195 protein-coding genes and 1 tRNA gene (1 of these 196 cut by a window edge) are annotated in these 230,686 nt (G+C 45.2%); 99 read left to right on the plus strand and 97 right to left on the minus strand.

The annotated features are described in order from the left end of the window. Positions 1 to 155: 155 nt before the first annotated feature. The 3 genes from HGH90_RS17345 to HGH90_RS17355 all read right to left on the minus strand — a co-directional run bounded on the left by HGH90_RS17345 (position 156) and on the right by HGH90_RS17355 (position 4,125). Complete coding sequence (locus tag HGH90_RS17345; RefSeq protein WP_169191634.1) at positions 156 to 1,361, minus strand: DUF1501 domain-containing protein; 1,206 nt, start codon at positions 1,359 to 1,361, stop codon at positions 156 to 158. Between the two features lie 21 nt (positions 1,362 to 1,382). Further along, entirely contained in the window at positions 1,383 to 2,825 is a 1,443-nt protein-coding gene (locus tag HGH90_RS17350; RefSeq protein WP_169191635.1) for a DUF1800 family protein, read from the minus strand. A 91-nt stretch (positions 2,826 to 2,916) separates the two neighbouring features. Next, positions 2,917 to 4,125 (minus strand): molybdopterin molybdotransferase MoeA, encoded by a 1,209-nt coding sequence (locus tag HGH90_RS17355; protein ID WP_211093101.1) that lies wholly within the window; start codon positions 4,123 to 4,125, stop codon positions 2,917 to 2,919. 47 nt (positions 4,126 to 4,172) lie between these two features. Here HGH90_RS17355 and moaC point away from each other — a divergent pair, with 47 nt between their 5' ends. Then, positions 4,173 to 4,658, plus strand: coding sequence for a cyclic pyranopterin monophosphate synthase MoaC (gene moaC, locus HGH90_RS17360; protein WP_169191636.1), 486 nt, complete (start codon positions 4,173 to 4,175; stop codon positions 4,656 to 4,658). Beyond that, on the plus strand, positions 4,642 to 5,241 hold the full coding sequence (locus tag HGH90_RS17365) for an NTP transferase domain-containing protein (RefSeq protein WP_168766741.1): 600 nt from the start codon (positions 4,642 to 4,644) through the stop codon (positions 5,239 to 5,241). Before moaC ends, HGH90_RS17365 begins: the two co-directional genes overlap by 17 nt. A gap of 15 nt (positions 5,242 to 5,256) precedes the next feature. Here HGH90_RS17365 and HGH90_RS17370 read toward each other — a convergent pair whose 3' ends face one another. Both HGH90_RS17370 and moaD read right to left on the minus strand, forming a co-directional pair. Next, positions 5,257 to 5,658: a molybdenum cofactor biosynthesis protein MoaE gene (locus HGH90_RS17370; RefSeq protein ID WP_168766740.1), complete on the minus strand. Its 402-nt coding sequence runs from the start codon at positions 5,656 to 5,658 to the stop codon at positions 5,257 to 5,259. Between the two features lie 45 nt (positions 5,659 to 5,703). Continuing rightward, complete coding sequence (moaD, locus tag HGH90_RS17375; protein ID WP_168766739.1) at positions 5,704 to 5,937, minus strand: molybdopterin converting factor subunit 1; 234 nt, start codon at positions 5,935 to 5,937, stop codon at positions 5,704 to 5,706. 79 nt (positions 5,938 to 6,016) lie between these two features. Here moaD and HGH90_RS17380 point away from each other — a divergent pair, with 79 nt between their 5' ends. Together HGH90_RS17380 and moaA are read left to right on the plus strand one after the other, a co-directional pair. Beyond that, positions 6,017 to 6,388, plus strand: a complete 372-nt coding sequence (locus HGH90_RS17380) for a DUF7009 family protein (RefSeq protein WP_169191637.1) — start codon at positions 6,017 to 6,019, stop codon at positions 6,386 to 6,388. 5 nt (positions 6,389 to 6,393) lie between these two features. Continuing rightward, positions 6,394 to 7,371 (plus strand): GTP 3',8-cyclase MoaA, encoded by a 978-nt coding sequence (gene moaA, locus HGH90_RS17385; protein ID WP_169191638.1) that lies wholly within the window; start codon positions 6,394 to 6,396, stop codon positions 7,369 to 7,371. 2 nt (positions 7,372 to 7,373) lie between these two features. Here the strand turns inward: moaA and HGH90_RS17390 are convergent, their stop codons facing one another. The 6 genes from HGH90_RS17390 to HGH90_RS17415 all read right to left on the minus strand — a co-directional run bounded on the left by HGH90_RS17390 (position 7,374) and on the right by HGH90_RS17415 (position 13,664). Next, entirely contained in the window at positions 7,374 to 8,117 is a 744-nt protein-coding gene (locus tag HGH90_RS17390; protein WP_168766736.1) for a sulfite exporter TauE/SafE family protein, read from the minus strand. A 2-nt stretch (positions 8,118 to 8,119) separates the two neighbouring features. Beyond that, entirely contained in the window at positions 8,120 to 9,205 is a 1,086-nt protein-coding gene (locus HGH90_RS17395; RefSeq protein ID WP_169191639.1) for a HesA/MoeB/ThiF family protein, read from the minus strand. A 41-nt stretch (positions 9,206 to 9,246) separates the two neighbouring features. Continuing rightward, positions 9,247 to 9,795, minus strand: coding sequence for a GNAT family N-acetyltransferase (locus tag HGH90_RS17400; protein WP_169191640.1), 549 nt, complete (start codon positions 9,793 to 9,795; stop codon positions 9,247 to 9,249). Between the two features lie 67 nt (positions 9,796 to 9,862). Continuing rightward, positions 9,863 to 11,131, minus strand: coding sequence for a serine--tRNA ligase (gene serS / locus HGH90_RS17405; protein ID WP_169191641.1), 1,269 nt, complete (start codon positions 11,129 to 11,131; stop codon positions 9,863 to 9,865). Between the two features lie 147 nt (positions 11,132 to 11,278). Continuing rightward, on the minus strand, positions 11,279 to 12,946 hold the full coding sequence (locus HGH90_RS17410) for an NAD+ synthase (RefSeq protein WP_168766732.1): 1,668 nt from the start codon (positions 12,944 to 12,946) through the stop codon (positions 11,279 to 11,281). 31 nt (positions 12,947 to 12,977) lie between these two features. After that, positions 12,978 to 13,664, minus strand: coding sequence for a porin family protein (locus HGH90_RS17415; RefSeq protein WP_168766731.1), 687 nt, complete (start codon positions 13,662 to 13,664; stop codon positions 12,978 to 12,980). 73 nt (positions 13,665 to 13,737) lie between these two features. On the opposite strand from HGH90_RS17415, the gene HGH90_RS17420 reads away from it, so the two are divergent. Continuing rightward, positions 13,738 to 14,775: a hypothetical protein gene (locus tag HGH90_RS17420; protein ID WP_169191642.1), complete on the plus strand. Its 1,038-nt coding sequence runs from the start codon at positions 13,738 to 13,740 to the stop codon at positions 14,773 to 14,775. A gap of 26 nt (positions 14,776 to 14,801) precedes the next feature. Here the strand turns inward: HGH90_RS17420 and apaG are convergent, their stop codons facing one another. The 5 genes from apaG to HGH90_RS17445 all read right to left on the minus strand — a co-directional run bounded on the left by apaG (position 14,802) and on the right by HGH90_RS17445 (position 17,457). Next, positions 14,802 to 15,188, minus strand: coding sequence for a Co2+/Mg2+ efflux protein ApaG (apaG, locus tag HGH90_RS17425; RefSeq protein WP_106526994.1), 387 nt, complete (start codon positions 15,186 to 15,188; stop codon positions 14,802 to 14,804). An 83-nt stretch (positions 15,189 to 15,271) separates the two neighbouring features. Beyond that, complete coding sequence (locus HGH90_RS17430) at positions 15,272 to 15,598, minus strand: DUF4157 domain-containing protein (protein WP_168766729.1); 327 nt, start codon at positions 15,596 to 15,598, stop codon at positions 15,272 to 15,274. Beyond that, a complete protein-coding gene (locus HGH90_RS17435) occupies positions 15,586 to 16,530 on the minus strand; it encodes a DUF5777 family beta-barrel protein (protein WP_169191643.1) in 945 nt (314 codons plus the stop codon). Before HGH90_RS17435 ends, HGH90_RS17430 begins: the two co-directional genes overlap by 13 nt. Positions 16,531 to 16,541: 11 nt before the next feature. Beyond that, complete coding sequence (locus tag HGH90_RS17440; protein ID WP_169191644.1) at positions 16,542 to 17,093, minus strand: YceI family protein; 552 nt, start codon at positions 17,091 to 17,093, stop codon at positions 16,542 to 16,544. A 16-nt stretch (positions 17,094 to 17,109) separates the two neighbouring features. Continuing rightward, entirely contained in the window at positions 17,110 to 17,457 is a 348-nt protein-coding gene (locus HGH90_RS17445; RefSeq protein WP_168766726.1) for a hypothetical protein, read from the minus strand. 156 nt (positions 17,458 to 17,613) lie between these two features. Between HGH90_RS17445 and HGH90_RS17450 the strand changes: the two genes are divergently transcribed. The 3 genes from HGH90_RS17450 (at position 17,614) to HGH90_RS32125 (ending at position 23,844) form a co-directional block, all read left to right on the plus strand. Further along, complete coding sequence (locus tag HGH90_RS17450; RefSeq protein ID WP_169191645.1) at positions 17,614 to 18,894, plus strand: UDP-N-acetylmuramoyl-tripeptide--D-alanyl-D-alanine ligase; 1,281 nt, start codon at positions 17,614 to 17,616, stop codon at positions 18,892 to 18,894. A gap of 190 nt (positions 18,895 to 19,084) precedes the next feature. Further along, entirely contained in the window at positions 19,085 to 22,429 is a 3,345-nt protein-coding gene (locus HGH90_RS17455; protein ID WP_248277029.1) for a carboxypeptidase regulatory-like domain-containing protein, read from the plus strand. Positions 22,430 to 22,560: 131 nt separating this feature from the next. Continuing rightward, complete coding sequence (locus HGH90_RS32125) at positions 22,561 to 23,844, plus strand: HAD-IB family phosphatase (protein ID WP_168766724.1); 1,284 nt, start codon at positions 22,561 to 22,563, stop codon at positions 23,842 to 23,844. 26 nt (positions 23,845 to 23,870) lie between these two features. Here the strand turns inward: HGH90_RS32125 and HGH90_RS17465 are convergent, their stop codons facing one another. Then, positions 23,871 to 24,416, minus strand: a complete 546-nt coding sequence (locus HGH90_RS17465; RefSeq protein ID WP_168766723.1) for a carboxymuconolactone decarboxylase family protein — start codon at positions 24,414 to 24,416, stop codon at positions 23,871 to 23,873. A gap of 188 nt (positions 24,417 to 24,604) precedes the next feature. On the opposite strand from HGH90_RS17465, the gene HGH90_RS17470 reads away from it, so the two are divergent. The 4 genes from HGH90_RS17470 (at position 24,605) to HGH90_RS17485 (ending at position 31,833) form a co-directional block, all read left to right on the plus strand. Then, positions 24,605 to 25,192, plus strand: a complete 588-nt coding sequence (locus tag HGH90_RS17470) for an RNA polymerase sigma-70 factor (protein WP_168766722.1) — start codon at positions 24,605 to 24,607, stop codon at positions 25,190 to 25,192. A gap of 89 nt (positions 25,193 to 25,281) precedes the next feature. Next, positions 25,282 to 26,268 carry a FecR family protein gene (locus HGH90_RS17475; protein WP_168766721.1) on the plus strand — a complete coding sequence of 329 codons (987 nt, stop codon included), beginning with the start codon at positions 25,282 to 25,284 and terminating at the stop codon, positions 26,266 to 26,268. A gap of 328 nt (positions 26,269 to 26,596) precedes the next feature. Next, positions 26,597 to 29,998: a SusC/RagA family TonB-linked outer membrane protein gene (locus HGH90_RS17480; protein ID WP_168766720.1), complete on the plus strand. Its 3,402-nt coding sequence runs from the start codon at positions 26,597 to 26,599 to the stop codon at positions 29,996 to 29,998. Positions 29,999 to 30,009: 11 nt separating this feature from the next. Beyond that, a complete protein-coding gene (locus tag HGH90_RS17485) occupies positions 30,010 to 31,833 on the plus strand; it encodes a RagB/SusD family nutrient uptake outer membrane protein (protein WP_168766719.1) in 1,824 nt (607 codons plus the stop codon). A 586-nt stretch (positions 31,834 to 32,419) separates the two neighbouring features. Here HGH90_RS17485 and mce read toward each other — a convergent pair. Continuing rightward, complete coding sequence (gene mce / locus HGH90_RS17490; RefSeq protein ID WP_168766718.1) at positions 32,420 to 32,821, minus strand: methylmalonyl-CoA epimerase; 402 nt, start codon at positions 32,819 to 32,821, stop codon at positions 32,420 to 32,422. Positions 32,822 to 32,946: 125 nt separating this feature from the next. On the opposite strand from mce, the gene HGH90_RS17495 reads away from it, so the two are divergent. The 7 genes from HGH90_RS17495 (at position 32,947) to HGH90_RS17525 (ending at position 44,295) form a co-directional block, all read left to right on the plus strand. Beyond that, entirely contained in the window at positions 32,947 to 34,155 is a 1,209-nt protein-coding gene (locus HGH90_RS17495) for an IscS subfamily cysteine desulfurase (RefSeq protein WP_168766717.1), read from the plus strand. A gap of 61 nt (positions 34,156 to 34,216) precedes the next feature. Next, a complete protein-coding gene (gldF, locus tag HGH90_RS17500) occupies positions 34,217 to 34,957 on the plus strand; it encodes a gliding motility-associated ABC transporter permease subunit GldF (protein ID WP_168766716.1) in 741 nt (246 codons plus the stop codon). A gap of 21 nt (positions 34,958 to 34,978) precedes the next feature. Continuing rightward, a complete protein-coding gene (gene gldG / locus HGH90_RS17505; RefSeq protein WP_168766715.1) occupies positions 34,979 to 36,682 on the plus strand; it encodes a gliding motility-associated ABC transporter substrate-binding protein GldG in 1,704 nt (567 codons plus the stop codon). Positions 36,683 to 36,802: 120 nt separating this feature from the next. Next, positions 36,803 to 37,741 carry a TerC/Alx family metal homeostasis membrane protein gene (locus HGH90_RS17510; protein WP_168766714.1) on the plus strand — a complete coding sequence of 313 codons (939 nt, stop codon included), beginning with the start codon at positions 36,803 to 36,805 and terminating at the stop codon, positions 37,739 to 37,741. A gap of 11 nt (positions 37,742 to 37,752) precedes the next feature. Continuing rightward, entirely contained in the window at positions 37,753 to 40,311 is a 2,559-nt protein-coding gene (locus HGH90_RS17515) for a bifunctional UDP-N-acetylmuramoyl-tripeptide:D-alanyl-D-alanine ligase/alanine racemase (protein ID WP_211093099.1), read from the plus strand. A gap of 60 nt (positions 40,312 to 40,371) precedes the next feature. Beyond that, a complete protein-coding gene (locus HGH90_RS17520) occupies positions 40,372 to 41,028 on the plus strand; it encodes a lipoprotein signal peptidase (RefSeq protein WP_168766713.1) in 657 nt (218 codons plus the stop codon). 399 nt (positions 41,029 to 41,427) lie between these two features. Further along, positions 41,428 to 44,295: a TonB-dependent receptor gene (locus HGH90_RS17525; RefSeq protein WP_169191646.1), complete on the plus strand. Its 2,868-nt coding sequence runs from the start codon at positions 41,428 to 41,430 to the stop codon at positions 44,293 to 44,295. A gap of 95 nt (positions 44,296 to 44,390) precedes the next feature. Here HGH90_RS17525 and HGH90_RS17530 read toward each other — a convergent pair whose 3' ends face one another. The 13 genes from HGH90_RS17530 to HGH90_RS17590 all read right to left on the minus strand — a co-directional run bounded on the left by HGH90_RS17530 (position 44,391) and on the right by HGH90_RS17590 (position 61,193). Then, positions 44,391 to 45,824: a hypothetical protein gene (locus tag HGH90_RS17530; RefSeq protein WP_169191647.1), complete on the minus strand. Its 1,434-nt coding sequence runs from the start codon at positions 45,822 to 45,824 to the stop codon at positions 44,391 to 44,393. Positions 45,825 to 45,832: 8 nt separating this feature from the next. Next, a complete protein-coding gene (locus HGH90_RS17535; RefSeq protein WP_168766710.1) occupies positions 45,833 to 47,035 on the minus strand; it encodes a glycoside hydrolase family 27 protein in 1,203 nt (400 codons plus the stop codon). Between the two features lie 15 nt (positions 47,036 to 47,050). After that, a complete protein-coding gene (locus tag HGH90_RS17540; protein ID WP_169191648.1) occupies positions 47,051 to 48,094 on the minus strand; it encodes a PEGA domain-containing protein in 1,044 nt (347 codons plus the stop codon). A gap of 13 nt (positions 48,095 to 48,107) precedes the next feature. Next, positions 48,108 to 49,790: a RagB/SusD family nutrient uptake outer membrane protein gene (locus HGH90_RS17545; protein ID WP_168766708.1), complete on the minus strand. Its 1,683-nt coding sequence runs from the start codon at positions 49,788 to 49,790 to the stop codon at positions 48,108 to 48,110. Between the two features lie 40 nt (positions 49,791 to 49,830). Then, positions 49,831 to 53,175 (minus strand): SusC/RagA family TonB-linked outer membrane protein, encoded by a 3,345-nt coding sequence (locus HGH90_RS17550; protein ID WP_168766707.1) that lies wholly within the window; start codon positions 53,173 to 53,175, stop codon positions 49,831 to 49,833. A gap of 240 nt (positions 53,176 to 53,415) precedes the next feature. After that, positions 53,416 to 54,609 carry a FecR family protein gene (locus HGH90_RS17555; protein ID WP_168766706.1) on the minus strand — a complete coding sequence of 398 codons (1,194 nt, stop codon included), beginning with the start codon at positions 54,607 to 54,609 and terminating at the stop codon, positions 53,416 to 53,418. A gap of 77 nt (positions 54,610 to 54,686) precedes the next feature. Then, the gene (locus HGH90_RS17560; protein ID WP_168766705.1) at positions 54,687 to 55,304 is read right to left on the minus strand and encodes an RNA polymerase sigma factor; all 618 of its coding nucleotides are present in this window, start codon (positions 55,302 to 55,304) and stop codon (positions 54,687 to 54,689) included. 214 nt (positions 55,305 to 55,518) lie between these two features. Further along, positions 55,519 to 56,919 carry a class II fumarate hydratase gene (gene fumC / locus HGH90_RS17565; RefSeq protein ID WP_168766704.1) on the minus strand — a complete coding sequence of 467 codons (1,401 nt, stop codon included), beginning with the start codon at positions 56,917 to 56,919 and terminating at the stop codon, positions 55,519 to 55,521. 52 nt (positions 56,920 to 56,971) lie between these two features. Continuing rightward, the gene (locus HGH90_RS17570; protein ID WP_168766703.1) at positions 56,972 to 57,748 is read right to left on the minus strand and encodes an enoyl-CoA hydratase/isomerase family protein; all 777 of its coding nucleotides are present in this window, start codon (positions 57,746 to 57,748) and stop codon (positions 56,972 to 56,974) included. Between the two features lie 44 nt (positions 57,749 to 57,792). Further along, positions 57,793 to 58,974, minus strand: coding sequence for a S41 family peptidase (locus tag HGH90_RS17575; protein WP_168766702.1), 1,182 nt, complete (start codon positions 58,972 to 58,974; stop codon positions 57,793 to 57,795). Between the two features lie 26 nt (positions 58,975 to 59,000). Beyond that, a complete protein-coding gene (locus HGH90_RS17580; RefSeq protein WP_169191649.1) occupies positions 59,001 to 59,756 on the minus strand; it encodes a porin family protein in 756 nt (251 codons plus the stop codon). A 94-nt stretch (positions 59,757 to 59,850) separates the two neighbouring features. Beyond that, positions 59,851 to 60,687: a hypothetical protein gene (locus tag HGH90_RS17585; RefSeq protein WP_168766700.1), complete on the minus strand. Its 837-nt coding sequence runs from the start codon at positions 60,685 to 60,687 to the stop codon at positions 59,851 to 59,853. Between the two features lie 86 nt (positions 60,688 to 60,773). Then, a complete protein-coding gene (locus tag HGH90_RS17590; RefSeq protein WP_168738702.1) occupies positions 60,774 to 61,193 on the minus strand; it encodes a cobalamin B12-binding domain-containing protein in 420 nt (139 codons plus the stop codon). A 96-nt stretch (positions 61,194 to 61,289) separates the two neighbouring features. Here HGH90_RS17590 and HGH90_RS17595 point away from each other — a divergent pair, with 96 nt between their 5' ends. The 3 genes from HGH90_RS17595 to HGH90_RS17605 all read left to right on the plus strand — a co-directional run bounded on the left by HGH90_RS17595 (position 61,290) and on the right by HGH90_RS17605 (position 63,683). After that, positions 61,290 to 62,957, plus strand: a complete 1,668-nt coding sequence (locus tag HGH90_RS17595; protein WP_211093098.1) for a glutamine--tRNA ligase/YqeY domain fusion protein — start codon at positions 61,290 to 61,292, stop codon at positions 62,955 to 62,957. Between the two features lie 97 nt (positions 62,958 to 63,054). Beyond that, positions 63,055 to 63,270, plus strand: a complete 216-nt coding sequence (locus HGH90_RS17600; RefSeq protein ID WP_168766699.1) for a type II toxin-antitoxin system VapB family antitoxin — start codon at positions 63,055 to 63,057, stop codon at positions 63,268 to 63,270. Next, positions 63,267 to 63,683 carry a PIN domain nuclease gene (locus tag HGH90_RS17605; RefSeq protein WP_169191650.1) on the plus strand — a complete coding sequence of 139 codons (417 nt, stop codon included), beginning with the start codon at positions 63,267 to 63,269 and terminating at the stop codon, positions 63,681 to 63,683. The genes HGH90_RS17600 and HGH90_RS17605 overlap by 4 nt, the downstream gene beginning before the upstream one ends. A gap of 48 nt (positions 63,684 to 63,731) precedes the next feature. Here HGH90_RS17605 and gltX read toward each other — a convergent pair whose 3' ends face one another. Further along, positions 63,732 to 65,261, minus strand: a complete 1,530-nt coding sequence (gene gltX / locus HGH90_RS17610) for a glutamate--tRNA ligase (RefSeq protein ID WP_168766697.1) — start codon at positions 65,259 to 65,261, stop codon at positions 63,732 to 63,734. Positions 65,262 to 65,414: 153 nt separating this feature from the next. On the opposite strand from gltX, the gene HGH90_RS17615 reads away from it, so the two are divergent. Continuing rightward, positions 65,415 to 66,044: a polysaccharide deacetylase family protein gene (locus HGH90_RS17615; RefSeq protein WP_168766696.1), complete on the plus strand. Its 630-nt coding sequence runs from the start codon at positions 65,415 to 65,417 to the stop codon at positions 66,042 to 66,044. Positions 66,045 to 66,152: 108 nt separating this feature from the next. Here the strand turns inward: HGH90_RS17615 and HGH90_RS17620 are convergent, their stop codons facing one another. After that, positions 66,153 to 67,067 carry a hypothetical protein gene (locus HGH90_RS17620; RefSeq protein ID WP_168766695.1) on the minus strand — a complete coding sequence of 305 codons (915 nt, stop codon included), beginning with the start codon at positions 67,065 to 67,067 and terminating at the stop codon, positions 66,153 to 66,155. Between the two features lie 103 nt (positions 67,068 to 67,170). On the opposite strand from HGH90_RS17620, the gene HGH90_RS17625 reads away from it, so the two are divergent. The 13 genes from HGH90_RS17625 (at position 67,171) to HGH90_RS17685 (ending at position 82,738) form a co-directional block, all read left to right on the plus strand. Then, positions 67,171 to 67,941 (plus strand): TatD family hydrolase, encoded by a 771-nt coding sequence (locus tag HGH90_RS17625; protein ID WP_168766694.1) that lies wholly within the window; start codon positions 67,171 to 67,173, stop codon positions 67,939 to 67,941. Positions 67,942 to 67,967: 26 nt separating this feature from the next. Beyond that, complete coding sequence (locus HGH90_RS17630) at positions 67,968 to 69,020, plus strand: asparaginase (RefSeq protein WP_247680017.1); 1,053 nt, start codon at positions 67,968 to 67,970, stop codon at positions 69,018 to 69,020. 131 nt (positions 69,021 to 69,151) lie between these two features. After that, positions 69,152 to 69,844: an aquaporin Z gene (gene aqpZ, locus HGH90_RS17635; RefSeq protein WP_168766693.1), complete on the plus strand. Its 693-nt coding sequence runs from the start codon at positions 69,152 to 69,154 to the stop codon at positions 69,842 to 69,844. Between the two features lie 88 nt (positions 69,845 to 69,932). After that, positions 69,933 to 70,019, plus strand: a tRNA-Ser gene (locus tag HGH90_RS17640). A 92-nt stretch (positions 70,020 to 70,111) separates the two neighbouring features. Continuing rightward, positions 70,112 to 71,041 (plus strand): AraC family transcriptional regulator, encoded by a 930-nt coding sequence (locus HGH90_RS17645; protein WP_168766692.1) that lies wholly within the window; start codon positions 70,112 to 70,114, stop codon positions 71,039 to 71,041. A 105-nt stretch (positions 71,042 to 71,146) separates the two neighbouring features. Further along, positions 71,147 to 71,923, plus strand: a complete 777-nt coding sequence (locus HGH90_RS17650; protein WP_168766691.1) for an SDR family NAD(P)-dependent oxidoreductase — start codon at positions 71,147 to 71,149, stop codon at positions 71,921 to 71,923. A 1,151-nt stretch (positions 71,924 to 73,074) separates the two neighbouring features. Beyond that, positions 73,075 to 76,245: a SusC/RagA family TonB-linked outer membrane protein gene (locus HGH90_RS17655; protein ID WP_168766690.1), complete on the plus strand. Its 3,171-nt coding sequence runs from the start codon at positions 73,075 to 73,077 to the stop codon at positions 76,243 to 76,245. 28 nt (positions 76,246 to 76,273) lie between these two features. Continuing rightward, on the plus strand, positions 76,274 to 77,743 hold the full coding sequence (locus HGH90_RS17660) for a SusD/RagB family nutrient-binding outer membrane lipoprotein (protein ID WP_168766689.1): 1,470 nt from the start codon (positions 76,274 to 76,276) through the stop codon (positions 77,741 to 77,743). A 51-nt stretch (positions 77,744 to 77,794) separates the two neighbouring features. Continuing rightward, positions 77,795 to 78,445 (plus strand): immunoglobulin-like domain-containing protein, encoded by a 651-nt coding sequence (locus HGH90_RS17665; RefSeq protein WP_168766688.1) that lies wholly within the window; start codon positions 77,795 to 77,797, stop codon positions 78,443 to 78,445. Between the two features lie 197 nt (positions 78,446 to 78,642). Next, positions 78,643 to 78,825: a hypothetical protein gene (locus tag HGH90_RS17670; protein WP_168766687.1), complete on the plus strand. Its 183-nt coding sequence runs from the start codon at positions 78,643 to 78,645 to the stop codon at positions 78,823 to 78,825. Positions 78,826 to 79,050: 225 nt separating this feature from the next. Next, positions 79,051 to 80,871, plus strand: a complete 1,821-nt coding sequence (locus tag HGH90_RS17675) for a histidine kinase (protein WP_169191651.1) — start codon at positions 79,051 to 79,053, stop codon at positions 80,869 to 80,871. Between the two features lie 75 nt (positions 80,872 to 80,946). Further along, on the plus strand, positions 80,947 to 82,047 hold the full coding sequence (locus tag HGH90_RS17680) for a sensor histidine kinase (RefSeq protein ID WP_248277030.1): 1,101 nt from the start codon (positions 80,947 to 80,949) through the stop codon (positions 82,045 to 82,047). Then, positions 82,019 to 82,738 carry a LytR/AlgR family response regulator transcription factor gene (locus HGH90_RS17685; RefSeq protein ID WP_168766685.1) on the plus strand — a complete coding sequence of 240 codons (720 nt, stop codon included), beginning with the start codon at positions 82,019 to 82,021 and terminating at the stop codon, positions 82,736 to 82,738. The genes HGH90_RS17680 and HGH90_RS17685 overlap by 29 nt, the downstream gene beginning before the upstream one ends. A 100-nt stretch (positions 82,739 to 82,838) precedes the next feature. Here HGH90_RS17685 and HGH90_RS17690 read toward each other — a convergent pair whose 3' ends face one another. The 4 genes from HGH90_RS17690 to HGH90_RS17705 all read right to left on the minus strand — a co-directional run bounded on the left by HGH90_RS17690 (position 82,839) and on the right by HGH90_RS17705 (position 85,724). Further along, positions 82,839 to 83,387 (minus strand): cupin domain-containing protein, encoded by a 549-nt coding sequence (locus HGH90_RS17690; RefSeq protein WP_168766684.1) that lies wholly within the window; start codon positions 83,385 to 83,387, stop codon positions 82,839 to 82,841. 413 nt (positions 83,388 to 83,800) lie between these two features. Continuing rightward, positions 83,801 to 84,349, minus strand: coding sequence for a GNAT family N-acetyltransferase (locus HGH90_RS17695; protein ID WP_168766683.1), 549 nt, complete (start codon positions 84,347 to 84,349; stop codon positions 83,801 to 83,803). Positions 84,350 to 84,479: 130 nt separating this feature from the next. Next, complete coding sequence (gene tssD, locus HGH90_RS17700; RefSeq protein ID WP_145663279.1) at positions 84,480 to 84,869, minus strand: type VI secretion system tube protein TssD; 390 nt, start codon at positions 84,867 to 84,869, stop codon at positions 84,480 to 84,482. A gap of 165 nt (positions 84,870 to 85,034) precedes the next feature. After that, positions 85,035 to 85,724: a helix-turn-helix transcriptional regulator gene (locus HGH90_RS17705; RefSeq protein ID WP_168766682.1), complete on the minus strand. Its 690-nt coding sequence runs from the start codon at positions 85,722 to 85,724 to the stop codon at positions 85,035 to 85,037. Between the two features lie 269 nt (positions 85,725 to 85,993). Between HGH90_RS17705 and HGH90_RS17710 the strand changes: the two genes are divergently transcribed. Both HGH90_RS17710 and HGH90_RS17715 read left to right on the plus strand, forming a co-directional pair. Next, positions 85,994 to 86,575 (plus strand): Crp/Fnr family transcriptional regulator, encoded by a 582-nt coding sequence (locus HGH90_RS17710; RefSeq protein WP_168766681.1) that lies wholly within the window; start codon positions 85,994 to 85,996, stop codon positions 86,573 to 86,575. Between the two features lie 70 nt (positions 86,576 to 86,645). After that, positions 86,646 to 87,062: an ester cyclase gene (locus tag HGH90_RS17715; RefSeq protein WP_168766680.1), complete on the plus strand. Its 417-nt coding sequence runs from the start codon at positions 86,646 to 86,648 to the stop codon at positions 87,060 to 87,062. Positions 87,063 to 87,315: 253 nt separating this feature from the next. On the opposite strand, the gene HGH90_RS31990 is transcribed toward HGH90_RS17715, so the two are convergent. Beyond that, complete coding sequence (locus tag HGH90_RS31990) at positions 87,316 to 87,444, minus strand: hypothetical protein (protein WP_262888592.1); 129 nt, start codon at positions 87,442 to 87,444, stop codon at positions 87,316 to 87,318. A gap of 238 nt (positions 87,445 to 87,682) precedes the next feature. Here HGH90_RS31990 and HGH90_RS17720 point away from each other — a divergent pair, with 238 nt between their 5' ends. The 5 genes from HGH90_RS17720 to HGH90_RS17740 all read left to right on the plus strand — a co-directional run bounded on the left by HGH90_RS17720 (position 87,683) and on the right by HGH90_RS17740 (position 90,240). Continuing rightward, on the plus strand, positions 87,683 to 88,570 hold the full coding sequence (locus HGH90_RS17720) for an AraC family transcriptional regulator (RefSeq protein WP_169191652.1): 888 nt from the start codon (positions 87,683 to 87,685) through the stop codon (positions 88,568 to 88,570). A gap of 94 nt (positions 88,571 to 88,664) precedes the next feature. Then, the gene (locus HGH90_RS17725; RefSeq protein ID WP_168766678.1) at positions 88,665 to 89,093 is read left to right on the plus strand and encodes a hypothetical protein; all 429 of its coding nucleotides are present in this window, start codon (positions 88,665 to 88,667) and stop codon (positions 89,091 to 89,093) included. Next, complete coding sequence (locus HGH90_RS17730; protein WP_168766677.1) at positions 89,090 to 89,293, plus strand: helix-turn-helix transcriptional regulator; 204 nt, start codon at positions 89,090 to 89,092, stop codon at positions 89,291 to 89,293. The genes HGH90_RS17725 and HGH90_RS17730 overlap by 4 nt, the downstream gene beginning before the upstream one ends. A gap of 78 nt (positions 89,294 to 89,371) precedes the next feature. Beyond that, positions 89,372 to 89,971, plus strand: a complete 600-nt coding sequence (locus HGH90_RS17735) for a methyltransferase domain-containing protein (RefSeq protein ID WP_168766676.1) — start codon at positions 89,372 to 89,374, stop codon at positions 89,969 to 89,971. Positions 89,972 to 89,997: 26 nt separating this feature from the next. Next, the gene (locus HGH90_RS17740) at positions 89,998 to 90,240 is read left to right on the plus strand and encodes a hypothetical protein (protein ID WP_168766675.1); all 243 of its coding nucleotides are present in this window, start codon (positions 89,998 to 90,000) and stop codon (positions 90,238 to 90,240) included. Positions 90,241 to 90,243: 3 nt separating this feature from the next. Here HGH90_RS17740 and HGH90_RS17745 read toward each other — a convergent pair whose 3' ends face one another. Beyond that, positions 90,244 to 90,861: a redoxin domain-containing protein gene (locus tag HGH90_RS17745; protein ID WP_168766674.1), complete on the minus strand. Its 618-nt coding sequence runs from the start codon at positions 90,859 to 90,861 to the stop codon at positions 90,244 to 90,246. 276 nt (positions 90,862 to 91,137) lie between these two features. On the opposite strand from HGH90_RS17745, the gene HGH90_RS17750 reads away from it, so the two are divergent. From HGH90_RS17750 to HGH90_RS17765, 4 genes are read left to right on the plus strand one after another with little or no spacing between them, the layout of a single operon-like run. Next, positions 91,138 to 92,046 (plus strand): bestrophin family protein, encoded by a 909-nt coding sequence (locus HGH90_RS17750; RefSeq protein ID WP_168766673.1) that lies wholly within the window; start codon positions 91,138 to 91,140, stop codon positions 92,044 to 92,046. A 49-nt stretch (positions 92,047 to 92,095) separates the two neighbouring features. Beyond that, positions 92,096 to 93,559, plus strand: a complete 1,464-nt coding sequence (locus tag HGH90_RS17755; protein WP_168766672.1) for a DUF3375 domain-containing protein — start codon at positions 92,096 to 92,098, stop codon at positions 93,557 to 93,559. Positions 93,560 to 93,563: 4 nt separating this feature from the next. Continuing rightward, entirely contained in the window at positions 93,564 to 94,160 is a 597-nt protein-coding gene (locus HGH90_RS17760) for a DUF4194 domain-containing protein (protein ID WP_168766671.1), read from the plus strand. Then, positions 94,138 to 97,527: an ATP-binding protein gene (locus HGH90_RS17765; RefSeq protein WP_169191653.1), complete on the plus strand. Its 3,390-nt coding sequence runs from the start codon at positions 94,138 to 94,140 to the stop codon at positions 97,525 to 97,527. The genes HGH90_RS17760 and HGH90_RS17765 overlap by 23 nt, the downstream gene beginning before the upstream one ends. Positions 97,528 to 97,615: 88 nt before the next feature. On the opposite strand, the gene HGH90_RS17770 is transcribed toward HGH90_RS17765, so the two are convergent. Continuing rightward, positions 97,616 to 98,005 carry a winged helix-turn-helix transcriptional regulator gene (locus tag HGH90_RS17770; protein ID WP_168766669.1) on the minus strand — a complete coding sequence of 130 codons (390 nt, stop codon included), beginning with the start codon at positions 98,003 to 98,005 and terminating at the stop codon, positions 97,616 to 97,618. 114 nt (positions 98,006 to 98,119) lie between these two features. On the opposite strand from HGH90_RS17770, the gene HGH90_RS17775 reads away from it, so the two are divergent. The 6 genes from HGH90_RS17775 (at position 98,120) to HGH90_RS17800 (ending at position 104,916) form a co-directional block, all read left to right on the plus strand. Then, positions 98,120 to 99,133, plus strand: a complete 1,014-nt coding sequence (locus HGH90_RS17775) for a zinc-dependent alcohol dehydrogenase family protein (RefSeq protein WP_168766668.1) — start codon at positions 98,120 to 98,122, stop codon at positions 99,131 to 99,133. Between the two features lie 211 nt (positions 99,134 to 99,344). Further along, positions 99,345 to 100,736, plus strand: coding sequence for a cytochrome ubiquinol oxidase subunit I (locus HGH90_RS17780; protein ID WP_168766667.1), 1,392 nt, complete (start codon positions 99,345 to 99,347; stop codon positions 100,734 to 100,736). A 4-nt stretch (positions 100,737 to 100,740) separates the two neighbouring features. After that, positions 100,741 to 101,775: a cytochrome d ubiquinol oxidase subunit II gene (gene cydB, locus HGH90_RS17785; RefSeq protein WP_168766666.1), complete on the plus strand. Its 1,035-nt coding sequence runs from the start codon at positions 100,741 to 100,743 to the stop codon at positions 101,773 to 101,775. 320 nt (positions 101,776 to 102,095) lie between these two features. Beyond that, positions 102,096 to 103,067 (plus strand): helix-turn-helix transcriptional regulator, encoded by a 972-nt coding sequence (locus HGH90_RS17790; protein ID WP_168766665.1) that lies wholly within the window; start codon positions 102,096 to 102,098, stop codon positions 103,065 to 103,067. A gap of 74 nt (positions 103,068 to 103,141) precedes the next feature. After that, the gene (locus HGH90_RS17795) at positions 103,142 to 104,173 is read left to right on the plus strand and encodes a DJ-1/PfpI family protein (protein WP_168766664.1); all 1,032 of its coding nucleotides are present in this window, start codon (positions 103,142 to 103,144) and stop codon (positions 104,171 to 104,173) included. A gap of 140 nt (positions 104,174 to 104,313) precedes the next feature. After that, positions 104,314 to 104,916: a GyrI-like domain-containing protein gene (locus HGH90_RS17800; RefSeq protein ID WP_168766663.1), complete on the plus strand. Its 603-nt coding sequence runs from the start codon at positions 104,314 to 104,316 to the stop codon at positions 104,914 to 104,916. 22 nt (positions 104,917 to 104,938) lie between these two features. Here the strand turns inward: HGH90_RS17800 and rnc are convergent, their stop codons facing one another. Genes rnc through HGH90_RS17815 form a run of 3 tightly spaced genes read right to left on the minus strand, consistent with a single transcriptional unit; the run spans position 104,939 to position 107,182 of the window. Then, the gene (rnc, locus tag HGH90_RS17805; RefSeq protein WP_317166155.1) at positions 104,939 to 105,658 is read right to left on the minus strand and encodes a ribonuclease III; all 720 of its coding nucleotides are present in this window, start codon (positions 105,656 to 105,658) and stop codon (positions 104,939 to 104,941) included. A gap of 10 nt (positions 105,659 to 105,668) precedes the next feature. Beyond that, entirely contained in the window at positions 105,669 to 106,922 is a 1,254-nt protein-coding gene (gene fabF / locus HGH90_RS17810) for a beta-ketoacyl-ACP synthase II (protein ID WP_145663216.1), read from the minus strand. Between the two features lie 23 nt (positions 106,923 to 106,945). After that, the gene (locus HGH90_RS17815) at positions 106,946 to 107,182 is read right to left on the minus strand and encodes an acyl carrier protein (protein ID WP_012788038.1); all 237 of its coding nucleotides are present in this window, start codon (positions 107,180 to 107,182) and stop codon (positions 106,946 to 106,948) included. Positions 107,183 to 107,666: 484 nt separating this feature from the next. Between HGH90_RS17815 and HGH90_RS17820 the strand changes: the two genes are divergently transcribed. The 8 genes from HGH90_RS17820 (at position 107,667) to HGH90_RS17855 (ending at position 121,953) form a co-directional block, all read left to right on the plus strand. Then, positions 107,667 to 108,752 (plus strand): efflux RND transporter periplasmic adaptor subunit, encoded by a 1,086-nt coding sequence (locus HGH90_RS17820; protein WP_169191654.1) that lies wholly within the window; start codon positions 107,667 to 107,669, stop codon positions 108,750 to 108,752. Between the two features lie 88 nt (positions 108,753 to 108,840). Then, positions 108,841 to 111,966 (plus strand): efflux RND transporter permease subunit, encoded by a 3,126-nt coding sequence (locus HGH90_RS17825; protein ID WP_168766661.1) that lies wholly within the window; start codon positions 108,841 to 108,843, stop codon positions 111,964 to 111,966. Positions 111,967 to 111,980: 14 nt separating this feature from the next. Beyond that, positions 111,981 to 113,336 carry a TolC family protein gene (locus HGH90_RS17830; protein ID WP_169191655.1) on the plus strand — a complete coding sequence of 452 codons (1,356 nt, stop codon included), beginning with the start codon at positions 111,981 to 111,983 and terminating at the stop codon, positions 113,334 to 113,336. A 193-nt stretch (positions 113,337 to 113,529) separates the two neighbouring features. After that, positions 113,530 to 114,120 (plus strand): family 16 glycoside hydrolase, encoded by a 591-nt coding sequence (locus HGH90_RS17835; RefSeq protein WP_168766659.1) that lies wholly within the window; start codon positions 113,530 to 113,532, stop codon positions 114,118 to 114,120. Positions 114,121 to 115,444: 1,324 nt separating this feature from the next. After that, positions 115,445 to 117,268, plus strand: a complete 1,824-nt coding sequence (locus tag HGH90_RS17840; protein ID WP_169191656.1) for a type VI secretion system Vgr family protein — start codon at positions 115,445 to 115,447, stop codon at positions 117,266 to 117,268. 12 nt (positions 117,269 to 117,280) lie between these two features. Next, complete coding sequence (locus tag HGH90_RS17845; RefSeq protein ID WP_169191657.1) at positions 117,281 to 117,472, plus strand: hypothetical protein; 192 nt, start codon at positions 117,281 to 117,283, stop codon at positions 117,470 to 117,472. A gap of 35 nt (positions 117,473 to 117,507) precedes the next feature. Then, positions 117,508 to 120,804: a PAAR-like protein gene (locus HGH90_RS17850; RefSeq protein ID WP_169191658.1), complete on the plus strand. Its 3,297-nt coding sequence runs from the start codon at positions 117,508 to 117,510 to the stop codon at positions 120,802 to 120,804. Between the two features lie 15 nt (positions 120,805 to 120,819). Beyond that, positions 120,820 to 121,953, plus strand: coding sequence for a hypothetical protein (locus HGH90_RS17855; protein ID WP_169191659.1), 1,134 nt, complete (start codon positions 120,820 to 120,822; stop codon positions 121,951 to 121,953). A gap of 63 nt (positions 121,954 to 122,016) precedes the next feature. On the opposite strand, the gene HGH90_RS17860 is transcribed toward HGH90_RS17855, so the two are convergent. Continuing rightward, entirely contained in the window at positions 122,017 to 122,748 is a 732-nt protein-coding gene (locus tag HGH90_RS17860) for a carboxypeptidase-like regulatory domain-containing protein (protein WP_168766654.1), read from the minus strand. 162 nt (positions 122,749 to 122,910) lie between these two features. Here HGH90_RS17860 and prs point away from each other — a divergent pair, with 162 nt between their 5' ends. The 5 genes from prs (at position 122,911) to HGH90_RS17885 (ending at position 130,354) form a co-directional block, all read left to right on the plus strand. Continuing rightward, positions 122,911 to 123,843: a ribose-phosphate diphosphokinase gene (gene prs / locus HGH90_RS17865; protein ID WP_168766653.1), complete on the plus strand. Its 933-nt coding sequence runs from the start codon at positions 122,911 to 122,913 to the stop codon at positions 123,841 to 123,843. 88 nt (positions 123,844 to 123,931) lie between these two features. Then, the gene (locus HGH90_RS17870) at positions 123,932 to 124,378 is read left to right on the plus strand and encodes a GNAT family N-acetyltransferase (protein WP_169191660.1); all 447 of its coding nucleotides are present in this window, start codon (positions 123,932 to 123,934) and stop codon (positions 124,376 to 124,378) included. 133 nt (positions 124,379 to 124,511) lie between these two features. Beyond that, complete coding sequence (locus HGH90_RS17875) at positions 124,512 to 128,024, plus strand: SusC/RagA family TonB-linked outer membrane protein (protein WP_168766651.1); 3,513 nt, start codon at positions 124,512 to 124,514, stop codon at positions 128,022 to 128,024. 11 nt (positions 128,025 to 128,035) lie between these two features. Further along, positions 128,036 to 129,529 (plus strand): SusD/RagB family nutrient-binding outer membrane lipoprotein, encoded by a 1,494-nt coding sequence (locus HGH90_RS17880; RefSeq protein WP_168766650.1) that lies wholly within the window; start codon positions 128,036 to 128,038, stop codon positions 129,527 to 129,529. A 108-nt stretch (positions 129,530 to 129,637) separates the two neighbouring features. Further along, on the plus strand, positions 129,638 to 130,354 hold the full coding sequence (locus HGH90_RS17885) for a DUF2490 domain-containing protein (protein WP_169191661.1): 717 nt from the start codon (positions 129,638 to 129,640) through the stop codon (positions 130,352 to 130,354). A 72-nt stretch (positions 130,355 to 130,426) separates the two neighbouring features. Here HGH90_RS17885 and HGH90_RS17890 read toward each other — a convergent pair whose 3' ends face one another. The 3 genes from HGH90_RS17890 to HGH90_RS17900 all read right to left on the minus strand — a co-directional run bounded on the left by HGH90_RS17890 (position 130,427) and on the right by HGH90_RS17900 (position 135,289). Then, on the minus strand, positions 130,427 to 130,915 hold the full coding sequence (locus HGH90_RS17890; protein WP_145663166.1) for a YcxB family protein: 489 nt from the start codon (positions 130,913 to 130,915) through the stop codon (positions 130,427 to 130,429). Between the two features lie 21 nt (positions 130,916 to 130,936). Continuing rightward, positions 130,937 to 131,437: a hypothetical protein gene (locus tag HGH90_RS17895; RefSeq protein ID WP_145663164.1), complete on the minus strand. Its 501-nt coding sequence runs from the start codon at positions 131,435 to 131,437 to the stop codon at positions 130,937 to 130,939. Between the two features lie 558 nt (positions 131,438 to 131,995). After that, positions 131,996 to 135,289, minus strand: coding sequence for a vitamin B12-dependent ribonucleotide reductase (locus tag HGH90_RS17900; protein ID WP_169191662.1), 3,294 nt, complete (start codon positions 135,287 to 135,289; stop codon positions 131,996 to 131,998). Positions 135,290 to 135,614: 325 nt separating this feature from the next. On the opposite strand from HGH90_RS17900, the gene HGH90_RS17905 reads away from it, so the two are divergent. Next, entirely contained in the window at positions 135,615 to 136,370 is a 756-nt protein-coding gene (locus HGH90_RS17905) for a geranylgeranylglyceryl/heptaprenylglyceryl phosphate synthase (RefSeq protein WP_168766647.1), read from the plus strand. A gap of 116 nt (positions 136,371 to 136,486) precedes the next feature. On the opposite strand, the gene HGH90_RS17910 is transcribed toward HGH90_RS17905, so the two are convergent. Together HGH90_RS17910 and HGH90_RS17915 are read right to left on the minus strand one after the other, a co-directional pair. Continuing rightward, complete coding sequence (locus HGH90_RS17910) at positions 136,487 to 137,215, minus strand: LytR/AlgR family response regulator transcription factor (RefSeq protein WP_145663155.1); 729 nt, start codon at positions 137,213 to 137,215, stop codon at positions 136,487 to 136,489. A 96-nt stretch (positions 137,216 to 137,311) separates the two neighbouring features. Next, positions 137,312 to 138,337, minus strand: coding sequence for a sensor histidine kinase (locus tag HGH90_RS17915; protein WP_145663152.1), 1,026 nt, complete (start codon positions 138,335 to 138,337; stop codon positions 137,312 to 137,314). A 222-nt stretch (positions 138,338 to 138,559) separates the two neighbouring features. Between HGH90_RS17915 and dxs the strand changes: the two genes are divergently transcribed. The 3 genes from dxs (at position 138,560) to HGH90_RS17930 (ending at position 142,847) form a co-directional block, all read left to right on the plus strand. Then, a complete protein-coding gene (gene dxs, locus HGH90_RS17920; protein WP_169191663.1) occupies positions 138,560 to 140,485 on the plus strand; it encodes a 1-deoxy-D-xylulose-5-phosphate synthase in 1,926 nt (641 codons plus the stop codon). A 72-nt stretch (positions 140,486 to 140,557) separates the two neighbouring features. After that, a complete protein-coding gene (locus tag HGH90_RS17925; protein ID WP_169191664.1) occupies positions 140,558 to 141,604 on the plus strand; it encodes a flavin reductase family protein in 1,047 nt (348 codons plus the stop codon). A 151-nt stretch (positions 141,605 to 141,755) separates the two neighbouring features. Further along, positions 141,756 to 142,847 (plus strand): PAS domain-containing protein, encoded by a 1,092-nt coding sequence (locus tag HGH90_RS17930; RefSeq protein ID WP_168766644.1) that lies wholly within the window; start codon positions 141,756 to 141,758, stop codon positions 142,845 to 142,847. Positions 142,848 to 142,849: 2 nt separating this feature from the next. Here the strand turns inward: HGH90_RS17930 and HGH90_RS17935 are convergent, their stop codons facing one another. From HGH90_RS17935 to HGH90_RS17990, 12 genes are all read right to left on the minus strand, one after another. Then, positions 142,850 to 143,227 (minus strand): hypothetical protein, encoded by a 378-nt coding sequence (locus tag HGH90_RS17935; RefSeq protein ID WP_168766643.1) that lies wholly within the window; start codon positions 143,225 to 143,227, stop codon positions 142,850 to 142,852. A 146-nt stretch (positions 143,228 to 143,373) separates the two neighbouring features. After that, positions 143,374 to 144,087 (minus strand): HAD-IIB family hydrolase, encoded by a 714-nt coding sequence (locus tag HGH90_RS17940; protein WP_168766642.1) that lies wholly within the window; start codon positions 144,085 to 144,087, stop codon positions 143,374 to 143,376. A gap of 133 nt (positions 144,088 to 144,220) precedes the next feature. Further along, on the minus strand, positions 144,221 to 144,934 hold the full coding sequence (locus HGH90_RS17945; protein WP_168766641.1) for a pirin family protein: 714 nt from the start codon (positions 144,932 to 144,934) through the stop codon (positions 144,221 to 144,223). Between the two features lie 209 nt (positions 144,935 to 145,143). After that, complete coding sequence (locus HGH90_RS17950) at positions 145,144 to 145,557, minus strand: OsmC family protein (protein ID WP_168766640.1); 414 nt, start codon at positions 145,555 to 145,557, stop codon at positions 145,144 to 145,146. Positions 145,558 to 145,719: 162 nt separating this feature from the next. Beyond that, a complete protein-coding gene (locus tag HGH90_RS17955; protein ID WP_211093097.1) occupies positions 145,720 to 146,355 on the minus strand; it encodes an NAD(P)H-dependent oxidoreductase in 636 nt (211 codons plus the stop codon). A 91-nt stretch (positions 146,356 to 146,446) separates the two neighbouring features. After that, positions 146,447 to 146,974, minus strand: a complete 528-nt coding sequence (locus tag HGH90_RS17960; protein ID WP_168766639.1) for a YceI family protein — start codon at positions 146,972 to 146,974, stop codon at positions 146,447 to 146,449. A gap of 53 nt (positions 146,975 to 147,027) precedes the next feature. After that, on the minus strand, positions 147,028 to 147,897 hold the full coding sequence (locus HGH90_RS17965; RefSeq protein WP_169191665.1) for a pirin family protein: 870 nt from the start codon (positions 147,895 to 147,897) through the stop codon (positions 147,028 to 147,030). A 106-nt stretch (positions 147,898 to 148,003) separates the two neighbouring features. Next, positions 148,004 to 148,912, minus strand: coding sequence for a helix-turn-helix domain-containing protein (locus tag HGH90_RS17970; protein WP_168766637.1), 909 nt, complete (start codon positions 148,910 to 148,912; stop codon positions 148,004 to 148,006). Then, positions 148,905 to 149,699: a segregation and condensation protein A gene (locus tag HGH90_RS17975; protein ID WP_145663117.1), complete on the minus strand. Its 795-nt coding sequence runs from the start codon at positions 149,697 to 149,699 to the stop codon at positions 148,905 to 148,907. Before HGH90_RS17975 ends, HGH90_RS17970 begins: the two co-directional genes overlap by 8 nt. Positions 149,700 to 149,831: 132 nt before the next feature. Further along, on the minus strand, positions 149,832 to 150,782 hold the full coding sequence (locus HGH90_RS17980; RefSeq protein ID WP_168766636.1) for a DUF3078 domain-containing protein: 951 nt from the start codon (positions 150,780 to 150,782) through the stop codon (positions 149,832 to 149,834). A 92-nt stretch (positions 150,783 to 150,874) separates the two neighbouring features. Then, on the minus strand, positions 150,875 to 151,294 hold the full coding sequence (gene mscL / locus HGH90_RS17985; RefSeq protein WP_168766635.1) for a large conductance mechanosensitive channel protein MscL: 420 nt from the start codon (positions 151,292 to 151,294) through the stop codon (positions 150,875 to 150,877). A 75-nt stretch (positions 151,295 to 151,369) separates the two neighbouring features. Continuing rightward, entirely contained in the window at positions 151,370 to 152,116 is a 747-nt protein-coding gene (locus tag HGH90_RS17990) for a PPK2 family polyphosphate kinase (protein WP_168766634.1), read from the minus strand. A 117-nt stretch (positions 152,117 to 152,233) separates the two neighbouring features. On the opposite strand from HGH90_RS17990, the gene HGH90_RS17995 reads away from it, so the two are divergent. Beyond that, the gene (locus HGH90_RS17995; RefSeq protein ID WP_168766633.1) at positions 152,234 to 153,121 is read left to right on the plus strand and encodes a DMT family transporter; all 888 of its coding nucleotides are present in this window, start codon (positions 152,234 to 152,236) and stop codon (positions 153,119 to 153,121) included. 60 nt (positions 153,122 to 153,181) lie between these two features. Here the strand turns inward: HGH90_RS17995 and frr are convergent, their stop codons facing one another. Then, the gene (frr, locus tag HGH90_RS18000) at positions 153,182 to 153,745 is read right to left on the minus strand and encodes a ribosome recycling factor (protein ID WP_168766632.1); all 564 of its coding nucleotides are present in this window, start codon (positions 153,743 to 153,745) and stop codon (positions 153,182 to 153,184) included. Positions 153,746 to 153,854: 109 nt separating this feature from the next. Next, positions 153,855 to 154,997: a glycosyltransferase family 4 protein gene (locus tag HGH90_RS18005; protein ID WP_168766631.1), complete on the minus strand. Its 1,143-nt coding sequence runs from the start codon at positions 154,995 to 154,997 to the stop codon at positions 153,855 to 153,857. A gap of 163 nt (positions 154,998 to 155,160) precedes the next feature. Here HGH90_RS18005 and HGH90_RS18010 point away from each other — a divergent pair, with 163 nt between their 5' ends. Further along, complete coding sequence (locus HGH90_RS18010) at positions 155,161 to 155,997, plus strand: transketolase (RefSeq protein WP_168766630.1); 837 nt, start codon at positions 155,161 to 155,163, stop codon at positions 155,995 to 155,997. An 80-nt stretch (positions 155,998 to 156,077) separates the two neighbouring features. Here the strand turns inward: HGH90_RS18010 and HGH90_RS18015 are convergent, their stop codons facing one another. Next, positions 156,078 to 157,301, minus strand: coding sequence for an FtsX-like permease family protein (locus tag HGH90_RS18015; protein WP_168766629.1), 1,224 nt, complete (start codon positions 157,299 to 157,301; stop codon positions 156,078 to 156,080). Between the two features lie 24 nt (positions 157,302 to 157,325). Continuing rightward, entirely contained in the window at positions 157,326 to 157,706 is a 381-nt protein-coding gene (gene rbfA / locus HGH90_RS18020) for a 30S ribosome-binding factor RbfA (protein ID WP_168738626.1), read from the minus strand. A 192-nt stretch (positions 157,707 to 157,898) separates the two neighbouring features. Between rbfA and HGH90_RS18025 the strand changes: the two genes are divergently transcribed. After that, on the plus strand, positions 157,899 to 159,734 hold the full coding sequence (locus HGH90_RS18025) for an ABC transporter ATP-binding protein (RefSeq protein WP_168766628.1): 1,836 nt from the start codon (positions 157,899 to 157,901) through the stop codon (positions 159,732 to 159,734). 208 nt (positions 159,735 to 159,942) lie between these two features. Next, on the plus strand, positions 159,943 to 161,463 hold the full coding sequence (locus HGH90_RS18030) for a glycosyltransferase (RefSeq protein ID WP_168766627.1): 1,521 nt from the start codon (positions 159,943 to 159,945) through the stop codon (positions 161,461 to 161,463). Between the two features lie 93 nt (positions 161,464 to 161,556). Here HGH90_RS18030 and HGH90_RS18035 read toward each other — a convergent pair whose 3' ends face one another. Then, positions 161,557 to 162,615, minus strand: coding sequence for a TraR/DksA C4-type zinc finger protein (locus tag HGH90_RS18035; protein WP_168766626.1), 1,059 nt, complete (start codon positions 162,613 to 162,615; stop codon positions 161,557 to 161,559). 6 nt (positions 162,616 to 162,621) lie between these two features. After that, positions 162,622 to 165,948, minus strand: a complete 3,327-nt coding sequence (gene ileS / locus HGH90_RS18040) for an isoleucine--tRNA ligase (protein ID WP_169191666.1) — start codon at positions 165,946 to 165,948, stop codon at positions 162,622 to 162,624. A gap of 256 nt (positions 165,949 to 166,204) precedes the next feature. Between ileS and HGH90_RS18045 the strand changes: the two genes are divergently transcribed. Then, positions 166,205 to 166,669 (plus strand): PepSY-like domain-containing protein, encoded by a 465-nt coding sequence (locus HGH90_RS18045; protein WP_168766624.1) that lies wholly within the window; start codon positions 166,205 to 166,207, stop codon positions 166,667 to 166,669. A 501-nt stretch (positions 166,670 to 167,170) separates the two neighbouring features. Here HGH90_RS18045 and HGH90_RS32130 read toward each other — a convergent pair. Then, positions 167,171 to 168,094, minus strand: a complete 924-nt coding sequence (locus HGH90_RS32130; RefSeq protein ID WP_169191667.1) for a helix-turn-helix domain-containing protein — start codon at positions 168,092 to 168,094, stop codon at positions 167,171 to 167,173. A gap of 176 nt (positions 168,095 to 168,270) precedes the next feature. Here HGH90_RS32130 and HGH90_RS18055 point away from each other — a divergent pair, with 176 nt between their 5' ends. Continuing rightward, positions 168,271 to 169,950, plus strand: coding sequence for a hypothetical protein (locus HGH90_RS18055; protein ID WP_169191668.1), 1,680 nt, complete (start codon positions 168,271 to 168,273; stop codon positions 169,948 to 169,950). Positions 169,951 to 170,073: 123 nt separating this feature from the next. Continuing rightward, positions 170,074 to 172,056: a DNA topoisomerase (ATP-hydrolyzing) subunit B gene (gene gyrB / locus HGH90_RS18060; protein WP_168766621.1), complete on the plus strand. Its 1,983-nt coding sequence runs from the start codon at positions 170,074 to 170,076 to the stop codon at positions 172,054 to 172,056. A gap of 123 nt (positions 172,057 to 172,179) precedes the next feature. Here gyrB and HGH90_RS18065 read toward each other — a convergent pair whose 3' ends face one another. Both HGH90_RS18065 and HGH90_RS18070 read right to left on the minus strand, forming a co-directional pair. Next, the gene (locus HGH90_RS18065) at positions 172,180 to 173,400 is read right to left on the minus strand and encodes a tetratricopeptide repeat protein (RefSeq protein WP_168766620.1); all 1,221 of its coding nucleotides are present in this window, start codon (positions 173,398 to 173,400) and stop codon (positions 172,180 to 172,182) included. A 6-nt stretch (positions 173,401 to 173,406) separates the two neighbouring features. Further along, on the minus strand, positions 173,407 to 174,735 hold the full coding sequence (locus HGH90_RS18070) for an ATP-binding protein (protein ID WP_168766619.1): 1,329 nt from the start codon (positions 174,733 to 174,735) through the stop codon (positions 173,407 to 173,409). Between the two features lie 389 nt (positions 174,736 to 175,124). Between HGH90_RS18070 and HGH90_RS18075 the strand changes: the two genes are divergently transcribed. Together HGH90_RS18075 and HGH90_RS18080 are read left to right on the plus strand one after the other, a co-directional pair. After that, positions 175,125 to 175,583, plus strand: coding sequence for a hypothetical protein (locus HGH90_RS18075; protein WP_169191669.1), 459 nt, complete (start codon positions 175,125 to 175,127; stop codon positions 175,581 to 175,583). Between the two features lie 311 nt (positions 175,584 to 175,894). Then, positions 175,895 to 179,134, plus strand: a complete 3,240-nt coding sequence (locus HGH90_RS18080) for a carboxypeptidase regulatory-like domain-containing protein (protein ID WP_169191670.1) — start codon at positions 175,895 to 175,897, stop codon at positions 179,132 to 179,134. A gap of 79 nt (positions 179,135 to 179,213) precedes the next feature. Here the strand turns inward: HGH90_RS18080 and HGH90_RS18085 are convergent, their stop codons facing one another. Beyond that, positions 179,214 to 179,915 (minus strand): SIMPL domain-containing protein, encoded by a 702-nt coding sequence (locus HGH90_RS18085; protein ID WP_168766616.1) that lies wholly within the window; start codon positions 179,913 to 179,915, stop codon positions 179,214 to 179,216. Between the two features lie 186 nt (positions 179,916 to 180,101). Next, positions 180,102 to 183,479: a transcription-repair coupling factor gene (mfd, locus tag HGH90_RS18090; protein WP_168766615.1), complete on the minus strand. Its 3,378-nt coding sequence runs from the start codon at positions 183,477 to 183,479 to the stop codon at positions 180,102 to 180,104. A 144-nt stretch (positions 183,480 to 183,623) separates the two neighbouring features. Between mfd and HGH90_RS18095 the strand changes: the two genes are divergently transcribed. Next, positions 183,624 to 184,343: a ferredoxin--NADP reductase gene (locus HGH90_RS18095; protein WP_168766614.1), complete on the plus strand. Its 720-nt coding sequence runs from the start codon at positions 183,624 to 183,626 to the stop codon at positions 184,341 to 184,343. Positions 184,344 to 184,457: 114 nt separating this feature from the next. Here HGH90_RS18095 and HGH90_RS18100 read toward each other — a convergent pair whose 3' ends face one another. The 4 genes from HGH90_RS18100 to dtd all read right to left on the minus strand — a co-directional run bounded on the left by HGH90_RS18100 (position 184,458) and on the right by dtd (position 187,771). Further along, complete coding sequence (locus tag HGH90_RS18100) at positions 184,458 to 185,885, minus strand: glycine--tRNA ligase (protein ID WP_169191671.1); 1,428 nt, start codon at positions 185,883 to 185,885, stop codon at positions 184,458 to 184,460. Positions 185,886 to 185,966: 81 nt separating this feature from the next. Further along, positions 185,967 to 186,908, minus strand: a complete 942-nt coding sequence (locus HGH90_RS18105) for a YihY/virulence factor BrkB family protein (RefSeq protein WP_168766612.1) — start codon at positions 186,906 to 186,908, stop codon at positions 185,967 to 185,969. Between the two features lie 41 nt (positions 186,909 to 186,949). Then, positions 186,950 to 187,279: a nucleotide pyrophosphohydrolase gene (locus tag HGH90_RS18110; RefSeq protein ID WP_168738608.1), complete on the minus strand. Its 330-nt coding sequence runs from the start codon at positions 187,277 to 187,279 to the stop codon at positions 186,950 to 186,952. 39 nt (positions 187,280 to 187,318) lie between these two features. Further along, the gene (gene dtd, locus HGH90_RS18115) at positions 187,319 to 187,771 is read right to left on the minus strand and encodes a D-aminoacyl-tRNA deacylase (protein WP_169191672.1); all 453 of its coding nucleotides are present in this window, start codon (positions 187,769 to 187,771) and stop codon (positions 187,319 to 187,321) included. Between the two features lie 93 nt (positions 187,772 to 187,864). On the opposite strand from dtd, the gene HGH90_RS18120 reads away from it, so the two are divergent. From HGH90_RS18120 to HGH90_RS18130, 3 genes are all read left to right on the plus strand, one after another. Then, complete coding sequence (locus tag HGH90_RS18120) at positions 187,865 to 188,338, plus strand: hypothetical protein (RefSeq protein ID WP_169191673.1); 474 nt, start codon at positions 187,865 to 187,867, stop codon at positions 188,336 to 188,338. 162 nt (positions 188,339 to 188,500) lie between these two features. Beyond that, positions 188,501 to 188,899, plus strand: coding sequence for an alternative ribosome rescue aminoacyl-tRNA hydrolase ArfB (gene arfB / locus HGH90_RS18125; protein WP_168766609.1), 399 nt, complete (start codon positions 188,501 to 188,503; stop codon positions 188,897 to 188,899). A 71-nt stretch (positions 188,900 to 188,970) separates the two neighbouring features. Beyond that, positions 188,971 to 190,506 carry a polysaccharide biosynthesis C-terminal domain-containing protein gene (locus tag HGH90_RS18130; protein ID WP_168766608.1) on the plus strand — a complete coding sequence of 512 codons (1,536 nt, stop codon included), beginning with the start codon at positions 188,971 to 188,973 and terminating at the stop codon, positions 190,504 to 190,506. A gap of 1 nt (position 190,507) precedes the next feature. Here HGH90_RS18130 and HGH90_RS18135 read toward each other — a convergent pair whose 3' ends face one another. Next, on the minus strand, positions 190,508 to 191,149 hold the full coding sequence (locus HGH90_RS18135; RefSeq protein WP_168738604.1) for an MBL fold metallo-hydrolase: 642 nt from the start codon (positions 191,147 to 191,149) through the stop codon (positions 190,508 to 190,510). A gap of 61 nt (positions 191,150 to 191,210) precedes the next feature. On the opposite strand from HGH90_RS18135, the gene HGH90_RS18140 reads away from it, so the two are divergent. Then, a complete protein-coding gene (locus tag HGH90_RS18140; protein WP_169191674.1) occupies positions 191,211 to 194,639 on the plus strand; it encodes a hypothetical protein in 3,429 nt (1,142 codons plus the stop codon). A gap of 75 nt (positions 194,640 to 194,714) precedes the next feature. On the opposite strand, the gene HGH90_RS18145 is transcribed toward HGH90_RS18140, so the two are convergent. From HGH90_RS18145 to HGH90_RS18165, 5 genes are read right to left on the minus strand one after another with little or no spacing between them, the layout of a single operon-like run. After that, the gene (locus HGH90_RS18145; RefSeq protein ID WP_168766605.1) at positions 194,715 to 195,386 is read right to left on the minus strand and encodes a DUF1361 domain-containing protein; all 672 of its coding nucleotides are present in this window, start codon (positions 195,384 to 195,386) and stop codon (positions 194,715 to 194,717) included. A gap of 17 nt (positions 195,387 to 195,403) precedes the next feature. Then, positions 195,404 to 195,766, minus strand: a complete 363-nt coding sequence (locus tag HGH90_RS18150) for a diacylglycerol kinase family protein (protein WP_168766604.1) — start codon at positions 195,764 to 195,766, stop codon at positions 195,404 to 195,406. Between the two features lie 8 nt (positions 195,767 to 195,774). Further along, the gene (gene creD / locus HGH90_RS18155) at positions 195,775 to 197,100 is read right to left on the minus strand and encodes a cell envelope integrity protein CreD (RefSeq protein ID WP_168766603.1); all 1,326 of its coding nucleotides are present in this window, start codon (positions 197,098 to 197,100) and stop codon (positions 195,775 to 195,777) included. A gap of 53 nt (positions 197,101 to 197,153) precedes the next feature. Then, positions 197,154 to 197,450: a winged helix-turn-helix domain-containing protein gene (locus HGH90_RS18160; protein WP_145662984.1), complete on the minus strand. Its 297-nt coding sequence runs from the start codon at positions 197,448 to 197,450 to the stop codon at positions 197,154 to 197,156. A gap of 8 nt (positions 197,451 to 197,458) precedes the next feature. Further along, positions 197,459 to 198,097 (minus strand): hypothetical protein, encoded by a 639-nt coding sequence (locus HGH90_RS18165; RefSeq protein ID WP_168766602.1) that lies wholly within the window; start codon positions 198,095 to 198,097, stop codon positions 197,459 to 197,461. A gap of 134 nt (positions 198,098 to 198,231) precedes the next feature. Here HGH90_RS18165 and HGH90_RS18170 point away from each other — a divergent pair, with 134 nt between their 5' ends. After that, on the plus strand, positions 198,232 to 200,739 hold the full coding sequence (locus tag HGH90_RS18170) for a DUF5686 family protein (RefSeq protein ID WP_168766601.1): 2,508 nt from the start codon (positions 198,232 to 198,234) through the stop codon (positions 200,737 to 200,739). 10 nt (positions 200,740 to 200,749) lie between these two features. Then, positions 200,750 to 201,142, plus strand: a complete 393-nt coding sequence (locus HGH90_RS18175; RefSeq protein WP_168766600.1) for a hypothetical protein — start codon at positions 200,750 to 200,752, stop codon at positions 201,140 to 201,142. A gap of 74 nt (positions 201,143 to 201,216) precedes the next feature. On the opposite strand, the gene HGH90_RS18180 is transcribed toward HGH90_RS18175, so the two are convergent. After that, complete coding sequence (locus HGH90_RS18180) at positions 201,217 to 202,398, minus strand: aspartate aminotransferase family protein (RefSeq protein ID WP_168766599.1); 1,182 nt, start codon at positions 202,396 to 202,398, stop codon at positions 201,217 to 201,219. 91 nt (positions 202,399 to 202,489) lie between these two features. Here HGH90_RS18180 and HGH90_RS18185 point away from each other — a divergent pair, with 91 nt between their 5' ends. The 3 genes from HGH90_RS18185 to HGH90_RS18195 are packed head-to-tail and all read left to right on the plus strand — an operon-like array spanning position 202,490 to position 203,384. Then, positions 202,490 to 203,023 (plus strand): gamma carbonic anhydrase family protein, encoded by a 534-nt coding sequence (locus HGH90_RS18185; protein WP_168766598.1) that lies wholly within the window; start codon positions 202,490 to 202,492, stop codon positions 203,021 to 203,023. A gap of 51 nt (positions 203,024 to 203,074) precedes the next feature. Continuing rightward, positions 203,075 to 203,227, plus strand: coding sequence for a hypothetical protein (locus HGH90_RS18190; RefSeq protein ID WP_168738594.1), 153 nt, complete (start codon positions 203,075 to 203,077; stop codon positions 203,225 to 203,227). Between the two features lie 10 nt (positions 203,228 to 203,237). Then, positions 203,238 to 203,384 (plus strand): hypothetical protein, encoded by a 147-nt coding sequence (locus HGH90_RS18195; RefSeq protein ID WP_169191675.1) that lies wholly within the window; start codon positions 203,238 to 203,240, stop codon positions 203,382 to 203,384. Positions 203,385 to 203,394: 10 nt separating this feature from the next. Here HGH90_RS18195 and rsgA read toward each other — a convergent pair whose 3' ends face one another. The 5 genes from rsgA to HGH90_RS18220 form a co-directional block, all read right to left on the minus strand. Further along, positions 203,395 to 204,330 (minus strand): ribosome small subunit-dependent GTPase A, encoded by a 936-nt coding sequence (gene rsgA, locus HGH90_RS18200; RefSeq protein WP_169191676.1) that lies wholly within the window; start codon positions 204,328 to 204,330, stop codon positions 203,395 to 203,397. A gap of 122 nt (positions 204,331 to 204,452) precedes the next feature. Further along, positions 204,453 to 205,463, minus strand: coding sequence for a vWA domain-containing protein (locus tag HGH90_RS18205; protein WP_211093096.1), 1,011 nt, complete (start codon positions 205,461 to 205,463; stop codon positions 204,453 to 204,455). Between the two features lie 29 nt (positions 205,464 to 205,492). After that, a complete protein-coding gene (locus tag HGH90_RS18210) occupies positions 205,493 to 206,488 on the minus strand; it encodes a BatD family protein (RefSeq protein ID WP_168766595.1) in 996 nt (331 codons plus the stop codon). A 24-nt stretch (positions 206,489 to 206,512) separates the two neighbouring features. Beyond that, positions 206,513 to 207,382, minus strand: coding sequence for a DUF58 domain-containing protein (locus tag HGH90_RS18215; RefSeq protein WP_168738590.1), 870 nt, complete (start codon positions 207,380 to 207,382; stop codon positions 206,513 to 206,515). Positions 207,383 to 207,433: 51 nt separating this feature from the next. Further along, complete coding sequence (locus HGH90_RS18220; protein ID WP_410493696.1) at positions 207,434 to 208,393, minus strand: AAA family ATPase; 960 nt, start codon at positions 208,391 to 208,393, stop codon at positions 207,434 to 207,436. A gap of 370 nt (positions 208,394 to 208,763) precedes the next feature. On the opposite strand from HGH90_RS18220, the gene HGH90_RS18225 reads away from it, so the two are divergent. The 4 genes from HGH90_RS18225 (at position 208,764) to HGH90_RS18240 (ending at position 210,799) form a co-directional block, all read left to right on the plus strand. Further along, positions 208,764 to 209,102, plus strand: a complete 339-nt coding sequence (locus HGH90_RS18225) for a hypothetical protein (protein ID WP_169191677.1) — start codon at positions 208,764 to 208,766, stop codon at positions 209,100 to 209,102. A 9-nt stretch (positions 209,103 to 209,111) separates the two neighbouring features. Then, the gene (locus HGH90_RS18230) at positions 209,112 to 209,774 is read left to right on the plus strand and encodes a peptidylprolyl isomerase (RefSeq protein WP_169191678.1); all 663 of its coding nucleotides are present in this window, start codon (positions 209,112 to 209,114) and stop codon (positions 209,772 to 209,774) included. A gap of 155 nt (positions 209,775 to 209,929) precedes the next feature. Next, positions 209,930 to 210,310: a glycine cleavage system protein GcvH gene (gcvH, locus tag HGH90_RS18235; protein ID WP_168766591.1), complete on the plus strand. Its 381-nt coding sequence runs from the start codon at positions 209,930 to 209,932 to the stop codon at positions 210,308 to 210,310. Between the two features lie 96 nt (positions 210,311 to 210,406). Then, positions 210,407 to 210,799: a VanZ family protein gene (locus HGH90_RS18240; RefSeq protein ID WP_168766590.1), complete on the plus strand. Its 393-nt coding sequence runs from the start codon at positions 210,407 to 210,409 to the stop codon at positions 210,797 to 210,799. Between the two features lie 63 nt (positions 210,800 to 210,862). On the opposite strand, the gene HGH90_RS18245 is transcribed toward HGH90_RS18240, so the two are convergent. The 3 genes from HGH90_RS18245 to prfA all read right to left on the minus strand — a co-directional run bounded on the left by HGH90_RS18245 (position 210,863) and on the right by prfA (position 213,594). Further along, positions 210,863 to 211,546, minus strand: coding sequence for an OmpA family protein (locus HGH90_RS18245; protein ID WP_248277031.1), 684 nt, complete (start codon positions 211,544 to 211,546; stop codon positions 210,863 to 210,865). 223 nt (positions 211,547 to 211,769) lie between these two features. Next, positions 211,770 to 212,348, minus strand: coding sequence for a hypothetical protein (locus HGH90_RS18250; protein WP_168766589.1), 579 nt, complete (start codon positions 212,346 to 212,348; stop codon positions 211,770 to 211,772). A 181-nt stretch (positions 212,349 to 212,529) separates the two neighbouring features. Further along, complete coding sequence (gene prfA, locus HGH90_RS18255; RefSeq protein WP_145662923.1) at positions 212,530 to 213,594, minus strand: peptide chain release factor 1; 1,065 nt, start codon at positions 213,592 to 213,594, stop codon at positions 212,530 to 212,532. A 99-nt stretch (positions 213,595 to 213,693) separates the two neighbouring features. On the opposite strand from prfA, the gene HGH90_RS18260 reads away from it, so the two are divergent. Both HGH90_RS18260 and HGH90_RS18265 read left to right on the plus strand, forming a co-directional pair. Next, positions 213,694 to 214,839 carry an amidohydrolase family protein gene (locus HGH90_RS18260; RefSeq protein ID WP_168766588.1) on the plus strand — a complete coding sequence of 382 codons (1,146 nt, stop codon included), beginning with the start codon at positions 213,694 to 213,696 and terminating at the stop codon, positions 214,837 to 214,839. A 9-nt stretch (positions 214,840 to 214,848) separates the two neighbouring features. Next, on the plus strand, positions 214,849 to 215,952 hold the full coding sequence (locus tag HGH90_RS18265) for a mechanosensitive ion channel family protein (RefSeq protein WP_168766587.1): 1,104 nt from the start codon (positions 214,849 to 214,851) through the stop codon (positions 215,950 to 215,952). Between the two features lie 98 nt (positions 215,953 to 216,050). Here the strand turns inward: HGH90_RS18265 and HGH90_RS18270 are convergent, their stop codons facing one another. From HGH90_RS18270 to HGH90_RS18280, 3 genes are all read right to left on the minus strand, one after another. Continuing rightward, the gene (locus HGH90_RS18270) at positions 216,051 to 216,563 is read right to left on the minus strand and encodes a thioredoxin domain-containing protein (protein ID WP_168766586.1); all 513 of its coding nucleotides are present in this window, start codon (positions 216,561 to 216,563) and stop codon (positions 216,051 to 216,053) included. 10 nt (positions 216,564 to 216,573) lie between these two features. Continuing rightward, positions 216,574 to 217,092, minus strand: a complete 519-nt coding sequence (locus HGH90_RS31795) for a MerR family transcriptional regulator (protein WP_247680015.1) — start codon at positions 217,090 to 217,092, stop codon at positions 216,574 to 216,576. Between the two features lie 152 nt (positions 217,093 to 217,244). Further along, a complete protein-coding gene (locus HGH90_RS18280; protein ID WP_168766585.1) occupies positions 217,245 to 218,216 on the minus strand; it encodes a M23 family metallopeptidase in 972 nt (323 codons plus the stop codon). Positions 218,217 to 218,571: 355 nt separating this feature from the next. Here HGH90_RS18280 and alaS point away from each other — a divergent pair, with 355 nt between their 5' ends. Together alaS and HGH90_RS18290 are read left to right on the plus strand one after the other, a co-directional pair. Continuing rightward, positions 218,572 to 221,190 (plus strand): alanine--tRNA ligase, encoded by a 2,619-nt coding sequence (gene alaS / locus HGH90_RS18285; RefSeq protein ID WP_168766584.1) that lies wholly within the window; start codon positions 218,572 to 218,574, stop codon positions 221,188 to 221,190. A 205-nt stretch (positions 221,191 to 221,395) separates the two neighbouring features. Then, the gene (locus HGH90_RS18290; RefSeq protein ID WP_169191679.1) at positions 221,396 to 222,418 is read left to right on the plus strand and encodes a PDZ domain-containing protein; all 1,023 of its coding nucleotides are present in this window, start codon (positions 221,396 to 221,398) and stop codon (positions 222,416 to 222,418) included. On the opposite strand, the gene HGH90_RS18295 is transcribed toward HGH90_RS18290, so the two are convergent. Continuing rightward, the gene (locus tag HGH90_RS18295) at positions 222,419 to 223,834 is read right to left on the minus strand and encodes an aldehyde dehydrogenase (protein ID WP_262888594.1); all 1,416 of its coding nucleotides are present in this window, start codon (positions 223,832 to 223,834) and stop codon (positions 222,419 to 222,421) included. 76 nt (positions 223,835 to 223,910) lie between these two features. Between HGH90_RS18295 and gatB the strand changes: the two genes are divergently transcribed. Next, entirely contained in the window at positions 223,911 to 225,359 is a 1,449-nt protein-coding gene (gene gatB / locus HGH90_RS18300) for an Asp-tRNA(Asn)/Glu-tRNA(Gln) amidotransferase subunit GatB (protein WP_168766581.1), read from the plus strand. A 52-nt stretch (positions 225,360 to 225,411) separates the two neighbouring features. Next, on the plus strand, positions 225,412 to 226,566 hold the full coding sequence (locus HGH90_RS18305) for a TlpA disulfide reductase family protein (RefSeq protein WP_211093095.1): 1,155 nt from the start codon (positions 225,412 to 225,414) through the stop codon (positions 226,564 to 226,566). A gap of 82 nt (positions 226,567 to 226,648) precedes the next feature. Here HGH90_RS18305 and HGH90_RS18310 read toward each other — a convergent pair whose 3' ends face one another. Together HGH90_RS18310 and HGH90_RS18315 are read right to left on the minus strand one after the other, a co-directional pair. Next, complete coding sequence (locus HGH90_RS18310) at positions 226,649 to 228,088, minus strand: SusD/RagB family nutrient-binding outer membrane lipoprotein (protein WP_168766580.1); 1,440 nt, start codon at positions 228,086 to 228,088, stop codon at positions 226,649 to 226,651. Positions 228,089 to 228,099: 11 nt separating this feature from the next. Beyond that, a protein-coding gene (locus HGH90_RS18315) for a SusC/RagA family TonB-linked outer membrane protein (RefSeq protein WP_169191680.1) crosses the window boundary here: on the minus strand, positions 228,100 to 230,686 show its 3' portion. 506 nt of this gene lie beyond the right edge of the window; the window shows 2,587 of its 3,093 coding nt (coding positions 507–3,093); its start codon lies off the right edge, out of view; its stop codon occupies positions 228,100 to 228,102.

Consider the following 230,686-nt stretch of genomic DNA (forward strand, 5'->3'; position numbering starts at 1 on the left):
CTGTCCTAAAATCACACTTTTAGACATTTAAACATCCCGACAATCAAATCAAGATCTAAAAGCTGAAAATTTATCACTTAAAAAAAAGGCCGACCAAAAAGCCTTATTTTACTTTTTGGTCAGCCCCCTGTTTTTTTATACTAATGAGATAATGGCTAAATAAATTCCAAATGCGGATAAGTATTCCTCAAAATAGCGTTATCATCCGCGCCCAGCCACTTGTTTAACAGGGTGGCATACACGCTTTTAAAATCTACTTTATACTGCAAATCCCCATCCCGCAGGTTAAATAAATCAGGTCCTTCGTTGATCATGCCCGGTTGTTTCAAGCCACCACCAATTAAAAACATGTTATTGGCCGTACCATGGTCTGTGCCTCCGCTGGCATTCTGACTTACGCGGCGGCCAAACTCTGAAAAGGTCATTACCACCACATCCTGGAAACGGTTATTCTTTTTGAGGTCGCCGGTAAATACGGTGAGGGCATCGCTTAATTGCCCGAACAAGCGGGCCTGTTGCGCGTCCTGGTTTACATGGGTATCAAAACTGCCATGCGATACGTAATACACTTTGGTGTTGATATCCGACATCACCAGGTTAGCGATGGTGCGCAGGTTCTTGCCCAGCTCCGTATTTGGATAATTTTCGGTAGACTTATACGTCTTAAATTGTTGCTGTATATAGGCCGCAGATGAAATGGTTTCTCCCATGGTTTTGTACAGGTAGTCTACATTGCTATGGTGATCATCTGTCCCCGGATGCTGTTGTAAAAGATCCTTAAAATATTTATCGCTGCTGGTACCGTACAAACGCGCCGGATCCGTCAGCGCCAGGCCTTTATCGCTATCACCTTTCAGCGCCAGGCTCAGTGTATCATCTATTTCCAGGGCTTGCGTGGGTGTATCACAGCCTTTGCACTGTGCATCGAGATAACGCCCAATCCAGCCATCAGACCAGTATTGATTTGACTGGCTGGCAGAATGCCAGATATCCATAGAGCGGAAATGGGAACGATCGGGATTGGGATAGCCTACATTATTCAGAATACCCAAAGCGCCGTCGTCGTACAATCCTTTGAGGCCTTTTAATGCCGGGTGTATGCCCAGGTTATCGGTTAGCGACAAAGCCGCTTCCCGCTTTATTCCCAGCGCAGGCCTTGCCCGGTAATAAATATCATTGCGGTAAGGTATGATCGTGTTCAATCCATCATTACCACCCGATAGTTGAATGATCACCAAAATTCTGTTGCCAGGAGGTACCAGGCTATCGCGTTCCAGCGCCTTCAGGAATTTTGGCATCATCATCGCAGCCGAAGCCAGCGAACCTACCTGCAAAAAACGACGCCTGTTTAAAATCAGCATATTAGAAAAATTTTATGGTGATTAACACAATTGATATTCCGGCGTACTCATCACATCGATGGTCACTGTTTTAATATAGTTTTCCCGGGTACTGCTATCCGCGTACTTCTCCAGCAGCGAGGGACCGATTTTATCGGGGAACTGCAACAGTACACCGGCTATTTCTTTCGCCAGGCTTTCCCGTGGTACATCTGCATAGCCCTGTATATATGGATCCCAGTTAATACGGGCATTTACTTTTTTAGCGTATTGCCGTTTCAGAAAATCATTCATTTGGAGGGTCATTTTATAATTACCGCCCATTTCGGGTGTCAGCTCTTTGGGCATAACATTAAATGATTGAGAATATAAAATGACTTGTGGTATACGTAAGCGGAACATCAGGCTGGAACTGTCTATCCAACTGCGCCCACCGGGCCAGCCAGCCACATTGGGAGGATAAAACAGCATTTGTCCCAATACCCGCTGAAATAATATCATCACTTCTTCCTGTTCAAAATCCATAGGTACCGCTCTACGTATGCCTACCAGCAATTCTACCGGCGACTTGATGCGATTACCGATCAAACTGCTGTCATAAAACCAATCCGACATGAATATTTCTTTCATCAGGGATTTTATCTTGTAGCCGGAATGGTAGAATTTATCTGACAGCATCGTAATGATGGCTTCATCCGGTGTATCGTTGACAAAGAACCGATAAATTTTTGTGGTGATAAATCTCGCGGTCTGCTTTTGATCGAGTAATATTTTCAGTACATCATCTCCATTAAAATTACCTTGTTTTCCAAGGAATAATTTCATACCATCATCGTGTTGCTTATCGCGGAACACAAAAGCGCCGGATTCATCAAAGCCCCAACCGGTAAAGGCCCTGGCGCCTTCCTTCACATCATTTTCGGTGTAGTTGCCCCTGCCCAATGTGAACAGCTCCATTACTTCGCGGGCAAAATTTTCGTTGGGATGCTGTTTACGGTTTTGCTGATTATTCAGGAATTGCAGCATAGCCGGTGTTTTAGATACCGCACTCAGCAAGTCGCCAAAATCGCCCAGCGCATTTTCGCGTATCACAGCTAACAACTGCTGATTAAATATTACATTTTCTGTGCGGCAGGCGAAATGCCCGTGCCAGAAAAGGCTCATCTTCTCCCGCAATGGATGGTCGCTTTTAATCATGCCGTTGATCCAGGCCACATTCAGATCCCGAATCCCCTGTGTATTCATTTGCTGCACGTTCTTCTTTTCTTCGGGCGTCATAGATTTCAGTTTCCTGTAATCAGGAAGATCAGAATTTGCAATTACATCCATCGATTCCAGGGATGCCCTGGCGGGGCCTATCAGGATACTATTAACAATATCTTTCCTTCGCTTTTTTTCCCAGTCGGAGATGACGGGAAGGGTTTCTCCAAAGCCGGCACGCCAGGCAAGATGTTGCAACTGCAGCTTTTGGGCAACTTCAGCCATAATTAAATGATTTAATATAAGACTATCAAATAACGGGCGGGTTTAACTATCCAGGCAAACGAATCTTTATTTAACAAACGGTGGCTTTATCTCAGCGAAATTTCCATACTTCGTAACAATTTCCTTTTTCAAAAACATTTTCTTCCAATGGTAATGCCAGGAAGGCATCGGCTTTCAACAGGCTGGCCAGATCGCCGGAACCCTGGTAGGGCTGCGGTATTGCCAGCAACGTTCCATTGGATTGAGATTGTAGTTTTACCGGGATATAGTATTCCAATGCCGCATCAAATACAATTTTTTCCGCTAACTGCGCATACACCGGTGCGGGTTTTACCGCGCCCATAGCGGCTTGTATCCAGGGGCGTATATACCTGTAAAAGCACATGAAGCCCGATACTGGGTTGCCGGGTAAGGCGAATACCAGCGGGCCATCAGGGAAAGTGCCGAACAGGAAAGGCTTTCCGGGCCGTTGCTGCACTTTATGAAATACCTGTTGCATTCCTAACTGTTGTAATACAGCAGGGAGATAATCAAATTTCCCGGCGCTCACTGCCCCGGAACTGATCCATATATCCGTTTCCGTTAACAGCGGCTCCAGCTGTGCCCGCATGGTGGCGGCTTCATCAGTCAAATGTATATAACGGGCTTTGATTCCAATCTGTTCCAGCGCGGCCACCAGGCTGTAAACGTTCGACATCCGCACCTGGTGCAGGGCTGGCGTGGCATGCACCGGTACCAGCTCATCGCCAGTGGCAATCACCACCACCCGGGGCTGGCGGCTTACCTGTACCCGCGTTTTGCCCACGGTAGCCAATACGCCTATTTCGGCCGGGCCTATCACTACGCCCGGCTGCAGCAGCGCAGCGCCCTTATCCACATCAGCTCCTTTGTAATGTATGTTCTGGCCTTTTTTTACGGTACCATGTACCGTAAATCGACGGAACCCTTCGTGTTCAGAAAATTCCAGGTGCTCGTAAGGAATCACGGTATCTGTCATTTCCGGCAATACAGCGCCGGTCATCACCTCTATACAGTTGGCAGTATTGGAAAGCTGCAACTGCGGCGCGCCGGCCGCCTGTATGTCTTCTACCCCAAAAATATGTTGCCCCCTCACATAACTATCATAGTTTACCGCGATACCATCCATGGTGATACGGTCGAACGGAGGAAAAGGCCTGTCGGCCAATACCGGCTCCCGCAAAACGCGACCAGTGGCCGTTTCAAAGGCAACCATTTCTGTACCCAGGTCCCGTACCGTATCCATCACAGCCTTAAATGCAGCAGCAACAGTCAACATCATTTTGAATTACTTTTGTATAAGGTGAACTTCTTTAAATTTATGCTTTTATGTCCAATGAATCAAGTAGCGGTTTTTCGCACCTCAATGAAAGTGGCCAACCAGCCATGGTAGATATCAGCGGTAAACAGGATACCTATCGTATAGCCGTTGCCGAGAGTCGTATATATTTACCGGAACCTGTGCGGGCGCAATTCACAGGACAGGACATTCAAACCCGCAAGGGTGGCGTTTTTCAGACCGCCATCATCGCAGGCATCATGGCCGCCAAAAAAACACCGGAACTTATTCCGCTTTGCCATACCTTGTTGCTGGATGGCTGCGATCTGCAGATACAGCTGGAAGGAGAAGAAGCCATTATCCGTTGCACCGTGAAAACCAACGGTAAAACAGGCGTTGAAATGGAAGCCCTCACCGGCGCCAGCATAGCGGCACTCACCATCTACGACATGTGTAAAGCGCTCACCCAGGAAATGATTATCCGGGAAACAAAACTGATCAGCAAAACCGGGGGAAAACATGACTACAGCAAATGACAATGTACCGCTAAAAGGCCTGGTGCTCTGCGGCGGATTTAGTACGAGGATGCACGAGGACAAAAGCGATATCGCCTACCACGGCGTACCGCAATGGCAATACCTGGTTACTTTACTGCAATCTTTTTTAGAAGAGGTATATGTCTCCTGCCGGCCGGAACAACAGGCCCACTTTGCCGCCCATCCACTGTTGATACCCGACAATGTGCCTCAGGGCGGCCCTTCCGCCGGGCTCCTCAGCGCGCATGCACTACAACCGGCAACCGCCTGGCTGGTAGTAGCCTGCGACCTTCCCCTGCTAAGCCGGCAAAGCCTGGCGTTGCTGATCCAGGCACGGAATCGTCAGAAATCAGCCACCTCCTTCATCAGCCCGTTTAATGACTCTCCGGAACCCCTGATCGCCATATGGGAACCTGCCGGTTTGCAAACATTACAACAAAATGTACTGGATGGGAAAAGCTGCCCGCGTAAAACCCTACTGAACAGCGAAGTGGAACTACTCCAGAATCCTTTTGCCACAGAGCAGTTCAATGCCAACACACCGGAAGAAAAAGCTACGGTATTATCCAGCCTGAAGAAATAAAAATAAAGATATTATTCAGGCGATTTCGCCATCAGCAAAAAATTCTTTCTTCCAGATAGGAACGGTTTCTTTCAGGGTATCTATTACATATTCACAAGCGTCGAAGGCAATGCCGCGGTGCGCCGCAGCCACCGCTATCACCACGGCAATGTCGCCAGGATATTTATCTCCCACCGCATGCAGCATCACCAACTTTTGAATATCCCAACGTTCCTGTACCTGCATCGCTATCTTCTGCATTTCCGAGATAGCCATGGCTTCGTAACACTCATAAAATAACTTTAGCACGGACCGTTGTTTGGTATGATTACGCACGGTACCTGTAAAAATTACTTCTCCGCCGCAGGCGGGCGACTGTATAAAATCCAGCGCCTCCTGTACGGTAATTGTATCTTTAATATTTATTAATATTTCCATCTCTTCTTTACTAAAAAAATATGCTTTAAAAGTGGGAAGCAAGGATCACCCCCCACTTACAGGCGGAATAACAGCTACTTCATCCTGCTCATTAATTACCTGTGAATCAGCGGCATAGGTCCTATTGACCGCTATCATCACGGATTTCAGCTGCTGCAGCCCGGGATAAGCCTCATACAACCAGGCCTTCAGCGAGGCCACATCCCTCACTTGTGCCGGCTTTTCCAGCAACGCCGCACCTGTAATATCTTTTGCCACACCAAACAATAATATGCCCATACCGGTTAAATTGTTCGTTAAAACTACAATATAGCCCCGATAAAGTAGTAATTTTAGTACGGCAGAAAAAGCATTTTTTATGAAAATCAGGATACGAGGCAATAGCATAAGGTACCGGCTGGATAAAACAGATCTGGAACTCCTCCAAAATGTAGGAAAAGTGGAATCTATCACACATATCGGCGCCGGCACGCTTCACTTCTGCATACGGGGAAAAGATATTACTGATCCCATTATCAAAATGGAACAGGATGGCGTACATCTCCTATTACCGCTTCCTCAGCTGGATACCTGGTATCCGCCAGACCAGGTAGGATTTGAACTGACACTACCCAACCAGGATGGTTCGGAGCTGAAGATACTGGTAGAAAAAGATTTTAAGTGTCTTACTGACAGAAACGAGGATGATAGCCAGTCATTTGACAATCCTATGGCCGGCAAAAATTGCTAACACGAATGCTTACAGATGCACATCATCGCACGATCGACTATGTTCGGCTATCGGTAACAGACCGGTGCAACCTCCGTTGTACTTACTGCATGCCGGAACATATGCACTTTGTTAACAGCAAGGCACTACTCAGCGATGAAGAAATATTACTTTTATTGCAAACATTAGCCGGCGCCGGTATTTCCAAAGTCCGGATTACCGGCGGAGAACCCTTTCTCAGGCCGGGTTTAATGCTATTGCTAGAAAAAATAGCCAGCATTCGGGGGATCGATGAAATAGCCGTTACCACCAACGGCGTACTTACCCAACCATACATTCCTGCGCTCCGGCAATTGGGTATCCGGCATATTAACCTGAGCCTGGACACCCTCCGGGCCGATCGTTTCCGGCAAATTACCCGGCGCGATAAATATGCCGCCGTGATGGATACCATGCAAAGCTTGCTCCAACAACAAATGCAAGTGAAGATCAATGTGGTGGTGATGGAAAATGTGAATACAGACGAACTCACCGACTTCGCCGCCCTTACCCGCGACCATGCCCTGTCGGTGCGATTCATAGAAGAAATGCCCTTCAATGGCCAAGGACACCGGTTTTCCGGTATTAACTGGCACTATCAGAAAATCCTGGATACCATCAGCGAAGTATATCCATTAGAGAAAATAGCCGATGCGCCACATTCTACATCGCTCAACTATCACATCGCGGGGCACAAAGGCAATATAGGCGTTATTCCTGCCTATAGCCGTACGTTTTGCGGCACCTGCAACCGCCTTCGTATATCCGCTACCGGTAGTGTAAAAACCTGCCTGTATGGCAACGATGTGCTGAATGTAAAAGAAATAATGAGAGATCCGGCGCAACAACCGCTGTTGTTAAGCGCCATACAATCGGCCATCCACCAGCGATTTGCCAATGGCTTTGAAGCCGAAAAACATCATGCAGAAAAGCATATGGAAAGTATGTCCGTAATTGGAGGATAGTGTTATTTGATCAACATTCTTACCCCCGCATATAAGATCAGCACCGCTGTAGCACCAGCCACCCACCTGGGCTTCAGCACTTTAGCACTCAGGCGCGCGCCTATCTGTCCGCCTAAAATAACTGCCATCAGCAACGGTCCCGTAAACTTCCAGTCAAATACAATGGCATGTTTGGCGGCTTGTCCGCATAGACCGGCAATGGAATTGACCAAGATAAAAAAACTGCTCAAGCCCGCGATATTTTTGGCGGTATCATATTTCCCCAAACGCAGTACGGGAGACAAATATATGCCACCACCTATGCCTGTCATGCCCGACAGCAGGCCTATAGCGCCGCCGATAACGCCATATACCACTCCATTGCCCCTGTTGGCGGGTATAATAGGCTCTTCCCGTTCAAAAAACAGGCGGTAACACATCACCAGCGCAGCCAGTGTGAGAGCTACTCCCAGCAACAGGAAAAAGGTAGCCTGCTTCATAGGCAGGTAGCTACCTATAAACGCCAGGGGCACGCTGATCAGCGACAACTGCCAGGCTTTCTTCAACGGTAAATGCCCACTTCTGTAAAAATGATATACCCCTCCAATTACCACAGCCACATTACATATTAATGCAGTCGACTTCATCAGTTGGAAGTCTACACTCCATAAAGCCAGCATAGCCAGGTAACTAGATCCGCCACCAAAACCTGCTGCGGAATAGGCCAGTGCTACCAGGAAAAAAAGTAAACAGAGTTCTGCTATCACGGTTAGTAAGTTTGCATTTGGTCATCTATCGCACAAGCCCAGGCATGAATACCGCCTTCTACATTGTATATCCGTTTAAAACCCGCTGCTACCAGGCGTTGCGCCACGGCGCGGCTACGCATACCATGGTGACAAAGCACCGCTATCGGCATATCGGCCGGTAATGCGGTGATCCGTTGCATCACTTCTCCCATGGGAATATGCAGCGAGGGTGATATATGGCAAATATCCCACTCATCTGTTTCCCGCACATCCAGCAGGGTAAAGCGGGTATGATTTTCTTGCCATTGCGCCAGTTTATCCACAGATAAGGATTGTACGCCTGCCACCTCGCAAACGGTTTGTTCGTAGTTGGCCTGTAAGGCAGTTATCTCCCGGTTGGCAGCTACAGGAGAGATGTTAAATACCAGGTGGTTATTATGCAGCGTATCAATGGTCATTAACTGGTTACGCAAAGGGGTTCCAATACCCGTGATCACCTTTACGGTTTCATTGGCCTGGTAACAACCAATGATGCCAGGTAATACGCCCAACACGCCAATATCGCTGCAGTTCAGCATTTCACCACTTTCGGGTGGTTCAGGAAACAGGCAGCGATAGGTAGCCCCTTCCTGGTAGTTAAAGACACTTACCTGCCCCTCGTATTTATAGATAGCGCCGTATACGAGCGGTTTCCCGGTAATCACACAGGCATCATTGACCAGGTAACGGGTACCGAAGTTATCGGAGCAATCAACAATCACATCGTAAGCGGCAAAAAGCTCCAGGGCGTTTTCGGTGGTGAGCCAGGTGTCATGTATTACATGGCTGACCTCTGGGTTCAGCGCCTGCAGGCGTTTTGCGGCCAGGGTTACTTTAGGCTGGCCCTGATCGGCGGTATGATAGAGTACTTGTCTTTGCAGGTTTGTAACAGATACCGTATCATGCTCCACGATACCAATACGGCCAATCCCCATAGCGGTCAGATACTGTAATACAGGTACGCCCAGGCCACCAGCACCTATTACCAATACTTTAGCTTGTTGTAATAATGCCTGTTTCTGCGGTCCAAATCCCTCCAACCGGGTTTGACGGTCATATCGGTCCATGCGCATGGTTTTAGACGTTAAAAATAATCGTATTCCGGAAATTATAGCAGAGGTTTTATTTGCAGGTACATAGTAACCAGGTCTACATAGGCGCCATTTTTTTGCTGGATGCCGCGGGGCAGGCGTCCACACTCCATAAAGCCGAAGTTGCGGTATAACTGCATAGCTTTTTCGTTGGTAGCAAACACCTGCAGGGAAAGCAGGTATAAATCCGGGCGTTCTTCTGCCCAGCGTAGCATAGCAGTCATCAGCCGGCGGCCTATTCCCATATTATTCCATTGACTTTCTATGGCAATACCCATTTCTGCGGAGTGTGCCTTTTTATGCAACCCGCTGTGGTTAACATTTACGGAGCCTACAATATTACCTTTTACAATAGCCAGTAATAAGAGTTGATGGGGATTATCGAGATAGCTTTGGATATAGTCCTGTTCGGAATGGATATCCAGCTCCAGTGACTCGCGGTGGGTAAAAAGGAGATAGTCCGTTTCCCGGGTCAGACGCTGGAAACTGGCCAGCAGCCCTGCTGCATCCTGTAATACAGGAGGGCGAATAATGAGTTCGTCGCCATTGGGAAGGAAATGTTTCATGTACACATCGGAATATCCGATGACCTGGTGACGGGAGTGGTTCCCGTTACCAGGTCATTGTGAGTAATTATATCATATGGCTACCAAAGTAAGATTGTAGCACCGTAGGCACCTGGATACCTTCGGCCGTCTGGTTGTTTTCCAGCAGGCAGGCCAGGATACGGGGCAGCGCCAGGGAGCTGCCATTCAGGGAATGCACCAGCTGTGGCTTACCATTGTTTTCCTTGAAACGTATTTTCATACGATTGGTCTGGTACGCCTCAAAGTTGCTCACAGAGCTCACTTCCAGCCATTTTTGCTGAGCGGCGCTGTATACTTCAAAATCGTAGGTGATGGCTGAGGTGAAGCTCATATCGCCGGCGCATAAACGCAGGATGCGATAAGGCAGCTCCAGCTGGTTCAGCAGCGTTTCCACATGCGCAATCATTTCATCCAGCGCCTCGAAAGACTTTTCGGGATGTACCAGCTGTACAATTTCAACCTTATCAAACTGATGTACCCGGTTTAATCCACGTACATCTTTACCATAAGAACCGGCTTCACGGCGGAAGCAAGGCGTATAGGCGGTCATTTTGATAGGCAAATCGGTATCTTTCACGATTTCATCACGGTAAATATTGGTTACCGGTACTTCCGCCGTAGGAATGAGAAAGTAGTTATCTTCCGTCGCATGATACATCTGGCCTTCTTTATCTGGCAGCTGACCGGTGCCATAAGCAGAGGCCTCATTTACCAGGTAAGGAGGTGCGTATTCTGTATACCCGTTGCTGGTATTGTAATCCAGGAAGTACTGGATTAAAGCACGTTGTAAGCGGGCGCCCCTATTTTTGAAAACAGGAAAACCACTACCAGTAATTTTATTACCCAGCTCAAAGTCAATCAGGTCGTATTGTTTAGCAAGGTCCCAGTGAGGAACAGCGCCTGCATACAGGTCAGGAATCTTACCACCGCTACGTACTATTTCATTTTCTTCCGGCGTTTTACCGGCAGGCACCATAGCAGCAGGCAGGTTCGGCAGCTTTACCAGCGTATCGTGCAAGGCCTTTTCAATAGCATTCAATTCTTCATTCACAGGGCCCAGGCGATCTTTCAAAGCCGCTACAGCAGCACGTTGTGCTTCTCCCTCTTCTTTCTTGCCCTGCGCCATCAGTTTACCTATTTCTTTAGACAAACTGTTCACCTGCGCTTGGGTTTCATCGTATTCCAGGGTTAATTTCTTGCGCTTGTCGTCCAGGGCCAGCACTTCTTCCACTACTTCCAGCTCCTTGAAGTTCTTAAAGGCCAGGCGCTCCAGCACAAATTCTTTATTTTGACGTATAAACGGTACTTGTAACATGTGTTGTATGATAAAATTTTGACAAAGATAATAAAAGAGCGAAAAGCCAGAGGCAGAAAGCAAAAAGCTATAGCAGCGGATGATCAAAGCGGGTCACAAACTATCCTGGCAAATGATTATTCGCTACAATTGCTTTTTGCTTTCAGCTCAACTAAGATATTTCCCCACAATAGGTACCCTGCGGCCCACACCAAAAGCCTTGGAAGATACCCGGATAATGGGACAGAATTGATTTCGCTTGTATTCATTGGTGTTTACCATTTTTAAGGCCCGCGAAACCAACGCCGAGTCGAAGCCCTGTGCTACAATTTCACGAGGCCCCTGACGGCGCTCAATGTACTGATAAAGGATGCGGTCCAATATCGCGTAGTCCGGCAGGCTGTCGCTATCTTTCTGATCAGGGCGCAGCTCTGCTGATGGCGCCTTATCAATAATATTCACTGGTATGATCTCTTTCTCCCGGTTAATATACCGTGCCAGGGAATATACCTGCATCTTATACACATCTCCCAAAACAGACAAACCTCCCGCCATATCGCCATATAAAGTACCATAACCGGTAGATAACTCGCTCTTATTGGAAGTATTCAACAAGATATAGCCAAACTTGTTAGACAAGCCCATTAAGAGATTGCCCCGGATACGGGATTGGGTATTTTCTTCCGCCACATTAAACGGCAACCCTTTAAAATAAGGCTCCAGCGTAGCCAGGAAGGTTTCATAAATATCATTAATGCGAATGATATCGTAAGGGTTACCCAGGTTTTGGGACAGTGCTACGGCATCGTCTACGGAATGGCTGGTAGAGTAGGGAGAAGGCATCAATATAGCCCTCACGTTATCTTTACCCAATGCCTCGCAGGCAATAGCCAGGGTAACTGCGCTGTCAATACCGCCGGAAGACCCGAGAATGGCTTTGGTAAAGCCCATTTTACCAAAATAATCACGGATACCCAATACCAGGGCATCGTAGATCCGGTGAATATTATGATCGAACTCCAACGCCATGAGTGGTGTAAAGCCGGTAGGATTTACCTGCGGCAAATCGCTGGCCACCAGCTTTTCCAGCTCCATGCCTCCCATTGCTTCTTCGAAGTAAGGCAGTTCTTTAACGATATTACCCTTGGCATCGTAAATCAAAGAGCCGCCGTCGAATACAATTTCTGTTTGAGAACCCACGGTATTACAGTAATACAGCGGAATTTTATATTTTAATACATTGGCCAGGATAATTTCCTTCCTGTCTTCATCATGATCATAATCAAACGGAGAAGCTGAGAGGTTAATCATTACATCCGGCTCCTGGGCAATCAGCTGATCCATCGGGCAGATACGGTACAGGGGATTATCTCCCAGGTTCCAGATATCTTCACAGATGGTGACAGCCAGCTTTTTTCCTTTAAATGGAATGATATTCCATTCATAGGAAGGCTCGAAATACCGGTATTCATCAAATACATCGTAGGTAGGCAGCAGGGTTTTATGTACCACCTGTTTTACTTCCCCTTCATACAGGAACCAGGCAGCATTAAAGAGATCTTTCCCCTCCCGTTGTGCATTCCGTGCCGGGGCGCCTACTAAAACGGCGATATCCCGGGTATGTGTTTTAATCACATCAATGGCCTTGTGACATTGCGCAATAAAATCTTCAAACTCCAGGAAATCACGTGGAGGATAGCCACAAACACACAACTCTGAAAACACGACCAGGTCGGCGCCCTGCGCTTTGGCAGCTTGGATGCCTGCTATAATCTTCTCTGTATTTTTCTCAAAATTGCCAATATGATAATTCTGTTGCGCCAGTATAATATTCATAGTAATAAAGTGAGCTAATTCAAAAAAACGGCTAGAAAAATATTCCCAGCCGCAGGGCGAAGTTATTCATATTTACCCTGCCATCATTCCATTTTGCATTACGGGTTACATCTACAAACCCATTCTGGTAGGTAATGCCCACCAGGCCGGTTAGATTCTCGCCCAGCGGATATTCGACACCTCCTCCTATCAACATACCAATGTTGATGCGGTTCATGTCGGACAGGATATTTACGCGATCGTACGACTGGCTGCCGCTCACCACGTTGGCGCGTCCGCTCACCGGGAAATCGAGGTAGCTACCAAATTGTCCCCACCACACAATATCATTTTCCATGGGTACCGACTTCAGCTTCAGCGCTACGGGGATTTCGATATAGGTGAGCTTCATATTGTATTCGGCTGTATTGCCACTATAACTGCTCAATCCTTTACCGGCATCATATTGCAGCTTGCTGCCTGCCAGCATCACCTGAAATCCCGAGGAAAGGGCATAGGTGCCCCTGTCGTTGAGATTAAAGTCGGCCATGAGCCCGAAATTAAGTCCGGCCTTAGCGCTGTTGCGGTTTACGCCCGATTCCTGTGGTTTTAATACCGATATCATCGGGTTCAATGTAAATCCCAGCCTGGTCCCGTGTCTGAAAGCCCGGGGGCCATATTGCCCCACACTCGCCTGCGTGATGCCCATAATAGCCAGCAAAAAGAGAATCTTCTTCATAGATGATGCTAGTTCACAATTTTTTATAATACAAGGTAAATAATAATTTTACCTTAGATGAGTTTTAAGAGTGATGCAAAGTTACATTAATAAATATACCCTGCTGACAGCCGGCCTGATTGCCCTGCTGGGAATGGCGGCCTGTACATCAGGCCCTAAAGCTCCGGACGTAAGTCATATACCCATGACCGTTAGTATGTCGCGCTTTGATTCGGCCCTTTTCACCATTGATACTAACGCCATGCAACCTGGTCTTGCGAGGCTCCATGCCAGCTACCCGGTATTTCTGCCCCTCTACGTAACGGATATTATGAACCTGGGCGCCTATTCCGATAGTAGCAGTACAGTGCAGCACCAACTTCATATGTTCCTGACCACGCCGGATTTTCGTCACCTGGAACAATCAGTACAGGCAAAATATGGCGACGGGTCAGCACTAAACGCCAAGCTGGCACAGTGTTTCCGGTATATCAAATATTATATTCCATCTTTTCATCCGCCTAAAGTGGTCACTTTCATTTCGGGAATAGCCAATTATGGTGCCATTACGGTAGATACTATCCTGGGAATAGGGCTGGATATGTACATGGGAGCAGACTTTCCTCCCTATGCCCAGATCCCTGATTACCCCGATTACATGATACGCCGCTTTGCCCCAGAGTATATTACCACCAACTGTATGCAGGTGATACAACAGCAATTATATCCTCCTGCGCGTAAAAATGCGAACCTGCTGGAACAGATGATGGAAGCAGGTAAGCAACAGTATTTCCTGGATAAGGTACTTCCCGGCACTCCAGACACCGTAAAGTTGGGATATACCAAGAGCCAGCTGGACTGGTGCTATGACAATGAACAGATGATCTGGCAGTTTTTTGTGCAGAATAACCTGGTATACTCCAGCGACTGGCAGCAAATCAATCATTTTGTGGGAGATGGCCCTTCTACACAGGGCATGCCCGAGGGCGCTCCCGGTAAAATTGCCAATTTTGTGGGCTGGCAGATCATAAAGAAATATATGAATGAGCACAAGGAAGTTACCTTGCAGCAGTTAATGGAATCGAAAGATGTGACGGAAATCTTTAAGGCCACGAAATACAGGCCTAAATAACGGTTACAGGCTAAACGAAGACAGGATTAGTTGAGTTTGAAAGGAACCACCATCTGGAATTCGGGGATTTTTACTTCGAGAATTTTCTTGTCCAGTTGGTTTTCCATCTGATAAGTACCATACATCTTACCAATCTCTGTTCTGAGATTGGATCCCGAGACGTACTGGTAAGTTTCACCGGGCGCCAGCAGTGGTTGAACACCTACAACACCTTCGCCTTCCACCTCACGATGTGTGCCGTTGGAATCGATAATATACCAGTGGCGACGCAGCAGCTTGATGGGGAAAGTGTTATTGTTTTCAATGGTAATACGGTAAGCAAACATGAATTCGCTTCCAATTGGATTTGAATAATCCGGCTGGTAGAATGTCTCCACGCTGATGGTGATGCCCTCTGTTACCTTCTTAACCATAAAATCAACCTTTAACGTAAAAATAAGAAAAATAAAACCAGTGGTTGGAAAAAATCTGGTAACTGCCCTACTTTAACGATTCTTTAGATTATTTCAATGTTATCGAGTATAGCCGGGTCTTCTTCAGCGGCCCTTGCTGCCACCTCCAGGATGTTGTTATAATAGCCCCTGCGCAGGTATTCAGCGAAATATCTCCATAGAAATCCAAAAAATCCAAAACGCTGGTACTGTTTTATATGGCAAGCCTCGTGCCGCATCCAGGCGACGTCTGACAAAAAACGTTCCCGGGACGCTCCATGCAGGTGGATGGTGCGTCCCAGGACCATGGCTACAGACTGCACCCGCATAAAGCGGGCTGCTATCTTTGCCAGCCTTGAATTTTCACGTATGCGGCAGATTATTTTTTCCAATCCTTCTTCCCGAATAACGTAAATCTACGGGAAATATTGAAACCCCAGCGGAATTGCCCCTGTAACCAGGAGGTGGTGGTTTCCGGAATAAATTGGTTTTCCAGGATGGCGGTGGAGTTGGTAAAAGTGATGCTGAATACATGGCCCCCGGTTTCTATTTCCAGTCCCACGCCCAGCGGGTTATAAAACTTAGTGCCCAACGATTTGAAATAATCTTTGCTTTCAGTGGTCCTAAACGGATAGTAATACTCCGCCAGCAATCCCAGGCGTTTACTCAGCTTTAAACGGCCGGCTGCACCCAGGGCAAACATATTATTCATATCCATATATGAAACCCGGTTACGATGCACATAAGTCGGCATCAGCGTGAGAGACAGCCGCTCAGCAAATTTACGGGATACCAGCGCCTGCGCCACATAGGTCATACGGTCGGCTGTAGTTCCGAAATAATCCGGCGCCGTTTTATCCGTGGCCGACGGCATACCGCTGATCACCATATTACCGAATACTGCTACAGATACCGGCACGTAATTATCGGTGGTTTGCTGAAGAAACCGGTATTTCACCAGTCCTTCGTACAACTGGCGCAGGTTACCGGCGCCTTTACTCCGGCTGATCCCTACCATAAGGTTGTCGGAAATCCCGTACTCAAAGGCAATACGGATATCAGTAGAGTTATCGGTACCGAAAAAAGTCTTGGTTCCTCCGAACTCACCACCGGCGTCGCCAAAGCGGTGTGCCACCCGGAAGTCGAGCTCGTGTTTGCGGAGCGTTTCGGTAGACTGGCCCTGGATAATACGGGTTGATTTATACGTATCCCGTACCCGTGTATGTGTAGTACCGGTGCTGTCGAAAAGCTTCTCCAGGCTGTTTTGGGCCTGCGCGGCAGTGCCGGCGGCGAGACATAATAATATGGCAGGTATAATTTTCATGTAATAATTGATTATTTATTACTGTAAGGAGTATAGATAGCATTGACGGTAACCGCCACCACTTCTGCGATATTCTTCACTACCAGGGTAGGGACTTTGATATGGTGATCGGCTACCCGTACGTTGAAAGTGGAATTCACGGTAATGGTATTTCCCTGGGTGGTCAGGGTGCCTTTGGCGGTATATACCTTATCCACCCCATGGATATTAAGTGTGCCCGTTACCGTTACCGGGAAAGTACCGTCTTTACTGAGGTCGACGTCTTCATTGATCTTTCCCTTGAATTCAGCGAAAGGGTATTTATCACTTTCGAGATAATTCTCGTTGAAATGCTCCTGCATCAGCTTCTTTTTAAAGTCGAAGGAGCTGATGGCCACCTTAAAAAAAACTTCTTTTGTTTTCTTATTAAGGGCAGAGGCGCCCTTATCTGTTTTAGCTTCAATATCTTCCATCGGGGCGGAAGAAAAGAAAGATAAACGGGCATTTTTGCAGGTATACACATCTTGTGCAGTGGCGCTTGTTACCACCAGCCATGCGCTCACCAAAAGCAGCCAGTATTTCATGTTGATCTGTTTTAGGTTATTGATCGGGAAGCCCATGTGCTATCCAGCAGGCGATAGAATCTTTCATGCCCTGGCTCAGTGGCGGAAAGCCCTGTGACTGTGGCATATCGGCCAGCGAACCAATAGCCCGCAGCTCAAACGTAGAACGGTGCGTATTGATATAGGCCTTTAATGTTGTGGCCGTAGAGAAATCGGCCACAGCAGGAGCATTGCCGCCGGGATGACACCCCCGGTTGGTACAATTAGTTTGTATCGCCGCCAGCGCATAACTGGTGGTGATCTTGGCTACATCGCAATTAACGCCACCACTCACCGGCGATGGCGCCTGCTCATTCTTACAGGCCGCAGTAAATAATAAACTCATGAATAAAAAAATGGTAATCCTCCTCATAGGTTTTCCAAAATTTGTTTGTTCTCAGTTAATACGAGAGACCGGGATAATTGGTTGCGTAAACAGGAATAAAATTCTATTATATTACATGATTAACCACTTATTTTTGCACCAAATAAGCTTTTGACCGTGAATATTGAACAACTATACAGCATCTATGAGCAACACCGCTCGGTACAAACAGATACCCGGAAACTGAAACCCAACGACATTTTCTTTGCACTCAAAGGGGGCAACTTCAATGGCAATGAATTTGCCGCCAAAGCATTGGAAATGGGCGCCGCCTTCGCGGTGGTAGATGAAGCGGCGTATTATACCGTACCCGAAAAAATGATGCTGGTAGAAGATGCCCTGGTTACGTTGCAACAACTGGCACTACGGCACCGGCAACAGCTTAACATCCCATTCCTGGCTATTACCGGGACTAACGGGAAAACCACTACGAAAGAACTGATCAACGCAGCCTTGTCTGCCGGGTTAAAAACATATGCCACCGTGGGTAACCTGAATAACCATATTGGCGTGCCCCTCACGATCTTAAGCATACAGCTGGATGTACAAATAGCCGTGATAGAAATGGGCGCTAACCACCAGCAGGAAATAGCTGCCTATTGCCGGATAGCCCTGCCCACCCACGGTATCATCACCAATATCGGAAAGGCGCACCTGGAAGGCTTTGGCGGCGAAGAAGGCGTAAAAAAGGCAAAGGGAGAGCTGTATGACTTCCTGCGCAGCAACAACGGAACCGTGTTTGTATGTAACGACTACGGCTACCTGATGGAAATGGCCAAAGGCATTCCACATATGATTACCTATGGCAGCCAGGAGGCCGACTTCGTAGGAGAAGCTGTTACTGACAGCGCATTCCTGGCAGTAGCGGTAAGGGGGAACAGCCAGGTTGGCTTTATCCAGACCCAACTGGTAGGCGCTTACAACTTCCCTAATGTGATGGCGGCGGTAGCCGTAGCCACCCATTTTGGCGTTCCTGAAAAAGATATTGCCCCGGCCATCGCCCATTATGCTCCTTCCAACAACCGCTCCCAGGTAATTGTACAGGGTAGCAATACCATTATCATGGATGCCTATAATGCCAATCCATCCAGCATGAAAGCCGCCATTGAAAACTTTGCCGGCCTTTCTGCCAGCAAAAAGATACTCCTGCTGGGCGCTATGATGGAATTGGGCGTCGACAGCATCAAGGAACACCAGGCATTGGTATCCTTACTGGAACGCCTACACTGGGATGCTGTGGTATTGGTAGGCGGCGACTTTAAGAAAGTAACCCATCCTTATATTTATCTTGAAAATGCCACCGAAGCGGCAAAATGGCTTCAACAGCAACAGTTCGAGCATGCCCATATACTCATTAAAGGTTCCAGGAGCACCGGTATGGAAAAGGTGATTTTGTAGAGCAAAAAGCAGAAAGCACAAAGCTATTAAAGCGAATGACCAGTGCAATTTAAATATTCGCAAACATCATCCGCTTTAATAGCTTTGTGCTTTCTGTTTTCAGCTTTACAAATATTTGTTAACGATTTCATAATTGTAGTATTTTTAATACTTCAATTTGTCATTTGAACTTTACCAAAATCTGAATTGCATGTACACTAAAATCTGTCGTTACCTCATTTGCATGTTGTGTAGCGCGCTATTAATCCCAACCGCCCTATTAGCACAAGAAACAACCGCTGATATAGCAGGCATTGTCGGAAGCAAAGAAGGCGCTGTGCCCGGAGCCAGTATCGTCGCCACTCACGTGCCAACAGGTACTAAGTACAACACCGTTTCCCGCAAAGACGGTCGTTTTAATTTACCTAACCTGCGTGTAGGCGGTCCGTATACGCTGACGATCTCTTACATCGGCTTTAAAGATGAAAAAAGGGAAAATATCTTCCTGTCGCTCGGCCAGGAATACAAAGCAGACGTAAATCTACAACCAAGTACCAGCACCTTAACTGAAGTAGTAGTTACTTCAGGCGTGCAGAACAAAGTGATTAATAAAGCCCGCACCGGTAGCCAGGAAGTAATTACCCGTGCCCAGATGGACCGGTTACCTACGGTAAGCCGCTCCATGCAGGATTTTACCCGGCTCACCCCTTCTGCCAATGGGTTGAACATCGGCGGCAGAAGCAACCAGTTAAACAACATCACGGTAGATGGCGCCAATTTCAACAACTCCTTTGGCTTGCAGCCTACACTAGGCTCCCAAACCAACTCCCAGCCTATCAGCCTGGAAGCGCTGGAACAAATACAGGTAAACGTATCCCCTTATGACGTAAGACAAGGTGGATTTTCCGGCGCCGGTATCAACAGCGTTACCAAGAGCGGTACCAATACCTTCAAAGGAACTGTATATACCTACATACAAACACCTGGCTTACAGGGCAGAAAAGTAGGTACCGTTACTGTTCCCAAGCCCGACTTCAACTATAACCTGCGTGGGTTCAATGTAGGCGGGGCCATTATTCCCAGTAAACTGTTCTTCTTTGTAAGTGCAGAACAGGAAAGAATTAAAGCCCCTGCAACCAGCCTTGTGGCTAACAAACCAGGCGGCGTAGCCGGGGGTAACGTATCCCAGGCGGTAGCCGATAGCCTGGACGCGCTCAAACAATTCCTGATAAAAAACTATGGCTATAATCCAGGCGACTACCAGGATTATACCTATAGAACACAGAGCGATAAAATAACCGTCAAAATAGACTGGAACGTAAACGACCATAATACGTTTACCTTCAAATACAACTACCTGAAATCTTTCCGCGATATTGCGGCCAGCAACAGTGGTGCACCAGGTGGAGGAGCAGTGGGAAGCGGCCGTCAACCAAGTGCTACCGGCCTACCATTTAGCGGTAGTGGTTATACCATCAATAACAACTTTAATATTTTTATTGCGGAATTAAATACCCGTATTGGCAACCGCGCCTCCAACAAGCTGCAGGTAGGATTTTCTGCTATGCGTGATTTCCGTAACGCATTATCTGAAGGCAATTTCCCGCTGGTAGATATTATGAATGGTCAGGGCGCCAGCTACACCGCTTTCGGCTACGAACCATTTACCTACAACAATAAGCTCAATACCAACGTATTCCAGTTGTCCGATATCTATACCATGTATAGAGGGAAACATGAAATTACAATTGGTACCCAAAACTATTACAAGACATTCCTGAATGGTTTTGCGCCTAATTATAATGGTAACTATCGCTTCAACACGCTGCAAGACTTCTACGCCAGCGCCATCAATGGATTGCCCACCGCGTCCCGTTATGCATTGAGCTATGCTACCACACCGGATAAATCGTTCCCATATGCTAAAATCAATATGATGGAACTGGGCGCCTTTGTTCAGGATAAATGGAGCGTAAATAACTACTTTACGCTGACCTACGGATTACGTGTAGACGTTCCTGTTATAGGCAGTACCTTCAGCAGAAACGACTCGCTGACAGCACTTACCTTTAGAGATGGTATCAAGGTAGATGTGGGCCAGGCGCCTAAAACAACCCCGTTGTTTTCACCGAGAGTAGGTTTCAACTGGAACGTAACCCACGACGGTAAAACGCAGATCCGTGGTGGCGCCGGTTTATTTGCGGGTCCCCCACCCGCCGTATGGTTGAGTAACCAGGCAGGTAACAACGGCGTGCAGTTTGGCTCCTTCACCGCACAAACCAGCAGCACCGTTCCAGTTATCAACTATCCATTCAGTCAAAATCCCGATACCTATAAGAAAAACTTTGAAGGCAAATTATCTCCTAACTATAACATAGCCGTTACAGACAGGAACTTCAAATACCCGCAGGCATTAAAGGCAACTTTGGCGGTAGACCGTCAGCTGCCGGGAGGCATTATCGGTACGTTGGAATTTAACTATACCAAAGATATCAACGCGGTATACTTCCAGAACATCAACCTGCCTGCTACAGGTTTCCAGCTGGACAGTACGCCTGATCACCGCCTCCGCTACAGCAGCTCTAAAATATATGCCGGCAACAGCCTGAGCAACCCTAATATCAGCGACGCTATCCTGATGCGTAATACTAATAAGGGCTACTCCTACTTCGCTACTATCCAGCTGCAAAAAAATACACCTAATCTTTACCTGAGTGCTGCCTATACTTATAGCAGATCACGCAGCGTAAACGATGGTGGCAGCATTGCGCAGAGCAACTGGCGCGATCGCCCGGTATCAGGTGATCCTAACGCCAATGAACTGGGTTATTCCAACTACTATCTGCCGCATCGCGTTGTACTGGCAGCCACTTACCGGTTCAACTGGGCCAAACACTTCGCTACCTCCTTCGGTATGATCTATGAAGCAGCACCCAGCCTGAACGGCCTGTATAATGCTACCTCCTATACCTATAATGGCGACGTGAATAATGATGGTTCCGGCGGAAACAACGACCTGATCTACATCCCACGAAATAAAAATGAAATTAAGCTGGTACCGGTAGGGTATGGCGACAAAACCTACAATCCTGCTACCAACGCCGACAAACGTACAGCAGACATCATCTGGAACCAGTTGGATAATTTCATTAAGCAAGACAGTTACCTGAGCAGCCACAGGGGCGAATTTGCAGAACGTAATGCTGTCGTGTTACCTTTCTCAAAAAGAATGGATGTTAATGTTACCCAGGATATTTACTTCTACAGCGGTAAAGATAAAACCAAGCATACCTTGCGTATCAGCCTGGATATTGTCAACTTCGGCAACCTGTTGAACAAGAACTGGGGCATTTCCAAAATGCCAAACGTACCTTCTTTCCTGAAGTATGAAGGACAAGTCAAAGATGCCGCCGGCAATGGCACTGCGGCTCCGGCTTACTCTTTCCCATACCAGGATGCAGCTAACCAGATCCCGGTAACCAACTCCTGGAGAGATAATACCAATACCATTTCCCGTTGGCAAGGCCAGCTGGGTATCCGGTATATGTTTAACTAATCGTATCACCTAAATTTTTAAACGGCCGTCTCATAAATATTGAGACGGCCGTTTTTTGTCTGAAAAATGCTATTTAAACTTCTATTTTTGTGCTCCAATTCGCAACAGCAGGCTATTTTAAAAACGAATCCGTGAGTAAAAAGTATTATATAATTGATTTTGACAGCACCTTTACGCAGGTGGAAGCCTTGGATGAACTGGCACGTATTTCCTTGCAGGACCGCCCTGACAGGGAACAGATCTACAAAAAAATAGAAGATTTAACCAACCTGGCCATGGATGGCAAGTTGTCGTTCCGGGAAAGCCTTGCTGGAAGGGTACAATTGCTGGAAGCCAATAAGGACCATCTGAAGCAGCTGGTGAAACACTTAAAAAAGCAGGTGTCGACCTCTTTTTCCAGGAACCGGAACTTTTTCAAACACCATTCCGATGATGTATTGATCGTATCCGGCGGATTTAAAGAGTTTATTACCCCGGTGGTGCTGCCCTTTCATATTAAAAAAGAAAACATTTACGCCAATACCTTTGTGTTCAATGAGGAAGGAAAAATCATCGGCTATGATGAAAGCAACCCTCTCTCCAACGAAGGCGGCAAAGTAAAATTATTGAAAGAGCTGCAACTGCAGGGCGAAATACATGGTATTGGCGATGGCTATTCTGATTTCCAGCTCAAGGAGTCTGGTATGATCAAGAAATTTTACGCGTTTACAGAAAATATAGAACGTAAGTCGGTGACCGAAAAGGCGGATCATATCACGCCCAGCCTGGATGAATTTTTATATGTCAACAACCTGCCTTCTGCTATCTCCTATCCGAAAAATCGTATTCAATGCCTGGTGATAGGCGATGTTCCGGAAGCAGCAGTAAAATACCTGAAAAAAGACGGATTTTCAGTGAAGCAGGCCACTTCCCTGGAAGACAAACAGTTGAAAGAAGCGGGGATTATTTTGTTGGGCAATAAAGAATCTATCCCGGCTGAAAAGCTGACTAAGGCCGGTAAACTGAAAGTGATCGGTTATTTTGGCAACAGCAAAAAACATATCCCGCAGGATACCTGTACAGACCGGGGGATTGTCATCTTCGACAATATCAAAAAACCTGAGTCCATTGCCAAAAGTATCGCGAAATTTATTAATACCGGAGATGCTTTCAAAAGCAGCAATTTCCCCAATATACCATTACCCAAGGTAAAGAATGGTCATCGCCTTATTCATATCCACCGTAATGTACCAGGCATTATGGCCAGTGTAAACCAGGTACTGGCTGATATGCAGCTTAACATTGTATCACAATTCCTGATGACAAACGAACGAATTGGTTATGTGATTACAGATATCAATGCCGCATATGACAAAAAGGTATTGAAGGAATTGAAGCAGATTAAGGATACCATTAGTTTCCGGGTAGTATACTAAAACGGCAGTTAGCCATTAGCTAAAAGCTAATGGCTAATTTTGCAAAGCATGTCGGAATGAATATTGAGCCCGATATTGGTTAAATTATAAAGGTGCTCGCTACCCACTAGCCATACGATTTCACAGATTTCCCGCTCTGAGAAATGTGCCAGCAACAGGGCAAATGTGGCTGGGTTTACTTTTTTATCTTTTGTAAGATCAGTGACATAGTCAAGTGCCACCCGTTCTGCTGCGGAAAAAAGAGGGCTGGTACTATAATGTTCCAGGGCATCAAATTTTGCCTCATCCATAGATTCCTTAACAACGCTCCAGCGGGCAGCATCCATACAGAAAAGACAGATATTAATACGCGCTACCTGCTCCCGGATCAGCATCACCAATTCCCGTGGTAATTGTAGCTTTTTGTCCAATTGCGATACTTTGCCGTAAAACATACCGAAGGCTGCCGGCAGTCGTACGGAATGCACTTTCAGCGGCATCAGCACTTTTCCGAATTGCTTACGGGTAAAGAAATACGCCAGTTTCATCATCAGCCCTTTAGGCTTTTCAATGGGAGATAAGAAGGTATCCATATGTTATTGTTTTTTGTTTTATACCTTAATAAGGACTGGCCGGACAGAAATTGGACAAGGGAAGGGAATTATTTTAAGATCAGCTGTTTATTTACATGACGACGCTTTTTATGCCGCATAAAGGCATTGTCTATTAATTTTATTATCATTATCTTGGATCAATTGTTTCAAAATACTTTTGTCTAGCTATGGGGGAGCCTGTAGAGGAAGGCCATCAAGCCGCCACGTTATTACAGCAAGAGTTGACCTCTCTTGAACTGGTCTTTAAAGAGTGCTACCCGGTTCTCCTCGCTTACGCCTGCAAGTTTGTATCACGCGAAACGGCAGAAGATATCGTACAGGATGTTTTTGTCCAGATATATAAAAAAGGTACTTCTCTTCATATTACCACCAATATCAAAAGCTACCTGTTTCGCAGCATTCATAACAGCTGCCTGGATTATATCAAACACGAAGCCGTACATCAACGCTATATTAATGCAGCTTTCCCGGTATTGACAGAGGCGGAGTTGAATTATTTTAGTCCCGATGGGCCCCGGCAAAGCCTGTTGGAGCAAGACAACCTGGCAGCCAGCGTATGGCGTGCCATAGAAGACCTCCCACCCAAGTGCCGGGAAGTAGTGAAGCTTCGGTACCAGCAGGGGCTTAAAACAGGCGAAATTTCCGCCGCCATGGGTATTTCTTCCCGTACCGTGGAAACGCAACTCTATAAAGCCATTAAGCAACTAAAGAACATCGTACGAAAAGTAAATTACCTGTTTTCCGTTATGTATTAGCCCCGGGTTTACCACCTCTTCACCTTTTTTCTAAAAAAAACAAAAAAACTGTACGTAGAAATAATCCCCTTGTCGTCTAAATAAATGACATGTCACTACATTACAATACCAACGATTTGGATTATAGCATTTTAATAAAGTTCATCGAAGGTCAGGCCAGCAGGGAAGAAGCAGCGGAGGTAGTTGCGTGGCTGCAGGCATCGCCCAGCAACCAGGCACTATATTTCCAGGTAAAAGACATCTTTGATCAGCAACTGGCAGCGAAGATTCCGGCTACTGCAGCCGAGGAAAGCTGGCGCCAGGTAACAGAGAAGCTATCGGCTTCGTCGCAGCCGGCTCCAGTAAGGCGATTAGGCTGGCTGAAAGTGGCAGCGGCAATAGCCATACTATTACTGGCAGGAGGTACTGCCATTTACCTGCTTACCAGGACCGCCCCTCAGCCGGCGCCCCTGGCAGTATTGGTAGCCAAGAAAACAACAGTACAAACCATATTGCTGCCAGACAGCACCCGGATATGGGTTAAACCGGGCAGCTCCCTGAAAATGCAGGATACAAAAGATGGAGCTACCCGCGAAGTATGGCTGGAAGGCAGCGCTTATTTTGAAGTCGTTAAAAAAGCTGCCCAACCATTTACCGTACATATTCCGGATATGACAGTAACCGTGCTGGGAACTTCTTTTACCGTTAATGATGATCAGCGCCATGCTATGGTGATGGTCAACACTGGTCTGATTAAAGCCACCGCCTTTCAACAGGAATTGTTGCTGCACCCAGGGGAAAGAGGAAAGATCGTAGATAAAAAAATCCTGACAGATCATATCAACCCGCAGCTGTATGCAGCCTGGAAGGATGGGAATTATAAATTTGAAAACACTTCCGTGGGGGAAATAAAAGAATTATTGCACGCAAACTACGGATATGAAGTAGAAATATTACAACCACAAAAGTTTAAGGATACCAGGATCAGCGGGCGAGTGCTCATTACCGATGAAATAAGTTTATGTAAAGCATTGTCCGCTATGCTGGAAGCAGATGTTCATAAAACAGGTAACCGGATTATTATTCAACCAAAGTAAGCATGTTAAAAACAAAGTATCGTCAAAAACCGAACAGGTAATTATCATTAATTCTGAAAATTCTTATTGTGAAAAGCCTGGTTATTGCAGTCTTATTGGGCAACTGCAGTGATGTAGCGCGCATTAGTGGATAAAATATTTATCATGTACCTCCTACTAACCGGGAGCACTGCGGGCCAGGTAATATCCATATTTTTTCTCGTAGCCATATACTAGCAACAGTGACAATAAATAACAATAATGAAACGAAACACAACGGTAGCAGTACCACTTTAATGATGTAGTCTTTTAACCAAATATGTAGTCTTTAACCAAAATTTTTTTCGTTATGAAATTTGGATCTCTACGGCATTGCCTGAAGGGAATGGCCGGCCTATGTCTTGTACTGGCCGTTACCCCTTCTTCCTTACAAGCGCAGGATGCAATGGCCAGCATCCAGGATCAATCCCGCCAGGAGCGAGGTAGAAGTAGTCCCTCAGATATCCCGGGCACACAAATGATACCACTGAGGGATATCCTGGAAAAAATTTATACCAGGTATCAGCTGAGGATTGCGCTCAATGAAAAATATGCAAAAGATATCTATCTCCCTGATAAAATACTGAAAATGGAATCCTCAAAAGTGGTTCCGTTTCTACAGAAAGCACTACAAACCCATAACCTGACACTGAACCAGATGGGGGAATCGCAATATGTGATTGCACCAGTCAGTCACCCCGCCCCCGCAGTACGCAAACCCGCCGTTAAGCTGAAAGTATCCGGCACCGTAAAAGACAAGCTGGGAGCGGCACTGGTAGGCGTAACCGTAAAAATAGTAGGAACGCCCACAGGCACTACCACCAATGATAAAGGCTATTATGAGCTGGATGTAGAACCAACAGACATACTTGAATTTTCCTATATCGGTTATCAATCTCAGCAGATCACCGTTAGAAATAAAGTAGATATCAACGTAGAAATGCTGGCGAAAGAAGGCGGGCTCAATGAAGTGGTGGTAGTAGGATTTGGCGCACAAAAGAAAATCAGCCTGGTAGGCGCACAGTCTACCATTAAACCAGAGGAGCTGAAACTGCCGGTAAGAAGTTTAACCAACGCCCTGGGCGGCCGGCTGGCGGGCATTGTAGCTGTACAACGCAGTGGCGAACCCGGCTATGATGGCTCCGATATCTGGATACGTGGTATTTCTACCTTTGGCTCCAGTCCACGTGGCCCGCTCATTATCGTAGATGGTGTGCCCGATCGTAGCATTAATGACCTGGACCCTGAAGACATTGCCAGCTTTACCGTACTGAAAGATGCTTCCGCTACCGCCGTATACGGCACCCGCGGCGCTAATGGCGTTATCCTGGTAAATACCAAATCCGGCAAGCCTGGCAAGCCACAGATCAACCTGGAGCTGAACCAGGCCATCACGAAATTTACACAACTACCCAAATTTGCAGACGCCCCCACCTTTATGAGATTATACAATGAAGGGCTGCAAATGAGAGGCAGGACACCACTGTATTCCGATGAACAGATACAAAAACATATTTCCGGTGAAGACCCCGACCTGTATCCCAACGTTGACTGGTTTAATGTACTGTTTAATAAATTCGGTCAGAGCAGAAGAGCCAACCTCAACGTGCGCGGAGGCTCTGAGTTTGCCACGTATTATATTTCCGCCGGTTATTACTCAGAAGTAGGTTTGCTGAAACGCGATCATGTACAATCCTATAATTCAGATATTAAACTAGACCGGTATAATTTCACTACTAACGTTGACGCCAATATCACCAAAACAACCAAACTGGAATTAGGCATCAACGGTTTTATTATCAACAGCAATTATCCGGGTATTGGCACCAATGCTTTGTTCGACCTGGCTACTCAGGTGCCGCCTCACCTGATACCGCCACAGTATTCCAATGGCCAATGGCCTAAGATTCCCGGAGGAAGCTATCCCAGCCCTTACCGCAATCTTACCCAATCCGGTTATGCTACAGAATACCGCAATACCATCCGTTCCAATATCAGGCTGCGCCAAAACCTCGACTTCTTCGTGAAAGGGCTTTCGTTCACCAGTATGTTTGCATTTGATTCCTATGGCTGGAATAACCTCAACAGGAAAAGGGAAGTGCAAACCTATTACGCTACCGGACGTGACTCTGCCGGCAACCTGTTGACAAACATTGTTGATCCGGGCTCTAATGTACTGGGATTCGATGTATCGAGAGGAGGCAACCGCCGGTTTTATACCGAAACCGCATTGAACTACGCCAATAAATTCGGCGATCACGATGTTTCCGGTTTATTACTCTATAACCAGTCAGATTATATAGATGCGGATGCCGGTACCCTCATTTCCTCCATTCCTTACCGTATCAGGGGGTTAAGTGGAAGAGCTACCTACGGTTATAAGAACCGCTACTTTGCAGAAGCTAACTTCGGTTACAATGGATCAGAAAACTTCACACCCAATAAACGTTATGGCTTGTTTCCCTCTTTTGGAGTGGGTTGGGTAGTATCCAATGAAAGCTTTTTTGCGTCGCTCAGTAACGTATTCAGCTACTTCAAACTCCGCTATACCTATGGTTTATCCGGAAATAGTAATACCGGTTCCCGCTTCCTGTTCCTGACCAGGATAAGGGCAGATAACGGCCTCGGCTATACGTTTGGCGTACCCGGAAACACTTCCTGGTACAGCGGCCTGGAAGAAGACCAGATTGGCTCCGAGGTAAGCTGGGAAACAGGTAAACGCCAAAACCTGGGCATCGAAATAAAGGCATTCCATGACGAGCTTTCGCTGATCGTGGAATTATTTAAAGAGCGCAGAACAGGTATCCTGCTAAGACAATATGATATTCCTTACGCTTCCGGCTATACGAGCGGTAATATACCTTACCGGAATATAGGTATTACGGAGAATAAAGGCATTGACGTAACCCTTGACTATAACAAATCATTTTCCAAGAACTATTGGATTGGGTTTAGGGGTAACTTCAACTTCAATATCAACAAAGATGTATACGATGGTTTACCACCATGGCAATATCCCTGGCTGAACCGTACCGGTCATCCTATTGATCAGCGTTTCGGTTACGTAGCACTGGGCTTATTCGCAGATTCTGCTGAAATCACCAAATCGCCCAAACAGGCGGGAGATGTACGCCCAGGCGACATCAAATATAAAGACCTGAACGGCGATGGACTGATCAACAGCTACGATCAACAGGCCATTGGCTACGGTTCAGTACCCCGCATCGTATACGGCCTCAATTTCAGCGTAGGCGCCAAAGGATTTGATCTAAGCCTGTTTTTCCAGGGAGTAGCGATGGTAGACTTCATGTACAGCGGTGGACATGCCACTAACCCATTCTATGAAGGACCTACTATCGGCAATCTATATACGGTAGCAACCGACCGTTGGACACCCGACAACCCTAATACACGGCCTTTCTACCCAAGGATGTCAACCCGGCAGGATATTACCACCAACTATTATGAGAGCACGTGGTGGATGAAACGGGCCGATTATATACGCCTGAAAAGTGCAGAGCTGGGCTATACTTTCAGCGGTGATAAATTGCAGCGATTTGGCTTAAAGAACATACGTACTTATGTAAATGGTACTAACCTGTTTACCATTTCTCCCTGGAAAATATGGGACCCGGAATTGGGCGATGGCAGAGGCACCGCTTATCCTAACACCACTTCATTCAACTTTGGCATCCGCGCTAACTTCAAATAAAACTGAACACTATGATGCGTCGTTTATTCAAAAAAAATATCCTGTTGCTGCTACTGCCTGCATTGCTGGCGGCTGGTTGTAAAAAAGGATATCTCAATACCGTACCGGACAATATTACCACGCTGAAAGATGTATTCAGCAACAGGGCCATGACAGAGCAATGGCTGGCACGCCTGTATAATCCCATGCCCGATATGTGGGCCCAGCCTTATAGCATTCCGTGGACGGGGCAATGCGATGAAGTAGACTATGCCTGGGTACAACCGGGTATTAACTCAGGCGCCATCACTCCGGATAATGCCAGTCCTTCCTACTGGAACGGCTACTATCAAACCATTCGGCAGGCAGCCATTTTCCTGAAGCATGCCGATGAAAATAAAGAAATCACCGCGCAGCCGGGCGGGGTGGAGCTGCTGAAACAATATAAAGCAGAAGCACGGTTCTTGAGGGCTTACTATTACTGGCTATTGATGCGTCAATATGGACCAGTAGTATTAATGGGTGAGGAACCCAAACTTCCTGAAGATGATTTCCAGATTCCAAGAAGTCCCTGGGACGAATGCGTAGCTTATGTATTATCCGAAATGGATAAAGCGATGCCTGATTTGCCGGTACAACACATGAACCCGGTAGATCCTACACAACCGGATGTAACGCAAACCGGTCGCATTACCAAACCTATCGTGATGGCGGTAAAATCGCAGATATTGCTGTATAGCGCCAGCCCCTTATTCAATGGCAATAGTGAATTGAGCAACTTTAAAAACTTCGATGGAACCACTTTATTCAACCCCACCTTCGATAAAGAAAAGTGGAAGAAAGCGGCGGACGCAGCTAAAGCAGTGATAGACCTTAACAGGTGGGAATTATACACCGTAGCGGATCCTGATCCATTCCGGGCTGCCTTTCTTTCCTGCCGGAATTTATTCTTCGATGGCTGGCAAAAAGAAGCCATCTGGATACGGACCAGCTCTGATCACGTAGGCAACTGGGAGCGGCACTGCTCGCCCAGGTGCGCCAATGGCTCCGGCTGGAACGGTATTGCCGTAACCCAGGAAATGGTGGATGTATTCCGCATGGCCGGTGGCAAACCGATTACAGATAACACCAGCGGCTATACAGAAAGCGGGTTTACAGATGTAGCTACCCCGTACTATGTAAGTGGCACTTCCAACATGTACCTTGGACGTGAAGCCCGATTTTATGTAGATGTGACCTTTAATGGTTCGGTGGTACCGGTAGTACCTCAAACCGGGCAAACAAGGGTAGAGTTTTTCTTTACCGGTAACTCTGGTAAGAACGGCGCCCCCCGCGACTGGCCCTCCACAGGCTATACTGCCCGTAAAAATATCCATCCCAATACAGACTTCAGAAGTGGTAGAAGCTTCTCCCGGCCGGCTATGATGATCCGTCTCGGTGAAATTTACCTGAACTATGCAGAAGCGCTGAACGAATATGATCCCGGAAATCCCGACATCTTAAAATATCTTAACAAGATCCGCAACAGGGGAGGACTTCCGGATATGGTAGCCGGCGCCAGCCAGTTGGAAATGCGCAAACAGATCCACCTGGAACGACAGATAGAACTGATATTTGAAGGACAACGTTATTGGGATGTGCGTCGCTGGAAAGTGGCCAATACACCAGAACAGCACCAGGGCGGACAGTTTCACGGGATGAACATTGAAAAAGGCAGCTTCCTGTCGGACCCCGAGTTCCATAAAAGAATAGTGGCCTTTACCCGGGCGCAATGGGATAATAAATTTTATTTTTATCCAGTACCCCAGAGTGAAATTGACCGGAATAAGAAATTAGTGCAGTTTCCGGGGTATTAAAATATTGATAAACAAAAAAGGAGATGTTTTCTGTCAGCAGAAAACATCTCCTTTCTTTTTATAAATTCTTAGCCTGTACTATGTTCCAGTAGCTTTGCGGCTTGTAAAAAGTAAAATAATCCCGGGGGCGACAATTTCCTGTGGGTATTGTCGTTTATTAATACAACAAACCAGGCAGCATCTTACCACCTCCCTGATGCAGATTCTCTTTCCGCCTTTGAAATGAAATGCTATAGTGTAGATGTTGACTAAAAAAAAAGACCTGCAAGCTAAAAAACCCGCAGGTGTTCATAACCTATGCCAACTTTAGAGTAATCGTTAAAACTTAAACCGTTAAAATCTATAAAGCTTAAGTCCTGTAATATTTTGAGTATTGTTCTTTTTTGTATTTGTGCGTTTATAAGTGATAACGCAATGGAAAATATATTTGTTCAAAAAATGCTAAAAAATTTTGGTTTTAACTTTTTGTGCCTTTTCAGGCGTGCTTCATAATTACTTACGAATACATATTTCCTTTGGATTGCTAAAATGGAAAAAAAATTAAAAAATTTATTATTATTTAATTTTTAAATATATAAGTAAATGTTTACTTGATATCCTGACAAATTTCGATCAAAACCCCGTTACTGTGCTTAGGATGCAGGAAACATATTAACTTATTATCTGCTCCTTTTTTGGGTGTTTCCTGGAGTAAAACGAAGCCCTCTTCCTGTAATCTTTTCATTTCCGCATAGATATCCGCTACTTCAAAAGCGATATGATGCATACCCTCTCCTTTTTTATCCAGGAACTTTGCGATGACGCTTTCCGGCCCGGTGGCCTCCAGCAATTCAATCTTGGTTTCGTTCTGTTGAAAAAAGGCAGTCATCACCTGTTCACTGGTTACCTCTTCCTGCTTATAACAGGGGGTATTCAACAACTTTTCAAATAAGGGAACGGAAGTAGACAAAGAATTTACAGCTATGCCAATATGTTCTACCCTGAGCATGTTTAATTGTTTTGAATGTATGCCAAATGCAGTATCCGTATAGCTTTTGCGGTCTGCTTAACCCGGTAAAAATAGAACTTATGTTGTAAATTTGTTAGGTTCGGCTTTTCTATAAAAGAAAGATTATGACGTTACAGTTGCCTGTTTACCTGGATAATAATGCTACCACTCCGTGCGATCCGCGGGTGGTGGCGGCTATGCTGCCTTACTTTACCGAAATATTCGGCAATGCCGCAAGCCGCAGTCACCCCTTTGGCTGGGCAGCAGAAGAAGCAGTCGACTATGCCAGGGAACAGGTAGCCCGGCTGATTGGCGCAGTCCCCCGCGAAATCGTTTTTACTTCCGGTGCTACCGAAGCAGTGAACCTCGCTATTAAAGGGGTATACGAGATGTATGCCGGCAAAGGTCATCATATTATTACGGCGGTCACCGAACATAAAGCTGTACTGGATACCTGCAAGCACCTGGAAAAATCCGGCGCCAACATTACCTGGTTGCCGGTAGACAAGGAAGGGCTGATTAACCCGGCGGCACTGGAAGCAGCTATTACGCCGCAAACGATCCTCATCGCCATCATGTATGCCAACAATGAAACAGGGGTGATACAACCCATTCGGGCCATCAGCGATATTGCCAGGAAACACGGTGTGCTGCTGATGTCGGATGCTACGCAGGCTACCGGCAAAATCCCGGTAGACGTTAATGCCGACGGTATTGACCTGCTCACCCTCAGCGCCCATAAAATGTACGGCCCAAAAGGCGTTGGCGCATTATATGTACGTAGCCGGTCGCCCCGCGTAAAGCTCGCCGCCCAGATAGATGGAGGCGGCCATGAAAGAGGGATGCGCTCAGGTACCTTGAATGTACCCGGTATCGTGGGACTGGGAAAAGCTGCTGAACTGTGCATGGCAGAAATGGCCGCCGACACTCAACGCCTGGCGCCCATGAGGGACCGGCTACAGGCAGCCTTACTACAACTCGAGCAATCCTATGTAAATGGTTCCGCGGCGCATCGCCTGCCCCATACCTGCAACCTGTCATTTAAATATGTAGAAGGAGAAGCCCTCATGATGGGCTTCAACAAAACCATAGCTTTGTCTACCGGCTCCGCGTGCACCTCTGCCTCTATGGAGCCCAGTTACGTACTGAAGGCCATGGGACTCGCCGACGACCTGGCACGCGCCTCCATTCGCTTCGGCCTGGGCAGGTTTACCACCGATGAACAGGTAGACTATGTGATCCGAACCATCACAGATACGGTCAACCAGCTGAGGAGTACCAGCCCCATCTGGGAAATGTATAAAGATGGCATAGACCTCGATACAATAGCCTAAAGCTAATGGCGTTTATCTATATTTGTATCTTTACTAATATCCTAATCCTTACAAACTGTTCATGCTAGCCATCTTTAAGAAAGAGATAAACCAGTTTTTCAGCAGTGTTACCGGCTATGTGGCCATTATCCTGTTTTTGCTGGCAAACGGATTGTTATTGTTCGTTTTTCCGGATACCAGCCTGCTCGACACGGGCTATGCCAACCTGGATCCGTTATTTGAACTGGCGCCGCTTATTTACCTCCTGCTCATACCTGCTATTACCATGCGCTGTTTTGCCGATGAATTTAAAACCGGTACCATGGAATTACTCAGCACCAAACCACTGAGCGGGTGGCAAATTGTAATGGGTAAATTCTGGGGCAGCCTGGTGATTGTACTCATTTCCCTGATACCTACTGTGGTCTATTATTTTGCTGTCCGCCAGCTGAGTGTGGATAACCAGGCACTGGACACCGGCGGCATTATCGGTTCTTATATAGGATTGGTACTGCTGGGCGCCGTATTTACCGCTACCGGCATCTGGTCGTCGTCTTTAACCAACAATGCCATGGTAGCCTTCCTGATAGCGCTTTTCACCTGCTTTATATTTTATAACGGCTTCGATGCCCTCAGTAAAATCCCTGCTTTAAGCGGTGGGGCCGATTATTACCTGCAAATGGCCGGGATCAAATTTCACTATACTTCGATCAGCCGGGGCGTAGTGGACAGCCGTGACATCATTTATTTCATCAGCATCATCGGGTTGATGCTCTATCTCACTAAATTATCCCTGCAAAGAAAACTCTGGCAAAACGGGTAAAAGACCTGCCGACTAAATGTTATGGCTACACGAAAAAAATATATACAACGGGCATTAACGGTAATACTGGTACTCACAGGCATTAATATTGCCGCCGCCTATTTCCATGGCAGGTGGGACCTGACAGCCGAAAAAAGATATACGCTCACCGCCAACACGCGGCAAATGCTGCGTAAACTGGACAGCCCGGTAGAAATAGAAGTGTTCCTGAAAGGTGATTACCCTGCCAGCTTCCGGCAGCTGGCGCAGGCCACTACGGAACTGCTGGAAGAGTTCCGGGAATATGGCAAACAAAACATCCGTTTCAGCTTTATCAATCCCGGCCAGGGCATGACCGATTCTGCCCGCCTGAAATTCCTCGGAGAGCTCACCGCACAGGGCATTATGCCTTTTAATATGAAAGTGCAGCAGGAATCTAATGACGGCTTTGCGGAAAAGCTGATCTTCCCTGGCGCACTGGTGCATTACAAAGGCAAAACCATTGGGGTAAACCTCCTGAAAAACCAGGGAGGACAAGATCCGATGCAAACCATGAATAACTCCGAAGCCCTGCTCGAATACCAGTTTGCATATGCCATCAATAAATTACAGGAAAAAGAAAAGCCGCTGGTAGGCTATATGCTGGGCCATGGCGAATCGCTGGGTGCCGAAGTATACGATGCACTCACCACACTCCAGACCAATTACGCCCTGGATACGCTCACGCTGCAATCGGCCGCTTATATTCCACATGATTTCGATATCATCTTATTTGCCAAGCCAGCAGGCGCTTTCAACGATGTGGATAAGTTAAAAATAGATCAGTATGTGATGAATGGCGGCAAGGTACTGTGGTTTATCGATGAGTCGAATGCCACGCTGGACAGTCTGCAACAGCATCCGAACTTCTTTGCGTTTGACCGCGGGCTCAACCTCGAAGATCTCCTGTTTCGCTACGGGGTACGTATAAACCAGGACCTGGTGATGGACCTGCAAAGTGATGCTATTCCGCTGGTGGTGGGTAATGTAGGCAACCGGCCGCAGATACAACCGGTACCTTTCCCCTATTTTCCGCTGCTGATGCCCACCAAAGCCCATCCCATCGTAAAAAACCTCGATATGGTGCTGAGCCGGTTTGTGAGTTCGTTAGATACCATTAAGAATGATGCTATCAGCAAAACTATTTTGCTTACTTCCGGCAATAACAGCCGTACCAACCGTTTGCCGGCGCAAATAGGCTGGGATATTGTAAAAACGCAGCCCAATCCACGGGAATATAGGGCTAAACACCTGGCTACCGCGGTATTGCTGGAAGGACATTTTACGTCGCTTTTCCACAACCGCCAGGACCCTGCTGCTGTGAGCGCCTTACAACAGGCTTCCGGTAAGCCTTTCCGCGATGCCACCGATACAACCAACAAAATGATTGTAGTAAGTGATGGCGATTTAATCGCCAACGCCGTATCCCGCAAGGAAGGCCCCCTGCAAATGGGTATCAACGAATTTAATCCCGGCTTCGCCTTTGCCAATAAAGAGTTTTTCCTCAATTGCCTGGCCTACCTCAGTGGTAACGGCGGCATCATGGAAGCCCGCAACAAAGAGCTGGCGCTGCGTTTGCTGGATGGAGAAAAGATCAGGCAGGAGAAAACCAAGTGGCAGACCATCTGTTTCCTGGTACCGGTGGGACTGGTGCTCTTGTTTGCCATGATATTTCAATTTATACGGCAACGAAAATTTGCAGAATAGCGCTTAAATATTGGCTTTAAACGCTTTAATAAGAAAATTGTAACATATCTGCGGTACTCAACCGCACCTTGCTAACAGTCGTTTTCTTATCTTTGCCCCTCATTAAAGCGGAATTGTGCTATGACACCAACACAATTAACCTATCTCATATTCTTTATTGTGATAGTGGTGGCGGTGATTTTTGACCTGGGCCTGTTTAGTAAAAAGAACCAGAAAACCAGCATCAAAACGGCACTATGGCAAAGTATCTTCTGGATAGGGTTGTCGTTCCTCTTTTTTGGCTTCATGTGGTTTGAAGATGGCTCCGAAGCAGCGATTAGCTTTATGAGCGCTTATCTCATGGAGAAATCGTTATCGATGGATAACATTTTCGTATTTATTCTCATCTTTAGTTTCTTCAAAATAAAAGAGGAAAACTATGCCAGGGTATTATTAATAGGAATTGTATTAGCCATCATCTTTAGAGCGATCTTTATCAGCATAGGCGTAGTATTAATCCGGCAGTTTGAATGGATATTATACATATTTGGCGCCTTCCTGTTGTATACCGGTTACAAAATGTTTACCGCTAAAAGTGAAGATGAATTTAAACCGGAAGAAAATTTCGCTTATCGCTTTATGAGCAAACATATGCGGATAACCATGGAAGCGCCAAAAGGGCGATTTATTATCCGTAAACATAATAAGGTTTACCTTACCACGTTATCTCTCGTTGTGGTAATGCTGGCGGTGACTGATATCATCTTTGCACTGGATTCCATTCCGGCTGTATTTGCCATATCACAACAACCGATGGTGGTGTACACCTCAAATATATTTGCGGTATTAGGGCTCAGGTCCTTGTTCTTTTTACTGAGGGGAGCGGTAGATAAATTTGATTATCTGCCCCAGGGCATTGCCATTGTACTTATTTACATTGGCCTTAAGATGCTGGCAGCGTATTTTATACACGTACCCGTGTATGTATCGCTGATTGTAATAGTGGCATGCCTGGGCGGTTCCATTCTTTACTCCCGCTATCGTCAGAAAAAAGGATTACCGGAAGCAGACGTGAAGTAAAAAGCAGCGGCATGCGATGTTTGCAACTGCTAAGTGATTATTCAAACCTGATAAACGTGTATAACGCAGCAAGTATCAACAAGACTTTGAAAGGGGAATTGTTGCAAGAGACCGGATTTTCTGAAATTGACCATCTTTTATTGGACAGCCGGAAGCTGAGCTTCCCTGAAACATCCCTGTTCATTCCTTTAGTTAGCCCCCGGCGCAATGCCCATCAGTACATTGAAGAATTGTACCGTAAAGGTGTCAGCAATTTTATTGTGAGCGAACCTGTGCCACTGGAAAAGTATCCAAAAGCCAATTTCATTCTCGTAAAAGATACCTTACAGGCCCTGCATACGCTGGTGGCTTTTCACCGGCAGCAGTTTCACATCCCGGTAATTGGGATTACCGGCAGCAATGGAAAAACCATCGTAAAAGAATGGCTGTACCAGCTGCTGGAAAAGGATTATAACATTGTACGCAGTCCCAAAAGCTACAACTCACAAATAGGCGTTCCCTTGTCGGTGTGGCAAATGAAGCCTGAACACCAGCTGGCTATTTTTGAAGCGGGTATTTCCCAACCTGGCGAAATGGTAAACCTGGAAAAGATTATACGCCCTACCATCGGCATTTTCACCAACATTGGCGAAGCGCATAGCGAAGGGTTCCTGAATATCCGGCAAAAGATCAACGAAAAGCTGGTATTATTTGCCAAAAGCGATATCCTCATTTACTGTAAAGATTATCTCGCATTAAATGAGTGCGTACTGTCTTTCCACAACCAGGTGGGTAAAAAAGAAAACCAGGAAGGTGGCGGCGGTGGACCGGAACTGTTTTCCTGGTCCAGGAAAACGGATGCCGACCTTCGTGTAACCACCGTAGAGAAACTCGATAATCATACCCGCATAGAAGTGCTTTACAAACAGGAACCCCTGCAGTTCAGCATTCCGTTCGTAGATGAAGGTTCTATCGAAAATGCCATTCACTGTGTAGCCCTGATGCTGTACTTGGGCAAAGAACAAGCCGTTATACAACAACGGATGGACCAGCTGAGCAATATTGCCATGCGGTTGGAACTCAAACAGGGTATTAATAATTGCTCAGTAATCAACGACGCCTATAACCTGGACCTCGGTTCTTTAACCATTGCGCTTGACTTCCTTCAGCAACAGCAGCAACATGCCACCCGCACGGTTATCCTCAGCGATATCCTGCAAAGCGGCAAAAGCGATGCTACCCTGTATGAAGAAGTAGCAGACCTGCTGCAGAAGAAGGGCATCAATAAATTAGTGGCCATTGGCAAGAACATTGGCCGCGAGAAGAAAAGTTTCCAGCAGGTAGAAGGACTGAAAACGCAGTTTTTTACTACTACAGATGAATATATCCAGCAATTCAATGCGGATGACTTCCAGAATGAAACCATACTGGTAAAAGGTTCCAGGATATTCCAATTTGAGCGTATTGGCAAGTTGCTGGAGCAGAAAGCGCATCAGACCATCCTGGAAATCAACCTGTCGGCTATTTCCCATAACGTGAAGCTGTACCAGTCGATGCTGAAACCGGATACCCGGTTAATGGCCATGGTAAAAGCGTTTTCCTATGGCAGCGGCAGCTTTGAAATTGCCAATCTCTTACAGTTCCATGGTGTAGATTACCTGGCGGTGGCCTATGCCGATGAGGGAGTAGAGCTAAGAAGGGCAGGTATTACCATGCCGATCATGGTGATGAATCCTGAACCCGCCAGTTTTGACGCCATTCTTCACTGGAACCTGGAACCGGAAATTTATTCCATGCAGATCTTACTGCAGTTTATGGAAGAAATAGCGGCAGCCGGCAAAACCGAGTTCCCAGTACATATCAAGCTGGATACCGGTATGCACCGCCTGGGCTTTGTGAAGAGCGAGATCACTGAACTGGGCCAGGTATTAACCGCCAGCCGCCTGATGAAAGTACAGTCTATCTTCAGCCACCTGGCTGCCAGTGAAGATCCGGAAAAGGATGCACTGACCCAGCAGCAGGGCCGGTTGTTTTACGATATGAGCCACGAATTGCAGAAAGCCCTGGGCTATGCAGTGATCCGGCATATTGCCAACAGCGCCGCTATTACCCGCCATCCGGAATTACAGCTGGATATGGTGCGTTTGGGTATCGGTATGTATGGCATAGATAGCAGTAATGGTATCCAGGAACAGCTCCGCAATGTGAGCACCCTGAAAACCACGGTAGCACAGTTGAAGCACCTGGATGCCGGCGATACCGTAGGTTACGGCGCCAAATGGACCGCCAAAGGGCCGGCAGTAACGGCTACCGTACGTATAGGCTATGCAGATGGTTATCCCCGCCGCTTAGGCCAGGGGGTAGGCAAAATGCTGATCCGTGGTAAACTGGCGCCGGTAGTGGGCATTGTGGCCATGGACATGCTGATGCTGGATGTGACCCATATCCCCGACGTTATGGAGGGGGACGAAGTGATTGTATTTGGACAGGATTTATCCGTACAGGAGCTGGCTGCCTGGGCTGACACCATTCCTTATGAAATATTAACAGGAATTTCACAACGTGTAAAAAGGGTATATTTCCAGGAATAAGGATATTGCAGGCTTCGACTTTGAAATAAACTATTATTTTTGATAAAATTTTAATATCAGTTGAAATATCGTCACGTAATATTTATCGTTATCCTTATCCTTGTTATTGACCAAACGCTGAAGTTCTGGATCAAGACGCATATGTTTATGCAACAGGAGTTTGTGATTTTCCCTAACTGGTTCCGGATACATTTTATTGAAAACGAAGGAATGGCCTATGGGCTTACGTTTGGAGGTGACTTTGGAAAAATTCTGCTGACTACGTTCCGCCTGGTGGCTGTAGTGGTAGGATTTGTGTACATGAAGAAACTTATCAGGGAAAAATACAGCACTGGTTTGCTGATCTGTGGTTCCCTCATCCTGGCGGGAGCTGCCGGCAACCTGATAGACAGTATGTTCTATGGACTGATCTTCAACGACAGTATAGGATATGAAGTAGCTAAATTTTTGCCTGCCGGTGGCGGATATGGTAGCTTCTTACACGGCCGCGTGGTAGATATGCTGTATTTCCCCATCTACGAAGGATATCTGCCCAGTTGGGTACCTTTCAAAGGCGGCGATTATTTCGTGTTCTTCCGCCCGGTATTCAATGTCGCTGATGCGGCTATTTCTACCGGCGTCATTTCTATACTATTGTTCCAGAAACGTTTCTTTGGAAAACATATGCATCCTAAAGCCGCCGCCGATCGGCCGGTAGCAAAGGACCATGCAGCTTAATTACCTTTTTTCAATATTTATAGGGAAAAGCGTTCACCTACGGTGAACGCTTTTTTTATTTCCTCCGGTGAGATATCCTCTCTTCTCCGGATGACTGGTATTCCTCTCCCGGATAAAAAAATTTGTGCTCCGCTCCCCGCATGTTGAAACCTTATTCCCAGTGACTTAAACCCTATACTGCTACCGGTTTACAATCGTCAGGTCGGCTTTTTTCCAATAAATACGGCTCATTTGCTTTGAAATGAAAAATACCCGGATTATATTTGTCTACTAATTCTATAGACTATATGGTTTTAAAATTTACAAATGATTCATTTTCAATACGATGTTGCGGCACGACATCGTTTTAAACTTCCCTTATCAATTTATCTTTCCAGCATCTATAATGACAACAACACTATGCAAAAGTTCTTACCTATACTGGCAAAATACCTTTTTGCGATATTGGTATTCAGTCCGGTACTAGTACAGGCACAGCTCAACGGCTCCTACGTAATCCAGGGTAATATTACAGACGACCACGGCAATGCTCTTCCCGGCGCATCGGTGCAGATCAAAGGCACTTCCTTTGGCGCACAAACAGATGCCAACGGCCATTTTGAAGTAACCACCAACGCGAAGTTTCCATTGAAACTGGTGTTTCGCCTCATCGGCTATCAACCCCAGGAATTTGAAGTAAAAAACAGCAGCAGCAAACTGGCCATACAGCTGTTTACCCAGTCACTGCTGGTAAACGAAGTAGTCGTATCAGCTTCCCGCCAACAGGAAAAGATGTTGCGCTCCCCGGTAGCCATCGAAAAGCTGGATATCCGCGCATTGAAGGAAACCCCTTCCTCAACTTTCTATGATGCCCTGGGCAACCTCAAAGGCGTTCAGATGACCACTGCCGGCCTTACCTTCAAAGTATTTAACACCCGCGGTTTCAACGTACCCAATAACTTCCGCTTCATGCAGCTGGTAGACGGTGTAGACAACCAGGCCGCCACCCTGGGCGTACCGTTGGGTAACGCTATCGGGCCTACGGAGCTGGATATCTCCAGCGTGGAAGTAACACCCGGCGCTTCTTCCGCCCTGTATGGTATGAACGCCATCAATGGCATGTCTAACCTGGTCACTAAAAACCCATTCCAATACCAGGGCGTAAGCGTATACCAGAAAATTGCCGTTAACCATATCGGCGATGCCGGCGGCGCAAAGCCACTCACAGAAACGGCTATACGGTACGCGCAGCAATACGGCCGCATATTTGCCTGGAAAGTAAACCTCAGCTATATGCAAGGTACCGACTGGTATGCCGACAGCCACAACGACTTCTCCCCCCAATCGAAAGCCAACCCCGATTTCCCACAGCTGAGCGGCCCTAATAACATCGCCAATGACGCCTGGAATAAATATGGGGATAACGCCAATATCCAGATCATCGATAAAGACGGTCGCGCTTATAACGTACACCGCACCGGCTACTGGGAAAAAGATATCGTAGGTGATTACACCGTTAAGAATAAAAAAGCCGACTTCTCCTTCAACTTCCGCCTACCTCACAAAATGGAATTATCCGCTTCCTATCGCTACGGCGAAATGGATGGATTCTTCCAACGCGGTAACCGTATCGGCCTGAGGGGCGTCACCGTGCAAAATGCCAAGCTGGAACTGGTACACCCCGACTTTACCGTGAGGTCTTATATCTCCATTGAAAACACCGGCGACTCATACAATATGAACCCGCTGGCCGATAACCTGGAGAAATCTTTCAAGCCGGATAAAAAATGGGCGTCTGACTATACCACCGGTTTAAACAATGCATTGACTTCCGGCGCCGACCTGGTAGCTGCACACCAGGCTGCCCGCGCCTTTGCAGACGCCGGCCGCTGGACACCCGGCACGCCTGCATTTGATGCCCAGGTAACTAAAATTAAAAGTATCAACGACTGGGATATTTACCCTACTTCCAAGAACCCGAACAATACCAGCGGTGGCGCAGCGCTCCTGCAAAAAAGCCGCTTCTATCATACAGAAGGTACCTGGAACCTGCGTAAATACATACACTTCGCCGATGTGCTGGTAGGCGCCGACTATCGCACCTACGAAATCATCCCCGATGGCAACAACTTCGTTGACTTTTCCCTGCCTATGGATAAACGCAATACTCCAGGCGGAAAGCACATCTGGTACGGGAAATACGGCGGCTTCGCCCAAATCAGCAAGACGTTTTTCAACGACGCGCTCAAGCTAACCGGTTCCCTGCGCTACGATAAAAACGAACAGTTCGACGCCAAAGTAAATCCCCGTATTGCAGCAGTATACAGCATCAAAGACAAACACAACTTCCGCATTTCCTGGCAGAACGGATTCCGCTTCCCATCCCTGTTTGAGGCCTATTCCTTCGTAAACAACGGACAGGTAAGGCGTGTAGGCGGCCTGGCATTTATTGAACAGGGCCTCGGCTACTTCAAAAATTCCTTCCTCACCAGCACAGTAGATGCGTTTGGGGTAGCGGTGAATAAAACCATCAATGCAGAACACATCTCCAAAGATGCTGCTGCGGCTAAAAATGCAGGTATACTGAAAGTGGCTAACCTCGATCCTATTGTACCGGAACAAATCACTTCTTTCGAAGCTGGTTACAAAGCGGTGTTGCTGGATAACAAATTGTTTATTGACGTAGACGGTTACTATAGTTCTTATAAGCATTTCATCGGGCAAATAGAAGCAGCGGTGCCTAAAACGGGCAATGTAAACAACCCGGATCAAAGCGTGCTGAATCAAATGCTGGATAAATCGCAGCAAGACCGGTACCGCGTATGGACCAACAGTAAGTCGACGGTTAACAACTACGGGTTTGCAGTAGCAGTAACCTATGATATCTACAAAGGTTACACCGTGAGCGGCAACGCCAACTATAATAAACTGGCGCAGGATAAAACAAAAGATGATGCCCTCATCCCCGGCTTCAATACTCCTGATTGGTTTACCAACGTGAGTGTGGGTAACCGTAATGTGATTAAAAACATTGGCTTCAACGTAGTATGGCACTGGCAGAATACTTTCTACTGGCAAAACCTGTTTGGCAACGGCGACGTGCCTTCTTACAGCACGGTGGATGCACAGATCACTTACCGCGTGCCGAAAATCAATACTTCCTTTAAACTGGGTGCTTCCAATGTATTGAACTCAAAATACTTCCAATATGTAGGCGGACCTACTATCGGCGGGCTCTATTACTTATCTGTAACATACGATAACATATTTAAGAGAGGCAAACAATAAACAAGCAGGGATGATTCCCCGCCGTGTGCTCATAGGAACGCCGTGTACTTACAACAAGTACACGGCGTTTTTGTAATAGGGTTTCAAAGGGTTGCTTATTTACCAATTTTTGCATCAAGTGTTTTACTTCCTTTTACCAATACTGTTACATAAGAAATCATATTTCCATTGTTATCCACCTCATGCCTGGCCGGCATAGCAATATTGTTCATCCTTATTGTACGATAATCCCCGGCGAATGCGGCTTTCCACTGGAAAGTGCCTTTACCGGTATGACTAAGCACTGTTTCTTGCGCGGTATGGCTGACAGCAATCGTTGTATGGAGTACCCGCAAATTGCTTAATGCAGCATGGCTTCCACTTTTACCCCGATATAAAGTAGTGATGCGTTTCGCTGCAGCATCCGGCTCTATTCCCATCAGCCCTCTTACAATTGCTTCCAGCACAGCAAAAGATACTTCAGGATATTCCCTTCTTGGGGTAGCGGGGTCTGTGAGTTGCAGTATATACTCACTGGCTTTCAGCCAATAGCCTTGTTTAAACAAAATTACCGGCAAATAGGAAGTGGTTTCCACATTCCACGTACCGGCGGTGAGCCGGGCGATGGTTGCACGGCTCCGGGTGCTATCTCTCAGCGCATCAAACCATAACAGGAAAACAGCTCCTTCTCTGGTGCCAAACTTACCATTGTCATTGTACCAGGTGTAGTAACGTGTCTGCGCTTCATTCCACCAAACGTCATCTATCTGCTGCTGGTATCGGGCAGCTGTTTGCACCAGTTGTGCCACTTTGGCCGCATTTCCCCTGGCTTCTAAAATAGCAGCATAAGACAATAATCCCCGGTAAATAGTGGCGATCAGATCAACGCCCATTTTCAGGTCCGCTACATTTTCCACATAAGACGGTAGCCCCCGGCAAACATGAAAATTATCCTGTTGATTAAAAGGGAAGGGGGCATTGGGATGTGTAGGCCTGGTCAGCAGGGAGTCCGGCTCCAATACCCACTTGCGGATATATTCCTTTGTTGTTTTATCAAAGAAATTCGTCAACACAGGATCTGTGATATAGGAAGTATCACCGGTCCATTGGTACAGTTTCCAACAGGCTGTCAGGATATCGAAATTGGCATTGAGGTTATACCAGAAGGCGGTATCATTCCGGTAATCTTCGGGTGCGGGTTTTCCATACCTGTTGATTTCCCAGTAAGTGCACCAGTCTTTCTTTGCGGAGATATGCCGGGCAAAGGCGCCGATCATATTCTTGTTTTCTTTATCCAGCCCATATATGGTTGCTCCTATGGTTTGGTGTGCTATATCGCGCATGCAAAAGGCCATGCGGGACGGCAATGCAGCTTCATACCAGGGCCCCACCGGGTCGGTCGGATTGCCCTGGTAGTGCCGCACCATACTTCCGGCCCATTCATAAGCCCGTTGCATAGCGCTGTCTGATGAGGTAAAAACAGTAGGGGTCTGGGCTTTTGTGCAGCAGTAGCTCGCCAGCAGCAGCAGCGGCAGTAAACATATCTTCATTGTTTCTTTTATTTCTTTAGCCTGAACATCAACACGTCATGGGATTTCAATATAGCGTTGAGATTCTTTTCCGTCGTGCCTTCCTGCTTGCCTGTCCATACATTATACAGGGCGTAGTCGGCATTCTTCTCCAATGCATAATGAAAAATAGCGTCAACCACCGGTGTTTGTTTCCAGTTGAAGGTAACCGGCCTATCATGACTGCTCCGGTTTACAAAACAAACGGCCCAATCCCCCTGTTGCAGCGGTTTAAACCATACCTGCAAACTATCTTTATCGGCATATTTAAATCCCTGGATGCCCAGTGGATCCTGGTCAATAGCAATAATATTTCTATTGGTAAGGATCGCCTTGGTTTGTGGCGTCATTTTCCGGATATCGTTGCCTGCCATGAGCGGAGCAGCCATCATGGCCCAAAGCGAGAAGTGCGTTTTATCTTCTTGGTAAGTCATGCCGTTGCCTACTTCCAGCATATCGGGATCGTTCCAATGATCTGGACCAGCGTATTTGCGTAGGGTATCCTGCAAGTCTGCAATGCGCATCACGCTTAACGCGTCCCAGGTACCCTGGTTATGTACAGAGTCGAACACCTGGTAGATGTCTTCTGTAGTGCGCCATAGCTGTCCCACCGGCTCCCCCCATTGCCAGGGCTTGTTCACGCCCCATTCACACAAACTGAATATCATGGGATGCCCCGCTTTACGTAGCGCCCTGCTCATAGTGGTATAGGCTTCCTTCGCATTGATACCGTTTGTATTGCACCAGTCGAATTTCAGGTAGTCGATATTCCATGCGGCATAGTTTCGGGCGTCCTGGTATTCATATCCCCTCGTGCCCGGATATTTGGCACAGGTAAGCGTACCGGCGCAGTTATACAGGCCAAATTTTAACCCCTTCGCATGTACGTAATCTACCACTACTTTGAGGCCGTGCGGGAATTTTACCGGGTCAGGAATGAGGTTGCCGAGGCTGTCTCTTTCCATAGCCATCCAGCCATCATCCAGTACCAGGTAGTGGTATCCCGCATCTTTCATACCGGAGGACACCAAGGCGTCTGCTATCTCCATAATCATTTTTTCATTGATAGCTGTCTGGAAGGTATTCCAGCTATTCCAGCCCATAGGCGGTGTAGGCGCCAATCCCTCAAACTTTTGTGCCGAAGCATTATTGGCTACCAGCAACACCAGTATCCAAAACATTAATCTCTTCATAACGCTTAAAAATATTCAGTCATTACAGTTATTCATTGCTTTTTCCCTGACAGAACAGCCCAGGAAGGCTTCCGGGCCTATCCCCAGATATTTGGGGCCATCGTTTACATTGACCACCCTGGCAGACATAAAATCGAGGTACCAGTTCATCCACGGAAATATATAATGATACATTTCCGCCGCATGCACTACGAGGCCGTCACCCGCCTTGTGAGGCAATTGCAGGCCCTTATCCTGGTAAAAGTTTTCGCCCACGGTGTGCAGCCATTCATGTACCCATACGCCGGGGTCATTATTCTTGTAATAATTGATCCGGTCGGCGAGACTGGTGCCTGCGTCAAATTTTACAGTAACATAGCCGGTCTTCATGCTTTCCTTAAGCGGGTTAGTCCATGCCAGGCCGAAGTAGCCGCTTTTAAAACTGCAGGCGCCCTCGCTTTCCCGCCAGAAAACAAACAGGCAATCGTAGGCGCCGGATTGTATATCGGGCATCAGATCCGCAATGGTGGAAGGATCTACAGTATACCAGTTATTGGCGCCGCGCGTCAGCATCACCGGCGCAGTGATATCTTTGCGTGTTACTTCCCAGTGGATGGTGCCGTAAGCATATTTTTCGAAATGCTGCTGCAGGCTCCACTGGAAGAAATCGTATCCCTGATCCAGCTCCGCTTTTGAAAAATGGGTACTGCAATCGCCTGTGGCGGAGGTACCGCTGGTTTCATTTACACCTATCCAGAGTGCTTTCCATACTTTAGGAACCGGCTTATCGGCAGTGGTAAAACTTAGTGTGCCCGTTGCCGTTATATTTACTTCTTTGCGGAGATACTGGAAGGCATTTTGCAGCGCCACACCGATTACATGTTTGCCGGCAGTAACGGCAATATTGCCGGGGGTGGTAATGCCGGTGTATGCACCGTCCAGGTATATATAGCCAGCTTCCGGTGCTGATATGGCCACCTGGATTTTTCCATCGGGTTTATCACCACCGGCGGGGATGCTGCTTTTTTTGCATGCACCCACCACCGCCAGCAGTAATACTAACGTCCATTGTGTTTTCATTTTTGAGGGGTTATTAATTATATCCGGGGTTCTGTGGCAAATTGGTTCTCCTGATTTCTTCCCTGGGAATAGGCAAAAGATAATGTTGAGATTTAAATACCCTGTCCTGTACCTTTATGTAGGTATATGTTTTAGATCCGTCAGGATTCTTAACAATCTTTACGCCACCCAGCGGCGTATTTTCTGTTACGTCGGCTATCTTCCAACGGCGTACATCGTAATAACGCTGGCCTTCCAGGCACAACTCCACGCGGCGTTCGTTCTGTATTTTGGCCAGCAGTGCGGCGCCTGTTAAGCTGCCTGGCAGGTTATTTACAATACCGGCACGATGCCTGAGCAGGTCGAGATACTGCCGTGACACCGCTTCATGTCCCAGGTTAAACTCTGCCTCTGCATAGTTTAAATAGATTTCTGCCAGCCGGGAAATGATCCAAAATTTGTTGGTTTGAGTTTCTACATTGAAATTAAAAGTAGTGTCCTGGTACTTTCTAAAGCTATACCTTGTCATGCTGGCATTCCAGGTATCCCATCCCTGTTGGGAGTCGAGACCGCCTTCATACATTTCAGCAATATTGCTGTGCCCTGCCGCGTAGCGGTCTTTGAAAAAATCAGGTTTGCCGTAAGGTTTTCCATCAAAAATAATGTCACTATAAAAACGGGGATCCCTGTTAGCATAGGGCTGTTGCGGATTATATCCTGAGCTGGCATCTGTGATATCCTTTCCATCGGCAGTACCAAAAGCATCTACCAGGTTCTGGCTGGGCGCGAAAGATGACCAGCCGTGGAAACCACAGGGAGCAAGGAACATTTCTACACCCTGGAAAGCATTCCACTGGTATTGTTTATTACCCTGGCGAGCCATGAGTATTTCTGAGTTCCAGGTGGTGAAGATATTTTCATAACCGCCGGTGTATAATTGATATCCTGGCAGGTCAATCACCGCCTTGGCGGCATCAGATGCTAGTTGCCATTTCTGCTTATCATTGGATGGATTCCACAGCGGGCTGGCAGCGTACAGCAGGGCTTTCGATTTGAGCGCGAGCGCAGCGGCTTTGGTAGCGCGTCCCAGCTCGGCGGCGCCAGAGCTATAACCTACTGGCAACACCGCAGCGGCAGCATCGCATTCTGCCACAATAAAAGCCACGCATTCATCGAAGGTGCTGCGGGACGCCTGGAAATTACTGTTCAGGTCAAAAGGTTTTTTTACCAGCGGTACACCACCGTAGTCGCTAATCAGTTTGAAATAGGCATAGGCACGCAGATAGATAATTTCCGCTTTTAGCCGGGCACGCACCGCATCATCACCGGGTACGCCATCTATTTTAGACAGGAAGAGATTACAATCCTGTATCCTTTTATAGGTATCGCTCCAGATATCGAAATTGCCCAGGTTATCGGGTGTTAAAGAGCCGGAGTTCATAATGGAAGCATTGTAGTCATCAAACTTATTAAATGCTTCATCGGTTGCCGAAGAAAGCGCCCAGGTGCGGTTGGTAAGGTTATCCCAGTAGTGACCGGGGTTAGGTAACACCGTATATTGAAAATCAGCAAATGCCTCGGCCAACTTCAGGTCTTTCCACACCGACTGGTCAGAAAATGAATCCAGGGGCACTTTATCCAGCACATTTTTCTGACAGGCCATTAGCAGGAAGGTGGTCATTAATGCGGTTCCTATTTTCCAGTATATTCTTTTCACAATAATTAAATTTAAATGTCCATAAATATGATAAAATGGATTACAGGCCTATGCTGATACCTGCACGATAGATCCTGGTCTGTGGATAATTGATACCGGTAATGTTGTTCGTTTCCGGGTCACGGTTAAACTTCTTCATTTTGTCGATGGAGAAGAGGTTGAACCCACTCACAAACACGCGGATATTTTCAATACCGATGCGACCATATAAATTTTTAGGGACGATATAAGAAAGCTGGGCTGATTTCAGGCGGATGAAAGATGCATCTGCCAGCCAGAAATCAGCATACACGGAGTTACGCGGATCTTTTGAGTTAAATGCTCTTGGATAGATGGCATTGCTGTTATCTGGTGTCCAACGGCCATCATACAGCCATTGTGGAGGCGCTACCACAGAGCCTTGCATCTGAGGTAGGATCATTTGTTTGGCTTCAGTTTGACCAGCCCATACCAGGTCGAGTGCCAGTCCTTTATATTCCGCACCCATCGTAATACCGAAAACAATTTTTGGATAGGCAGATTCAGGAATCCTCACCTGGTCATCGTAAGTAATGAGGCCATCATTATTTTTATCTACCAACCAAAGATCACCTGGCTTAGCGCCTGCCATATGCGGTGATTTATCTACTTCTTCCTGTGTATGATAAATTCCTTTAGTTTGGAATACTACCCATGAATCGATAGGCAGCCCGGTTGATTTCTGGTAATCCGGGATATTGGGGGCTTCATCGCGGAACAACACTTTGCTTTTAGCATACGTGAAGTTAAAGCCTACATTGTACTTAACGGCCCTGGCTTTGCCGTTGTAGTTCACGATAAAATCGAAGCCCCTGTTCAGCGTTCTGCCGATATTTTCTGCCGGCAGGGTCAATCCTGTATACAATGGTACAGAAGCATTCCGGGGCGCGAGAATATCTTTACGCAGGTTGTGGAAATAATCCGCGGTTACGCTCAATTGATTATTGAAGAATACGGCATCCACACCTAAGTTCCTGGTATCCTGTTTTTCCCAGGTAATGTTGGTATTGGGAATAGAAGCCAGATATAGTGCAGTGGCCTCTGAATAATTGGGACCGAAGTAAGTATAATATTCTTTAGGATAGGAAGAGAAGTCAGACGACATATTGCTCACCAGTGAATACCTGGCCAGGTACATATACTTAGACACCGCATCGCTACCCATTACGCCCCAGGAAGCACGCAACTTCAGGTTATCCACAAATCTTACGTTATCCTTGAAAAACGGCTCTTCTGAAATGCGCCAACCAAGGGACACAGAAGGGAACATACCCCATCGTTTATTTCCGGGGAAATTAAAGGAACCGTTGTAACGGCCAACCACTTCAGCCAGGTATTTATCTGCATAACTATAAGATACCCTGCCGAGGTAGCTTTCGCGTCCATCCTGGCTTGCGCTGCCGGTAGCCACCTGGTCTACCGCACTACCGGTAAAAAGTTGGTCCAGCTGATCACTTACCAGGTTTTTGCGGTAAGCATAGGTCATCCGGTAGTTGGAAACGGTTTGCTCATATCCTGCGAAAGCATTGATGCTGTGCTTACCGAAAGTTCTGTCGAATGCCACTTTATAGAAGTAAGTGTTTTCGTTGTAAGATCTTTCATCCTGCGACAGGCTGAGAATAGCCGTGCTGGTCTTCTGGTTGTTGTAGGTGTTGGTGGATAAGCTATAGGTATATGCATCCCAGGGGCGGGTGAAATTCTTTTCACTTCTCTGGTGATAATCGAATGCGGCATAACCGCTCACAGATAAACCTTTCAGGATAGCGGGTAGCTGCCAGTCAAATCCGATCTTAGGTTGTACGAAGAGATCTGTTACGTTATCATAGCCCGGCGCAGATGACATCATCAGGTAAGGGTTACGTCCGTTTGAAATACCGGCGGAAGGTAAACCGTTGGTCCAGTGCACAGGGATAAAAGGATACATGCTCACGGTTTCATGTAAAATGCTACCGGCAGAAATAGCGGGGTATTTCCTTTCTTCCTTCCTCGCAGCGATATCGAAGGTGAGTTTTAAATTTTTGGATACAGAAGCATCAATATTGGAGCGTAAGTTGTAGTTCTTGAAATTTTCATCACTGTTGCTCCAGTTGCTTTGTTGCGACAGGTATTGGCCGGAAATAAAGAACTTCACGGCATCACTGCCGCCTCTTACAGAAATGCTGTGATTGGTTTGTGGCGCGTTTTTGCGGAACACTGCTTTCTGCCAATCCGTGCTGGTATAATTGGGATCGTTTCCTGCTTTGTATTTATCTATATCTGCCTGTGTATAGGGCAGTGTATTACCCTGGTAACCATTCAGCTCATTATAATAAGTCATATACTGCCAGGAGTTAACGCGGTGTTCCATCCTGGTCAGCTGCTGGATATCGTAAGAGCCTTCGTAGGAAATAACTGGCTTCCCTGCTTTTCCGCGTTTGGTAGTAATAAGGATAGCGCCGTTGGCAGAACGTACGCCATAAATGGCTGCAGACGCATCTTTCAGGACAGTAACACTTTCAATATCATTGGGATTAATCCTGTCGATGTTCCGGTCGGGAATACCATCTACGATAATCAAAGGATCTACCCCGCCGCTAAAAGAATTAAATCCTCTCACGTATACGGAGGAATAGTCATCGCCCGGGCGGCCAGAACGGTTGTTGGCAATAACACCGGGAATATGCCCGGCGAAGGCATTGGTTACGTTGGCGGTAGGCACCCTGGCGATTTCTTCTCCTTTCATGGTAGCTACAGATCCAACGAGCGTGGTTTTCTTTTGCGTACCGTAGCCCACTACCACCACTTCCTGCTGTTGGCTCACCAACCTTTTCAATATAACGGTAACGAATACACTCTTTCCGATAGTCACTTCCTGTCTTTCCATACCAATGAAGGAAAACACCAGGATACCGGAGGAGGCATCGGGCATATTGATCTGGAATTCACCATTTTCTTTGGTAACGATACCGATGGAAGTTCCTTTCACCTGCACGGTTACACCTACGAGAGGGGTGCCATCTTCACCGGTTACCCGTCCTCTTACGGTTGTTACTACAGCAGGCTGGCGTTCAGCCACAGCAGCATTTCCTCCCGATGAAAGCTTCCGGACAACAATTGTTTTGTCGATAATTTCATAGGTAATAGATGTGTGTTTAAAACATTGTTTCAACACTTCCTCTACGTTGGCATGGTTTACTTCGAGATCAACATTGCCGGTATGTTCCAGCAGGCTATTATTGTAAACAAAATTATACCCTCCCTGCCGGCTGATTTCTTTAAATACAGTGCTGAGAGGGGCATTCTTCAGTGAAAGTGTGATAGTCTGTGCATTCGTAGCGGCACCCGCCTGTATAATGAATGCCAGGATCAGAAACGTGGTCAGCTTCATTGTCAATCTGGTTTTGGCCCACAATCCCTTTTGAGGTCGTTGCTGTGCGACATAGCAGCCATTCAAAAAAGTGGAATTACAAAGAACATTTTGCATACTTTTGTTAAGGTTTGGATGTAAACAATTGTCAGTCCCGAAATGGTTGTATAGTTGTACTGATCCAACAATCCACCGGGCAGTGCCGCAAACACTACCCGGTTTTTCGTTGCATCAATTTCTTGGTTGATCTGAATGTTGGTCTTACTTTCTTACGATAACTTTTCTTCCATTGATCACAAAATGAACACCGCCGCTGATTTCCATGAACTGCAATAATTTTGATAATGGAACATTCCTGGATATTTCCATACTATAGGAATCAGCAATTTTATCTTCAAATATTATATCTACATCATACCAACGGGCTATTTGCCGCATAATCGTTTCCAGTCCCATGTTGTTATAGGAAAACTTGCCCTCTTTCCAGGCCATCAGTGTTTCTATGTCAGCATGCGGTACTATCCTGATATCCTCTTTTACCAGCGCCTGCTGGCCAGGAGTCATCAACACATTTTTTCCGCGGTGAAACACCATCACCTTGCCTTCCAGCAAAACAGTACTGCTGGCTGTTTCATCGGCATAAGCATTCACATTGAAATGGGTTCCCAGTACTTTCACTTCCATTTCTTGTGTTACCACTTTAAACGGCTGGTTTTCTTTCCTGGCTACTTCAAAATAAGCTTCCCCGGTTACTTCCACCACACGTTCCTTACCGGTAAAGCTGGTAGGGAAATGTAGAGAAGAGGCCGCATTCAGCCATACTTTAGTTCCATCTGGCAGTACGATCTGGTATTGGCCGCCACGCGGTGTACTCACCGTATTATATACTACATCTGCTCCTGTACGATTACTGGTTTGATAGGCGAGCTGACCGTTATTCAATTTCATTACAGCAGCTGCACCTTGCTGGGTAAGGGTCCCCCTGGCTGCACTGTCCAATTCAATATGACTACCATCTGTAAGCGTAAGAATGGCCTTATTACTTCCGGGCAATACGTCTGCTTTAGCAACCTGGTTGATTATAGTACCACGATGAGCAGCGGGCTTCCTGATTAAATAGGTAGCTGTTCCTGCCAGCAAGATGATCATGGCGGCTGCAGCTGCCTTCCATATACGGGTATGTCTTTTAATGAGTGGCTGGCTGCTTTCCTCTTCAGTGAATACGGCTTCCTCTTTACCTGTTTTCCGGAGAATATCCTGGAAAAGCTGGTCCTTCCGGGATTTATCTGTCTGCCCCGTAAACGTCCCACTTTCCAATGCTTCTTCAATTACCGACAACAGGTCTTCCGAGTGCCCGTTTTCACGCAGGTGGTCAATTAATGCCCGCAAATCTTCCACAGGCAAGGCATTATTAAGGTGCTGCTGCAACAGTTCTCTCAGATGTTGACTATCCATTGTAAAGCAAAAAGGTGAACGTTACTATAAAGACACCTGGAAAAAGCGGAGGTATGAGTGGAAATCAAAAAAAATTTTCAGCTGGCAAAAAAGGTGGCTTGTGCAAAAAAGCACATAAGCAATATTTCCAGTATGCTGTAGTGACGGAGGTAATCGCGGATCACGTGCAATGCCTTGTTCATATGGCTTTTCACCGTGTGCCGGGAAATGTGGAGGGTCGCCGCAATTTCTTCCTGGCTCATGCCGTGGTAACGGCTTAATGAATAAATAGTACGTTGTTGTTGGGAGAGATGTTCAACGGCGCCAGCCACCTGTTTTTCCAGCTCATGGCAGAGCAGGTGCTTATCCGGGGCATCGGAGGAAACAATTGTATCTTCGGCATAATCCAGTAAATGATGGGTAAATGCCGTTGTCTTTATTCTTTTCCTGAAAACATTATAGATATGATTACGCGCAATGGTAAACAGGTATCCTTCAAAATTTTCAACACCTGCCAGCTTTTCCCGTTTCAGCCACAACTTCACAAACACATCCTGGGCCATCTCTTCGGCCATATTCTCTGATTTGGTAAGCGCCAGGGCTACCCCGTACACCGTATCCCAGTATTGGTCAAAGAGTACCCGGAAGGCTGCTTCATCACCCTCTGCCACCTTTTTAAAAATGGACGCTTCATCGTATAGCCGGACAACTGACAAAAAATCTTTTTAGTGGAAACAGTTAGATAAGTAATCGTTTTGGTTGCTGTGCTAAGGAGTTAAATGTATAGATAAATCGAAGGCCGGTATTTGCAAAAATTAGCCGTTTATCATCAGATATTAACTGTACCTGTTTCGCAGTGGCTGAAGAAAGGGCAATAAAAAGGACTGACCTTCCAGGTCAGCCCTTGCCATAAATATTATTATAAGTTGACTATTTTATTTCGCCTACCATGTGTGCGGGAACTACCCACTCATCAAATTCAGCAGGGGTTACATACCCCAGCTTCACTGCCATTTCTTTGAGGGTAGTGCCCTCCTTGTGTGCTTTCTGCGCAATTTCAGCTGCTTTGTAGTAGCCGATTTTGGTGTTGAGTGCAGTTACCAGCATCAGGGAATTTTGCACATGTTTTTGGATATTGGCTTCAATAGGCTCAATACCTTCTGCGCACTTATCGTTGAAGCTTACGCAGCCATCACCAATCAGGCGGGCAGAATGCAGGAAGTTAAAGATCATTACCGGCTTGAACACGTTCAGCTCGAAGTGGCCGTTAGCGCCGCCTACGCTAATCGCTACATCGTTACCCATTACCTGTGCAGCAATCATAGTGAGGGCTTCGCACTGGGTAGGGTTTACTTTACCTGGCATGATAGAAGATCCCGGCTCGTTGTCGGGGATATGTATTTCACCGATACCGGCACGTGGCCCGGAGCTCAGCATACGGATATCGTTAGCGATCTTCATTAAGCTCACTGCTACTGTTTTCAAGGCGCCATGTGCTTCTACGATAGCATCGTGTGCAGCCAGAGCCTCGAATTTATTTTCAGCAGTTACGAAAGGCAGACCGGTTAAACGGGCAATATTCTTTGCCACATTTTCTGAATAGCCTTTAGGCGTATTGATACCGGTACCTACGGCAGTACCACCCAGGGCCAGTTCGCTCAGGTGGGGCAGCGCGTTATTGATAGCTTTCAGACCATGCGTCAGCTGGGCTACATAACCGCTGATTTCCTGTCCGAGTGTAAGTGGGGTAGCATCCATAAAGTGGGTGCGACCAATTTTCACGATATGTTTAAAGGCTTCTGCTTTTTTAGCGAGGGTGTCGCGCAGCTTGGTGATACCCGGGATGGTTACTTCCTGCAGCATTTTATAAGCCGCAATGTGCATGGCAGTAGGGAAGGTATCATTAGAGGACTGCGATTTGTTCACGTCGTCATTAGGGTGAACGAATTTATCCTTATCTGTCAGCTGACCGCCGTGAAGCACGTGTGCGCGATAAGCCACTACTTCGTTTACGTTCATGTTAGACTGGGTACCGGAGCCTGTTTGCCAAACTACCAGTGGAAATTCGTTATCCAGTTTACCTTCCAGGATTTCATCGCATACCTGGCCAATCAGGTCACTTTTTTCCTTTGGCAGTACGCCTGCTTCCAGGTTGGTGATCGCTGCGGCTTTCTTCAGGTAAGCAAATGCCTTAATGATTTCTTTCGGCATTTTGTTGATATCCTGCGCGATCTTGAAATTTTCAATGGAGCGCTGAGTTTGGGCGCCATAATAGGCATTTACAGGCACTTTTACCTCGCCCATTGTGTCTTTCTCTATTCTGAATTCCATGACTTAAACTTTTAAGGGTACAAAAGTACGGCTTTAAGGATAGGGCAGCAAGCTATTCCCCCTTAAAATTCGGCTGTCTTTTCTGGATAAAGGCGGCCGCGCCTTCTTCCAGGTCTTTGGTGGCAAAGCAGGCCCCGAATTCCTTCAGTTCAAGTTCAAAACCGTCCACGTCTTTATCCAGTGCTGCATTGGCGCATTTGATCACCCGAGCAATGGCCAGTGGCGCTTTGGTTTGTATTTTCAGTAAGATGGTTTTGGCTTTTGGTAACAGTTCTTCGGGCTTCAGCACGTGGTTTACGAGCCCCCAGGACAGTGCTTCGGTAGCGGTAATCATGTCGCCGGTCATCATCAGCTCCATGGCTTTGCCTTTGCCAATCAGCTCTGTAAGCCGTTGGGTGCCTCCGTAGCCGGGGATCAGTCCGAGATTCACCTCTGGCTGGCCAAATTTGGCATTTTCACTGGCCAGGCGGAAATGACAGGCCATGGCCAGCTCACAACCACCGCCCAAGGCAAAACCATTTACCGCGGCAATGATGGGTTTTGGACAGGATTCTATCCGTTTAAAAATCACATGACCTTTTTTTGCCAATTCTTCTCCCTGCTTGCTCGACAGGGTAAGGAATTCGCTGATATCTGCACCGGCTACGAAAGCCTTTTCGCCAGCGCCGGTGATAATAGCTCCTTTGATGGTCTTGTCGCCATATATTTCATCTACCGCCAATGCCAGGTCAGCCAACACCTGCTGGTTGAGGGCATTCATTTTCTCCGGGCGATTAATCGTAATGGTCAGGATATTCTGCTCTATGGCTGTGCTTAACGTCTGATACATGGGCCGTATTTTTAGTTTATCAATATTAAGCAATATTTGACAACCTAATGAATCAGCCCGATGGCAGTCTCCAGTTGCTTGTCCTGACCGAGATCCAGCGCCGCTTTATCATATTTCACTTCTACATCGGGGGAGAATCCTATCCCTTCATAAATTTTCCCATCCCTATATTTCAGCATCAGGGAAGAAGTATATACAAGGTTAATATAGTCTGTAGAGAACTGACCTCCATTAAAAAATAGGTTACCGGTGAGCGGACCATTGGCGCCCCAGGTGCGTTCTCCCACAAAATGTCCGTTAGGCAGGGACTTCACTGCCATGGTCGTCATCTCTGCCATACTTACGGACCAGGCATCTGCCAGCATCACAATAGGTGCAGTAATATTGCGGGCTCCTGTTTGCGGCGTTACAAACGCAGGCGCCCAGGGAGAATAGTCCAGGCGGCCATTTCCTTGTTTGGAACGGGTATAGCCAAAGTCCAGCTGCTTATCGATCATCCTGCCCAGCAGGAAATTGAGATCTTCCAAAGATCCACCACCATTACCTCGCACATCAATAATGATTCCTTTGATATTAGCAGTATTCTGTAGTTTATCAAAGAAGTACTGTTCCACCCTTTTTACACCATTCGCCGTATCCGTTTTATACAACTGCTTCAGAGCAAATCCACTGAAGAAAAAATACAGGATATTTTGCTGGATAGTTCCCGATACTGCCACATACTGGTCTTTGCCATCCACAGTATTCGTAAATCCTCTGATAGCGCCTCCCCGGTCAAGATATTTGCGTGGAATGGTATCGTAGAAATGAAAAATACTGATAGGGTCGTGGTAATCAGGGCTGGCCAGCTTCCGCTGGTATGCAGGATTGATGCTGAAAGAATCAGCCAGCCAGGTATCATTGAATGAAAGATCGTAGTGAGAGTCTACCAACCCAGCCGTCATCTGTTTGAAATAGGTATATCCTTTTCTTACATCATTAGAATCGTTTAGGTTGAGTTTTGCAAAAAGGGGTTTGTATTGTTTATATACGTTATCCCAGTTTACGGTATCAATATCCCAGAACACATAGTTATTATTCATACCGTTCCAATATGAATCAAATACTTCGCTGAAGTTGGCTGATATGGTATTACGGGGATCATTGATTTCTGGCATTTCTTTGCGGCATGCAACTCCGGTGAGGAACACCAGGCTTAAAATAATATATTTATTAAGATGTCTCATCTTATCAGTATTACAAGTGAATGAAATTATTCGGCAGTGACCAGCTCGGGATGGAAAATGTTTTTGAGATTAAACAGACATCCCGCCTGGATTACGTAGGTATCGTTGTAACGCGGTATCTGGTTGATCATATAGTTTTTCTGTTGATCGGTTAGCCCATAATAATATCTGCCCTCCACAAAAATGCGGTAGCGCTGATGCAACAGGTATTCAACGCCAGCGCCTGCCAATAGGCCAAATTCTATACGGCTGTCACGACGGCTATCGAAGCTGTACTTCTCATTATAATTGTAAGCCTTCGCGTACTGGAAGTAGTCATAGGTTTGCTGATTATCCGGGATGTCTGGCCCTTCATCAAAAACATTGGCCATGGCTCCCTTAATGCGGCCACTGGCCCAATAGGCGCCATATCCGCCCAGGTTCATAAACCCTTTCAGCTTATCGCCGCCAAAAGAGAAATGCGCCATCACAGGCAGCTGGATATAACTATTGGTATTTTTTTGATAAATGCCTGCAAAGAAATGATCCCTTTCCTGCTCGTAATTCTTCTGAATGTAACCCGGATCCGCTTCTACAGCCAGCCAATTGTTGAAGTGATATTGTAAGGGGATGCTCACCGTAAATCCGCTTAAAGCATCATATTTTGTATAAGCCCTGTAACCGGTGCTGGTATGCAGGTAATTTTTATTATATCCTCCGGAAACGCCTATCTCAAATTGGGCTTGGGCATAACTGGCACACAGGAATAGTAACGTGCTAACAAGGAATAGACTTCGTTTCATATGGTTCCATTTTGGGTGATATCGGACTCTCTTCAAAAGAAAAACCGGAACTAATTCAATTAGTTCCGGTTATTAAAAATAACGCATTAATGTCTTAATAGTTTACCTCAAACTCTGCTTTGCCACTTTTCATCTTCATATAGTGTGATTTTCTCTTTACTTTAAAATAATTCACCCCGCTAAAGTTATATCCCAGGGTCACAAATACCAGGTTGGCTTCTAGGTTTTTATAGGGATAGATGCTGTTACCCGTTGCCTTATCTTTTGTTTTAAAGTCCTGGTTAAAGAAATTCTGCGGATAATACTGCACTTTTAAGCCGAAACCCGGGCTGACACGGAAGCCTGCAAAAACAGAAGGCATCAGGAGTGGCGTACGGTCGCTGAACCATTCGTTGAATTTATGCACCTTCTTACCGTCTATAAATTCTTTTTCCTTATAGTTAAAGGCCAGGTCAATTTCGCCGCCGGCAAAGAAGAAGAAGCTACCGCCGGTTACATCTCCGATCTTAAATCCCAGTGGAACGCCTAAGGTATACACCCGCTGCTTCAGCTTCAGGGAATCGCTAGGTTTGGAAATCAACCCGATATTCTTAATGTTGATACCGGTGAAGAAGCCCAGGTTTTTGGATACGTCCTTGTTAAAATTGGTACCTACGTTGAAAAAGAGGGTAAAGCGGGGAATATTCCGCATATGTTCCCCATTTTCCTTCATGGATGCAAAGGATAACAGGGCGCCTTCCCCACCACGGGTTACGTATATCCCTTCCCGGTGCTTAGGGTATTTACCAAAAATCAGAGAGAAGGTGGTAAAAGTCGTTTTTTCGGTACTATCAACGGCCGGGCTACTGGCCGAATCTTTTTTCTCCTGGGCAAAAACACTACCTCCTATCAGCAACAGTACCAAGAATAGCGGGAGTAACTTACATTTCATAATACGGGTTGTGGTTTTTTAGATTTATGTGGAATACCTTAAAGACGACCCGGTATAAAAAATGTTACGATGGTCCCGAAAAAATTTTAAAAATTTCTGTGAGCGGCTACCCATTGGGTGATGTACTCGGAAATATCTTTAGTATTGGTACCCGGGGGAAACAGTTTACCTACCCCCATCTCCTGTAAAGTTTCCATGTCGGCATCAGGGATAATGCCGCCACCGGTCAACAGTACATCGTTCAGCCCTTTTTCCTTCATTTCAGCGATGATTTTGGGGAATACCGTCATATGAGCACCGGAAAGGATACTCACCCCGATAGCGTCCACATCTTCCTGGAGGGCGGCATTGACCACCATCTCCGGGGTTTGCCGCAGACCGGTGTAAATCACCTCCATACCGGCATCCCGCAGTGCCGCGGCAATCACTTTTGCGCCACGATCATGACCATCCAGGCCCACTTTGGCTACCAATACACGAACAGGACGATTTAACGGGTTGACCATACCTATTTTTTTATTAAGGTCGTAAATGTAACGAAAAACCAGAAAAGGGTAAGCTTTCCGCTTTTTCGTACATTTGCCCTCCAAGATAAAATCATTATGAGCGAAGAAAGATCCCTCAATTTTATAGAACAAATTGTAGAAGACGACATTGCCAACGGCGTAAACGGAGGCCGCGTACTCACGCGCTTCCCACCAGAGCCCAATGGATACCTCCATATCGGGCACGCCAAATCTATTGTGTTGAACTTTGGCTTGGCCCAGAAATACAATGGGAAAACCAATCTCCGCTTTGACGATACCAACCCGGTCACAGAAGATACCGAGTATGTGGATTCTATTAAGGAAGATATACGCTGGCTGGGGTTTGAATGGGATAAAGAACTGTATGCCTCCGATTATTTCGAGCAACTCTACGCCTTTGCCGTAAAAATGATCGAAAAAGGACTGGCCTATGTAGAAGATGCTACCGCTGCCGAAATAGCCGCTGCCAAAGGAACACCTACCATACCCGGTACGCCAACCCCTTCCAGAAACCGGTCTGTAGCCGAAAACCTCGACCTGTTTGAACGGATGCGCAAAGGCGAATTCAAAGATGGGGAGAAAACCCTCCGGGCCAAGTTAGACCTGGCCGCGCCTAACATGCACATGCGCGATCCCCTGATGTACCGCATTAAACATGCCCATCACCACCGTACCGGCGACAAATGGTGCATCTACCCGATGTACGACTTCGCCCACGGCCAGAGTGATAGCATTGAAAATATTACCCATTCCATCTGTACCCTGGAATTCATACCACATCGCCCGTTATACGATTGGTTCATCCAGGAACTGGACATCTTCCCCAGTCGCCAGTACGAGTTTGCCCGCTTAAACCTCAACTACACGGTGATGAGCAAACGAAAACTGAAAATGCTGGTAACGGAAGGGCATGTACGTGGCTGGGATGATCCCCGCATGCCTACCATCAGCGGCCTGCGCCGCCGGGGTTATACCCCTTCCAGCATACGCATGCTCTGCGAAAGGGTAGGTGTACAAAAGCGCGACAACATCATCGAACTTGGACTGCTGGAGTTCTGTATCCGTGAGGAGCTGAACAAAACCGCCAACCGCGTGATGGCAGTACTGGATCCGGTAAAACTGGTGATCACCAACTATCCCGAAGGGCAGGTAGAAGAAATGGTGGCCGACAACAACCCGGAAGATGAAACCGCCGGCAGCCGAGTGCTCCATTTCAGTAACACTCTGTATATTGAAAGGGAAGACTTCATGGAAGAACCACCCAAGAAATTTTTCCGCCTGGGCCCCGGCCTCATGGTGCGCCTGAAGAATGCCTATATCATTAAAGGAGAAAGCGTGGAAAAAGATGCCAACGGAAATATTACCACCATCTACGCCACCTACCTGCCGGAAAGCAGAAGCGGCGGTGACCACAGCGGCCTGACCGTAAAAGGCACCATCCACTGGGTGAGTGCAACACATGCTGCTACCGCCGAAGTACGTGTATACGATCGCCTGTTCAATGTGGAAAACCCCGCAGCAGAAGAAGGCGACCTCGCTTCCCTCATCAATCCGGATTCGTTAACGGTAATCAAAGAAGCGTTCGTAGAACCCGGTCTGCTGAAAGCCAAACCCGGCGAACGTTTCCAGTTCCTCCGCAAAGGCTATTTCGCCGTAGACCCGGATAGTACGCCGGAAAAGGTAGTGTTCAACAGAACCGTTACCCTGAAAGACGCCTGGGCGAAAGAGAGTAAAAAAGGTTAATCTTTTTTTGAAGAGTATGGGAGGTCGGACTGTTACAGTCCGGCCTTTTTTTGTGTATATTTAGTATGTAATTTTATTGATAATAAATCCATTCTTTATGGCAAAAACAAAAGTAAAAACCAATATCGAAACAGTTAACCTGGATGCGGAACTAATGGAAGAAGCCATGAAACTTAGCAAAGGAAAAACTACGGTAGAAGTGATTAATGAAGCATTGAGAAAATATATTATTGGCTTCAAAAATCGCGAATTGCTGGATATGAAAGGGAAAATCTATTGGGATGGAGACTTAAATGAAATGAGAGGCGCATGAACGATCCATTAATTTTCGACTCATCGGTTTGGATTGATTATGCAAAAAAAAGAGAGTCACCGCAGACCAAACTGTTAACCTATTACTTGGAGAATGAGCTAGAGACACCGTTGGTACCGACTGTAATACAAGAGTTCTTACAAGGTATTAGAGAAGATGCCCAACACCAGAAAATAAAAAGCGCCATTCGGTGGTATACAAGGCTTGAGCTCTCTCCAATAGCTGCCGCTATTGGAGCTTCTGATTTATTTCGGTCTCTGCGTAAGAAAGGACTTACCATCCGCAAAAGTCATGATTGCAAAATTGCTTTTTATGCCATTTGCTTTGACCTGGAATTAGTCCACAACGACAGCGACTTCGACCTCATCAGCACCCATTCTCCCCTAAAAATCTGGAAAAACAACAAAGGCTAAACGATGTTACATCATTTAGCCTTTGTCTATATTCAACTTCTAACATCGCTATTTAAACGCTTCCAACCCTTTGGCAATCCTGTTGCGCGTTTCCGCTACCCCCAAGGTGGCTACGATATCAAAAACAGGAGGACCAAACTTACCGCCGGTCAGCATAATGCGGAAAGGCAGCTGTACATCTCCCATCTTTAAATTCTTTTCTGTAGCCAGCGCTTTGAAAGCCGCTTCCAGCTCCGCTGCAGGGGCAGCGCCCAACGTTTCCAGCTGTGCAGACCAGGCCGTAAAGAAGGCTTCTTTATCGGCATTCCATTTTGGTTTTACCGCGGCTTCATCATAAGTGGCGGGACTTTGGAAGAAGAAAAACCCGTGTTCCCAGATATCATTTACAAAGTAACAACGTTCCTTTACCAGGCCGGCTACGGTAGCTACATAGGCAGGAGCGGCGGGGATACCCTTTTCTGCCAGCACGGGCTGGAAGAGCGCTGCCAGGCTATCGTTATCCTTATGATGAATATATTGGTGATTAAACCATTTGGCTTTTTCGTAATCGAATTTGGCGCCGGCTTTATGCACGCGCTCCATAGAAAATTTCTCGATCAGTTCTGCTAAAGAGAAGATTTCCTGTTCGGTACCATCGTTCCAACCCAGCATGGCCAGCATGTTGATGAAAGCTTCCGGCAGGAAGCCTCTTTCACGGAACCCGGTAGTAAGATCGCCAGTCTTAGGATCCGTCCAGTTCATCGCATATACGGGGAAGCCTAAACGATCGCCATCGCGCTTGCTGAGTTTCCCGTTTCCATCTGGTTTCAGGATCAGTGGAAGGTGCGCCCATTGGGGCATATCAGCTTCCCAACCCAGGTATTTCCAGAGCAGGAGATGTACAGGCGCTGATGGCAGCCATTCCTCTCCGCGAAAAGCGTGTGTGATCTTCATCAGGTAGTCGTCTACCACCACGGCGAGGTGATAGGTAGGCATACCATCTGCTTTCAGCAATACTTTATCATCTACCTGGGAGGTATTAAAGGTAACCGCGCCACGTACCATATCTGTGAAGGTAATTTCTTCATTGACAGGCATATTAATACGGATCACATGCGGTGTATTTTTCGCCAATAGTTCCTGTACTTCTGCGTCGGGCAAGGTGAGCGAGTTGCGCATTTTCTGCCTTACCTGGTGGTTGTACTGCGGAGAGGGATTTTCCGGGGTTTTGAGCCGTTCGCGCATGCTTTCCAGCTCTTCCGGTGTATCAAAAGCGTAGTAAGCATGTCCGGATTGCACCAGCTTTTCCGCATATTGGCGATATAAAGGCTTACGCTCACTCTGCCTGTAAGGACCGTAAGGACCACCCAAGGCGGGACTTTCATCCGGCGTAAGTCCGCACCAGCTCAAGCATTCGCTGATGTACTCTTCCGCTCCCGGCACGTAGCGGGTTTGATCTGTATCTTCAATACGCAGCACAAATTCGCCTTTATGCTGCTTAGCAAATAAATAGTTGAACAATACAGTGCGTACACCTCCAAGATGTAAGCCCCCAGTAGGACTGGGTGCAAAACGCACTCTTACTTTTTTGTGATCCATAGGCCGCAAAGATAAGGATTTCGTGGTAAGCGATCCGGGAATAGTATAGGGATGGGGCAGCAAAAATTAAAATTTTTTAATCCTCCGCCCCGCTGCACGACATTGAGTATATTGCGGGATCAATAAGCTTAACGCAAAAAAGCTCAAGGCTGTATGTTCTATCTTACTAAAACGCCTGGTATCCTTAAAGCCTTATACAAAAGCTGCGTCTGGAATATGTCGCCCGCTGGCAACAAAGTATACCTCACCTTTGATGATGGTCCGCATCCGGAGGCTACTCCGTTTGTATTGCAACAACTGGCCAAATACAATGCAAAAGCCACTTTCTTCTGCATTGGTAAAAATGTGGTGGAATATCCATCTATTTATCAGCAGATCCTGGAAGCGGGGCATACCACTGGTAATCATACCCACAATCATCTGAATGGGTGGAAAACCAATACCCAGCAATACCTGGAAAATACGCTGGAAGCGGCAAAATATATCGCCTCCCCTTTATTCCGCCCGCCTTATGGCAGGATTACGCCCTTCCAGGTCCGGCAGATTCGGCAAAAAATACCGGGAGCAAAAATCGTTATGTGGGATCTCTTGAGCGGAGATTTTGATACGATGATCAATGGAGAAGCCTGTGTACAAAACGTGGTATTTAAATTACAACCAGGGTCTATCGTGGTTTTTCACGACAGTACCAAGGCCTGGGATCGCCTGGAATATGCACTGCCGCGGGTATTAGAGTTTTGCAAAAAACAAAAATTTGAAGTCGCTGCCATTCCGGTTAACTGAGCAGAAAGCATAAAGCACAAAGCTATTGTAGCGAATGACCTTTGCGGATGTAAATCGCATTGATCATTCGCTACAATAGCTTTGTGCTTTATGCCTTCTGCTTTAAGCTTACAATTTAATTGCCTTGGTTTTATCACCTACCGTAATGATAGCGTCATTATCGCATTTTCCATCTCCGTAATCCAGTATGCCAGTAATTTTATTGAACACTATCTGCAATTTACCTTTGCTGATATATTGGCAATCCCATCTTTTAATGAGTGCTTCTACCGTGGTAAATGTAGCGGGCACGCCTACCAATGGTCCTTTTTCATAAGTAATGCTGGCATTACCTTCAATGCTGTATACGTCATCAGAAGGATTTACCAGGGCGCCTACCGGGTCAACACCGGCTATTTGCTTAACCGTTTTATGACTGATATAATCAATGATCACGCTGTCTGATAAGCCAATTCTGCCCCTGGTGAGGTCGGTGGTATACTGTATACCCTTCACATTATCGTAGGTAACACCGCTGATGGCCAGGCGGCCACTGATGGAAATACCATTGCGTTTATAAGTACTATCTGTTTCTATCACAGTCGTAGCGCCGGCATTAAATAAAGGGCCATTGAAAATGATATTGATCTTGCCGCTGCGATACACGCCAAACCGGTCGAGGCAGGAGGTGCCATAGTCGACAACCACCCGTTTAGGCCAGGTGGTACCGGTACCATCTAACAGTTCCAGCGAAGGACAACCAGGCGCATCTGCATTTGCGGTGCTGCCTGGAGTAGCCTGACGGGCGCCCGCTTTATCTAATCCCTGCAACACGGCAGCTTTGGCTGTTTCATCAAATAAATCGGCGTACATAGATGCGGCAACCGTCTCATGTTGTGTCACGGTCAGGGTGTTGTTATCCGTTTGGTTATTGGGAGCCGTATCGGTAGTGACCTGTTTTTTGCAGGCGAAGAAAACGGTGGCTATAGCCACTCCGGTGATGGTCCACGCCAGCACACGATTTGTACTGAAATAGCTTTTCATAGTTTAGGTTTTATTAGCAAATAGCTTTTTCGGTATTTACCTTTGTAGGATAAAGATATTGCTTAAATATTAAAGAAATTACAAATTCGATAAAATAATTATTATGCTTTGGATAGATACCCACACACACCTGTATTCGGAAGAATTTGAAGCGGACCGGGAGGCCATGGTGGCGCGGGCCATAGCAGCGGGAGTTGATAAACTTTTTTTACCCAACATAGATGAAAGCTCCATTATCGGCATGCTTGACCTGGAAGCCCGGTACCCCGACCATATATATGCTATGATGGGGATACATCCCTGTTATGTTAAAGAAGCGGTAGATGAGCAACTGGACTTGGTAAGGGCGTGGCTGCAACAGCGTTCTTTTAAAGCCATCGGGGAAATAGGGCTGGACTTTTATTGGGATAAATCACTGTTAACACAGCAGTACCACGCATTCCAGGAGCAGTTGATCCTGGCCAGAGAATATGCGCTACCCGTATCTATTCACAGCAGGGAAGCCACACGGGAATGTATCAACGAAGTAAAGGCTTTACAGGATGGCCGCCTGAGCGGCGTATTCCACTGCTTTTCCGGCACCCTGGAAGAAGCCAGGGAAATCATTGATCTGGGCTTTTACCTGGGCATCGGTGGTGTAGTTACCTTCAAAAAGTCAGGTCTGGATAAATTACTGGAAGAGATAGACCTGGCGCATATTGTACTGGAAACAGATGCTCCCTACCTGGCGCCGGTTCCGTACCGGGGCAAACGTAATGAAAGTGCCTACCTCCCGCTGGCAGGCGAAAAGGTGGCAGATATAAAAAATCTAAAAATAGCCGATGTAGCAGCCATAACAAGCAGCAATGCCCGGAAATTATTCAAAATGCTCTAACTGTTTAGTGAATACCTTTGCAGGCAATGGCTACTAGCACAATGAGCAAAATATTGATTATTTACACGGGTGGTACAGTGGGTATGATCTACGATGATAAAACCAAAGCACTGCGCCCAATCGGCTTCAACGAAATAAGGAATAATTTACCGGAGCTTTACCGTATGGGCATTGACTTTTATGTGTATGCATTTAATCCGCCTATAGATTCATCAGATATGCAGCCGGAGATATGGGTGGAACTGGCCAGCATCATCGAGGACCGATACGATCGTTACGACGGTTTTGTTATTCTGCATGGTTCCGATACAATGGCCTTTACCGCATCTGCCCTGAGCTTTATGCTGGAAAACCTGTCGAAGCCTGTTATCTTAACAGGGTCGCAGTTGCCCATCGGAAAGATACGTACCGATGCCAAGGAAAATATTATCACAGCCATGGAAATAGCCTGCAGCAGGCATAATGGCACCACCGTATCCATGGTACCGGAGGTATGTATCTACTTCGACTTCTCTTTATTCAGAGGTAATCGTTCCAAGAAATATAATGCGGAAAAGTTCGAAGCGTTTTATACGATGAACTACCCGCAGCTGGCTGAAGCAGGCATCGACATTAAGTTTAAGCACCAGTTTATTTTACCGCCACCAGTACAACCGCTGAAAGTACACAAAGAGCTGGAAACAAATATCACGGTACTGAAACTGTTTCCTGGCATTACCAGGAAGGCAGTAGAAGCCACTTTAGGTGTTCCCGGCCTGAAAGGAGTAATCATGGAAACCTTTGGTAGCGGCAATACCAGCACCCAGTCGTGGTTCATAGAAAGCATTAAAAAGGTTATTGACAACGGCGCCATTGTAGTGGATATCACGCAATGCGACGGTGGTTCCGTGGAACTGGGCAAATATGAAACGAGCCAGCACCTGATGGAGATAGGCGTGGTGAGCGGGCATGATATGACCTTTGAAGCAGCAGTCACCAAACTGATGTTTGTATTGGGTCAGGGACTACCGCTGGCAGAAACAAAGACGATGATAGAAACGTCGCTTCGCGGTGAGTTAACACCGATTGAAGTGTATTAAAATATTGATAAGCAGTGATCAACGGGAAGCATTTTTTTGCTTCCCGTTTTTTTGTCTTGAATATTTGCGGTAAATTTAGCTATCACCAATTTCACATTTCCCCGATTTCTATTCACCACAAAATTTCATCTATGACAGTTTCCTTATCACAGAAATGTATCGCTGAATTCTTCGGCACCTTCGTGCTGGTATTTATGGGTTGCGGTAGTGCGGTGCTGGCTGGCGCCCACGTAGGTTTTCTGGGTATTGCTTTTGCGTTTGGGTTGTCGGTAGTGGTCATGGCATATGCCATCGGGCATATTTCCGGTTGCCATCTGAACCCGGCGATTACGATTTCGCTGGCGTCTACCGGTAAGATCTCCGGTAAAGATGCAGGTGCTTACATTGTGTCCCAGATAATAGGGGCGATCGTAGCTTCTGCAGTGTTGTATTTTATTGCCCAGGGAAAAGCCGACTATTCGCTGGCTGCCAATGGGCTGGGCGCCAATGGCGTGGATCAGGGATCTCCCGATCATTACTCACTTATGAGTGGTTTGGTAGCCGAAATTGTACTCACCACAATTTTCCTGGTAGTAGTACATGGCAGCACCAGTAAAAACAGTCAAACCGGCAAATTCGCAGGATTGGCTATTGGCCTGTGTTTGACCTTGATTCACATTGTGGGTATCCCGGTAACAGGCGTATCTGTAAATCCTGCCCGTAGTATCGGTCCCGCTATTTTTGTAGGTGGCCCCGCCTTATCCAATCTCTGGGTATTTATAGTAGGTCCTATTGTAGGAGGACTGCTCGGAGCCGGCATCTGGAAGCTGTATGACAAAAATTAAAATTTTCTTTGAAATATAAACTAAAGGATTATCTTTGCAACCCTGAATTGGAAAATCAACCCTTCCATTAATTCAGAAAGATAATCACGGAGAAGTGCAGGAGTGGTTGAACTGGCACGCCTGGAAAGTGTGTATAGGTGAAAGCCTATCAAGGGTTCGAATCCCTTCTTCTCCGCTATAAGGGTCCTCATCAGAGGGCCCTTTTTTTGTCCCCATTATCATCCTACTTTACCGCTATTCTTTATTTGAATTACATAACTTTGTTTTATGAATAGGAAAGAAAGCATTGCTGAATTTTACTCCCGGCACGGGCAACAATATTCCCAGGCCGGACAATTCAATATCTACCGGCGGGAAGAATTTGCCTGTGATGCTACATCTCTACCTACCAATCGGAGGGATTTCTATAAAATATCACTGGTGCTGGAAGGCGAAGGCATTATTTCGCTGGCAGACAAATCTATCCGGGTAAAGGGAAATACCCTTTCTTTTATGAACCCGCTGATTCCCTATTCCTGGGAGCCAACTACGGATAATCAAACGGGCTATTTTTGCCTTTTTACGGAAGATTTTGTCAATTTTAATCTTAAAAACGATAGTCTTTCCCAATCACCACTATTTAAAGTAGGTGGTCATCATATCTTTTTATTGTCGGATGAAAGTGCCAGGCAGCTGAGTAGCATCTTCGAAAACATGCTCCGCGAGATCCAGTCAGACTATGCCAACAAGTATGATTTGTTAAGAAGCTATGTGCAGATCCTCATGCACGAAGCGATGAAAATTCAGCCGCCCGATACCTTTTACCAGCCAGTGAATGCAGCTGAACGTATTAGCGGCTTATTCCTGGAATTGTTAGAACGGCAGTTCCCTATAGATTCTCCACACCAGGTATTGAAGCTTAAAAATGCCAATGAGTTTGCTGCTCAATTGAACGTACATACCAATCACCTGAACCGTGCCCTGAAAGAAACAATCGGAAAAACCACCACCGAATGGATTGCAGCACGTATACAGAAAGAAGCGAAGGCCTTGCTACGGTACAGTAGCTGGGACATAGGAGAAATAGGTTACTCGCTTGGATTTGAACATGCCTCCAATTTCATTATCTTCTTCAAAAAACAAAGTGGTGTTACCCCATTACAATTCAGGAAGGAAATTGGTTTCAACAATCACCAACAAATGCCGGAAGCCGTTTAAAACACCATACCCCTGAAAGTGCCAATTCATAATAATTCGTTTGAATAGCATAACTTTTTCCTCCCTGCGCTATGGACCTTTGTGTCATCATCAATTAATAAATTTATGGCACAAGAAAATTTAAAAGGAAAAGTTGCGCTGGTTACCGGCGGTACAACAGGAATAGGTTTGGCAGCGGCCAAATTGTATCTCCAAAATGGCGCCAGCGTAGTCATTGCCGGGCGCAGGCAGGAGCAGGGAGAACTGGCCGTTGCCTCACTCCGAGAAATAAGCCCCAATATTACTTTCATACAAACTGATGTTTCCAATAGCGCAGAGGTGCAACACCTGATCAACGAAACAGTACGTATTTATGGCCAATTAGACATCGCCTTTAATAATGCCGGTATCGAAGGTTTTTTTGCGCTGGCTCATGAAATGCCTGATGGCGCATTTGATGAGGTGTTCGACATTAATGTAAAAGGAGTATGGTTATGCTGTAAATACGAAATAGCCCAATTCCAAAAACAAGGTACCGGTGGGGTGATCGTTAACACCTCTTCCTGGCTGGCGCGTGGTGCATTTGCCGGTTCAAGCCTTTATTCGGCAAGTAAGGCGGCATTGGATGGTATGATCCGGGCCCTGGCGGTAGAAACAGCCGCCGCAGGTATTCGGGTGAACAATATTCAGCCGGGCTATATTCAAACCCCCATGTTTGATCGCTTTTTTACCAGTGAAGATGCAAAAGATCCCTTGAAAAAGCATGCACCTATTGGCCGTTTTGCAAGTCCTGCTGAGGTAGCTGAACTGGTGCTTTGGCTGAGCAGCGCTGCCGCCTCTTTTGTAACAGGGGAAAGTATACTGGTAGACGGAGGTTTAGCCATCGGTGGACAGCGGCAATAATAAAAAAGTGATGTTTTGAAAACTAATAGGATACTTACCTGGGTATCCTATTTTTATTTTAATAACCCAATCTCCTTTTCTAATTTACTACTTTATAATCAATTAATTAAACATTAAATACATACCGCTTTCATAAAAGGCCTTCCCCATTAGCTTTTTTCCTTTAACAAAAAAATCGGTACCAATTAAACCTCAGATACTTCTGAAGTGTTTAACTAGAAAAGTAGATCTTTAACAATTCTTTAAATTTACACGGCGAATCAGCGGAAATCCGCTTAGGCGAACAAATCATAAATTCGGCTAAGAACAGCTACAGACGGGGATTTTTTACTTTTTGCCAATAATGGCGCATCTTTCTTATAGAAATTTACGCCGTTATATTAGAATAAATTAGTACTTTTAACAAAACATTATCGTTAATTAATTATTAAGTTGCCCATTTGCATTAAGAGGAAAAATTGTTGGGGTACCCAAAAAGCGTGAAGTAACTATCGGGAAAACTTAATGAACGGGATTATCCCGGAAATTCAATTAAAACACTAATACAACAAAATTCAAAATGACACCCTGATAACTTAAGACGCTATAGATATAGGACTTGTTATAATGACCAGCAGATAAGAGATAGAAGAGTTCATTGGGTGCATACGGTTTTCATACGGGGAAAAGAACGACCTCAGCTTATAATAACCAATGACCGTACCTGCCCATGCTTAGAGAGAATGTTGCTTGTGAAAAAAGGAAAAAAGACTACAAAAGAAAGGCATACCGCCTGGAATATTCTCGTTTCTTTAATTACGCTGATAACCTGTCACAAACGAAATGAAGCATACCCGGAAATTTGTTCATGACCATGTCGATTGACAGTGGCTTTCGTGAATAAATAGTGTAATTGACCAAAATAACTAAATCAGCAGGCGCCAATTCAACCTGGTGCCGGAAATGGAAGGAGACAACATTTGATACCTTGCTACAACGTATTTGATCTTTAAACACCCTCTATCCATTAGCTGTATTTACCAATAAGTACATAAAGACTGTTTATAAATTAACAATCCACAACCCAAATCTTGTTTATGAGGAAAAAAACTACCTGTCTCATTTTTTTTACCCCTTGTGACATGGAAATCAAAAAAGTTTTGCGAAAAACTTTGACAGCGTTACTAATACTGCTAGCGCCTGTATTTGCTTTTGCACAGCAAAAGATATCCGGTAAAGTAACTGCACAGGAGGATGGCTCTGCCCTGCCTGGCGTGAGTGTTAGAATTAAAGACTCGAACACCGGCACGCAGACAGATGCAAAAGGAAACTATTCCCTGACAGCATCACAAGGACAAGTGCTGGTATTTACCTTTGTAGGTTATACCACTCATGAAGTACCGGTTACCGGCGCTTCCACATACAATGTATCCCTGCAATTTACCCGTACCGCTTTAACGGAAATCGTTGTAACCGGTCAGGGTGTGAAGAGGGAAAAGAGAAGTCTCGGTTACGCCGTGGCCACTATCAACAAAGAAGATATTGGCGATAACGTAAGCCCGATCAACGCCTTAACTGGTAAAGTAGCCGGGTTGAACATCACCTCCGGTTATGCGCCTGGCGCTTCTTCCAGGATTACGCTCCGTGGTCCTACCTCTTTCAATGGTAACAACCAACCAGTATTCGTAATCGATGGTATCCCGGTAAGTAATGATAACATCCGTAACTCAGACTTCCTGAACGACCAGGTGGATTATGGTAACAGAGGTAATGATATCAACCCGAACGATATCGAAAGCATCACAGTACTGAAAGGACCTGCAGCAGCAGCGCTTTACGGAAGTATTGCTTCCAACGGCGCCATCCTGATCACTACCAAAAAAGGAAAGAAAAACTCTCCTGCTCAGATCAACTTCAGCACCAGCTATCAACTATCTGATATCCTGAAACTGCCTACCTTCCAGAACGAATATGGGCAAGGTGACTTGAACGCAATTGAAGATGATAGAAGAGAAAACTTCAGCTGGGGTTTACCTTTTGATGGTAAATTAAGACCATTTGGGCAGATAATTGACGGCAAACAACAGATAAAAGAATACAAGGCCATTCCAAACAACGTGAAAAATTTCTTTGATCATGGCCAGACTTTCAACAATAACCTCACAGTTTCAGGTGGTAACGAAAAATCTACTTACTTCCTGTCAATTGGAGCATTGAATAATAAAGGCGTGGTTCCTACCACTAATTACAATAAGTACAGCGTAAGATTTAGTGGATCCTCAGAATTTTCTGAGAAATTTTCCAGCAGTGTATCTGTAGGCTATACCAATATTAGTAGCCAGCTTCCACTGGGAGGACAGACTAACTCGGCTTACAATTCCATTTTTCAACAGCCAAGGGACATGCCTATTATCGACTTCAAAGATCTTAGCAATCCTTACAACGGTACTTTCTCTGGACCGGATGGTACCCAGTACTATGGATACTATGGCGCCTATACGAAAAATCCGTACTTCCTGTTGCAGAACTACAAAAACAATAACAGCGTAGACCGTGTTAATGGAACATTCTCGCTGACATATAAACCTATCAAGGGCCTGGACCTTACAGAACGTATAGGAGCTGACATTTATTCCGATCGCAGGTATGAAAAAGGAGCGAAATACCATTATTATCCGTTTGATCAATTTTATGCTGGTAATGAATGGGTAGATAACGGTAAATACTCTCAGGATGTTACCAACTACTTACAGTTTAACCACGACTTCATTGCTACCTACACTACATCTCTGGCCAAAGATCTGAACATGAAGGTACTGGCAGGTAACAACGTCAGAATTACTACCAACAATAACCTCTTTTCTGCCACTAATGCCAATGGTGGATTGATTGTCCCTGGCTTTTATAACTTGGACAACTCCAATGGACCAATTAATTCAACCAATACGTTGACACAAAGAAGACTGTACGGTTTTTACGGTGAAGCAGACTTTGACTATAAGAACATGCTCTTTCTCGGGGTCACCGGCCGTAACGACATATCGTCCACGCTGCCCGTTAACAATAGATCTTATTTCTATCCAAGTGTAAATGGTGCATTTGTATTCTCTGAATTGTATAAAGACAAAGCATTCAGCGATATCATCAGTTTTGGTAAAGTAAGATTAAGCTACGCTAAGGTGGGTCAGGATGCCTCTCCTTACCTTTTGTCAACAATATATAGTAAAACCAACATCACAGGAGATTTTGGATCAATTGTATTCCCTATTGCGTCAAATGGCGCCACTATCCCAGGTTTTGCGCGCGGAATCCGGATTGGGAACCCGAATCTGAAACCAGAATTTACTTCTTCATTTGAAGTAGGCGGCGAGCTCTCTTTCTTAAAGAATATCATCAACCTGGACCTGACTTACTATAGTACCAAGTCTACTAACCAAATTGTAGACGTTCCTATTCCAAATAGCTCCGGCTATAACTTTATTTCCATGAACGTGGGTGAAATGACCAACAAAGGAGTGGAAATAGGGCTGAGGACGACACCTGTTAATACTAGCTATGGACTTAAGGTGGAAGTCTTTGGTACATTCAACAAAGTGAATAACAAAGTGGTAAGTATCAACTCCGGCGTTAGCCAAATCGTAATAGGTAACGGTACTACCGCAATGCAACAGGTTGCGGCAATCGGTAAACCATATGGGACCTTCTATGGTTCTGGTTTGGAAATTGACCCTGCTACAGGCAAAGTAATTATTGATCCTGAATCCGGTCAGCCGCATAATGCAGCCACCCGCCTCTATGGTACCTATCTTCCAGATTACATGGCCTCATTGGGAACTAATATATCTTACAAAGGTTTCATGTTGAAAGTACTGTTTGATACTAAGCAAGGAGGACAGTTCTACTCTAATACCAAAAGCGTAATTGATTTTGGAGGTTATTCAGTAGAAACCACCACTAATGGCAGAAAACCTTATGTATTTCCGAATTCAGCTTATTACGACGCAAGTGGTAAATTGGTTGATAACACCAGCATCACCTTCGGTCCTGAACAGTACTGGACACATGTTGTTCCAGCTGGGGAAAACTTAATTGACGCCAGCTATGTAAAGCTCCGTGAAGCATCGCTGAGCTATTCCTTTGCACAGTCTATGTTAAAGAGAACACCGTTTACCAGACTCAATGTGACGCTCTATGGAAACAACCTTTTCCTGTGGGTTCCAAAATCTAACCAGTTTGCAGATCCTGAAATCAATGGTCAGGGGGCTGCCAATGTACAAGGATATGAGTTCCTGTCTAACCCATCTCTTAGAAATATGGGTATCAAGGTAGACGTTGCATTCTAATTTAATTAGTCCTTTAAAAATTAATTTGATGAAAAAAACGAAAATATTCTCCTTGCTTTCCGTGTCAGCGCTCCTGTTGTTTTCAGGAGGTTGCAAGAAATTCCTGGATGTAAATACCGATCCAAACAACGCAGTAGATGTTCCAGTAGACTTATTGCTGCCTTCAGCCCAAACCGGACTAACCTTTGCATTGGGCAATACCCTTACTATCAACGGGGGGATTTGGGCACAATACTGGACGCAGTCCCCAGCTGCATCTCAGTATCAATCTTTGGAACAATACTCTCCTTCTCAAGGCGATTTTGACAATGTATGGTTCAACCTGCATATAGATGCATTGGAAAACTTCCAGAAAATTGTTGAAAAAGGAAATACTACGAAACAAAGGGAATACGTAGCCCTGGCTACTATTCTTAAAGTTTATACTTATCAACTGGTAACAGATTTATGGGGTGATGTTCCTTTCAACCAAACCTTACAGGGCGATGCGGGTACCCAAATTTTGTATCCAAAATATGACAGCCAAAGTGATATCTATGATGGCCTGGTGAAAATGATAGATACCGCCAGGAATTTAATCAACCTGGATGACCAGGCGGTTCCAGGTGCAGATGATTTGATTTATGGAGGCGATATGGGCAAATGGTTACGTTTTGCCAATACTCTAAAGCTTAAAATAGGTTTACGCCTTGCATCAAAAGCAGCAACATCTGCCAGAGCTGAGGCCATCGTTAAATCTCTGCAGGGAGCAGACTTCCTGCAACCTGGTGAATCGGCCTTACAGAACTTTACTGCCACAGGTGGTCAACAAAATCCTCTCTATGGTGCCATAGCAGGACCAGTGTTAAACCAAACGCAAAACCTGGTGGCCAGCTCTACTACGTTCAACTTTTTTAACACTAACAAAGATCCTAGACTACAAGCATTTTATTCCAAGGCTACTGATGGTAACTATACCAGTATCCCACAGGGTAGTTATAAAAAACCTCCTACTACCATCGTATCCCCCCCATCTCCGATCACTGGTGCTAACGCTAAAAATGCACAATCAGCATTTGCTCCTGTAAGATTGATGACTGACTATGAATCTGATTTTCTACAGGCGGAAGCCATTGCCAGGGGTTGGTTAACAGGCGATGCACAGGCAATGTATCTTCAGGGTATATCTGACAACTTTGATGCCTTCGGAGTAAAAGGTGCTGATACTTATTCTGCTCAACCTAGCGTAGCATATCCTGCAGCCGGTAGCCTTGATGCCAAAATAAAAGCGATCATTACACAAAAATGGGCTGCGATGTGTGGTAACCAAACTATTGAAGCCTGGACAGAATGGAGAAGAACAGGATATCCATCATTCTTTACCATATCCCAAGATTCCCAAATCGGAGGTGGACGCTTCCCTGGTATATTCCTGTATCCAAACTCAGAAATGACGAGGAACCCGAATGCTCCAAAATCAAACCACTTTGTGTATGATAAAGTATGGTGGGCACAATAATAAAGTATAGCTACCAGAGACTATATTTTCATTAACAATTAACCGATTTTCATGAAAGCAATATATATTTTACTTGCAGGAGGGCTACTTTTCTCGGCCTGCAAAAAAGACTCAGAAAACGTCATTGAGAAAATTGTAACACCTACTTTTCCTGTTATTAAGTTAACCGGTGGAGCGGCTTATTCTGTTCCTGTTGGAGGTACTTACACAGATGGAGGTGCTACTGCATTCGATAGTATCAACAATTCGACCAGTAATATTACGCCTTTAGCCAACGATGTGAATACTGCTGCAATAGGTGGTTATTCTGTTGATTTCCTGGCCAAGAATGCATACGGTTACAAAACAACACTCTCCAAAGTAGTAATTGTTACCAGTTTAACCGCAGCGCAAGACGTTGATATCAGTGGTACCTATGAGCGAACCAATGGACAGCTGGTTCAAATTACAAAGCTTGGCCGCGGATTATACTCTACTGATAACTTAGGCGGTGTACCTGGTGATCCCACATTCGTATATCCATTTTACTTTGGATTTGCAAAACAGGATAGCCTGGTTGGCCCTGCTCAATACGGACCTAAAGGTGTATCTGCTATGAAAAATCCAACGATCGAATTCGCAGCACCAGATACCATACTCCGTTATGTAGCCATTAACGCCAGTCTTGGAACTTCCGTACGTACTTTTTATAAAGTCCACTAACAGGTCAAATACATTTACACGGAAAGCCGGTCGCTCTATTTGCGACCGGCTTTCCTTTTCCATAACCTCTTGTAACTTCCCCCAGACCCTTTTCCACCATATTACCTACGCTCAATGGCTACAATATCAGAGCATTTTCGGCATCACACTGATAGCTTTTAATGAAGCTGTCCAAAAATTTCAACTTAGCTTAACACGTGTCACACACCGGCGCCACAGACATGGCCCTTTCTGTTACTAAAGGCCAGATTATGGCTGCACATGGACTGGGTAACGGAAAAATAAACATCCGTTTTGACGACGGCGCCGCGCAGACGATAGGCGTTACCAGCGCAGCAGATGGTGACTCCATGGAATTCAATACTGCCAGTCTGGAATAGAACCACTACCTCGGCTAACATACTAAGAAAAGAGGCCATCTATGTTGACCTCTTTTTTTGCCCTATATTGCAGTTAATCGACCAAAGTTCACCTTATATCGATGATTGGAGGAACAGCCACCGGACTGTATTATCTTGCTTACTTCAGGATTTTATTATTGAGCGCCATCGGAATCATTTATGTTGTACTGTATACGTACTTTTTATATCCTTGTACTATGCTGTATGTCGTTACAGCCCATCTACGGACAGTCTGCCGCAGCAGACAGTATCACCGTCGATAATTGGCTGAAACGGGCAACGGAGAAAATGGACAAGAATGAATTTGATTCCAGCGAAACTTATATAAAAAAAGCACTTACGCTATCCAAAACAAGCCACCTGCCTGCACAAACCATTAAATCCATGCAGGCGTATGCCAATTTCCTGTATACCCGGTTACGCTATCCGGAAGCACTCCGGATCAGCGAGGAACAATTAGCCCTCGGCCAACAACTAAAAAATGACCAGGTCATCGCCAACGCCTATAATAATATGGCTGTACAGTACCGCTGCCTGGGTAACCTACAACTGGCAGCAGACAACATGCTCAAGGCCATTAAAATTGCTGAATACAAGAAAGATTCTGCCAGCCTGAGAAGAAATTACAATAACCTGGCCTCTATATTCGTAGACCTGAACGATAAAAAGAATAGTCTTTATTACGCGGAAAAAAGTACCCAAATAGCAGCCTCGCTAAAGGATAGTCTCCAATGGGCCAAAAGCATCGTCAATCTTGCCAACAGCGAAGCACTGAACAGCCAGTACAATCGTGCGGCGCAACATCTCCTGCAGGTAGCACACATCTCGGAAAAACTTAACGATCGCAGTCTGCTATTGCACGCCTTTGTTAATCTTGGAGATATCAACAACAAAACACAAAATAACCGGGAAGCCCTTCTTTATTACCAGAAAGCCGCTGATATACTTAAAGCCGATCCTGACCCCGACTTTGAAATGTATACCAATTATGGCCTGGCAACCTCCTACGATGGATTAAATGATCCCCATACCGCTCAAAAATATTATGACCTGGTACTCCCAACCGCGGAAGCGCTCATGCCCAAAAATGACCTGAAAGAAGTATACCTGCTGGGCGCGGCTATCCAGGAAAAATTAAAACATCCCGATATCGCCCTCCAGTTGTGGAAAAAATACAATACACTCAACGATACTATCCTCAACGAAACCACCCAGAGAGCGATTCATGAAGCAGAGATAAAATACCAATCCTCACAAAAAGAAAAAGCGATCGTACAACAACAATTACAACTCAGTAATAAAAATGTACAGCTACAAAATAAAAACCGCGTCATTCTCATTGCCATTATATTGATCATCGGGCTTATCAGCATCTGCCTGATTATCTACCTGATCTACCGGAATAAAAATCAGCTGATAGAACTTAACCTGCTGAAAGCACAAATTCATCCACATTTCTTATTCAACACCCTCAACAACTTATACGCACTTAGTCTCAGCAAATCTGATAAATCGCCGGAAGTAGTACTGGAGCTATCACAAATACTACGGTACATCCTGTATGAATGCAACACGTCTACCGTTAACCTGGAAAAGGAAATCAGGATGATAGAACGTTATATCTCACTGGAAAAAATCCGGTATCAGAACCAGCTGGAAGTTAATATGGATATGGATGGACACCTATCGCAGTTCAACGTGGCGCCCCTGTTGATCCTGCCATTGGTGGAAAACGCCTTTAAACATGGAATCAGTAAACTGATGGAAGACGGATGGATCAACATTTCCGCAAAAGCCAGGCAGGATCAATTCATTTTCAAAATATCCAATAACAAATTACCAGACAGCGACCATCGCGCGCAATCGTCTGCCTTTGGCAATATTGGATTGCTGAACATCCGGAAACGGCTGGATATTCTTTATCCCGGTCAACATGAGCTTAAAATTATAAATGAAGAAGAAGTATTTGCCGTCATTATGAAGCTAAAACTGAAACAGGATACCGGCTATGCCCACCCGGCATAAACCGGTTGTTGATCGACAAAACAACACCCTCTATCTTCAGTTATATCAGCAAACTTTTCCGAAACGTACCTTTGCATGGGCAAAATGAATAAGAGCATATTACATCATATTATCTTCTGGTCGGTTGTGGCCTTCATACTCACCATATTCTATGGTGCAGGGCTTCCCGACTATGGCACCGCCTTCCTGGTGATCATGATGTTTCAACCGCTGCAATGGGCTTACTTTTATACGGTGGCCTACTGGGCTATTCCGCGGTTCCTGTACCGCAAGAAATATGTACAGCTGGCATTGGCGCTAACTGCTTGTGCCTTCACCGCAGGACTCCTGTTCAGACTAATAGAAATCATACTGGCCGACCCTTATATTATGCAGAAAATGTTGCAGAAAAACCCTGCCTTCACCTGGCATAAACTGAATGGCACTTTCGTACAACAACTGCTTAAACCGGTATATATCATTAATGCGTTCGAACAAAGCAACATGGTCATCTGGGTAGCCATTTCTCTCAAATTCATTAAAATGTGGTTTGAGAAAAAACAGCTGAGTACACAAGCTGAACTGAGTGCCCTGAAAAGCCAGATACATCCCCATTTCCTCTTTAATACCCTAAATAACCTATACGCCCTTACTTTGAAGCAATCACCACAATCACCCACAATTGTGCTTGGGCTGTCAGATATACTCCGGTATATGCTGTACGAATGCGGTACCGACCAGGTGCTGTTGAAACGCGATGTAGAGATCATGATGCGATACGTGGAACTGGAAAAACTGCGGTATGAAGACAGGCTGGATCTCAACTTCAGCATCATAGGAGAAATGAATGGCCAAAAAATTCCACCGCTGCTGATGCTACCGCTCATTGAAAATGCCTTTAAACACGGTACCAGCGAAACAGTGGAAGATGCATGGATCAACATGGACCTGCACTTAAAAAACAACCGGCTGAAATTTAAAATATCCAATAGCAAACCGGCCAGCACATTGACCAATAGCAAAAAGGAAATAGGAAGAATAGGATTAAATAACGTGCAGAAGCGATTGGAACTGCTATTCCCGTATGCCCATCAATTACAGATCTTCGAAGAAGAAGAAATGTTTGTTGTTATTCTTGACCTGGACTTGAAACAAAATTTAATACCCCATGAAAATAAGAACCTTGATCGTGGATGATGAGCCACATGCGATTGAGATTATAGAAAAATATATTGAAAATTTCCAGGAGATAGAACTGGTTGCTAAATGTAATAATGCTATACAAGCTTTCCAGCTTCTGCAACAACATAAAGTGGATCTTATCTTCCTGGATATTAAAATGCCTGGACTATTAGGCACTGACTTTATCCGAAGCCTGAAGCATCCGCCCAAAATAATATTTACCACAGCTTACCAGGACTATGCCCTGGAAGGATTTGATCTCAACGCCGTTGATTACCTGCTGAAGCCTATACCATTTGACCGCTTTCTGAAAGCAATCGATAAAGTATTTGCGCTGTACAAAGTGACTAACCAGAAAATTACGATCTCGGAAAAAGCAACTGAACAAAAAAATGATGTATTCCTTTACCTCCGTGTGGAAAGAAAGATGGTAAAGGTAAACGTAGCCGATATCTACTGGATTGAAAGTCTTAAGGACTACATCAAAGTAGTCCTTAAGGATAAAGTACTGATATCAAAACAGAAAATCAGCTTGCTGGAAGAGTTATTACCGGAAGAAAAATTCATGAGAATACACCGGTCATTTATTGTATCTACACATAAAATAGAAAGCTATCATGCCTACTCTGTAGAGCTACTGGGCATTGAGTTACCTATCGGCAGAAATTATAAAACAGAGTGTCATAAAAGGCTAAAGAGCAACTGACGCCGAATAGTATACCTGACATGCCGAGGTAAAACTACCATGTTCGTAGCGATAAATTTTTCTTCACTTTGAATTGTTCCTTAGAGAGGCGAGGGGGTTATTAAATCTTTTTTTTGTAATTACGTATAAAAAAGGTGGGCAACAGCAAAATGTACAGCAGCTGCAATAGAACACCAGCGGGGGTATCCAGCCGAAATGTTTTCCTGTATTTTTGCAACAGGAATAACAAAACAGGGAAGGAGGGCATTCCTTTTTTGTCAGTTTTTCCCTGGTTGGAAAGCCTGGTCATGGCACGAAGAAACTGTTCCGTGTTCATCGCCGGAACTACTTTCCAGTTCACGATCGTGGGTTTAAAACCGGAGTTCCATATGCTGTGTCTTATATTAGGTTTAATATGTACCCGGGCTCCTTTTCTGTAAATTTTTATTTCTCCATTCAAACGTATCGTAAGTTCTCCTTCTTCTACCTGAAAAAACTCTTCCTGGGCAGGATGATAATGCAGGGGAGGTTCGGAAGAAAAGGGAAGGTAGGTAGCCTCCAATTCCAGGTATTCCCCGGCAGTATCGTCGGTAGATTTCAGGAACTTTATGACTTGTCCTGTAACGCGGTTAGTAATCTGGTACACTTCAGATATAAGTACTTCAGGCATTTATATTAACGGTTTGAAAAACGGTGATGAATTATTATTCTATCGACGGGAGTGATAGCTACGCTGCAATCGCGGGCGGCAACCAATGGCCTTTACGGTTTTCCCTCCAAGGCCTTCCAAAGCTGCTGACCATTCATTTTCGTGATCGTGTTTCATGCTAACATTTCTTTTTTGATGAAACAATATTGGTGTATTTAAAATCACTGTCCAAGCACCATGGATATAGGTATAAACAAGCAAGCCCGAATCACGGGAAACGGGTACCAAGAGCATTAACTGGCTAATACCGGGTGAATAAAACATCAAACCAGCTGTTCATCTACGAAAACATTGCGTTCATCACCGGCACAGCGGCTACAATGAGATACGGCGGGAATCAGGGGTATCAGAAAACAGAAAACAATGGAATATTTTTATGGTACTATTAGCGAGTACACTAACATGTTGGCAAGATCATCTTCTTTCTCGAGACGTGCTCTCAGCGCATCATCTATAGTAAAACGATTCCGTTCCAGGAGTTTGATAGAGCGTTCATTTCCGATAGCCGGTAAAGCGGCAATTCTTTTTAGCTGCAGTTGTTCCTGCGCGTAGCGAATGACTTCCGGCAAGACTTCCTGCATTATGCCTTTTCCGAAATAATCGGCTTGCAGTTCATAGCCAATTTCCGCTTCGCCGAGCTCCGGTACTATATGCCACAGGCCAATGGTTCCTATCAGCCGGTCATCATTTTTACTGGTAATTACCCAGTATATCCATTTATTATTCGCAATGCCGCCTTGTATCATCTCAATAAATTGGAGGGCGTCTGCTTCGGTGGTTGCAATTGGCCGGTCCAGGAACTGGTTAACACGCGGGTCTGAGCGTAAGCTAAAAACATCGGAGGTATCTATTAAAGCGAGGGCGCGCAGCTGAAAGCGGGGCGTAGAAAGAGATGGAAATGGAGTGAAATTTAATGATAGCATATGATAAGGTATTAGTTATCCAGGCATGGATAAACCAACGGACTATTACCAAGATACACAAAATTATGGTAGCCTGAATGAGCTGCTTTGCGCTTCATTCAGGCTATAACGCCGGCTGGTAACGGACGTCCTATACTGGCCAGGGGTTTTGATAGGTGGAGTTGTTCAACTTCACTTCCCGGGATGATAAGGTGAGCTGAATCTGCAACGGTTGCTCATTGTTAGCATTGAATGTTTCTTCATATTCCACACAGTAAGCATCGGTGAATTTCAGCTCTTTCAGCCTGGACATAGAATCCCTCCGGAAGAAAGTAATACTTCCATTTTTTGTTTGGGTATTGGAAATCATCCAGTCAAACAAACTGGTTTCGCCGGCAGACTCTATCAGTAAATTAATGGTACCTCCTTTGGGGCGGGCGGCAGGCTTTCCATTATGGTCTGTGTTTTGGGAAAATGAAAACCTGCATTCCAGGACGTTCATTTCCTCTCCATCGATGTTGAGAACAGCTTTAAAAGACATAGTTAATTTGGTTAACAAGTCCGTTGCAAGGCGCAACAGACAGGCAAAGAAATATGGTATACAAAATGAAAATACACATTTCTGCTTACATGCAGAAAAATTGAGGGTTATTTTTCCTTAAAGCGGTAAAATGCGGGCCATGGCCCGCATATATATATGTTAATTTTATATAAGATCAAACGCCTGGGCGAAACTGGTGAGGTCGTAACTGGACTGGGCGCCGATCTTAGCTTTAATATTTCGCCGGTGAGTAACTGCCGTTTTCTCCGAAATACCCGTTTTCTCAGCAATCTCCACCGCACTGAAGCCCAGAGCCAGCAGCCGCAGTATTTCTTTCTCCCGCTTGGTAAGCGAACCAAATATATGTTGGTTGCGACGGAGGAAGTTATTTTCTTCCAGCAACCGGTTTACCTTACTGGTAACATGATGCAGCGGATCAATAGGCGTGGCGCAGGTAATAACATGGGTGGGCTGGCCATCGGCATCACGCATAAACACCCGGGATGTGCCCAAATGCCAGGCCCAGTCACGGGAGGCAGCCATCCTTACCTGCTGGAAAAAGGTAACCACCATATTTGCCTCTGCCGGTGCATCCAGCATGGCAATGATCTTTGGCAGATAATCGGCCACGTCTGTAGGATTGAAGAAGTTGTCGTAATAGGCTGGCCCCATCTCCTGTAAGGCCTCCAGCGTTGTTCCCAGCTCCCTGCAGCCACGGGACGACATATATTCCACACAGCTTTTTTGCACATTCATCACAATTACCACAACAGGAAGCGCTGCATCCAGGGTCTTTAAAGCATTCAGCTTGCTTTCCAGCCCTGAGTCATTATTAAATACAATGTGCTCAATCATGTACTGATATAAATCTTGTATAGGAATTGCTCTTTAATGATGGTTGATAATGGTACTCTCTGTCGGCAAATGTAATGCTTTAAAAAATACGAAAGGGTCCCATTCCCGAAGAAGAGACCCTTTTTTGGGGGTAGAAAATACGGTGATTGACTAAATCAGGTGGATGACTTTTTATAATGGAATAAGGTGAAATCAAATTGCTGTCACAAATATATGTTAAAGTAATAGCCTGTCAAATACCTACTTGTGGGTATTTTTAAGATATTTATATGATGAAAGCTACATCATCTCATTTGTCGGAAAACCTTTGCCACATTGCTTCATTAACGCCCGATGCTATGCAGCTGCTCATTGATAATGCTAACACAGAAGTGGTAAATAAAGGTGACTATCTACTCCGGGAGGGCCAGCGTTGTCAATGCATCTGGTTTATAGAAAACGGCGCCTGCAGGGCCTTCCACGATAAAGATGCCCGCGAAATCAACACCGCTTTTTACTTCGAAAACACGTTTTTTACCGATATGAAAAGCCTGCGAAACAATACCAGCACTGAATACAACCTACAGGCCATGGAAAAAACTATCCTATGGAAATGGCATAAAGACACACTCTCCCATCTCTATCAACTATCGCCGGAAATTACCGCCTTTGGCCGCCAATGGCTGGAACACCTACTTATTGTACAGGAAACACATATACAATGGCTCACTAAAAATACACCGGAAGAAAGATACCAGGCCATACTGACCCATCATCCCGAACTGGTGCAACGTGTACCTCTTACACAATTGTGCTCCTACCTGGGCATTTCCAGGGAAACACTCAGCCGCATCCGCCGTCGCCTCCAATAACCATTATGTGACGTTTGACACAATTGTACCACCAACGGCTGCCTACTTTTGTCGTATCAAACTAACAGTTATGACCATAGAAGAACAAAAAGCCTTCATCGACAGTTTCATTTCGATTATCTGGAACCAGGGAGATATATCCCGGTTAGACGAATTCCTGCACCCGGAATTTACAGATCATTCCCTGGCACCTTCACTTCCCTCCGGCATTGGCGGGCTAAAGCAATGGATCACTATGACCCATACCGCCTTTCACCCCACCACTATTATAGAAGAACAGGTAGCGGAACCTGGTAAAGCTATGATCAGGGTCACCCTGCAAATGAAACATATAGGCACCTGGAGAGATATTCCGGCTACCGGTATAACGGTAACGACTAAGGGTTACCGCTGCTTTCATCTCAAGGACAACCGGATCATTGCCCATTGGGCCTTAATAGATGGGAATACCCTGGAGAAAAAACTGGCTGCCCACAGCAGGGGGTAAAATACCGCCAGCTCAAAGCGTTTCTAGCTACCGTGCCAACGTTTTCATATGTATAACCTTAACGAGTAAACGAATATTTTAAAATCCTAATAACAAATGTTAGCTTTCCTAACATGCTGTTAAATATTATCAATACTCCATCCATCCAGGTGTTGCTGTCGCAGCTAATTTTACTTTTATGGAGATATCAGTAGCAATAATAATCTGCGCATCCAGGTTATTAATCCTCCTGCCGTTGAAATACTGAAACCCATTACTGGTAATAATTACTTCCCTTCAGCGGGTAAAAACCGTAGATACGGGATGCCGACGGCAACACCGGGAAATGGCAGGCAGCAGTGCCCAATGACATCCTCCCTGCATAACGTGGTTTATTTACCACAAAAATGATCTTTATCCCCGCAAAACGTAATACTTAATTAACTTTTAATTGTATTTCGATAATGGATATTATCGTCAAAATAAGATGTCATTTATACATTTATTTCATCAAAATCCCTGTCCCTTGTATTTCAATGAAAATAAATTAAAATTGTATTTTATACCTGGTACATTTTATTCCAATGATGCTTTTTTAACATCAATACCTTTTAGTATTTCCTGGGAACCAAATCATGTTTATGATAAAAAGTAAGCTACTGAGAGAAATTACGCCACTCACCCAGAGTGATTGTTTCACTTTATTTGCCAGGGAGAAAAAGGAATTTGATTTCCCTTTGCATTACCACGACGATTTTGAACTCAATTTTATTCAGTATGCCAAGGGGGCCAAGCGAATTATCGGCGACCATATAGAAGAAATTGGCGAGCTGGAATTGGTGCTGGTAGGGCCTAATTTACAGCACGGATGGTTTACGCATAAACATACCGGTGGAATGATTAAAGAAATTACGATCCAGTTTCACCGCGATTTGTTCGACGAAAAATTTCTGCAGCGTAACCAGCTGAGTTTTATTAAAAATATGTTTGAGCGTTCCCTGCGCGGTATTCTTTTTTCTACAGAAACCACGCAACAGATCATGCCCCGCCTAATCCGGCTGCCGCAGCAGCAAGGGTTTCATTCCGTATTAGAGCTGATGTCTATCCTGTACGATTTATCTACCAGCCCGAATATGCGCATGCTGTCTGATACTACGTTTGGTAACGCGGAAACTTTTTCTTACAACAGCAGGCGTGTGGAAAAAATTATGACTTATCTGAATACCAATTTTGATCAAAATATTTCCTTGGGAGAAGCGGCTAAGCTGGCTGCGATGACGGAAGTGGCTTTCAGCCGCTTCTTTAAGGCCAGGATGGGGAAAACATTTGTAGACACCCTGATAGAAATCAGGTTGGGACATGCTTCCCGGCTCCTCATTGAAACAACACATACCGTCAATGAAATCGCCTATAAATGCGGTTTCAATAATATTTCCAATTTTAACCGCATCTTCAAAAAGAAAAAAGATTGTACGCCGAAAGCATTCAGGTTGGCTTATATGGCTTCCGGCACCCGGACCTTCATATAAGGGATCATGATAATTAGTCCTATTTATTTTACTTTATGTAAAGTATTTTTGTCTTTTTGTAAAAAATGTTTATCTTCACAAAAAGACCTTTATCATGAAATCACCTTATTTATTACCCCATCTCTACAAAAAAATCGGAGGCATACTCTTCCTGTTAACCTTTGGTACATGGCTGTTAGGTATGGTCATGGATTTCAGCTATAGCTGGGTGGATTACAACACTACAAAAGGAAGCCAGGGAAACTTTTCGGATGAAATCATCGTCACAGGGCTGATTATCAGCCTGCTGATGATTGCTTTCTCCAAAGAAAAAAATGAAGATGAATACATTGCAGCAGTTCGCCGGGAGTCACTACAATGGAGCATTTACATTAACTATGGATTATTATTGATTGGTACTTGGACGTTTTATAATTGGGACTACTTCGCTGTATTGGTATATAACATGTTTACTCCGTTGATTTTCTTCATTCTTCGTTTTCATTTTGTCATTATTAAAAACCGCCGAACTTTACCCTCATGAAAAACACCATAAAAGTGCAGCGGGCCATTCATAACATGACCCAGGAAGACCTGGCAAAAAAAGTGGGGGTATCGCGTCAAACCATTAATACGATTGAGTCCGGGAAGTATGTGCCTTCTACGGTACTGGCATTAAAAATAGCCAGGATATTCGATGTTACGGTAGAGACCATCTTCTTGCTGGAAGCGTCAGATGAATAATAAATAAAATGCTTATATCATCTTTTTCGATCCGATAGTCTTTCTCGCTTGCTGTAAAAATCGTACCTTTGCGCCTTCATGCAAACTTCTACTTTTTTAAAGCCGAATTGCTACGTAAATGATGCCGCTTTTGATTGGTTATATCCAGAAAAGATACAACAGCTTTCCAGGCGGCATTGGACGCCACTTAGCATCGCAAAATCAGCAGCTCGTTTCCTGGCACATCAGCCGGGAAAAAAAATCCTCGACATCGGAAGCGGCGTCGGCAAATTTTGCCTGGTAGGCGCGCGCTTCTATCCTGAATCTTCTTTTTATGGTATTGAACAGCGGGAAGATCTCTATCAATATGCGATGGAGGCCAGGGAAGTTACGCAAACCGGAAATGCACATTTCATTCAAGGCAATTTTACGCAAACAGATATTACTGCATACGATGGCTTCTACTTTTACAATTCTTTCTTCGAAAACCTGGTAGACCAGGATCAGATTGATGATAAAGTGGAATTATCGACCAGCTTATATAATTATTATAGCCGCTGCCTGTTTAAAAAATTAAACGACTGTATCAGCGGAACAAGGCTTGTTACTTTTCACAGCCTTGAAGATGAGGTACCTCCCTGTTATCAGCTGGTAGATACTTCGGCAGATTTAATGCTAAAAATGTGGATCAGAAGATAGGACTAAGCAATAAAAAAATTATTACTATGACGACAGATGAACATGCTTTACAGATTATAGCAGCTCTTAGTACGGCAACAAATTACGCACAGGCAGACCAAATTTTGTCTGCGGCGGAAGAAACTCATCAACAGTTATTCAAAAAAATCATCCCCTCTCTCCAGGAAAAAATAGAGAATTTATCGCCATTAAACTGCAACAGTTTACAATGGAGTATGTATCGCTACACTTTAATGTGCCTGCGCAAACGTGATATGCAACCCGCGTAGCTATCAGGCACTGATGGCCAGTTGGCTACCAATGGCTGCTACCAGGCTTTCCGGCGAAAATTTTTCCTGTAAGTACAGATCAATAAACGCATAATTAACTTCCAGTGAAGGTGTAACCAGGTATACTGCAGGCACCGGCACATCTGCGTTTACACCTGATACCCGTCCCCAGATGGGGTCCGACTCCCTGTAAATGCCTGCTTTGCGGGCAATGCGGTGTTGTGCGTCATGTATAATATCGAAAGCAAAAGCGCCCGGATTAACGCTAGTAAAATGTTTCTTATCCTCGCTGGATACCAACAGTAAACGGGCGCCGGTGGCCTCAATGGCTGCATGGCTCTCTTGCAGTTGCTCCAGCAAACGGTCTGCATAGTCATTCCAATGCCAGGAATAAAATACCACTACTAATGGTTGTGCAGTCAGCTGGTGAAAAGACATCACCTCCTTTGCATTACTTAGTAAAGCTCCGCGGTTAATAATGCGTGACTCTTCTGCTAAAAACTCAGGAAAAAAGGCACCTTCCTGTATCGGGTTAATGCGCTCCCGGTTTTTACTGGGGCTGGGAAAATTTTCTGGTACCGGGGCGGTTAAGTAATCGGCGTATCTGTAAAGTGACGACATAATAAATATTTTTTTAATGGCTGATAAAATGGCCGCTGTTATAGGTTTGGTGAATACTGCTTGCTATTACAGTACAAATATAGTAAGAATATTCGAATTACCCTACTAATTCTATAGACTATTAGGATAATGAAGTTTAATTGATTGGTTCCCAGTGAAATGGCGTTAAAAAAAATTGAAAGTTGGCGCATTAAATTGGAACGATATTATGTATATTGAAGTCATGCAAAGAGATATGCATCCCAAAACGGATTTCTGGAAAAATAAACCTGTTATATGCTACTGAAAACCAGGCTATCATTCAGCCAGATATTTTCTTACACCTGGAAGGTAGATCTTATGCTGCTGGGCTGTTGTGCCCTGGTGTATGGCATCGATAAATACTGGCTTTCGGCACATGTGTCGATCCCGGTTACCGTTTCCACCGTTTTGGGTACCGCTATCGCTTTCTTTATCGGCTTTAACAACAACCAGGCCTACGACCGCTGGTGGGAAGCCCGGAAAATATGGGGCGCCCTGGTGAACGACTCCCGCTCCTGGGCCCGTAGCCTGCTCTTTTATGCCAACGCCGGGGCAAACATGGAAAACAAAGCCCTGGTACGCCACATGATCTACCGGCACCTGGCCTTTATCAACGCCCTTAAAATGGTGCTCCGCAAACGCCCCGATGAATACTATACCCGCTATCTCACCCAGGACGAAATAACTGCCGTGCAAAAACAAAGCAATATCCCCAATGCTATCCTGAACCTGCAAACCCGCGACCTGCAACGGCTCAGGGAAGCCGGGGTAATAGACGGATTTCATTTCATAGAGCTTAACCAGCTGCTGGTAAGACACTGTGATTCCATGGGCCAGTCGGAACGGATCAGGAATACCGTATTTCCGCCCAGCTACGTGTATTTCACCAAAGTGTTTATCTGGTTTTATGTGATCATGAACACCCTGATGATGACCGAATCTATCGGCCTCTGGTCCATCCCCTTCGGCTGGATGTTTGGCTTCGTGTTTCATGTAACTCACCTCAACGGTATCACGCTCATGGATCCCTTCGATTTCCAGCCCCTGGCCATTCCCCTGGATAACATAGCCCGGACCATAGAAATCAATGTGATTCAAATGCTCGGCGATGAACCGGTACCTACCCCGGTACAACCGCGACTCGACGGGCTTTATGTAATGTAGACCTCCCAAAATCGCTGTTCTTAACACGTAATTCCGTATTTTTACAGCTATGACGTATGACCAATTATGTAATCTATATGCCCAGTCTGTAACACTCAAAATACTCCGGGCACGTAGCGCACCAATGATGCTGTCATTTTTTCATTACACCTTCAAGGAAAAAAACCATACCACCATTTCCAACGTGGAACTGGTAACCCGTTTGTCAGACTACCTGGGCGTAACTGGTTACCGGGCCACCGATGATGAAATAGATGCGAGCAGCCTGCTGGATAACGATGATGTAAAAGCCAGGAAATATATCGATCAGTGGAGTAACAAAGGGTTCCTCCGCAAATACCCCGACGACGAAGGAATAGATATCCATGAGCTGAGCAGCGACATGGAAAAGGTGATGCACTGGGTATCCACACTTCAGAAACGCGAATTTGTAGGCACCGAAAGCCGCTTTAAAGATATTTTCTCCAAACTCAAAGAGCTGATTGACCAGAGCAATAAAGATCCCCGGCAAAGGATCCAGGAACTGGAAAAAAAGAAATACGAAATTGAACAGGAGATAAAAGCCATCACCATCACCGGCAAAGTACAGGTGTTTGACGACACGCAAATCAAGGAACGCTTCTACGATGTAAACCGCATGTCACGCGAACTCCTGAGCGATTTTAAAGAAGTAGAACAAAACTTCGAACAAATTACCCAGGAAATATACCGCAAGCAAAGCGAAAAGGATATCGCCAAAGGCGCCCTGCTGGCCTATACACTCGACTCATTCGAAGCCCTGCGCCAAAAAGACCAGGGCAAAAGCTTCTATTCCTTCTGGCAATTCCTCATGGATGAAAATAAACAGGAAGAAATGAGGGAGATGATAGAAAAACTCTACTCCCTACTGGAAGAACGTAATATCGAATACAAAAACGACCGGTTCCTGAAAAAACTAAAACAGTTTTTACATGCCTCCGGTAAAAAAGTAATCGATGCCAACAAAAAACTCAGTGATAAACTTAGTCGCGTACTCAGTGAAAAAAATCTCACCGACCGCCGCAAAGCCACTGAATTGATCAACGATATCCGCCAACTGGCTTTCCAGGCACTGGAAAATCCACCCGGTGAAGAATTCTTTGTCGACATAGAAAGCGACCCGGAACTGGATATGGTGGATCGCTGGGAAATGGCCGAAGAAAGAAAAGAGCACCCCGACGTGGAATTCCCCGAAGGTGTGGGCGGTACTGACCTCTCAGACACCGATTTCGATGCGCTGTTCAACCATTTCAATATCGATCGCGCCCTTCTGGAAGATCGTATCAACACCCAACTGCAAAACAAAAAACAAATCAGTTTGAAGGAACTGGTAGAAATTTACGGCACAGAAAAAGGACTGACTGAACTCATCACCTATTTCTCTATCGCCAGCCAGTCATCCAGCCACATTATACTGGAAACACCTGATCCCGTATCATTGGGCAACCGTACCATCAATATGCCAATGGTACTGTTTACAAACTCTCAAAACTAAAACTATGGCGAATAACAATATTTCTCCTTATGCACACGTGTTCCTCAAACTCATGCAGGGGCCGGTGTATGAAGAAGATAAAGGCTATTGGAAAGACCTCTTGGGCTGGCAAACAGAACTCAGCAAATACCTGAACCAGGTAGGCCTGCAACTCATTATCAACGAAGCAGACGGCTTTGCCCGTATCCTGCAACCAGAAGCAGACGACAGCAGCGGCGATAAACCACTGCCACGCCTCATGCGCAAAACCAGGCTTACCTATGAGGCAACCCTGCTCTGCATCGTACTTCGCGAAGCCCTCGACGAATTCGATGTAAGCGGCAATGGTACCCGCCTGTTTATGACACAGAAAGAAATTAAGGAAAGACTTACGCTATTCTTCAAAGAACGTAACAATAAATCAAAACTGCTGAAGGATCTCAACAAGCCTATCAACAGCCTGCTGAATGTAGGCATCCTGAAAACAACCCGCGAAGACGCAGCCAACAAAGAACTGCATCAATATGAGGTGAAAAGGGTGATCAAAGCACTGGTCAACAACGAGAAACTGGAAGAAATAAAATCAAAATTAAAATTGCATGTCAACCCTGTTCAACAGTGATTCTAAAGAAAGCGGGTTCCGGTTACAATATCTCGAAATATACAACTGGGGCACGTTTCACAATAAAATATACCGGCTCAATACTAACGGCAACACCTCCCTGCTCACCGGCGCCAATGGTAGCGGTAAAACTACGCTCATAGATGCCTTGCTCACCCTCCTCGTACCCGCCGGCAAACGGTTCTATAACCAGTCGTCCGGTACAGAGCAGCGAAAAGACAGGGGAGAAGAATCGTATTTCTGGGGATATTACGGTAAAACATTTTCAGAAGACTCCCTGCAATCCAAAACGGAACAGCTGCGTCACAAGGAAAATAACCCTTACTCCGTACTGCTGGCTTATTTCTACAATGCCGCTACTATGCACCAGATCACACTGGCGCAGGTGCGGTGGTATTCCGGAGAGCTGAAACGACAATACATCGTATCTCCCCATAAACTCAATATCAACGACCATTTCGGTAATGGTAAGTTTGATATGAAAGGCGACTGGAAAAAAAAATTGCGGGTAGAATTTCCTAAAACAGAAATTACCGACAGTTTCAAGGAATATGCCACCCTGTTTAGCAATATCTTCGGGCTGAGAAGTGAAAAAGCGCTATCGCTCTTCAACCAAACCGTAGGTATCAAAGTACTCGGCGACCTCAATACCTTCATCCGCAGCCAGATGCTGGAAGAAACCGATGCGGAAGCAGAATTCCTCAAGCTGCGGGAAAACTACGACAGCCTGCTTTCCAGCCATCGCGCCATACAAAAAGATGAAACCCAGCTGAAAATGCTGGAACCCATCATAGAAAATAAAACCGCCTGGCAGGAACTACAAGACCGTAACCGGGAACTGCAAATGCTCCAGGATATACTACCCACCTGGTTTAACAGGCAGGAAAAAGATATCCTCGAAAGAGAGCTGGAAGCATTGCAGAAAGAACAACAGGTTACCGCCAGCACCCTCACCAGTATCAACGAAAGCCTGCAATCGCTCAACCTACGCAAAGATGAGCTCATAGCCCAGAAAGCCAACAACAGCGTAGACGAACAACTTCGCTCTATTGAAAAATCCATCCACTACGAACAAAAGGCCCTCGAAGCCAAACGTAATAAGATGGAAGAATACAATATGCTGGCCGACAGGCTGGAACTGGCTCCCAACCCCGATGAGCAGCAATTTCATGAAAACATTGCCGGCGCCGAACAGCTGAAAGCAGCACACGACAAACAGCTGGAAACATTGCAGGAAGAATTGTTTCATCACAAAAGCAGTCTCACCGCCGAAAGAGCCCAGGCCACCCGGCTGGAAGAAGAAATCAACTCTTTCCTTAACCGCAAAAACAACATTCCTTATGAGCTGATCCGCATCCGCCAGCAACTCGCTGACATGCTCGACATACACGAAGATGACCTTCCCTTTGCAGGAGAGCTCATCAAAGTAAAAGATGCCGAAAGCCATTGGGAAAACGCCATTGAAAAAGTATTACACAACTTCGGCCTACGCCTGCTCGTACCCGAAGAATATATCATGGACATCAACCGGTATATCAACACCAACAATCTGCAAACCCGCCTCGTATATCATAAGGTAGAAGAGGAGAGTTATACCATGTTGAGAATGCCGAATGAAAAAGATAGCCTGTTACAGAAAATAGATATCAAACCTGGTACCGTGTTTAAAGAATGGCTGCAAAACCAGCTGCTCGACCAGTTTGATTATACCTGTACGGATGACATGGCTGTGTTTAATCGCTCCCGCAAAGCGGTTACCTCCAACGGACTAACGCGGCAAGCTACACGCCACGAAAAAGATGACCGCCCCAACCGCTCGCAGCAAAACAACTACGTGCTGGGATGGAATAACAAAAACAAATTACGCCTGCTGAAAGAAGAGCAGGACGAATGCAACGGTAATATTGATACGCTGCAGCATAGCATTACACAGCTGGAAAACAGCCGCAAGACCATCGCCACCGTCAATACATTGCTGAATGCGTTCCTGTCGCTGCGCAACTACGCCGAAATCAGCTGGCAATCACATGCCGGCGTCATTGAATCCTTTGCCCGCGAAAAAGCGCAGCTACTCAAAACCAGCGACAAATACCAGGTGATCTGCGATCAGCTCGATGAAATCACCACCCAATTGCAAAGCAAGGAGAAAGAAAAGGAAAGAACCCTGCAGGAAAAAGGTCGCCTGGACGATAAAGCCGCAGAAAAACTCCGTCACTTCAATCAACTGAAGGTGAATAAGCTGGACGATATTTCCCTGCAATATGTGCTCGAATACCTGACAGACCTTTCACTCACAGAACCGGCTGAAACAACCCAGGAGCTGGCTGCCTACCGCAAACGGGCCGACGATAACATGAAAGCTACCCTGCACGATGCCATGCGCCAGAGTGCAGAAAAAGAAGCGGAAATTACCCGCCAGCTGTCAGCTTTTGTTATGCCGCCCAAAGCCATCCACGATACCTATCCTGAATGGCTCGGCGATGTAAGCGACCTGCAACCGCATGTTAAATACCTGGAGGAATTTACCTCCCTGTACGAAAACATCAAGTTCCAACGCCTCATTGAACATAAAGAGCGCTTCCGTAAATACATGGACACCAGTATGCTCAATGCCATCACTAACTACCGGGCATGGATATACGGTCAGGAAGACTTAATCCGGGAAGTAATGGAAGACCTGAATGAGCCATTGCGCAACATTACCTTCAACAAAAACCCTGACACCTATCTCCAGCTGGAATGCCGCCACGTACGCGATGTAGAGATCAGGAACTTCAAGGAAAAACTCAGCAACGCCGTGCCCGATTCCTATAAATATCACATGGAAAAAGATGAAGCATACGGCGATCAGCTGTTTGAAAATATTAAAGTACTGATCAACGACTTACAGCAGAATGAAGCCTGGCGCCGTAAGGTAACCGATGTGCGTAACTGGCTCGACTTTGGAGCGAAAGAGTTTTATATCGCCGATAATAAAGCCTTCAAATATTACGAAGATACCGCCAGCCTTTCCGGTGGTGAAAAAGCACAGTTTACCTACACTATTCTCGGCGCCGCCATTGCCTACCAGTTTGGTATCAATGAAGCCAACAGGCAGCATCGCAGTCTGCGCTTCATTACAGTGGATGAAGCCTTCAGTAAACTCGATCCGGAAAAGAGTCACTACCTCATGGAATACTGCGGACAGCTAAACCTGCAACTCCTGGTAGTAACGCCGTTGGATAAACTGAACATTGCCGAACCATATATCCATGCGTGTCATTTTGTATCCAACAAAAACAAACGGGATTCCGTAGTGTATAACTTCACCATGGAAGAATACCGCGACCGCAAGAAAGAGTTCGAATCCATGGCAGTGATGTCGTAGATACCGTTATTGTTATAAATAAAGCAGGGAGATGATAGCCAATAAAACAGCTATCATCTCCCTGCTTCATTTAACGGGATATCCTATTTTATTCCCTGGTTTCAATAACCAGGGAGCTTAACGCTGGCTGACAGGCATACAGCGATGGCATCCCCATTTGTTTCCGCCCCCATTCGCTCAGCAGGATAATAAACGGTAACAGTTCCCGGCCCGTATCTGTGAGCTGGTATTCCACGCGGGGCGGCACTTCCAGGTACACGTGCCTTGTAATCAGTTCATCCTGCTCTAGTTCCCGTAATACCTGTGTGAGCATTTTAGGCGTAATACCGGTCAACGAACGGCGTAATTCGCCATATCTCTTTACACCTGCCCGCAGGTGATAAATAACCCTTCCTTTATGCTTCCCTCCAATACGCTGGAAGGCGTAATCAACTGCACAAACCGTATCCGACTCATTATTTTTTTGAGCTTTCTTCATTTTTTTAGCATTGATTATCAACAATAGTATCTATTTAGTATCTACATTCCCAAATGGTGCATACTTGTCTAAAATAAAGTTAACCCTCAATTTTGTGGAAGAAAAATTATTCTCATGAAAGCGATCCAACAAATAGCATTCGGACTTGAAAGTTTACAACTCACCGACCTTCCCACACCTACGCCTGCTGCCAACGAAGTATTGGTAAAAATAGAAGCCGTGGCGCTCAATTATCTCGATGTGGCGCTGGCTACCGGCACTTACAGTAAAGAGTTGCCATTGCCCCGCATTCCTACTTCCGATGGCGCCGGCATCGTTGCTGCTGTTGGCGATAAAGTGAGCAAATGGCAACCAGGCGACAGGGTCATGATACAATATAACCAACTGTGGCAACGGGGGTTGGCCACGCCGGCTACCAACCATATCAGAACAGGCGTTAGTACACCAGGTTTACTCGCGGAGTATGCTGTTATCCCTGAATATGCGCTCGTACGTACTCCTGCCAATTTAACCAGTGCAGAAGCGGCTACGTTACCGGTAGCGGGTGTTACGGCCTGGACAGGGCTGATGAGTTATGCTAACATTCAGCCGGGCCAAACTGTGCTCACGCAAGGTACTGGCGGCGTATCTCTTTTTGCCCTGCAGATAGCACTGGCAGCTGGCGCCCGTGTAATAGCCACCAGCAGTAATCCCGCTAAACTGGAAAAATTGAAACAATTAGGTGCTCATGAAGTTATCGACTATAAACAGTATCCCAACTGGCATGAAGAAGTAAGCCGCCTTACTAACGGGGAGGGGGTACACGCTACACTCGACATCGCCGGCGCCGCCACCATCGTCAATTCCGTGAAATCAGTAGGCTACAACGGCTTTGTGGGCCTGGTAGGATTTATTGCCGGCGCGCAGCTCCCACTGGATTTGTTTACCATAGTAGGCAACTACATCCGGTTACAGGGTTATTCTGTAGGTAGCGTACAAAGTTTCGAAGCCCTGGCAGCTGCCATAGCATTAAACAATATTCACCCTGTAATAGATCGCATATTCCCTGTAAGTGAAGTCCAGGAAGCGTTCCGGCATATGGGTAGCGGTAATTATTTTGGGAAGATTGTAATTGACATGAATGCCTGACCCTTATATATAAACGTCCTGCACTACGGCAGGACGTTATATCAAGTAAACCATTACACTAAAATTATTGTTTCAAGATAGTAAAAATGGGGCGATAAACCGGTTATTTCCTTGTTAAGGTGATCATAACATTATATTTTTATCAATACATGATAAACATCAGTTTCATGGATATCTTCACCTGCTACCTTTGCATCAATAATTCAAGATTATGCCATCCGTAGAAATACTATCCAGGATACAATTTGCTTTTACCATTGCCTTTCACTACATCTATCCTCCGCTGAGCATAGGACTGGGGCTATGTTTGGTGATCATGGAAGGGCTTTATCTCAAAACAGGTCTTGCAGTATATAAAGATATTACCCGCTTCTGGATCAAGATATTTGCCCTGATCTTTGGTATTGGCGTGGCTACCGGTATTGTGATGGAATTTGAGTTTGGTACTAACTGGGCTACTTACTCCCATTATGTAGGCGATATTTTTGGCAGCGCCCTGGCGGCCGAGGGGATCTTCGCCTTTGCAATGGAATCAGCCTTCCTGGGGGTATTGCTTTTCGGATGGAACCGGGTACATAAAGGCGTCCATTATTTTTCTACCTGTATGGTGGCGCTGGGCTCTATCTTCTCCGCATTGTGGATTGTGATTGCCAACTCCTGGCAACAAACACCCGCCGGCTTTCGTATAGAAGGCCACGACCTGGGCGCCCGTGCCGTAGTAACCGACTTCTGGGCCATGGTGTTAAATCCATCTTCTGTAGACCGTTTTTCGCATGTAATTATAGGCGCGTTCCTCGCAGGGTCTTTCCTGGTAATGAGTGTGGGCGCCTGGTATATATTAAAACAGCGCGCCGTTACCCACGCACAGGCCATGTTTAAAGTAGGTTTGAGCGTGGCGGTGATTGCTGCACTGCTGCAGCTTTTCACGGGTCATCGTTCCGCGCATTATGTCAGCAAATACCAGCCTGCAAAATTGGCTGCCATGGAAGGGCATTACGATAGCTCTGCAGTAGCGCCTATGTATATTGTGGGATGGGTAGATAATAAAAATGAGCACACTACCGGTATCAAAATTCCCGGCGGACTTTCTTTCCTCACACATGGCAGCTTTTCAGCACCGGTGGAGGGTTTGCGCGCTACGCCCAAAGAAGACAGACCAGGCGCCGTGAACTTCGTTTTCCAGATGTATCATATGATGATCACCATCGGCATCACGCTCATAGGACTCACACTGCTGGCTGTTTTCCTGCTATGGAAAAAGAAACTCTTCCAGCAACGCTGGCTGATGGTCATTTTTGCCTGGGCCGTTTTATTACCGCAAATAGCCAACCAGGTGGGATGGTATGCGGCGGAAGTAGGCCGTCAACCATGGGTAGTATATAAATTGCTTCGCACCTCTGATGCTTTATCCCGTAAGGTAACAGCCGACCAGGTCATGTTTTCCCTGATCTTATTTACGTTGGTATATGTACTGCTGTTTACCCTTTTCATCTATCTGCTGACGAGGAAAATACAGCATGGGCCTGATATCTCCGAAAATGCGGAAATAGAATACGATGGCTATTACCACGATAATATTACTTACCATCCTACTAAATTATAATTGTATGGAAACAATACTCGGACTGGATTTACCTACCTGGTGGTTTTTAGTGATCGGAGGATTGATTACCGGGTACGGCGTTTTAGATGGTTTTGACCTCGGAGCGGGTGCTTTACATTTATTTTTTAAGAAAGAAGAAAGTCGCCGCCTGGTCCTGAATGCGATAGGCCCGGTATGGGATGGTAACGAGGTATGGCTGGTGATAGCTGGAGGGGCGCTGTTTGCGGGCTTCCCGCTGGTATATGGCGTATTGTTATCTACCTTTTATATTCCCTTTATGTTGTTCCTGGTTGCGCTTATTTTCCGCGCTATTTCCATCGAATTCAGGAGTAAAGAACCGTGGCTATGGTGGCGCAAAATGTGGGATATCAGCTATATGGTGTCCAGTACCGGGATTACGCTCTTGCTGGGATTGGTACTGGGCAACCTGATACATGGCCTCCCCATGAATAAAGACCATGAGTTTACCGGCAACGTGCTTACCTTCTTCAACCCTTATGCGATACTGATTGCATTCACCACCTTGTCACTGTTTATGCTACATGGTTCTATTTACCTGGTGATGAAAACGGAAAACAGGCTTTACACGCGGCTCACCATTATTGTTAACAACTGTAGTAAATTCTTTATCCTCTGTTTCATTCTAACGTCGATGGCTACCCTGATTTACGTACCCCATATGACGCATCAGTTTAAATCGCACCCCAGCTTATTTCTGTTGCCGATGCTGGCGGTGCTGATAGTACTGAATATCAAGAGAAATGTGGATGCCCGTAAATATTACACCGCTTTTGCTTATTCTTGTATCATCACTGCTTGTCTGTTGATCCTGTTTGCTGTTGGATTATACCCCAATATCGTGATCTCTACCACCGATCCGGCTTATAGCATCAGCATTTATGCCGCAGCTTCTTCTGTAAAATCTTTGAAAATCATGCTGTTGATCGCCGCAATAGGCACTCCAATGGTGGTGGGATATACTACTTTCCTGTTTTGGACTTTCAGGGGTAAGGTTAAGTTGAATGAGATGAGTTACTAAGCGAGCTCAGCATTTATTAGGTCTATTAGACAGCTAAGATATCTCAGAGTGACTGCTATTATATAGCGTAATGGGAAGTCCTAAAAAAACAGGTCCCCGCAAGAAATTGCAGGGACTTACCATTTAACCTATATTCTGTACTGTAGCATTGAATTGATATCTCCCGAAACTCGCCTGTGTCATTTTCTCACTTTCATGCCTTCATCGGGAGGTGTTGTATATTTAAGACCGTTAACTTTCAATAAAGTTTAACCGGTTTAAAAAATTTTCTAAAAATAATTTTGGGCGACCGAAATTCGTAGCCACAACTTACCGCTTCCATGAACCGCATCGACCGTCTAACTGCCATTCTGATTCAATTACAAGGGAAAAAAATAGTGAAAGCAGCGGAAATAGCTGACCGTTTCAATATCAGCCTGAGAACAGTATACAGAGATGTGAAAGCCCTGCAGGAGGCCGGCGTGCCCATTGGCGCTGAAGCCGGTACAGGCTACTATATCGTAGATGGGTATCACCTCCCCCCGGTAATGTTCTCCAAAGAAGAAGCCGCCGCCCTATTGACGGGGGAGAAGCTGATGGAGCAATTTAGCGACCACAGCAACAAAAAGCAGTTTAGCCTGGCGATGGAAAAAATACGTTCCGTACTCCGGGGATCGGAAAAAGACTACCTGGAGTCGCTGGAGGAAAATATTGCCGTACTCCGCTACCAGCCCGGCGCTTTGGTTAATACTGACGGAGATGAGTTCCCCAACCGCTTTTTGTCTGACATCCAGCAGGCACTCGGCCTGAGCCAGGTGATTAATATGGAGTATTTTTCCCTCCAGGACGAGGTGGCTACCCGCCGGGAGGTAGAACCCATCGGTATTTTTCATATGAGCCATAAATGGCACCTGATCGCCTTTTGCCGGCTCCGGCAGGGATACCGCGACTTCCGGTTAGACCGCATCCGTAAACTCAGCCTGTTGAGCAGCAACTATGAAAAAGGAAAACACCCTTCTCTACAAGGTTACCTGGAGCAACAACGCAACAATCATAAGCAGGAGGCCCACCTGATAAAACTACGCTTCGACAATGACGTGATGCGGCATATCCGGGAGCAGAAATACTATTTTGGGCTGATGGAAGAAACAGTCAAAGGCGATTTCACTGAACTAACCTTCCTCACTGGCTCCCTAAGCTACTTCTCCCGCTGGCTGGTGATGTTTGGTAACCAGGTAACAGTACTCGAACCCCTGGAGCTGAAAACCGCTACGGCAAACCTTGTAGCAGAACTCCATCAACATTATTTTTAAATCCGGTATAACTACTGACATAAGGTTGTCATCAGCCCTTCTTTGCTTTGTATTATCATTAAACACAACACTATATGAAGAAGCTGACCAATTGTTATGTATTTCTTTTCGATGGCTATTCCGACTGGGAACCTGCCCTTACCATGTATGGCATTGGCTGCTTTACAGATATTAACGTGGTAACCTTTTCACTGAATGGGGAGGCGGTTGCTTCGGGAGGCAAACTGCCGGTGCAGCCACGCTCCAGCCTGGAGCAAGCCATGGCAGCTGATATCGATCTGCTTATCTTACCGGGTGGCGCGCCTATGGAACAAGGGGCCAATACGGAAGTGTTGCCACTGGTACAACAACTGCTGGCACAGCAAAAAACAGTGGCCGCCATCTGTGGCGCCACGGCACTATTGGCCCAACATGGCTTGCTCGACAACATACCCCATACCAGCAACCACCCGGAAGTATTGAAGATGCTGGCGCCAGCTTATAAGGGCCAAGCCAGCTATCAGCAAAGCCCTGCAGTAGATGGCGGACAAATCATTACCGCATCCGGCACCGCCATGGTGGCTTTTGCAAAGGCTATTTTCATACACTTTGATTTACTGGAAAAGGAACAACTGAAATTTTGGTTTGGCTTCTTTGATACGGATAATAATACCCCGGAGATGGAAACCGCTTCGTCCTTTCATTTCTTCTATCGCCGCTACCAGACCAACTTAGCCGGGATGATGCAACTGGTGCGTACGGCGATCAAAACGGTATATGAAGCAGCCATTGCGGCGGGACTGGAAATATGTGGCGGCGCACAGTGGCATTACCACAATTTCGACGGACAGCCAGATACTGTATTCACCCTCGACATCGGCTTGCCCGTTACAGGTGTTCAACCGGTGCCAGCTCCCTGGCTATGCGAAACCATGCCTCCATTCCGCTGCGTAAGCCTGCAGCACCATGGTCCCTGGGAACAACTGGGCGATACTTACGGAAAGCTGATCACTGGCTTACAAATGCTGGGGACGCCAATGACCGGGTATACCCGCGAACAGTATCTCCGCTACAATTTCGAACAACCCGCACAAAATATTACCAACGTACAAATCGGGATAGTATAGCAACAGCCATTCCCCGGGAAGCAGACTACAGCCACTTTCCGGGGATATATGGCGCACTAATTTTTACCCCCATGAAACTATATACCAGGCTGGGATGGCTGCTCATAACATCATTTATACTTGACCAATATCTTATAACAATGAAACAAGATTTAACCAAAACCTTTAAACAGTACTACACGGCTACCAGTGAACCGGCGCTGGCCACCATGGAGAAAGGGCTTTTTCTGACCATTGCTGGTCAGGGCGATCCCAATGGCGCCGGGTTTGCCGATGCAACCGCCGCATTATATGCGGTGGCCTATGGCATCAAGTTCAACAGCAAAGAGAAAGGGCACGATTTCACCGTCAGCAAGCTGGAAGGCTTCTGGTGGGTAGACGATGTTACCACCGATCCTTTAAAAGTACCGCGGGATCAGTGGCATTACGAACTGGCTATCCGGATTCCCGATGAAATTACCCGCCAGCAGTTCTCTGAAGCATTGTTGGCAGCAGAGAAAAAGAAGAAATCTTCCAAAATCCGCAAAGTTGATTATAAAGAAATAGCCGAAGGACTTTGTGTACAGTTGCTACATACCGGGGCTTACAGTGAAGAGCCAGCCTCCTTGAAGAAGATGGATGATTTTATGCACCAGCATGGATTAAAGATGAATGGGCGGCACCATGAAATTTATCTTTCCGATTTCCGGAAAACAGCACCGGAAAAACTGAAAACGATATTAAGGCATCCCGTAAGTCGTTAGTAGAATAAGGATAGGAGAAGTGCTAATCGCCAAGCCCTAACTGAATAATGGCTTGCTGAGCGGCAATCTGGCTGGCATCTTTCTTATTGAAGGCTTTTCCGCTGCAGATCAGTTCTCCATCTACCACAGCGCCAACGGTAAAAATGCGGCGGCCATTATCCATTTGTTCCTCGAGTAATTCAAACTCGAGGCTTTTTCCATTTTTGTTCGCCCAGCCGTACAACTTGTTTTTGTGGTTCATTTCCACGGTTTCCAGCAGTTCCATATCGATGTAAGGCAGGATAATCCGCTTGTGTACGAACTGTTGGGTTTTGTTATACCCGCGATCCAGGTAAACAGCGCCTACCAAGGCTTCCAGGGTATTTCCAAATATCTGGCTGATTTTGAGAAAGCTATTGTATTTGTCGTAAATGGTGAGCTTGCGCAATCCCATTTTGATGGCGATATCATTTAACTGTTGCCGGTTAACGATCTTGGAGCGCATCTCTGTTAAGTATCCTTCTGTTTTGTAAGGATATTTTTTAAAGAGGTAGTCTCCTACGATAGCGCCAAGAATGGCGTCACCGAGGTATTCCAGCCTTTCGTTGCTTTCCAGGAATTTTTCTTTACTGGAACGATGGCTCAGGGCCACTTCATAGAGGGCAAAATTACCGGGGGGAAATCCCAGCAGGTTGTGCAGCTCTTTATATAAGTGCCGTTTTTTGGAAACAAGTCGATATAAAAAACCTGGCAGTAAATTCACACAATCAAGATCAAGGAACAAATTTTTTGAAAATAACGGAGGCATTATGTCCACCAAAACCAAAGGTATTGGATAATGCGGCGTTTACTTCTCTCCTCTGTGCGATATTAAAAGTAAAATTCAGTTTCGGATCTAACTGCGGGTCGTCAGTAAAGTGGTTGATCGTAGGAGGAACTATGCTATCGATGATAGACATAATTACGGCTATAGATTCAACGGCGCCGGCGGCTCCGAGTAAGTGACCTGTCATGGATTTTGTGGAGCTGATATTCATTTTATATGCATGCTCTTCAAAAACCCGCTGGATGGCTTTTACTTCGGCAATATCTCCCAATGGGGTGGAAGTACCGTGAACGTTGATATAATCGATTTCGCCTGGCTGCATCCCGGCATCTGCCAATGCGTTGCGCATTACATTCAATGCACCTAATCCTTCCGGATGGGGAGCAGTGATATGATATGCGTCCGCTGTAGCGCCGCCGCCTGCCAGTTCTGCATATATCCTGGCGCCTCTTTCCTGGGCATGTTCTAATGACTCCAGTACCAGAGCACCTGCCCCTTCTCCCATTACAAAACCATCACGGTCGAGATCAAAGGGACGGGAAGCCGTTTTAGGATCGTCGTTTCTTTCGGATAAAGCCTTCATGGCATTGAAGCCACCTACGCAAGGCTCGTTGATTACATTTTCTGATCCACCGGTAATCACCATATCGGTTTTACCGTAACGGATGCTGTACATCGCTTCTATAATAGCATTAGTAGCAGATGCACAAGCAGATACAACAGAAAAATTAGGCCCTCTGAAACCATGGCGGATAGAAATATACCCGGCTGCGATATCCAGTATAAGCCTCGGAATCAAAAATGGACTAAAACGGGGTGTACCGTCCCCTGTATGGAATTCCCGCAGCTCATGGCTGAAGTTGATCATACCACCCACACCGGTGCCCCATATCACTCCCACCCGATCAGCATTGATCTTGTCTTTGTTGATATTGGCGTCCAGTATCGCCTGATCTGCGGCAATAACTGCCGTTTGTGTAAAGGGGTCCATCTTACGGGCCTCCTTCTTGTCCAGATAGTTAGCAGGATCAAAATTCTTCAGTTCGCAAGCAAAACGGGTTTTGAACTTGGAAGCGTCAAATTGCTTGATAAAATCTGCGCCGGATACACCGTTCGTCAATCCGTGCCAAAAATCAGCCACGGAATTGCCGAGCGGTGTAAGAGCGCCTAAACCTGTAACGACAACTCGTCTTGGTTGCATTAAAACAATTCTGATTAGTAGGATTATTTTACATGTTCTTCCAGGTAAGCAACTGCCTGGCCAACAGTAGTAATAGTTTCAGCTTGTTCGTCAGGAATGGAGATGTTGAATTCTTTTTCGAATTCCATAATCAGTTCTACCGTATCCAAAGAGTCAGCGCCTAAGTCGTTGGTGAAGGAGGCTTCAGGAGTTACCTCGGCTTCGTCAACGCCCAATTTGTCAATGATGATCTTTTTAACTCTTGATGCAATGTCTGACATAATTTTAAGTGTTTTTGGTTTAAAACTTGACTGCAAAAATATAATTTTTATTGAATTGCCAACAGATAGCCCGAATTTTAAAGGTCATCCAAGCAGCGCAATCCCGCCAAACTCAGTACAGTAAACATATTCATAGCTTTGTTAATAAAAGAATTTATATATTTTTGATACTGGTATGTTTACAGATTTGCATATTTCCACACAAAAGTCGCCTTTTTAAGGACAAATAAGACAATCCCCCTTCACCAAAATCTGCAAATCTCTAAATATCTCCATTCAACCGGCTTTTTAGCCACTTATCTAAACCCTTAACGCTATTTAACAGTTGCCGGGTGCATTCAGCCCCCTCAATGCTTAAATTTGTCCGGCTTGTGAGAGACTTCCTCCACCGGGGAGTACTGTACGGTAACAAAAGTCGCCGCTCGCCATTAATATTAAGCTATAGATCAACAGCTAAACGCTGCTAAAACACATATAAAAAGATATGGCCATCACCAAAAAGACCGTCCGCTCCATCCTGTTACTGGCTGCAGCTGGCATCGTCATCTTCTTCGTTTATAAGAAAATTGCGGGCAACAAGGCTGCTGCCGACCCCACCGCTGCTTCCGCTAAAGGAGCCGCCGGCGCCAGGTCATTGCTCACCGACGGCTGGGTAGTGAAAATATCCAAACTCGACCAGGCTATTGAGGCAAGCGGTACCTTACAAAGCAATGAAGAAGTAGAAGTGAAACCGGAAATCAACGGCCGTATCATACACCTATATTTTAAAGAAGGTACCCCGGTGAAAAAAGGAGATATCCTGGTTAAATTATATGATGAAGACCTGAAAGCCCAACTCCAGAAACTGAAATTACAGCAACAACTGGCTAAAACCACCCTGGAACGCCAGGAAAACCTGCTCAAAATAAATGGTATCAGTCAACAGGATGTGGACGTAACCCGCAACCAGGTAAGCGCTTACCAGGCCGACATGGACTATACCCAAACCCAGCTGCAGAAAACAGAGCTACGCGCTCCCTTCAGCGGCAAACTGGGTCTGCGCAACGTCAGCGAAGGCGCTATCGTGTCCTCTGCTACCGTTATCACCACCCTCCAACAAATAGATCCGCTTAAAATGGACTTCTCCGTAGCAGAAAAATACCGCAACGCCATTAAAAACGGCGACCAGGTAAATTTCTACGTAGCAGGAGATAATAATGAATATAAAGGCAGCATCTATGCCATAGACCCGAAAATTGACCTGACCACCCGCACCGTAAAACTACGTGCCATCGTTCCCAATAATAATGGAGTACTGTTCCCGGGGTCTTTCGCCAAAGTAAAAATTATACTCAAAAATATGCCGGATGCCATGATGATCCCCTCCCAGGCGGTAATTCCAGGCACCCGCGATAAAAAAGTAATCGTAGCGGATAACGGCAAAGCTAAATTTGTGACCGTGGAAACAGGCCTCCGTACCGAAAGCAGCGTACAAATCACCAGTGGTCTGCAAGCCGGCGATACGGTTATCACCACCGGTATCCTCCAGCTGAAACCAGGTATGCCGCTGAAGTATAATAAGATACAGTAACAACTTTCTTATCCGGCAGTAGGCCCCCGGCGGAACCTATCTCCCCGGATTACCTGCCAACGGAAAAAGAACACCGAAAATATTTGCCATGAGTTTACCTTCTTTATCACTCAAACGCCCGGTATTTGCGATCGTGATGAATATCATTATCGTGATATTCGGAATGGTAGGATTTACCTTCCTGGGGGTGAGAGACTTTCCGGCGATAGACCCGCCTATCGTTAACGTACGCACCTCATACGCAGGCGCCAACTCTGATATCATTGAAACACAGATCACCGAACCACTGGAAAAACAAATCAATGGTATTGCCGGGATCAAAAATATATCTTCCAGCAGCAGCCAGGGAAGCAGCAATATCACCGTGGAGTTTGAACTGGGACAAGACCTGGAAGGCGCTACAAACGATGTACGCGACAAAGTATCCCAGGCCCTCCGCAGCCTGCCCCCGGATATTGATGCCCCTCCGGTAGTATCCAAGCAAGACGCCAACTCCGATGCTATCATCTCCATGACAGTACAGAGTAATACCCGCAACCAACTGGAAGTAACGGAATACGGCACCAACGTACTCCTCGAAAAGCTCCAAACCATTCCCGGCGTGAGCGCCATCCAGATCTGGGGAGAAAAACGCTACGCCATGCGTATCTGGATGGACCCGGCTAAATTGTCGTCCTATAGCCTCACCCCCAACGATGTACAGGCCGCCCTGGCTCGCGAGAACGTGGAACTGCCTTCCGGTAAAATTGCCGGTAATGCCACCGACTTTACCGTACGCACCTTCGGCCGCCTGGTATCGGAAGACGACTTTAATAACCTCATCATCAAAAATATAAACGGCAGCGAAATCCGTATCCGCGACATTGGTCAGGCTGTACTGGGACCGGAAAACGAAGAAACCATGCTGAAAGAATCCGGTATCCCGATGATTGCACTGGCACTCATCCCTCAACCCGGATCCAACTACGTGGCCATCGCAGATGAATTCTATAAAAGGTATAACCAGCTGAAAAAAGACATTCCTGACGACTACACCGTGAATATCGCCATGGATAATACCCGCTTCATCAAAAAATCGATCGATGAAGTGGAAGAAACCCTGATCATTGCCCTCGTACTGGTAATTATCATCGTGTACCTGTTCTTCCGCGACTGGCTCATGGCCCTCCGTCCGTTGATAGATATCCCGGTATCCCTTATCGGCGCGTTCTTCATTATGTATGCCTGCGGCTTTACCATCAACATCCTCACCCTGCTGGCTATTGTACTCGCTACCGGCCTGGTGGTGGATGACGGTATCGTGGTAACGGAAAATATCTATAAAAAGATAGAAGCCGGCATGCCCCGTATGCGCGCAGCACGGGAAGGATCTGAAGAAATCTTCTTCGCGGTAATTGCTACCTCTATTACCCTGGCCTTTGTATTCTTACCGATTATCTTCCTCCAGGGATTTGTGGGACAATTATTCCGTGAATTTGGTATCGTGGTAGCCGGCGCAGTAATTATCTCGGCATTCGTATCACTTACGCTAACGCCTGTACTAAACGTAAAGCTGGGCCGTAAAACACATACCCATTCCTGGTTCTACACCAAAACAGAACCTTTCTTCCGCTGGATGGAAGAAGGTTATAAAAGTTCGCTGGAATCGTTTATGCATATCCGTTGGGTGGCCGGATTAATCATTGCCGGCTGCCTGGTGATGATTTATTTCCTGTTTAAAACACTGCCATCTGAACTGGCGCCGCTGGAAGACCGCAGCACATTCCGTCTCTCTATTACCACGCCGGAAGGTACTGCCTATGACTATATGGACGCTTACGTAGATAAGCTCACCAAATTCATGGCCGACTCTATACCGGAAAAGAAAATCATTCTCAGTGTTACCTCTCCCGGCTTCAGCGGATCCGGTGCAGTAAATACCGCCTTTGCCAACGTAGTGCTCACCGAACCACAAGAGCGCCACCGTTCGCAAAAAGATATTGTGAACCTGGTAAACCGCAATATGAGCAGATTTCCGGAAGGAAAAGTGTTTGCCATTGAGCAACAAACCATCCAGGTAGGACGCAGAAGCGGATTACCTGTATCGTTTGTACTCGAACATATCAACTTCGATACCTTAACAGCTGTACTTCCCAAGTTTATGGAGGAAGTAGGCAGCAGCCCGGTATTCCAGGGCACGGACGTAGATCTGAAGTTTAATAAACCGGAACTGCGTATTCACATCAACCGTGATAAAGCTACCCAGCTGGGTGTGTCTGTACAGGATATTTCACAAACACTACAGCTCGCGCTGAGTAATCTCCGCTATGGTTATTTTATCAGGAATGGTAAACAGTACCAGGTAATGGGGCAAGTATTCCGCGCAGATCGCGATGATCCTATGGACTTGCAAAACCTGTATGTGCGCAATTCCCGCGGTGAAGCCATACAGCTCGACAACGTGGTAAACATTGAAGAGGAAACCAGTCCGCCTATCATCTATCACTTTAACCGTTATAAATCGGCCACCATTTCCGCAGGCCTCGCTCCCGGCAAAACCATTGGTGATGGATTGAAAGAGATGTACCGGATTTATGATAAACTACAGCGGGAAAGTATACTGAACGATTCGTTCAACACGGCGCTTTCCGGCTCGTCCCGCGACTATGCAGAGAGTGGCTCCAATACCATGTTTGCCTTAGGCCTGGCCCTGGTGCTTATTTACCTGGTACTGGCCGCCCAGTTTGAAAGCTGGATAGATCCGTTAATCATTATGCTCACAGTACCACTGGCATTTGCCGGGGCGTTGTTGTCGCTATGGCTGTTTAATCAAACCTGGAATATCTTTTCACAGATTGGCGTAATCATGCTGATAGGCCTGGTAACGAAAAACGGTATCCTCATCGTAGAATTTGCGAACCACCAACGTGATAGTGGTATGAAAAAATCAGATGCCGTTATCAATGCCTCCTCGCTTCGTTTACGCCCGATCCTGATGACGAGCCTGGCTATGGCACTGGGTGCACTGCCCATTGCCATGTCGCTGGGAGCTGCCGCCACTAGCCGTATTCCATTAGGGATTGTCATTGTGGGAGGTATCATATTCTCGCTGGTATTAACTTTATACGTTATCCCGGCGATGTATACTTTCTTCTCCCGCAGAGGTAATAAACGCCATGAGGAGGAAGAAAACGAAAAAGATACGGTTGTACCTGTCACTTCAGCACATGCCTAAACGCTACTGATTGCATGAACAAGACGAAGCTATTTATGATGATAAATATAAAGAAGCAGTACTTATGTTTACTGCTCATACTGATAAGTGCTACCGGCCTTAAGGCCCAGCAACAGATACTTACGCTGGAGCAGGCCATTGATGTAGCACTCAAGAATAATTTTGATATCCGGTTAGCCAGGAATACTGCAGAGCTTTCTGCTAATGACTACGCCTATTCGAACTTTGCCTTCGTGCCCCGCCTGAATGCCACCGCCGGCACCACCTGGAATAATACCGCCACCAAACAGGAATTCGTAAATGGTACCAAGAGAGATACCAGCGGCATCAAAGGCAATAATATCAGCGGCAATGTAACATTGAGCTGGACCTTATTTGACGGTCTGAAAATGTTTGCCACACGCAATAAATTACAGTCCATCCGCGACCTGGGAGAACTGGCTATTAAAAACCAGGTGCAAAATTCCATTGCCACTATTATTAATGGCTATTATAACATTGTACAACAGAAACAACAGCTGAAGGCCCTGGCAGAACAAATGTCGATTTCAGAAGAACGGGTAAAATTATCTGATGCTAAATTCAGTACCGGTCTTGCTCCCAAAACTGACCTGCTGCAGTCTAAAGTAGACCTGAATGCCCAAAAAGCACTGTATCTCCGCCAGCAAACACTGATAGAAGAAAGCAAAGGGTTGCTTAATCAACTCATGGCTGTTCCTGCCGGCGCTATTGGTTACGATGTAATAGATTCCATTCCGCTGAATAGTGGGTTATCCTTTTCCCTGTTGCAGCAAAACATCGCCAATAATAATAGCGCGATAAAAGTGCAACAACAAAATGTGAACATATCGGCGCTCGCCATCAAAGAGCGTCGTGCAGATTACTTCCCGGTGATATCATTCAATTCAGGCTACAACTATAATAGAAATACTTCCAATGCAGCCTCCAATGCGTTTAGTCCGAAATTCAACCGCAACGGCGTTTTCAACTATGGGCTCACCGCCGCCATACCTATCTTCAACGGGTTTAATGTAAAGAGACAGGTACAAAATGCGAATATTGATTTCGATTTCCAGAACATTACGTTGGATAATATAAAATCGCAGGTCGACCTGTCACTCAATAACGCATTCAAAGACTACGAGTACTATAAAAAGCAAGTCGCGCTGGAAGAAGAAACCAATGACCTGGCACACGAAAATGCGATGGTTGCATTGGAACGATTTAAGCAAGGCGTATCCACCATCCTGGAAGTTAAAATTGCACAACAGAGCCTGGAAGATTCATTTTATCGTTTAATCCAGGCACGCTATAATGCCAAGCTGGCGGAAACGCAGTTAGGCCTTTTAAATGGCGCATTATTACAATAAAATACAATCACCAACCTTTTACAGTGAAGCGGTATCATATGGTACCGCTTTTCCTTTTCAACAGATGTACGGCGATGAACAACAAGTGTATCGCCGGCGAACACATTATGAAAAATATTTTGTAATATAGATTAATTATCAACCATATTTTACACGGCATGATTTTATAATAAGAACCGTAAACATAATCATCATGTATCGTCATCTTAGCATCGTCGTAACCTGTCTGTTATTGCTTACCAGTACCTGTTTTGCTCAACAACTCCGTTTAGTAAATCGTTCGCTGATAAAAGATTCTGTTATTCATCTTAACAAAGCAGATGGTCCTGGTGTAGCGTGGATTAGCAACCAGGAATTTTCAAACGGCACTATAGAGTTCGATGTAAAAGGGAAGAATGTGTTGCAGCAAAGCTTTGTAGGTCTTGCGTTTCATGGCCAGAATGATTCTACTTATGATGCTGTTTATTTTCGTCCCTTTAACTTCCAGGTACCGGAGCCGGGAAGAAGAGCGCATTCAGTGCAATACATTTCCCTTCCTAAATATGATTGGTTTACTTTAAGAGACCAATACCCCGGCAAATATGAAAATGAAATTGATACAGCTACCGATCCTAACAACTGGTTTCACGTTAAACTCGTCATTGAATTCCCGGAAGTAACAGCCTATGTAAACGGAAAGAAATGTCTATCCGTTACGCAGATCTGCACCCTTAAAACCGGCATGGTAGGGTATTGGGTAGGTAACGGTTCTTCGGGAGAATGGAGGAACATATCTTTCAAGTAAGGTTGTTGATTGTTAAGTTAGAAGTCGGGCTTTAAGGCGTTGGTCCTTAAGGCCTTTTTAATTGCCTTTACACTGTGAGCATGACTTTCCCTACCAGCCATACAGCCGGTCTCGCAAAAAAACAACAGTACTCGCAATTCTTCTCATCGTCTTCAAAGCCGACGGTAATTCATGCGCCCTTTCATTATACTGTGAGCATAATTTTCTCCACCTGCCATACAACCGGCCCCACAAACAACAATACTAACAACTCCCCTCATCGTCTTCAAAGCCGACGTCGCTTCATGTGAATCCTTTATTATACCGCGGCATAACCTTCCATGCCAGCAATGCAATCAGCGCCAACATACATCAATACTTACCGGTCACTGGTTACAAAACCAATGACACCTCCTATAACCACTTCCATTACGCCCTGAACATACCTCTTCCTCGTTGGCAATAACGCCAACGGTTATCTGTATGACCGCTTGTATTACAGTGGAAAGCTTCCCGTGTCGGCTATATTAACCAACCATCAACTCACTCAGAAATTTCATCCATAGTGCTTCTTCTCAGGTTACAAGCCCGGTGATACCTAATCGGCTCTTCATAATAATGGCAATGCCAGCCCCGCCAGGGTAGTCCCATCATTACGTTGATGTAAACCCATAAGGTATCGTCTCGAGACCAACTGTAATTTTAGCTACGCCTGAGTTACAAACCGTATGAGATAAAATATTTCTTTACTACAGCTCCCGATTGTATTCAATGCTCATCTATTCAATAACTTCTTGCTCTTATTCATCTAATTCCTTATTGCCAGTACAGCTTCTTCTTAACTATTATTAGAAAAATAATCAACATGCTCCTGGTATGCTGACATTAGCCGTCACTCAATAGCAGTCAAAACCAAATTGCGCTAAATCCATAACTATAGCCCAATTCAGCCTTTACCATTTACATTTACTAACAGATGGAAGTACGTTGCGATAACAGATTTGCTTACTCGATTTTGGTTTATCACAACAAATGAAAAGAATCGCTCACAGAATATTTATCCAAAGTTAATTTTTTTTTCAATAAAAAAATTACGGTCGGCAAAAATATTTATACAACAACAAACTAACACCGATGCATCTCCAAACACAATATGATAAAGGGATTCAAAAGACAGCAACAACACACCAAATAAATAAATAAAGTTTTTAAATTAATTTTTTTAGGTAGGATTCTTAATTATTTTTTCTCAATTCAAATTTATTACATAATTTTCAACCCGATTTTAACCTGCTAAGGTTAACCCCGCCAAAAACCTTCCTGAAAAACTTTCAAACCCCACGCCATGAGGCTAAATACGGTAACTACCATATCTATAGACAAAATAAAACTCAGACAATTTCAGTTTCTGCACTTGAAGCAGTCCATGGAAAAACACCATGAATTTGAATTAGGTATTGGATACGACTGGCTGTCGATTTATGGCGCTAACCCGGTTACAGCCGGAAAATACTTACTTGGAAAAGAAGTGAGCATATGTATCCAACCTGTTGAACTGCCAGGAAAATTCAACCCCTTACTGTTTAACGGCATCATCACCAATATCACTGCAGGTAAAGAGCAGAACGGCAATACAGGCAGCTGTATATTACAGGGCAACAGTCCCACCATCTTTCTATCAGGCAATCCACACACCCAATCATTCGAGCAGCTGGCCTTATCATCCATTGTTAACACCATTTTCAAAAACTGTTACCCTTTTTCTGTTGAATGCCTGGTGAATCCCGTTTTTACCCACACGTTGAAATATGTGGTACAATACAAAGAGACTGGCTTTGACTTTCTCCATCGCATCTCCCAGCGATATGGAGAGCACTTCTTCTACAATGGGCAACAAATTATATTTGGAAAATACAGGCCTCAAAAAGTAAGCCTTACGCATCAAGCAGATCTGGCGTCATTTCAGATTAACTGCAGGATTCTACCGGGCAATCAGCTATTGCAAGCCTATGAATACAGGCGCCCACAAGTCATTGTATCGGAGGTATTACAACAACCCGTTCAAAGCTCCAATAATTATACCCGGCACCTTCATGCCTTGAGTAAAAAATTCTATCATCATACTGCGACCTATAATATGCCGTTTGCATTCAGCAGCCATGCGGCAATGGAACTATCTTTCCTCACGCAACAATATCAGCAACGATTGCTCTCCCAAATGGTGCTACTCAACGGCGCCAGTACGAATACAGGGCTTCGGCCGGGCGATACTGTCAGCATACAGGAAACTTTACTCCACAGGGAAGAATATGGCGAATTCCTATTGACTGCTATTGAGCACCATTGCAATGGAAACGGGGATTATCACAACGCTTTTGAGGGCATTCCGGCCGACCTGAATCCAGCTCTCAGAAAACCATGCAACATGCCCCATTGTGAGGCGCAAAGCGCAGTGGTAATCGATAACAATGACCCTAAAGGGCTGGGAAGGATACGCGTGAGATTCAACTGGCAGAAAGGCGGCTCACCATGGATCAGGTTCCATCAACCCCATGGCGGCACCAATAAAGGATTCTATTTTATTCCTGAAATAAATGAAGAAGTATGGGTAGACTTCGAAGGAGGAAATCCAGAGGCGCCTTATGCCACAGGATGCGCCTATAACGGAGCTGCCAAAACAAATGAAGGAGACGATCAAAACAACATAAAAATAATTAAAACCCGTAGTGGCCATGTTATACGATTGGACGACACCGATGGTAACGAAAATATCATCATATCCGACAAAGGCGGCAACACCCTCATCATGAATACAAAGGACCAAAGCATCTCTCTATCTGCCCCCGAAAGCATAAAAATCACAGCCCGCAACATCGGCATACAAGCTACCGAAAATATTGATATCAACGCAGGCATACACCAGCATCATACTGCCGGCATGAATATCCTGCATACAGCCGGCGATGGCATCAACCAATATGCGCTTAACGACTACCGGCTAACCGCCTCTAACATTGTCAAAATAGCCAGGGAAAACATCCATGTACAAGCCCGGGAAATGGAAAAAAATGCCGAAGAAATAAACATCCATAGCACTAAAAAAGATATGCATATTTCATCGGGGAAAACCGTCACTATTAAAAGCATTGAGAAATCTATCATCCACTAAAACATGAACCATATGAATAACAATTCCGCCACTGGAAAACTATCTGTTATCTGCAAAAGATATACGGAAAACTGCAGAAGCATCCACTGGAATTCCCATGGACCAGTGACGCTGTATGCCGTCAAATCCATTGTTATCCAGGGAAAACAAACCGGAATAAGGTTTATCAAAAACACCGCTCCAACACAAACACCGAAAGCGTAACGCATCCACATATAATACACTTGTAAAACTATAAGATGGCAGACAAACATTTTGTGGTACAGGGAGCCGTATGCCGGTGCCGATTTGGTACTACCAGCAGTAAACTCCAGGTGCTGAACACCAACGAATATATGAATGACCATGCAGGCAGCATCAAGCCCGTTGCCAGCAGTAAAGAATTGGGAAATCCATTCCTACCGGCTACATTCGGACATTGCAGTCTCACCCAAAATGCCTGCGTACCGGCCATTTCAAAATGGCGGAATACATTACGCCAAATAGTACTGGCTAATAATGGCCAAATACTCACGGAAAACAGCAAGGCATATTGCATCGTAGCCGGCACACCCTGTATCGCTGTCACCCATCATGGTCAAACACTAGCTCCAATTACAAACGACACCAACGAAACTACGGTTGCAGATCATCCTACGGAAATGATAACGCCCATACCATCCGACACTATCAACACTGCTGTTACTGCAGCGCAATCCTCCAACGATCAGCAAACTACAAAGCCATTATTTCCAGAACAAAAACCAACCGTGCCATTTACTGTTAACCCCTTTGTTAACCATATCGTTAGACCCCGAACCTCCCTTAGTTTCCAGGCATCCGACATGATGTCCCCTGCTAAGCTGTCTTCTTCCTCTGCAGCTGCCACCCAATGGCTCTTAAATGGTAAACAAGTGGGTATAGGCGCATCAATTATGCTTGATGGCCATACCCACTTTACCATTCCGGGGAAATACCGCATAACGGCACTGATAGGCTTGCCCCCGTCAAAACCACAGCAGGCCCGCAGGTATTTCGAAGTAAAAAACAATGAATTACAGGCAATAAAAATCAATGATTCCGATCCAAACTGGATAATAGGCAAACGCTATACATTAACAGCTCAAACATTAATGCCCTACGCTGAAAATCTCGATGGCCCCATTATATGGAAACCGTATGGCGCAGGCCGCGATGTACAGGAAAACGCATTTGCATCTCAGGAGGGAACGTTTACGATTAGTGCGCGGCTAAAACAATCAGTACAAACACTGGAAATAAACGCAGTATATGCTACTGTCAACCGCTGGTGTTTTGTTGATCAGCAAAATATCTATAAAGCGAGGGCAGGATGGCAGGAAAATATCTATATCACTATTGCCAGCCCAGAAGCCAGTAACGAAACTGTTACCCTGCACCTGCTGCAAAGTACGCCAGCCCACCGTATCTGCCACGTAAAGGAAATTGGCCAGGTAAAGTTCGATGATACCGGTACGTTAAAAGTAGCCGTCAATATCCAAAAGCTAAAGCCCATCCTCACGGCGGCCAGCTTCCGATGGGATACCAGTAATTTATTATTCGCCATAGCGCAAAGAGAAGACAGCATACAATTCGCGGGCATGAAAACCATTTGCTGCCATGACAAGAAATACTGGTTCCCTCAAAAACAACACCAGCTAAGAGGAGCAGAAATGGGAAAATACCTTCAGATAAAAGATACCACGGGAATAGTGTCTATACAGTTCTTCGACAGCCATCATGTACCAGCCTATAAGGTGTATCCATATGGAGAGAAAATCACGGTACATATACAAACCAACAATCTCTCGGACGAAACCCTGCTATTTGAAATATGGGAAAACAAGTTCCAGGAAGAAGATATATGTCATTGCCGCAAGGAGATACGGGTAAATGATAGCGAAACCTGTGATGTACTGATTAACACACTTTCTTTAAAAACAGGAAAATTCCTGGAAGAACAGTGTTATCGGAGCTTCTACGTTGCAGTAAAAATATCTGCAACCGACAAATACCTATATCCTGCTGAAATAGCGGACAACAACCTGTTAAACCCCGCTAGCGTTAGCTACTACCAGCATATAAAGCTATCTGATGGTCTCCACGGGCTACTGAATAAATTTGCCCGCTCCAATGCCCCGGTAGTCGTAGGAGAATCACTGGGAGATGATGAGTCGCCGGAATGCCCCCATTGCGAAGAAAATATCACAACAGCACAATTGGAGAGAATATTCCCAAATGCCGGTAAAGACCTGCTGCTACCTATTGCAAACATCTACAATAAGTATATGCAATTAACAGGAATGAATTCCTGCTGGAACAAAGCGCACTTCTTCGCACAAATCATCGTTGAATGCGGTGGCAGCCTGAAAATAAAAGAAGGAGAGAATTTCAATTGGTATTGGGAAGATCTTCCTGCCAACTTTCGGGCTTTCAAAACCGCCGAAGGACGCAAGAAGGCAAGGGAGTGGGGACGACCGGTGAAAAAACCCGCTCATCCCGGCGTTAGCCAGCAAAACATGCAACACATCGCTAATTATGCTTATGGTCCCGGATCGGCTAAAGGTAAATCACTGGGCAATACCGTTACAGGCGATGGCTGGAACTTTAGAGGACGAGGACTGATACAGATAACCGGCAGGGAAGCATATGCTTATGCTAACAGTTACACAATAAAGGAACAGGCAGATGTGATAGCCCACCCCGACCTCGTAGCCAGCAATATGAAGATTGCCACCCTATCAGCTATGGCGTTCTGGGTGTCAAAAGGACTGCCTTTGATTGCCAATTGCAGCAGGAACGCAACAATCGCCGTAAGCCAACAGGTCGGCAAAGAAATAGTTGTTAACGGTAAAAGCAATCATATAGAAAAACAACATGCTTTCGATAACACCACGTCCCTTACATTCCATGTCCGCAGATGCCGCCATAAAGCCGTCAGCAGCGAAATGGCAAACCGTTACCGTATCGACGCAGACACCTTCACCTGCAACCTGGTTCGTCGCAACCCTATTAGCAATAAATATCAGTATGATGTATACATTTCCCGTAACCTGGCTCATACCTATATACTCGAAAAAAATCGCTGTCACTTATTACCCTTCCCCGAAACAGGCCCTAACTGGGGCCGGTACGGGCAGCGGGACAAAGGTGGAGACAACTACATCGCCCCCGAAATAGCAGCCCCATTATTCGGCTTCTTCTATTCACTTCCCAAAAATGGCTACAATGACAAGCTATACTTCAATGATATTTCCGCAGCTGATAAAAGAAATATTGGGCATAAAGGACACATAGATGGGAATGACATAGACATCCGGTATCCCGGAAGCTCCAATAAGCCGGGAGAAGTGCTATGGAGCGAGGCGATGAAGGCGTATGGATCGGAAAGAATATTCGTTTCTACTCTTGAAAACATCCTATCAATCGCTAAGAAATGGAATTTCAGCAAAAACTATGCGTATAAAAAAGGTATAGCAAATACAACTGGGCTTTCCACCAAAGTCCATCAAAACCATTTTCACCTAGGCATGAGATGAAAAAAATTTATTTCCATGAAACAACTTCTAAACAAATTTATTATTGCACTAATAGTATTAATGGCCAGTTGCCAACATCAATCAAAATGTGCCCTGAGCAATACGTTAGATAGTGCAACTATTACCCAAACCGAAAAGTTATATGACATGAATATTGATACAATCTCCTCCCATATGGAACTACAGGATCATATCGAAGCAACAGAAGATGGTCTTCCTGCTACCTACACCTACAATGAGGTAGATGTAGATATTGCTATGCCCATTATTGCAAAGGGGCTTGCAGACCAAGGATACCAGACATCAACAGACACTCTCTTTGACAAAAAGGTAATTGATATTTTTGGAAACATCTTCCATATGTCAAATTCAAAAATAAAATTACATCCTCATTTCACTACCGTCTTCCAAACGGATTCGAGTACTGATGAATTTGACTATACAATTGATAACTTCTTTATTTCGAGAGAGTTTAAATTTATCACATGGGTGCCACTCCTTGGAGACATAATAATATTTACAGACAAGAGTCACTACAAGATGGACCTGCATCCGAAGCTTGTATCGCTCAACAAATACCTCTTCAACAACAGCCAACCTGATCTTGCCTATCTGCTCCAGGAAGATTCCATGCTTTTAAAAACTCTCGTCACCTCTTTCGGCTATACGAAAGAGCCTAAAATCAACGATCTCGTCATGAACGACTATCTTGATATGGACGATGAAAGGAAGCCAACAATAGGCAACATCATCTTCGTTAAAAATGCGCTGGGCGTATTGGAAATAAAAGAAGAACTCCTGAAATGGATCTTCAGCCATACTGCTGCTTATGACCACCAGCTCCTCGATGCACTGGATAAATATGCAAACATGCTATATGATAACAGGCCTGATGAGATATTTACTGAGCAGCCACACGAGGTATTCACCCTCAATGAAAAAAGAAAAATTGTTGCTTATATCGCTATTATTTACGAGCCGCTCTTTCATAAATTCCTGGGAGAATTAAATAGCAACTGGCCTGATTTTTCTGTATTGGAGCGGATAATTCAAAAGGACCCTGGATTAAGAGACTACATCAGGCAGCAGCATTACTTTTCGCTGGAAAGTTTAAAAAAAATAATCGAATCATCAGACTACGATTTATAACAATCCAATGCGTGCTAACAATAAAAAAAACGCGCCAGGTGTTTTCACCCGGCGCTATTATTCTTAAGGTTCTTTCTTATCCTGTCTCTTTTTCTGATATTCCTCAAAAGACTGCTTGATATACAAGAGCAAGTCATAATCCGACGCAGTGTTGAGGAACTGATATCCAGGCCTATATTCATGCATAAACGAATCCAGCTCAGGACTCTGTAACTTGGTCATTTTTCCTACCAGCTCCGGGGAATACCGGTAGTCAATAAATTTTTCCTTTTCCCAGTATAACAGTTGTTCATGGAACTGCTCTTTCCGCTTCCGTGCTTTGCTGGGAACCAGGTAAGTTAGTGCCGTAATAGGATTGGCAGGCAATGTTTTCAATATATCTACTGCGCCAGGCTTGTGATAATTAAAATAACGACCATACTCATCTCTCATCGCCAACGAGTCTTTCTTATACCCTTTACCCGTTACATTTACACCTTGCAGCTCAAACATGCGCTTTTGCATATACACATCCATAGTGGAAGACATACCCGGGGTAATCAGTAGCTTGGTGGTATAGCTCAACATAGAAAATTCTAGCGTATCTCCTGGTAACGACTCAATATAAAATCGGCCGTTTTCATTACTGAGTACGCCTGTCATGGTCCTTTTGTTAACAATTGTAACAAAAGGCAATCCCGTTTTGGTTTCCTGATCTGCTACCATACCGGATAACCTCACCTGCGCGACAGTACCCCCTATGCTAATGAAAAAGAAGAAAAACAGTGCTCCTATATATGCTGTAATACGAATCATGAATGTGCTAATCTCTCAAATTTAATGCTCTACCCCTAAACGAAAAGTTAAAAAACAAGACGCATGTTAGTGCTAACTAACAAAAATATTAATTATCAACGTTATAAATATCCCTTCAATCACTTATTTTTATGATTATTACAGATTTATCAGGTAAATGTCATGCCACAGAAGATAGTTTTTGCTACACAACACTACCAGTATTTAAAAAACCGGATCCTCGATATTACAGGTCCTTCCTGGGAAAACGGGGTACTAGACATCCGCGATTTCCCCGATGGAGAGCACTATCACTGCATTTTAAGTAGTGTGAGTAACAAGGAAGTTATTTTAATAGGCGGTACTATCGACGACAAAGAAACCCTTGAATTATACGACCTCGCCAGCGGTTGTGTACAGCTGGGTGCCTTTTCCCTTACTATTATCATCCCCTTCTTTGGATACTCCACCATGGAGCGGGCAGTGAAATATGGGGAAATTGTCAAAGCCAAGACACGTGCGGTGCTGTTTTCATCTCTCCCAAATACCTCCCGCGGTAATAGGATTGTAATGATAGATCTGCATGTAGATGGAATTACCTGGTATTTCGAAAACGATGTTCGCCCTGTTCATCTATATGCAAAAGAACTGATAAAAGCGGCAGCCCTGGAACTTGCAGCGGGTCAGCCTTTTGTATTGGCCAGTACAGATGCCGGCAGAGCTAAATGGGTAGAATCACTTGCAAATGACCTACATGTACCGGCAGCCTTTGTGTTTAAACGTCGCATCTCTGGCGATGAAACAGCCATTACCGGTATCAATGCCGACGTAAAAGGTAAAACGGTTATCATCTATGATGATATGATCCGTACCGGGGGATCGCTCATTCATGCAGCAGAATCTTACCATGAAGCCGGCGCTAAAGAAATCTGTGTGATCACCACCCATGGCATATTTGCAGGAAATGGCTTCGATAAAATTAAAAAAAGCGGCCTCATAAAAAAGGTGGTATGCACCGACACACACCCTAATGCACTTACCATCAACGATGATATGCTGGAAGTAAAGTCGGTGAGTCAGCTAATCATCGATTACTTCCAATCACAACATCCCTGAATCCGCTACAGAACTGCCTTCAACACTTACTTATCCGGCTCCCGGAGCAATTGCCTACCTTTAACGTTCACTAACGTACCAGGCAAATATGTTGAATTTTCGTATACTCGAATACGGTAGTTGCGACTATCACACCATGCTCGACCTTCGTAATGAAGTACTGCGCAAACCGCTGGGGCTTACCTTTTCAGATGAACAGCTGCAGAAAGAAATAAATGACATCTTTATTGCAGGTTTCACCACAGTGAATGATAAAGAAATGATGGCAGGCTGCTGCATCCTCACACCCATCACTGAAGATACCGTACAACTCAGGCAGATGGCCGTTTCGCCGGCTTTGCAGGGTAGGGGAACTGGCCGTGAAATTATCATGTTTGCAGAAACCTATGCACGTAACAACAACTTCGCTATACTTACCATGCATGCCCGCAAAGAGGCCATAGGCTTTTATCTGAAGCTAAATTATAAAATCTGTGGAGAAGAATTTACAGAGGTGGGAATCCCACACTACGAAATGAGGAAAACGCTGAAATAATACTTTTTTTTCTTTTGCAACCCATTGTAGAAGCCCTTTTGATTGTATTGTTATATTGATGGATAAGCAATATGATAATAGACAGTATAGGAATCCTGTCGAAAAAGTTTGTAACCAAATCTTTAATTATACAATGAGAAGCCATGTACTAGCCTGGTCGGGCCTGTGCTATGCCCTTTTCTGCTATACTTCCAGCAGCGCATACGCAAAACCCGAAGGGTACCTCACAGCCAGATCAGTACCGGCTGATACCACCGTTCCGGTAGTCATTAAGCCCGCTGCTGATACCAGTACCAAACCCAAACAGGATACCGCTACTCCGGTAGTCATTAAACCTGCTGCAACAGATACCAGTAAACAGGATACCACCAGGAAACCCGCTACTGATACAACAAAACCCACTGCCAAACCTAAAGAGGATACTGGATTAATCCTCCCTCCGGACCCGGCCACCGCTAAAAGTGAAGTAGGTAAATTTCCGCTCAGCGGAACAGTGAAAGATGATAAAGGCACTCCCATTCCCGGCGCAGTGATCCGGAATAAAACGGCAAAATTGAATGCACAGACCGATCCTACAGGTAATTATACCATCAAGGCAGCTGTTGGCGATACTATCTTGGTAACTGCTCCCACCTTTGGCGAACAAACCATTCCCGTTGCCAAAAGAGGCGCGTTGGATATCAACATGGTGCCCTCCAGCGCCACTAAAAAAGTGCTGGGAGAAGTGGTAGTCACCGCCCTTGGCATTAAAAAGAATCCCCGCTCCGTAGGTTATGCCATACAGGAAGTGAGCGGAAGCGCTGTGCAGGAAGCTAAAGAAGTGAACTTTGTGAATGCGCTTTCCGGTAAAGTGCCAGGAGTACAAATCAGTACCAATACCGGCTCTATGGGAGGTTCCAGCAAAATTACCATCCGTGGGGTAAAATCCATCCTCGGCGATAACAACGCCTTCTTCATCCTGGATGGTGTCCCCATGATGAACAGCGTTACCAACCAGGGCGGACAACAAAACGGTGGCGGTGGCTACGACTACGGCAGCCCCCTCCAGGATATTAACCCGGAAGACATCGAAAATATATCTGTACTCAAAGGAGCAGCCGCTACTGCTTTATACGGCAGCCGCGGAGCCAACGGCGTACTCCTTATCACTACCAAAAAACGCCCGGACAGCGAAAAAGGCATTGGCGTTACCTACAGTCTCAACGCACAGGTGGACCAGGTAGCCGTTCTTCCCAAATACCAAAACCAATATGGTGGCGGTAGTGCGGGCAGCTTCGACACACTTTACTATAACCAACACCCTGAAGGATTCCTGAATGAACAAAGTGCTACTTACGACGATAATAACGGGAAAGGCAGATACGACCTCCTCCCAAAATATGCAGTAGATGAATCCTGGGGCCCAAAATTGGATGGCCGCAAAATCCGCCCCTACTGGTCATGGGATAAAAACAAAAACAACCCGTTCTTCGGACAAACAGATACCTGGTCTCCACATCCAAACAACGTAAAAGACTTCTATAGAACCGGCTTTACCCTTACTAACAATATCTCCCTCGCTGGTAGCAACGATAAAGGTGGATTCCGCCTGTCGTACGGCAACATGGACCAAAGCTTCGTATTGCCAAATGCTACCAACAAGCGGAATAACCTCTCAGTAAACGGAAACTATGAAGTTACTAAAGGGGTAAGAGCTGTGGCCTCCATTAACTACACCTCTCTCCGCGTAAAAGGTCGCCCTGGTACCGGTTTCACCGGCCCCAACCCAACCTTGCAGTTTACAATGTATGGTCAGCGTCAACTCGATATTGAAAAAGAGAAGAGATACAAATACGATGATGGCTCCCAGATTACTTGGAACCGTAAAGCCTGGAATGATCCGGGTATATCCTCCAGCAATGGCCCATACTGGAACCGCTATATGGATTATGAAACAGATAGCCGCAATAGGTTGTACGGCTACGCAGGTGTAGACATAGATGCCACTAAATGGCTGAGCTTCTCCGGCCGCGTATTCATGGATGACTATAATACCCTGGAAGAAGAAAGAACCGCGCAGGACTATATACCAGGTACTTACATCAAACGCATCCGCACCTCCCGGGAAATGAACTACCAGGTAACCGCCGATATCAAAAAAGATTTCGGAAAGGAATTCCAGCTCAACGCTACCGTGGGCGGTAATGTGATGCACAGGCTGTGGACTACCACCGGTGGCGCCACCAACGGAGGCTTCATTATCAAGGATATTTATAACCTGAATAACTCTATTCAAACAGCTACGCCGATAGACGAATACTACGAAAAACAAATTAACTCCGTATTCGCCACTGCCAACCTGGGATATAAAAACTTCCTGTTCCTCGACCTGACTGGTCGCAGCGACTGGACTTCCACCCTGCAAAAAGGCAATAACCAATACTTTTACCCATCTGCCTCCCTGTCTTTCGTCTTTTCCGACCTGCTGAAAGAATGGAAATGGCTGTCATACGGTAAGTTAAGAGGTAGTGCCGCTGCAGTAGGTAACGATGCTGATCCGTACCATAGCTTTAACACATTCGACTATATACCTCCATTCGGAGGTAATCCCATTGGCCAGTTCAATGCTACCTATAACAATATTGCATTGAAACCAGAACGTACCACGGAAGTGGAAACCGGTGTGGAACTGAAATTCCTGGATAATCGTGTCGGACTCGATCTCACTTACTACAGGCGCGTAACCAAAGATCAGATCATCACCCTGCCCATTTCCGCGCCAAGCGGCTACCTGGGAGCCTACGTAAACGGAGGAAGTGTGGAAAACAAAGGGGTAGAAATTGGCTTAAACTTAAACCCAATCCGCCTGAAAGGTGGCTTCCGCTGGGATATCAACGCCAATATTGCGTTTAACCGCAACAAATTGCTGAACCTCAACATTCCGCAATACAACACCTCCCTGCCTGTCCTGACAATTGGTACCGATCGCCGTACCCAGAAAGTATCCGTGGTAGCAGAAGTAGGAGAGCCCCTGGGAACGCTCCGCGGTACAGATTACACCTACTTAAACGGGCAAAAAGTGGTAGACTCATTAGGTCGCTATGTGCCTTCCGCAATTCAGAATATCGGTAACGCCTATCCGGACTATGTTGGAGGTATCACTAATACCTTCTCTTATAAAGGCTTCTACCTCTCTGCATTGGTCGACTTCCAGCATGGCGGCAAATTCTTCTCTTACACCAACCTGTATGGAGAAAAATCAGGTTTGCTGGAAAGCACAGTAGCCAACAACATCCGCGAAACAGGTATCACCGTACCTGGTGTTACAGCAGATGGAAAACCTAATCAAACCAATATCTCTGCACAAGACCACTTCCAGTATAATGGAGGAAATGCCATCAGTACAGCCAATTTGTATGATGCCAGTTATATCTACCTGAGAGAAGCCAAACTGGGTTATAACCTGCCGGAATCCTGGTATAAAAAAATCGGGGCACAAAACGTACGGGTATCCCTCTATGGTCGTAACCTGTGGTTGATCAAGTCCAATGCACCTAATGTGGATCCATCCAACATCCTCAATTCTGCCTCTAATATCCAGGGGATTGAAGGTGGTGCATTGCCTTCCCTCCGCTCTTATGGTATAAACCTGAATGTATCATTCTAAATTTTATGAAGATGACTAAGACGATTTTGAAATATAGTGGTGCATTACTGTTGACAGTCTCCCTGGCCATCTCCGGTTGTAAAAAACTGGACGATATGAACCGGGATCCCACCAAACCAAGCACCACACAGCCACAATACTTATTAACCGGGGCACAGAAATCGGCCATGGACGTACTCTACAGCGGTTTGCAGAATGGCTTTATTGGTATGCACTATGCACAATACTGGTCTGGCAATGCCAGGGTGGTCGATAGCCAATACCAGCTGGATGAGGGTAACAACGGTACCTTCTGGAATAACCTTTACAGGATATCGCTGCACGACCTCGATGCATTGATCAATATGAATAAGCCCAAGCTCAATGAACCGGGCGTAGCCAATCAAACTGCCATAGCACATATTATGCGCGCCTGGATCTTCCAGATATTGGCAGATACCTACGGTAATATCCCTTATTCACAGGCATTCCAGAATACTACCAACATCGCGCCCGCATATGATGATGCAAAAACAGTATATAATTCCCTGATAGATATCCTCCAGGCACAGATAAAAGTGCTGGATGCTACTCAGACAAGTTTTAATACGGGAGATATTATCTATAAAGGAGATGTAGAAAGCTGGAAAAGGCTGGGACATTCACTCCTGTTGCGCCTGGCAATCCGGATGGCAGATGCCGATCCACAAAAGGCGAAGGCAATTATTGAAGCCAACTACCAACAGGCCATCAGTTCCAATGATCAGTCGGCTCAATTCCAGTACCTGGCCGATGTTCCCAACAGGTATCCACAAAATGATGTAGATCGCCCTATCATCGATTTCGCGGTAAGCACCACCTTACTGGACTATATGAATAGCCTGAATGATCCCCGCCTGCCAATATATGCAAGGCCTACCGCAGATGGCAACGTGTTCAGGGGATTACCCTATGGATGGGCCACTTCTGATCCGGACCATAAAGGAGATACCTATTACTCAGCTCCAGGCAAAAAAGTGTATAGCGCTACCATGCCCGGTATCCTGATGAGCTATGCGGAAGTGGAGTTCATCCTGGCCGAAGCCGCAGCCCGGGGCATGAATGTAGGCGATGCTGCTACTCACTATACAAATGGTATCAAAGCATCTATGACCTGGTGGCGCGACATTACCTCAAGCGCGTCTACCATTACAGATACAGCGATCGATGAATATATCGCCAAAGTGCCTTATGTGGCTGCAGACTGGCGTAATGTAATAGGTACCCAGAAATGGTTGGCCCTCTACCCGCAAGGATTCCAGGCATGGTTTGAAAGAACCAGGCTGAAATTCAAAAAACCAGGTGGAGCACCATTGTTTATGGCACCTAAATCAGGTGTGCTGGATAATAGTGTGAAAGACGGTGTACCATACCGCTTAACCTATCCTATTACCGAACAATCACAAAACACAGCCAATTACAATTCAGCTGCCACTGCCATAGGCGGCGATTTCAAAGGCACCAAACTGTGGTACAATAAATTCTGATACAACAATCAACTATAGCTAAACAACAATCTGCCGGCGCCTGCATCTGCGGGCGCTTTTTTTTAACCCCGATTAACTATCTTTAACCCCAACCTATATTCGACATTTATGAGGAAACTACTGCTGGCAGCAGCCTTAATGGCTATTGCTCAATTAACGTTTGCGCAAAGCACTACACACGCTTACCAACATTGGTATACTTATTTTGGCACCGCTAAGTTGAATAACAAATGGGCCATCCCATTTGATGTACAACTTCGTATCAGGGATGGTATCAGCAACAAAGGCCAATTATTGATGCGCGGCGGACTACAATATTCGCTCACCAAACAGGATCATATTTTATTAGGCTATGCCTTCGTTCCTACCTACAACGGGGTAAGCAACACCTGGCTTCCGGAACAACGCATCTTCGAACAATACATTCATAAGGAGAAAAAATTAGATATGACACACCGGCTAAGGCTGGAACAACGCTGGGTAGCCCAACCTTCCCAACCCGGCCATCCGGATGCCATCGGCGACTGGAAATATGGTAATCGCTTCCGCTATTTCAATCGCACCCAGTTAGGCATTAAACATAAAAAAGAAAACACGCCCTTCTATGTAGCACTCCAGGACGAAATCTTTCTGAACCTCTGGGGAAATGATATCAGTAACCTGCTTTTTGACCAAAACCGCTTCCTGGCCGCATTTGGCTATCAATTCAATACAAAGCTAAAGGCAGACATCGGGTATATGAATCAATTAGTGCAGGTGGCATCCGGAGCTAAGACAATGAATCATATCCTGCACTTCAGTGTATTTCAAACAATAGATTTTTAGGGCGAAGGCTGCTGGCAACAGTCTTCCCGGTATTCCGAGACCAATCCCCGTATGTTCAGCAGGAAACGGTATTTATTTATAGTGGTTGAACTTTTCCTTCAACACATCAGCAAAATTCTTATATGCTTCTTCTGTCTTAAAGGCACTGGTAGGAATGAGAAAGAAAGTTTTTTTATCCCGGTATAAAAAGAAGAATTTCTTGGTTTCTACTACCTGGGAAAAATTACTCCAGCTGATGGCCCGCTGATGATCGCTTCCCCGGGTGGAGATCAGGATGCCTTCATCAGAATACTTCAGTTGGATACTATCCTTAAATGTAGCGGCTTTATTATAGATGGAAACGGGTAGGAGATACCAGAATACCCAGCCTAAAACCAGTACCATTAACACGATACCAGTAAGCGCCCCGGGCGTTACCACCTTAAAGAAAAAACCTGTCAGGGTGGCTAATAGCAATATAATAAGTGTATTGCGGAAGACTTTTATCTCTCCCCTTTGCGTAAAATGATAGCGCAATGCATGTAACACTTCTCCCTTGTCATAACTGAACTCTAAATGCATGCTGGCCTGGCAAAACGAATTTTATCTATTAACTGAAATCGACATAGGATTATCCATTTCATCACGCACAGTAACAGGTGCTTCTTTCTTCCGGTTGCGTTTTACGTTAGATAGGTCGTCTTCGCCAAAACCTGGGAAGTTCTTCTTGATGAATAGAAAGTATTGCTGTAAGGTCTTTGGATCCACTTTAAATGGAAACGCCAACTCCTTACCACTTCCTTTCAGGAAGTCGTTTGTATTTAATTTGGTTTCGTTTTGTAAATACCACTTGTATAAATCCACAATAGCTTTTTCCAACTCTGCTTCATCCACTTTTTCTGCTGTCTCTACCCGTGGAAACATTAACACAAACTCTTCTACCCGTACAGGCTTTGTATTATTTGTGTTTTTGGAATTATTACGGTTATCGTTGTTATCACCGTTTTTATCTCCATTATTATCCCCGTTCTTGAAACCAGTGCTGGCATTTGCTGATGTGGCTGCGGCCAAGATAACCAACAGCATTAACAACAGCTTTTTCATAAGGTGTCAAATTTTCGAGTCTAAAAATACAATTATATTTTGAGATTTCTAGTAGATTATAAAATATGCGTAAAAACCCTGAAAAAACAAAAGCAATGGACGAACCATTGCTTTCGAGAGTCATTTACAGTGCATGAAGAGTCATGCGGTGTAGGAATATTTGGTTTTTCATAGGACAGTAACCATAATAAAAATTAATACAATAACAAATATAATAAAATTATATCGTGACTGAGAGAAAAGAATAAATATTAGAAAAAATCAAATATTTCATCTCATAATTATAAAACACGCAATAAAAGAAGCTTTTTCAGAAAAATTTCAAATGAGAAAAAATAAAGGAAGAGATAAAGCTAAGGGCTAAAACCTAAAAAATAACGGTGGAGATTAACAAAAGGATCAGCTTTGAGAAAATAGTAAGGGCGCCTAGAAAAGCGCCCTCAATTTGTTACTATCCTATGAAAACCCTATTTGAATACAAAGATAAAGGCATGTTATTTTTCTTTGAAATTTTAGAGGCACAATAACATATCATTAACAAGAAGTTATAACATTCAATCAGCTACAACCCATGCTGGTACCGCAATTCAGGCATTTATAACAGGTTCCCGAACGAACCGTAATATGCCCGCAGGTAGTACACGCCGGCGCATCACTCTGCATACTTTTCATATAATCCTGCGTATTGCTTTCCGGCTGATAAGCGCCAACAGCCTGCGTTCTGGGCAACCTGGACGGTATTTTTTCTCCGCCGCCGGCGCGGAAAGAAACAGGAGGTGTATTCGTTGGTTCGTCTTCCTCTCCGGTATTTTCCGGCGCATCTAATACATGCACCAGGTCTGTACGCCCCAGGTATTCATATCCTAACACCCGGAAAATATAATCTATCAGGGAAGTAGCAGATTTAATATTAGGATGATCCACTATCCCAGCAGGCTCAAAACGCGTAAATATAAACTTATCTACAAATTCCTCCAACGGCACGCCATACTGTAATCCCACAGAAACCGCAATGGCAAAGCAATTCATCAGGCTGCGCAAGGTGGATCCTTCCTTGGCCAGGTCAACAAATATCTCCCCTAATGTACCATCACTGTACTCCCCCGTACGTACAAAAATTACCTGCCCCCCCACGTTCGCCTTCTGCGTAAAGCCACCCCGTTTCGATGGCAACGCCTGCCGTTCTACAATCCGCGACAACTGACGCTTCAATGTCGTATCCCTGCTGGCCAGCATACGACGGTTTACTTCTCCCAACAATTCATCATTCGTTAACTCACCCAGTCCCTGCCCTAATGGCTGCTCCGTATTACTGCTTTCCTGCTTCTTCTTTTTATCACTTTTATTGCTCAACGGCTGACTCAGCTTACTGCCATCCCTGTACAAAGCACAAGCCTTCAATCCCAGCTCCCAACTCATCTTATATGCATCTGCTATTTCTTCTACCACCGACTCATTGGGAAGATTAATCGTCTTTGAAATCGCTCCCGAAATAAAAGGCTGTACTGCCGCCATCATCCGGATATGCCCATGTGGATGAATATACCGCTCTCCATCCTTCCCGCATTTGTTAGCACAGTCAAATACTGGTAAATCCGCCTCCTTTAAATAAGGAGCTCCCTCCACCGTCATGGTACCACATACGTAATCATTGGCTGCCTGAATCTGTTCATCTGTAAAACCAAGTTCATGTAACAAGCTGAACTCCAGGCTATAATAATTAGCCGGCGTAAATCCTAACCGCTGTAAACATTCTTCCCCCAGGGTATATACATTAAAGACAAACCCTATATCAAAAGAGGAAACTACCGCTGCATCCAGCTTTTTCAGTTCCTCTCCAATAAAACCCTTTTCACTCAACGACTGATGATTAATATAAGGCGCCCCGGCAAAATTGCCGCTGCCTTTGGCATAATCTATAATCGCTTTGATTTCATGGTCAGAATAACCCAAAGTATGTAAAGCGGCAGGGATAGACTGGTTAATAATCTTAAAATATCCTCCACCAGAAAGTTTCTTAAACTTCACCAATGCAAAATCCGGTTCTACACCCGTTGTATCACAGTCCATTACCAGGCCTATCGTGCCCGTAGGCGCTATCACCGTGGCTTGCGCATTACGGTAGCCATATTGCTCACCCCATTTCACGGCCTCATCCCAGGCTTTGGTGGCTGCTTTCAGCAGGTAATCAGCACAATAACGGGCATCTATTCCCTTAGGCTTTATTTCTAGTCCATCGTAGGCATCTGTAGCATCATAGGCCGCTGCACGGTGGTTCCGCATTACCCGCAACATATCTTCCCGGTTTTCGGCATACCGTGGGAATGCCCCCAGGTGAGCCGCCATTTCTGCCGATGTTTTATAGGCAATACCCGTCATGATCGCGGATATAGCGCCTGCAATCCCTCGCGCTTCCTCGCTATCGTAGGCAATGCCACTCACCATCAGCATAGACCCCAGGTTCGCGTACCCTAATCCCAAAGTACGATACTCATAACTGAGCTGCGCCACCTCCTTTGAGGGGAACTGCGCCATCAATACAGATATTTCCAGCACTACGGTCCATAATCTCACAGTATATTCAAATCCCGGTACATCAAACAGCTGTTGCTGCTCGTCAAAAAAGCGGCGTAGGTTCACAGATGCCAGGTTACAGGCCGTATTATCCAGGAACATATATTCAGAACAGGGATTGGAAGCATTAATACGTCCTCCCTTAGGACAAGTATGCCATTCATTAATAGTGGTGTCATATTGAATACCCGGATCGGCACAACGCCAGGCAGCATAAGTGATTTGATTCCACAAATCACTGGCTTTCACCGTTTTGACCGTCTTCCCAGTGGTACGGGCCTTCAAATCCCAGTCAGCATCTGCTTCCAGTGCCCGGAAAAACGAGTTAGGGACGCGAACGGAATTATTGGAGTTTTGGCCAGAGACCGTTTTATACGCATCTCCTTCATAATCAGACGAATAACCTGCCGCAATCAATGCAGCCACTTTCTTTTCTTCTTCCACCTTCCAGTTTACAAAGTCCATGATTTCTGGATGATCCAGGTCCAGGCACACCATTTTAGCTGCTCTCCGGGTGGTGCCTCCCGATTTAATAGCACCGGCTGCCCGGTCGCCCACCTTCAAAAAACTCATTAATCCGCTGGAAGTACCACCGCCACTCAGTTTCTCTCCTTCTCCCCGAATATGTGAATAGTTGGTACCCACCCCGGATCCATACTTGAATATCCGTGCTTCCCGTACCCATAGGTCCATAATTCCACCTTCATTCACCAAGTCATCGTCCACGCTCAGGATAAAACAAGCGTGTGGCTGAGGTCGCTCATAAGCAGACGTTGATTTTTCTAGCGTTCCCGTACGTTGTTCTACATAAAAATGTCCCTGTGGCTTTCCCTTGATACCGTAACTTTCAAATAACCCCGTATTAAACCATTGAGGAGAATTAGGTACACATGACTGGTTGAGCATGCTATAGCTAAGCTCTTCATAAAATATAGCGGCATCTTTTTCACTGGCAAAATAACCGTATTTCAATCCCCAGGCTCTCCAACAATTAGCCATCCGGTGAACCACCTGCTTTACCGAGGTTTCCCGCCCCGAGCTACCATCCGGCTGGGGGACGCCCGCCTTCCGGAAATACTTCTGCGCGAGGATATCTGTTGCAATTTGCGACCACGACTCTGGCACTTCCACATTGTTCATTTCAAACACAACGTCTCCACCGGGATTACGTATCACCGACGAACGCAATTCATAGGTAAACTGATCGTAAGGACTCACACCTTCCTGGGTAAAATGACGGGTGAACGAAAGACCACCCGTATTAACTGGATTTTTCATACGGCAAGTTTTCTTAGATGATAGAATGAGTTAGTGATGCGGAGTACTTTAAAATTAATTTTTAAATGCCGGGAGGGGGGCATTTATTTTGCACAGATTGTGGATAATTGCTCAAACAGTTTGCCAACATGTTTGTTTATACCTCAAAACGGAAATCCGGCTCAAAATTTGTCGTTAACAAAAACTTCACAGTGGTATAACACCTAATAATGTAAGTATCATGATGTTCATGAATAAAAAATGAATTGAATGCTTATTTATTTAGCAATGTGTGTTATTAATAAAAATATTATACATTTGCGACAACCGGAACAATGCGCTATTGATGTACAATAACATATACACTTCGTTCATCGAAAGAAAGGCTAAAAAGGAAAAGGCATTCGCGGTTTTGATTGACCCGGATAAGGTAACTCCTGTGGGTATCATTGAGCTTGCAGCCAAATGCACTGCTGCCAAAGTTGACTATATCTTCCTTGGAGGTAGCCTTGTGATCTCTGATCACTTGGATGAATGCGTGCAACAGCTGAAAGCTTGCTGCGACATACCCGTTGTATTATTTCCAGGAAGCCCTTCCCAGGTATCTAAATATGCAGATGCGCTGCTCTACCTGTCTGTTATTTCGGGAAGAAACCCCGAATTACTGATTGGTCAGCATGTAGTATCTGCGGCTGCCGTTAAGAAAAGTGGACTCGAAGTGATTTCTACAGGTTACATGGTAATCGATGGAGGAGCCCCCACCACGGTATCATATATCAGCAATACAACGCCCATTCCCGCCGATAAAGCGGATATTGCCATGTGTACGGCAATAGCAGGCGAAATGCTGGGCATGAAAGTGATTTATATGGATGCCGGTAGCGGCGCCCGGATTCCCATCACGGAAAGTATGATCAGCCGCGTAGCCAGCCAGGTACAGGCACCTATTATCGTTGGCGGCGGTATCCGCGATGCCGAAAAAGCTTACCTTAACTGTAAGGCAGGCGCAGATGTGATTGTAGTAGGAAATGCCATAGAAAAAGATCTCTCCCTCATCAAGGAACTGGCCGATGCGGTACATTCTGTACCAGTAAAAGCATAAATCATAAAGCACAAGGTATAAAGCTATTAAAGCGAATGACCGGTGGGAATACCCGCTCAGATCATTCGCTTTAATAGCTTTATACCTTGTGCTTTACGCTTTCCGCTTTCCGCTGCTTATAAACTCATCATCTCCTTAAATTTCACAGCCTGCCGGCGGCTTACTTCAATCTTTTCGCCTCCCCGCATTTCCAGCAATAACCCACCATTAAAATAGGTATCTATCTTCTCAATCATCCGGAGATTTACAATATGCTTGCGGTTAGCCCGGAAAAAAGTACGCTCATCAAGCCGTTCTTCCAGTGCATTCAGTGATTTAAGAATCAATGGCTTATTACTTTCGAAATACACCCGGGCATAGTTCCCAACACTTTCAAAAAGGCGGATCTCCTGCAGTTTTACAAACCAACACCGATCTCCATCCTTTACAAAAACCTGGTCATTTTCCGATAATAACGAACGTATCCCACCTGATGCCGCCAGGCGGTCCTTTTCTTCCTGCTGATGCAATTTGTGAATAGCATCGGCCAGCCGCTTCGGTTCTACTGGTTTCAACAGGTAATCAAGCGCGTTGTACTCGAATGCCTTTAAGGCGTATTCATCGTAAGCGGTGGTAAAAATTACCTGCGGCGTCTTTTCCAGTTCCGCGAGTAGGTCAAATCCCGTTTTATCTGGCATCTGAATATCCAGGAACAGCAGGTCAGGATGTAAGGTTTCGATCTTTTCTATACCATCCTTCGCATTCACAGCTTCTCCTACCACCACTATTTCCGGGTGATCTGCCAGTAATTTCTTGAGTTCACTCCTGGCCAGGCGTTCATCATCTATTATCAATGCTTTTTTCATTGGCAATATGAAGTTTGGTTGAATGATTTAATTTAATTGATTTAATAATAACCGTAACCAGATATTAGCCAGCTACAGCAGTTTTATAACAAGTGATTAGAGTAAAGGCATGACCACTGTGGCTTCTACCGTATGCTCGTCTTTATTTCTGATCTCGAAAGAAGCCCGGCTACCAAACAAAAGACCTAGTCTTTGCCGGGTGCTCTGTAAGCCAAAACCGTGGCCATTAATGCTATTTTCAATTATCTGACCAGTATTTTCGATCGTAATAACATGCTGCATCCCCTTCAATGAAGAATTAATGTACACCGAACCTCCACTGATAATACGGGAAATACCATGTTTAATAGCATTCTCCACCAATGTCTGCAACATCATCGGCGGTACCTGCAACTCCAGCGTATCTGGATCTATGTCGTACTGCACATTTAACCGCTCTTCAAAACGGATATGCTCCAATGCAAGGTAATCCTTTACAATATTTAATTCGTTCTCAAGACTCACCGTTTCCGCCTTTTCCGACTGCATGGAACTTCGCAAAATATTCGAAAGCTCCGTAATAGCTGTCCTTGCCCGCTGCGGATTTTCATCCACCAACGCCCGGATACTGTTCAACGCATTGAAAATGAAGTGTGGATTCAGCTGCGCCTTGATTGTTTTAAGCTCTAACTCTTTTACCGTTGTCTCCAACTTGAGCTGATCTACCTGGGAACTCCTGTTTCGCTCAATATAATGCCAGATATAGTAGATCATCCACCAGATAAACGAGATCACAAAAGGGGAGATCAATGCCCTTACCAGGTCCTCCTGCTTATACTTATATACAAAATACATCAGTGAATTATAACTGATATATACCGTGACAGAAGTGCCGGCTACCATAGCAAAAAACAGTAATATCTGGCGCTCGGAATTATAGGTTACCCAATTACGTTTATTGATTAATGTCCGAAAAAGGTGGGTGGCTAAAATACCTAAAGCAATGAATATTAAAAGATTGATAAAATCCGACAGCTGCACCACTGACTTATCCAAGGTGTAATAATAGAACCAGTTTAAAGCAAAATAAGCTGACCAGCCCAGCATCTGACACCACCAATATTTGCTTATCTTCTTTAACATTAAATCAAATTAGTAAACTTCACCTATATTCCAAAAATACCCTTTAGCCTCCCCCATTTAAACCTAAATATTATAAATGGTGAATCAAAAACGGTAAATGGCAGATGCCTCCGGCTGAATGGTCTGATATGTCATAAAAGGCCTATCTTCGTGGCATTGGATCATCAATTACCACATTTTTTTGTGTATTTTTGTTACTTCATAAAACCCTGAACCAATATTATGAATATCAAGGCAGGTCAACTGTTGAGCCAGATAGAATATCCCGCTGATTTGCGAAAGCTGAATAAAGAACAGCTTCATCAGGTATGTGAGGAGCTGCGTCAATACATTATTGACGTGGTAAGTGTGCATGGTGGCCATTTCGCCGCCAGCCTGGGTGTAGTGGAGCTGACAGTGGCATTGCATTACGTTTTTAATACCCCTTACGACCAGTTGGTATGGGACGTAGGCCACCAGGCCTATGGTCACAAGATACTGACAGGGCGCCGGGAAGCATTTCCGACCAACCGGAAATACAAAGGTCTCAGCGGATTTCCTAAAAGAGATGAAAGCAGGTACGATACCTTCGGGGTCGGCCACTCTTCTACCTCCATTTCCGCCGCACTGGGTATGGCCATGGCCTCTCACTATAAAGGCGAATTTGACCGCCAGCATATTGCGGTCATCGGAGATGGCGCCATGACTGCCGGAATGGCCTTCGAAGCCCTCAACCACGCAGGTGTTGCCAACGCCAATGTGCTGATTATCCTGAACGACAACTGCATGTCCATAGATCCTAATGTGGGCGCGCTAAAAGAATACCTCACCGATATCACCACTTCTCCTACCTATAACAAGGTAAGGGACGATGTCTGGAACCTGTTGGGGAAACTTCCCGTAGGAAAGAAATTTACCCGCGACATGGCCTCCAAACTGGAAGCCAGCCTCAAAGGCGTTGTTTCTAAATCCAGTAACCTCTTCGAAGCACTGAAGATGCGCTATTTTGGCCCTATAGATGGCCACAATATCACCAAACTGACCGATACCCTGCAGGACCTGAAAGATATTCCCGGACCTAAACTGCTGCATATCGTTACCACCAAAGGTAAAGGCTATGCCCTCGCAGAAAAAGACCAGACCACCTGGCACGCGCCAGGCCTGTTCGATAAAATCACCGGTGAAATCTTCAAAAAGCCCGTCACTACCCCTCAACCTCCTAAATACCAGGATGTATTCGGGCACACTATCATCGAATTAGCAGAACAAAACGATAAAATCATCGGTATCACCCCCGCCATGCCTTCCGGCTCCTCCCTCAAATTTATGATGGAGAAAATGCCGCAAAGAGCTTTTGACGTGGGCATCTGCGAACAACACGCCGTTACCCTCTCTGCCGGCATGGCCACACAGGGAATGCGCGTGTTCTGTACCATTTACTCCTCTTTCTTCCAAAGAGCCTTTGATCAGGCTGTACATGACGTAGCCATCCAAAAACTCCCGGTAATATTCTGCCTCGACAGAGCCGGACTGGTAGGAGAGGACGGCCCAACTCATCATGGCGCCTACGATATTGCCTACATGCGCAGTATCCCCAACGTGATCATCAGCGCCCCCATGAATGAGGAAGAACTCCGTAACCTGATGTACAGCGCTCAGCTGCCAGAAAATGATATGCCTTATGTGATCCGCTATCCACGCGGACAAGGCGTGATGCCGGAATGGCGCATGCCGTTTAAAGCCATCAAACCAGGCACCGGCCGCAAAATCCGCGATGGTAAAGACATTGCCATCCTGTCCCTCGGACATACCGGCAACTTCGTTACTGAAGCCTGTAAAGAACTGATCTCCGATGGTTTGCAGCCAGCCCATTACGACATGCGCTTTGTAAAACCACTGGATGAAGCCCTGCTCCACGAAATTTTCCAATCATTTGATAAGGTAATTACCGTGGAAGATGGTGCTATTAAAGGCGGATTCGGTAGCGCCGTGGTTGAATTCATGGCCGACAATAACTATAAGGCAACCGTAACAAGATTAGGTATTCCCGATAAAATCGTGGAACATGGCAAACCTGAAGAACTTTACCGCGAATGTGGTTACGATGCCGCCGGTATCGCCCGCACCACCCGACAAATGCTTAAAGAAAAAATTACTGTCACCATATAAACAGGAATTTAGTTATTTAGCTACCTGGATACGCCCTAACAGGCTACCCAGGTAGCTAAATTTTTTTATACCATGTACTTTCAGCTCAGGATTACAGACATCATACGCGAAATGCCCGGCACTTACACCTATAAACTGGCTAACATATCGCCTGAACTGATAAGCTATCAACCAGGCCAGTTCCTAACCTTCCTCATTACCCTTAATAACAAAGAATACAGGCGCTCTTATTCCTTCAGCTCTACACCCGGCGTAGATCCCTTTATGTCGGTAACGATACGGGAAAAGGAAAATGGCGAAATTTCCCGCCATCTCATCCGGACCTGGAAAAAAGGAGATGTGGTGACCTCCCTGGAGCCTACCGGCCGGTTTACCTACCAGGCAGCTGTTGCTCCTGTAAAAGACGTTTTCCTGTTTGCCGCAGGAAGCGGGATAACGCCCATTTTTTCTCTCCTGAAACAAATACTTACCCGCGACCCCGGCGCACACGTTAAGTTAATTTACAGCAATACCAGCCCCGAAAAAACCATTTTCTACAAGCAATTACAGCAATGGCAAAATAACTACCCCGAACAACTGGAAAGTATCTATCTCTTTAGTAATGACCCCGACAGCCACCATACCTACAGGCGGCTTAATAATACACTGCTGGAGCAACTAGTAATAACGCATATGCGCTATCAATATACCGATGCCAGCTTCTTTCTATGTGGCCCACCGGACTATATGCGTACCATACTCCTTACCCTCACCTTCATGGGCTTCCGTAACGACCAGCTTCACAAGGAAAACTTTGTGGTAAACACCGATATAAAAATTGCCAACACACTGTTACCGCAAAACCATGACCCTAAGCAGGTCGTAATCCATGCACATGGTCAGGAATACAAACTGTCTGTTCCTGCCAACCAAACCATCCTGAATTATGCACTCGAACAAGGCATAGCTTTGCCTTATAGCTGTAAGGGCGGTGTATGTGGCTCCTGTACCGTTAAATGTACAAGTGGTAAAGTATGGATGTCTGTCAACGAAGTACTTACTGAAAAAGAGCTGGCAGAAGGCCTCGTGCTTACCTGTGTAGGCTACCCCGCAACTGACCAGCTAACGCTTGAATTATGACCGCTAGTAATGCAAAAAGCATTATCAATCATCATGATCAAGGATAATTTTTCTATTGCTGAAAAATTATCTAAATTTTCTATAAAATCAGGTAATGTCAAACGCCCCTATAAAGATTGTTTGCTTATGTCTCTTATTTGTTGTCGTTTCGATGAACAGTTACCTCTTATTAAAACTTAATACCGCTCCTTACACCTGGTTATTGACAGGCAGTATCATTTTATTGTCAGGCATTATTCTCTTCTTACTGATAGCTCCCCGGCTGATTAACAAACGCGCACTTCAGTTTGAGCACCTGTTCAATGAATATCCCATCCCCATGTGGATTTATGAAAAAAGTACAATGCGCTTCTTGTCGGTCAATACAGCAGCATCCGCCAAGTACGGGTACAGCAAAAAAGAGTTCCTGGAACAAATAACGATAAAGGACCTACGAAATGCGGAAGATGTCCCGTTATTATTGGAAAATGCCGCAGAACGATGTAGTAGTGGTGAATACCGGGGCATCTGGAAACACCGTAAAAAAGATGGTAGCAATTTCTTTACAGAAATCTATTCGCTTCCCGCCATTTATTTTGGGAGAGATGCCCGCTTCATTATGTCGAAAGATGTAGACGCTGAAGTGAAAGCCAGCAGAGAAGCTCATGAATTGGGCATGCGCTATGAACTACTGGCTAAAGCTACCAACGATGCGGTATATGATAAAAACCTGGTAACTAACACTGTTACCTGGAACCACGGCTTATCGGATCTCTTTCATTACAATAATGCTGATGACGCCGACCTGGTAGAATGGTGGCAAACCAATATTCACGAAGCTGATTATTTCCGGGTAATGGCTTCCCTTGAAAGGTGTAAAAAGGAAAATCTCAACTACTGGTCGGAAGAATATCGCTTCAGATGCGCAGATGGCGGCTATAAATATGTGGTCGATCGTGCGTTTATTATGTACGAAAACGGCCAGCCTTATCGCATGATAGGAATGATACAGGATATCGACAGGCATGTAAAACAAGCCAGGCTGCTGGAAGAACAAAATAAAACGCTTCGCGAAATTGCATGGATCAATTCACATGAAATACGCAGACCCGTAGTCTCCATATTGGGTATCACCGATCTGTTCGATAAAAGCAACCAAAACGGGGACTTTAATACCCAATTGATGGCATGGCTACACGAATCCACCCGTCAATTGGATGACATCATTCATAAAATTGAGCATAAAGTAAAAAACCTTCAATAACATTATACCTCGCAAGGCATAAAGCCATTGAATTCTTCTTTTAACGAGATGTATAGTTTCTGAAAAATTTCCATGCGGTGTTGCATGGCATCGTAGTCATCTATGGGCCGGTCATCATGCACAACAGTTACAGGCGCGTTGGAGATCTTTTTTGCGCATTGTTTCAGGTCATGATACATTTCATCAGCTACTTCCCGTTGGCGTAGTAAACGATTTTCAAAATGTTCAACTTTTGTCATTACGTCCCTGGAAGCTTTACCCAATGCGATTTGCTCTAACCGCTCACGCATCATTTTCACTTCTGTTCTGACGTCATTCACTTCTTCTTTCCAGGAATTCAGCTGCTGGTGCAGCTCTTCAGTGGGAGTTGTCATATCCATGGTGTATTGATTTATCAATTTAAATGATGATTAAAAAGCTATTCATCATACCAAACGCTGTTGTCAATATCCATATATATTTACTAGCAAAGATCTATTCTAAGGTACAATCTTTTTCTATTTTGCCCACAATTTTATCGCCCTTTTTACAGGTAACTACGGAACTCAGGAAAAAACGCCATCGCTTCCAGGATACCGCCAGCACCGGCCCGCTGCGCTTGTAATACATGTGGCATACCTGCAGTACGCCTAACTAATTCAGCTTCCGAATCACCTACTACTACCCCCTTAAATCCTGTTTCATACATCGTTATGTCATTCATAGAATCACCAGCTACCAGTATTTTATGATGGGGCAGTACCAGTATCTCCAGCAACTGCTGTAAAGTATTTCCTTTATTAACGCCACCAGGCAAAATATCCAGGTATTTCCCGGCAGATAAAACCAGGTCGCATTGCAATGAGGCCGCTATTTCCCGGGCGCTTTCTATATCTGTTTCCTTATCGTAATAATAAGAGCAACGATACTGCTGTTGGGCTTCCTGGTGTAGCAATCCTCTTACTTTTTTCATTGTTTCTCTAACATGGTCACCTGGCCATCGGGCAGCGATATTAGATTGTACAGGCTCTACAGCCGCCAATGTAGGCAAATGTGTAACGGTAGCGCCTACATCACAAATAATATACTCCGGACGCGGCAGTGCAGGATCTTCCAATAAATTCAATACACTACGTATGCCTCTTCCGGTTACAAATACCAATTGTATTTCTTTGTTGTGATGCAGTAAACGATAGAGCTTTTCTTTGTCTTCCGGTGTTCCTCCTAAGAAAGTTCCATCCAGATCTGTAGCTAGTAACATGATTTCTTTCCTCTGTAGCGGTTTTAATAGTGATACAATATGCAGGTATTCCGAATAAAAATAGAAAAAAAAGATCAGCCTCGCAGCTGATCTTTTCTTAGATGTAATGGGTTAGTATATAATGAAATGATAATTAGCTCAACATAGGAACATCTATGAGCAAAAACTCTGCCGGTTTAATAATTTCCACTGTCGTTTTATTATACTCCGATAACCCAATTGCATCTCTGGTTTGTAAGATTTCTCCATCTACTTTTATTTCTCCGCTGAGTAAAAACAGGTAGCTGCCTGTTCCCGCTTTCTTCGCAGTGATAGCCACTGTTTTACCAGCATCAAATTTCCCCAGTGAAAACCAGGCATCCTGGTGCAGCCACAGTGTATCGGCAGTTCTATCCGGTGCAATGACTACCTGCAATTTATTTTCCCGGCTGGCAGGATTAAATGTGCGCTGATCGTAGCGGGGGGCAACATTTCTTTCTGCAGGGATTACCCAGATCTGCAGGAAGTTGACATCTTCCGTTTTGGAAGCGTTAAACTCAGAGTGAACTACACCGGTACCAGCGCTCATAATCTGTATATCGTTTTTACGGATTATTTCCTGTTTACCGGTATTATCACGATGTTCCAACGCACCATCCAATACAATGGATACGATCTCCATATTATCGTGAGGATGAGCGCCAAAGCCCATACCGCCCTTTACAGCATCATCATTCAATACCCGCAATGCTCCAAAATGAATCCGGCTGGGATCGTAGTAGTTAGCAAAACTGAAAGTATGATGACTCTTCAACCAACCATGGTTGGCATATCCTCTGGTATCTGCACGATGAATAACCTTTTTCATAACTTAATCTCCTTTGTTTAATACAACACAAATATCGCTATAAGTGGCCGCGGGAGGAATGGATGATCTGATGAAAAACGTGGACAAAAAGCGAAAAACAGAAAGCATAAAGCAGAAAGCTATTGTGGAGAATGACCTTAGCGGGTATTAAGAATCGCTTTGATCATTCTCCACAATAGCTTTCTGCTTTATGCTTTCAGCTTTCCGCTCTAAGACACCAGCTTAGCGTCGGAAGTAATAGTAGCATTCAGCACTTTACTTACGGGGCAATTTGCTTCTGCATCCTTTACAAATTCAGCAAACTTTGCAGCATCCAGGCCAGGTACGCTGGCAGTTACTTCCAGGTGGCTGGTGGTAATAGCCCCATTTTCCAATGTAATAGTGCATTTGGTATCGATGTTACCAGGTGTAAAACCAGCACCAGTGATAACAAAACTCAGTTTCATGGTAAAACAACCAGCATGAGCAGCTGCAATCAGTTCTTCAGGGTTAGTGCCAACGCCTTCTTCAAAACGGCTACCATAAGAATACTGGGTTTTGTTTAAAACGGTAGACTGGGTGGTTAAATTACCTTTACCTTCTTTACCGGTACCTTGCCAATTGGCAGATGCAGATCTTTTCATGTTTAATGTTTTATTTTTTTCTTTGTTAGAAGAATCAGTGCAGGGGCCCAAATTACAAATTAATCGGGAATAAAAAATGCCGGAGCTTCCTGTAGCTTCCGGCAATAAAAAAACCGCACCAGTGACCGGTGCGGCATAAGCATGATTCCCTTCAATTGATTCTTATATCATTTCTACCAACTCTGCTATTGGCTTACGTACTTTCTTCGCATGCTGCATCACGTCATCATCCGCCCTAAATCCAATGGCAGCTGTCACCACTGCAGTCAATCCTTTCTCCTTTAATCCCAAAATTTCGTCGTATTTGGCAGCATCAAAGCCTTCCATAGGGCAGGCATCGATATTTTCCACTGCGGCGGCGGTCAGCAAAGTACCCAATGCAATATAAGCCTGCTTGGAGCTCCATACAGCCGTGCCGTTTGTGCCTAATTGATTCACCGTGTTCTTCATCACACCCGCAAAGCCTGCCAGCTGCGCGGGATTTATGTTGCGCGTTTCCGCAATATTATTCGTATAATCATCTACGTGCGACTCATTCAAGTCGGTATATCTTGCAAACACCACCAACTGTGAGGCATCGGTTACCTGCGCCTGGTTATTGGATGCTGCCTTTAATTGCTCACGTACCGCCGGATTCTCTATTACCAGTATCTTATAAGGTTGTAACCCGTAAGAAGAGGCAGAAAGCCTGGTGGCCGCAATCAGTTTATCCAGCTGCGCCGCACTCAGTTTCTTAGCCGGATCAAATTTCTTAACGGCATAACGCCATTCCAGTTTATTTAGAATATCCATCGTCATTACTTGCTTGGTATTTTGTTACCCAGCTATCTGCTCAGGATACAGGGCCGTATCGAACAAAAATAGCTGAGTAACAAAACGAAATATCTGCTTATTGTTTTACCATTTGTACGCTAGCCAGCAACTTCACTTCGTCACTCAGCAACAATCCTCCGGTTTCTGTAGTAGCATGGAAAGTAAGGCCAAAATCTTTACGGTTAATTTTACCGCTTAATTCAAATCCTGCCTTGGTCTGACCATATGGATCTACCACTTCGCCACCAAATTCCACGCTCAGTTCTACCGGACGCGTATTATCGCGAATGGTTAAATCACCTACCAGTTTATATGTTTCTTCGTCTATTTTCTTTACTTCCTTAGATACAAATGTCAGCTTAGGATATTTTTCTGCTTCGAAGAAATCTCCTGCCAGCAAATGTTGATCGCGCTGTGCATTTTGAGTAGAAATGCTATTGATGTCTGCTTCAAAAGAGATGGAAGCATTACTGAAATCATTGTCAGTAGTGGTTTGCATAGTACCATCAAATTTTGCAAACTGACCGGTTACGGTCGTAATCATCAGGTGTTTAATTTTAAATTGTACATCACTGTGTGAAGGATCAATTTTCCAGGTTGCCATATTGTTTTAGTTTTTAGTAGTATTATTAAAATGAAATGATTTGTAATTATAAATTATAAGCTGCCCATTTTGCCGGCATTAAAATCGTTGATAGCGGCTACAATCTCTTCTTCTGTATTCATTACAAACGGTCCATACGCAAAGATGGGTTCATCTATTGGCTCACCGCTCAATACCAGTACCGTGGCGTCTTCCAATGCAGTGAGCATGATTTCAGTACCTTCTTTTTCAAAAAGGGCAGTTTCTACCGCTTTCAGTGATTGGCCGTTGATATCAACTTCTCCCTGGAAGACAACTGCTGCGGTGTTAAAATATGCCGGAACAGAAAAAGTAACAGCGTCGCCTTTCTTTAAACGCACGTCCAGTACATTCAGCGGAGAGAAGGTGCGCGCTGCGCCTTTCACATCCCCGTATTCACCAGCTATTACTCTCACATAACTTTCAGCACCAATGTTGATCACTGGAATGTCAGCTTTGGTTAAGTTTTGGTAGCCTGCCGGGTTATTTTTAAATGCTTTGGGAAGATTTACCCACAATTGCGCAAATTCTGCTTTGCCGCCAGTTTTGGTAAATGCCTCACTATATTTCTCTTCATGTAAAATGCCCCCGGCTGCAGTCATCCACTGTACATCTCCTGGGTACAGGAATCCATGGCTGCCGGTAGAATCCCGGTGCTCCAGTTCGCCCTGGTACACGATGGTCACAGTTTCAAAACCTTTATGCGGATGTTCTCCCACACCACGGGGTCTGGGGCTTGGTGGGATGTAATTTGGTGCGGCATAGTCCATCATAATGAAAGGACTAATCCTGTTATTTTCAGAACGAGTACCACCCGGTAAGGTGCTTTGTACCCGGAAGCCATCACCCACCATATGTGGTGCGGCTGCTTTTACTATCTGGTTTACATGCTTTTGTGTGTTCATAGTTTTTTGCCTCCTAAGACAACACAAAACTACATGTTATAACACCCGTTAAAAATGGATAAAACGTCGCTAGTGATGGACTTTTTTACAAATCCTCTTAAAACCTTTATACAGAGGGACTTAAAGACGAGCGGGCAGCTTCCTTAAACTCTGAAGGGCTCTGGTTGGTATACTTCTTAAAAAACCGACTGAAATAGTGAGGGTCGTCAAAGCCAAGTTTATAGGCAATTTCCTTGGCTGTAAGGTCTGTATTGTACAGGTAACGCTGCGCTTCCAGGATGACTCTGTTGCGGATATGCTCTCCTGCTGTAATACCAGATAATTGTTTGCTGATTTCGTTGAGTAATACGGGCTTTATATGGAGGAGCCCGGCATAATCGGACACGTTTTTTAAATATTGGTATTTTTCTTCTATCAGGTTTTTGAATTTAAGGAAGATAGAACTGTTATGTGCAGCATGCTGCTCAGTCGAAATAGAAAGACTTTCCCCTTTTATACGGGAAGCCAGTACCAGGAAATAACGCAGCAATCCATGCAATGCTGTTTCATACTCCGGCTCCCGCAGCGCCAGTTCTTTCATCATCAGTCGAATAATAGCCTCAATATCTTTTTCCTGCTCATCATCGAGTTGCAGTACACTGCTGAACTGATTATTGAAAAACAGGCCAGAATTAATACCTGACACCTGTGACTGGTCTTTTAAACACATAAACGCTTCCCGGAATGCGATCATGTAACCATCAATTTTCTCGGTGGCCTGTAAATTATGTACCTGGCCGGGAGCCACAAAAAAGAGGGTATTCTTTTTTACTTCATGTGTTACTGCATCAATGGTATGCAGCAACTTCCCTTTCTTTATCCAATAGATAGTGTAGAAGTCGTGCCGGTGCGGCACACCAATCTGGTCAAAAAAGCTATTGCCCAGTTCGCACAACCCGGATACCACAAAGCTCGGATCTACATGCGCATATTCCGGTAAGGAAACAATTCCTATATTTTCACGTTTCTCAGCCATCTATTAAAGTTCCTGCAGTTTCTTCCTCCCTGTCAGAAGGATCAATATATTCAATAATAAAGTTGTTCCGTCCTTCTCCCACCATAATTCCCATGTGCTTCATCTGTACCAGCTCCAACATACTGAGGAACAGGAAAATAGCGTGCACGCGATCTTTACAATGATCGAATATTTTTTCGAAAGATAAGGTACGCTCGGCCCTTGCCAGTTCCTCCATATACATCCTGGAACCTTCCATGGTATAATCATACTTATACACCACGTGCTGGGGCTTGTTATCACGCTCTTTCATACGCTGCATCACCTTTTCAAATGTTTTGGTGAGCTTAAACAATGTGAGCGTTTGTACTTCTGTACCTTCACTGGTGATTTCACCAATTTCGGCTAGTTCTTTGGCAATATTACCACGCTTGGCCTGCAACATCCTGTCGGCCTCCATTTCAGCCAGTTCTGCGGCAGCCAGTTTATAACGTTTATACTCCAGGATTTTATCTATCAACTCCATACGGGGATCAATCTCATTCCCTTGTTCATCTACCTCTTTACGGGGTAATAACATCTTTGCCTTGATACGCATCAGCGTAGATACAAAAAGAATGAACTCACTGGCCAATTCAATATTGAGTGATTCAATATGATGGATATAGTCCAGGAAATCCTGTGTCAGCTTATTGATCGGGATATTATAGATATCCAGCTCATCGCGTTCAATGAAGAACAGCAACAGGTCAAAAGGACCTTCAAATTGCGGTAATTTGATCTTATAGACAGGTGCTTGTTCGTTCACGTATGACGTTTAATATGGTTTTAAAAAAGAATTCGCACAAAGGCACAGAGTGTCAACAATTCCAGGAGTTAATTCCCGGCTTCTTTTCTCTGTACCAATGCGCGATATCAAAAATAACAAAATTCCGGCGAATCAGAACTTGGCAGCAAAGCCTACGCCTATCACCTGCTTGACCTGTAATCGGGGCCCCATTATTCCAGTAGCCTTATTCTCAAATACTTTCACATCATCATCATAAATCATATCTACGGTCAGCAAGGCCGAAATCCATTTATTCACTTTCAGCTCCAGGGCGTTGGTGAAAAACACGTCGATGTTTTGCGGATTGTGCCGGTAATCAGAAAACAGGTCCAACCGGCCTTTGTAAGTCATGTTTTTGGCAAACGTCTTAACGTAATTGGCTGATAAATAAGCACCAATCTCATACCTAAAATGCTTCCCGGTGTCTACACCATAAGCACCTTGTTTTGACAGAAAATCATCCATTACAAATACAAAACGGGAAGTAATGGGGGAGAGGAATAAAGAAAATGAATTATCTGGTTTATAGTCGAAACCCGGTGATACCAGCACATATGCGGGAGAGAAGAATTTAGACGACAATTGCTTGGTGGTATCATTTGGATACAGGAAACCGTTGGCAAACTGCGTACGTAAATTCACCAGTCCGCTGAGATACCAGTTTTTGCCGATATCGTAACCATATTTAGTGGTCAGGTCAATACGGTCGTCATTTTTGCGGCCACCGAGACTGGTGGTATTAATATATCCGAAAGCAAGATCGGCCACATTGTCCCAGGATCTTCTGCCATTCTTATAGAACGCCCACGCATATACGTTAGAACCGATGGCGAAAGAAAACTTGTCACCACCTGCCGCCCAGTTGGTGAGTGATCCCTGGTTGATGTTCACATTCAGATTAAGACCTTTCCGCCACAATTTTGGAATGGTATCATTAGGGTCCTGGTCTTTTTTGATTTTACCAGCTGCTTCTTCCCTTGACTTCTTCATCCAGTCGTTCTGTGCATGCACTGCCATGAAACAGCAAAGAAAGCATGCTATGGACAAAGTAAATTTTTTCATTCATTTAATGTTTAAGGTGAGTATACATATATAACCTGCGTGTTTCTTCGGGTTAAAAGAAACACGCAAGTGGGGTATTTATTATAACTAGTTTATCTTTTTCTCAGCTCGTCACGAATTTCCATGAGCAGTTTCTCCTGTGCAGAAGGTTCGGCAGGAGCAGGGTCTTTCTTCTTGGTCAGCTTATTCATGAACTTCACCAATAAGAAAATACAGAAGGCTATGATCAGAAAATCTATGACACTCTGAATAAAAGCGCCATAGGCAAAAACAGCTACACCTTTGGCTTTCGCCTCTGCCAGCGTAGCAAATTCTCCCTTACTCTTGTCAAGCAATACAAAGAAGTCATTAAAATTCTTACCCTGGGTAAATATGCCGACAATAGGCATCAGGATATTATCCACTAATGATGTAACGATCTTTCCAAACGCACCTCCAATGATCACACCCACTGCCAGATCCATTACATTGCCCTTCATGGCAAATTCTTTAAACTCTTTGATGAACGACATAATGCAAGGTTTTTATTGGTTAAATAAGTGAACAAAATTAAAACATAATATCATAAGCCGTTAATTATTAATCTATTATTTCTTCAAACGGGGATATTTCATCTTCAGCGATTTCAGTGTATCCCTCAGCGTTAGCGCTATCAGGTACTCTTTATACCAGTTATGGTCGGCAGGCACAATCAGCCATGGCACATAATTGCAGTGGTTAATGGCATCTTCGTAAGCATCCATATATTTATCCCATAACTTAGCCTCTGCCAGGTCATTTTCATTATATTTCCACATCTTTCTTGGGTCTTCTGTGCGCTCTACCAACCGTTGTTGTTGTGCTTCCCGCGATACATGCAGATAACATTTGATGATATGGGTGTTGTTATGTACGGTCAACAATTTCTCAAAATCATTAATCGCTTCCATGCGTTTGAAAGCAGTCTTATCATCAATCCATTTATGTACACGCTGTATCAGGATGTCTTCATAATGCGAACGGTTAAACACCTGGATCATGCCTTTGCCTGGTGCATGCTGATGTACTCTCCATAAAAAATCATGATCATACTCCTCCGTGTTAGGCGCCTTGAAAGAATGTACCTGGCAACCCTGGGGATTTAATGTACCGGTTACATTTTTGATCACGCCATCCTTTCCACTGGCATCCATTCCCTGTACTACCAGCAGAATGCTGTATTTATGCTGGGCATATAACAGATTTTGCAATTCATCCAATTCCTGCAAAATTTCCTGGGTCACTGCTTTGATCTTTTCCTTTTCCACCTTCTTGGGGGCCGTAGTACTGATGGTTGACAACTTAATTTTACTCATTTCATGCATTCTTATTAATAAATTTAACAAAATCAGTCCAGAAGTGTTGCGATAACACGATTTATATTTTGTTGAATGTCACCGATAAATGCAACTTTGTAGCCTGAAAATAAAACTATGCATCAACGTTTCGCTCACTGGGGAGTATTTTTACTGCTATCGCTCACCTGGGGCAGCTCTTTTATACTAATGAAAATCGGGCTGGAAGCATTTACTTCTTACCAGGTAGCAAGTTTGCGACTGGTAGCTGCAGGAGTTGCACTGCTGCCCTTTTTGCCTAAGGCACTCCGAGATACGCCCATTAATAAATTGCCCGTTATTATACTCTCCGGCATCCTGGGCAACGGCATTCCTGCCTTTCTGTTTTGCCTGGCTGAAACAGAAATAGATAGCTCACTGGCAGGCATCCTAAATGCGCTCACCCCTTTAATGGCTTTGCTGTCGGGCATTATCATCTTTGGCAGCCCCTTGAAAAAAGAACAATTTACCGGGATATTTATTGGCTTGCTGGGCGTGGTTTTACTATTTACCTCCAAAGGCATCAGTACTAATAGTCACTGGTATTATGCGTTGTTGATCATACTGGCCACTATCAGCTATGGCGTGAACATAAGTATGGTACACCACCGGCTTAAAGGCTTTTCGTCTCTCCACCTGGGCGCTATTGCCATGTTTTTCTGTGCCCTGGTTACTTTCCCGATCTTATGGTTTAGTCACTTCTTTCCCCAGTTCACCCAACCTCATGCTCCCTGGCGGTCTTTATCTGCCGGCCTTATACTGGGAGTAATGGGCACTGGCGTAGCAGCGGTATTATTTTTCCTGCTTATAAAACGTGCCGGATCTATGATGGCCTCAATGGTAGCATATGCGTTGCCGTTAGTGGCTGTGGGCTGGGGCTTACTCGCTCATGAAATTATTACCTGGATCCAGGTATTGTGTATGATCATTATCTTACTGGGAGTATACCTCGTTAATAGAGCCAGCAGACCTGCCCCTGGCAAATAATGCATAAAAAAACGGAGATACCACCTGGTGATATCTCCGCTTCTTTGTGACCGGCTACTATTAAACAGCCATAATTTCCTTTTCTTTCGCTTCGCAGTGCTTATCGATCAGAACAATATTTTTATCTGTCAATGCCTGAACATTTCCTTCTGCATCTTTCGCAGTATCTTCACTCAGGCCATCTTTCTGTAATTTCTTTACAGCCTCAATAGCATCCCGACGTATATTACGGATGGCTACTTTGGCTTGCTCGCCTTCGTTATTTACTCTTTTTACGAATTCTCTCCGGCGTTCTTCTGTAAGAGGAGGGAGGAATAAACGGATAATTACACCATCGTTTTGAGGGTTAAGCCCAATATTAGAAGCAATAATTGCTCTTTCAATAGGCTGTAGCATGTTTTTTTCCCAAGGTTGTATGGTCAGGGTTCGCGCATCGGCAATACTCACATTAGCTACCTGGTTCAATGCGGTTGGCGATCCGTAATAATCAACGAAAATGCCATCTAAAATTTGCGGATTAGCTTTTCCGGCTCTGATTTTTGTAAGCTCCAATTCCAGGTGCCCGATAGCTTTCTTCATCGAGTCCGCTGCCTCATCAATGATAAGCGTTAGATCATCTTGCATAACATAAATAGTTAAGTGCGTGCAAACCTACAGGTTTTCTTTTAATCGTCAAAGTAACGCACCTGTAATAGCAGGAGAAATACTAACAAAAGCGCTTACAGAAAGCTATTTACTTATCCTGTAATACTCCTTCTGTTGTAACACGAAATACCTTGGTAGATTCCTTTACGGCAACAGATGCCGGTTGGATAACAGGTTCTGGCATTGGTTTTACTGCCAGTTTCTTTCTGCGTGCCAGATATAGCATGCCGGTAAAGAAGGTAGCTGAGCCTATCACTACCATCAGTAACAAGGTAGCGCCAAGTCCCTGCAATACAAATGCCCCCAGGATATAGGTAGCATTAATGGCAACAGACACCAGCGTTGTTTGACGGTGATTCAGTTTCAGGTCCAGCAGGTAGTGGTGAATATGGTTTCTGTCCGCTGAAAAAGGAGAACGCCCCTGTAACATACGAACAGCAAAAACTCGCAAAGTATCAAATAAAGGAACGATCAGGATGGCGAACGCAACAGCAGGGGTAGCGCCAATAGGCATTTTGCCTACCGGGTTGCCAGCCACATCAATAAACTTAAGTACCAGTACTGCATTTACCAGGCCGATCAATAAGGAACCGGTATCACCCATAAAAATCCGGGCAGGAGAGATGTTATAGATAAGGAAGCTCGCGAGTCCACCAGCCAGGGCAAATCCAATAACAGCATAAGTAATTTCACCTACATGCAGGAAATAAGCGCCCAAAACAGCACTTACCAATAATCCGATACTACCCGCATGTCCATCCACCCCATCAATCAAATTAAAGGCATTAATCACCACTATAAAGGTGAAATACGTCAGCATGAGGCTGATATTGGGAGGCAGTGTATAGATTCCCATAAAGCCATACATACTGGTAATCTGCAAGTTACCCAGGTAGATGATAGTGAAAGAAGCCGCCAGCTGACCTATCAATTTTTTTAAGGGAGATAATCCCACAATATCATCTTTCATCCCCACCATAAAGATGATAAAGAAGGCAGCCATCATATATTGAAACGGCGAATTCGCTATTGCGGGTACACAAATAGCGGCAGCGATAATGAATCCGGAAAAGAAACCCATTCCCCCCAGAGTTGGTATGCGCTGTTTATGCGTCTTTCGTTCGTCCGGCTCGTCGTATAAATGCTTTAATTCCGCTACTCTAATCAGTATTGGAATAGAAAAATAGGTAACAACAAAACTTAGGACGGTAGCAATTAATACATTCTCCATTTGTGGGGCTTGATTGTGCAAAGATATTAATTTCAATGAAATGTGAAAATATTCATTAAATAAATCAAGTTTTTTAATACTTTGAGATCGCAAAAAAAACGTTCAACAGCCACAAATTCTACGAAATTCTATTAGTTTTGCGGCACAAAATTTATCAACTATCATGCCACAGCTCAAAGATATAGCTACCCAGGTTAGAAGAGATATTGTACGGATGGTACACGGGGTTCAAAGCGGACACCCCGGAGGTTCTTTAGGTTGCGCAGACTTCCTGACTGCATTGTATTTCAAGGTAATGGACCATAAACCCGAACCATTTGATATGGATGGCAAAAACCAGGACCTTTTCTTCCTTTCCAATGGGCATATTTCACCTGTGTTGTATAGTGCATTAGCCCGTTCCGGGTATTTTCCGGTACAGGAACTCAACACTTTCCGCAAACTGAACTCCCGCCTGCAGGGACATCCAACTACTCATGAACACCTGCCAGGCGTACGTATTGCCTCCGGTTCCCTGGGTCAGGGCATGAGTGTGGCCATAGGAGCTGCCCTCGCTAAAAAATTAAACAACGATAAAAATCTGGTATTCTCCCTCCATGGCGATGGAGAGCTGGAAGAAGGACAAATATGGGAATCTGTGATGTTTGCGCCACACCATAAAGTAGATAATCTTATCATTACTGTGGACCTCAACGGTCAACAGATTGATGGAACTACTGATGATGTAGCCGGCCTCGGTGATGTAGGCGCCAAATTCGAAGTATTCGGATGGCAGGTTCTACATATGAATGGCAACGATATGGATGACGTTGTTGCTACCCTCGAAAAAGCCAAAAGCCTTACTGGTAAGGGCAAACCTATTGCAATTATCATGAAAACAGTAATGGGCCAGGGAGTTGATTTCATGGAAGGCCACCACGAATGGCATGGTATTGCCCCCAGTGATGAACAACTTGCCAAAGCTTTGGCTCAGTTGCCCGAAACCTTGGGTGATTATTAATAGTATAACTAATTAAATATATTAGAAAAGGCCTCCCCATCATAAATGGGAAGGCCTTTTCTAATATATTAATTTCCCAATCAGGTGGCTTTCAACTCAATAGCCTCCACAGCTGCACGCCTGGCCGGATACCAACTGGCCGCCAGTCCGATAATCATTATGGTGACAAACACAAGCAGAAAATCAGCCGCGTGCATACTTACCGGGTAAGCATCTACGAGAAATGAAGTCCCTTCTAATTTAATAATGCCAAATTGCTGTTGCAACAGGCAAAATCCTATTCCCAAACCCAATCCTAATAACGTTCCAATTCCCGCAATAATTAACCCTTCCGCCAGAAATATCCGCATGATCAAAGACTTACGCGCACCCATCGCTTTTAAAATGGTAATATCTTTCTGCTTCTCTATCACTAACATATATAGTGATCCTATCATATTAAACGCCGCAATGATCATAATGAAACTTAGGATCACATACACCGCCCATTTCTCTGTTTGCATGATAGCATACAACGATTGATTTTGTTCGTAACGGGTTTGCACCTTGTAGTCCTTTCCCAGCAGCACCTGCAACCGCTGCTTCAGCAGTTTTTCATCTACCCCTGCAGGGGTACTGATCTCCAATGCCGACATTTCATGATCACCCCATTCCAGTAACTTTCGCAGGAATTCAATATTGGTAATCACATATTTACTATTAAACTCCTGCTGAATCGCAAACGTTCCGGTAGGATAAAGCACGCCGTTATTCAATGCATCTTCAGGTGTTACGAATGTACTCACATTTCTCCGGGGCAGGTATACCGTTACCGGGGCCAGACTATGCACCACATCCACCCCCAATGCTCCTTCGAGCTCCAATCCCAGGATGGCGCGGTAAGCCACACTATCACCCGTATCGAAACGGCCCCTGACAATATGACTTTTTACATCTGTTACATTATTATAGCCACTGTCTACCCCTTTCAGCACAGCAATCGTAGGCTCGTCACCGTAACGGAGTACAGCCTTTTCTTCTATTACCTGCGAATAATGTGCAACCCCGGGAACCGCTGAAATTTTCTGCAACTGGTCAGCCGTAAGAAGAATTGTTTTGCCGGTAGCCGGCGCTATCTTTATAGAAGGATAAAAAGAAGAGTAAAGGGATTTTACCAGGCCTTCAAAACCATTGAATACACTCAAAATCACAATCAGGGCACCCGCCCCGACTGCAATTGCCACCACACTTACCCAGGCAATGATGTTTATAGCATTGGTAGATTTTTTTGCCCGGAAATAACGGGAAGCAAATTGCCAAACCATGTTCTTTAAATTTCTGGCAAACGCTTACTTATTGCCATCCTTGATGTTTGCATCGTCTTCCTTGATCTTCTTGAACAGCTCCTCCATCTTAAATACATAATCGAGTGTATCATCCAGGAAAAAGCTAAGCTCCGGAATCCGACGCAACTGTTTGCCTAATCCAATTCCAAGCAATTTCTTGATCTCTCCCATTCTTTCCTTGATACGTTCCAGCATCTCATTAGGAGCGTTAATCTTAAACATGCTCAGGTATACCTTGGCTTCCAGCAGGTCAGGAGTCATTTTTACGGTAGCAACAGATATCATTCCTCCATCTACTACATTAAACCCAATCCGCTGAAAGATACTGCTGAGTTCCTCCTGTACCAGTTGTCCTATTTGCTTCTGCCTTTTAGTTTCCTGCATCTCATTCAATTTTATTCGTTAGTAAAACGGCCTATGCACGATAATAACATATTTACAGCACCGCACCAAACCCAACAAGCATCCAACTGCCTGTCAAGTGCGAAATTAACCATTTCTGGGAAAGAATAACGTCAATTACACCCCTCCATATCGTAATTATGCTATTTTTGCCAGCAGTAAAATCCACCAGGAATGAAGACATTCAAGCGATTACTTGGATATGCCACACCTTTACATCATTATATCCCGGAATATGTTATATATACGCTGATCGGTATTATATTCGGCATGGTCAATTTTGCTATGCTAATTCCATTACTGACCGTTATTTTTAACCAGGTAGGAGAGGTCCCTAATGCCTTGCCTCATCCCACCTTTTCCTTTTCTATCAACTATTTCGTAGATCTTTTCAACTATTATTTTTATAGCTTCATCAGGGCCAGCGGCTCTAAACAAAGTGCACTATATTTCGTTTGTGCAGTCATTGGCGTTTGTATTACCATTGCCAACGCAGGCCGCTATATGAGCGCCCGGGTAATGGTGCGGTTGAAAATGACCATGCTTTCACGCCTCCGTAATGGCTTATACCTTAAATTCATCAACCTGCCCATGGGCTACTATAGTCAGCAGAAAAAAGGAGATCTGCTGTCTACCATGACGAACGATGTACAGGAAATAGAAAGCAATGTGATCAATGCTATCCAGATATTGTTGAGAGATCCTTTTATTATCATAGGCTACTTTGCCGCCCTCTTCTATCTTTCTGTTAATCTCACTCTTTTTACTATTGTTTTCTTTCCTGTATCGGGATTACTGATTTCTTACGTTTCCAAGAAATTAAAGCAGAAGGGATGGTTTAGCCAGGAGCTGCTCGGTAAGATCCTGAATGTAACAGAGGAAACCCTGAGCGGCATCCGCATCATACAATCCTTTACTGCCGAGCGTTTTATGCGGGACAAATTTTCGGAGGTAGATCATCGTTTTACTAAGGTAAGCAAGGCCATGTATAATCAACGAGAACTGGCTTCCCCTATCTCGGAAATCCTGGGCGTAATCGTGATTGTTATCCTTGTGATTTACGGAGGTACCCTGGTGCTCAATGGCAGCGATCTGCTGAACGGTGCTACCTTCATGACCTACCTGGTATTCTATTCACAGATTATGCAACCTGCCAAAAATATTTCTACCGCTATTACCACGATGCAAAAAGGCATAGTAGCCAGTGAAAGAATATTCCGGATATTGGATGCTGATATCAGTATTACCGAAAAACCCAATGCACTTCCCATTACCTCGTTCCAGGAAAACATTACCTACGACAATGTGTCCTTTAAATACGAACAACATGATGTATTAAAGCATATTCAACTCACTATAAAAAAGGGGCAAATGATAGCGCTGGTAGGCCGTAGCGGCGCTGGTAAATCTACGATGGCCGACATACTGCCACGCTTCTATGATGTAAATGAAGGCGCTATTCGTATAGACGGCACCGATATACGTGATTTCAAGCTGCACGATCTCCGCAGCATGATTGGTGTAGTGTCGCAGGAAGCCATTCTTTTCAATGATACCGTACTTAATAACATCGCCTTCGGCCTCCCCAATGCCAACAGAGAGGCGATTATACATGCTGCTAAAATCGCTAATGCACATGAATTTATTGAGCAATTGGAAAATGGCTATGATACCTTCATTGGCGATCGCGGGCTCAAACTCAGTGGAGGACAGCGTCAACGCCTTACTATTGCCAGGGCTATCTTTAAAAATCCCCCTATCCTCATTCTTGATGAAGCTACTTCTGCATTAGACACAGAATCCGAAAAACTGGTACAGGCAGCCCTCGATAAATTGATGCAAAACCGCACCACTATTGTTATTGCACACCGCCTCAGCACGATCCAGTTTGCCAGCGAAATTGTGGTGATGGACCAGGGTATTATTAAAGAACGCGGTACACATGAACAATTGTTACAGCAGCAGAATGGTATCTATCATAAACTGGTGGAAATGCAGGAGTTTAAATAAAGGAATCCTAACGTTAAAATATATACGTAAAATGAAGAACGTCCTGTATCGGTACAGGACGTTCTTCATTTTACGTATAACTACATTTGAATGCCCCTGCTGCGGGATAACTGCAACAGGTATGGTTTTTGTTATTATTGCGCCCTGATAATGCCAACACCAGCTCTTTGCAGCACTATTTTCTAACCTTTTAACATAGCGAACTCCTATGATATCTATCGTAATTCCTGTATTAAACGAAGGTGCTACCATACGCCAGGTTATCAAAACTGTAAAAAAAACGACCCGCAAAATTGAAATCATCGTGGTAGATGATAATTCTACGGATAATACTGTGGAAGAAGCCATGAAGGAACAAGTGAGGGTAATTACCAGCAGCCAGCGCGGAAAGGGTATCTCCATGCGTGAAGGTATGATGGCTGCAAAACACGAAATCATCGCGTACGTAGATGGCGATATTCTTACTTACCCAGATAATATAATTGACCTATTAACCGGTCCTATTGAAAAAGACGAAGCCGACTTCGTCAAATCCTACTTTGAAAGGCAGGCTGGCAGGGTCACTCAATTGGTGGCCAAGCCGCTGCTGAGCATTTTGTACCCCGAGCTGTCCCATTTTCAGCAACCACTCAGCGGCATGATTGCTGCGCGCAAATCATTTCTATCGAGAGTACATTTCGAAAATGATTATGGAGTAGATATTGGTTTGCTGATAGATATGCATCATCTGGGCGCCCGCATCGTAGAAGCAAATATCGGCAAAGTGGAAAACGCCATGCAAACCTGGGAACAACTGAGTAAGATGTCGAGAGAAGTATCCCGCACAATTCTACGTAAGGCGGAAAATATTCCCCAGGAAAACCTGGAAACATTGGGAAATATTAACCTGATCCGGGAACAAATGGAATATTCCATCCTGGAATCTATTGATAAATTACAAAAGATGGTCATCTTCAACCTTGACCAGGCAGTATTCACACAGAGTTATCTTGAATGGGCCGCGGTGGCCTTCGACCAGGAAGATACCTGGCATGAAATACAATCTGCCCGTTACGATCCTATCACTACCATGCGATTGAGCGCCCGTATTTTCGATGGACGCAATATTGCGGAGTTGCTGGAAGTAGCTGATAGTGTTCCTTTAGTGCCAGGTATCAGGGAAATTGTCCGGGAATTAAAGAAAAGAGGATACGCCTGTGGTCTTGTTACAGACGGATTTGGTATGGTGGCCCGCCATATCAAAAATAAGCTGGGAATGGACTTCGCACTGGCGAATAAACTACACTTAATTAATAGCGTAGCTACCGGCGAATTCAGTGAAGCCGATTACTTCATGAAAGATGGAGAATACTGTAAGAGCAATATGTTTCCTTACATCAAGGAACAATTTCATATCAACACACAAAATATTATTTACGTCGGTGATGGACATCTTGACCGGAAACTATTGACAGAAGCGGGTATAGGCGTTGCGTTTTGTCCACAGTACCGTGGTAATGCTGTAGAAAAGGTTGCCGATAAAATCATTAAAGGATTGTCACTCGCGCCATTATTAGATATTGCACAGGCTAGTCCGGCTAAATTTGGTATTAAACTGCCGGCTATTTCCAGGAAGCAGGCACGCAACATAGGTGTGGGCAGCTTAGTGGGGTTAGCGGGAGCAGGATTAATATACCTGCTCACCCGTGAGCAGAAAGCCAGGAGAAGGTCGGGGCAGCAACAGGCATAAGGCTTATGCCTGTTCGTAAAAAATAAACAAGGCGAATGATCAAAGTGATCATTCGCCTTGTTTATTATAATTTATGCAGCGTTATGCGCTGGGTTATTTGCTTTTCGCCAGTTTAGCTTCAATACTCAAGGTAGCATGAGGTACAGCTCTGAGTCGCGCTTTATCGATGAGCTTACCGGTTACACGACAAATACCGTAGGTTTTGTTTTCGATACGTACCATGGCTTTTTCCAGGTGATCGATAAACTGAATCTGACGGCTGGCCATCTGGTTGAGCTGCTCTCTTTCCTGGGAGCCACTACCATCTTCCATGCTCATGTATTTATTTTCGGTATCATCAGTACCGGCTTCGTCTTTACGGGTGATTAAGCCTTGCAGGTAAATCAGTTCTTTCTTCGCTGATTCCAGTTTTTTCTGAATCAGTTCTCTAAACTCCTGAAGATCGGAATCACTATATCTGTATACAGGACCACTTGGCGTGGCTGGCTGATCCAATACCGATTTGGTAAATTCGGGCTGATAAGTTACTAAAGTAGCTTTCCCGCCCTTTTTCTCCGTTTTATCGGATTTTTCCACTTTTTCGGGTTTTTCGGATTTTTCCGCCTTCACTGATTTTTCCGCCTTAACAACTGGCTTTTCAGCTGCCTTTTTTGTGGATTCTTTTTCCTTAGCAACTTCTACCTTAGTATCTGCTTTCTTTACTGCCATCGTTTTAAGTTCTTTTTCTTCTGACTTAGAAATAAATGGTTTCTCTTTTTCAGCGGAAACACTTTTCGTAACCACTTGCTGCTTTACAACAGGCTCTTTTTTAACGGTCGATTTTGCGGGTACAGCAACTTTCTTGACAGATGATGATTTACTGTTAGTTATGGCTGACGCCTTTTTCACTGCAACTTTAGGCGCCGGAGCGGTCTTTTTCACAGGACTTTTGGCTACCACGGCTTTTTTTGCTGCTGATTTTGCGACTGCTTTGGGAGCTGTCTTTGCAGGGACAGCTTTTTTAGCAGCTGCTTTCTTCGGTGCAGGTGCCGCTTTCTTGGCGGGCGCTGGCTTGGCAGCTGTTTTCTTAGCTGGTGTTGCCTTGGCCACAGTTTTCTTCGCCGGAGCCGCCTTTTGGGTCGTTTTACTAGCAACCTTCTTTTTTGTTGCCATGGGGGATTAGCTTTTTTTGTTAACTAATACATTAAATTTAAGGTCATTCACCTCTATTTCTGTACCATCCTGTAGTTGCTCCACTAATTCCAGGCTGTCTGCCAAAATTTCCGTGCAAATATAGTCATTATAGTTTACAATGGCCGAGTTGAGCGAATCCACTCGTTCCACTGTTACATTGATTCTGTCAGTTAATGCAAAATCGCTATCCTTACGGATTTTTTGAATCCGGTTCACCAGTTCCCTGGCGTTTCCTTCATCCTGTAACTGGGAAGTAATAGTAATATCGAGCGCTACCGTTAAAGCGCCTTTATTAGCTACTGTCCATCCCGGGATATCTTCAGAAATGATTTCAACATCAGAGAGTTGAATCTGCAATTGCTCGCCTTCCACAACCAGGTTGAAATGGCCGTCACGTTCGATGGTGGCTATATCTGCTTCTGTGAATCCGCCGATAGCGGCTGCCACAGATTTCATCTTGGCTCCCATTTTGCCACCCAGCGACTTGAAGTTAGGCTTGATCTTTTTCTTGATAAAACCTTCCGTTTCCGTAAGATAATCAATCCCTTTGACATTCACTTCACTTTTTATAAGGTCGGCTACCTTTTCAATCTGTTCTTTCATCCGGCTATTTGACACCGGGATCAGGATTTTCTGCAGAGGCTGCCTTACTTTGATATTCACCTTCTTGCGCAAGGATAATACCAACGATGAAATATCCTGCGCCAATTGCATTCTTTCTTCCAGGTCGGCATCCACAGCCCCTTCATTAACCATCGGGAAATCGGTATGGTGCACGGAACCAGCCTTACTACGCCCGCTGACACTATTCAGGTTGCCAAACATCCAGTCGGTGAAGAATGGGGAAACCGGGGCCATCAATTGCGTAATTTTCTCCAAACACTCATATAAGGTCTGGTAAGCACTAATCTTATCATGTTCGTATTCTCCTTTCCAGAACCGGCGACGACAAAGACGTACATACCAGTTACTCAGTTGTTCATCTACAAAACGCTCGATCGCACGGCCTGCCTGGGTAGGCTCATAATCATCAAAATTAGCCGTCACATCCTTAATCAGCGTATTCAGCACAGAAATGATCCAACGGTCAATTTCCGGACGCTCTTCCAGCGGAATATAAGCCTCCTTGAAAGTAAAGCTATCAAGGTTAGCGTACATCGCGAAGAAGTTATAGGTATTATATAAGGTGCCAAACAACTTGCGTTGCGCTTCTCCTATACCTTTAATATCGAATTTCAGACTATCCCAGGGAGAAGCATTGGTAATCAGGTACCAACGTGTGGCATCTGCACCAAATTTTTCAATGGTATCGAAAGGATTGACAACGTTGCCAAGGCGTTTACTCATTTTTTGCCCTTTCGCATCCAATACTAATCCATTAGAAACTACCGTTTTGTAAGCTACGCTGTCAAATAGCATTACACCCAAGGCATGCAGGGTATAAAACCATCCGCGGGTCTGATCTACTCCTTCCGCAATGAAATCGGCAGGAAATGCCTTGCCATTATCAACCAGCTCTTTAGCTTCAAATGGATAATGTGATTGCGCATAGGGCATTGCACCGCTATCAAACCAAACATCGATTAAGTCTGGTTCTCGGCGCATTGGTTTACCTGAAGGGCTTACCAATATGATATCATCTACATATGGTTTATGCAGATCAAGTATACCTTCATGGAGGTAAGACTTATTCACTTCACCGCCTAATACCTGGTTGGCTTTACGGATTTCAGCGTTCAGCTCTTCTATTCCACCGATACAAATTTCTTCACTTCCATCTTCTGTACGCCAGATAGGCAGAGGAGTTCCCCAGTAGCGACTACGGCTCAGGTTCCAGTCTACCATGTTTTCCAGCCAATTGCCAAAACGGCCTGTCCCCGTAAAGGACGGCTTCCAGTTAATCGTTTTATTCAACTCTACCATCCGGTCTTTTACTGCAGTGGTTTTGATAAACCATGCATCCAGCGGATAATATAAAACCGGTTTATCCGTACGCCAGCAGTGTGGATAAGTATGCTCGTATTTCTCTACCTTGAAAGCCCGATTCTCTTTCTTCAATTTCACCGCGATATCAACATCCACATCTTTGTAATCAGGATCATCTTTATAATTCTTTACGTACCTGCCGGAGAACTCGCCAACATTATCAGTGAATTTTCCTTCCCGGTCTACCAGCGTCAATATGCCAATACCATTCTTTTTTCCTACCCTGTTATCATCCGCACCAAAGGCCGGTGCTGTATGTACGATACCGGTACCATCTTCAGTGGTCACAAAATCACCGAGGATTACGCGGAAGGGATCTCCTTCTTCAGGCTGGGTAAAAGGCAGCAACTGCTCGTAACGGATATTTTCCAGCTGGCTTCCCTTAAAGCTTGTCAAAATCTTCCATGGAATCACTTTATCGCCTTCCTGGTAAGCATCAAAGCCGCCATTTTCACCTTCTGCCTTGAAATATTTGCCTAACAATACTTTTGCCACTACTACATTCACAGGGAGATGTGTGTATGGATTAAAAGTTTTCACGAGCACATATTCAATATTGGCACCTACTGTCAAACCAAGATTGGAAGGGAGTGTCCATGGAGTAGTAGTCCAGGCGAGGAAAAATACCTCAGGGGATCCGGCAGCATCGAACAGGAACCGCGAATTTTCTGCCTGTAATGCCTTAAACATAGCTACTACGGTGGTATCCTTTACATCTTTATATGTGCCTGGCTGATTAAGCTCATGTGAACTTAACCCAGTACCGGCTGCAGGGGAGTAGGGTTGAATGCTGACGCTTTTGTATAAGAATCCTTTCTTATAGAGTGTTTGCAGGCACCACCACAACGATTCTATATAGTTATTATCAAAGGTAATATAAGGGTCATTCAGGTCTACCCAATAACCCATTTTACGGGTCAGATCATCCCACTTGTCTTTATATTTCAGTACTTCCTTACGACAAGTATCATTGTATTCAGCGATGGAAATCTTTTTGCCAATATCTTCTTTAGTAATACCCAGCATCTTCTCTACTCCCAGTTCTACAGGCAAACCATGAGTATCCCACCCACCTTTACGCTTTACCTGGAAACCACGCATCGTTTTATAACGACACACCAGATCTTTCAGGGTACGCGAAATCACGTGGTGAATACCGGGCAAACCATTGGCGCTTGGAGGTCCTTCGTAGAACACAAACGGAGTAGCGCCTTCACGCTCTTCCACGCTTTTTTCAAAAGCCTGGTGCTGCTCCCAGTGTTGCAGTATATCTTTCTCGATCTGAGGTAAATTCAACTGGTTGTATTCCTGATATTTGCTGGACATAAAACAATTCCCCGCCCTTTGATGTTATTTAGACAATAAATGATTAAAATTGTGCAAAGTTAAGAAATAACACTGGCTCCTAAAGAGGGAACTTTGCCAAAAAACCTGCTTTTTAGACATTTTTTATTGTTTTTTTATTACTTTGCAATAAAGAGGATATAAATTACGTTTTTGGCATTGTTTTAGCTAATTTGCCAGGAAGATTAGAAAAACCTAGTAGTTAATTTTAACCCAACGAAAAAAACCATATCGATATATGAAAAAGTTGACGTTAATATTTTGCGCGGTTCTATTCACTTCCGGCATAACTTTTGCACAGCAAAAAAAATCAGTTAAAAAAACAAAGGTAGTTGCCAAAACGGTGCAGGCACCGGCGGCAGTTAAAAGTTCTTTTGATCAGAATTTTGCGGGAACATCAGCTGCTAAGTGGACAAAGACAAGTGCAGGACATTGGACAGCAAGTTTCCAAAAAGACAATATAAACACTACTGCGGAGTATGACGCGGATGGCAAATGGATTGCCACGAGAAGTGCTTATGATGCTCAAAATCTCCCGGAATCAGTGGCTGGTACACTGAAAACAAAATATCCGGCAGCTACTATAAAAGATGGCTGGAAAATTGAGAGATCAGATGTAGCTTCATACTACAAAGTAAATATTCAGGATAATGGTGCGGATAAGGCAGTGCTGTTGAACGAAGCAGGAACCATTACTGAATAACACAAACACGTATTTCATAGGTATAGGGATAAATAGGACAGACCCTGCTCTTTTGGGCGGGGTTTTCTTTTTTTGCAAAACAACAAAACAGCCGCCATATAGAGGGATTCCTCTTTATACGGCGGCTGTTTTTACAATATTTTTGAAAACAAAAAGTCGCTCGCAGAAGCGAACGACTTTTATAAAATCTGGTAAAAGCTTTCCTGGCAAGATGCATTTATTCAATGGTGTTTGATATACATGCAAGTCATTTATGGCTTTACATACTTTTTGCCAGCAAAGCTCTTCCCATGGTCAAATCTAAGGAAGCTTATTGGAAGTGCAAATAGATATCTGCTTATCGTGTTACAAAGAAACACCTATATTTTATCTTCGATTTGTCGAATCGGGAAAACTAATGATCGAAAAGGGAAAATGAAGCCATAACCACCACCAAAGCGGACTTCATTCAGAAAGGCATCTCCGGAAAACAATAAAGTAAATTCAGGCAATCACTGCCGGTTAGCGCAGCAATAATTCACACGGCTTTAATCCCGTATGCTTTTTAAATGCAGTGGAGAAGTGAGAGATACAGGAATATCCCATCAGCATGGCTACTTCAGAAACAGACATTCCTTTTTCATACAGCAGTCCTTTGGCCTTTTCCATCCTTTCCTTCTGGAAATAATCATAAATGGTAGTGCCATACATGGCTTTAAAACCTTTCTTCAGGTAACACTCATTCATGGCTACCCTGCGGGCCAGGTCGCGGATGGTAATAGGAGAATCCAGCTGTTCCAGTAAAATACCCCGGGCATTTTCTATTTTTTCGCGGTCTTCCAGTTGAGTCAGGAAGCGGCAACCATAGCGCTCATCGGTATCATTTTCGATAAACTGGTCAGAACTGTATAGTAACAGGTCCAATGCACGGCTCTGAAGGAATATGTTTTTGAGCATACCTTCATAATCATGATGTACCATCGTTTCCAATACCGACTTGGATTTAGTACAGGGCTGGATGGTTTTCACAAAAGGCTTGCGGGATTGATTTTCAAATAGGGAGGAGGTAGTAGTTCCCTTCTGTAAAGATTGAATGAAAGCAGGTTGAAACCGAACCGAAATCAGGTCTACCGAAGGTACCCGGTCTACGCAGGCTTCTTTTTTACCTTCAGAACAAAGCTGATCGGTACAGGAAGGATTTTTACAGTATTTGCTGCCTGCAACACAGTACCGCAGCTCAATGGCGGCAGATTGCCCCCTTTTGGCTGGCTGGTAAATTACCATAGCCACATCTTCAACAGGCAACGGTTTGTCATATATAAAACGCTGCAATGTAAAATCCAGACAATCAGGCACTGACACATTATCCTGTTCGGCCAATTGTAACTGGTCGCTCATGGCGGGCTGCGGAATAGCTAATGACAATATTTCCTGTATTTCTTTCACTTTACCTGTTTTTTAATGCCAAGCTGTTATACGAAGTCACAAATTTAGGGATTCATTTTTTAAAGAAACAGGGTTTGACAATCCCCTTACAAAACGACAAAGCGGCAGTCGGGCACTTTTCGCCAGGAAAGTTATCTGGCAGCGCTTCTGGTATAAATTTCGTTTATGCCTGACCGATGGGCACCGGACGACTTAATATATTGAAAGCGGCCAAAATAGTGCTGGCCATATGTGGGGTACTTGCCTTAGTGGCCGTAGGTGTTGGCTGGTATCTTAATCAACACTGGAAAAAGCTATTGGAAAAAGAACTGCCGGCATATGTAGCCAGTATGTCTGACAGTCTCTATATAGTAAAATTCCAACACCTGTCACTCGATGTACTTTCCGGTAACCTCACCCTTGAAAAGGTGAGCATGGTAGCGGATACACAGGTATACCAGCGACTGTTGGCCCGGCACCAGGCGCCGGTAAATGTGTATACTGTCAGTGCAGATAAATTACAACTGGAGTATTTCAAAACATGGCGCTACTTCCTGGCTGGTAAGCTCAATGCAGCCGCAGTGAACGTTATCAACCCCGACATTACACTGGAACAAAATCTTACTGTAAAGGATAGTACTCAACCCAAAACCGCGTGGCAGCAGCTATCACCGGAAATTAAGTCCGTGTTCATAGGCAAGCTGCGGTTGGACAGCACTCATTTCAAGTATGTTTTTATCCGTCAGGACTCCTCCCGGGTGGTCCATGAATTTGAACACTTAAGCCTTCAGGTCAATGATTTACTGATAGACTCTCTCGCCATGATTGATCCTTCCCGCTACCTCTATGCCCGTAATTATGAAATTGGCATGAAGGATTACTCCTGCAATACGCCTGATAGTCTTTACCGGATTAATATAAATGGTATCCGGTACGATGCCGCCATGCGCACCCTTTATATAGAGCGGGCAGCACTCATTCCGCGATATGACAGCAACGTTTTTCAGCAGAAAACAGGCGTGCAACAGGATCGGTATGAAGTACTGCTGACCGGAATCCGTGTTGACAGGCTACATCCGCAACTATTGCTACAGGAGCAGCAGATATGGGCAGCGTACATCGATATCAGTGGCGGTAGCATACAGATATACAGGGACCGGCAGCAGCCGATGCCTTCCGGTAACAAACTGGGGAAATATCCACAACAGTTGTTACAACGGTTCAGGGTCCCGGTGTATGTAGATACAGTTACCATTGATAATATGCAATTGAGTTATACTGAATTAAGCAATGAAACTCATCAAACGGGGAGCATCTACTTTAATCATATACATGGCCAGTTTGGTAACATTACCAATATAGACAGCATAGTGGCGGAAAACCGGCAGATGACAGCCAATTTCGATGCGGTATTTATGAACAGTGGCAAATTGACGGCCCGGTTCAACTTCGACCTGAGCGACCCGTCGGGTAAATTCGCCGTTGCCGGCCAGCTAAAGAATATGAATGGGAAAGAACTAAATGTGGCGAGCAAGCCGCTGGGAATGATTGAAATCAAATCCTGCGATATCAATGATCTGACCTTTAATATCAGGGGAGACGAGCGGAGGGCAGAGGGGTTTGTAAAACTGCTGTATCAAAACCTGAAAATAGCCGTATTAACCCAGGATCCGGGCAGTAGGGAGCTCAAACGCAAAGGATTAGCCAGCCTGATAGCTAACATTATGATTATCAATGACAGTAACCCCTTAAAGGGAGAGCCCGTCCGTACAGTTACCGTACATCAGGCCCGGGATACCGGGAAATCGTTTTTTAACCTGGTGTGGAAAACTTTATTTAAAGGGGTAAAAGACATTGCTGGTGCAGGAAATCTATAGTGGAAAAATTGATGGGTCCTCCCTTGTTAAAAACAGCCATTCTTTTGTGGAAATAAGCCTTATTTTCCGTATTTTTGCATGATTGTCTACCATTTTTATTTCTAATAGATTTTACACCAACATATGAGCGAAGAATTAGTGCAAGCACCCAGCCCCAGCAGCAACGGATATGATGCGGGGAGTATACAGATATTGGAAGGTCTGGAAGCCGTACGTAAGCGTCCAGCCATGTATATCGGCGATATTGGCATCAAGGGGCTTCACCACCTGGTTTACGAGGTGGTAGACAACTCCATTGACGAGGCCCTGGCCGGATATTGTAAGAATATTGAAGTTACCATCCTGGAAGACAACTCTATCCGGGTAAAGGATGATGGTCGTGGTATTCCTACGGGTATTATCCCTAAGGAAGGCCGCTCAGCACTGGAGGTGGTAATGACGGTATTGCACGCCGGTGGTAAATTTGATAAAAACACTTACAAGGTTTCCGGAGGTTTGCATGGTGTGGGTGTGAGTTGCGTAAACGCGCTGAGTGAAGTGCTGAATGTAACCGTAGAACGTGAAGGAAAGATATTTCAACAGGAATACCATCGTGGGATTCCTCAATATGCTGTAAGAGAAATCGGCGACAGTGAAGCTACCGGTACCACTACTCATTTTAAACCGGATGGTGAAATCTTCAAGGATACTACCTATAACCGTGAGATACTGGCCGGTCGTTTACGGGAATTATCCTACCTGAACCGCAAAATCAAGATTACCTTATCTGATGAGCGGGAAAAAGATGAAGCAGGCAATATTTTCTCTGAAACCTTCTATAGCGAAGGTGGTATCAAGGAGTTTATCCAGATGCTGGATAAAAATGGCCGTCGTAACCCGCTGTTGCCGGCTCCTATCTATGTGGAAGCACATGATGCAGCCTCCAACGTATCTGTAGAAGTAGCTATGGTATACAATGATGCCTTCAGCGAAAACATCTTCTCCTATGTAAATAATATCAACACCATTGAAGGAGGTACACATGTGGCTGGTTTCCGCCGTGCCATTACACGTGTATTCAAATCCTATGGTGATAAGAATAAGTTATTTGAGAAATCGAAGGTAGAAGTTACCGGAGATGACTTCCGCGAAGGACTGAGTGCGATTATCAGCGTAAAAGTGCCTGAGCCGCAGTTCGAGGGGCAAACCAAGACCAAACTGGGCAACTCTGACGTAATGGGGGTAGTAGATAGCTCCGTTGCCGCCGTATTGGATGCCTTCCTGGAAGAAAACCCTAGGGAAGCCAAAACGGTGATTAACAAGGTAGTATTAGCCGCCCAGGCTCGTGAGGCTGCCCGTAAAGCCCGTCAGCTGGTGCAGCGTAAAAGCGTGATGACCGGAAGCGGTTTACCAGGTAAGCTGGCCGACTGCTCTGATAACGACCCTACCAAATGTGAACTATACCTGGTGGAAGGGGATTCCGCGGGTGGTACAGCCAAACAAGGCCGTAACCGTAACTTCCAGGCTATCTTGCCGCTGCGTGGTAAAATCCTGAACGTAGAAAAAGCCATGGAGCATAAGATCTACGAAGACAATGAGATCAAGAACATCTTCACTGCCCTGGGCGTAACCATCGGTACAGAAGAAGACGATAAAGCACTAAACCTCTCCAAGCTGCGCTATCATAAGCTCATCATCATGACGGATGCCGACGTGGATGGTAGTCACATTGCTACGCTGATCCTGACCTTCGTTTTCCGTTACATGAAAGCCATGGTAGAACAGGGTTATGTATACATTGCACAACCGCCGCTGTATCTCGTAAAGAAAGGGAAAGAGCAGATATATGCCTGGACAGAAGAACAGCGTAAAGAGGCCACTGTTAAACTGGCTGCCGGCGGTAAAGAAGATAATGTAAACGTTCAGCGTTATAAAGGTTTGGGAGAGATGAACGCAGAGCAGCTGTGGGATACCACCATGAACCCTGAGTTTCGTACCCTGAAACAGGTAACTATTGAAAGCGCTGCAGAAGCAGACCGCGTATTCAGTATGCTGATGGGAGATGAAGTGCCTCCGCGCAGAGCGTTTATTGAATCGCATGCGAAGTATGCGAAAATCGATGCATAATTACGTATATACGTTAATGTTATAAATAAAAAACCTTCCGTCAACAGCGGAAGGTTTTTTATTTATCTCTTAGAAAAATGAAAATGTTTTTTATGTTGCTGCTGCGGCACTGAAAAATTTTTCCTATCCTTCTTTCGTCAAAATATAATTCGCTAAAAACTGGTAACCGAATACGCCTATCAGCATAACGGTCACGAATATATTAAAAGCTTCTTTGGTCACGAACGCGTAGGCTATACCAGCCACTGCTATAGCGGCAAGTCCAAGGGTATACCATTTTACAATGCGGCGGTTCTTTGGGCTCTGTGGCATGTAAATACCTGCTGCTGGCAAGAGCATTACACCTGTACAAAGGCATAGCGCCAGCAGACCTGGCAAATTAGTGATCCAAAAGGCCCCGGCAGCAAGCAATGCTATAGCGAGGAGTATGCCTACAATAGTGGATACTTGTGTTTGTTCCGGGCTGAGGGCATATCTTCCGTATGGATTAAGGCGGAGAAACAGGTTACTAACCGGGGTAATAAGCCAGGTAGAAATGGCCAGCAACGCCAGGAGTACATATACAGGGAAGAACACCCTGCTGGCAATTTGCGTCAGGATAAAAAGGGCGGCGATGATCATCCATTGCGTACGGGCTTTTTGTCGCCCCATAAAGAATGCATAATTGAGGAACTGCCGGTACAGCCAGTACCTGGCTTTCATAGCCTGTACCATACCATTACGCGCCCAATCGTTGTTGGGATCTATCTTCAGTGATTCCCTGAAATGTTCCAGTGCTTTACGGTGATTGCCGGCTTCCAACCATTTCCAGCCAAGGTTGGCGTGTGTGTAGGCATTTTCCGGGTTGTGCTCCAGTGCTTCATGCAAATTGGAGAAGGCTTCTTCCTTTTTACCCAGGCTAAACAGGGCGTGAGAGCGGAGGTTGAGGCAGGCTTCATTTTCCGGATTCACGGCAAGCCCTTCTTCCGCCTTTTGTAGTGCAGCTTCGTAGTCTTTTTTCGACAGCAGGATCTGGCTCCAGATAGCAAAATAATCTGCATGATGCGGGTTGATGGCGACTGCACCACTGATGGCCCTGATAGCTTCATTATATTGATTTTTCATCAGGGCTATCCTTGCCAGCAGGTACAGGAAACGTTCATCATAAGGCGCAAAGCTGAGGGTATTGCTGGCTACCTGTGCGGCTTCTGTATCATTTCCTGTTTCCAGGTAACATACCGCCAGGAGGAAAAGTGCATCTGTATCATGAGCATTGGTACTGAGGTGTTGGCGAAGGGCGGTAAAGGCATCTTCGAAGCGGCCCTGCTGAACCAAAATCTGAGCGCGCTGAATTAATACAGCCATAAAACGTTATTTCTTAATATCCAGGTATTTCAGTACATCATCATAAAGACCGGTTTCATTGGAATACAGCGCATAGTTACGAGCGGTATTAAACCATTCCTTGGTGGTAGGCTTGTGTATTTTAGCGGCTTTTAGTAATTCTTTCTGTGTGATAGGCTGTGGTACACCTTTCTGCAATGCTTCCAACAATTTTTCTTCGGTAGCTATATCTACAATCGCTTTGAGATCCGCTCCGGAGTAGCCGGCAGTGGCTTTGGCAATGGCAGAGTAGTCAATGTCGGCTACCGGTTTGTTTTTTAGTTGGAGTTTCAGAATTTCTTCCCGTCCACCTGTTTCCGGTGGCGCCACGAAAATAATTCTGTCGAAGCGGCCAGGACGGCGGAATGCCGGGTCGAGGCTCCAGGGGGCGTTGGTAGCGCCAATGATGAGTATATTTTCATTGCTGGCTGCGATGCCGTCCATTTCTGCCAGGAACTGGTTAATGATATGAGTAGCGCCTGTTTGGCGTAATGCCGACCGGTTGGCGCCCAGGGCATCTACCTCATCAAAAAATAACACACAGGGCTTACTTTGTCTTGCGAGTTCAAACAGGCTATGCAGGTTCTTTTCGCTGGTGCCTACCCACATGTCCAATACATCGTGTATGCCTACATTAATGAATTCAGCCTGTATTTGTCCGGCAGTAGCTTTAGCCAGGTAAGTTTTACCACAACCGGGAGGACCATATAATAAGATACCGCCTCCGGCTTTTTTGCCATAGGCTTTATAGAGATCCGGGAATTGCAGGGGCTTAATGATTTTCAGGTCTATTTCCTGTTTCTCTCTTTCCATACCACCTACATCAGAAAAGTTGATCTCAGGCTTTTCCAGCATAAACAGGTTCTCCACGTCTTCTTCCTCGTCTTCCTCTCCACTGAATGATGCGGGGGAAGGCTGGGCGACCCTGAAAAGGCTGTCCAGGGCTTCATCGCGAAAGCCGGGGTTTATTTCCAGCAGGTGTTGATATATTTCTTTCGCGGGCTGCATGGACTGCTCCTTCACGAGGATACGGCAGTGCAGCAGGAGCGCATCGAAATGATCCGGTTCCCGATGTTCCAACTGTTCCAATACTACAATAGCCGCTGAGTATTTTTGCTGGTGATAGAATGTCCGCGCTAATCCCAGTTGTGCGGCAGTATTAGACGATGATAACTCCAGCACTTTTCTATATTGCTCTTCCGCTGCTGTATATTCATAATCCTGTAGCAGTACCTGTGCGAGGTGCATACGTAAAGGCACATTCTCCGGCGAAAACTGTACCGCCTCCTGCAATTGTTTAATTACTTCCGATGACATGATGTGCTTTAATTGAAAGTTCAGTAACCCCGTAATAATACGCATTTCGGGTACAAAAAAATTGTTAATTATAGTATTTTCATTACTTCCCTGGCTTCCCGGCCGGGTTAAAAAGATCTCCTTCCGGCGTTTTCACCACTGCAATTGGTGCTACTGAAAAAAATATCCAGCTACAACATGCAGATAACCAGATGACAGCACAATAGATTAACACCATATCCATATATAATTTATTTAATTCATTTTTTTTAACATATATTGCATTCACATTATCCCTATGCCAACAGTATTGACCAGTATCCTATGTTAATTTAAATTATCGCTGGCCGCTTAACCGGCGGCCGGCACTGGTTAAGTCTTGAAAGACGGCATGCCGAAAAACTTACGTAATGCGTATAAAATTATTATTGGCAGCCACTATTGCCATCGTAGGACTGGGTCTGAGCGCTTGTAACAAGAAAACCGACCTGGCACCCTCCAGCATTTTCACTTTTAAACTTGATACGATCAGTTATCACTCCAATTCTACTGAGGGATATTTGACAGACACCATTGAGGCTGGCAAAAAAACGCTGGTAGTAGACGGTGTTACCAATAATTTTGGTTACCATATGGAACTGATGGTTACTTTTCCCGATAGCATCCGGGTGGGTTCGTATGAGGCAGGAGCAGAAATGACGCTGATGGATATACAGCAGAAAGCAGTAGGTTATGTGAGCAAGACTATCAAAATAAATATAACGAGCATTAATAGTAAGCATGCGGAGGGCAACTTCTCCGGTGTATTAACAAATGGTGATATCGAAAAACCTTTAACGGACGGGACTTTTAAAGTCGAAATTTATTAAGCATTATTTTTAGATGAGTTTAGCTGGCCCTGCCTTTTGAGGCGGGGCCTTATTCGTATATTCGTTAATGTTATATTAAATATGTTTATTGTTTACCCTCAGTTAACAAATAATTTATACCCCCTTTTTTTCGCAGTGTTAACATTAAAGTTAAATTAGACTATAAAACTGATATTATTTTAACCATAAAACACAAAAATTGGCGTTTTTAAGCTTGCTTTATGCAGTCCTTAACAATTCCGTAATAATCTGTTAACATTCTGGTTGTTTTAGACTGTTTCCTTTGCACCTGTAAATACTTACCAGAGTTTATGAAATCATTCTTTACGCTACTAGCTAGCTTTATTGTAATCATTTTTGTCAACAACGCGCAGGCGCAGGTCACCACTTCTGTTATATCGGGTAAAGTAGCCGATGCAGGTGGACAGGCAATTCCTGGCGTTACCGTCGTTATCGTGAATAACGGCACTGGCGCAAAATCCGGTGTACAAACTAACACCGATGGCCGCTACATACTGCCTAACCTGAACCCAGGCGGTCCTTATACTATTACAGTTTCATTCATTGGTTATAAAAAAGAAGTAAAAGCGGATGTGAACCTTCCGCTGGGAACCACCAACTACAACTTTAAACTGCAGGAAGAATCTACTGCACTGAGCGAAGTAGTAGTAACCGGTACTGCCGGCGGATCTAAAGCAGGTGGTACCAAAATTGGCCAGGAGCAAATTAAAACCTTGCCTACCCTGAGCCGTAGCCTTCAGGATTTAACGAAAGTGACTCCGCAGAGCAACAACAACTCCTTCCTGGGTACCAACTACCGTTACAACAACGTAACCCTGGATGGTGCGATCAACAACGACGCGATCGGCTTTAGCCCTTCCCTCGGTGGACAGAGCAACACCAGCGGCCAGCCAGGTAGCAGCACTCGTACTAACCCCGTATCTCTCGATGCGATCCAGGATGTACAGGTATTACTGGCTCCATTTGACGTGAAAGTAGGTAACTTCCTCGGAGGTAGCGTAAACGCTGTAACCCGCAGCGGTACCAACGAAGTACACGGCTCCATTTATGGTTATGGCCGTAACGCTTCCATGATCGGTAAAAACAACGCCGGTGATGGTTCTAAATTACCAAGCGATTTCCACGAATATCAAACAGGTATCCGTTTAGGTTTCCCTATCATTAAGAATAAGCTGTTCTTCTTCACCAACGAAGAAATCACCCGTCGTGTAGACCCGGTAATCCTTGCCGCAGGTTCTGCTGATGGTGGTGGCATCTTAACCGAAAAAGATGCTGCTGATATCACCGCTTTAATGAAAAGCTATGGCGTAGACGCAGGTACCGCAGGTAACACCAGCATCTATTCCAATTCCAATAAATTCTTCAACAGGTTAGACTGGCACATCAATGATAAACACCAGCTGTCTATCCGTAACAATACTATCACTTCCGAAGCTACCAACCTGGAGCGTGACCAACAGAACTTCCGTTTCAAAGGCATCGACTTCAAACAGGTAAATAACCAGTCATCTACTGTAGCAGAACTGAAAAGTAACTTCAGCAGCACATTAGCCAACAGCTTGATCCTGGGCTACTCTAATGTACATGACTACAGAGATCCACTGTCTGACCCGGCTGTACCACAGATCCAGATTAAAGGTAGAACCAGCGGTACTACTATATTCCTGGGTACTGACCGTGAAGCCAGTATCTTCAACATGAAGCAAAAAACATTTGAAATTACTGATAACGTTACCTTATTTAAAGGAAACCATACTATCACTTTAGGTACACACAACGAGTTCTATAACATTACCTACGGTTTTGTGAACTCCTGGAATGGCCGTCTGGACTACAACAGCATTGAGGACTTCCTGGCCAACAATCCTAGCCGTGTTCGTGGTAACTACAACTACACCAACAATTCCCGTGATTATATTATGTCTAATCCTCCCGCACAGTTCAAAGCAAACCTGCTGAGCTTATACGGACAGGATGAAATCCAGCTGACAGATCGTTTCAAAATCACTCCGGGTATCCGTTTAGACTACACTGGTATTCCTAACAAACAACCGCTGAGTGATAAAACAATCAAAGCACCAGAAGATCCTAACTACGGAACTACCTACACTTACACTAAGCCTAAGGATATCAAAAATGACTTCCTGAATAACGTACAGATCTCTCCCCGTTTAGGATTTAACTACGACATTAAAGGTGACAACAGCCTGGTATTACGTGGTGGTACGGGCCTCTTCACCGGTCGTATTCCTTTTGCATGGATCGGTTATGCTTATTATAATAATGGTGTTACTTACGGTGCTTACGACCAGAAAGCTTCCAGCAAACCATTCGTAAATACGCCGCTGCCTGCTGCTAAACCATCTCCAAATGGTATCGCTGATTTCGCTGCGCAGAACGGTGCTAATACCAGCGCTTCCGGTGCTACCCAGGTAGATATGATCGACAACAACTTCAAAATGCCACAGGTATGGAGAAGTAGCCTGGCCCTGGATTATACCACTAAAGACATGTGGAAATTCAGCATCGAAGGTATCTATACTAAAGTGATTAAAGACCTGATGTTCCAACAAGTGAACCTGGTAGATAATCCTACTTACTATGCTTACGATGTAAATAAACAACAGCCAATCTACTCTGGCTCTAAAATCAATCCTTTATACACTAACGCTTACCTGCTGTCTAACACCGACAAAGGCTACCGTTACAGCATCACTGCCCAGATCTCCAAATCATTCCCATTCGGTTTGAATGCAATGGCAGCGTATACTTACGGACAAGCTAAAGACATCACCAACGGTATCCGTAACTCCATGGAGTCTAACTGGCAGCTGAACCAGGCTTTAAATCCAAACAACCCGGTACTGGCTTACTCTAACTTCGACGTTCGTCACCGTATCGTTGCTACCGTTAGCTACAAACAAGATTGGGGTACTAAAGGCAAATGGGTATCTAACTTCTCTGCCTTCTTCAATACCTCTTCCGGCTTACCTTATAGCTATGGTATCATCAATACCAGCGTACAGCTCCAGAACACGCCGCAGCAGCTGTCACTCGCTTACATTCCAAAAGATGTAACTGAAGCAACCAAATTCTTCGCTGATATCGCTGGTGGCAAAACTGCCGCTGAACAGGCTACTGCCTTCATGAACTATGTAAGCAGCGATAAATACCTGAATGGCCGTAAAGGTGAATTCACTGAACGTAACGGTGGCCGTACTCCATGGAATACACAAGCCGACTTCCGCTTCAGCCAGGACTTCAACTTCAAAGCCGGCAAACAACTGCACACCCTGACACTCACTTACGATATCGTGAATGTTACCAACCTGCTGAACAAGAACTGGGGTATCCAGTACTTCTCACCAAACACGTTCAACTCCTCTGCTAACATTGGTCTGAACCCAACTGGTAAGAAGTCTGCTGACAACTATCCTATCTATACTTTCTCTCAGCCAGGAGCTCCTTATTCAAAAGACTTCTTCGCATCACGTCACCAGATGCAGCTGGGTCTGAGATACTCTTTCTAAGAGAAACCTACACAACATAAAAGAGAAAGCCCCCTGCAGACATCTGCGGGGGGCTTTCTCTTTTATGTTGTGCGACTGTTTATTTAATACCGAATACTGCTCTTACTTCTGCGCGGATCTTAATAGTTTTTACTTCCACATCTGAAGCGGCTTCTTCACCGGCCATATTGGATTTAGCCATGTACATTACCGGCCGAACATCGGAATAGTTATCCGTATTCATTTCCTGGATTTCGATGACACCATCTACTTTATTACCGATAGCTGCCAGCATATATTCTGCCTTATCTTTTGCGGCCTGCAAGGCTTTAATTTTCACTTCCTTGCGGTAAGCTTCCATTTTGCTGGAAGAGAAAGATGCAATCCTGGTGTTTTCAATACCTTCTGCGTCTACTGCTCCCAGGATATCATTGATTTTGTCGAGCTTAGTTAATTTAAGGCGATATTGCTTACGCGCCATAAACTCTGCCGGATCTTTCTTTTTACGAAATACCTCGAAGTTGTTGCCATACACATTTTCTACGGTAAGGTCGCTTTTGGGAATGCCCGCATCTGAAACGGCTTTTTGTAATTGTTTCTCTAAAGTAGAGATGTCTACTTTATTCTTGCCTTTCATGTATTCACGCAATGAGATGTTGAAATAAATTTCGTCGGGTGTTATTTCCATTTCAGAAGTTCCATTGACTTCTATTTTCTTTACTGGTTGTTTATCTGCCTGCTGAGCAAAAGCGCCGCCCAAAGCAAAAAATAATCCCGCTGCTAATAACATTACCTTTTTCATGTGTCGATGTTTTTCTATTGTTTAAAAAAATATTGTTTGTTGTTAAGTACGCCATCATGATGCTGCAGATGAAAGCGATTTCATAATAGCACTTCTTAAAATTTTGTTAATGCACATTTACAAAAATAGCATCATACATTTCACTATATAAATGAAACGATTATGATATAATAATGTTACAGGAAACTATTGACGGCTGTCCGTCATTGCTTTGAGGAAGTCGTGTAAATCATTCATATTACGTATACGGGAAGCCACCAGCATGAAGTTTTTGCCCACTTGCTTGAGTTTGGCGTTGTTTGTACGGGTTTGGATATACGTTAAAATATGGTTGAATGTAGGCGATTCAAAATAAGGAGAATCGGGGTTATTGATAAAATAGCAACGCAGGTTTTCTTCTTTCAGCATCATCTTCTCGAAGCCCAGTTGTATGGCCATCCAACGGCAGCGAATAGTGGTGAGCAGATCTTTTACCGGATCCGGCATAGGTCCAAAGCGGTCAACGAGTTCATTGGCAAAGGCTTGCAGTTTGCCTTCCTCCATCGTATTATCTAATTCCTGGTAGAGGTTTAAACGTTCCTGGATACTTTCTATATAAGTATCAGGGATGAGTATTTCCAGGTCGGTATCGATGGTACAGTCGCTGACAAAGTCTTTCTTTTGCTCCAGCTGATCTTTAAACAAGTCGCGGAATTCATTTTGTTTCAGTTCGCGGATGGCTTCATCCAGGATTTTCTGGTACATATCGAAGCCTATTTCTGCCATGAAGCCGCTTTGTTCTCCACCCAGCAGGTTGCCGGCGCCACGTATATCCAGGTCGCGCATGGCAATCTGGAAGCCGCTTCCCAGCTCACTGTGTTGTTCAAGTGTTTGCAGGCGTTTACGACTGTCGGAAGTCAGTGTACTCATAGGAGGTGCCAGCAGATAACAGAATGCTTTCTTATTACTACGTCCTACGCGGCCACGTAACTGGTGCAGGTCACTCAACCCAAAATGGTGCGCATTATTAATGATGATGGTGTTGGCGTTGGGAATATCTACCCCGCTTTCTACGATGTTGGTACATACCAACACATCGTATTTACGGTCTATAAAGTCGAGGATAACTTCTTCCAGCTGATGTCCTTCGAGTTGTCCATGCGCCGTAGCGATCGACAGATCGGGGCAAAGCCCCTGAATGAGACCCGCCATTTCTTTCAGCCCTTTTACCCGGTTATGGATAAAATACACCTGACCACCTCTTTCTGTTTCGAAATAAATGGCATCGCGGATGAGGTCCTGGTTAAATACCTGCACTTCTGTTTCAATCGCCTGCCGGTTAGGTGGCGGTGTATTAATCACAGAAAGGTCGCGGGCGCCCATCAGCGAGAATTGCAGCGTTCTTGGTATAGGCGTTGCAGTTAGTGTGAGGGTATCTACGTTCTGCTTCAGTTGTTTCAGCTTCTCTTTGGCAGAAACGCCGAATTTTTGTTCTTCGTCCACCACCAGTACGCCCAGGTCTTTGAACTTCACATCCTTGCTCAGCAAGGCATGCGTACCGATGATAATATCTATCTTACCTTCCTCTAAACGTTTGAGCGTTTCTTTTTTCTCTTTGGAAGATTTAAACCTGTTGAGGTAGTCAACTGTGCAGGGGAAATCTTTGAGACGGTCTGCAAATGTTTTGTAGTGCTGGAACGCCAGGATGGTAGTGGGTACCAGTACGGCGGCCTGTTTACCATCTACAATAGATTTAAATGCAGCGCGGATAGCCACTTCTGTTTTACCGAAGCCCACATCACCACATACCAGCCTGTCCATAGGCGCCGGCGATTCCATGTCGCGTTTTACATCGGCAGTGGCCTTACTTTGATCCGGGGTATCTTCATAAATGAAAGATGCTTCCAGTTCTGTTTGCAGATATGTATCCGGCGTATGTGCAAATCCTTGCTGGGCCTTGCGCACAGCATATAGCTGTATCAGGTCTTTGGCAATATCTTTTACCTGCGTTTTGGCCTTTTCTTTCAGTTTATCCCAGGCATCGCTGCCCAGTTTGTTCACTTTAGGTTCTACGCCTTCTTTACCGGTATATTTACTGATTTTGTGCAGGGAGTTGATATTTACGTACAACAGGTCGTTGTTTTTGTAAATAATGCGGATGGCTTCCTGCATTTTACCGCCCACCTCAATCTTTTGCAAGCCACTATACATCCCCACGCCATGGTCGATATGCGTTACAAAGTCGCCCGATTGCAGTTCCCGCAAGGTTTTCATGGTAATTGCCTTATTCTTGTTGTAGGCTTGCTTTACTTTGTATTTGTGGAAACGTTGGAAAATCTGGTGATCCGTATAACAAACCAGTTTCAGCGAGTGGTCGATAAAGCCGCTGCTGATGGCTACGGGGATGGGAAAGAATACGAAATCGGCTTTGAGGTCTTCGAAGATACTCCGCAGGCGTTCGAGCTGGCGGGGGTTATCAGCGAATATAAAGAGCGAATATTTATTGCTGTTATGTTTGCCCAGGTCTTTGATCAACAGGTCAAACTGGCGATTAAACACTGGTTGTTCCTGGGTATCAAAAGTAATAATTGTAGGCGTGTGTCCCTGTTCCGTCAACCAGTCTTTGCTACCAAAAACGATGGTAGGTTTTTGTAAGAGTTGTTGCAGCAGGGGAGCGGCTTTCACGAAGTCGTCTTCTTTCAGCACCATTTCCTCATCTTCGTCAATCCTTACTTTCTGGCCGGTGAGCAGGAAATCGTCCAGGCGCTGTTCCATCTGTTCAATGACACCCTGTACATAGGCGGGATCTTTGATCCATACAACGGTGTTGTCTGGTAAAAAGGAAGAAAGCGACATTTTTCCATGGTCGGTGGCGGAGCCATGGGTGTCCATGTTGGCGATCAGGGTCACCTGGGTAAGCTTGCGTTCACTCAGCTGGGATTCCGGATCAAACAGACGTATAGAGTCGATATCTTCTCCAAATAATTCAATACGATAAGGTTTCTCGTTGCCAAAAGAGTAGATATCGAGGATACCTCCTCTTACGGCATACTGTCCGGGTTCATACACAAAATCGGTGGCATGGAATCCCCAGGATACCAGCTGATCCAGCAATGGATCTACTTTCAGCACATCGCCTACCTTCAGCTGCACCATGTTGGCATTGAAGGCTTTGTTGCCCGCTACTTTTTCCCAGAGGGCTTCCGGGTAGGTAACCAGTATCTTTTTACGGACGGTATCGCCGGAAAGCTTCATGAGTGCCTCCGTACGCAGCATACTGTGGCTGCTGTTAATTTCGTGAAACTGACCTGCTTTCTTGAAAGAGTCCGGGAAATAGAAGATATCGAGTGCCTGGCTGAGTTGTTCCAGGTCGTTATGGAAATAGGCTGCCTCCTCTTTATCGTTTAAGATGAAGAGATGGTTCGCATCTGCATGCGCCCAGGTGCTTACTGCCACAAAGTTTATTGCACTTCCACTGATGGAAGAAAGCTGAAAGTATTGTGGGGTGGGTGATTGTATCCCCTTCACCAGCGTCTGCAGGCGAGCATCACGTTGAAATAGTTGTAATACGGCCTGTAAATTCATGAAGAATGCAAAGGTAAAGAAGATTTACCGATTTTGATATTTGATGGGGGAGATATTTGAATCGCCGGCCCTAAATAGGCGCCGGACAGCTAAATAAAATGCAAAAATTTAACTATATTCATAAGGACCAAAAACGCAATCCCCATGTTGGACCTCTGGCACACTGGCATCGTTACAAAACTGGTAGACGAAACCCACAATACCCGTCGCTTTTGGATACAGGTGCCGGATATGGACCGGTTCGACTTCAAACCGGGGCAATTTGTGACATTGGACCTGCCCATACATGAAAAAAAGAACAAACGCTGGCGTAGCTATTCTATCGCCTCCCATCCTGATGGTACCAATACAATTGAACTGGTGATCGTATTGCTGGAAGGAGGAGCGGGGAGTACCTACCTGTTTAACGAAATAAAAGTAGGCAGCGAATTGTTACTGAGAGGGCCGCAGGGAGTTTTCGTACTACCACAACCGTTAGATAAGGAATTATTCCTGATTTGTACCGGAACCGGCATTGCTCCATTCCGGTCGATGGCCCGCTATATCCATGAACACGCGGTGCCACATCAGCCCATTCATCTCATTTTTGGCGTCCGGTATGCACATGACCTGCTATATGCAGAAGAAATGAAGCAGCTGGCGCAGGAACTTCCTGGCTTTAATTATATCCCTACTTTATCGCGCGAGGAAAACTGGGCCGGCCGGAAAGGCTATGTACACACTATTTACGAGGAAATGCTCCAGGATAAACGCCCTGCCAACTTTTTCCTGTGCGGCTGGAAAGCCATGATAGACGAGGCCAAACAACGTATACAGGCCATGGGCTATGACCGGCACGATATACACCAGGAGTTATATGGCTAAAAGCGGCTTCTCAATTCCCACCCAGGCGTAGCAAACAACGCGCATACCGGACATAAAAAGGGCTATGACAATGGTAGTATTACCTACCAAAACAGTCATAGCCCTGATAAGTTACTACTGGATCTTATCCAGTACTAATTGTTTTACGGCAGTGAGCGGGATACGTTCCTGCTCCATGCTATCGCGGTAACGGATGGTAACCATGCCGTCTTCTTTAGTCTGGTGATCGATCGTTACACAGAACGGCGTGCCAATGGCATCCTGGCGGCGATAACGTCTTCCAATGGCATCTTTTTCTTCATAGAAGCAATGGAAAGCTGACTTACATTCATTCATCAGCGCCCGGGCAACTTCCGGTAAACCATCTTTTTTGGTAAGGGGGAAGATAGCCAGTTTGATAGGAGCTAATTTAGCCGGGAGGCGTAATACCACGCGGCTATCCTGTTTATCTGCAGTGCTCAGGTCTTCTTCTGCATAAGCATTACAGATAGTGAGCAGGAACATACGATCCAGTCCGATAGAAGTTTCTATCACGTAGGGTACATAGTTCTGATTGATTTCTGTATCGAAGTACTGAATTTTCTTCTTGCTGTATTCCTGGTGTTGCTTCAGGTCAAAATCGCCACGGGAGTGTATACCTTCCACTTCTTTGAAACCGAATGGGAATTCATATTCAATATCCACGGCTGCATCGGCGTAGTGCGCTAATTTCACGTGATCTTTGAAATGGTATTTAGCAGGATCGGTGCCCAGGCTCAGGTGCCATTGCATACGCTCTTCTTTCCATATCTCGTACCATTCTTTCTGTGTGCCAGGGCGTACAAAGAATTGCATTTCCATTTGCTCAAATTCGCGCATACGGAAAATAAACTGACGGGCTACAATTTCATTTCTGAAGGCCTTACCAATTTGTGCAATACCGAAAGGTACTTTCATTCTACCTGTTTTCTGCACGTTGAGGAAGTTTACGAAAATACCCTGGGCAGTTTCCGGGCGTAGGTATATTTCGTTGGCTTCGTCGGTAACGCTACCCAGCTGGGTAGAGAACATCAGGTTAAACTGGCGGACGTCCGTCCAGTTAACAGTACCGCTGATGCCGCATTTTATTTTATTATTCTCAATTAATGCTTTGAGCCCCGCGAAGTCATTTTCTTTCAGCAGTTCATCCATTTGTGCCAGGATTGCGTTGCCGGCTTCTTCGGGTAAGGTTTCTGCAAATCCTTCTATGAGGTGATCTACCCGGTAGCGCTTATTGCTATCCTTGTTATCGATCATAGGGTCGCTGAAATTATCCACGTGCCCGGATGCCTTCCAGGTGGTAGGATGCATGAAGATGGCCGCATCGATCCCCACAATATCTTCATGCAGCTGGGTCATGCTTTTCCACCAGTAATCTTTAATGTTTTTCTTCAGTTCAGCCCCATATTGACCGTAGTCATATACAGCGCTAAGTCCATCGTAAATTTCGCTGGACGGAAAAACGAAACCATATTCTTTACAATGCGAAATTATCGCCTGGAATTTATTCTGATCTGTAGACATAGTGGCGCAAAGATAAAGGCCAATTTTGAAAATACGTATGCGATTATTAAATAACTTATAAAGAAATGAACAGCAAATAATCTATCCTTCTTCCACGGTTGTAGGCTCATGGGGAATTTCTATTTGCTTGATCCAGACCGCATATTCATTAGGGTATATCTGGGCGCCGAAATACTGTACATATACGCGGGTAAATACCGCTCCAAAATACAGGATGGCAGCGGAATAGTATACCCATAGCAATATAATTACAATAGAGCCGGCTGCTCCATAAGTGGAGCTCACCTTGCTGGCGCCGAGGTAGTATCCGATGGCGAATTTACCCAACATAAACAGGATCGCCGTGGTAATAGCTCCCACCCGTACATCTTTCCATTTGATGCGGGCATCGGGCAGTACTTTAAAGATGATGGCGAAAAGCATGGTGATAACGAGAAAAGGCACTACAAAGTCGGCCAGGGAAAAGAGGATGCCAGAGGTTAGCTTTCCCGGCAATAACTTTACTACAAGCGAAGAAAACAGCTCCACCAGTCCATTTACTGCCAGCGATACCAGCAGGATAAAGCCCATGCTGACTACCAGGGAGAAGGAGAGGAGCCGGTTAAGAATCATCCGCAGCAACCCATTCTTTTTTGGTTTTGATTTCAACCGCCAGATATAGTTGATAGAATCCTGGATTTCCGCGAAAACGCCGGTAGCACCAATTACCAGGGTTACAAACCCTACGATGGTGGCCCAGCTCATATCGCCGGAAAGCGACGCATTCTTAATCATCGCCTGTATTTGCAGGGCGGCTTCGTTGCCTACCAGTCCGCGTATTTGCCCATAGATATTCCCTTCTATGGCATCCCTTCCCAGGAAGAGATCGCATAAAAAGATGATGATAATCAGCATGGGGGCTACAGAAAAGATGGTATAGTAAGCCAGTGCTGCACTGAGTTTAAGTACTTTATCGTCTATAAAGTCGCTACCAGACTGCTTTAGCACCTGCCAGATAATTTTCAGCCTGCTCGGTTTTTGCATTACAGTAGTATTTTTTTAACCAGACACAAAAAGTGTGCGGGCTATGACTTCAGTTTAGGGTTATTATGGTGTCTTTGGGCATCACGGATATTCTTCTTCTCAAAATTCTTTTCCAGGGCTACGGTCATGTCAATGCCGGTTTGATTGGCGATACAGAGCAATACCCACATTACATCCGCCAGTTCGTCGGCCAGCAACATTTTATTATCCGTTTCTTTTGACGACTGATCACCATATTTGCGGGCCATGATGCGGGCTACTTCTCCCACTTCTTCCGTAAGTATGGCCATGTTGGTAAGTTCACTGAAGTAACGAACGCCGGTGGTGTTGATCCAGCTATCAATTTTTTCCTGGGCTTCCTGAATGGTCATGGACTGAATTTTATTTATTAAAGATAACGGATTGAACTTTTATTCCCGGTTATGTGAATCAATAATAATGGTAACAGGGCCATCATTGAGCAGCGACACTTTCATATCTGCCCCGAAAATACCCCGCTGGATAGCAGTCCCCAAATCATGTTCCAATTGCGCGATCATTTTTTCGTACAATGGTATGGCCACGTCCGGCTTACTGGCACGTATATACGAAGGCCGGTTGCCTTTCCTGGTAGAAGCATGCAAGGTAAACTGGCTCACCAGCAGTATATCGCCATGGATATCTTTAACAGATAAATTCATTACCCCGTTGTCGTCGTTGAATATGCGGAGGTTAACGATTTTGCTGCTCAGCCACTGGATATCTTCCTGCGTGTCAGCATCTTCTATCCCCAGCAGGATGAGCAGCCCTTGCTGAATTTGCCCGGTTACCGCTTCCTCTACCGTTACAGATGCCGTACTGACGCGTTGTATAACTGCCCTCATGAATTCTTTTTTGCGACCGGAAATTAAGCAAATCGTTTAAATCTGTAACAGATTGCCGGGAACAAACGTTTAATAACACCAAAATCATTACGCATGACCCGTATCTGTACTATGCTTATCTTGAGCGTTATCCTTCTTACTGCCTGTAGCCTTTCTAAAGATAAAGGCCCCTGTGATGGGATCATATGTGACAACGGTCCGCTCACCTTTTATTTTAAATTGGTGGATCCCAATACCGGGCATGACCTGGTTTATGGAGACCATGCAATTATACCGCTTGACAGCGTGAGAAACCATGTAAAATACCAAGCGATAGACACCTTGGTGCGGGTAAAGCAGGTGATTGACCCTGTTCGTAAGCGCGCCTATATGATTTTCATGATGACAGGCGGGCCGCAGTCATTGCGTGTTGGCACACCCGGTAAGGCAATACAATACAAAGTTGACGTAAAAACGAAATCGGCCGGCTGCTGCGGTTCCTTAGTGAGTGACGTGTTGCTGAATGACAATCCCGCCCCGATTACCAGAGACTCCACAGGTATTTACCTCATCCCTTATAAGCTATAGCCTGCTGAAATAAACGATGCCAGGTGGCTACCCATTTCCGCCACCTGCAACTTTTTATACCTCCATCCATCCTGCTCTCTACATAAAAAGAACGGCATCTTCGCCGTAGTTTTAATAAATTGCCTTTCCTAAGCAATTTTTTATATTATAAAATAAACTAAAATGAATATTAATGTGACCACTGAAATCACGTTTCGCACGGCCCGTAGCGGTGGTAGCGGAGGGCAAAACGTGAATAAGGTGGAAACGATGGTGGAGGGCTATTTCAATATCATGGCATCTGCTTTGTTAACCGAAGCGCAAAAAACCGTGCTGACGGAGAAGCTGGCCAACCGTATCAACGCAGAGGGACTGCTCCAGGTGAAGTCACAAACAGCGCGTACCCAGCTGGGGAATAAGCAGGAGGTGATTGCCAAAATGAATGATATCATCAATAAAGCATTGATTCCCCGCAAGAAGCGGGTACCCACCCGCCCCTCCAAAGCCGCCCGGGAAAAAAGAATCGCGTCTAAAAAACGGCAATCGGAAAAAAAACAACAGCGCCGGGGCGGATTTGAATAACCGGCCGGAGATCCGGGAATTGGGATATTTCCTGACACGTAATTCGTAATTTGCATCAAAATTTCTGGGAATTGAGTATCAAGAAACTGGCAGGACAAACCGTGTTTTATGGGCTGAGTAATATTGTGAGCAAGCTGCTCAACTATTTCCTTACTCCTTTTTATCTGACTATCCTGACCCATGCATCTTTTGGGGAGATGTCGAACGTATATGCCTACATCCCGTTTGCCAATATTGTGCTGACATATGGTATGGAAACGGCCTTTTTCCGTTTTGCCAAACAGGAGAATAAATCACATGTACTTGGCACGTCCACGATTTCGCTGCTCTGTTCTACTTTCATTATTACGCTGATACTGTTATTCCTGCGATCGCCCATTATTAATTCCTACGCCGGGGAGCTGGCGGGGCTCAGCGGGCATCCTACGTTTTATACCTATATCGTTATGGTAATGGCTATTGATACGCTCACAGCCATTCCCTATGCCCAGTTACGGCTGGAGGGCAGGCCGGTAAAATATGCGGCGATTCGTATAGCCGGTATTGTTACCACCATCTTTTTCAATGTATTTTTCCTGGTAATATGCCCTAAATTATATGCCTCTGGCGCGCACTGGTTGCCAGATGTTCAGGGCGGCAGCGCTCAAACCGGCTATATTTATCTGAGTGGTATGCTGGGTAGTGCCATTACCCTGGTACTTTTCCTGCCCCAGATACGGAAAATAGAGTGGAAGTTCGACATGGGCCTGTGGAAACAAATGATGCATTACGCCGTTCCGCTGATCATAGTGGGAATGGCCGGCATGGTGAACGAAACCTTTGACAGAGCCTGGTTTTTGCCCCAGTTTCTGCCAGGCAACGACATGGAAGCCAAAAAAGAGATTATTGCCCTGTACAGCGCCAATTATAAACTGGCCATATTGATTACCATGTTCATACAGGCGTTCCGGTTAGGGGCCGAGCCTTTCTTCTTTAAACAGGCCGAAAGTGGAGACCCCCGGAAAATTTACGCCCGTATTATGAAGCTGTTTGTGATCATGCTCTGCTTCATGTTCCTGTTTGTGAGTCTTTACCTGAGTATCTGGAAAGCCTTCCTCCGTACGCCTTTCTACTACCAGGGCATGCGCATTGTGCCGGTTTTGCTGCTGGCCAATATGTTCCTGGGTATATATTATAACCTCACCATCTGGTTTAAGCTTACCGACCGGACAAAAACCGGGGCTGTGATTACTATTATCACCGCTGTGCTGGCGTTCATGCTCAATTACTGGTGGATACCGGTGATGGGTTATTATGGCGCCGCACTGGCAACGATGGTATGTTATTTCGTGCAGATGGTCGTGTGCTATGTATGGGGTCAGCGGTATTACCCTATTCCTTACCATCTCCCTAAACTGGTTACCTATGTGGGATTAGCTATCCTTACCTACTATGTATTCAGCTGGCTGAATATGCGGGTGTTATCTCCCACAGATGTTTATGCTGTCAAACCCCTTCCGCTCGCAGTGGCTACTGCTTTATTTGCAGCATATGCCTGGTTTATTTTCCGTATGGAGAAGAAGGAGTTTGCCCGTTTCCCGGTAATTGGCAAATACATTAAAGTATAGACTAGCCTACCAGGAACGGATTATGTTTCTTTTCAAAACCAATGGTGGTAGAAGGCCCATGCCCCGGGAATACCCTTATCTCATCAGGCAATACAAATAATTTTTCACGGATGCTTTGTAACAGCACCTGATGGTTACCGCCTGGCAGGTCGGTCCGGCCAATGCTCTGGAAAAACAACACATCGCCTCCAATCACGAACTGCTGGCTGGGGCAATAGAAGGACACGCTACCCGGAGAGTGGCCAGGAGTAAACAATACAGTGATTTCATCGGTACCGAAAAGGATCTTTTCTCCTTCTACCAGGTAACGGCCGGCCTGGGGGGAAGGTTCAAATGGGATGTTGTACATGGCGCCTGCCCGCTGAGAATTATCCAGGATAGGTTGCTCCAGCTCGTGAAACTCCGGCCGGAGTTTATACGTGTCCGATACCAGCTTATTTCCGAATATATGATCAAAGTGGCAGTGCGTATTCAATAATCTTATAACATTTAAGCCATGCGTTTGTATATATTGTAATAATTCTTTTCTTTCGTCCTGAAAATAACATCCGGGATCTATAATTATACATTCCTTTTTACCGTTAATAAGCAGGAAGGTGTTCTCTTGCAGTGGTCCGAAAGTGAATTGTTGTATTTCAATCATTGCTACCCGATTTTTTTAGGCTAATTTTAAAACAGATCACAATATTATCAATACTTTCTGTATGAACAGATTTATTACCCGGTTATTATTCCACGGTACCCTATTACTTGGAACAATAGTATCGCAAGCTCAGACCAATACAGTAGAATTCGGCCAAAATCGAGTGCAGTTCAAGAACTTTAAGTGGAGATACTATCAAAGCAGGCATTTCAACACTTATTTCAGCCAGAATGGGCTGGAGCTAGGTAAGTATGCCGCCCAGGTAGCCGAAAAGGAATTACCCCAACTGGAGCAGTTCATGGAAACCAACCCCAGGCAGCGCATTAATATTGTGGTTTACAACTCTTTCGGGGAAATGAAGCAGTCCAATATCGGAATTGGTATTGAATGGCAAAATACAGGCGGGGTTACCAAGCTGGTAGGTAACAAGATGATTGTGTATTTCGACGGTAACCACGAAAATCTCCGGCGCCAGATCCGGCAGGGGATTGCCCGTATTATGCTCGAAACCTTGTTATTTGGGGAAGATATTGGCGAATTTGCCGGAAATGCAGCCCTGATCGACTTCCCTAAATGGTTTACCGATGGTTTTATTGGCTACGCCGCCGAAAACTGGACGGCCAAACAAGATGAAGACCTGAAGCTGATCCTTATGTCAGGTAAATACAGTAACTTCAATGCACTGGCCTACGACCACTCCCTGCTGGCCGGCCAGGCGTTCTGGTATTACGTGGAAAGCAAATATGGTAAAGATGCCGTGCCTTACCTGATGTATATTACCCGTATCAACCGGGGGCTCAAAAAAGGTTTTGAGCAGGTATTGAACCAAACACCTAAAAAAGCTACCCAGGACTTCTTCGTATTTTTTCAGAAAAGATTCCAGGAAGATAACCGCCGAAGGAAAACTTCTGCCAAAGGCCGCACGATTGTCGCCCAGGAAATTACGCCTAAGAAAGAGTTTTACAGGTTTAATCCCAACCCGGTAAATACGTCCTACGCAGTGGTAGAGTTCAAAAAAGGCGTATACCGCGTAGAAATACAACAGGGCTGGAATAAACCCAAAGTATTGCTGAAGAGCGGTGTTATGCAGCTGGCCAACCAGGTAGATCCTAACTACCCGCAGATGGCCTGGAATACCAAAGGTAACCGCCTGGCAGTGATCTACGAGCATGAAGGCAAAACCAAATTAATGGTGTACGACCTCATTACCCGCATCACTATACGCCAGGAGCTCAATCAGTTTGACCGTGTCATCGATTTTAAATATATGCCGGTACAGGAAAATACCCTGTTACTGTCGGCCGTAAAAAATGGTCACACCGACATTTTCACCTATAGCATCAGTAATTCAAAAACAGAACAGATCACCAACGATGTATATGACGACCTGGATCCGGCCTTTGCCGCATTCCCTGGTAAAAGCGGCATCATTTATTCCTCCAACAGGCCTTCTCCTAAAGGCCGGGGTAGCGACACCTCGCTGATGAACCGCCCTTTCAACATCTTCATGGTGGACAACTGGAACAGAAGCTCCGATAAACAAATTACCCAATTGACCGATCTGCAGTATGGCAACGCCAGGCTGCCTATGCAATACAATACCACGCACTTCACCTTTGTATCCGATGCTAACGGTATCCGTAACCGTTATGCCGGTTTCTTTAAGTCCCAGGCAGCAGGTGTGGACTCCCTGTTTTATGTAGGCTCTGAAATCCTTCATAATCCTGAGCCTGAAGAGCTGGACTCGGCATTGGCTGCCTATGGCACTACCGCACCGGATTCTGTGGAAGCAGTTATGATTACCAAAGACTCCACCTACAGCTTCCCGATTTCCAATTACCCTTATGGTATCCAGGAATCGCGCGTTACCGGCGAAAAGGGTGAAGTATCAGAAGTAGTACAGTATGCCGATATCAAACGCCTGATGAAGCTGAAAGTAGACACAATAGCCTTAAAGAAAAGAAATATCAACGCAAGACCCACCAACTTCCGGAGATCCCAGATGCATGCCGACAGCCTGCGTTTAGGCTTTCCAACGCTGCAGGCGCCTTCGAAAGATACCAGCTCACATCCTAACTTCTTCCAAAATGAATTTGCCAATGAACCGGCAGATACCATTGTAAATGCTCCAACAGGCAATGAAACAGCCAACGGCGAACCTTCGCTGTTTGGCAAACCCAAAGCCGCGGCGGATGAGCCCATCTTGAAGAAATCAAAACTCTTCCCGTATAAGTTCAAGTTTGCATCAGATTACCTGATCCTACAACTGGATAACTCTGTGCTGATCAATAAATATCAGCCTTTCACCGGTCAGCCCGGCGGACCTATTCGCCTGACCGACCCGGTAAACGGATTAATTCGTATAGGCGTAAGCGACCTGTTTGAAGACCTGAAGTTTAACGGAGGGTTCCGTATTCCATCCTCCCTGCAAGGATCCGAATACTTCTTCAGCACCAGCTACCTGAAAAAACGTTTTGACTATAAATTCACTTACTACCGTAAAGTGGATAAGAACAACGGCTTCATTATTCCGGATCAGCAAGGAAACGACTCCGCTTTTGTTCATACCAAAATGATCACCAACATCTACCAGGGTGAAGTAAGGTATCCTTTTGACCAGGTAAGAAGTATCCGCTTATCTGCTGGTATACGTACCGACAGGCTGGTGGTGCAGACCGAAAATAAGGAAGCGGCCATGTCGCCCGACTTTAAAGAAACCTACGCGTTGGCGCGACTGGAATATGTGTACGATAATACCATCAACCCGGCCATCAATATCTGGAATGGTACCCGTTATAAAATTTATGGAGAAACCAATGCCCAACTTACTAATGGCGGTCTCAATGAATTATTTAATAGCAGCACTCCCGCCGGTAAAGGAAGGTTTACGTATAACATGGGTGTGGACATCCGCCATTATGAAAAGATTTACCGCAACTTTATCTGGGCTACCCGTTTCGCCATGGATATGTCGTGGGGCTCACGCAAGTTGTTGTATTACCTGGGTGGTGTAGACAACTGGTTAAATCCGCAGATCAATACCAGCAACAAGGTAAATAGCAGCGCTAATTACGCGTATCAGACCCTGGCTGAAAACCTCCGTGGTTATAAACAAAACGCCAGGAATGGTAACAATGTGATGTTGCTGAATACAGAGTTGCGTTTGCCGGTATTTTCTACCTTCATCGACAAGCCGATCAACTCTGCTTTCCTGCGTAACTTCCAGGTAACTTCGTTTATAGATATAGGTACCGCCTGGAATGGAAAACTGTCGTTTAAAGACGCCAATTACGGCAACTATCCCAATAGTGACGGTAGCGTAGTTACCCGGGTGAAAGAAGGTTTCCTCGGCCCCTTTGTAGGCGGTTATGGATTCGGCGCCCGTACTACCATTGCAGGCTATTTCCTTCGTGCAGATGCAGGCTGGCCCGCAGTTGCCTTCTTCAGAGGCAGCCCAATCTGGTACTTTGGGATGGGAGTAGATTTTTAAACCATCATACATCTTCATAAAAAAAGCTGCGGATACGATATCCGCAGCTTTTTTTATGAGGTTACCAGGAAGCAGTTAAACAGCTGGCTTCTTTACCAATGGATACATTAAGCTCAGGAAAATGCCCATACATATAGTAAAAGCCCAGGCATGGCGGTTCTCCCATGGATGCAGGAAAATATCTCCCATATCGCCCAATAAAGTAAGGGGGTCTTTTACAATATCCCAGCTATTGTAGCGGAGGAAGCGGCCAATATATACGCCCATGCCGCAAAGGAACATTACCGGGAAAGTAAACAACCAGGCAGGCCAGCGGGAATGACGCTCGCTCCACATTTTCTCCATGCTGCGGATAGACATATATCCCAGCATCATCCCATTCCAGGCAAAAGAAAAAATGACGAACAGGTCGAACCAGAGCGGCACACCGCCATCAAAAAGATGAAACAGGTCTGTTAATATGTAGGGAGCATTGGGAATAAACAGCAGCCATACAATGAAGCAGCCATACCAGTTATACCGGTTTTGTATCTGCTCCGGGTGTTTTTCCATCCAGCGGGTAACTGCAAACGGCACATAGGCCAGGAACAGGTTCCAAACGAGGGAAGCTCTCAGATAGCTACCGGAATGTATAATACGAAAAAGGAGCAGCGCCAGGCTAAACAGGACAGAAGCATATAACGTATACTGCGACCGGGACCGGCCAATGCGGTATTGTAATACTCGGATTCTTCTCTTCAATTGCATATGGTTAAGTTTTATCATTAAAAGATATGAGGAATAAATATGACAGCCCCTATAATCGCAGCGGCAATGGCGGCCACCAGTACGGCGCCTGCAGCAACATCCTTAATAAATTTTACGTGGGGATGTAGTTGGGGCGAGAGATGGTCCATCATTTTTTCCACTACTGTATTGAGCATTTCGGTTGTCCATACCAACGCTATTGCCAGTATGGTCCATATCCATTCCGGCGCTGTGATCCTATACCAGCAAGCGGCCGCCACTACCACAATAGTAGCCAGTACATGAATGCGTGCGTGTGGCTCACTGCGAACAAAAGCAACGATACCGTTCCACGCGTATCCGAAGCTGGCGATCCGTTTGCTGATATAAGAATTTTCCATATTCCGTTTTATTGTTTATTTACGATGGTTCTTTGCCCTAACTTATCCCATTTAATAGTGGTACTGAAGTACATGATTAAAGCAAGGATGACAAAGAGTCCTAAGCTACCCATTAATAATGCCTGATCTTCTGCGCTGATAATCACATAAATAAATCCGTAGAGCATAGCTAGTGCGCCACCTATGCCAGCAGCAATACGGGTGCTTTTGAATGCAGCTGCCGTATACGCAATAATCAGACCTATAGTGAGTATGCTGGTGATGATATATGCTATCATAAAGTTAATTTGTTCTGAAATAGATATGAGCAGGGTATAAAAAATACAAAGGGCTAATCCTATGAGGAAATATTGCAATGGATGAAGGGCGCGGCGCTGTGACAATTCAATAAAATAAAAGACAAAGAAAGTTAACCCGATGATCAATGCCGCATATTTCACTGCCCGCATTGACTTCTGGTAGCTTTCGGCTGGCAGGAAGAGCTTAATACCAAAATCGGCTGAGTGGATGTTAAATTTTTTGCCTTCCCAGCATTGGGGATAATTGCGGTTCAGGTGCTGTACCTGCCAGGTGGCGGCAAATCCTTTGTCATCCACCCGCCGGGTTTGGGGTGGGAAAGCCTCATCGAAACTGGGGTTAGTCCAGCTGGAGTTAATCCCCACCTGGGTTGTTTTTCCTACGGGAGAGAAACTAATCCTGCCGGAGCCCTTTATGCCCAGTTCCAGGGAGAAACTGCCATTTAAGGCACTGGTATCTGCGAGGTTAATAGACACAGGTGATTGGATACCGCTTTCAAACAGGTCGGTACTGGTTAATCCCGGGTTAAACAGGTAGGATCTTCCATTCCACTTCATTTGTACCTGGTTTCCAATGCCATGTAAATCGCTTACACCAATGAGCAACGATGCATGTTCCCAATCTAAGGCGGAAGGAGAGACTTGCAGCGATGCCAGTACATCCCTGCTAAAAGTGCCGCTCAGCTGAAGCTTAGCATTATACACGGCTACATTGAAAATACCCCGTTGCAATTTTTCCGGGAGCAATTCCCCGTTGATTTTAAGACTTTCGGGCAACAAGTACACATAGGCAGGTGGGTTGGAAGCATCGGCTTTGTAGGGGACGGCCAGCACCGGACCAGTGATATTTTGTTCGCTTCCCCATCGTTCACTCACTTCTTTGGTGGCTTCCTCCTGCCGGTCGCGGCGTTCCCATATAAGGGACTGTATCATTGCCGTGGGAATTAATAGTACCAGCAGGAGTACCACAATGATAATGCCTTTGATGGCGTAGGCATAACGCTCGGTGAATGTAGGTTCATGTGTTGAGGATTCCATGTTGTCAGTTTTAAAAAGTACTTTGTATTTCAAAGTAAAAAGGCAAAAAAAATTTATTTAGTGAATTTGATCATGTGTTCCAGGGCTGCGAGGTGGCCTTTGAAAGCTTTTTCCCCAGCTGCCGTGATAGCATAGGTAGTATTGGTTTTACGGCCAATAAACCCCTTATGCACCTTCAAATAGCCATTTTCTTCCAGGGTATTGAGGTGGGAGGCCAGGTTGCCATCCGTGACTTCCAGCATTTGTTTGAGGTCATTGAAATTTACTTCCTCATTCACCATCAATACGCTCATAACGCCAAGGCGTATACGGCTTTCGAATATCTTATTTAAATTACCTATCGGGTTCATGCTATTGATTAAATAGTCCTTTTCCGTTCATATTTCCACCACATCAATGCCCCATAAATGATGTGCAGTAGCCCAAAACCTACCGCCCAAAAGTAAAGGCCTTTCCTCAAAAAGAAAAGATTAAGTATACCCAATATCGTTTCGCAAATACCCAGGTAGCGCACATCCGGCAACGTATACTTGCTGGCGTTGATAATAGCCAGCCCGTAAAACACCAGGCAGGTAGGTGCTACCAATACTTCCAGGTTATTATATAAAAGGCCGGCAATAAATGCACCGCCTGCCCCCAGCGGAATAGCAATGTTTATCAATACTTTACGTGCCGTCAGGTCCCATATGGACAAATTATTCTGCCGTGCCTTACGCCAGGTAAAGAAAGTACCTCCTGCCAGCGCCGCTGCCAATACAGCCGCCCCCAATGCCGTCAACCGGAATTTAAGCAGCTGGAAATCCGCACCGCTATGCACCCCTGTTACATTCCACTGCTGATAGTACTCATCCAGCCAGATTTTGGCTATAAAAGCCCCAATTAATCCACTGATACCGGCGGTAATGCCACTTAATCCACTCAGCGAAATGAAACGGCTGCTCCGCTCCATCATTCGCTTAATATCTGTTAATGCCTGCAGATGTTGTTGGTCTGTCATACAAAAAAGTACTTTGCATTACAAAGTTAAAAGAAAAACTTTATTCTCAAAATATATTTTTTTTACATACCGACGTTACCTGGAGGATAGTAACTACCAGGATTCGCGATAAATAGTATAATATTGTTGTAGATATGATTGGCTGGAAAAGAATATTAGCAATAATTATTGGCGTAAGCGTTTGGAGTTCAGGCTTGATGGCGCAACAGTATAAAGTGAGTGGGGTAGTAAGAGACGCGCATTCACAGGAAATCATTCCCTTCGCAACGCTGCAATTTGTACGTACCCAAACGGGTATGGTTAGTAACGCGGAAGGTAAATACCTTTTCGAACTGAATGTTATCCCATCAGATTCAATACTGGTAAGGGTAATGGGCTACAATATCCTCAAAATGCCGGTCAACCGGGAATTAAAGGAACAAACCATCAATTTTGACGTTACCCGCTCCGATGTTTCTCTGAAAACATATGAAGTAAAAGCCAACGTAAATTTTGCCCTCATTCTCCTCCGGCAAATCGTTAAACATAAACCCGAAAATAACTATAACCGCCTCAATAGCTACCGCTATGAAGTGTATAATAAACTGGAGCTGGACATGAAAAATCTCAACAAAGAAAAGTTGGGAAAAAACCGCTTCACCAAACCATTCGCTTTTATACTCGATAATATCGACAGCACCTCAGAAGATAAACCCTTTTTGCCCATCTTTCTCACCGAATCACTGTCTGATTACTATTTCCAGTCAAGCCCCCGTAAAACCAAGGAAATTATCCGTGCCGCCCGCACCTCCGGTATCGACAACGAAAGCGTTACCAAATTCCTGGGGGGAATGTACCAGAACGTTAATATATACGACAACTTCATTCCGGTATTCGATAAACAATTTGTAAGCCCCATTCACCACAATGGCGCCTTTTACTACGACTACTCCATTGCCGACACCCAATACATCAGCGGGCAACGGTTCATTAAACTAAACTTTACCCCTAAACGAAAAGGAGAAAATACCTTTATCGGCGACCTCTGGGTACATGATACTACTTACGCCGTACAGAAAACAACGCTGTCGGTACCCCGCGACGCCAACATCAACTTCGTACATAAAATAAGCATGGTACAGGAATTTCGCCAGCTGGCCGACAGCTCCTGGTTCCTGTATAAAGATAAATTTATAGCTGATTTCTGGGCTCCCAGCCCAAAACCCGGAAGAACACTGGATTTCATAGGCCGCAAAACAACGACCTACGATAACGTTATTACGAATGATACTGCCGCGACCAACATCTTCAATAACAAAAAATATCCTGAAAATGTAGTAGTGCTGGACAGCGCCCGTAACCGGAAAGACTCTTTCTGGATCAACAACCGGCCGGAAGATCTCAGCAAAAATGAAGAAGGCATTTATAAAATGGTAGATACCCTCCAGAAAATGCCCCTTTTCAGAACCTATTCCAATACCATCCGATTCCTTGCTACCGGCTATAAACCCCTCGGACCTATTGAATGGGGTCCTTACTACTACCTGTTTTCCCAAAACAGGCTTGAAGGATTCCGCCTGCGGCTCGACCTCGGTACCACTCCCAAATTCAATAAAGACCTGTACCTCTACGGATACCTGGCCTACGGCTTCAAAGACCAGGTGTATAAAGGAAAAATGTCGGCCCTCTGGCTATTGAAAAGACATCCACGTACCTACCTGTATGCTGCCTATACCCGCGACCTCGATAATGGTACCCATTATTATGATGAAGTAGGCACCGACAACATATTTACCCTCGCTATCCGTAAAGGAGGCGTACCTCAAAAGTTTTTAATGGTCGATGAAAAGCGGGTAGAATTCTTCAAGGAATATTACAGCGGATTTTCTCACCAGATCTCCTTATCTCACAAGCGGGTAAGGCCTTTTGATCCATTACCTACTACCGCTTTTTATCCGAAAGAACCCAATGGCCGCGATCCGCTGACCAATATGGAAGTAGAAGTAAAGTTCCGCTATGCCTTTCATGAACAATTCCTGGAAGGAAATTACTACCGTATTAGCCTGGGTAGTAAATTCCCTATCGCGGAAATGAAGTTTGCGGCTGGCATTCCCGGCATCGCCAATAGCGGGCAAAAATATGAACGCCTGTCGCTCAGTGTATCCGACTACGTGAAACTACCGCCGTTTGGCTCGTTTTACTACAACGTATTTGCCGGTAAAATTTTTGGTACCGTACCCTACACTTCCCTGGAAGTACACCCCGGTAACGAAATCTATTACTACAATAAATACGCGTTTAACATGATGAACCGCTTCGAGTTCATCAGCGACCAGTACGTAGGGTTTAACGTAGAACACACGATTGGCAATGGTATCTTCGGCTATATTCCTTTAATTAAAAAACTGAAATGGCGCCAGTTCTGGACTGCCAAAGGTGTGATCGGTTCTTTATCCGACTCCAATAAACAACTAAACCTCAACAATGGTTTCGCATTTAAAACTTTGCAGGGAAATCCTTACCTGGAACTGGGAACAGGTATAGAAAATATCTTCAAATTTTTACGGGTAGACTTTATCTGGAGAGTAACACCGGATGTACAGCCAGGCGAATCCGCCAACAAACGTTTTGGTGTATTCGGTAGCTTCAAACTGCAATTTTAATCGCTGGCACATGAAAGATGTAACGCATACCCCACTGTTCGAATGTATGATGACCGGTGAAATAGATGGGTATCCTTACGATTTGCACAACGACTATCAATGTATCAAAATACACCTGAATGGTGCAGAGAAAAAATTACAGCTACGCTTCATTAACGACGACTATAAAATCATCGTGGAATTTCACCAGGTAACCGTTACCAACTTTGCGATCTCACCGGAGAAAACAGGCGAAACCGGTACTCTCGATCAGTTCTACCGGGGCCGGTTTAAATTCAATAACAACCTGCACGAAATATCTTCTTCCGGAAAATACTATTACTACCTGGCATTGCTGGAAAATAACACGATAGAATTACTGGCTAAACGTGTTACTATGGCAATTAGTAGATTGAATTCATAACGTATAAGATTATATGTAGAAAGGAATAGGGCAGGAACTATGTCCCTGCCCTATTCCTTTCTACATTCGTAATATCATTGCTGGCCCGCAGCTTCGCAAATTACGACACAGGCCCATTTAATTTCTTCTTCTGTAATAATCAGCGGTGGTGCAATGCGCATACATTCCGCTGCAAACAGGAACCAATCGGTGAGTACTCCTTTCTCAATACAGTAGTCAATCACTTTTTTATTCACCGCAAAGCTCTCAAATTCCACTGCAATCATTAACCCCAGGGAGCGCACTGATTTGATGGCCGGATGCCGGAGGTGTTGCAAAAACACCTGTTCCTTTGCTTTCACATCTTTCACCAGGTCCTGGTCCAACAGGGCCTGGAAGCCGGCGCGGCCAGCAGCACAATTCACCGGATGTCCGCCAAAGGTGGTGATATGGCCTAGTACGGGATTGTTGGTGAGTGTCCACATGATATCGCGGGAGCTGATAAAGGCGCCTAACGGCATGCCTCCGCCGAGCGCTTTCCCCAGCAATAATACATCTGGTACAATACCGAATTGTTCGAAAGCCCAGAGGGTTCCATTTCTCCCAAATCCACATTGTATTTCATCCAATATCAGCAGGGCGCCGGTAGCAGTGCATCGCTCGCGAAGTGCGTGTAACCATTCCCGTTGTGGTGCATTTACCCCGCCTTCTGCCTGTACCGATTCAGCGATTACAGCGGCGGTATGTTTTGTAATCAATGCCAGGGAGTCGAAGTTATTATATTCGAGGTGCTGAATACCGGGCAATAATGGCCGATAGGCATTGCGCCAGTATTCATCGCCGAGGATACTTAATGCGCCCTGGGTAGATCCATGATAGCTGCGGTTAAAAGCGGCGATCTCTGTTCGGCCGGTATAGCGTTTGGCCAGTTTCATGGCTCCCTCTACTGCTTCTGCACCTGAATTGGTGAAGTATACACAATTCAGCTGTGCGGGCAAATGCTGGGTGAGCAAGTCGGCAAAGGCCACCTGTGGCGATTGTACAAACTCGCCATATACCAGCAAGTGCATATATTGTTGCGCTTGTTCCTGTATAGCCTTTACTACAGCCGGATGACAGTGTCCTACATTACATACGCTGATACCGGCTATCAGGTCCAGGTAACGCTTACCGGCTGCATCCCACATGTACATACCTTCGGCTTTCACAATTTCCAGGGCCAGTGGAGCATCGGACGTTTGCGCTACGTGCTGCAAAAAAAGTTGCCTGTTGTTCATATCACATTCTACGCTGTTCTTTGCGAAGTTAGAAAACAACTGCTAATTAGTAATTGTTATATTTGTAACATAAGCATTAAAACACATCATTATGGCGTATATCATACCACTACGAGGCGTTACTCCTCAAATTGCAGACGATTGTTTCATTGCCCCCAATGCTACTATTGTAGGGGATGTAGTAATGGGTAAGGGTTGTACAGTATGGTTCAATGCGGTTGTTCGCGGCGATGTAAACAGCATACGTCTCGGCGAAAACGTAAATGTGCAGGACGGCGCCGTGATTCACTGTACTTATGAAAAATCAAAAACGATCGTTGGTAATAACGTGTCTATTGGCCATAATGCCATCCTTCACGGATGTAAGATCGACGACGATGTACTGATTGGGATGGGAGCTATCGTAATGGACAATGCCCATGTGAGCAGTAACAGCATCATTGCGGCTGGCGCTGTAATATTGGCCGGTACCCACGTAGAGCCAGGTTCTATCTACGCGGGCGTTCCTGCCAGGAAAGTAAAAGATATTGATATGGTGCTTATTAAAGGCGAAATTAATCGTATTTCTAAAAATTATAACATGTATGCTTCCTGGTATGAAGAGGCAACGGAAGTAAAACCATAACCCCACACATGTTATAGAAAACCATTATATTGCAGGCAAATAGATCCCCCTATGAAAACAATTCTGTGCCTGCTCCTATTGGGCAGCATCCTGTTTGCCAGCTGTTCGTCTGAGAAAACAGGATGCCCTGCTTCCAACTACTACACGAAAGATATCAAGCAATCTAACCGCAAGGCGGGCAAACAAATGAGTCGTTTATTCTAAAAAATCACTCATGCAGAAGAAAGTTTGCCTGGTCTTGTTATTGGCTGTCACTTTACTGGCGGCCTGCCGTACACAAAAGAAAGGATGTCCGCAACCCCGCCGTAACTGGGGCGCCGAAAAAGTGCTGGATGAATTAGGGAAACCTAAACGCCGATAGATAACGTTATCTAGTATTGGGCTTCCGTAATGGTTTCGAGAATAGTAGCATAGCTCACATACCGGTCGGCATCAATGTCGCCTTCTTCTACCGCTGCTTTTACCGCGCAGCCGGGCTCATTGATATGCAGGCAGTTGTTGAACTGGCAATGGGAAATATAAGGCTGCATTTCCAGGAAATAATGCGATAATTCTGCTTTGGGGATATCTACGATACCAAATTCCCTGACGCCTGGGGTATCTATCAAACGGCCGCCAAAAGGCAGGTCGTACATTTCTGCAGACGTGGTGGTATGTAACCCTTTGCCGCTCCAGCCGCTCACCGCTTTGGTTTTGAGGTCCAGGCCTGGCATCAGTACATTGATCAGTGATGATTTACCCACACCGGAATGGCCGGCCATCAGAGTGGTTTTATCTTTCAGCAAGGCTCTCACTTCGTCAATACCTTCATCATTAGCAGCAGAAGTTAACAATATCTGGTAGCCAATGCTGTTGTAAAGTGCCGCCAGTTCGGCAAACTTATCGGCTTCTTTTTCCCGGTAAATATCTTTTTTATTAAACACCAGTATCACCGGGATGTGATAGGCTGCTGCGGTTACCAGGAAGCGATCAATAAAACCCTGTGAAGTACGCGGCTCTTTCACTGTACATATCAGCATAGCCTGGTCCATATTGGCTGCCACAATATGCTTTTTGTTTTTCCCATGGGGAGAACTGCGTACAATATAATTCTTACGGGCGCCAATTCCTGTGATGATGGCATTTTTGGCATTGGCATCGCTATCGTCCGGGGCTATTTCCACAATGTCGCCTACAGCAATGGGATTGGTGGAGGTAATGTCTTCATCTTTTTTGAAAACACCTCTCATCCTTGCCTGAAATGTTTCATCTGTGGCGGTTTTCACCACATACCAGCTACCTGTTGATTTATATACTGTTGCTTGCAATATTGTCTGTTATTGATTAGGAGTAACAAAGGTAGGGTATTCGCGGATAAAAGTTTGGGGAGATGGATAACGCCAGGCGTTATCCATCTCCCCAAATATCGTAACTGTTATACGAGCCGCCCCTAGGGCAGGCTTTTAAACAGGCTATAGCGTAGTATTACTTCCAGTAGTATACATGCCAGTGCAATCATGGCCAGGATGAAGAAATGCTCTGCAAAGCGTTTGTAAGAAGTAATTTCTACCTTAGTCTTTTCCAGCTGGTCAATTTCATTATAGATGTTCTTCAAATCGGTGGTGTTGGTGGCACGGAAGTATTTACCACCAGTTTCTTTGGAAATTTTTTTCATCAGCGGTTCGTCGATCTGTACATCCTGCATCACCATTTGCACCGTACCATCCGCCATAGGCATAGGAAACGGTGCCTTGCCTATTGTTCCTACTCCAATGGTGTACACCCTTATCTTAAACGCTTTGGATATTTCCAGTGCTGTCAACGGGTCTATCAACCCTGTGTTGTTAACACCGTCTGTGAGCAGGATAATTACTTTACTTTTAGCATGACTGTTGCGCAGTCGGTCTACCGAAGTGGCCAATCCCATACCAATGGCAGTACCATCCTGCAGCATGCCGCTTTTCACCTGCATGATCTGGTTTTTCAGTACGGCATGATCGGTGGTGATAGGACATTGGGTAAAGCTTTCACCGGAAAATACCACCAGCCCGATGCGGTCGCTGATACGCTTGTCTACAAAGTCCATGGCTACCTTCTTGGCGGCCTCCATACGGTTAGGCTGCAGGTCTTCTGCCAGCATACTACCCGAAATATCTATCGCCATCACGATGTCAATTCCTTCACTATCGATGCTTTCAGAAGTATTGGAAGTTTGTGGGCGCGCCAGAGCAACAATCAGGGCAATTACGGCCAGCAACCGCAGTACCAGCAGTAAGGGTCTGAAACGTACCTTCCAGGATACCGGCAAGCCTTTCAATCCTTCGATGGAAGATACCATCATAACGCTCTGCCGGCCTTTGCGCCTGGCAAAATACCAGTATATCAGCACCGGTACCAGCAGCAGCAGCCACAGATAAGCCGGATAGGCAAATTCAATATTTTTCCACGTTGAAAAATCCATCAATTTTCTAATTAAAATCCATTCTGGCTTTATGCTTGTTGTTTTTCGGCAGCAGTACCGTCTTCCTCAGCAGCACCCGATTTAGGCCTGGTCCATTCAAGGATTTCTTCTGCCTTCACCATACAATCTTCGTGTTCATCTGCCGTTGGCTGCAGTTTGGCAAACTTCGCCAGGTCGGCAATAGCCAGCAAACTACGCAGCTTATCCCTTTGCTGATTCAGCTTGGTAACCGGTTTAATATTCTGTAACAACTCCTCACTGGTTTGTTCCAGCGCGGCGATATTAAACTGGTGCTCAAAGTAAGTACGTAATATATCTGTTAACCGGGTATAGTATTGTTTTACATCTCCCTGTTGCCATAGCTTTTCCTCTTTCAGCGTTTTCAGCTGCTGTGTAGCCAGTTCATACGGCGATATGGTAGGTGTATTTACTACAGGCGCTTTCTCTGGTCTGGAACGGAAATACCATATCAGGCCACCTATGATCAACACAATACCCGCACCAATAGCGATGTACAACCAATAATCCCAGATGCTCCAGGGCACGGCTTGTACAGTTTTAATCGGTTTAAATGCTTTGGTGGTATCTACAGCTACTGTATTTACATCGATGCCGATGGGAAGGGTCACCGCAGAATCTGCCGTTGCATTGGCACCGGTAATCACCTCAAACCTCATAGGAGGAATCTGCCAATGGCCCGAATCAAAGCTGGTAAGAGTAAAAGTCTGGTGAAGGGTATGTACATCCTGATTGCTCACCGTATCCAGGGAAGTACGTGTTACTACTTCAAAATGATCGAGTGAGTCAGGTAATACCGGGAATATTATTCTAAAGTTGGGATCCTTAAACTGTGCAGGTGTCAGGGTGGCGGTCAGTTGTAGTTTGATCTGTTCACCTATCCTGATACTATTCGTGTCCGCTTTGGCAGTTACATCAACCGCCTGCTGGGCCAGCAGACTGAAAGGATATAACAACCCCAGTAAGCAAGATAAAAATATACGCCTGATAACTTGTTGTTTATGCATGTTTAATTTGCTCTCCTTTATAACTTACGCCCTCTTCAGGAAAAATGTTTGTAACGCCTTTACATAGTCCTCATCGGTCCGTATGCTTACCAGTTCTGCGCCACTTTTCATAAATGCATTTTTGCAATATTGTGAATGCTGCAGAAACTGTTGTTCATAATATTGACGCACACGGCGATCGGTGGTATCTATCCATTGAGTAGCGCCGGTTTCAGCATCCGCCACCTGTATGAGTCCTACCGGCGGGAGATCTTTATCCCGTTGATCGTATACCTGTACGCCCACTACATCGTGGCGCTTGGCCGCAATGTTGAGTGCATCCTGGTAATTTCCTGAGAGAAAGTCGCTCAGCACAAAAACGATGCTGCGTTTTTTATTGGCATTGTTAAAGAAACGCAGGGTTTCATTGATATTAGTCCCTTTTCGTTTAGGCGTAAACGATAGTAGCTCCCGGATAATGAACAGGATATGCGATTTACCTTTTTTAGGAGGAATATATTTTTCCATCCCATCGCTGAAAAAGATCACGCCAACTTTATCATTATTCTTGATCGCCGAAAACGCCAGTACAGCACAGAGTTCTGTAATCAGGTCGCGCTTGTCCTGCTTTTTGGTACCAAAAGCTGAGCTTTCACTCATATCTACCAGCAGCATAACGGTCAGCTCTCTTTCTTCTTCAAAAACTTTTACAAAAGGATGGTTGAACCGTGCTGTTACATTCCAGTCGATAGACCTTACATCATCTCCAAAATGGTAATCCCTTACCTCGCTGAACGACATACCGCGACCTTTGAAGGCGCTATGGTATTCACCTGCAAAGATGTGGTTGGTAAGCCCTTTCGTCTTGATCTCTAATTGCCTTACCTTTTTTAATATTTCAGCCGTATCCAACATGAAAAATCTTGAGTTAGGTGTGATGAATATAATCAGCGGGAAACGCTGTTATCATGGAACCTCTACAGCGTTAAGGATTTCGCTCAATATATTTTCGCTGGTAACGTTTTCTGCTTCCGCTTCGTAGGTTAGGCCTACACGGTGACGCATTACATCGAAGCAGATGTTACGTACATCTTCCGGGATAACGTAGCCGCGGCGTTTCATGAAAGCATAGGCTTTCGCTGCCCAGGCCAGGTTAATACTGGCTCTCGGCGACCCGCCATAAGCAATGAGTGGCTTCAGCTTATTCAGCTTATAGTCTTCCGGATTACGGGTAGCAAAAACGATATCAAGAATATATTTTTCAATCTTCTCATCCATATATACCTCTCTTACCAGCTTACGGGCTTCAATGATATCTGAAGGTTGTATGATAGCGCGGATAGGGGAAGATGCTTCCGGGTTCAGGTTCTGACGGATGATCAGTTTTTCTTCTTCTTTGGTCGGGTAACCGATCACCACTTTCAGCATGAAACGGTCAACCTGCGCTTCCGGCAAGGTGTAGGTACCTTCCTGTTCTATCGGGTTCTGGGTAGCCAGTACCAGGAAGGGTTCATCCAGCTTAAAAGTATTGTCGCCGATGGTGATTTGCCTTTCCTGCATGGCTTCCAGCAGGGCGCTTTGCACTTTGGCCGGGGCGCGGTTGATTTCATCTGCCAGGATAAAATTGGCGAAGATGGGACCTCTGCGTACTACAAATTCATTCTTCTGCTGGTTGTAGATCATGGTACCTACCACGTCCGCAGGCAGGAGATCGGGCGTAAACTGTATACGACTGAATTTAGCGTTGATAGCGGATGACAGTGATTTAATAGACAGCGTTTTAGCCAAACCGGGCACGCCTTCCAGCAATACGTGGCCCTGGGCCAGTAAACCGATCAGCAATCTTTCCACCATGTAACGCTGGCCAACAATAACTTTACCTAACTCCATAGTGAGCAGGTCCACAAAGGCACTGGCCTGGTGGATCTTCTCATTCAGTTGCCGGATATCGGACGATGTATTTTCCATGCTAATAATTTTTCAGGTGTGCTAAAATAAACATTCTCTGGTCAAATAAAACTTATCACTATGTGAAGAGGCCGTTAAAATGCTGTTAAACTTGCTACTGTGGCTATTTTAGCCCACATAATCGTTTAGCGGCGATGCCTAAATTAATAAAGCCAGCCATAATTATATAATATTTTTCCGTATACCGTACCTTTACAAGGCAGAAAGCTTAAAGCCGAAAGCAAAAAGCTATTTTAGCGGACAATAAAGGCGGATACAATATTATATCCGCTAAAATAGCTTTTTGCTTTCGGCTTTAAGCTTTCATTTCATCTAAAATTAAAAGAACATGGAAGATTTTGAGCAGCGCTGGAAACCGGTAGAGGACATGCTTACCGCAAGGTTTGGTAAAACTCCCAATATGGAAGCCATCCTTTTCCTGATCGGCGTAAACGAACTAAATAACCTGAAGAAGAAATATACCAAAGAGCAAAAACAGGACCTGATGCACGTAGCGGTATGTACGCTGCTGAGCCAGAGTGGCTATTTTGAAATGGATGGCTATGACAAAGACGGCTGGCCTCATTTCAAAGAATTGCAGCCGGTCCCGAAAATGGAACTGGAAGAACAGGAACACTTCCTCAAAGAGCATATTATTGCTTACTTTGCTGATCATGAAGAAGCATAACACCCTTGTATGAGAAAACTGCTACTACTCCACACCCTTTTATTGTTGACCGTATTGTTTGCCGAAGGCCGGCATAGAAAGGTAAAAGTCTATACTCCCTATGGTACCATGGTCATCCGATTGTACGATCAAACGCCAAAACACCGCGATAACTTTCTTAAACTGGCCAGGAGCCACTTTTACGACAGCACCCTGTTTCACCGGGTCATTAATCAATTTATGATCCAGGGGGGAGATCCTGACTCAAAACATGCACCTGCGGGCGATATGCTGGGCAATGGCGACGTGGGTTATACCATTCCGCCCGAGTTTCAGCTCGACTTGTTTCACCGTAAAGGAGCGCTGGCAGCAGCCCGGGAAGACCGCCCGGATAAAGCATCTTCCGGTTGCCAGTTCTATATTGTACAAGGCAAAGTATTTACCGATGAGCAACTTGATAAACTGGAAAAAACCAGGCTGGGTGGCCGCAAAATACCCGTAGACCAGCGGCAGATATATAAAACTGAGGGAGGCACGCCACACCTGGATCAAAGCTATACCGTATTTGGCCAGGTAATAAAAGGGATGGAGGTTATTGATAAAATTGCGGCCATTAAAACCGATGGCAACAACAGACCCGTCACAGACGTGCCTATGCGGATACGGGTAGTGAAGAAATGGCTGCTTTTTTAAAGCGGAAAGCATAAAGCCGAAAACAAAAAGCTATTGAAGCGAATGACCAGTGTATATTAATTATTTGCACAAATCTCCGCTTCAATAGCTTTTTGTTTTCGGCTTTATGCTTTATGCTTTTTTACGTATTTTTACGGCTCAAAATCAAACTTGATATGAATTTTCCGTCAAATCTGCGTTACACAAAAGATCACGAATGGATTTTATTAGAAGGTAATGTGGCTACCATCGGTATTACCGAATTTGCTCAACGTGAATTAGGAGATATCGTTTTCGTGGATATTAACTCACTGAACAAACTGATTAACGCTGAAGAAGTGTTTGGTACCGTAGAAGCAGTGAAAACCGTATCTGACCTGTTCATGCCCGTTGCTGGCACTGTAAGTGAAATCAACCCTGAGCTGGATAGTTCACCAGAGCTGGTCAACGAGGATCCATATGGTGATGGCTGGATGGTAAAGGTAACCGTTACTAACCCCGCTGATGTAGATGCCCTGTTGGATGCAGCTGCATACCAGGCGCTGATAGGTGAATAATTAACATTATCATCTCTTTATATAGTAAGGACAACAGGCCTCGTTATGACGACCGGCCTGTTGTCCTTTTTACTGCATAGCGAATAACATTGCTCCATGAAACTTTTGAAATACTACCTGCCAGCTACCGTATGGATCATCCTGATCCTCATTGTATGTACCCTTCCGGGAAACGATATTCCCACTAACTCATTTTTCGAAAAAGTACATTTCGACAAAATCGTCCATTTCGGCCTGTTTGGTGGTGTGGTATTATTCCTGAGCCTGGGTATCTACCAGCAGAAAAGATATATATCACCTGCCACCCTTATCATGTTAGTTATCATTGCAGCCGCTTACGGACTGGCGATTGAGTTTATACAGAAGTACTGGGCCATTGGCCGTAGCTTCGATATATATGATGTTGTGGCCGATACCCTTGGCGCTATCGCCGGCATATGGGTATTTAAAATTGTAAGACACCTGTTTTTCTCCGGCAGGCATAAATAAAAAACCCCTCCCGCTGAGGCGGAAGGGGATTATATCTGCTTATGAGAAATAAATATGCTTATATTATTGCTGACCAGCTTCTTTCTTCGCATCATTCTTCATCTTGTCGTTCGCAAAGATGGAGAACTCACAACGACGGTTGATAGCGCGGTTAGCATCTGAATCGTTTGGAACTTTAGGTTGAGATTTACCATACCAGAAGCCCTGGATACGATTAGCTGCAATGCCCTGTTGTTTCAGATACGCAATTACACTGTTGGTTCTTCTTTCAGATAAACCCATGTTATACGCATCTGTACCTTTATCGTCAGTATGACCTTCCACACGAACGTAAGTATCAGGATACTTATTCAGGATGGTAGCCAGTTGTTTGATATTGTCCTGTGCTACAGCTGACAGATCAGATTTGTCGAAACCAAATAATACTCCGGCATCAAATGTCACGTTAATACCTTCACCCACACGCTCTACGGTTGCATTTGGCACTTCTGTCTTAATTTCCTGTGCCTGCTTGTCCATCTTCTTACCAATCAAAGCACCACCTGCACCACCTAAAGCAGCACCAATAATAGCTCCTAATGCGGTATTACCGGCTACTTTACCAATTACAGCACCAGCGGCAGCTCCACCACCTACGCCAATGGCAGCGCCTTTCTTGGTATTGTCCATGCCCTGCCAGGTTTTACAACTGAACAACATGGTTACAGATAGGACCAAAGCTACCAGAACATTGATTTTTTTCATCATAATAATTTTAAACATGAAGGTTTTTAAGCATTAATTCCGTTGACAAAACTAATTGAAAATCCTGTAAACAAATATGCTGCCAATTTAATTTAATTTATGCAGCATATTGGTTATCAAACAAGTATACTCAACGAAAACAAGACAAATATCGATAATATATATGATTGACAATATATATACCGATATTGTTGCAGAATAGTAACAACTCTACCATCAAAAAGGATCAACCTAACAGATTTTTTAATAATCCGCCAAAACCACCGCCGGCATTCGCCTGCTGTTGTTGCGCCCCGTTAGACAATACTCCCTTTAAATCTTCCAGATTAACCTGTCCGTCGCCGTTGGTGTCTAAACCACCCGACAGCTTACCCAGTATGCCTTGCAGGTTAATACCCTGTGCAGAACCTCCCGTGAGCGAGTTCAGGATGCCATCCAGGCTAAAGCTGCTGTTGGAAGGATCATTGGTTTTGTGTACCAGTGAACCAAGTACTGTAGGAATAAGACTGGCAGCCAGCTGTGTAGCCGCGCCCTTATCCAGGTTGAATTTTTCCAACAGGGTGCCCACCAGATTATTGGAAATATTGCCTACCACCGGGTTGCTGGCAGTTTCACCACCATTTCCGCTGAGTAACGACAATACTCCTTCGGTGTTGCCATTGGCCAGCTCCTGTTGTAAACCTGAAGCAATGGATTCAGTGGCAGCGCCAATTACCGCTTCATTTTGTTCATTAGGAACAGCAGGGTTATTCACCACAGCACCCTGTGCATGTTCACGGACCAGGTCCATTAATTGCTCTAACATTGGAGATGATTTTTTAGGGAAGTAAAGGTTTGCTTTTAGTGCTATACCCTTGCTATTCAAGAGTACTAAACTAAATGTAGGATATTTTGGGAAATTTAAAACGAGATTGCGGAAAGATAACAACAGATTATTCTCCGGCTACCTTTCCGCAATACTACTATCAATTACCTATAACGGCCGATTAGTTGCCTTGTTTCAGCTTTTCAGCATTTTCTGCAAACTGCAGGGCATCAATCATTTCTTTGATGTCGCCATTCATAAACGCATCCATGTTATATACCGTCATACCAATACGGTGATCAGTTACACGTCCCTGGGGATAATTATAGGTCCGTATTTTGGCAGAACGGTCGCCCGTAGACACCAGACTCTTACGCTGTGAAGCAATAGCATCCTCGTGCTTACGTACCGCCGCTTCATAGATACGGGTACGCAGCATTTTCATTGCAATTTCACGGTTGGAGTGCTGGCTACGGCCTTCCTGGCACTCTACCACCACACCGGTAGGTATGTGCGTAAGCCTCACTGCCGATTCGGTTTTATTTACGTGCTGACCACCCGCACCAGAAGAACGGAAGGTATCCATCTTAATATCTGCCTCTCTTACATCTACATCCACCTCTTCTGCCTCCGGCAACACCGCTACGGTGGCAGCAGAAGTATGCACACGGCCCGAGGCTTCTGTAGCAGGTACTCGTTGTACACGGTGTACACCGGATTCAAATTTCAGGGTGCCATATACATCGTCGCCGCTTACTTCCATCACAATTTCCTTGTAACCACCGGCAGAACCGGGGTTTTCACTCAGCAAACTGGTCGACCAGCCCTTCAGCTCACAAAAACGGAGGTACATACGGAACAAGTCTCCCGCAAAGAGACTGGCCTCATCGCCACCAGTACCTGCCCGGATTTCAAGAATAGCATTCTTTTCATCCTGCGGGTCTTTAGGAATCAACAGATTACGGATTTCCTCTTCAGCAGCACCCTTTTGCTCCTGTAATTCTTCCGTTTCGGCCTTAGCCAGCTCGCGCATTTCCTCATCGCCGCTGTCCAGCACCTCCTTGTTGAAGGCAATATTATCCAGTAATTTACGGTAGGCATCATATGCCTTCACGATCTTCTCCAGCTGCCGGTATTCCTTGCTGAGCTGACCAAACTTCTTGTTATCACTCACCACTTCCGGGTTGGTAAGCGCCAGCGATACCTGCTCGAAACGACCTTTTATAGCTTCCAGTTTGTCTATCATAATTATATTTGACTTTTGAGTAGCCTCCCCAAACCGGGAAGTGATACTGCCAATCGGGTTGCAAAATTAACACCATTAACTTAATTAAACAGCAGGTAATTGAAACAGATCAAATTAAAAGGAAAGGATATATTTAATGGTACCCGGCTGCTGGGCCCCAACAATGTACTGCTGCTCCATGAAAACGGCGTAGTAGCGGGCATTGTAGCGGCATCAGATGCCGGAGACGGCGTACAGGAACTGGATGGTATTTTGTGCCCGGGATTTGTAAATACCCATTGCCACCTGGAATTATCACATATGAAAGGCGTTATCCCGGAAAAAACCGGCCTCCCAGCCTTTCTGACCCAGGTAATGCAATCCCGCAACCAATATACCGGCGACATTAACGTGGCTATCGATAAGGCCGAACAGGAAATGTGGGATGCCGGCATTTCCGCCGTGGGAGACATTTGCAATGGAACCGCCACCCTCGTAAAAAAACAACAGGGCAGAATGTACTACCATTCCTTCGTTGAATGTATGGGCGTAGCCGATGCCGGCGCCCAAGACCGATACCAGTATAGCCTGAATATATTGGCTTCCTTCCGGGAAATCAATGGCAGCCATCATCATTGCTCTATTGTACCACATGCTCCCTATTCCGTTAGCCAAACGCTATTTGGCCTGCTGGGCAATACCCCGGGCAATACCCCGGTGACCATCCACAACCAGGAAACAGCAGCGGAAAATGAATTATTCCGGCACAAAACGGGCGATTTTCTCCGTTTTTATCAACATTTTGGCATGGATGTAAGCAGGTTCCAGCCTACCGGGACCAACAGCCTGGAAGCCTGGCTTTCTCACTTCTCCCAAAATAAAATATTACTGGTGCACAACACCTTTACTACGGAAGAGGACATACGCTTTGCACAGCAACAACCCGTGGAAACCTGGTGGTGTTTATGTCCTCAAGCCAACCTGTATATAGAAGACCGGCTACCGGACCTTCCGCTGTTCCGTCGCCTGCAATGCCCCATTACGCTGGGCACCGACAGCCTGGCTTCCAACCACCGGCTATCCATTTGGGAAGAAATAAAAACCATCCGTCACTATTTCCCGGAAATTCCGTTGGAAGAAATCCTGCAATGGGCTACTTTTAACGGCGCAAAGGCCCTGAACATCCAGGATACTTATGGTAGTTTCAACACCGGTACCAAACCAGGTGTGATATTGATTAACCAGGAAAGCAGTAGAATAATTTAGCTGTAACTTATGAATGACTTTTTGAACGAAGTATTTTTAGACAACACCATCCGGGACTATCTCGTGCTGATCGGTGTTTTATTGTTTGTATTCATCGTAAAACGATATGTATCCAAAGGACTCGCCGCCATCCTTTTCAGGCTGGTGAAGCACTGGTCGCCACAAATCGATGAAAAAGACTTTGTTAGCCTACTGTTAAGACCACTGGAATATTTCCTGCTGCTGATCACCTTTATGCTCACGATCGACCGGTTTACTTTTCCGCGTTTACTGAACGTTCATGTATATGGTAAAGTGACTCTGCAGAATGTGACAGATACCCTGCTGGAGCTGGCGCTGAGCATGAGCGTTATCTGGATTGTATTGCGGTTGATCGACTTTGTGGCCCTGGTATTGGAAAAAAAGGCCGATCTCACAGAAGACAAAACCGACAACCAGTTTATTGTTTTCTTCCGGGATTTCTTCAAAGCTATTGTCTTCATTATGGGCGCCATTGCCTTTGTGCGCATTTTGTTTGGTAGCGGGCTGGTAGAAAAGATTATCGCGGGTTTGGGTATAGGTGCTGCAGCCCTTGCCCTTGCTGCCAAAGAAAGTATTGAAAACCTGATAGGCTCCTTTATCATCTTTTTCGATAAGCCTTTCCGCGTAGGCGATAGCGTTAAGGTAGATACCTACCAGGGATCTGTAGAAAAGATAGGACTGCGTAGTACCCGCATCCGGACTCTGGAAAAAACGTTTGTCACCGTACCTAATAAAAAGATGGTAGACAGTATCCTGGACAACCTGTCGCTCCGCACCCAGCAACGGGTGGCGCTCAAAATGGAATTTGGCACCGACACGCCGGCAGAAAATCTGCTATTATTTCTGCAAGATGTACGGCAACTTTTAAAAAACGAGGCTAACGTACTGGAAGGCTTTACCGTCAACCTCCATGATTTTACAAAAGATACTTACGTGATCCAGATTATTTTCAATACCTATATCATCGACGGCAACCGCTATGCTGCACTAAGGGAGAGTATTAACCTGTCGATCATTAAACTGCTGGGAACCCGGGACATTAAATTACCCACTACTTCCACCAATGTAACGATCCTGGACGAACGAAAATAAATAATTGCTAAAAGCGGATGGGCGTTACGTTGTTTTCAGAACAACATAACGCCCATCCGCTTTAAATAATATCTGCAACTATAGCATTGACTATGCGCTTACTCCTTATCTTTATCTTTTTCTTTCTTGCTGCTGCTTAACAGAATGCGGGAGATATCAGCTTCTACAGATTCTTTAGGAGCGCCTACTATCCGGCCTTCCTCTTTGCCATCCTTAAAGATGATGATGGTAGGCAGTTTCTTCACTTTGTAATCTACCGGTGCATCGGACTGCAGTTTCTGATCGGCGCCAAACATCACTACCTGTTCATCGGGGCTGCCACCGGTAATCATCACTTTATAGAGCGCAGGAACTACTTCGCGGCTGGTCTGATCCCAGGTGCCCATTACCACTACCATATTGAAGCCGCTGCGATTGGCTTTAATATAATTGAGCATATTGTCATTGGGTTCATAGCTGTTGACACCTTTATAGAACCAGGTGGTACCAGGATCATTCATTAATGTCTTCATATCTATCTTACCTTTCAGTACCTTGTCATTGTCATTCTGTGCCCAGGCCAGCGTGGAGAAAAGCAGGCTGCCACCCAGGAGTAATGTTTTCAAACGCATAATGATGTTTTTATAATTGATCTTTCAGTTCCGTTAAGAAACCCCGTACCTTCAGCAAAGCTTGTACCATTTCGAAATTACGGGCTGCCAGCTTGTGATCTTCCTTCAGTTTTTGCTTGGCTCCTTCGATGGTATATTTTCTTTCCCGCAACAGGTGATAAATTAGTTTGAGATGCTGAATATCTTCCTGTCGGAAAAGACGATCGCCTTTCCGGTTCTTTTTGGGTTGCAGTATATCAAATTCATTTTCCCAATAGCGGATAAGCGAAGTATTCACCTTAAACATGGCTGCAACCTCACTGATCGAATAATACTGCTTATCTAGTATTAATTTATCCAGTTCCATAATCAGATCCGGGTCCTCCGATAGCTCTTTCAGTGATTTACGACCCCGTTTTTTCCCGACTATGTCGGAAACCGCGGTAGCTTTTTTGCTTTTTGCCTTAACTTTTACTTTAGCTGGCACTGTTACCGCTGCTCCTGTGGGATGCGGTATTCCAGATGTCGAAAAAAGATCTAGCTGGTGCATCGGAGTAAAAAACGAGGTGACAAATATCTTTTACGAAGATGAAGTTAAGCTTTTCGTGGTAAGCTTTACCTTTTTTGTCACTTGTTTTTTGGCCGGGACCAGCTGACGGGGATTTATAACTGCTTAAAAATGAAAGCCTGTTACCGGAAATACTAGTCAAAGGACTGGTTGCCGGACCTGGCCATCTTGAGCATGCGGTCAAACTGCTCGGGAGTAAGATCATTAAAGAAGAAGTATACAGGATCCACTTTTTCCCCATTTTTCATCACCTCATAGTGGCAGTGGGGACCGGTAGATTTACCGGTACTACCTACCCAGCCCAATACATCACCACGCTTTACTGCCTGGCCGGCCTTTACTTTCATGCGCAGCATGTGACCATAGAGGGTTTTATAACCATAGCCATGACGTATTATCACGTGGTTGCCATATCCTACGTCACTCAGGCTGGCGTCTTCCACCACGCCATCGCCCGTAGCATAGATAGCCGTGCCGCTGGGCGCTGCAAAATCCAGTCCCGCATGATATTTCATGGTTTTATAGATTGGATCTATACGATAACCGAAACCGGAGGCAATATGCTTAAGATCTTTATTGGATACCGGTTGAATGGCGGGAATAGAGGCCAGCATCTGCTGCTTGTTCTTCACCATTTTATCGATTTCGTTGTAGGAGGCTTCCTGGGCTTTAACGCGGTTGGTCAATTCTTTCAGCAATACCGATGTAGAGGCAATAATTTCGCTGCTGGCAAAGGATTGCAGCTGGGCAGCTTCTTCATCGCGCTTAATTTTACCCATACGGGCACTATCCGGAATAGGAGAGGCTTCGAAGATGACCCGGTAAATTTCATTGTCCCTGTCCTCCAGTTCGGCCAATTTGCCTTTCATTTCTTTCATACGGCCCTGTAAGGCTTCGTACTTTTCCCTCATCCCTTCCAGGTCGCCCCGTAAGGACTTTTCTTTGGGAGAGTCGACCACCCGGTAAGCGATGGAGAGGAAGATAGCGCCGGTAACAATAGCTGCAGACACAAATCCCAATATCCGGAGGATCTTTACCCGCAGTGATACTACGAGCTTTTCATATTTTAATGTTTGGGTATTATAAAAATATTTAACCTTCTTCATGCACCAGGGTATACTTTATGCGCCATAGTGCAGTGAACGCTATGACAGCAGATTTATTTCATGGGTGACAAACATCCGGATGTTATTCTCGTTGGCATTTTTTCCCCACCCAACTATTTTTGCCGGGTTACATAACCTGTTTTGCATAATCATACAGGTTTCAATATTTTTGCACTCCCTTTAACACGGCGGGAAAATAAGGCGCACAAACCTACTGTAATTAGATTAAAACATCAACCTTTTGAATGTCAATTTTCTAACTACTTTATAAGGGCTTGAAACACAGTAACAAGCCCAAAGCGGGTCAAATCGCCCTTATAAGATATAAAATACATATTAATTTGTATCAATATTTATGACAGCATCTGAAATAAGACAGCAATTCCTGGACTTTTTTGCCTCCAAAGGACACCAGATAGTGCCCTCAGCACCGATCGTTATTAAAAACGACCCCACGCTGATGTTCACCAATGCGGGTATGAACCAGTTTAAGGATTATTTCCTTGGAAACCGGGTGCCTCCCCACAAAAGAGTGGTCGATACACAAAAGTGTCTGCGGGTAAGCGGCAAGCACAACGACCTGGAAGAAGTAGGTATTGATACTTACCACCATACCATGTTTGAAATGCTTGGCAACTGGAGCTTTGGCGACTATTTTAAGAAGGAAGCCATTGCCTGGAGCTGGGAATTACTGACAGAAGTATATAAAATCCCGAAAAACAAACTCTATGTAACTGTTTTTCAGGGAGATGCAAACGAAAATCTGCCAAAAGACGAGGAAGCGTATAATTTCTGGAAAGAGCATATCGCAGAAGACCGTATTCTGCTGGGTAACAAAAAGGATAACTTCTGGGAAATGGGAGATACCGGTCCTTGCGGCCCTTGTTCCGAAATTCACGTAGACTGCCGCCCCGATGAAGAAAGAAAAAAAGTAGATGGTAAAACGCTCGTGAATGCGGATCACCCACAGGTGATTGAAATATGGAACAACGTATTCATGCAGTTCAACCGCCTGAAAGATAAGTCCCTCGAATCACTGCCGGCACAACATGTGGATACCGGTATGGGCCTCGAACGTTTAGTAAGAGTATTACAGGGCAAAACATCCAACTATGACACCGACCTGTTTATGGGCACTATCCATACTACGGAAGGACTCAGTGGTAAAAAATATACAGGCACCGACGATAAAAAGGATGTGGCTTTCCGCGTAATAGCTGACCATATCCGTGCTATCTCCTTTACGATAGCAGACGGACAACTACCGTCCAATACCGGCGCAGGCTATGTTATTCGCCGTATCCTGCGCAGAGCTGTACGTTATTACTATTCCTTCCTGGATGTAAAAAAACCACTGCTGCATGATCTGGTACCTGTATTAGCTGCACAGTTTTCACATGTGTTCCCTGAATTACAGCAACAGGTAGACTTTGTGAAGAAAGTAGTATTTGAAGAAGAAAATAACTTCCTGCGTACCCTAGAAAGCGGTATACGCCGGATTGAAGACTTCCTTCAACACGCCACAGTTAAGGCTGTAGATGGTAAAACTGCCTTTGAATTATACGACACCTACGGTTTCCCTTATGACCTGACCAGCCTTATCGCTGCAGAAAAAGGTTTCTCCGTAGATGAAAAAGGATTTGAAGCGGCCATGAAAGAACAGAAAGACCGCTCCCGTGCTGCTACCGAATTAGATATGGGCGACTGGGTTATCCTGGACGAAACTCCCAACTCTGTTTTTGTAGGCTACGAACAACTGGAAAGCAATACCAAACTGCTGAAATACCGTACCGTAAAAGCAAAAGGTAAAGAGCAGTTCCAGCTGGTGCTGGGTCAAACACCATTCTACGCTGAAAGCGGCGGACAGGTAGGTGACACCGGTGTGCTACATTTTGGGGACGAAATAGTGCACGTAACCGATACCAAAAAGGAAAATAACCTGACAATACACTTTGCAGATAAACTGCCTGCGGAACCAGCTGCAGCCGTAAAAGCAGTGGTAGCAAAGGATAAACGCCACAATACCGAGCGTCATCACTCCGCTACGCACTTGCTGCATGCCGCTCTACGTAAAGTGCTGGGTACACATGTTGCCCAGAAAGGATCCCTGGTAAATGCAGACGCATTGCGCTTCGACTTCTCCCACTTCGCCAAAGTAACGGACGAAGAACTGGCACAGATAGAAGCGATTGTGAATGAAAAAATCCGCGAAAACATCCCGGTAGTGATCCGCGAGCTGCCTAAGGAAGAAGCGCTAAAGCTTGGCGCCATGGCCTTGTTTGGCGAAAAATATGGTGATGTGGTACGCGTAGTAATTATAGATCCTGCCTATAGTGTAGAATTGTGCGGTGGCACCCACATCAGCTCAACCGGCGAACTGGGCCAGTTTAAATTTGTATCGGAAGCTGCAGTAGCCGCAGGCGTTCGTCGCGTAGAAGCGGTTACGGGCGCTAAAGCAGAGGCTTTTGTGAACGAACAACTGCAGCAGTTGAAAGAAATTAAAGCCGCGCTGAAAAACCCGAAGGAAATTGTAAAGTCCGTAGAAACCCTGTTGCAAGACAAAGCTGTGCTGGAAAAGCAGCTGGAAGCCATGGAACAGGAGAAAGTACGCGCCCTGGCAGCCAGCCTGCGTAACCAGGCGGAACAAATCAATGGCGTTAATTTCCTTGGTCAGGTGGTGAATGTCAGCAATGCAGAAGGATTAAAGCAATTGTCCTTCCAGCTGAAAAATGAAATCCCTGATCATGTACTGCTATTTGTTGCCAACATTGGTGGTAAAGCCAGTATCGCGCTTTCCATCGATGAAAAACTGGTAGCTGCCAAAGGATGGGAAGCACCTAAAATCATCAAAGAACAGATAGCTCCCCTGATTAAAGGTGGCGGCGGAGGCCAAAAAACCTTCGCTACAGCCGGCGGACAAGAAACCGATAAGCTGGACCAGGTGATATCAGCAGTGAAGAAAGCGATTTCTTAAAGCGAAAAACTGAAAGTATAAAGCGAAAAGCTATTGTGGAGAATGACCAAAGCGAGTTTTAAATATCCGCTAAGATTATTCTCCACAATAGCTTTTCGCTTTATACTTTCAGCCTTCTGCTCCATTTTAACTTTTTCTTTCCTTCCTCACCCTTTAAATTTGTTGCATTAGTTTAAATTTAGTCAACAAAAAACGTTTAAATACCATGACCAGGTTACTGCAAATCCTCACATTGGCAGGCTTTTCCTGCTTCACCATGAGCGCGGTATCTGCGCAATCCCAGACGCCTTCCAAAGACCAGATGGGCGAGTTTGATGAAATTGTCATCAAACACAAAAGTGACAAAGATGGAAAGGTAACAGTAGAAATCAAAAAAGGCGACATCCTGGTAAACGGGGAAAAGATTGATCAATACAACGATCCTAACCTATCTGTTTTCCGCAGGAAAATTACCCCGCGCAACGGCAATACATTAAGCTTCGACAGCGACAACCCACGCGATAACTTCAGCCTGTTTAACGATGATAACAGTGGCGGCGATGAAATGCCATTGCCTGTCAATAAAGCCATGCTGGGAGTGATTACGGAGAAAAAAGCGGCTACCGGTGTTACCGTAAAATCTGTTGCCAAAGGGACTCCTGCCGACAAATCCGGCATTAAACCCGGGGATATTATCACCGCAGTAGGTCCCGATAAAATAAACGAACCAGCCGAATTGTATGAAGCCATCGGTAAGCATGCACCATCAGATGAAATAACCATCACGTATATACGTGATGGAAAGCCGAAAAGCGTTATTGTAAAGCTGGAAGCCAGGAAAGACCTGGGCACCGGTGAGGGTTGGAACAATCTCCCTCCAAGAAATATGCCCCGCAGCTTTAGCTTCCCGTCTCCATATCCACGCGGAGGCCAGCCATTTGGCTATGGCTGGCATCACCAGGCAGAAGAAGGGGAAAAGCTGGGATTGCAGGTACAGGATACCGAAAACGATGAAGGCGCGGTGGTAATAGATATTGCACCAGGATCGGCAGCTGCCAAGGCAGGGTTTCAGAAAAACGACATCGTAACAGAACTGGCCGGCACACCTGTAAAAAATGTAGCCGATCTTTCCGCAACTTACCGCGACAACCTGGAAAAGGGCCAGTTTACCGCCACTGTAAAGAGAAATAACAGCGCTACTTCCTTAACCGTTAAAGTACCGAAGAAACTGAACAAGGCTGACTTATAGCTATTTCATCACCATCTTCATTAATTTCAGTTTATTTTTAAACGGTGGGTATTTCATGGGCACATCCAGCCAGGTACCGGTTTTCAACATTCCTTTCTGATGGGTAAAGGTATCGAAGCTGTATTTACCATGGTAACGGCCCATACCACTATAACCGGCACCCCCAAAAGGCAGTTCAGGGTTAGTGAGATGTACCAGGGCATTGTTAACACAGCCACCGCCAAAGCGCACCTGCTCTATCAGCATCCTTTCTGTTTTTTTACTCTTCGTAAAAACATAGAGGGCCAGCGGATAGGGCAGTTGTTTTATAGCCTGTATAGCCTGTAACAGGTCAGTATAAGTGAGTATGGGCAATACCGGGCCAAATATTTCCTCCTGCATCACCGGATCCGACCATTCCACATCTTCCAGCAGGGTAGGAGCGATATACAGGTTATCCCGGTCTTTTTGCCCGCCATGTACAATATGGCCTTCTTCCAGGTAGGCAGCTACTGTATCAAATCGCCGCGTATTGATCATCCGGGCATAGTCGCCACTGCTGGCAGGATTATCTCCAAAAAATTCTACAATGGCTGCTTTCATGGCCGCTACCAGCTCCTCTTTTACCCGCTGATGTACCAATAAGTAATCGGGCGCCACACAGGTTTGGCCGGCATTCCAGAACTTACCCCAAACAATACGTTTAGCCGCTACCGTTATATTCACTTTTTCATCCACCACGCAGGGCGATTTCCCCCCCAGCTCCAGGGTAACGGGCGTCAGATGTGGTACCGCCATTTCCATAATTTTTTTTCCTACCGGTATACTACCCGTAAAGAATACGTGGTCAAAACGGCAACTCATCAACATAGGAATCACTTCCTGGCCATCGCCTTCCACCACGGTCACATACGCGGGTTCAAAAGTATCTGCAATCAGTTCTTTCACCACCTGGGCCGTATGTGGCGCCATTTCAGACGGTTTGATGATGGCACAGTTACCGCCCGCAATAGCTCCCAGCAAAGGGCTGATCAGCAGCATAAACGGATAATTCCAGGGGCCTATTATCAGGGTGAGCCCTAATGGCTGCTTATACACCCGGCTGCTGCTGGGATAGGTGACGAAGGGGGATGTCACTACTTCCGGTTCCATCCATAGTTTCAGCCCCTCAAGTATATAATTGATTTCTTCATATAAAAAACCTATTTCACTCCCGTAAGATTCAACAGGATGTTTATGCAAATCGGCCTTCAGGGCTGCCGTAATTTTATCCTCAAACTTTTGGATACCCTTTTTCAGTCGCTTCAGCTGCGCTCTGCGAAAGGCATAAGGCAGGGTAACACCCGTATCGAAATAAACCTGTTGTGCCTGATAAAGCTGGGTAATCTGGGCCTTGCTGATCATAGGGAATTTTTTTATAGATGATGTGTATCTCAATTTAGGGATTTATTGGCACCAAATAGCCTGAAATCACGGTATTATTTGAATATATTTGTGGCAATCAGTACGGAATATGAGCGATATATACAGCAAATATGAAACAGTGATCGGGCTGGAAGTGCACGCCCAGCTGCTTACCGACAGTAAATTGTTTTGTAGCGACAGCGCGGCCTTTGGCGGCGCTCCTAATACCCATATCAGTCCTATTACCATGGCACACCCGGGCACCCTGCCCCGGATGAACCGTAAAGCGGCTGAATATGCCATTAAACTGGGCCTGGCCTGCCATTGCGAAATTGAAAAAGAGAATTATTTCGCCCGGAAGAATTACTTCTACCCGGATCTACCCAAAGGCTACCAGGTATCACAGCATACGGCCCCCATCTGTAAAGGAGGCTATATCAGCATTGTAACCGATGCCGGCAGCCGGAATATACAGCTGAATCGCATTCACCTGGAAGAAGATGCCGGTAAACTACTGCATGACCAGGACCCTGACTACAGCTATGTAGACTTGAACCGTGCGGGCGTTCCCCTGGTAGAAATTGTTACCGAACCAGACATCCATAGCAGCGACGAAGCCTATGCCTACCTCACCGAAATGCGCCGCCTGGTACGTTATCTGGGCGTTTGTGATGGTAATATGGAAGAAGGCAGCATGCGCTGTGATGCCAACATCTCCGTACGTTTAAAAGGAGCTACTACCCTGGGAACCAAGGTAGAAGTAAAAAATATGAACTCTATCCGCAACGTAAAAAGGGCGATAGACAACGAGGTAAAAAGACAGATAGACCTGATTGAAGCCGGTGGCACCCTGGTACAGGAAACCCGTAGCTTCGACGCATCTAACGGCAGCTCTTTTTCGCTCCGCTCCAAAGAAGAAGCCAATGATTACCGCTATTTCCCGGAACCCGACCTGGCGCCATTTAAACTAACAGACGAATTTATTGACAGCATAAAGGCCACGCTGCCTGCCCTGCCGGAAGAACTGATCCGCAAATACACCACCGAATTTGGCCTGCCCGAATATGACGCCCGTGTAATTTGCGACGATAAATCTACCGCCGACTACTACGAAAGCCTTATTGCCGTTACTTCCCAATATAAAGCAGCTGCCAACTGGATGCTTGGCCCCGTAAAGTCCTGGCTCAATGAAAATGCCGTGGAAATAGGCGGATTCCCGGTAACACCTGCTGCACTGGCATCGCTCATTAGTCTTACCGACGCAGGCAAGGTGAGCTTCTCCATTGCTTCCTCCAGGATATTACCGGAAATGATACAGGCACCGGCCGACCCGCTGGAAATAGCCACCAGGTTGAATTTACTGCAAGATAATAATGCCGATAATATCTCTCCCATTATTGACGAAGTACTGGCGAAATACCCCGACAAGGTAGCCGCCTTTAAAGCAGGAAAAAAAGGATTAATGTCGCTGTTTGTAGGAGAAGTAATGAAACTATCCAAAGGCAAGGCAGATCCCCGCTTAACCAACGAATTACTGGCAGAAAAACTAAAAGGATAATTTATCCTATCTTGAGGAATGTAGGTTTGATGAATGTTCAAAAAACAATAGCATGAAAAAATACTTATTATGGATTTCCGCAGGTGTTTTCCTTGCAGGATGTGCCCAACAAACTGAAAAAGGTGAATTTAAAATAGACGGACATCTTAATAACCTTCCGTTAGGACCAGTGGTATTGGAAGAACTGACCCTGGACAACGTGAAAGTAGTGGATTCCACCAGCGTAAAAGATGCCAGCGGTAAATTTACGCTGAAAGGCATGGTGGCTGAACAGGGATTATACCGCATTCGCTTCGACAACGGCAAATTTTTATTGCTGGCACTGGATGCCGGCGATATGAAGATAGATGGAGATGCAGATAAACTGGATGATGTAAAAATCAGTGGCTCTGAAGCAACATCCGAACTACAGAGCTTTATGACTACCATCAGCAAAGAATCTATCGGGCTTACCGAAGAAATGCGTAAACTGGATAGTCTCCATGGAAGCGTTCCAGACAGCGTTTTCCAGCCACAAGTGACAGCTATGCAGAAGAAACAGAAAGACTTTGAAGAAGGTTTCTTCCTGATGGCCGACAAAACTAAAAACCCCGCTAACGCCGTATTTGCAATCAGCCAGGTAAGAAGCGGAGAAGAAATTATTGCACACAAACAAGTGCTCACCAATCTCACAAAACGCTTTCCTAAAAATACGCTGGTAAAAAGTATGACTGATAAAATTGCGGAACTGGAAAAATCCCAGGGAAGCGGCGGTGATGCAGCCGGTGGGGAAGAACCCAGCAGCGCGGTAAAAGTTGGCCAGGTAGCGCCTGATTTTTCATTACCCGATCCCTCCGGCAAAATGATCAGCCTGAGTTCATTCCGTGGTAAATATGTACTCGTTGATTTCTGGGCCAGCTGGTGTGGTCCCTGCCGCCAGGAAAACCCGAACGTGGTAAAAGCGTATCAACAATTCAAAGGAAAGAATTTCACGATCCTGGGCGTTTCATTGGATAAAACCAAAGACAAATGGCAACAGGCTATTAAAGACGATGGCCTGGCCTGGAACCATGTAAGTGATCTTAAATTCTGGGATTCAGCAGTAGTGCCTTTATATGGTATCAACGCTATCCCTACCAATTTCTTACTGGATCCACAGGGAAAAATCATCGCAGCTAATCTGCGGGGCCCCGCACTGGAAGCCAAACTCCGGGAAGTACTGAAATAAATAATCCGCTATATAAAAAAAGCTCACCTGTGTCCAGGTGAGCTTTTTTTATACATATCTGCTATAAATAAAATGGCCACTCTTAACGTTGCGTATCCCACCAAACCCTGTCGGTAAGCAATCCTGGCTGCTGCGGCTGTTTGTTGGTCGCATTTTCAGAAGACGGGTATACAAAACGCCGGGGGATAGAAGTAAGCCCCTGGTAAGGATTCAATACTACTTTCAACTTCGGAAAATTTGTTCTCCTCCAGTCATTATACGATTCCAATGAAAGGAAATTGGACACGTACTTCTCCGTCATAATAGTTTCATATGCGGTAGCATCTGTCAATGTACAATGGGCGGCAATATATGCACTCACCTCAGCGCTCGCAGGGTTCAATCCCAGCCTGCTCATTGCTGCGTTTACGGCCGTTATGAAGACTGGCTGTGCTGCGGCGGTTCCGCTAACCAGGTAGGTAGCTTCCGCCTGGATAAACAGTAACTCATCGTACGTACCTAAATATACAGATTGATCGGGCCGGTTAAAAAAGCTACCTACTTTAGAAACAGTATCTTTCCCATTCAACTTTCCGTTCGGACTACTACCTATTATTCTTCCTTTATACTGACCGGTTGCTGGCGCTACGGCTGCAATTACCGGCAGTCGGGGATCTGATTTAGATTTTAGCAAGTCTACAAGGGTAGATGACATATAGGTATTACCCCAGAATGTGAGAAACTGGAACCAGGGTGCGTTGTTGCCAGCAGTGCTGCTGAACTTTACACCGGGATTGGCAGTGGCATCTGTAAAGCTCTGTGCTGCAGCATCGAGGGCCAACTGCGCCTGTGTTTTGACATCCTTTCCGGGAGCATAGCATAAGCGAAGCGCATAGCGCGCTTTTAGAAAATAGGCAAATTTCACCCAGCTACCCATCTGGTCTGGCTGCGTACCATAGAAAAGATCTTTGGCATCTGGCTGTACAATACTGTTATCCGGACCTTTCATCAGTTTTATACCATCATCCAGTAAAGTAAAAATAGACTGGTAAATGCTCTCCTGCGTATCATATTTTGGCTTGAGATTATTGAACCCCTGTAATCCGTCTGAATAAGGCACGTCATTCCACAAATCGGTAGCAATAGCCAGGTTATAAGCAATCATTACTTTGGCTACGCCTTCATAGTGCGTGTGTCCTGCCGCGGCGGCCTGTGTTTCCAGTATTTTAAGATTTTTCAGGCAGGCAGGATACAGATCAAATGCCCAGGTGATGTCTACATCTGTGGCCGTTACCCTATAGGAATCCCAATCCGGGGCGCCCAGGTTGTAAGCCAATTGTTGCGTCCAGAAAGCGGCAGTCCTGGCAGGATAACCACCAGCAATATTAAAGGCATCGTTCAATTGAACAGAGGTCAGCAGCAGTCTGTCATCTACTTTGGAGGCTCCGGCCGGGTCTGAGTTTACGTCCAGGAATTTCTTACACCCGGCTCCCGCTATCAGCATACATCCGGCGACAGCCGTCATTACTATTCTCTTTTTCATCGTTACCAGGTTTAGAAAGTGAACTTCATTGTTGCATTAAAGGAACGGGTACTGGGCGTTACGTAATGATAAAAACCACCTGCGTTGCTGCCCACGCCATAAGTACCCAACTCCGGATCGGAGCCGGTAAAGCTCTTGTCATGGTGTATCCACAAATTACGTCCGGCAATAGATACCATGGCGGCTCTAAATGGCGTACGTTTTAATAATTTCGGCATCAGGTGATAAGCCAGCGTTACATTTCTCAACTTAATAAAAGACGCATCCTGTATCAGGTTTTCGTTGGCATATACCCACATCCCCTGGTAGTACTGCTGATTTGTTTTGATAGCCGTAGTATTTTCTTTTCCATCGCTGGCTCTTACCCCTTTAATGATCGTAGAGCCGTCGCGGTTTGCCGTAATATTACTGGTGCCATAATACACAGAATAGTATTCGTCGAAATTCACCAGCTGCCCACCAATACGTGCATCGAGTGTAGCAGAAAGATCTATACCCTTATAGGAAAAAGTATTGGTGAATCCACCCAGCCAGTCGGGCTGAATATTGCCGATGTTAAAAGCCGTACCCTGATCTAAGATAGGATAGCCATTGTCCGTTACCAGTTGCTGCCCGTCGGCGTTCCTTTTCCAGCGCGATCCTTTAATAGTGCCATAAGGCTGCCCCGCTTCCAGGAATATACCAGGGGCAGTATACCCCCCTATCTGTATAGCGGTTACCCCCGGCGATAACCGTACAATTTCACTCCTGTTACGGGAGTAGTTCAGCATCAGGTTCCAGTTAAAATCTTTGGCACGTACTGGGGTAGCCGTTAACGTTAGTTCAATCCCTTTATTTGTTAGCTTTCCTGCATTTACAATGGCGGTAGTATACCCGCTTCCTGCAGAAACGCTGGTTTCATAAATCAGGTTAGTGCTTACCTTGCTATACCAGCTGGCTTCCAGGCCAATGCGGTTATCGAACCATTTTGTTTCCAGCCCTGCTTCAAATTCTTTCAGGCGCTCTGGCTCAAGGTTGGGGTTTCCCAGTATGTTACGGCTGGAGAAGGCACTGGCGCCATTTACAGGCGGTATAATCTGCAAGCCAAATCCATCCTGGATTTTTGTTTTGTAGAATTTGGTATCTGTCTGATAAGGCGCAGCATCATTACCCACCGCAGTATAAGCTACTCTGAGCTTTCCGAAGGATAACGTTTTACTACTTTTTAATGCAGACAATTCAGAGAACACAAAAGCGCCGGTTACAGATGGGTAAAAATAAGAGTTATGTCCCGCCCGCAAGGCAGACGACCAGTCATTTCTACCGGTTACGGTAACATAAAACATCTTGTTATATTCCAATACCGCTTGTCCGTAAATGCTTACCCTTCTTCTATCGTAGTAATTTTCCGTGGTGGTGATTGTTTCACTGTTGGCAATATCATAGAGATTATCTACCGACAGTCCTATTCCTTTGGTCAGCAGGTCGGTATAATGTTCTGAAATAATGTTATTACCTGCCATCACTGTCAGATCAAATTTATTCCACGTTTTGTGTGCAGTCGCATAAAAATCATGATTGATTTGCGTATTATTTATTACTTCGTCGAACACGCGACCGTTGGGATAGGCGGTACCCAACGAGCCTTTGGCTTCGTGAAAAGTGCGGTTATCGGTATATACATCGGCACCAAGCTGTTCAGTAAGTGTTAACCAGTTCAGCGGTGTGTATACCAGGCTTACTGTTGGTATAAAACGGTGCACATTCAACCGCAATCCTGTGCGGTCGGCAATCCAGAAGGGACTGTTTTTATTGTCTTTATACATACGCTGGCTGCCATCCGGGTTCGTATAGGGTAGCAGGTTATAACTGATGGGGGCACTATAAAGGGTAGACAAGTAAGTAGTGGTACCCGCGCCTCCATTTCCTTCCAGCAGGCGGTCATTACGCGAATCAATATAATTAAGGCTGGTATTCACCACCAGTTTTTCGGTGAGATGGCTGGAAAAATTGGCGTACAGGGCGTTTCGGTAGTAATCGGCGTTCCTGGTAACCCCTTCCTGTCGCAGGGAAGTGTAGGAAAGGAGGTAACTCGATTTATCTGTCATACCGCTAAGACTTACGCTGTTGTCCCAGGTGGTACCGGTTTTAAAAAACATTTTACGCGGGTCGTATTTGGGTAATGGCTGTCCGTTCACATTAAAGGTATCCATGCGTGGCCCCCAGGATAGCGGCGTTTTCGCATTCAGGCCATCGTAATACTTTCCACCATCGCCCTGGGCCCAGTTTTGCTGAAACTCAGGTAAAATGGCTTTGTCGATGTTGATGCTGGAACCTACTATTACATTCAATCCTTTGGATCTTCTGCCGGCGCCATTTTTAGTCGTGATAATGATGGCTCCTCCTGCGGCCCTCGAGCCGTATAATGCTGTGGCAGAGGCGCCTCTTAATATGTTTACCGATTCAATGATATTAGGGTCTATATCTATTCCCCGGTTGGGAGTAGTGCCGCCAACATACAGGGGATCGTCATCGCCGGCACGCAGCTGATCATTACTGATGGGCACTCCATCCAGTACAAATAGCGGCTGGTTATTTCCTCTCAGGGAGGCGCCTCCG

The organism is Chitinophaga sp. Ak27 (assembly GCF_012726295.1).
GTDB lineage: Bacteria > Bacteroidota > Bacteroidia > Chitinophagales > Chitinophagaceae > Chitinophaga.

Coding starts and splice junctions, on each gene's coding strand:
- HGH90_RS17480 (WP_168766720.1), top strand. CDS start 26,597: ATGAAATTTGGATCTCTACGGCATTGCCTGAAGGGAATGGCCGGCCTA.
- HGH90_RS18250 (WP_168766589.1), bottom strand. CDS start 212,348: ATGTTAGAGCAATTAATGGACCTGGTCCGTGAACATGCACAGGGTGCT.
- frr (WP_168766632.1), bottom strand. CDS start 153,745: ATGCAAGATGATCTAACGCTTATCATTGATGAGGCAGCGGACTCGATG.
- gldF (WP_168766716.1), top strand. CDS start 34,217: ATGCTAGCCATCTTTAAGAAAGAGATAAACCAGTTTTTCAGCAGTGTT.
- HGH90_RS17790 (WP_168766665.1), top strand. CDS start 102,096: ATGAACCGCATCGACCGTCTAACTGCCATTCTGATTCAATTACAAGGG.
- HGH90_RS17735 (WP_168766676.1), top strand. CDS start 89,372: ATGCAAACTTCTACTTTTTTAAAGCCGAATTGCTACGTAAATGATGCC.
- HGH90_RS18215 (WP_168738590.1), bottom strand. CDS start 207,382: ATGTTGGATACGGCTGAAATATTAAAAAAGGTAAGGCAATTAGAGATC.
- HGH90_RS17415 (WP_168766731.1), bottom strand. CDS start 13,664: ATGAAGAAGATTCTCTTTTTGCTGGCTATTATGGGCATCACGCAGGCG.
- HGH90_RS17745 (WP_168766674.1), bottom strand. CDS start 90,861: ATGTCGTCACTTTACAGATACGCCGATTACTTAACCGCCCCGGTACCA.
- HGH90_RS17665 (WP_168766688.1), top strand. CDS start 77,795: ATGAAAGCAATATATATTTTACTTGCAGGAGGGCTACTTTTCTCGGCC.
- moaC (WP_169191636.1), top strand. CDS start 4,173: ATGTCCAATGAATCAAGTAGCGGTTTTTCGCACCTCAATGAAAGTGGC.
- HGH90_RS17825 (WP_168766661.1), top strand. CDS start 108,841: ATGAGTTTACCTTCTTTATCACTCAAACGCCCGGTATTTGCGATCGTG.
- HGH90_RS17510 (WP_168766714.1), top strand. CDS start 36,803: ATGACACCAACACAATTAACCTATCTCATATTCTTTATTGTGATAGTG.
- HGH90_RS17885 (WP_169191661.1), top strand. CDS start 129,638: ATGAGGAAACTACTGCTGGCAGCAGCCTTAATGGCTATTGCTCAATTA.
- HGH90_RS17615 (WP_168766696.1), top strand. CDS start 65,415: ATGTTCTATCTTACTAAAACGCCTGGTATCCTTAAAGCCTTATACAAA.
- HGH90_RS17800 (WP_168766663.1), top strand. CDS start 104,314: ATGAAACAAGATTTAACCAAAACCTTTAAACAGTACTACACGGCTACC.
- HGH90_RS18280 (WP_168766585.1), bottom strand. CDS start 218,216: ATGAAGAAGGTTAAATATTTTTATAATACCCAAACATTAAAATATGAA.
- HGH90_RS17550 (WP_168766707.1), bottom strand. CDS start 53,175: ATGAAGCTGACCACGTTTCTGATCCTGGCATTCATTATACAGGCGGGT.
- HGH90_RS17775 (WP_168766668.1), top strand. CDS start 98,120: ATGAAAGCGATCCAACAAATAGCATTCGGACTTGAAAGTTTACAACTC.
- HGH90_RS17420 (WP_169191642.1), top strand. CDS start 13,738: ATGCAAAGTTACATTAATAAATATACCCTGCTGACAGCCGGCCTGATT.
- gyrB (WP_168766621.1), top strand. CDS start 170,074: ATGAGCGAAGAATTAGTGCAAGCACCCAGCCCCAGCAGCAACGGATAT.
- HGH90_RS17935 (WP_168766643.1), bottom strand. CDS start 143,227: ATGGATATGACAACTCCCACTGAAGAGCTGCACCAGCAGCTGAATTCC.
- HGH90_RS17705 (WP_168766682.1), bottom strand. CDS start 85,724: ATGATTGAGCACATTGTATTTAATAATGACTCAGGGCTGGAAAGCAAG.
- HGH90_RS17570 (WP_168766703.1), bottom strand. CDS start 57,748: ATGTATCAGACGTTAAGCACAGCCATAGAGCAGAATATCCTGACCATT.
- HGH90_RS17645 (WP_168766692.1), top strand. CDS start 70,112: ATGAATAGGAAAGAAAGCATTGCTGAATTTTACTCCCGGCACGGGCAA.
- HGH90_RS18225 (WP_169191677.1), top strand. CDS start 208,764: ATGGAAGATTTTGAGCAGCGCTGGAAACCGGTAGAGGACATGCTTACC.
- HGH90_RS17365 (WP_168766741.1), top strand. CDS start 4,642: ATGACTACAGCAAATGACAATGTACCGCTAAAAGGCCTGGTGCTCTGC.
- HGH90_RS17605 (WP_169191650.1), top strand. CDS start 63,267: ATGAACGATCCATTAATTTTCGACTCATCGGTTTGGATTGATTATGCA.
- cydB (WP_168766666.1), top strand. CDS start 100,741: ATGGAAACAATACTCGGACTGGATTTACCTACCTGGTGGTTTTTAGTG.
- HGH90_RS17730 (WP_168766677.1), top strand. CDS start 89,090: ATGAAAAACACCATAAAAGTGCAGCGGGCCATTCATAACATGACCCAG.
- HGH90_RS18025 (WP_168766628.1), top strand. CDS start 157,899: ATGAAGACATTCAAGCGATTACTTGGATATGCCACACCTTTACATCAT.
- HGH90_RS17850 (WP_169191658.1), top strand. CDS start 117,508: ATGGCAGACAAACATTTTGTGGTACAGGGAGCCGTATGCCGGTGCCGA.
- HGH90_RS17400 (WP_169191640.1), bottom strand. CDS start 9,795: ATGAAACATTTCCTTCCCAATGGCGACGAACTCATTATTCGCCCTCCT.
- fumC (WP_168766704.1), bottom strand. CDS start 56,919: ATGGAATTCAGAATAGAGAAAGACACAATGGGCGAGGTAAAAGTGCCT.
- tssD (WP_145663279.1), bottom strand. CDS start 84,869: ATGTCTTTTAAAGCTGTTCTCAACATCGATGGAGAGGAAATGAACGTC.
- gltX (WP_168766697.1), bottom strand. CDS start 65,261: ATGGATCACAAAAAAGTAAGAGTGCGTTTTGCACCCAGTCCTACTGGG.
- HGH90_RS17760 (WP_168766671.1), top strand. CDS start 93,564: ATGGCGAATAACAATATTTCTCCTTATGCACACGTGTTCCTCAAACTC.
- HGH90_RS18145 (WP_168766605.1), bottom strand. CDS start 195,386: ATGCAATTGAAGAGAAGAATCCGAGTATTACAATACCGCATTGGCCGG.
- HGH90_RS17715 (WP_168766680.1), top strand. CDS start 86,646: ATGACCATAGAAGAACAAAAAGCCTTCATCGACAGTTTCATTTCGATT.
- HGH90_RS17580 (WP_169191649.1), bottom strand. CDS start 59,756: ATGAAACGAAGTCTATTCCTTGTTAGCACGTTACTATTCCTGTGTGCC.
- HGH90_RS17445 (WP_168766726.1), bottom strand. CDS start 17,457: ATGAGTTTATTATTTACTGCGGCCTGTAAGAATGAGCAGGCGCCATCG.
- HGH90_RS17585 (WP_168766700.1), bottom strand. CDS start 60,687: ATGAAATGTAAGTTACTCCCGCTATTCTTGGTACTGTTGCTGATAGGA.
- HGH90_RS17835 (WP_168766659.1), top strand. CDS start 113,530: ATGTATCGTCATCTTAGCATCGTCGTAACCTGTCTGTTATTGCTTACC.
- HGH90_RS17830 (WP_169191655.1), top strand. CDS start 111,981: ATGAACAAGACGAAGCTATTTATGATGATAAATATAAAGAAGCAGTAC.
- HGH90_RS17630 (WP_247680017.1), top strand. CDS start 67,968: ATGGCTACTAGCACAATGAGCAAAATATTGATTATTTACACGGGTGGT.
- HGH90_RS18190 (WP_168738594.1), top strand. CDS start 203,075: ATGAAAACAATTCTGTGCCTGCTCCTATTGGGCAGCATCCTGTTTGCC.
- HGH90_RS17930 (WP_168766644.1), top strand. CDS start 141,756: ATGAACAGTTACCTCTTATTAAAACTTAATACCGCTCCTTACACCTGG.
- HGH90_RS31795 (WP_247680015.1), bottom strand. CDS start 217,092: ATGCACCAGCTAGATCTTTTTTCGACATCTGGAATACCGCATCCCACA.
- HGH90_RS18160 (WP_145662984.1), bottom strand. CDS start 197,450: ATGAACCCGATAGGTAATTTAAATAAGATATTCGAAAGCCGTATACGC.
- HGH90_RS17525 (WP_169191646.1), top strand. CDS start 41,428: ATGCAAAAGTTCTTACCTATACTGGCAAAATACCTTTTTGCGATATTG.
- HGH90_RS17950 (WP_168766640.1), bottom strand. CDS start 145,557: ATGAAAAGATCTGCATCTGCCAATTGGCAAGGTACCGGTAAAGAAGGT.
- HGH90_RS18240 (WP_168766590.1), top strand. CDS start 210,407: ATGAAACTTTTGAAATACTACCTGCCAGCTACCGTATGGATCATCCTG.
- aqpZ (WP_168766693.1), top strand. CDS start 69,152: ATGACAGTTTCCTTATCACAGAAATGTATCGCTGAATTCTTCGGCACC.
- HGH90_RS17695 (WP_168766683.1), bottom strand. CDS start 84,349: ATGCTATCATTAAATTTCACTCCATTTCCATCTCTTTCTACGCCCCGC.
- HGH90_RS17895 (WP_145663164.1), bottom strand. CDS start 131,437: ATGAAAAAGCTGTTGTTAATGCTGTTGGTTATCTTGGCCGCAGCCACA.
- HGH90_RS17900 (WP_169191662.1), bottom strand. CDS start 135,289: ATGAAAAATCCAGTTAATACGGGTGGTCTTTCGTTCACCCGTCATTTT.
- HGH90_RS17410 (WP_168766732.1), bottom strand. CDS start 12,946: ATGAATATTATACTGGCGCAACAGAATTATCATATTGGCAATTTTGAG.
- HGH90_RS17965 (WP_169191665.1), bottom strand. CDS start 147,897: ATGAACACACAAAAGCATGTAAACCAGATAGTAAAAGCAGCCGCACCA.
- HGH90_RS18010 (WP_168766630.1), top strand. CDS start 155,161: ATGCCACAGCTCAAAGATATAGCTACCCAGGTTAGAAGAGATATTGTA.
- HGH90_RS17680 (WP_248277030.1), top strand. CDS start 80,947: ATGGGCAAAATGAATAAGAGCATATTACATCATATTATCTTCTGGTCG.
- HGH90_RS18120 (WP_169191673.1), top strand. CDS start 187,865: ATGACCCGTATCTGTACTATGCTTATCTTGAGCGTTATCCTTCTTACT.
- HGH90_RS17380 (WP_169191637.1), top strand. CDS start 6,017: ATGAAAATCAGGATACGAGGCAATAGCATAAGGTACCGGCTGGATAAA.
- HGH90_RS17485 (WP_168766719.1), top strand. CDS start 30,010: ATGATGCGTCGTTTATTCAAAAAAAATATCCTGTTGCTGCTACTGCCT.
- HGH90_RS17910 (WP_145663155.1), bottom strand. CDS start 137,215: ATGAAAAAAGCATTGATAATAGATGATGAACGCCTGGCCAGGAGTGAA.
- arfB (WP_168766609.1), top strand. CDS start 188,501: ATGAATATTAATGTGACCACTGAAATCACGTTTCGCACGGCCCGTAGC.
- HGH90_RS17855 (WP_169191659.1), top strand. CDS start 120,820: ATGAAACAACTTCTAAACAAATTTATTATTGCACTAATAGTATTAATG.
- HGH90_RS17995 (WP_168766633.1), top strand. CDS start 152,234: ATGCATCAACGTTTCGCTCACTGGGGAGTATTTTTACTGCTATCGCTC.
- prfA (WP_145662923.1), bottom strand. CDS start 213,594: ATGATAGACAAACTGGAAGCTATAAAAGGTCGTTTCGAGCAGGTATCG.
- HGH90_RS17845 (WP_169191657.1), top strand. CDS start 117,281: ATGAATAACAATTCCGCCACTGGAAAACTATCTGTTATCTGCAAAAGA.
- HGH90_RS18175 (WP_168766600.1), top strand. CDS start 200,750: ATGAAAGATGTAACGCATACCCCACTGTTCGAATGTATGATGACCGGT.
- HGH90_RS17955 (WP_211093097.1), bottom strand. CDS start 146,355: ATGACGATGGATATTCTAAATAAACTGGAATGGCGTTATGCCGTTAAG.
- HGH90_RS17620 (WP_168766695.1), bottom strand. CDS start 67,067: ATGAAAAGCTATTTCAGTACAAATCGTGTGCTGGCGTGGACCATCACC.
- HGH90_RS18105 (WP_168766612.1), bottom strand. CDS start 186,908: ATGCAAAAACCGAGCAGGCTGAAAATTATCTGGCAGGTGCTAAAGCAG.
- HGH90_RS17940 (WP_168766642.1), bottom strand. CDS start 144,087: ATGTTACTAGCTACAGATCTGGATGGAACTTTCTTAGGAGGAACACCG.
- HGH90_RS17980 (WP_168766636.1), bottom strand. CDS start 150,782: ATGAAAAAATTTACTTTGTCCATAGCATGCTTTCTTTGCTGTTTCATG.
- fabF (WP_145663216.1), bottom strand. CDS start 106,922: ATGCAACCAAGACGAGTTGTCGTTACAGGTTTAGGCGCTCTTACACCG.
- HGH90_RS18195 (WP_169191675.1), top strand. CDS start 203,238: ATGCAGAAGAAAGTTTGCCTGGTCTTGTTATTGGCTGTCACTTTACTG.
- ileS (WP_169191666.1), bottom strand. CDS start 165,948: ATGTCCAGCAAATATCAGGAATACAACCAGTTGAATTTACCTCAGATC.
- serS (WP_169191641.1), bottom strand. CDS start 11,131: ATGTTACAAGTACCGTTTATACGTCAAAATAAAGAATTTGTGCTGGAG.
- HGH90_RS17470 (WP_168766722.1), top strand. CDS start 24,605: ATGGGGGAGCCTGTAGAGGAAGGCCATCAAGCCGCCACGTTATTACAG.
- HGH90_RS17795 (WP_168766664.1), top strand. CDS start 103,142: ATGAAGAAGCTGACCAATTGTTATGTATTTCTTTTCGATGGCTATTCC.
- HGH90_RS17515 (WP_211093099.1), top strand. CDS start 37,753: ATGCGATGTTTGCAACTGCTAAGTGATTATTCAAACCTGATAAACGTG.
- HGH90_RS18310 (WP_168766580.1), bottom strand. CDS start 228,088: ATGAAAAAGAGAATAGTAATGACGGCTGTCGCCGGATGTATGCTGATA.
- HGH90_RS18030 (WP_168766627.1), top strand. CDS start 159,943: ATGATATCTATCGTAATTCCTGTATTAAACGAAGGTGCTACCATACGC.
- HGH90_RS18080 (WP_169191670.1), top strand. CDS start 175,895: ATGAAATCATTCTTTACGCTACTAGCTAGCTTTATTGTAATCATTTTT.
- mscL (WP_168766635.1), bottom strand. CDS start 151,294: ATGTCGTTCATCAAAGAGTTTAAAGAATTTGCCATGAAGGGCAATGTA.
- HGH90_RS17590 (WP_168738702.1), bottom strand. CDS start 61,193: ATGGTCAACCCGTTAAATCGTCCTGTTCGTGTATTGGTAGCCAAAGTG.
- gcvH (WP_168766591.1), top strand. CDS start 209,930: ATGAATTTTCCGTCAAATCTGCGTTACACAAAAGATCACGAATGGATT.
- HGH90_RS17600 (WP_168766699.1), top strand. CDS start 63,055: ATGGCAAAAACAAAAGTAAAAACCAATATCGAAACAGTTAACCTGGAT.
- HGH90_RS18100 (WP_169191671.1), bottom strand. CDS start 185,885: ATGTCTACAGATCAGAATAAATTCCAGGCGATAATTTCGCATTGTAAA.
- HGH90_RS17970 (WP_168766637.1), bottom strand. CDS start 148,912: ATGGCTGAGAAACGTGAAAATATAGGAATTGTTTCCTTACCGGAATAT.
- HGH90_RS17870 (WP_169191660.1), top strand. CDS start 123,932: ATGTTGAATTTTCGTATACTCGAATACGGTAGTTGCGACTATCACACC.
- HGH90_RS17370 (WP_168766740.1), bottom strand. CDS start 5,658: ATGGAAATATTAATAAATATTAAAGATACAATTACCGTACAGGAGGCG.
- HGH90_RS17625 (WP_168766694.1), top strand. CDS start 67,171: ATGCTTTGGATAGATACCCACACACACCTGTATTCGGAAGAATTTGAA.
- mce (WP_168766718.1), bottom strand. CDS start 32,821: ATGCTCAGGGTAGAACATATTGGCATAGCTGTAAATTCTTTGTCTACT.
- HGH90_RS18085 (WP_168766616.1), bottom strand. CDS start 179,915: ATGAAAAAGGTAATGTTATTAGCAGCGGGATTATTTTTTGCTTTGGGC.
- HGH90_RS18230 (WP_169191678.1), top strand. CDS start 209,112: ATGAGAAAACTGCTACTACTCCACACCCTTTTATTGTTGACCGTATTG.
- HGH90_RS17435 (WP_169191643.1), bottom strand. CDS start 16,530: ATGAAAATTATACCTGCCATATTATTATGTCTCGCCGCCGGCACTGCC.
- HGH90_RS17820 (WP_169191654.1), top strand. CDS start 107,667: ATGGCCATCACCAAAAAGACCGTCCGCTCCATCCTGTTACTGGCTGCA.
- HGH90_RS17925 (WP_169191664.1), top strand. CDS start 140,558: ATGTACTTTCAGCTCAGGATTACAGACATCATACGCGAAATGCCCGGC.
- HGH90_RS17535 (WP_168766710.1), bottom strand. CDS start 47,035: ATGAAGAGATTAATGTTTTGGATACTGGTGTTGCTGGTAGCCAATAAT.
- moaD (WP_168766739.1), bottom strand. CDS start 5,937: ATGGGCATATTATTGTTTGGTGTGGCAAAAGATATTACAGGTGCGGCG.
- HGH90_RS17475 (WP_168766721.1), top strand. CDS start 25,282: ATGTCACTACATTACAATACCAACGATTTGGATTATAGCATTTTAATA.
- HGH90_RS18015 (WP_168766629.1), bottom strand. CDS start 157,301: ATGGTTTGGCAATTTGCTTCCCGTTATTTCCGGGCAAAAAAATCTACC.
- HGH90_RS18095 (WP_168766614.1), top strand. CDS start 183,624: ATGTTGGACCTCTGGCACACTGGCATCGTTACAAAACTGGTAGACGAA.
- HGH90_RS17780 (WP_168766667.1), top strand. CDS start 99,345: ATGCCATCCGTAGAAATACTATCCAGGATACAATTTGCTTTTACCATT.
- HGH90_RS18210 (WP_168766595.1), bottom strand. CDS start 206,488: ATGCATAAACAACAAGTTATCAGGCGTATATTTTTATCTTGCTTACTG.
- HGH90_RS18165 (WP_168766602.1), bottom strand. CDS start 198,097: ATGACAGACCAACAACATCTGCAGGCATTAACAGATATTAAGCGAATG.
- moaA (WP_169191638.1), top strand. CDS start 6,394: ATGCTTACAGATGCACATCATCGCACGATCGACTATGTTCGGCTATCG.
- HGH90_RS18045 (WP_168766624.1), top strand. CDS start 166,205: ATGAAAAAGTTGACGTTAATATTTTGCGCGGTTCTATTCACTTCCGGC.
- mfd (WP_168766615.1), bottom strand. CDS start 183,479: ATGAATTTACAGGCCGTATTACAACTATTTCAACGTGATGCTCGCCTG.
- HGH90_RS17725 (WP_168766678.1), top strand. CDS start 88,665: ATGAAATCACCTTATTTATTACCCCATCTCTACAAAAAAATCGGAGGC.
- HGH90_RS17355 (WP_211093101.1), bottom strand. CDS start 4,125: ATGATGTTGACTGTTGCTGCTGCATTTAAGGCTGTGATGGATACGGTA.
- HGH90_RS18205 (WP_211093096.1), bottom strand. CDS start 205,463: ATGGATTTTTCAACGTGGAAAAATATTGAATTTGCCTATCCGGCTTAT.
- HGH90_RS17690 (WP_168766684.1), bottom strand. CDS start 83,387: ATGCCTGAAGTACTTATATCTGAAGTGTACCAGATTACTAACCGCGTT.
- HGH90_RS17455 (WP_248277029.1), top strand. CDS start 19,085: ATGTACACTAAAATCTGTCGTTACCTCATTTGCATGTTGTGTAGCGCG.
- HGH90_RS17755 (WP_168766672.1), top strand. CDS start 92,096: ATGACGTATGACCAATTATGTAATCTATATGCCCAGTCTGTAACACTC.
- HGH90_RS18140 (WP_169191674.1), top strand. CDS start 191,211: ATGAACAGATTTATTACCCGGTTATTATTCCACGGTACCCTATTACTT.
- dtd (WP_169191672.1), bottom strand. CDS start 187,771: ATGAGGGCAGTTATACAACGCGTCAGTACGGCATCTGTAACGGTAGAG.
- HGH90_RS17495 (WP_168766717.1), top strand. CDS start 32,947: ATGACGTTACAGTTGCCTGTTTACCTGGATAATAATGCTACCACTCCG.
- HGH90_RS18065 (WP_168766620.1), bottom strand. CDS start 173,400: ATGGCTGTATTAATTCAGCGCGCTCAGATTTTGGTTCAGCAGGGCCGC.
- apaG (WP_106526994.1), bottom strand. CDS start 15,188: ATGGTTAAGAAGGTAACAGAGGGCATCACCATCAGCGTGGAGACATTC.
- alaS (WP_168766584.1), top strand. CDS start 218,572: ATGACAGCATCTGAAATAAGACAGCAATTCCTGGACTTTTTTGCCTCC.
- HGH90_RS18070 (WP_168766619.1), bottom strand. CDS start 174,735: ATGTCATCGGAAGTAATTAAACAATTGCAGGAGGCGGTACAGTTTTCG.
- HGH90_RS17440 (WP_169191644.1), bottom strand. CDS start 17,093: ATGAAATACTGGCTGCTTTTGGTGAGCGCATGGCTGGTGGTAACAAGC.
- HGH90_RS17765 (WP_169191653.1), top strand. CDS start 94,138: ATGTCAACCCTGTTCAACAGTGATTCTAAAGAAAGCGGGTTCCGGTTA.
- HGH90_RS17555 (WP_168766706.1), bottom strand. CDS start 54,609: ATGGATAGTCAACATCTGAGAGAACTGTTGCAGCAGCACCTTAATAAT.
- HGH90_RS17350 (WP_169191635.1), bottom strand. CDS start 2,825: ATGGCTGAAGTTGCCCAAAAGCTGCAGTTGCAACATCTTGCCTGGCGT.
- HGH90_RS17880 (WP_168766650.1), top strand. CDS start 128,036: ATGACTAAGACGATTTTGAAATATAGTGGTGCATTACTGTTGACAGTC.
- HGH90_RS17465 (WP_168766723.1), bottom strand. CDS start 24,416: ATGGATACCTTCTTATCTCCCATTGAAAAGCCTAAAGGGCTGATGATG.
- HGH90_RS18150 (WP_168766604.1), bottom strand. CDS start 195,766: ATGGAAAATTCTTATATCAGCAAACGGATCGCCAGCTTCGGATACGCG.
- HGH90_RS18055 (WP_169191668.1), top strand. CDS start 168,271: ATGGGCACCGGACGACTTAATATATTGAAAGCGGCCAAAATAGTGCTG.
- gatB (WP_168766581.1), top strand. CDS start 223,911: ATGAGCGATATATACAGCAAATATGAAACAGTGATCGGGCTGGAAGTG.
- HGH90_RS18245 (WP_248277031.1), bottom strand. CDS start 211,546: ATGATGAAAAAAATCAATGTTCTGGTAGCTTTGGTCCTATCTGTAACC.
- HGH90_RS18170 (WP_168766601.1), top strand. CDS start 198,232: ATGATTGGCTGGAAAAGAATATTAGCAATAATTATTGGCGTAAGCGTT.
- HGH90_RS17840 (WP_169191656.1), top strand. CDS start 115,445: ATGAGGCTAAATACGGTAACTACCATATCTATAGACAAAATAAAACTC.
- HGH90_RS18270 (WP_168766586.1), bottom strand. CDS start 216,563: ATGCGTTTGAAAACATTACTCCTGGGTGGCAGCCTGCTTTTCTCCACG.
- HGH90_RS17960 (WP_168766639.1), bottom strand. CDS start 146,974: ATGGCAACCTGGAAAATTGATCCTTCACACAGTGATGTACAATTTAAA.
- HGH90_RS18290 (WP_169191679.1), top strand. CDS start 221,396: ATGACCAGGTTACTGCAAATCCTCACATTGGCAGGCTTTTCCTGCTTC.
- HGH90_RS17720 (WP_169191652.1), top strand. CDS start 87,683: ATGATAAAAAGTAAGCTACTGAGAGAAATTACGCCACTCACCCAGAGT.
- HGH90_RS17710 (WP_168766681.1), top strand. CDS start 85,994: ATGATGAAAGCTACATCATCTCATTTGTCGGAAAACCTTTGCCACATT.
- HGH90_RS17770 (WP_168766669.1), bottom strand. CDS start 98,005: ATGAAGAAAGCTCAAAAAAATAATGAGTCGGATACGGTTTGTGCAGTT.
- HGH90_RS17945 (WP_168766641.1), bottom strand. CDS start 144,934: ATGAAAAAGGTTATTCATCGTGCAGATACCAGAGGATATGCCAACCAT.
- HGH90_RS17345 (WP_169191634.1), bottom strand. CDS start 1,361: ATGCTGATTTTAAACAGGCGTCGTTTTTTGCAGGTAGGTTCGCTGGCT.
- dxs (WP_169191663.1), top strand. CDS start 138,560: ATGAATATCAAGGCAGGTCAACTGTTGAGCCAGATAGAATATCCCGCT.
- creD (WP_168766603.1), bottom strand. CDS start 197,100: ATGGAATCCTCAACACATGAACCTACATTCACCGAGCGTTATGCCTAC.
- HGH90_RS17815 (WP_012788038.1), bottom strand. CDS start 107,182: ATGTCAGACATTGCATCAAGAGTTAAAAAGATCATCATTGACAAATTG.
- HGH90_RS17990 (WP_168766634.1), bottom strand. CDS start 152,116: ATGAGTAAAATTAAGTTGTCAACCATCAGTACTACGGCCCCCAAGAAG.
- HGH90_RS17540 (WP_169191648.1), bottom strand. CDS start 48,094: ATGAAAACACAATGGACGTTAGTATTACTGCTGGCGGTGGTGGGTGCA.
- HGH90_RS17905 (WP_168766647.1), top strand. CDS start 135,615: ATGTACAATAACATATACACTTCGTTCATCGAAAGAAAGGCTAAAAAG.
- HGH90_RS17860 (WP_168766654.1), bottom strand. CDS start 122,748: ATGATTCGTATTACAGCATATATAGGAGCACTGTTTTTCTTCTTTTTC.
- HGH90_RS18185 (WP_168766598.1), top strand. CDS start 202,490: ATGGCGTATATCATACCACTACGAGGCGTTACTCCTCAAATTGCAGAC.
- HGH90_RS17660 (WP_168766689.1), top strand. CDS start 76,274: ATGAAAAAAACGAAAATATTCTCCTTGCTTTCCGTGTCAGCGCTCCTG.
- HGH90_RS17675 (WP_169191651.1), top strand. CDS start 79,051: ATGTCGTTACAGCCCATCTACGGACAGTCTGCCGCAGCAGACAGTATC.
- HGH90_RS17750 (WP_168766673.1), top strand. CDS start 91,138: ATGCTACTGAAAACCAGGCTATCATTCAGCCAGATATTTTCTTACACC.
- HGH90_RS18180 (WP_168766599.1), bottom strand. CDS start 202,398: ATGAACAACAGGCAACTTTTTTTGCAGCACGTAGCGCAAACGTCCGAT.
- HGH90_RS17685 (WP_168766685.1), top strand. CDS start 82,019: ATGAAAATAAGAACCTTGATCGTGGATGATGAGCCACATGCGATTGAG.
- HGH90_RS17890 (WP_145663166.1), bottom strand. CDS start 130,915: ATGCATTTAGAGTTCAGTTATGACAAGGGAGAAGTGTTACATGCATTG.
- HGH90_RS17530 (WP_169191647.1), bottom strand. CDS start 45,824: ATGAAGATATGTTTACTGCCGCTGCTGCTGCTGGCGAGCTACTGCTGC.
- HGH90_RS17575 (WP_168766702.1), bottom strand. CDS start 58,974: ATGAGACATCTTAATAAATATATTATTTTAAGCCTGGTGTTCCTCACC.
- rbfA (WP_168738626.1), bottom strand. CDS start 157,706: ATGCAGGAAACTAAAAGGCAGAAGCAAATAGGACAACTGGTACAGGAG.
- HGH90_RS18110 (WP_168738608.1), bottom strand. CDS start 187,279: ATGACCATTCAGGAAGCCCAGGAAAAAATTGATAGCTGGATCAACACC.
- HGH90_RS18005 (WP_168766631.1), bottom strand. CDS start 154,997: ATGGAGAATGTATTAATTGCTACCGTCCTAAGTTTTGTTGTTACCTAT.
- HGH90_RS17875 (WP_168766651.1), top strand. CDS start 124,512: ATGAGAAGCCATGTACTAGCCTGGTCGGGCCTGTGCTATGCCCTTTTC.
- HGH90_RS18265 (WP_168766587.1), top strand. CDS start 214,849: ATGAATGACTTTTTGAACGAAGTATTTTTAGACAACACCATCCGGGAC.
- HGH90_RS18135 (WP_168738604.1), bottom strand. CDS start 191,149: ATGATTGAAATACAACAATTCACTTTCGGACCACTGCAAGAGAACACC.
- HGH90_RS17395 (WP_169191639.1), bottom strand. CDS start 9,205: ATGGACCGATATGACCGTCAAACCCGGTTGGAGGGATTTGGACCGCAG.
- HGH90_RS17650 (WP_168766691.1), top strand. CDS start 71,147: ATGGCACAAGAAAATTTAAAAGGAAAAGTTGCGCTGGTTACCGGCGGT.
- HGH90_RS18075 (WP_169191669.1), top strand. CDS start 175,125: ATGCGTATAAAATTATTATTGGCAGCCACTATTGCCATCGTAGGACTG.
- HGH90_RS17595 (WP_211093098.1), top strand. CDS start 61,290: ATGAGCGAAGAAAGATCCCTCAATTTTATAGAACAAATTGTAGAAGAC.
- HGH90_RS17915 (WP_145663152.1), bottom strand. CDS start 138,337: ATGTTAAAGAAGATAAGCAAATATTGGTGGTGTCAGATGCTGGGCTGG.
- HGH90_RS18035 (WP_168766626.1), bottom strand. CDS start 162,615: ATGGCAACAAAAAAGAAGGTTGCTAGTAAAACGACCCAAAAGGCGGCT.
- gldG (WP_168766715.1), top strand. CDS start 34,979: ATGGCTACACGAAAAAAATATATACAACGGGCATTAACGGTAATACTG.
- HGH90_RS17740 (WP_168766675.1), top strand. CDS start 89,998: ATGACGACAGATGAACATGCTTTACAGATTATAGCAGCTCTTAGTACG.
- prs (WP_168766653.1), top strand. CDS start 122,911: ATGCCACAGAAGATAGTTTTTGCTACACAACACTACCAGTATTTAAAA.
- HGH90_RS18305 (WP_211093095.1), top strand. CDS start 225,412: ATGAAAAAATACTTATTATGGATTTCCGCAGGTGTTTTCCTTGCAGGA.